200 protein-coding genes, 2 pseudogenes and 1 riboswitch (2 of these 203 only partly in view) are annotated in these 230,686 nt (G+C 54.7%); of the genes and pseudogenes, 84 read left to right on the top strand and 118 right to left on the bottom strand.

Annotated features, from left to right (window positions below):
* From ACMYSL_RS02335 to ACMYSL_RS02265, 15 genes are all read right to left on the bottom strand, one after another.
* Positions 1-956, bottom strand: the 5' portion of a protein-coding gene (locus ACMYSL_RS02335) for a YhfX family PLP-dependent enzyme (RefSeq protein ID WP_434661292.1). Its footprint begins 208 nt before the window's first position; only the first 956 of its 1,164 coding nucleotides appear in the window; its start codon is at positions 954-956; its stop codon lies beyond the left edge, outside the window.
* Between the two features lie 83 nt (positions 957-1,039).
* A complete protein-coding gene (locus tag ACMYSL_RS02330; RefSeq protein ID WP_304253842.1) occupies positions 1,040-1,402 on the bottom strand; it encodes a PRD domain-containing protein in 363 nt (120 codons plus the stop codon).
* 16 nt (positions 1,403-1,418) lie between these two features.
* Positions 1,419-2,324, bottom strand: coding sequence for a GntR family transcriptional regulator YhfZ (gene yhfZ, locus ACMYSL_RS02325; protein ID WP_182235127.1), 906 nt, complete (start codon positions 2,322-2,324; stop codon positions 1,419-1,421).
* 150 nt (positions 2,325-2,474) lie between these two features.
* Positions 2,475-3,479, bottom strand: coding sequence for a tryptophan--tRNA ligase (gene trpS / locus ACMYSL_RS02320; protein ID WP_112214766.1), 1,005 nt, complete (start codon positions 3,477-3,479; stop codon positions 2,475-2,477).
* A 3-nt stretch (positions 3,480-3,482) separates the two neighbouring features.
* Positions 3,483-4,232, bottom strand: a complete 750-nt coding sequence (gph, locus tag ACMYSL_RS02315; protein ID WP_110274963.1) for a phosphoglycolate phosphatase — start codon at positions 4,230-4,232, stop codon at positions 3,483-3,485.
* Positions 4,225-4,902 carry a ribulose-phosphate 3-epimerase gene (rpe, locus tag ACMYSL_RS02310; protein WP_110274962.1) on the bottom strand — a complete coding sequence of 226 codons (678 nt, stop codon included), beginning with the start codon at positions 4,900-4,902 and terminating at the stop codon, positions 4,225-4,227. Before rpe ends, gph begins: the two co-directional genes overlap by 8 nt.
* A gap of 17 nt (positions 4,903-4,919) precedes the next feature.
* On the bottom strand, positions 4,920-5,747 hold the full coding sequence (gene dam / locus ACMYSL_RS02305; protein WP_112214768.1) for an adenine-specific DNA-methyltransferase: 828 nt from the start codon (positions 5,745-5,747) through the stop codon (positions 4,920-4,922).
* Positions 5,748-5,825: 78 nt separating this feature from the next.
* Positions 5,826-7,136, bottom strand: a complete 1,311-nt coding sequence (gene damX, locus ACMYSL_RS02300; protein WP_182235129.1) for a cell division protein DamX — start codon at positions 7,134-7,136, stop codon at positions 5,826-5,828.
* An 84-nt stretch (positions 7,137-7,220) separates the two neighbouring features.
* Positions 7,221-8,315 (bottom strand): 3-dehydroquinate synthase, encoded by a 1,095-nt coding sequence (gene aroB, locus ACMYSL_RS02295; protein WP_434661290.1) that lies wholly within the window; start codon positions 8,313-8,315, stop codon positions 7,221-7,223.
* A gap of 54 nt (positions 8,316-8,369) precedes the next feature.
* Positions 8,370-8,891, bottom strand: a complete 522-nt coding sequence (aroK, locus tag ACMYSL_RS02290) for a shikimate kinase AroK (RefSeq protein WP_004106441.1) — start codon at positions 8,889-8,891, stop codon at positions 8,370-8,372.
* A gap of 270 nt (positions 8,892-9,161) precedes the next feature.
* Positions 9,162-10,403, bottom strand: a complete 1,242-nt coding sequence (gene hofQ, locus ACMYSL_RS02285; RefSeq protein ID WP_434661289.1) for a DNA uptake porin HofQ — start codon at positions 10,401-10,403, stop codon at positions 9,162-9,164.
* Positions 10,312-10,719: a HofP DNA utilization family protein gene (locus ACMYSL_RS02280; protein ID WP_304253848.1), complete on the bottom strand. Its 408-nt coding sequence runs from the start codon at positions 10,717-10,719 to the stop codon at positions 10,312-10,314. Before ACMYSL_RS02280 ends, hofQ begins: the two co-directional genes overlap by 92 nt.
* Positions 10,709-11,146, bottom strand: coding sequence for a hypothetical protein (locus ACMYSL_RS02275; protein WP_434661287.1), 438 nt, complete (start codon positions 11,144-11,146; stop codon positions 10,709-10,711). Before ACMYSL_RS02275 ends, ACMYSL_RS02280 begins: the two co-directional genes overlap by 11 nt.
* Positions 11,130-11,669 carry a PilN domain-containing protein gene (locus ACMYSL_RS02270; protein ID WP_434661286.1) on the bottom strand — a complete coding sequence of 180 codons (540 nt, stop codon included), beginning with the start codon at positions 11,667-11,669 and terminating at the stop codon, positions 11,130-11,132. The genes ACMYSL_RS02275 and ACMYSL_RS02270 overlap by 17 nt, the downstream gene beginning before the upstream one ends.
* A 2-nt stretch (positions 11,670-11,671) precedes the next feature.
* Positions 11,672-12,457, bottom strand: a complete 786-nt coding sequence (locus tag ACMYSL_RS02265; RefSeq protein ID WP_434661285.1) for a pilus assembly protein — start codon at positions 12,455-12,457, stop codon at positions 11,672-11,674.
* Positions 12,458-12,574: 117 nt separating this feature from the next.
* Between ACMYSL_RS02265 and mrcA the strand changes: the two genes are divergently transcribed.
* Positions 12,575-15,133 (top strand): peptidoglycan glycosyltransferase/peptidoglycan DD-transpeptidase MrcA, encoded by a 2,559-nt coding sequence (gene mrcA / locus ACMYSL_RS02260; RefSeq protein WP_434661284.1) that lies wholly within the window; start codon positions 12,575-12,577, stop codon positions 15,131-15,133.
* 56 nt (positions 15,134-15,189) lie between these two features.
* Here the strand turns inward: mrcA and nudE are convergent, their stop codons facing one another.
* The gene (gene nudE, locus ACMYSL_RS02255; protein WP_181484642.1) at positions 15,190-15,750 is read right to left on the bottom strand and encodes an ADP compounds hydrolase NudE; all 561 of its coding nucleotides are present in this window, start codon (positions 15,748-15,750) and stop codon (positions 15,190-15,192) included.
* A 330-nt stretch (positions 15,751-16,080) separates the two neighbouring features.
* Between nudE and ACMYSL_RS02250 the strand changes: the two genes are divergently transcribed.
* The 5 genes from ACMYSL_RS02250 to pckA all read left to right on the top strand — a co-directional run bounded on the left by ACMYSL_RS02250 (position 16,081) and on the right by pckA (position 22,236).
* Complete coding sequence (locus ACMYSL_RS02250; protein WP_434661283.1) at positions 16,081-18,207, top strand: intracellular growth attenuator family protein; 2,127 nt, start codon at positions 16,081-16,083, stop codon at positions 18,205-18,207.
* Between the two features lie 61 nt (positions 18,208-18,268).
* Positions 18,269-18,952 carry a GMP/IMP nucleotidase gene (gene yrfG / locus ACMYSL_RS02245; RefSeq protein ID WP_181484640.1) on the top strand — a complete coding sequence of 228 codons (684 nt, stop codon included), beginning with the start codon at positions 18,269-18,271 and terminating at the stop codon, positions 18,950-18,952.
* Positions 18,949-19,350, top strand: coding sequence for a ribosome-associated heat shock protein Hsp15 (hslR, locus tag ACMYSL_RS02240; protein ID WP_112214779.1), 402 nt, complete (start codon positions 18,949-18,951; stop codon positions 19,348-19,350). The genes yrfG and hslR overlap by 4 nt, the downstream gene beginning before the upstream one ends.
* 18 nt (positions 19,351-19,368) lie before the next feature.
* Positions 19,369-20,253, top strand: a complete 885-nt coding sequence (hslO, locus tag ACMYSL_RS02235) for an Hsp33 family molecular chaperone HslO (protein ID WP_181486320.1) — start codon at positions 19,369-19,371, stop codon at positions 20,251-20,253.
* A gap of 360 nt (positions 20,254-20,613) precedes the next feature.
* On the top strand, positions 20,614-22,236 hold the full coding sequence (pckA, locus tag ACMYSL_RS02230; protein ID WP_181484639.1) for a phosphoenolpyruvate carboxykinase (ATP): 1,623 nt from the start codon (positions 20,614-20,616) through the stop codon (positions 22,234-22,236).
* Between the two features lie 67 nt (positions 22,237-22,303).
* On the opposite strand, the gene malQ is transcribed toward pckA, so the two are convergent.
* Together malQ and malP are read right to left on the bottom strand one after the other, a co-directional pair.
* A complete protein-coding gene (malQ, locus tag ACMYSL_RS02225; RefSeq protein ID WP_182235138.1) occupies positions 22,304-24,397 on the bottom strand; it encodes a 4-alpha-glucanotransferase in 2,094 nt (697 codons plus the stop codon).
* Positions 24,398-24,407: 10 nt separating this feature from the next.
* Positions 24,408-26,798: a maltodextrin phosphorylase gene (malP, locus tag ACMYSL_RS02220; protein ID WP_182235139.1), complete on the bottom strand. Its 2,391-nt coding sequence runs from the start codon at positions 26,796-26,798 to the stop codon at positions 24,408-24,410.
* A gap of 621 nt (positions 26,799-27,419) precedes the next feature.
* On the opposite strand from malP, the gene malT reads away from it, so the two are divergent.
* Positions 27,420-30,125 (top strand): HTH-type transcriptional regulator MalT, encoded by a 2,706-nt coding sequence (gene malT, locus ACMYSL_RS02215; RefSeq protein WP_182235140.1) that lies wholly within the window; start codon positions 27,420-27,422, stop codon positions 30,123-30,125.
* Positions 30,126-30,278: 153 nt separating this feature from the next.
* Here malT and rtcA read toward each other — a convergent pair whose 3' ends face one another.
* From rtcA to ACMYSL_RS02200, 3 genes are all read right to left on the bottom strand, one after another.
* A complete protein-coding gene (gene rtcA, locus ACMYSL_RS02210; protein ID WP_434661282.1) occupies positions 30,279-31,298 on the bottom strand; it encodes an RNA 3'-terminal phosphate cyclase in 1,020 nt (339 codons plus the stop codon).
* Positions 31,299-31,302: 4 nt separating this feature from the next.
* Positions 31,303-32,514: an RNA-splicing ligase RtcB gene (gene rtcB / locus ACMYSL_RS02205; protein WP_434661281.1), complete on the bottom strand. Its 1,212-nt coding sequence runs from the start codon at positions 32,512-32,514 to the stop codon at positions 31,303-31,305.
* 305 nt (positions 32,515-32,819) lie between these two features.
* The gene (locus tag ACMYSL_RS02200; RefSeq protein ID WP_434661280.1) at positions 32,820-34,373 is read right to left on the bottom strand and encodes a vWA domain-containing protein; all 1,554 of its coding nucleotides are present in this window, start codon (positions 34,371-34,373) and stop codon (positions 32,820-32,822) included.
* A gap of 189 nt (positions 34,374-34,562) precedes the next feature.
* On the opposite strand from ACMYSL_RS02200, the gene rtcR reads away from it, so the two are divergent.
* Positions 34,563-36,161 carry an RNA repair transcriptional activator RtcR gene (gene rtcR / locus ACMYSL_RS02195; RefSeq protein WP_434661279.1) on the top strand — a complete coding sequence of 533 codons (1,599 nt, stop codon included), beginning with the start codon at positions 34,563-34,565 and terminating at the stop codon, positions 36,159-36,161.
* On the opposite strand, the gene ACMYSL_RS02190 is transcribed toward rtcR, so the two are convergent.
* Genes ACMYSL_RS02190 through glpE form a run of 3 tightly spaced genes read right to left on the bottom strand, consistent with a single transcriptional unit; the run spans position 36,143 to position 38,140 of the window.
* Positions 36,143-36,901, bottom strand: a complete 759-nt coding sequence (locus tag ACMYSL_RS02190) for a DeoR/GlpR family transcriptional regulator (protein WP_110274938.1) — start codon at positions 36,899-36,901, stop codon at positions 36,143-36,145. The two genes, rtcR and ACMYSL_RS02190, sit on opposite strands and share 19 nt — an antisense overlap.
* A 19-nt stretch (positions 36,902-36,920) precedes the next feature.
* On the bottom strand, positions 36,921-37,751 hold the full coding sequence (gene glpG / locus ACMYSL_RS02185) for a rhomboid family intramembrane serine protease GlpG (protein WP_434661278.1): 831 nt from the start codon (positions 37,749-37,751) through the stop codon (positions 36,921-36,923).
* Positions 37,752-37,810: 59 nt separating this feature from the next.
* The gene (glpE, locus tag ACMYSL_RS02180) at positions 37,811-38,140 is read right to left on the bottom strand and encodes a thiosulfate sulfurtransferase GlpE (protein ID WP_434661277.1); all 330 of its coding nucleotides are present in this window, start codon (positions 38,138-38,140) and stop codon (positions 37,811-37,813) included.
* Between the two features lie 205 nt (positions 38,141-38,345).
* Here glpE and glpD point away from each other — a divergent pair, with 205 nt between their 5' ends.
* A complete protein-coding gene (gene glpD, locus ACMYSL_RS02175) occupies positions 38,346-39,854 on the top strand; it encodes a glycerol-3-phosphate dehydrogenase (RefSeq protein WP_434661276.1) in 1,509 nt (502 codons plus the stop codon).
* A gap of 305 nt (positions 39,855-40,159) precedes the next feature.
* On the opposite strand, the gene ACMYSL_RS02170 is transcribed toward glpD, so the two are convergent.
* The 18 genes and pseudogenes from ACMYSL_RS02170 to ACMYSL_RS02085 form a co-directional block, all read right to left on the bottom strand.
* Positions 40,160-40,912 carry a hypothetical protein gene (locus ACMYSL_RS02170; RefSeq protein ID WP_434661275.1) on the bottom strand — a complete coding sequence of 251 codons (753 nt, stop codon included), beginning with the start codon at positions 40,910-40,912 and terminating at the stop codon, positions 40,160-40,162.
* A gap of 12 nt (positions 40,913-40,924) precedes the next feature.
* Entirely contained in the window at positions 40,925-41,344 is a 420-nt protein-coding gene (locus ACMYSL_RS02165; protein WP_434661274.1) for a hypothetical protein, read from the bottom strand.
* Entirely contained in the window at positions 41,341-42,048 is a 708-nt protein-coding gene (locus ACMYSL_RS02160; protein WP_434661273.1) for a hypothetical protein, read from the bottom strand. Before ACMYSL_RS02160 ends, ACMYSL_RS02165 begins: the two co-directional genes overlap by 4 nt.
* Positions 42,048-42,176 (bottom strand): annotated as a pseudogene (locus ACMYSL_RS02155) (PstS family phosphate ABC transporter substrate-binding protein); the annotation flags it as partial. The gene ACMYSL_RS02160 and the pseudogene ACMYSL_RS02155, both read right to left, overlap by 1 nt.
* A gap of 948 nt (positions 42,177-43,124) precedes the next feature.
* Positions 43,125-44,627, bottom strand: coding sequence for a PstS family phosphate ABC transporter substrate-binding protein (locus tag ACMYSL_RS02150; protein WP_434661272.1), 1,503 nt, complete (start codon positions 44,625-44,627; stop codon positions 43,125-43,127).
* 2 nt (positions 44,628-44,629) lie between these two features.
* Positions 44,630-46,153, bottom strand: a complete 1,524-nt coding sequence (locus ACMYSL_RS02145) for a PstS family phosphate ABC transporter substrate-binding protein (RefSeq protein ID WP_434661271.1) — start codon at positions 46,151-46,153, stop codon at positions 44,630-44,632.
* A 15-nt stretch (positions 46,154-46,168) separates the two neighbouring features.
* Positions 46,169-47,668 (bottom strand): PstS family phosphate ABC transporter substrate-binding protein, encoded by a 1,500-nt coding sequence (locus tag ACMYSL_RS02140; RefSeq protein ID WP_434661270.1) that lies wholly within the window; start codon positions 47,666-47,668, stop codon positions 46,169-46,171.
* A 133-nt stretch (positions 47,669-47,801) separates the two neighbouring features.
* Positions 47,802-50,249, bottom strand: a complete 2,448-nt coding sequence (glgP, locus tag ACMYSL_RS02135) for a glycogen phosphorylase (protein ID WP_110274929.1) — start codon at positions 50,247-50,249, stop codon at positions 47,802-47,804.
* A 15-nt stretch (positions 50,250-50,264) separates the two neighbouring features.
* Positions 50,265-51,698, bottom strand: a complete 1,434-nt coding sequence (glgA, locus tag ACMYSL_RS02130) for a glycogen synthase GlgA (RefSeq protein ID WP_142513338.1) — start codon at positions 51,696-51,698, stop codon at positions 50,265-50,267.
* Complete coding sequence (gene glgC / locus ACMYSL_RS02125; protein ID WP_181484625.1) at positions 51,698-52,993, bottom strand: glucose-1-phosphate adenylyltransferase; 1,296 nt, start codon at positions 52,991-52,993, stop codon at positions 51,698-51,700. Before glgC ends, glgA begins: the two co-directional genes overlap by 1 nt.
* Positions 52,994-53,074: 81 nt before the next feature.
* A complete protein-coding gene (glgX, locus tag ACMYSL_RS02120; RefSeq protein ID WP_434661269.1) occupies positions 53,075-55,051 on the bottom strand; it encodes a glycogen debranching protein GlgX in 1,977 nt (658 codons plus the stop codon).
* Entirely contained in the window at positions 55,048-57,234 is a 2,187-nt protein-coding gene (glgB, locus tag ACMYSL_RS02115; RefSeq protein WP_182235150.1) for a 1,4-alpha-glucan branching enzyme, read from the bottom strand. Before glgB ends, glgX begins: the two co-directional genes overlap by 4 nt.
* Before the next feature lie 248 nt (positions 57,235-57,482).
* A complete protein-coding gene (asd, locus tag ACMYSL_RS02110; RefSeq protein WP_112214801.1) occupies positions 57,483-58,589 on the bottom strand; it encodes an aspartate-semialdehyde dehydrogenase in 1,107 nt (368 codons plus the stop codon).
* Positions 58,590-59,042: 453 nt separating this feature from the next.
* On the bottom strand, positions 59,043-60,383 hold the full coding sequence (gene gntU, locus ACMYSL_RS02105) for a gluconate transporter (protein WP_004854994.1): 1,341 nt from the start codon (positions 60,381-60,383) through the stop codon (positions 59,043-59,045).
* Positions 60,383-60,913: a gluconokinase gene (gene gntK / locus ACMYSL_RS02100; RefSeq protein ID WP_110275063.1), complete on the bottom strand. Its 531-nt coding sequence runs from the start codon at positions 60,911-60,913 to the stop codon at positions 60,383-60,385. The genes gntU and gntK overlap by 1 nt, the downstream gene beginning before the upstream one ends.
* 181 nt (positions 60,914-61,094) lie before the next feature.
* The gene (gene gntR, locus ACMYSL_RS02095; protein ID WP_434661268.1) at positions 61,095-62,090 is read right to left on the bottom strand and encodes a gluconate operon transcriptional repressor GntR; all 996 of its coding nucleotides are present in this window, start codon (positions 62,088-62,090) and stop codon (positions 61,095-61,097) included.
* Positions 62,091-62,203: 113 nt separating this feature from the next.
* A complete protein-coding gene (locus ACMYSL_RS02090) occupies positions 62,204-62,899 on the bottom strand; it encodes a pirin family protein (protein WP_110274922.1) in 696 nt (231 codons plus the stop codon).
* Positions 62,900-63,020: 121 nt separating this feature from the next.
* Entirely contained in the window at positions 63,021-64,058 is a 1,038-nt protein-coding gene (locus ACMYSL_RS02085) for an oxidoreductase (RefSeq protein ID WP_434661267.1), read from the bottom strand.
* A gap of 255 nt (positions 64,059-64,313) precedes the next feature.
* Between ACMYSL_RS02085 and ACMYSL_RS02080 the strand changes: the two genes are divergently transcribed.
* Together ACMYSL_RS02080 and yhhY are read left to right on the top strand one after the other, a co-directional pair.
* Positions 64,314-64,973, top strand: a complete 660-nt coding sequence (locus ACMYSL_RS02080) for a bactofilin family protein (RefSeq protein ID WP_369685495.1) — start codon at positions 64,314-64,316, stop codon at positions 64,971-64,973.
* Between the two features lie 260 nt (positions 64,974-65,233).
* Positions 65,234-65,713 (top strand): N-acetyltransferase, encoded by a 480-nt coding sequence (gene yhhY, locus ACMYSL_RS02075; protein WP_181486319.1) that lies wholly within the window; start codon positions 65,234-65,236, stop codon positions 65,711-65,713.
* Between the two features lie 164 nt (positions 65,714-65,877).
* Here yhhY and ggt read toward each other — a convergent pair whose 3' ends face one another.
* The gene (ggt, locus tag ACMYSL_RS02070) at positions 65,878-67,620 is read right to left on the bottom strand and encodes a gamma-glutamyltransferase (protein WP_434661266.1); all 1,743 of its coding nucleotides are present in this window, start codon (positions 67,618-67,620) and stop codon (positions 65,878-65,880) included.
* Between the two features lie 121 nt (positions 67,621-67,741).
* Between ggt and ACMYSL_RS02065 the strand changes: the two genes are divergently transcribed.
* Positions 67,742-68,062, top strand: coding sequence for a DUF2756 family protein (locus ACMYSL_RS02065; RefSeq protein ID WP_304253901.1), 321 nt, complete (start codon positions 67,742-67,744; stop codon positions 68,060-68,062).
* A gap of 17 nt (positions 68,063-68,079) precedes the next feature.
* On the opposite strand, the gene ugpQ is transcribed toward ACMYSL_RS02065, so the two are convergent.
* The 5 genes from ugpQ to ugpB form a co-directional block, all read right to left on the bottom strand.
* On the bottom strand, positions 68,080-68,820 hold the full coding sequence (ugpQ, locus tag ACMYSL_RS02060; RefSeq protein ID WP_304253903.1) for a glycerophosphodiester phosphodiesterase: 741 nt from the start codon (positions 68,818-68,820) through the stop codon (positions 68,080-68,082).
* A complete protein-coding gene (locus tag ACMYSL_RS02055; protein WP_182235157.1) occupies positions 68,817-69,887 on the bottom strand; it encodes a sn-glycerol-3-phosphate import ATP-binding protein UgpC in 1,071 nt (356 codons plus the stop codon). Before ACMYSL_RS02055 ends, ugpQ begins: the two co-directional genes overlap by 4 nt.
* 1 nt (position 69,888) lies before the next feature.
* A complete protein-coding gene (gene ugpE, locus ACMYSL_RS02050) occupies positions 69,889-70,734 on the bottom strand; it encodes a sn-glycerol-3-phosphate ABC transporter permease UgpE (protein WP_434661265.1) in 846 nt (281 codons plus the stop codon).
* Positions 70,731-71,618 (bottom strand): sn-glycerol-3-phosphate ABC transporter permease UgpA, encoded by an 888-nt coding sequence (gene ugpA / locus ACMYSL_RS02045; protein ID WP_434661264.1) that lies wholly within the window; start codon positions 71,616-71,618, stop codon positions 70,731-70,733. The genes ugpE and ugpA overlap by 4 nt, the downstream gene beginning before the upstream one ends.
* A 96-nt stretch (positions 71,619-71,714) precedes the next feature.
* Entirely contained in the window at positions 71,715-73,031 is a 1,317-nt protein-coding gene (ugpB, locus tag ACMYSL_RS02040) for a sn-glycerol-3-phosphate ABC transporter substrate-binding protein UgpB (protein ID WP_181484614.1), read from the bottom strand.
* A 271-nt stretch (positions 73,032-73,302) separates the two neighbouring features.
* Here ugpB and ACMYSL_RS02035 point away from each other — a divergent pair, with 271 nt between their 5' ends.
* From ACMYSL_RS02035 to ACMYSL_RS02020, 4 genes are all read left to right on the top strand, one after another.
* The gene (locus ACMYSL_RS02035; protein WP_181484613.1) at positions 73,303-74,070 is read left to right on the top strand and encodes an IclR family transcriptional regulator; all 768 of its coding nucleotides are present in this window, start codon (positions 73,303-73,305) and stop codon (positions 74,068-74,070) included.
* A 229-nt stretch (positions 74,071-74,299) separates the two neighbouring features.
* Positions 74,300-75,199 (top strand): dihydrodipicolinate synthase family protein, encoded by a 900-nt coding sequence (locus ACMYSL_RS02030; protein WP_434661263.1) that lies wholly within the window; start codon positions 74,300-74,302, stop codon positions 75,197-75,199.
* A gap of 18 nt (positions 75,200-75,217) precedes the next feature.
* A complete protein-coding gene (locus ACMYSL_RS02025) occupies positions 75,218-76,528 on the top strand; it encodes an MFS transporter (RefSeq protein ID WP_434661262.1) in 1,311 nt (436 codons plus the stop codon).
* 34 nt (positions 76,529-76,562) lie between these two features.
* Positions 76,563-78,158: a UxaA family hydrolase gene (locus tag ACMYSL_RS02020; RefSeq protein ID WP_182235161.1), complete on the top strand. Its 1,596-nt coding sequence runs from the start codon at positions 76,563-76,565 to the stop codon at positions 78,156-78,158.
* A gap of 231 nt (positions 78,159-78,389) precedes the next feature.
* On the opposite strand, the gene livF is transcribed toward ACMYSL_RS02020, so the two are convergent.
* Genes livF through livK form a run of 5 tightly spaced genes read right to left on the bottom strand, consistent with a single transcriptional unit; the run spans position 78,390 to position 83,252 of the window.
* Positions 78,390-79,103: a high-affinity branched-chain amino acid ABC transporter ATP-binding protein LivF gene (gene livF / locus ACMYSL_RS02015; protein WP_110275061.1), complete on the bottom strand. Its 714-nt coding sequence runs from the start codon at positions 79,101-79,103 to the stop codon at positions 78,390-78,392.
* Between the two features lie 17 nt (positions 79,104-79,120).
* Positions 79,121-79,888, bottom strand: coding sequence for a high-affinity branched-chain amino acid ABC transporter ATP-binding protein LivG (gene livG / locus ACMYSL_RS02010; RefSeq protein WP_110274907.1), 768 nt, complete (start codon positions 79,886-79,888; stop codon positions 79,121-79,123).
* Positions 79,885-81,162 carry a branched chain amino acid ABC transporter permease LivM gene (gene livM / locus ACMYSL_RS02005; RefSeq protein ID WP_181484609.1) on the bottom strand — a complete coding sequence of 426 codons (1,278 nt, stop codon included), beginning with the start codon at positions 81,160-81,162 and terminating at the stop codon, positions 79,885-79,887. The genes livG and livM overlap by 4 nt, the downstream gene beginning before the upstream one ends.
* Positions 81,159-82,085: a high-affinity branched-chain amino acid ABC transporter permease LivH gene (livH, locus tag ACMYSL_RS02000; protein WP_110274905.1), complete on the bottom strand. Its 927-nt coding sequence runs from the start codon at positions 82,083-82,085 to the stop codon at positions 81,159-81,161. Before livH ends, livM begins: the two co-directional genes overlap by 4 nt.
* A gap of 57 nt (positions 82,086-82,142) precedes the next feature.
* Positions 82,143-83,252, bottom strand: coding sequence for a high-affinity branched-chain amino acid ABC transporter substrate-binding protein LivK (livK, locus tag ACMYSL_RS01995; RefSeq protein WP_434661261.1), 1,110 nt, complete (start codon positions 83,250-83,252; stop codon positions 82,143-82,145).
* Between the two features lie 421 nt (positions 83,253-83,673).
* Here livK and panM point away from each other — a divergent pair, with 421 nt between their 5' ends.
* Positions 83,674-84,057, top strand: coding sequence for an aspartate 1-decarboxylase autocleavage activator PanM (panM, locus tag ACMYSL_RS01990; RefSeq protein ID WP_434661260.1), 384 nt, complete (start codon positions 83,674-83,676; stop codon positions 84,055-84,057).
* A gap of 231 nt (positions 84,058-84,288) precedes the next feature.
* On the opposite strand, the gene ACMYSL_RS01985 is transcribed toward panM, so the two are convergent.
* Positions 84,289-85,392 carry a branched-chain amino acid ABC transporter substrate-binding protein gene (locus ACMYSL_RS01985; RefSeq protein WP_181484606.1) on the bottom strand — a complete coding sequence of 368 codons (1,104 nt, stop codon included), beginning with the start codon at positions 85,390-85,392 and terminating at the stop codon, positions 84,289-84,291.
* Between the two features lie 317 nt (positions 85,393-85,709).
* Positions 85,710-86,975 (bottom strand): 4-aminobutyrate--2-oxoglutarate transaminase, encoded by a 1,266-nt coding sequence (locus ACMYSL_RS01980; protein WP_434661259.1) that lies wholly within the window; start codon positions 86,973-86,975, stop codon positions 85,710-85,712.
* 118 nt (positions 86,976-87,093) lie between these two features.
* Between ACMYSL_RS01980 and ACMYSL_RS01975 the strand changes: the two genes are divergently transcribed.
* Positions 87,094-88,608 (top strand): PLP-dependent aminotransferase family protein, encoded by a 1,515-nt coding sequence (locus ACMYSL_RS01975; protein WP_434661258.1) that lies wholly within the window; start codon positions 87,094-87,096, stop codon positions 88,606-88,608.
* A gap of 34 nt (positions 88,609-88,642) precedes the next feature.
* On the opposite strand, the gene rpoH is transcribed toward ACMYSL_RS01975, so the two are convergent.
* The 4 genes from rpoH to ftsY all read right to left on the bottom strand — a co-directional run bounded on the left by rpoH (position 88,643) and on the right by ftsY (position 93,038).
* A complete protein-coding gene (rpoH, locus tag ACMYSL_RS01970; protein ID WP_004106554.1) occupies positions 88,643-89,497 on the bottom strand; it encodes an RNA polymerase sigma factor RpoH in 855 nt (284 codons plus the stop codon).
* Between the two features lie 256 nt (positions 89,498-89,753).
* A complete protein-coding gene (ftsX, locus tag ACMYSL_RS01965) occupies positions 89,754-90,812 on the bottom strand; it encodes a permease-like cell division protein FtsX (protein ID WP_112214873.1) in 1,059 nt (352 codons plus the stop codon).
* A complete protein-coding gene (gene ftsE, locus ACMYSL_RS01960; RefSeq protein ID WP_142513353.1) occupies positions 90,805-91,473 on the bottom strand; it encodes a cell division ATP-binding protein FtsE in 669 nt (222 codons plus the stop codon). Before ftsE ends, ftsX begins: the two co-directional genes overlap by 8 nt.
* Before the next feature lie 2 nt (positions 91,474-91,475).
* Positions 91,476-93,038, bottom strand: coding sequence for a signal recognition particle-docking protein FtsY (gene ftsY / locus ACMYSL_RS01955; RefSeq protein ID WP_434661257.1), 1,563 nt, complete (start codon positions 93,036-93,038; stop codon positions 91,476-91,478).
* A 193-nt stretch (positions 93,039-93,231) separates the two neighbouring features.
* Between ftsY and rsmD the strand changes: the two genes are divergently transcribed.
* Both rsmD and ACMYSL_RS01945 read left to right on the top strand, forming a co-directional pair.
* Positions 93,232-93,828 carry a 16S rRNA (guanine(966)-N(2))-methyltransferase gene (gene rsmD, locus ACMYSL_RS01950; protein WP_110274895.1) on the top strand — a complete coding sequence of 199 codons (597 nt, stop codon included), beginning with the start codon at positions 93,232-93,234 and terminating at the stop codon, positions 93,826-93,828.
* Complete coding sequence (locus tag ACMYSL_RS01945; RefSeq protein ID WP_110274894.1) at positions 93,818-94,096, top strand: DUF1145 family protein; 279 nt, start codon at positions 93,818-93,820, stop codon at positions 94,094-94,096. The genes rsmD and ACMYSL_RS01945 overlap by 11 nt, the downstream gene beginning before the upstream one ends.
* A gap of 14 nt (positions 94,097-94,110) precedes the next feature.
* Here the strand turns inward: ACMYSL_RS01945 and ACMYSL_RS01940 are convergent, their stop codons facing one another.
* Positions 94,111-94,470 carry a DUF2500 domain-containing protein gene (locus tag ACMYSL_RS01940; protein ID WP_434661255.1) on the bottom strand — a complete coding sequence of 120 codons (360 nt, stop codon included), beginning with the start codon at positions 94,468-94,470 and terminating at the stop codon, positions 94,111-94,113.
* Between the two features lie 130 nt (positions 94,471-94,600).
* Here ACMYSL_RS01940 and ACMYSL_RS01935 point away from each other — a divergent pair, with 130 nt between their 5' ends.
* Entirely contained in the window at positions 94,601-95,227 is a 627-nt protein-coding gene (locus ACMYSL_RS01935) for a lysoplasmalogenase (protein WP_139539048.1), read from the top strand.
* Between the two features lie 78 nt (positions 95,228-95,305).
* Entirely contained in the window at positions 95,306-97,510 is a 2,205-nt protein-coding gene (zntA, locus tag ACMYSL_RS01930) for a Zn(II)/Cd(II)/Pb(II) translocating P-type ATPase ZntA (protein WP_434661252.1), read from the top strand.
* Between the two features lie 178 nt (positions 97,511-97,688).
* On the opposite strand, the gene ACMYSL_RS01925 is transcribed toward zntA, so the two are convergent.
* Both ACMYSL_RS01925 and tusA read right to left on the bottom strand, forming a co-directional pair.
* Positions 97,689-98,669: an IS110 family transposase gene (locus ACMYSL_RS01925; protein WP_434663922.1), complete on the bottom strand. Its 981-nt coding sequence runs from the start codon at positions 98,667-98,669 to the stop codon at positions 97,689-97,691.
* Between the two features lie 240 nt (positions 98,670-98,909).
* The gene (gene tusA, locus ACMYSL_RS01920) at positions 98,910-99,155 is read right to left on the bottom strand and encodes a sulfurtransferase TusA (protein ID WP_004106582.1); all 246 of its coding nucleotides are present in this window, start codon (positions 99,153-99,155) and stop codon (positions 98,910-98,912) included.
* Between the two features lie 166 nt (positions 99,156-99,321).
* Between tusA and ACMYSL_RS01915 the strand changes: the two genes are divergently transcribed.
* Together ACMYSL_RS01915 and ACMYSL_RS01910 are read left to right on the top strand one after the other, a co-directional pair.
* The gene (locus tag ACMYSL_RS01915) at positions 99,322-99,987 is read left to right on the top strand and encodes a 7-cyano-7-deazaguanine/7-aminomethyl-7-deazaguanine transporter (RefSeq protein ID WP_110274890.1); all 666 of its coding nucleotides are present in this window, start codon (positions 99,322-99,324) and stop codon (positions 99,985-99,987) included.
* A 73-nt stretch (positions 99,988-100,060) separates the two neighbouring features.
* Positions 100,061-100,618, top strand: coding sequence for a DcrB family lipoprotein (locus ACMYSL_RS01910; RefSeq protein WP_110274889.1), 558 nt, complete (start codon positions 100,061-100,063; stop codon positions 100,616-100,618).
* Here the strand turns inward: ACMYSL_RS01910 and ACMYSL_RS01905 are convergent, their stop codons facing one another.
* Positions 100,619-101,839 carry an MFS transporter gene (locus ACMYSL_RS01905; protein ID WP_182235173.1) on the bottom strand — a complete coding sequence of 407 codons (1,221 nt, stop codon included), beginning with the start codon at positions 101,837-101,839 and terminating at the stop codon, positions 100,619-100,621.
* Positions 101,840-101,971: 132 nt separating this feature from the next.
* Here ACMYSL_RS01905 and ACMYSL_RS01900 point away from each other — a divergent pair, with 132 nt between their 5' ends.
* The 19 genes from ACMYSL_RS01900 to ACMYSL_RS01810 all read left to right on the top strand — a co-directional run bounded on the left by ACMYSL_RS01900 (position 101,972) and on the right by ACMYSL_RS01810 (position 118,521).
* Positions 101,972-103,021, top strand: a complete 1,050-nt coding sequence (locus ACMYSL_RS01900) for an AI-2E family transporter (protein ID WP_182235174.1) — start codon at positions 101,972-101,974, stop codon at positions 103,019-103,021.
* Positions 103,022-103,430: 409 nt separating this feature from the next.
* Positions 103,431-103,820, top strand: a complete 390-nt coding sequence (locus ACMYSL_RS01895; protein ID WP_181484594.1) for an LptM family lipoprotein — start codon at positions 103,431-103,433, stop codon at positions 103,818-103,820.
* Between the two features lie 74 nt (positions 103,821-103,894).
* Positions 103,895-104,956, top strand: a complete 1,062-nt coding sequence (locus ACMYSL_RS01890; protein ID WP_434661250.1) for a class I SAM-dependent methyltransferase — start codon at positions 103,895-103,897, stop codon at positions 104,954-104,956.
* Between the two features lie 76 nt (positions 104,957-105,032).
* Positions 105,033-105,758, top strand: a complete 726-nt coding sequence (locus tag ACMYSL_RS01885) for a beta-ketoacyl synthase chain length factor (protein ID WP_434661248.1) — start codon at positions 105,033-105,035, stop codon at positions 105,756-105,758.
* Positions 105,755-106,570 carry a lysophospholipid acyltransferase family protein gene (locus ACMYSL_RS01880; protein WP_434661247.1) on the top strand — a complete coding sequence of 272 codons (816 nt, stop codon included), beginning with the start codon at positions 105,755-105,757 and terminating at the stop codon, positions 106,568-106,570. Before ACMYSL_RS01885 ends, ACMYSL_RS01880 begins: the two co-directional genes overlap by 4 nt.
* Complete coding sequence (locus tag ACMYSL_RS01875; protein ID WP_024131035.1) at positions 106,551-106,808, top strand: phosphopantetheine-binding protein; 258 nt, start codon at positions 106,551-106,553, stop codon at positions 106,806-106,808. The genes ACMYSL_RS01880 and ACMYSL_RS01875 overlap by 20 nt, the downstream gene beginning before the upstream one ends.
* 12 nt (positions 106,809-106,820) lie before the next feature.
* Entirely contained in the window at positions 106,821-107,072 is a 252-nt protein-coding gene (locus ACMYSL_RS01870; protein ID WP_110274883.1) for an acyl carrier protein, read from the top strand.
* A gap of 6 nt (positions 107,073-107,078) precedes the next feature.
* Positions 107,079-107,660 (top strand): hypothetical protein, encoded by a 582-nt coding sequence (locus ACMYSL_RS01865; protein ID WP_304253948.1) that lies wholly within the window; start codon positions 107,079-107,081, stop codon positions 107,658-107,660.
* Complete coding sequence (locus ACMYSL_RS01860) at positions 107,657-109,006, top strand: AMP-binding protein (RefSeq protein ID WP_434661245.1); 1,350 nt, start codon at positions 107,657-107,659, stop codon at positions 109,004-109,006. The genes ACMYSL_RS01865 and ACMYSL_RS01860 overlap by 4 nt, the downstream gene beginning before the upstream one ends.
* Complete coding sequence (locus ACMYSL_RS01855) at positions 108,993-109,346, top strand: ApeI family dehydratase (RefSeq protein WP_434661244.1); 354 nt, start codon at positions 108,993-108,995, stop codon at positions 109,344-109,346. Before ACMYSL_RS01860 ends, ACMYSL_RS01855 begins: the two co-directional genes overlap by 14 nt.
* Positions 109,337-111,028 (top strand): glycosyltransferase family 2 protein, encoded by a 1,692-nt coding sequence (locus tag ACMYSL_RS01850; RefSeq protein ID WP_434661242.1) that lies wholly within the window; start codon positions 109,337-109,339, stop codon positions 111,026-111,028. The genes ACMYSL_RS01855 and ACMYSL_RS01850 overlap by 10 nt, the downstream gene beginning before the upstream one ends.
* 2 nt (positions 111,029-111,030) lie before the next feature.
* Positions 111,031-111,453: an acyl-CoA thioesterase gene (locus tag ACMYSL_RS01845; RefSeq protein ID WP_182235182.1), complete on the top strand. Its 423-nt coding sequence runs from the start codon at positions 111,031-111,033 to the stop codon at positions 111,451-111,453.
* Entirely contained in the window at positions 111,450-112,055 is a 606-nt protein-coding gene (locus ACMYSL_RS01840) for a LolA family protein (protein WP_112214838.1), read from the top strand. The genes ACMYSL_RS01845 and ACMYSL_RS01840 overlap by 4 nt, the downstream gene beginning before the upstream one ends.
* Positions 112,024-114,342, top strand: a complete 2,319-nt coding sequence (locus ACMYSL_RS01835) for an MMPL family transporter (protein ID WP_434661241.1) — start codon at positions 112,024-112,026, stop codon at positions 114,340-114,342. The genes ACMYSL_RS01840 and ACMYSL_RS01835 overlap by 32 nt, the downstream gene beginning before the upstream one ends.
* Positions 114,339-114,923, top strand: coding sequence for a DUF3261 domain-containing protein (locus ACMYSL_RS01830; RefSeq protein ID WP_304253961.1), 585 nt, complete (start codon positions 114,339-114,341; stop codon positions 114,921-114,923). Before ACMYSL_RS01835 ends, ACMYSL_RS01830 begins: the two co-directional genes overlap by 4 nt.
* Before the next feature lies 1 nt (position 114,924).
* A complete protein-coding gene (locus ACMYSL_RS01825; RefSeq protein WP_434661239.1) occupies positions 114,925-116,094 on the top strand; it encodes a beta-ketoacyl-[acyl-carrier-protein] synthase family protein in 1,170 nt (389 codons plus the stop codon).
* Positions 116,091-116,567 carry an ApeP family dehydratase gene (locus ACMYSL_RS01820; RefSeq protein ID WP_434661238.1) on the top strand — a complete coding sequence of 159 codons (477 nt, stop codon included), beginning with the start codon at positions 116,091-116,093 and terminating at the stop codon, positions 116,565-116,567. Before ACMYSL_RS01825 ends, ACMYSL_RS01820 begins: the two co-directional genes overlap by 4 nt.
* Positions 116,564-117,295 carry a 3-ketoacyl-ACP reductase FabG2 gene (locus ACMYSL_RS01815; RefSeq protein ID WP_181517757.1) on the top strand — a complete coding sequence of 244 codons (732 nt, stop codon included), beginning with the start codon at positions 116,564-116,566 and terminating at the stop codon, positions 117,293-117,295. Before ACMYSL_RS01820 ends, ACMYSL_RS01815 begins: the two co-directional genes overlap by 4 nt.
* Positions 117,292-118,521: a beta-ketoacyl-ACP synthase gene (locus ACMYSL_RS01810; RefSeq protein ID WP_434661237.1), complete on the top strand. Its 1,230-nt coding sequence runs from the start codon at positions 117,292-117,294 to the stop codon at positions 118,519-118,521. The genes ACMYSL_RS01815 and ACMYSL_RS01810 overlap by 4 nt, the downstream gene beginning before the upstream one ends.
* Positions 118,522-118,769: 248 nt before the next feature.
* Here the strand turns inward: ACMYSL_RS01810 and arnF are convergent, their stop codons facing one another.
* The 8 genes from arnF to ACMYSL_RS01770 form a co-directional block, all read right to left on the bottom strand.
* Positions 118,770-119,153: a 4-amino-4-deoxy-L-arabinose-phosphoundecaprenol flippase subunit ArnF gene (arnF, locus tag ACMYSL_RS01805; protein ID WP_181484578.1), complete on the bottom strand. Its 384-nt coding sequence runs from the start codon at positions 119,151-119,153 to the stop codon at positions 118,770-118,772.
* Positions 119,153-119,491, bottom strand: a complete 339-nt coding sequence (gene arnE, locus ACMYSL_RS01800) for a 4-amino-4-deoxy-L-arabinose-phosphoundecaprenol flippase subunit ArnE (RefSeq protein WP_142981788.1) — start codon at positions 119,489-119,491, stop codon at positions 119,153-119,155. Before arnE ends, arnF begins: the two co-directional genes overlap by 1 nt.
* The gene (arnT, locus tag ACMYSL_RS01795) at positions 119,488-121,143 is read right to left on the bottom strand and encodes a lipid IV(A) 4-amino-4-deoxy-L-arabinosyltransferase (protein ID WP_434661236.1); all 1,656 of its coding nucleotides are present in this window, start codon (positions 121,141-121,143) and stop codon (positions 119,488-119,490) included. Before arnT ends, arnE begins: the two co-directional genes overlap by 4 nt.
* A complete protein-coding gene (gene arnD, locus ACMYSL_RS01790; protein ID WP_182235192.1) occupies positions 121,143-122,045 on the bottom strand; it encodes a 4-deoxy-4-formamido-L-arabinose-phosphoundecaprenol deformylase in 903 nt (300 codons plus the stop codon). Before arnD ends, arnT begins: the two co-directional genes overlap by 1 nt.
* A complete protein-coding gene (gene arnA / locus ACMYSL_RS01785; RefSeq protein WP_434661235.1) occupies positions 122,042-124,027 on the bottom strand; it encodes a bifunctional UDP-4-amino-4-deoxy-L-arabinose formyltransferase/UDP-glucuronic acid oxidase ArnA in 1,986 nt (661 codons plus the stop codon). Before arnA ends, arnD begins: the two co-directional genes overlap by 4 nt.
* Positions 124,024-125,007 (bottom strand): undecaprenyl-phosphate 4-deoxy-4-formamido-L-arabinose transferase, encoded by a 984-nt coding sequence (arnC, locus tag ACMYSL_RS01780; protein WP_182235194.1) that lies wholly within the window; start codon positions 125,005-125,007, stop codon positions 124,024-124,026. Before arnC ends, arnA begins: the two co-directional genes overlap by 4 nt.
* Before the next feature lies 1 nt (position 125,008).
* Positions 125,009-126,148: a UDP-4-amino-4-deoxy-L-arabinose aminotransferase gene (gene arnB, locus ACMYSL_RS01775; RefSeq protein ID WP_434663919.1), complete on the bottom strand. Its 1,140-nt coding sequence runs from the start codon at positions 126,146-126,148 to the stop codon at positions 125,009-125,011.
* A 399-nt stretch (positions 126,149-126,547) separates the two neighbouring features.
* Entirely contained in the window at positions 126,548-127,054 is a 507-nt protein-coding gene (locus ACMYSL_RS01770) for a phenolic acid decarboxylase (RefSeq protein ID WP_434663917.1), read from the bottom strand.
* A gap of 97 nt (positions 127,055-127,151) precedes the next feature.
* On the opposite strand from ACMYSL_RS01770, the gene ACMYSL_RS01765 reads away from it, so the two are divergent.
* The 7 genes from ACMYSL_RS01765 to nikR all read left to right on the top strand — a co-directional run bounded on the left by ACMYSL_RS01765 (position 127,152) and on the right by nikR (position 133,931).
* On the top strand, positions 127,152-128,009 hold the full coding sequence (locus ACMYSL_RS01765) for a LysR family transcriptional regulator (RefSeq protein WP_181484572.1): 858 nt from the start codon (positions 127,152-127,154) through the stop codon (positions 128,007-128,009).
* A 628-nt stretch (positions 128,010-128,637) separates the two neighbouring features.
* Positions 128,638-130,206: a nickel ABC transporter substrate-binding protein gene (nikA, locus tag ACMYSL_RS01760; protein WP_434661234.1), complete on the top strand. Its 1,569-nt coding sequence runs from the start codon at positions 128,638-128,640 to the stop codon at positions 130,204-130,206.
* Positions 130,206-131,150 (top strand): nickel ABC transporter permease subunit NikB, encoded by a 945-nt coding sequence (nikB, locus tag ACMYSL_RS01755; RefSeq protein ID WP_182235196.1) that lies wholly within the window; start codon positions 130,206-130,208, stop codon positions 131,148-131,150. The genes nikA and nikB overlap by 1 nt, the downstream gene beginning before the upstream one ends.
* On the top strand, positions 131,147-131,980 hold the full coding sequence (gene nikC, locus ACMYSL_RS01750; protein ID WP_434661233.1) for a nickel ABC transporter permease subunit NikC: 834 nt from the start codon (positions 131,147-131,149) through the stop codon (positions 131,978-131,980). Before nikB ends, nikC begins: the two co-directional genes overlap by 4 nt.
* The gene (gene nikD, locus ACMYSL_RS01745; protein ID WP_434661231.1) at positions 131,980-132,744 is read left to right on the top strand and encodes a nickel import ATP-binding protein NikD; all 765 of its coding nucleotides are present in this window, start codon (positions 131,980-131,982) and stop codon (positions 132,742-132,744) included. Before nikC ends, nikD begins: the two co-directional genes overlap by 1 nt.
* Positions 132,741-133,511: a nickel import ATP-binding protein NikE gene (gene nikE / locus ACMYSL_RS01740; protein ID WP_434661230.1), complete on the top strand. Its 771-nt coding sequence runs from the start codon at positions 132,741-132,743 to the stop codon at positions 133,509-133,511. The genes nikD and nikE overlap by 4 nt, the downstream gene beginning before the upstream one ends.
* 3 nt (positions 133,512-133,514) lie before the next feature.
* Positions 133,515-133,931, top strand: coding sequence for a nickel-responsive transcriptional regulator NikR (gene nikR, locus ACMYSL_RS01735; RefSeq protein WP_142670538.1), 417 nt, complete (start codon positions 133,515-133,517; stop codon positions 133,929-133,931).
* On the opposite strand, the gene ACMYSL_RS01730 is transcribed toward nikR, so the two are convergent.
* Positions 133,926-134,834, bottom strand: a complete 909-nt coding sequence (locus tag ACMYSL_RS01730) for a DMT family transporter (protein WP_434661228.1) — start codon at positions 134,832-134,834, stop codon at positions 133,926-133,928. The genes nikR and ACMYSL_RS01730 overlap by 6 nt on opposite strands.
* Positions 134,835-134,936: 102 nt before the next feature.
* Between ACMYSL_RS01730 and ACMYSL_RS01725 the strand changes: the two genes are divergently transcribed.
* Together ACMYSL_RS01725 and ACMYSL_RS01720 are read left to right on the top strand one after the other, a co-directional pair.
* A complete protein-coding gene (locus ACMYSL_RS01725; protein ID WP_434661227.1) occupies positions 134,937-135,851 on the top strand; it encodes a LysR family transcriptional regulator in 915 nt (304 codons plus the stop codon).
* Positions 135,852-135,948: 97 nt separating this feature from the next.
* Positions 135,949-136,132, top strand: a riboswitch (M-box (ykoK) riboswitch).
* A 56-nt stretch (positions 136,133-136,188) separates the two neighbouring features.
* Positions 136,189-137,202 (top strand): magnesium transporter, encoded by a 1,014-nt coding sequence (locus tag ACMYSL_RS01720; RefSeq protein ID WP_182235202.1) that lies wholly within the window; start codon positions 136,189-136,191, stop codon positions 137,200-137,202.
* 41 nt (positions 137,203-137,243) lie between these two features.
* On the opposite strand, the gene ACMYSL_RS01715 is transcribed toward ACMYSL_RS01720, so the two are convergent.
* A complete protein-coding gene (locus ACMYSL_RS01715) occupies positions 137,244-138,434 on the bottom strand; it encodes an NAD(P)/FAD-dependent oxidoreductase (RefSeq protein ID WP_434661226.1) in 1,191 nt (396 codons plus the stop codon).
* A gap of 230 nt (positions 138,435-138,664) precedes the next feature.
* Between ACMYSL_RS01715 and pitA the strand changes: the two genes are divergently transcribed.
* Entirely contained in the window at positions 138,665-140,161 is a 1,497-nt protein-coding gene (gene pitA, locus ACMYSL_RS01710; RefSeq protein WP_304253995.1) for an inorganic phosphate transporter PitA, read from the top strand.
* 68 nt (positions 140,162-140,229) lie between these two features.
* Here pitA and uspB read toward each other — a convergent pair whose 3' ends face one another.
* Positions 140,230-140,565: a universal stress protein UspB gene (gene uspB / locus ACMYSL_RS01705; protein WP_110274851.1), complete on the bottom strand. Its 336-nt coding sequence runs from the start codon at positions 140,563-140,565 to the stop codon at positions 140,230-140,232.
* Between the two features lie 380 nt (positions 140,566-140,945).
* Between uspB and uspA the strand changes: the two genes are divergently transcribed.
* Both uspA and dtpB read left to right on the top strand, forming a co-directional pair.
* Positions 140,946-141,383: a universal stress protein UspA gene (uspA, locus tag ACMYSL_RS01700; RefSeq protein WP_004126268.1), complete on the top strand. Its 438-nt coding sequence runs from the start codon at positions 140,946-140,948 to the stop codon at positions 141,381-141,383.
* 263 nt (positions 141,384-141,646) lie between these two features.
* The gene (dtpB, locus tag ACMYSL_RS01695) at positions 141,647-143,119 is read left to right on the top strand and encodes a dipeptide/tripeptide permease DtpB (protein WP_434661225.1); all 1,473 of its coding nucleotides are present in this window, start codon (positions 141,647-141,649) and stop codon (positions 143,117-143,119) included.
* An 87-nt stretch (positions 143,120-143,206) separates the two neighbouring features.
* On the opposite strand, the gene ACMYSL_RS01690 is transcribed toward dtpB, so the two are convergent.
* Positions 143,207-143,710, bottom strand: a complete 504-nt coding sequence (locus ACMYSL_RS01690; protein WP_181484559.1) for an RrF2 family transcriptional regulator — start codon at positions 143,708-143,710, stop codon at positions 143,207-143,209.
* Positions 143,711-143,943: 233 nt separating this feature from the next.
* Between ACMYSL_RS01690 and ACMYSL_RS01685 the strand changes: the two genes are divergently transcribed.
* Positions 143,944-145,143 (top strand): NAD(P)/FAD-dependent oxidoreductase, encoded by a 1,200-nt coding sequence (locus tag ACMYSL_RS01685; protein WP_434661223.1) that lies wholly within the window; start codon positions 143,944-143,946, stop codon positions 145,141-145,143.
* A 35-nt stretch (positions 145,144-145,178) separates the two neighbouring features.
* On the opposite strand, the gene ACMYSL_RS01680 is transcribed toward ACMYSL_RS01685, so the two are convergent.
* From ACMYSL_RS01680 to ACMYSL_RS01665, 4 genes are read right to left on the bottom strand one after another with little or no spacing between them, the layout of a single operon-like run.
* Positions 145,179-146,252 (bottom strand): extracellular solute-binding protein, encoded by a 1,074-nt coding sequence (locus ACMYSL_RS01680; RefSeq protein WP_434661222.1) that lies wholly within the window; start codon positions 146,250-146,252, stop codon positions 145,179-145,181.
* A gap of 21 nt (positions 146,253-146,273) precedes the next feature.
* The gene (locus ACMYSL_RS01675; RefSeq protein WP_110274846.1) at positions 146,274-147,110 is read right to left on the bottom strand and encodes an ABC transporter permease; all 837 of its coding nucleotides are present in this window, start codon (positions 147,108-147,110) and stop codon (positions 146,274-146,276) included.
* A complete protein-coding gene (locus tag ACMYSL_RS01670) occupies positions 147,107-147,973 on the bottom strand; it encodes an ABC transporter permease (protein ID WP_182235208.1) in 867 nt (288 codons plus the stop codon). The genes ACMYSL_RS01675 and ACMYSL_RS01670 overlap by 4 nt, the downstream gene beginning before the upstream one ends.
* Positions 147,970-149,037, bottom strand: coding sequence for an ABC transporter ATP-binding protein (locus ACMYSL_RS01665; protein WP_434661221.1), 1,068 nt, complete (start codon positions 149,035-149,037; stop codon positions 147,970-147,972). Before ACMYSL_RS01665 ends, ACMYSL_RS01670 begins: the two co-directional genes overlap by 4 nt.
* Positions 149,038-149,252: 215 nt before the next feature.
* Between ACMYSL_RS01665 and ACMYSL_RS01660 the strand changes: the two genes are divergently transcribed.
* Together ACMYSL_RS01660 and ACMYSL_RS01655 are read left to right on the top strand one after the other, a co-directional pair.
* Positions 149,253-150,083 carry a glycerophosphodiester phosphodiesterase gene (locus tag ACMYSL_RS01660; RefSeq protein ID WP_182235210.1) on the top strand — a complete coding sequence of 277 codons (831 nt, stop codon included), beginning with the start codon at positions 149,253-149,255 and terminating at the stop codon, positions 150,081-150,083.
* Positions 150,084-150,102: 19 nt separating this feature from the next.
* Complete coding sequence (locus tag ACMYSL_RS01655) at positions 150,103-151,221, top strand: ROK family protein (protein WP_434661219.1); 1,119 nt, start codon at positions 150,103-150,105, stop codon at positions 151,219-151,221.
* Positions 151,222-151,496: 275 nt separating this feature from the next.
* Here the strand turns inward: ACMYSL_RS01655 and rsmJ are convergent, their stop codons facing one another.
* The 5 genes from rsmJ to gntX form a co-directional block, all read right to left on the bottom strand.
* A complete protein-coding gene (rsmJ, locus tag ACMYSL_RS01650; RefSeq protein WP_434661218.1) occupies positions 151,497-152,255 on the bottom strand; it encodes a 16S rRNA (guanine(1516)-N(2))-methyltransferase RsmJ in 759 nt (252 codons plus the stop codon).
* 7 nt (positions 152,256-152,262) lie between these two features.
* On the bottom strand, positions 152,263-154,305 hold the full coding sequence (gene prlC / locus ACMYSL_RS01645) for an oligopeptidase A (RefSeq protein ID WP_434661216.1): 2,043 nt from the start codon (positions 154,303-154,305) through the stop codon (positions 152,263-152,265).
* A 209-nt stretch (positions 154,306-154,514) separates the two neighbouring features.
* The gene (gntT, locus tag ACMYSL_RS01640; RefSeq protein ID WP_110274838.1) at positions 154,515-155,831 is read right to left on the bottom strand and encodes a gluconate transporter; all 1,317 of its coding nucleotides are present in this window, start codon (positions 155,829-155,831) and stop codon (positions 154,515-154,517) included.
* A 331-nt stretch (positions 155,832-156,162) separates the two neighbouring features.
* Positions 156,163-156,738, bottom strand: coding sequence for a Fe-S biogenesis protein NfuA (nfuA, locus tag ACMYSL_RS01635; protein WP_110274837.1), 576 nt, complete (start codon positions 156,736-156,738; stop codon positions 156,163-156,165).
* Positions 156,739-156,796: 58 nt separating this feature from the next.
* Positions 156,797-157,471 carry a DNA utilization protein GntX gene (gntX, locus tag ACMYSL_RS01630; protein WP_434661214.1) on the bottom strand — a complete coding sequence of 225 codons (675 nt, stop codon included), beginning with the start codon at positions 157,469-157,471 and terminating at the stop codon, positions 156,797-156,799.
* Positions 157,472-157,508: 37 nt separating this feature from the next.
* Between gntX and bioH the strand changes: the two genes are divergently transcribed.
* Both bioH and ACMYSL_RS01620 read left to right on the top strand, forming a co-directional pair.
* Positions 157,509-158,291, top strand: coding sequence for a pimeloyl-ACP methyl ester esterase BioH (gene bioH / locus ACMYSL_RS01625; RefSeq protein ID WP_434661213.1), 783 nt, complete (start codon positions 157,509-157,511; stop codon positions 158,289-158,291).
* A gap of 111 nt (positions 158,292-158,402) precedes the next feature.
* Positions 158,403-158,672, top strand: coding sequence for a YdgH/BhsA/McbA-like domain containing protein (locus tag ACMYSL_RS01620; RefSeq protein ID WP_110274834.1), 270 nt, complete (start codon positions 158,403-158,405; stop codon positions 158,670-158,672).
* A gap of 113 nt (positions 158,673-158,785) precedes the next feature.
* Here the strand turns inward: ACMYSL_RS01620 and ACMYSL_RS01615 are convergent, their stop codons facing one another.
* The gene (locus tag ACMYSL_RS01615) at positions 158,786-160,060 is read right to left on the bottom strand and encodes an acid phosphatase (RefSeq protein WP_434661212.1); all 1,275 of its coding nucleotides are present in this window, start codon (positions 160,058-160,060) and stop codon (positions 158,786-158,788) included.
* Positions 160,061-160,253: 193 nt separating this feature from the next.
* Here ACMYSL_RS01615 and ACMYSL_RS01610 point away from each other — a divergent pair, with 193 nt between their 5' ends.
* A complete protein-coding gene (locus ACMYSL_RS01610) occupies positions 160,254-161,096 on the top strand; it encodes a 23S rRNA (adenine(2030)-N(6))-methyltransferase RlmJ (RefSeq protein WP_110274832.1) in 843 nt (280 codons plus the stop codon).
* A 71-nt stretch (positions 161,097-161,167) separates the two neighbouring features.
* On the top strand, positions 161,168-162,520 hold the full coding sequence (gorA, locus tag ACMYSL_RS01605) for a glutathione-disulfide reductase (RefSeq protein WP_182235217.1): 1,353 nt from the start codon (positions 161,168-161,170) through the stop codon (positions 162,518-162,520).
* A 57-nt stretch (positions 162,521-162,577) separates the two neighbouring features.
* Here the strand turns inward: gorA and ACMYSL_RS01600 are convergent, their stop codons facing one another.
* The 10 genes from ACMYSL_RS01600 to ACMYSL_RS01555 all read right to left on the bottom strand — a co-directional run bounded on the left by ACMYSL_RS01600 (position 162,578) and on the right by ACMYSL_RS01555 (position 171,766).
* A complete protein-coding gene (locus ACMYSL_RS01600; protein ID WP_434661210.1) occupies positions 162,578-163,651 on the bottom strand; it encodes a galactitol-1-phosphate 5-dehydrogenase in 1,074 nt (357 codons plus the stop codon).
* Between the two features lie 161 nt (positions 163,652-163,812).
* Positions 163,813-164,082, bottom strand: coding sequence for an HPr family phosphocarrier protein (locus ACMYSL_RS01595; RefSeq protein WP_434661209.1), 270 nt, complete (start codon positions 164,080-164,082; stop codon positions 163,813-163,815).
* 23 nt (positions 164,083-164,105) lie between these two features.
* Positions 164,106-164,966, bottom strand: coding sequence for a class II aldolase (locus tag ACMYSL_RS01590; protein ID WP_434661208.1), 861 nt, complete (start codon positions 164,964-164,966; stop codon positions 164,106-164,108).
* Between the two features lie 11 nt (positions 164,967-164,977).
* Positions 164,978-165,715 carry a GntR family transcriptional regulator gene (locus tag ACMYSL_RS01585; RefSeq protein WP_434661207.1) on the bottom strand — a complete coding sequence of 246 codons (738 nt, stop codon included), beginning with the start codon at positions 165,713-165,715 and terminating at the stop codon, positions 164,978-164,980.
* A 189-nt stretch (positions 165,716-165,904) separates the two neighbouring features.
* A complete protein-coding gene (locus ACMYSL_RS01580) occupies positions 165,905-166,939 on the bottom strand; it encodes a zinc-binding dehydrogenase (protein ID WP_434661206.1) in 1,035 nt (344 codons plus the stop codon).
* Entirely contained in the window at positions 166,939-168,450 is a 1,512-nt protein-coding gene (locus ACMYSL_RS01575; protein ID WP_434661205.1) for an FGGY-family carbohydrate kinase, read from the bottom strand. Before ACMYSL_RS01575 ends, ACMYSL_RS01580 begins: the two co-directional genes overlap by 1 nt.
* 79 nt (positions 168,451-168,529) lie before the next feature.
* Positions 168,530-169,924, bottom strand: a complete 1,395-nt coding sequence (locus tag ACMYSL_RS01570) for a PTS galactitol transporter subunit IIC (protein WP_434661204.1) — start codon at positions 169,922-169,924, stop codon at positions 168,530-168,532.
* Positions 169,925-169,935: 11 nt separating this feature from the next.
* Positions 169,936-170,220, bottom strand: a complete 285-nt coding sequence (locus ACMYSL_RS01565; RefSeq protein ID WP_224266276.1) for a PTS sugar transporter subunit IIB — start codon at positions 170,218-170,220, stop codon at positions 169,936-169,938.
* A 36-nt stretch (positions 170,221-170,256) separates the two neighbouring features.
* The gene (locus tag ACMYSL_RS01560) at positions 170,257-170,721 is read right to left on the bottom strand and encodes a PTS sugar transporter subunit IIA (RefSeq protein WP_434661201.1); all 465 of its coding nucleotides are present in this window, start codon (positions 170,719-170,721) and stop codon (positions 170,257-170,259) included.
* A 421-nt stretch (positions 170,722-171,142) separates the two neighbouring features.
* Entirely contained in the window at positions 171,143-171,766 is a 624-nt protein-coding gene (locus tag ACMYSL_RS01555) for a glutathione S-transferase family protein (protein ID WP_434661199.1), read from the bottom strand.
* A 120-nt stretch (positions 171,767-171,886) separates the two neighbouring features.
* Between ACMYSL_RS01555 and ACMYSL_RS01550 the strand changes: the two genes are divergently transcribed.
* Entirely contained in the window at positions 171,887-173,035 is a 1,149-nt protein-coding gene (locus ACMYSL_RS01550; protein ID WP_434661197.1) for an iron-containing alcohol dehydrogenase, read from the top strand.
* A 259-nt stretch (positions 173,036-173,294) separates the two neighbouring features.
* On the opposite strand, the gene ACMYSL_RS01545 is transcribed toward ACMYSL_RS01550, so the two are convergent.
* On the bottom strand, positions 173,295-173,858 hold the full coding sequence (locus ACMYSL_RS01545; protein ID WP_434661196.1) for an NADAR family protein: 564 nt from the start codon (positions 173,856-173,858) through the stop codon (positions 173,295-173,297).
* Positions 173,859-174,295: 437 nt separating this feature from the next.
* On the opposite strand from ACMYSL_RS01545, the gene ACMYSL_RS01540 reads away from it, so the two are divergent.
* The 7 genes from ACMYSL_RS01540 to ACMYSL_RS01510 all read left to right on the top strand — a co-directional run bounded on the left by ACMYSL_RS01540 (position 174,296) and on the right by ACMYSL_RS01510 (position 181,579).
* Complete coding sequence (locus ACMYSL_RS01540; RefSeq protein WP_434661195.1) at positions 174,296-175,810, top strand: BglG family transcription antiterminator; 1,515 nt, start codon at positions 174,296-174,298, stop codon at positions 175,808-175,810.
* Between the two features lies 1 nt (position 175,811).
* Entirely contained in the window at positions 175,812-176,285 is a 474-nt protein-coding gene (locus tag ACMYSL_RS01535) for a PTS sugar transporter subunit IIA (protein WP_434661194.1), read from the top strand.
* Positions 176,286-176,306: 21 nt separating this feature from the next.
* Positions 176,307-177,719, top strand: a complete 1,413-nt coding sequence (locus tag ACMYSL_RS01530; RefSeq protein WP_434661193.1) for a PTS fructose transporter subunit IIC — start codon at positions 176,307-176,309, stop codon at positions 177,717-177,719.
* Positions 177,720-177,722: 3 nt separating this feature from the next.
* Positions 177,723-178,583, top strand: a complete 861-nt coding sequence (locus ACMYSL_RS01525) for a ketose-bisphosphate aldolase (protein ID WP_182235224.1) — start codon at positions 177,723-177,725, stop codon at positions 178,581-178,583.
* Positions 178,584-178,828: 245 nt separating this feature from the next.
* Positions 178,829-180,481: an alpha,alpha-trehalase gene (locus ACMYSL_RS01520; RefSeq protein ID WP_182235225.1), complete on the top strand. Its 1,653-nt coding sequence runs from the start codon at positions 178,829-178,831 to the stop codon at positions 180,479-180,481.
* Between the two features lie 68 nt (positions 180,482-180,549).
* On the top strand, positions 180,550-181,098 hold the full coding sequence (locus ACMYSL_RS01515) for a GNAT family N-acetyltransferase (protein ID WP_434661192.1): 549 nt from the start codon (positions 180,550-180,552) through the stop codon (positions 181,096-181,098).
* 52 nt (positions 181,099-181,150) lie between these two features.
* Positions 181,151-181,579: a lysozyme gene (locus ACMYSL_RS01510; RefSeq protein WP_434661191.1), complete on the top strand. Its 429-nt coding sequence runs from the start codon at positions 181,151-181,153 to the stop codon at positions 181,577-181,579.
* On the opposite strand, the gene ACMYSL_RS01505 is transcribed toward ACMYSL_RS01510, so the two are convergent.
* On the bottom strand, positions 181,576-182,184 hold the full coding sequence (locus tag ACMYSL_RS01505; RefSeq protein WP_434661190.1) for a LuxR C-terminal-related transcriptional regulator: 609 nt from the start codon (positions 182,182-182,184) through the stop codon (positions 181,576-181,578). The two genes, ACMYSL_RS01510 and ACMYSL_RS01505, sit on opposite strands and share 4 nt — an antisense overlap.
* A 355-nt stretch (positions 182,185-182,539) precedes the next feature.
* Positions 182,540-183,298, bottom strand: a complete 759-nt coding sequence (locus ACMYSL_RS01500) for an SDR family NAD(P)-dependent oxidoreductase (protein ID WP_434661189.1) — start codon at positions 183,296-183,298, stop codon at positions 182,540-182,542.
* A 119-nt stretch (positions 183,299-183,417) separates the two neighbouring features.
* On the opposite strand from ACMYSL_RS01500, the gene ACMYSL_RS01495 reads away from it, so the two are divergent.
* The 3 genes from ACMYSL_RS01495 to ACMYSL_RS01485 all read left to right on the top strand — a co-directional run bounded on the left by ACMYSL_RS01495 (position 183,418) and on the right by ACMYSL_RS01485 (position 187,199).
* Positions 183,418-184,317 (top strand): LysR family transcriptional regulator, encoded by a 900-nt coding sequence (locus ACMYSL_RS01495; protein ID WP_182235230.1) that lies wholly within the window; start codon positions 183,418-183,420, stop codon positions 184,315-184,317.
* A gap of 258 nt (positions 184,318-184,575) precedes the next feature.
* On the top strand, positions 184,576-185,607 hold the full coding sequence (gene yhjD, locus ACMYSL_RS01490) for an inner membrane protein YhjD (protein ID WP_182235231.1): 1,032 nt from the start codon (positions 184,576-184,578) through the stop codon (positions 185,605-185,607).
* A 269-nt stretch (positions 185,608-185,876) separates the two neighbouring features.
* Entirely contained in the window at positions 185,877-187,199 is a 1,323-nt protein-coding gene (locus tag ACMYSL_RS01485; protein WP_110276200.1) for an MFS transporter, read from the top strand.
* A gap of 50 nt (positions 187,200-187,249) precedes the next feature.
* Here ACMYSL_RS01485 and ACMYSL_RS01480 read toward each other — a convergent pair whose 3' ends face one another.
* Positions 187,250-189,301: an AsmA family protein gene (locus ACMYSL_RS01480; protein WP_182235232.1), complete on the bottom strand. Its 2,052-nt coding sequence runs from the start codon at positions 189,299-189,301 to the stop codon at positions 187,250-187,252.
* A gap of 195 nt (positions 189,302-189,496) precedes the next feature.
* Here ACMYSL_RS01480 and ACMYSL_RS01475 point away from each other — a divergent pair, with 195 nt between their 5' ends.
* Entirely contained in the window at positions 189,497-190,426 is a 930-nt protein-coding gene (locus ACMYSL_RS01475) for a sugar kinase (RefSeq protein ID WP_182235233.1), read from the top strand.
* A gap of 292 nt (positions 190,427-190,718) precedes the next feature.
* Here ACMYSL_RS01475 and ACMYSL_RS01470 read toward each other — a convergent pair whose 3' ends face one another.
* The 9 genes from ACMYSL_RS01470 to bcsR form a co-directional block, all read right to left on the bottom strand.
* Positions 190,719-192,218, bottom strand: a complete 1,500-nt coding sequence (locus ACMYSL_RS01470; protein ID WP_434661188.1) for a M16 family metallopeptidase — start codon at positions 192,216-192,218, stop codon at positions 190,719-190,721.
* Between the two features lie 221 nt (positions 192,219-192,439).
* Complete coding sequence (locus ACMYSL_RS01465; RefSeq protein WP_110276204.1) at positions 192,440-193,726, bottom strand: dicarboxylate/amino acid:cation symporter; 1,287 nt, start codon at positions 193,724-193,726, stop codon at positions 192,440-192,442.
* A gap of 153 nt (positions 193,727-193,879) precedes the next feature.
* A complete protein-coding gene (gene hmsP / locus ACMYSL_RS01460) occupies positions 193,880-195,886 on the bottom strand; it encodes a biofilm formation regulator HmsP (protein ID WP_434661187.1) in 2,007 nt (668 codons plus the stop codon).
* A 393-nt stretch (positions 195,887-196,279) separates the two neighbouring features.
* Positions 196,280-199,765, bottom strand: a complete 3,486-nt coding sequence (gene bcsC, locus ACMYSL_RS01455) for a cellulose synthase complex outer membrane protein BcsC (RefSeq protein WP_434661186.1) — start codon at positions 199,763-199,765, stop codon at positions 196,280-196,282.
* Entirely contained in the window at positions 199,747-200,856 is a 1,110-nt protein-coding gene (gene bcsZ, locus ACMYSL_RS01450; protein ID WP_434661185.1) for a cellulose synthase complex periplasmic endoglucanase BcsZ, read from the bottom strand. Before bcsZ ends, bcsC begins: the two co-directional genes overlap by 19 nt.
* Before the next feature lie 3 nt (positions 200,857-200,859).
* A complete protein-coding gene (gene bcsB, locus ACMYSL_RS01445) occupies positions 200,860-203,211 on the bottom strand; it encodes a cellulose biosynthesis cyclic di-GMP-binding regulatory protein BcsB (protein WP_434661184.1) in 2,352 nt (783 codons plus the stop codon).
* A gap of 10 nt (positions 203,212-203,221) precedes the next feature.
* On the bottom strand, positions 203,222-205,840 hold the full coding sequence (gene bcsA, locus ACMYSL_RS01440; RefSeq protein WP_434661183.1) for a UDP-forming cellulose synthase catalytic subunit: 2,619 nt from the start codon (positions 205,838-205,840) through the stop codon (positions 203,222-203,224).
* Positions 205,837-206,574 (bottom strand): cellulose biosynthesis protein BcsQ, encoded by a 738-nt coding sequence (gene bcsQ, locus ACMYSL_RS01435; protein WP_434661182.1) that lies wholly within the window; start codon positions 206,572-206,574, stop codon positions 205,837-205,839. Before bcsQ (ACMYSL_RS01435) ends, bcsA (ACMYSL_RS01440) begins: the two co-directional genes overlap by 4 nt.
* A gap of 11 nt (positions 206,575-206,585) precedes the next feature.
* Positions 206,586-206,774 carry a cellulose biosynthesis protein BcsR gene (bcsR, locus tag ACMYSL_RS01430; RefSeq protein ID WP_110276210.1) on the bottom strand — a complete coding sequence of 63 codons (189 nt, stop codon included), beginning with the start codon at positions 206,772-206,774 and terminating at the stop codon, positions 206,586-206,588.
* A 168-nt stretch (positions 206,775-206,942) separates the two neighbouring features.
* On the opposite strand from bcsR, the gene bcsE reads away from it, so the two are divergent.
* Genes bcsE through bcsG form a run of 3 tightly spaced genes read left to right on the top strand, consistent with a single transcriptional unit; the run spans position 206,943 to position 210,366 of the window.
* On the top strand, positions 206,943-208,499 hold the full coding sequence (bcsE, locus tag ACMYSL_RS01425; RefSeq protein ID WP_434661181.1) for a cellulose biosynthesis protein BcsE: 1,557 nt from the start codon (positions 206,943-206,945) through the stop codon (positions 208,497-208,499).
* Complete coding sequence (gene bcsF, locus ACMYSL_RS01420; protein ID WP_110276212.1) at positions 208,496-208,693, top strand: cellulose biosynthesis protein BcsF; 198 nt, start codon at positions 208,496-208,498, stop codon at positions 208,691-208,693. Before bcsE ends, bcsF begins: the two co-directional genes overlap by 4 nt.
* Positions 208,690-210,366: a cellulose biosynthesis protein BcsG gene (bcsG, locus tag ACMYSL_RS01415; protein ID WP_434661180.1), complete on the top strand. Its 1,677-nt coding sequence runs from the start codon at positions 208,690-208,692 to the stop codon at positions 210,364-210,366. Before bcsF ends, bcsG begins: the two co-directional genes overlap by 4 nt.
* Before the next feature lie 83 nt (positions 210,367-210,449).
* On the opposite strand, the gene ACMYSL_RS01410 is transcribed toward bcsG, so the two are convergent.
* From ACMYSL_RS01410 to bcsO, 9 genes and pseudogenes are all read right to left on the bottom strand, one after another.
* The gene (locus ACMYSL_RS01410) at positions 210,450-210,557 is read right to left on the bottom strand and encodes a type I toxin-antitoxin system toxin Ldr family protein (protein WP_304254058.1); all 108 of its coding nucleotides are present in this window, start codon (positions 210,555-210,557) and stop codon (positions 210,450-210,452) included.
* A 369-nt stretch (positions 210,558-210,926) separates the two neighbouring features.
* The gene (locus ACMYSL_RS01405) at positions 210,927-211,034 is read right to left on the bottom strand and encodes a type I toxin-antitoxin system toxin Ldr family protein (protein WP_181484524.1); all 108 of its coding nucleotides are present in this window, start codon (positions 211,032-211,034) and stop codon (positions 210,927-210,929) included.
* A 266-nt stretch (positions 211,035-211,300) separates the two neighbouring features.
* A complete protein-coding gene (locus tag ACMYSL_RS01400; protein ID WP_434661179.1) occupies positions 211,301-212,299 on the bottom strand; it encodes a glycosyl hydrolase family 8 in 999 nt (332 codons plus the stop codon).
* Positions 212,300-212,310: 11 nt separating this feature from the next.
* Positions 212,311-212,787 (bottom strand): cellulose biosynthesis protein BcsD, encoded by a 477-nt coding sequence (gene bcsD, locus ACMYSL_RS01395; protein WP_304261149.1) that lies wholly within the window; start codon positions 212,785-212,787, stop codon positions 212,311-212,313.
* A complete protein-coding gene (locus ACMYSL_RS01390) occupies positions 212,787-216,839 on the bottom strand; it encodes a cellulose synthase subunit BcsC-related outer membrane protein (protein WP_434661178.1) in 4,053 nt (1,350 codons plus the stop codon). Before ACMYSL_RS01390 ends, bcsD begins: the two co-directional genes overlap by 1 nt.
* Positions 216,836-219,244: a cellulose biosynthesis cyclic di-GMP-binding regulatory protein BcsB gene (bcsB, locus tag ACMYSL_RS01385; RefSeq protein WP_434661177.1), complete on the bottom strand. Its 2,409-nt coding sequence runs from the start codon at positions 219,242-219,244 to the stop codon at positions 216,836-216,838. Before bcsB (ACMYSL_RS01385) ends, ACMYSL_RS01390 begins: the two co-directional genes overlap by 4 nt.
* Positions 219,241-221,352 carry a UDP-forming cellulose synthase catalytic subunit gene (gene bcsA / locus ACMYSL_RS01380; RefSeq protein ID WP_434661176.1) on the bottom strand — a complete coding sequence of 704 codons (2,112 nt, stop codon included), beginning with the start codon at positions 221,350-221,352 and terminating at the stop codon, positions 219,241-219,243. The genes bcsB (ACMYSL_RS01385) and bcsA (ACMYSL_RS01380) overlap by 4 nt, the downstream gene beginning before the upstream one ends.
* A 20-nt stretch (positions 221,353-221,372) precedes the next feature.
* Positions 221,373-222,165 (bottom strand): annotated as a pseudogene (gene bcsQ / locus ACMYSL_RS01375) (cellulose biosynthesis protein BcsQ).
* Position 222,166: 1 nt separating this feature from the next.
* Positions 222,167-222,724 carry a cellulose biosynthesis protein BcsO gene (gene bcsO, locus ACMYSL_RS01370; protein ID WP_434661175.1) on the bottom strand — a complete coding sequence of 186 codons (558 nt, stop codon included), beginning with the start codon at positions 222,722-222,724 and terminating at the stop codon, positions 222,167-222,169.
* Between the two features lie 808 nt (positions 222,725-223,532).
* On the opposite strand from bcsO, the gene ACMYSL_RS01365 reads away from it, so the two are divergent.
* On the top strand, positions 223,533-224,444 hold the full coding sequence (locus ACMYSL_RS01365) for a LysR substrate-binding domain-containing protein (RefSeq protein ID WP_182235247.1): 912 nt from the start codon (positions 223,533-223,535) through the stop codon (positions 224,442-224,444).
* Here the strand turns inward: ACMYSL_RS01365 and ACMYSL_RS01360 are convergent.
* Positions 224,427-225,212, bottom strand: coding sequence for a DUF2877 domain-containing protein (locus tag ACMYSL_RS01360; protein ID WP_434661174.1), 786 nt, complete (start codon positions 225,210-225,212; stop codon positions 224,427-224,429). The two genes, ACMYSL_RS01365 and ACMYSL_RS01360, sit on opposite strands and share 18 nt — an antisense overlap.
* A 242-nt stretch (positions 225,213-225,454) precedes the next feature.
* On the opposite strand from ACMYSL_RS01360, the gene ACMYSL_RS01355 reads away from it, so the two are divergent.
* The 6 genes from ACMYSL_RS01355 to ACMYSL_RS01330 all read left to right on the top strand — a co-directional run.
* The gene (locus ACMYSL_RS01355) at positions 225,455-226,117 is read left to right on the top strand and encodes a cysteine hydrolase family protein (RefSeq protein ID WP_110276224.1); all 663 of its coding nucleotides are present in this window, start codon (positions 225,455-225,457) and stop codon (positions 226,115-226,117) included.
* A gap of 73 nt (positions 226,118-226,190) precedes the next feature.
* On the top strand, positions 226,191-227,741 hold the full coding sequence (fdrA, locus tag ACMYSL_RS01350) for an acyl-CoA synthetase FdrA (protein ID WP_434661173.1): 1,551 nt from the start codon (positions 226,191-226,193) through the stop codon (positions 227,739-227,741).
* 3 nt (positions 227,742-227,744) lie between these two features.
* A complete protein-coding gene (locus ACMYSL_RS01345) occupies positions 227,745-229,151 on the top strand; it encodes an oxamate carbamoyltransferase subunit AllG family protein (RefSeq protein ID WP_434661172.1) in 1,407 nt (468 codons plus the stop codon).
* A complete protein-coding gene (locus ACMYSL_RS01340) occupies positions 229,138-230,091 on the top strand; it encodes a carbamate kinase (RefSeq protein ID WP_434661171.1) in 954 nt (317 codons plus the stop codon). Before ACMYSL_RS01345 ends, ACMYSL_RS01340 begins: the two co-directional genes overlap by 14 nt.
* A gap of 65 nt (positions 230,092-230,156) precedes the next feature.
* Complete coding sequence (locus ACMYSL_RS01335) at positions 230,157-230,552, top strand: allophanate hydrolase-related protein (protein WP_142513401.1); 396 nt, start codon at positions 230,157-230,159, stop codon at positions 230,550-230,552.
* A gap of 16 nt (positions 230,553-230,568) precedes the next feature.
* Positions 230,569-230,686, top strand: partial view of a regulator gene (locus tag ACMYSL_RS01330; RefSeq protein ID WP_434661170.1) — the beginning only. It continues 1,481 nt past the right edge of the window; the window shows 118 of its 1,599 coding nt (coding positions 1-118); its start codon is at positions 230,569-230,571; the stop codon falls past the right edge of the window.

Raw genomic sequence — 230,686 nt, 5'->3', positions numbered from 1 at the left:
AGCTGGGCGTTTTCGCTGGCCGGAGCGAATACTAGCGCATGCTTAGCATGACCACGCCGATAATAGCCGCCGCCGTAGCAATAGCTTTGCCCGGCAAAATGGTGGGAAATTTCACTCAGCCACAACATGGCAACACGCTCCGGTTGATCTCCCTGCTGGTTGGCGGGGATGGTACCGGTCAGCGCATGCCCCGGCTCAGCGTGGGTGACGCCAAACTCCGCCAGTAGCGGCAGAGAGCTGCAGCTGGTTGCCGAAGGCGCATTCAGTTGCTGAACCGTCACGCCGAGACTTTCGAGCTTGTCTCTGGCGGCGAGCAGAGAGCGCAAATTCGGCGTTGGCAGAATTTTTTCCTGTTCGTCATCCCACAGCAGGCAAGGGAAGTGGGTGAGCCCGGTCAGTTCAATGCCCGGCAGGCTGCGAAGATGCGCCACCACGCTGTCCAGCTCAGCCAACGCGAATCCACTCTCCTGTCCCGGATAGAGGAAATCGCTCTCGCCATAGACCTTAAGCATGACCGCCTGCATCCGACCGCTTGCTACCGCCGCCGCCGAAACTTCCCGAGCTTTCTCCAGAGAGAACAGGGTAATGACTTCGGTACCCTGCTCTACCGCACCCGCTACCTGCGCGGAAGGAATTTGCACCAGATGGCCCTGATGGGAAACGGGCAAGCCGGCGCGGCGCATCACCCGACTCTCTTTGTAATCCACAACAACAATGCCCTGATACCCGAGCGCCAACAGCTTTTCTGCCAGCCACGGATTTCGACCAATCTGCTTGGTCATCAAGTACAGGCTGATTCCGTATTGCTGCGCGGTCTTCAGCAGCAGCTTGCCATTTTCCAGCACCTGATCGACATCAATAACCCAGCTATCCGGGGCGATACGCCCTTGCTGCCAGAAGCGGAGCGCCGTCGCAATCAGCGTCGGGTTCTGCCGTTGTAATGCTTTAATAAACATTTACTTGCCTCTGCTTTTATTCCTTTTTTAAATATTCATTTTTTTGAATATTTAAGTCGCATAGCGCCAATTCCCAATATTCTTCACACGGCCTGCTGCGCCGCTCCCCACAACCCATACCAGTTAGCCAGCAAATAACCTTTTTCATTAGCATGAAGAGTGACGTCAAATTCCTGCATCATCACCTGATGCAATTGATGAATCTCATCCCAATAAGCCGAACTGGTTATCTCTGCCATAAACTCCTCATCCAGCGGCTCAATAATCTCACCGCGGCGGCTGCGCATCAGCGCATTTGCCATATGAGTTATTGCGATTTCCCCCTGCTCGCTAAAGACGGGAAGATGCCACTGCTCGTCCAGTTGGCGGACGACCTGCATCATTCCGCGACAAATATCCTGGTCGATAATCCCTGCCTCACACAGCAAGTTGAGCCTGTTTTCCATAGTCACTGCCTTAATGTTAATAGCTTGGCTCTTGCTCTCCGCTCACCACCCGTTGTTGATGAGCTAATAGCGCCTGTTTATCAACGACTGCACGTAGCAAATGTTGAATCGGGTAATCATCTGCCCTGGCCAATACTACCGCCTCAGTCGCCTGCAAAAAACGCGGATCGTCACTTAACGGCAGGGCTTCCAGCCCTAACATGGCCAGCTCCGCGCCAGCGGTGACGTTCCAGATAACGGCGTCAATTTCGCCTTTGACGATGCGACTTAGACTCTCGTGATAAGAGAGGTCGACGCGCTCTACGTCGCTATTGGCAAAATAAATTTCGGTCATAATTTTCTGGTCCGCCGAGCGGTTATCAAGCCCCACTCGCCGCACCGAATCGATTTCACCTTTCCGGCAAATCAGCTGGTGCTCACCGACATAGGTGTGCGGCCCAAGGGCCATTACCATCCGCAGCCCGCTCTGCGCTAAATAACTTTCTGCCGCCAGGCGCGAAACCACCGCCATGTCGTAAACACCGTTAAGTAAGCACTCCACGCGAATGTCCGCGCCGCGCATATGCGCATAGTAAAAAGGAATCCCTTCAAACTGCGCTTTCAGCCCGCTCGCCAGCCCCTCATACAATCGCGTATAGGGCAGAGGCATTGCGCAAACGACATTGGTGATATCGATATGCGCCAATAGGGCCTTGTTATCCATCTCAACCAGGTAACTGCCGTTGCGCCCGCGGCGTTCAATACGAATGGCCCCGGAAGACTCCAGCGTTTTTAGCGCCGCCTGAGTCAGCCCAACGGAAGAGCCGCATTCACCCGCTAACTCATCAATCGTTTTCAGACGATTACCACACTGCTCGCCCAGCAAATAACGAGCCAGGGTCGTTAGTGCCATGCCCTCTTTTTTAATGAATGTCCGACGCATCTATAATCTTCACTAAATTGAATATTTATATCTTCACTAAACTGAAGATAATTAACAAGGAGCAAATAATCAAATCACGACAGCTATCACAAATTAAAAAGCCGGATGCATTGCACCCGGCTTTGGATATGACGGCAACCATCAGATAGATTAAGGCTTAGCGACGAAACCAATCGCTTCGTAGACCGCCTTCAGGGTAACAGAAGCGCGAGCGCTGGCTTTCTCCGCGCCCTCTTTCATCACCTGATTCAGGAAAGCTTCATCGCCGCGGAAACGGTTATAGCGCTCCTGCAGTTCGGTCAGCATGCCGGATACCGCATCGGCGACTTCGCCTTTCAGGTGGCCGTACATTTTGCCTTCAAAGTGCTGCTCCAGCTCAGGGATACTCTGACCCGTTACGCCAGAGAGGATATCCAACAGGTTGGAAACACCCGCTTTGTCCTGGATGTCGTAGCGCACAACGGGTGGCTCATCGGAATCAGTCACCGCACGTTTGATTTTCTTCACTACCGATTTCGGGTCTTCCAGCAGGCCGATCACGTTGTTACGGTTATCGTCTGACTTGGACATCTTTTTGGTCGGTTCCAGCAGCGACATCACGCGCGCGCCAGATTTCGGAATAAACGGCTCAGGGACTTTAAACACATCGCCATAAATAGCGTTGAAGCGCTGGGCAATATCGCGGCTCAGCTCCAGATGCTGTTTCTGGTCTTCACCGACCGGAACCTGATTGGTCTGATACAGCAGGATGTCGGCAGCCATCAGCACCGGGTAGTCAAACAGGCCGGCGTTAATGTTTTCGGCGTAGCGTGATGACTTGTCTTTAAACTGGGTCATGCGGCTCAGTTCGCCGAAATAGGTGTAGCAGTTCAGCGCCCAGCCCAGTTGCGCATGCTCCGGCACGTGGGACTGAACAAAAATGGTGCTTTTCTTCGGGTCGATACCACAGGCCAGGTATAGCGCGAGCGTATCCAGCGTCGCCTTACGCAGCTGTTGTGGATCCTGGCGGACGGTAATCGCGTGCTGGTCAACGATGCAGTAAATGCAGTGGTAATCGTCCTGCATGTTTACCCATTGACGCAGCGCACCCATGTAGTTGCCAATGGTCAATTCACCTGAGGGCTGTGCGCCACTAAAAACGATGGGCTTAGTCATTTTCTATTCCTGAGTTTCACTGTACGGTAGCCCGAAAGCGGGCAAGAGTTCATTAAATTGGTCAAAGATATAATCCGGCTCACTCAGCGAAATTGACTCGCCATAGTTGTAGCCATATGTCAGACCGATTGAGTAGCAGCCTGCGGCTTTCGCAGCCTGGATATCATTGCGTGAGTCACCAACGAACAGCAGCTCAGCAGGCGCCAGCCCCAGTTTTTCCGCGACCAGAAGCAGCGGATCCGGGTGTGGTTTCTTGTTTTTTACATCATCACCGCCAATCACGACGGTAAAATATTTGCCGATGTCCAGCGCGTCCAGAATAGGCGCGACAAACGGCGTTGGCTTGTTGGTTACCAGCGCTAACGGCAGGCCCTTTGCGTGCAGCGCACCGAGCGTATCGGCAACCGCCGGGAACAAAAAGCTCCCCTCTTCGGCCACTTCTGCATAGTAGCGATCGAACAACTTACGCAAAACCGTCAACTGCTCAGCCTGGGGGATATCGTCATGATCAACAGAAGGTTTACCCTGCGAGGCGCGCAGCGTTGCGCGTTCCTGGCGAGCCCAGGTCAGAGCGCGCTCCATCAGAACATCAGCTCCGTTACCAATCCAGGTGATGACACGTGCTTCCCCGGCCATCGGCAGCTCCAGGGCGTAAAGTGCGTTATCGACGGCAGCAGTCAGACCCGGCGCGCTGTCCACCAGCGTGCCGTCAAGGTCAAACGCCACGCCGCGAATGGTTTGCAACTTATCCATGGCTAACCTTCGCTAATTCGCTGCGCATTTGATCAACCACTTTTTTATAGTCCGGCTGATCGAAAATCGCCGACCCGGCAACAAACATATCCGCACCGGCTGCGGCAATCTCGGCAATATTGTTCACTTTCACGCCGCCATCAACTTCCAGACGAATGTCGTAGCCAGATTCATCAATACGACGACGAACTTCACGCAGTTTATCAAGGGTGTGCGGAATAAAAGACTGGCCACCAAAGCCTGGGTTGACCGACATCAGCAGAATGACGTCCAGTTTATCCATCACATAATCGAGATAGCTCAGAGACGTGGCTGGGTTAAACACCAGACCGGCTTTACAGCCATTTTCTTTGATGAGTTGTAAAGTACGATCGACGTGCTCAGAAGCTTCCGGGTGGAAAGTAATGATGCTAGCGCCCGCAGCAGCAAAATCAGGGATGATGCGGTCAACAGGCTTGACCATCAAATGCACATCAATCGGCGCGGTGATTCCGTAATTTCGCAGCGATTTCAGTACCATTGGACCGATGGTCAGATTCGGCACATAGTGGTTGTCCATTACGTCAAAGTGCACAACATCTGCACCTGCGGCCAACACGTTGGCGGTATCTTCACCCAAACGGGCAAAATCAGCCGACAGAATCGAAGGGGCAATCAAATACTGCTTCATCCGCATCTCCTTGAAATTTATTTTGTCTTGGGCGGACGGTACAGAGCCAGAAGCTCGTCCACCTTCTTACGTGTACCACCGTTACTGCTAATGCTGCGTCGAACCTTCACAATATGCATCTCAGCGGCATTTTTATACCACTCCTGAGTGAGCGGCGTGCGATGGTTTGAGATAAGCACAGGAATACGCTTTTTCACCAGCGATTCCGCCTTTTTTGCCAGCAACTCCTGCTGTTCCTGGCTAAAGCTATTCGTATGATAGGCCGTAAAATTCGCCGTTGACGACAGCGGCGCATAGGGCGGATCGCAATAAACAACAGAGCTGTTATCAGCTCGCTTCATACAGTCTTCATAAGATTCACAATGAAACTCTGCATGCTGCGCTTTCTCAGCGAAGTGGTGCAACTCGGCCTCTGGAAAGTAGGGCTTTTTATAACGGCCAAACGGCACATTAAACTCACCGCGCAGGTTGTAACGACACAGACCATTGTAGCCATGACGGTTCAGATAAAGGAACAGCACCGCGCGACGCAGCGGTTCCTGGCTTTGGTTGAACTCATCACGGAACTGGTAGTAACGTTCAGCGGCGTTATTTTCTGGCGTGAACATCTCACGCGCCGCCGTAACGTACTCATCGGTTTGCAGTTTGACTATGTTATACAGACTAATCAAATCACTATTGATATCAGCAAGGATATAACGAGAAAAGTCGGTATTAAGAAATACCGACCCGGCGCCCACAAAGGGCTCAATCAAGCAATCGCCCTGCGGCAAATGCTTTTTAATATCATCAAGCAGGGGGTATTTCCCCCCTGCCCATTTCAGAAAAGCGCGATTCTTTTTCATGCTGCCTAACTAATTACACATTCTCCGGCTGTGGAGAAAGCTCCGACAGCATCCAGCGCTTCAGACTACACAGCAGCATTATTTCAGGTCAGACTGAACCTGATGCAGCGGTTTTGCCCACGGGTTTTTCGCCTGTACATCTGCCGGCAGAGTCGCAACAGCGCGTTTAGCTTCATCTTTCGAAGCATAAATACCGCTCACCAGAACATACCAGGGTTGACCGTTACGCGTAGTCTCATAGACAACATATTTTTCCAACTTCTCTTTCTTCGCCCAACTGTTGAGGTTGTTGTAGTTAGAGGAGCTGCTGAGCTGCAACGTGTAGTGCCCAGATGGCGCGGACTTCATAGAGCCAACATCACCAGCGCTTTTACTCGCAGCAGCAGTCGCTGCCGGAGCGGCGGTTGCCGTAGCAGTCGCGGCAGGCGTGGTAGTGGTAGCCGTTGGCTGCGCCGGTTTAGTCTGTGCAGTTGCAACAGGTTTCGTCGGCTGAGCTGGTGTCGCTTTCGCCGGAGCCGTAGTCGCAACGCTTTCTACACGCTTCGGCTGGACCGGGGTCGGCTTAGGCTCGGCAGTCGTTTTCGCGGTGGCCTGCGGTTTTGGTTCGATAACCGTATGCTTACGCTCAGCTGGACGCGGTGTCGGTGTCGCCGCCGTCTGACGTTCCGTTGTCGCCTGGCGCGGGGCAGCACCATTACGAAGTGGAGCAACGGTAGCAGGTTCAGTTGGCAGAGTGGAATTCGCCACGGCACTATCAATCTGGCCCTGCTGCTGAGTCAGCGCATTGTTCAGATCACCCTGAACTTCAACACGCTGCTGTCCCTGCGGCTCAGCAGTAGCCTGGCCCTGAGTCGGGTTAGAGGCAATTGGCGGCAAAGAGACATCCTGCGGCTGTGAATTATTCGTCGCTGATGAATCCTGAGCTGTCGGCTGGGCATTATTATCCTGATCGCCGGATAAGCTAACGCTTTTCTCACCTGAAGCCGTTTGCTCACCAGATGAAGAGGAAGGTGATTTCAGCGCAGATCCGACGCCAACAATCAGCAGGAGAAGGACGAGGATCCCTACACCCATCATGATGTACTGACGGGAAGCCGGTTTGGCCGGCGCCTTCTTACGTTTACGCGGACGACGTTCGACCTGACGCTCTTCAGCATCGTCTTCGTCAGACTCTACGTCCTCTTCATATTGTTCTTCATATTGTTCTTCATCGCGCTCACGGCGTGCCTTGCTGCCGCGCGTCGGGCGACCATCGTCAGCATCATCAAGATCGACATCATCAAAATTGATTTGCGGATCGGCATCACGCTCAGAAGACTGACGGGAACGACCAGCACGACGATCGTTGCGATCGGCTTTCATATCGTCTTCTGGTTTTAATTCATCCATTTAACACCCCACTAAAAGGCTTATGCTCACGACTATTGCATGTCACCTGAAATGATAACGCCGCGCGAACGCGGCCAGACCTTCTTATTGTTGCGCCTGCTGGGTATCAGCAATTGCGCCAAGAACAACATCATGCGGCACTCCGCCACGTATCTCGCTTTTCCCTATTGCGAGCGGTAGCACCAGCCGCATCTCGCCAGCCAGTACCTTTTTATCACGCATCATGTGAGGCAAATAGGCGTCTGCCGCCATCTCCAGCGGCCCATGCAGCGGTAAACCAGCACGCTGTAACAAACGAATAACTCGCTGCGTATCCTGTGCGCTGAACTGCCCTAAACGCTCCGACACATGCGCCGCCATCACCATACCGGCAGCCACAGCTTCACCATGCAGCCAGTTACCGTAGCCCATTTCAGCTTCGATCGCATGACCAAAAGTATGTCCAAGATTGAGTAAAGCACGTAACCCGGTTTCGCGCTCGTCGGCCGCGACGACTTCAGCTTTCAGCTCACAACAACGACGGATACAGTACGCCATCGCTTTTTCATCCAGCGCCATCAGCGCATCGATGTTGTTTTCCAGCCAATCGAAGAATTCGCCATCGAGGATAATGCCGTACTTTATGACTTCAGCCAGACCGGAGGACAGTTCGCGCGTCGGTAGTGTCTTGAGACAGTTGAGATCGACAACGACAGAAACTGGCTGCCAGAAGGCGCCAATCATATTTTTACCGAGAGGATGGTTTACAGCCGTTTTGCCGCCAACGGAGGAATCAACCTGCGACAACAGCGTAGTAGGGACCTGGATAAATCGCACGCCACGCTGATAGCTGGCCGCGGCAAATCCAGTTAAATCACCGATCACCCCACCGCCGAGCGCCACTAACGTCGTGTCGCGGCCGTGTGGTTTTTGCAACAGAGCGGTAAAAACAGTATCCATCACCGCCAGGCTTTTATACTGCTCGCCGTCGGGAAGAATCACGCTGTCGACTTTTACTCCCGCTTGCTCCAGTACGGAACGAACGGTATCCAGATAAAGCGGCGCCAGCGTTTCATTGGTGACCAGCATAACCTGGTCGCCTGATTGCAGTGGCTGGAAGGAAGCTGGATCGTTAAACAAACCAGCCGCGATGGTAATCGGGTAACTACGTTCCCCGAGGGTTACAGTAAGCCTCTCCATAACGCGACGTCCACCTCAGTTGCTTTTACTCTGACGCACTTTATTAAGCCAGAATCAGTTGCTTTCCAGCATATGAATAATCTGGTTTGCTACCACTTTTGCGCTTTGATCGTCGGTGCGGATAGTGACATCAGCAATCTCTTCATACAGCGGATTGCGTTCATCTGCCAACGCTTCAAGAACTTCGCGAGGCGGCGCATCAACTTGTAATAAAGGACGCTTTTTATCGCGCTGTGTACGGGCAAGCTGCTTTTCGATAGTTGTTTCCAGGTAGACCACCACGCCGCGGGCGGAGAGACGGTTACGCGTTTCACGGGATTTTACAGAGCCGCCGCCAGTCGCCAGCACAATTCCCTGTTTTTCCGTCAACTCATTGATGATTTTTTCTTCACGATCGCGGAAGCCGTCTTCGCCTTCTACATCAAAGACCCAACCCACATCAGCGCCAGTGCGTTTCTCAATTTCTTGATCAGAATCGTAAAATTCCATGTTGAGCTGCTGGGCTAACTGGCGCCCAATAGTGCTTTTGCCGGCACCCATAGGCCCAACCAGAAAGATATTGCGTTTCTCTGCCATTTTTTCGGTACTACTAAGACTATTCGTTAATGATAAACCCGCTTCGCAAAGATCCAACGCAGCAGGACATGAACTGAAACCTCATATGCAATAGAGCGAGAGTCAGACTGAAAATTATCTCAATACTCCGGCTGGTTTGGCAACAGAATAAATCACCGGACAATATAAGGGAGGATTGATGTCGTACCCGACTCTCAAATCGGTACCCCTTGTATGCTAAATCCGTCCTCACGTCAAACACCTGAAACGTGTTTAGCATGAAAAACCCGCTTAATTCACTGCTAGTATACGTGGAGTAATGAAGACAACCAGTTCACGTCGTTCGTTATCTTTGCCGTCACGGCGAAATAATTGCCCAAGCCATGGGATGTCGCTAAGTAGGGGAATACCATCGCGAGAAGATTTATTTTTTTGCGAAAAAATTCCTCCCAAGGCCAGGGTCTCACCACTTTTCACTTCGACCTGCGTTTCAATTTCCTGTTTATCGATAGCCAGCGCTTCGCCATTTTCCTGTTTAAGAATTTGTCCCGGCGTGTTTTCGCTAATTCTGAGTTTTAGACGCACCCGATTTTTCTGTAGCACCGTCGGCGTAACCTCCATCCCCAATACCGCCTCTTTAAACTCAACGGAAGTTGCACCGCTTTCACCACTAGAGACCTGATACGGAATCTCACTTCCCTGTTTGATGCTGGCAGGCTGCATATGTGAAGCCAGCAGCCGCGGGCTGGCAATAATTTCAACCTGTTGCTTTTGCTCAAGAGCGGAAAGCTCCAGTTCTAATAGCCGCCCGTTAATACGCCCGATATTAAATCCCACCCGCGTACTGGCATCGCCGACCGCCAGGTTGCTGCTTAAGGTGGTGAATTTACCCGATCCTGGCGGACTGCTGGCTTCGGCCAGGCTCCACTTCACCCCCAGCTCGCGCAGGCTGGTTTCGCTCATTGAGACAATATGCGCCGCCAGCTCTACCTGACCGACAGGCAAGTCCATCTCCAGCGCCCATGCTTTCAAAACAGGGATATGCTGGACATCATCACGAATTAGCAGACGATTGGTTCGTGTATCGACGGTGAGATGTCCGCGAGCGCTCAGCAATTTCTCTCCGGCTTTAGCGAGATCCCCCGCATCAGCATAACGCAAGGCCACACTGTGATCCTGTAGAGGGAGATTCTGCAAACGTTTATCTCTTTCCGCCTCAAGCTGCACCTGCCGCGCATTTTGCCAGGCAAGGGTGTGAACATACAGCACCGTACCTTGTTGGGTTAACGTCAGCCCGGCACTATCGATTACGGAGCGCAGCGCTTGTTGCCAGGAGACATTTTTTAGATGTAGCGATACCGTACCGCTGACGTCCGATGCCACTACCAGGTTTTTCTGTTTAAGTTCAGCCAGAGTTTGTAATACTTGAGCTACCGGTGCGTCATCGACGACCAGCGACACGGGTTGATCTTTTTTTGCCGCCGTTGCCATCAGTGGCAACAGCAGAAACAGCAGGCTTATCCATCGCATCATTTTTTATTCCTTCTCGCTGCCAGGCCCACTGGGCGGGTTCACATCCTGGTCCCGTAGTTATTTCAATTCTCTGCGCCGTCAGGAGCGTGATTCGCCAGTTTGTCGGCAACGTTTCATCCGCTCTTACTCGACGCCACTTCCCGGCGCTGTCCTGCAAAATTCCAATATGCAATTGCGGATCGCTGATAGCTCCGCCGTAGCGCCATTGGCTCAGTTGTGCCGTTCGACAGCCATCAACCGCAGGCTGGAATGGATCGCGTCCTCCAGCCATCAGCGGGAGCGGCAGCAAAAGTAAACTCCACCACTTACTCTGCATCTTCCGCCTCCAGTTGCAGGGTCAGCTGCAGCGCCTGCTTTTCCGGGTGCAGTGAAAATGCCGTAGCCTGCATCCCACAGCGTGCCAGCCAGGAAAACAGCGCGGGTACCGATTGCCAGTTAACCTCCAGCCGCATCTCACCGCCCCGCCCAACTGACCGCCAGGATACAAGTACCGCTCCGACGACTGGCAGATCAAGCGGCGTAAAGGTTTCGGTTTTCGCTTCGTCCGTTCTGGTACTGTTTAGCGAAGCCTGTAGCGGCAACAGTTTTCGCCATTGTTCTTGTATTCGCAGCGAGCCGCCCGAGTGTATTTTTGGCGGCGAGGTTTGTGGCCACATAAAAGCCCCTACGATGAGAGCTAAAACGATGGACAGCACGAAAAGAATTTTGCCGTCCGTTAGCCAGCGCTCAATGTTCACCCGCATCTGTGCACTCTCCCGCCATAGAAAAGCTAAACAACCAGCGCCCTTCGCTATCCCGGTGGGTTTCACCCGCTTTGGCCGGATGAAAGCCGCTAAGACCTTCCAGCGCTTTTTCCAGGGTTGTTAATGCTTTCAGGTTTAACGTCAGCCCGCCAAGCGTGAGCGCATTTTGTCGATATTCCAGACGGGTGAGCCAGGCCTGCTCCGGTAAGCGGGCAGCGACCTCCAGCAATATTGGCTGCCATGCTGCGGTTATCTCTCGGCGCTGCTGGCGCTGACGGAGCCGTTCGTACTGCTGTAACCGTTGACGCATAACACGCTCACGCTGCTGGAACGCGTTATAAAGCTGGCTTTCGGCACTCGCTCTTTCCGCCTCAAGCGAGTGACTGACCCGGCTGTTCATTCGTGATGCGAACCACGCCATAAGCAGAACAAGCAGGAACCCGACGAGTAGCAACCCTCCCGAACGCAGACGCTGCCGTCGACGGGTTTCACGCCAGGGAAGAAAGTTAACAATCTGGCTCATCGTTAACGTGCACCCAACGCAAGGCCCAGCGCAACCGTAAAGCTATCGCCACAGGGCGGAAGCGGAGGCTGCAGACGATGTATTACGCTCCAGGCATCAAAGCTTTGCCCGTCGAACGATTCGGAAGTACAGAGGCGAAACTCACCGGCGTTAACCTGTGAAACCAGTCGGGGAAAAGAAGGGGTTTCGCTGCATAAATTCCATCCCCAGTTATCTGCGGTTGCCCACAGCCAGGTCGATTCATCTCGCCACGCCAGTCCATGAGTTTCAGCCGGTAGCCAGGGAAAAAAGGCGCTGAGTACGCTGGCATCCGGAACAATTCCGGAGACTCTTAACTTGAGTCGCTCCGCAAGGCGACGCAGCGCGTCAACGTCTAAGCGCTGCGCTGCCGTTACCTGCCAGCCATCACCCGTTCCGGTAGCCGAATAATCAACACATAATGAGGAAGCTGGCATTTCCAACTGCTGCGCCATCGCGCTGCTTATCCACGTTGCCTGTTCACTTTCTCTTAACGAGATCTGAGGACGCGGCAAACGCTTTTGCAACGTGCGCGCCGCCGGGAGCGCAATACAAACCTGATGCTGCATTGGCAGCTCGCGCCGCCAGCTTTGCAGCTGTCGGGCCAGCGCCTCAACGTCGACAACCAGTCCCTGACGCACGGTGCCGGGCGTCAGGGGAATATTCCACCAGCGCCGCAGCGCCCAGCGGGAGCGTTCAAACAACAGCGCTACGATGGCAATACGGTCCTGCTGGATATGCATTCCTATGCGCCAGTTTCTAAAAGCCATGCCTACGATCTCCTTATCCGCCAATATGGTTCGCTATATCAATGCACCAGGCTTGCCTTTATACTACTGCGCGTTTGTTTATAAACTGCCCAAATAAAACTAAATGAGAAATCTCCGGTGAAGTTCGTAAAGTATCTTTTCATCCTTGCAGTCTGTTGCGTACTGCTGGGAGCAGGCTCGATTTTTGGTCTCTATAAATATATAGAGCCGCAGCTTCCTGACGTCGCGACCCTGAAGGATGTGCGTCTGCAAATCCCGATGCAGGTTTACAGTGCGGATGGCGAGCTGATTGCGCAATATGGCGAGAAACGCCGTATCCCTGTCACCTTGCAGCAAATACCACCTGAGCTGATAAAAGCGTTTATCGCCACTGAAGACAGCCGATTTTATGAGCATCATGGCGTTGATCCGGTCGGTATTTTCCGCGCCGCCAGCGTCGCCATGTTCTCCGGTCACGCCTCACAGGGCGCCAGCACCATCACTCAACAGTTGGCGCGTAACTTCTTCCTGAGTCCAGAAAAGACGCTGATACGTAAGGTCAAAGAGGTCTTTCTCGCAATCCGCATCGAACAGTTGCTCAATAAAGACGAAATTCTTGAGCTGTACCTGAATAAAATCTATCTCGGCTACCGCGCCTATGGCGTCGGCGCAGCCGCGCAGGTTTATTTTGGTAAATCCGTCGATCAGCTCACGCTGAGCGAGATGGCGGTGATTGCGGGCTTGCCGAAAGCTCCTTCAACCTTTAACCCGCTCTACTCCATGGACCGCGCCACCGCCCGCCGTAACGTCGTTCTGTCGCGTATGCTGAGTGAAGGCTACATCACACAGTCGCAGTACGATCAGGCGCGCAGCCAGGCTATCGACGCACGCTATCATGCGCCGGAAATCGCCTTCTCAGCTCCATACCTCAGCGAAATGGTGCGTCAGGAAATGGTCAATCGCTACGGCGAACTGGCTTATGAAGATGGTTATCGTGTCTACACCACCATCACCCGGAAAAACCAGCAGTCTGCCCAGCAGGCGGTACGTAACAACGTGCTGGATTACGATATGCGCCACGGCTATCGCGGCCCGGCCAGCGTATTGTGGAAAGTGGGTGAAACGCCGTGGGATAACCAGAAAATCATTGCTGCGCTGAAAAAGATACCGGGCTCTGGCCCTCTCTCCCCGGCGGTAATCACTTCGGCAAATCCGCAGGAGGCCGTTGCTCTGTTGAGCAACGGAACGTCGGTATCGCTGAATATGTCAGGGGTTCGCTGGGCGCGTCGGTTTGTTTCTGATACTCAGCAAGGCGCTACACCGCGCAAAGTGACCGATGTCCTGCAAACCGGGCAACAAATTTGGGTCCGCCAGGTCGGCAGCGACTGGTGGCTGTCTCAGGTACCGGATGTGAACTCGGCGCTGGTATCCATCAACCCGCAAAACGGCGCGATTATTGCGCTGGTCGGTGGTTTTGATTTCAACCAAAGTAAGTTCAACCGTGCGACTCAGGCCTTACGCCAGGTCGGTTCTAACATTAAGCCGTTCCTCTATACCGCAGCGATGGATAAAGGCTTAACGCTGGCGAGCATGCTTAACGATGTGCCTATTTCCCGTTGGGATGCTGGTTCTGGCTCTGACTGGCGGCCGAAAAACTCACCTCCGCAATATGCTGGTCCTATCCGTTTACGCCAAGGGCTGGGTCAATCGAAGAACGTCGTCATGGTTCGCGCCATGCGTGCCATGGGCGTGGACTACGCCGCAGAGTACCTCCAACGCTTCGGCTTCCCGGCACAGAACATCGTGCGAACCGAATCACTGGCGCTGGGTTCAGCGTCCTTCACACCGTTACAGGTCGCTCGCGGTTATTCGGTGATGGCGAACGGAGGTTTCCTGGTTAGCCCGTATTTCATCAGCAAAATTGAGAACGATCAGGGCGGCGTCATTTTCGAAGAACGACCGAAAATTGCCTGCCCGCAGTGCAATTCGCCAGTGATTTACGGTGATACGCCAAAATCAGACGTGCTGGAAAATAAAGACGTCGAGGACGTTGTCACCTCTCAGGAACCGCAAAACGCCAGCGTTCCGCCGCAGCCACAGCTTGAGCAGGCCAACCAGTCACTGGTCGCGCAGAGTGGCGCTCCCGAGTATGCGCCGCACGTGATCAATACGCCGCTGGCCTTCCTGATTAAGAGCGCCCTTAACACCAATGTTTTCGGCGAACCCGGCTGGATGGGTACCGGCTGGCGTGCGGGTCGCGACCTGCAACGTCACGATATCGGCGGTAAGACAGGGACTACCAACAGCTCGAAAGATGCGTGGTTCTCCGGCTATGGCCCTGGCGTGGTGACGTCGGTATGGATTGGCTTTGATGACCACCGCCGCGATCTGGGTCGTACAACCGCCTCAGGCGCAATCAAAGATCAGATTTCTGGCTACGAGGGTGGAGCCAAAAGCGCCCAGCCGGCCTGGGATGATTTTATGAAAAGGGTTCTGGAAGGCGTACCGGAGGAGCCGTTAACGCCGCCGCCGGGTATCATCACGGTGAATATCGACCGCAGTACCGGCCAGTTGGCCAGCGGAGGTAACAGCCGCGCTGAGTACTTTATCGAAGGCACCCAGCCCACCCAGCAGGCGGTTCATGAAGTCGGCACCACCATCACCGATGGCGGCGGCGAAACCCACGAACTGTTCTGACAAAAAAAGCGCCTGCGGGCGCTTTTTCTTTGCTTAATACTTTATTCCGCGACTGGCTACAGTCGGCCCTGCTCCTGCAACCATTCGCGCAACAGGAACAGCGCACTAACGTTACGAGCTTCATGAAAGTCCTCTTCATCAAGCAGCGCCATTAGCTGCGATAGCGGCCAGCGAACCTGCGGTAGCGGCTCTGGCTCATCGCCCGGGAGTGATTCCGGATAAAGATCTTCCGCCACCAGAATATTCATCTTGCTGGAGAAATAAGATGGGGCCATGCTCAACTTTTTCAAAAACGTCAGCTTTTGCGCGCCAAAACCAACCTCTTCTTTCAGCTCACGGTTGGCAGCCTCGAGCACGCTTTCACCCGGGTCAATCAGGCCTTTCGAAAAGCCTAATTCATAGGACTCGGTCCCAACAGCGTACTCGCGAATCAATATAATATGGTCATCGACAATCGGCACAATCATCACGGCTTCACGGGTAGAGGGCCGCATCCGTTCATACACCCGGCGAACGCCGTTGCTGAACTCAAGGTCCACGCTTTCAACGTTAAAAAGTCGCGAACGCGCTACCGTTTCAACACTGAGAATGGTGGGTTTTTGTAATGATTTGCTCATTGTCATCGGTCTATGCTGTGATTACAGAGGTCATTGTGCGACACGCAGCACGGTTTCGGCAATTCAATTCGCCACTAATTTACATAGTTGCAACTTTATAGTTTTAGATGTAATTGATACAAAGACCAAAAAGTCAATAGGTTGAATAGTATTTGAGAATTTACCGATTCCTGGATTTTAACGTTTTTGATAAGGTTGTATGCTGCTGTGCTACACAATGATTTTTCCCGTTTTTACATGACAGATGCCGATTGCGTACAGCTGGTTTACTTAAGTGTGAATGGCAACCAACGATACCAGTAAGAAAAGAATAACTATGATGGGATGGGCATGGGCACCTTTCTGATTTTTTTGACAGCTCTGCTAATCTGCGCGTTGCTTATAGGCTGGTGGTATCGATCGCATGCCAGACGCCGCCTTCCTCTGTTGCATGCCTTCAGTGACGCCGCGACGCGCAAGCTTTCTGATGAAGAGCGCAGCGCCGTAGAAAAATACCTCGAAGGCCTCAGCCGCAATCAGCAATTGCCAGCCTCAGGTGCCAGTATTGCACCGGTAAATATCGCGTTGAACGAACAGAGTGACACCGTTTTTACCGTTACTCGCGCAATTACTCGCTATGGCATCAACACTGACGACCTGAATAAATGGCGCTACTTCCTTGATTCAGTGGAAATTCATCTTCCTCCGTTCTGGGAACAACATATCAATGATGAAAACAGCGTTGAATTAATTCCAACCGATAGCCTGCCCCTGGTCATTGCCCTTAATGGCCAAACGCTGAGCGACTATCCGCAAGAATCTCTCGGGTTTGCTCTCGAACGCACCTCCGCAACCCAGGCATCGATTCGTGGGGAAGAGAGCGAACAGATTGAACTGCTAAGTATTCGTCCGGAAACATCGGAAGAACATGCGCTCAGCCGCCCCGACGGCCTTCGTGAAGCCGTTCTGATCGTTGCTGCTTTCCTGTTGTTTTATTGCAGTCTGATAAGCCCCGACGTGTTTTCCCCGTGGCTATTGGGCGGTGGTTTACTGCTGCTACTCGCCGGCGTCTGGGGTATCTACGCCCCACCACGCAAAACATCACTACGAGAAATTCACTGCCTGCGCGGTATGCCCAAGCGCTGGGGATTGTTTGGCGAAAATAACCAGGAGCATATCAACAATATCTCCCTCGGTATTATCGACCTGATCTATCCGCGCCACTGGCAACCGTGGATTACGCAAGATCTCGGCCAGCAAACGGATGTAGACATCTACCTCAGCCGTCACGTCGTTCGCCAGGGGCGTTTCCTGTCGCTGCATGATGAAGTTAAAAACTTCCCGCTTCAGTACTGGCTACGCAGCGCGATTATTGCCGCAGGAGCGCTGCTGGTGGTAGTGATGCTGTGGGTAAGCGTGCCGCTGAATATGCCCTTTAAGTTCACCCTGTCGTGGCTGAAAGGTGCGCAAACTATCGAAGCCACAACGGTTGCCCAACTGGATAAGTCGCAGGTCCGCATCGGCGATACGCTGCGCCTGAAAGGGACCGGCATGTGTAATATCCACACGCCAGGAAGCTGGACGGCAAAAGAGAACTCGCCGTTTATGCCCTTCGACTGTTCGCAAATCATCTGGAATGATGCGCCTCCCCTGCCGCTGCCGGAATCCGACATCGTCAGTAAGGCCAGCGCACTGATGCAAACCGTTCAACGCCAGCTCCATCCCGAGTCGAATGATGAATCTCGCGTTAGCCCGGCGCTGCGTTCCGCTATTCAGAAATCCGGGATGGTACTGCTCGACGACTTTGGCGATATCGTCATAAAAACAAGTGACCTGTGTTCAGCGAAAGACGACTGCGTTCGCCTGAAAAATGCGCTGGTTAACCTCGGCAACACGCGCAACTGGGAAACTCTGACCAAACGCGCCAATACGGGCAAGCTGGATGGCGTCAACGTGCTGCTACGCCCGGTAAGCGCAGAATCGCTGGAGAATCTGGTCACCACCTCCACCGCGCCGTTTGTCAGCCGGGAAACGTCACGTGCGGCCCAGGCGCTAAACAGTCCGGCCCCTGGTGGTTTTTTAATTGCCAGCGATGAAGGCAGCGACCTGGTGAATCAACCGTGGCCAACGACCGGGCTATACGATTACCCCGCTCACCAACAGTGGAACGAACTGCAGCGACTGGCGGGAATGCTGATGCACACGCCGTTCCATGCAGAAGGGATCGTCACCAATCTCTATACCGATGCCAACGGCACGCAGCATGTCAACCTGCACCGTATTCCCGACCGCACCGGTCTGTGGCGTTACCTGGGAACAACTTTACTGCTGCTGGCGATGCTGGGCTGTATGGGGTATCACGGTATCCTGGCAATTCGTCGCTACCAGCGTCACCGCCAGCGTCAGGAAGAGATCCAGAAGTATTACGAGAGCTGCCTGAATCCGGTTCTACTTTCCTCTCCAGACCCGCAAGATTAATTCTCAGCGCGACGCGGTGTGATACCCTGTCGCGCAATTCCCCCCTCGTTGGAGACTTACCATGCACTTTGATATCGCCTGGCAGGAGGTTGATACCGTTCTGCTGGATATGGACGGCACGCTTCTCGACCTCGCCTTCGACAACTATTTCTGGCAAAAACTGGTCCCGGAAACCTGGGGGGCGACGCAAGGCCTCAACCTGCAGGAAGCCAGAGAGGCGATGCACCAGGAATATCACGCAGTGCAACATACGCTAAACTGGTACTGCCTGGACTACTGGAGCGAGCGCCTGGGTTTGGATATTTGTGCGATGACCAGCGAGCAGGGGCCACGAGCCGCACTGCGTGATGATACCGTTCCGTTCCTTGATGCGCTTAAAGCCAGCGGCAAACGCCGTATTTTGCTGACTAACGCCCATCCACATAATCTGGCGGTAAAGCTGAAGCACACCGGGCTGGATGCGCACCTTGATTTATTACTTTCCACCCACACATTTGGTTATCCGAAAGAAGATCAGCGGTTGTGGCGTGCCGTTGCTGAGGAAACCGGCTTCAACGCGCGCAAAACGCTCTTTGTTGACGACAACGAGGCGATTCTGGATGCGGCCGAAGAGTTTGGCATTCGTTATTGCCTGGGCATAACCAACCCCGATTCCGGGCTGGCTGAAAAAAGCTACGCTCGCCATCCAGGGCTAAATGACTACCGGCATCTGATACCCTCACTGACCCCGCAGGAGAGGCCATGAAAGAAAAACCCGTCGAAGCCGTCAGGCTGGACAAATGGCTTTGGGCAGCCCGCATTTATAAAACCCGCGCTCTGGCACGCGAGATGATTGAAGGCGGCAAGGTGCACTACAACGGACAGCGCAGTAAACCGGGAAAAGTTGTCGAGCTGAACGCCTCCCTGACGCTACGCCAGGGCAATGACGAACGTATCATCGTGGTAAAAGGCATTACCGAACAGCGCAGACCTGCCAGCGAAGCCGTCGCACTCTATGAAGAGACGGCTGCGAGCATCGAGAAACGCGAGAAAATGGCGCTGGCGCGAAAAATGAACGCGCTAACCATGCCGCATCCCGACCGACGTCCGGATAAGAAAGAACGCCGCGACCTGATGAGATTTAAACACGGCGATAGTGAATAACTGTGGCCAGCAAGAGAGATTATTATGACTCAACACGATCAATTACATCGCTATCTGTTTGAAAACTATGCCGTACGCGGTGAGCTGGTAACAGTTTCAGAAACTTTAGAACAGATTCTGACAAACCATAGCTACCCGCAGCCGGTTAAAACCGTGCTGGCAGAACTGTTGGTTGCGACCAGCCTGCTGACCGCAACGCTGAAGTTTGCCGGTGATATTACCGTTCAGCTGCAGGGCGATGGCCCACTATCGCTGGCAGTGATTAACGGCAACAACCAACAGCAGATGCGCGGCGTGGCTCGCATGCAGGGCGAGATCCCGGAAGGGGCCGACCTGAAGACGATGGTGGGTAACGGATATCTGGTCATTACTATCTCTCCAGATGAAGGCGAGCGCTATCAGGGCGTAGTCGGTCTGGAAGGCGATACGCTGGCGGCTTGCCTGGAAGATTACTTCCAGCGTTCCGAGCAGTTGCCAACCCGGCTTATCATTCGTAGCGGCGAGCATGAAGGTAAGCCGATGGCGGGCGGTATGCTGCTGCAGGTTCTCCCGGCACAAGACGCACAGGCCGCAGACTTCGAACATCTCAGTACGCTGACCGAAACCATCAAAGCTGAAGAGTTGTTTACCCTGCCTGCGAACGATGTGCTATGGCGTCTGTACCACGAAGAAGAAGTGACCGTTTACGAGCCGCAGAGCGTAGAGTTCAAATGCACCTGCTCCTACGAACGCTGCGCGGGTGCGCTGAGAACGCTGCCAGATGAAGAGATCGACAGTATTCTGGCCGATGAAGGAGAAATCGACATGCACTGCGATTATTGCGGTAGCCATTATGTCTTCAATGCGATGGATATTGCCGAGATCCGCAATAACGCCTCACCGGCCGACCCGCAGATCCACTAATCGTTCATCTCGCCAGGAGTTTGGTTGAGGTTTTTCCTCCGCCGCTCCTGGCGTCAAGTTTTTTTTATCTGCGAGATGAATCGATTTCTCCTGAAAGTATTACGTAATTTTATTTCAGGTAAGCGATTACATTCACATTTCAATAGTTTTTTTAATTACTTTTTAACCATTAAGAAACATCTACCCCCACCAAAGCCCTATTTCCTGAGATAATCCCCCACGCTTCGTGACAGGAGTCACAACGTTTTTCGTAAGTATGCCGTTTGTCGAGATACGTAAATCTATGAGCCTGGTCGCGGTCTATACCCCGTAATAACCCCTACAATTTAAAGCAGTACATATTGGCTAAGGAGCAGTGACATGCGCGTTAATAATGGTTTAACCCCGCAGGATCTCAAGGCTTATGGTATCAATGACGTCCAGGATATCGTTCATAACCCCAGCTACGATACTTTGTATCAAGAAGAGCTAGCCCCCAATCTGGAAGGTTATGAACGAGGCGTATTAACCAATCTTGGTGCTATCGCCGTCGATACCGGTATTTTCACCGGCCGTTCTCCAAAAGATAAGTATATCGTTCGTGACGATACCACCCGCGATACCGTGTGGTGGTCTGACAAAGGCAAAGGCAAAAACGACAACAAACCGCTCTCTGAGGAAACGTGGCAGCACTTGAAGGGACTGGTTACCCGCCAGCTCTCCAACAAGCGTCTGTTTATCGTTGACGCTTTCTGCGGCGCAAATGCTGACACTCGCCTGAGCGTCCGCTTTATTACCGAGGTCGCCTGGCAGGCGCATTTCGTGAAGAATATGTTTATTCGCCCAAGCGATGAGGAACTGGCGACCTTCAAGCCAGATTTCATCGTGATGAACGGTGCAAAATGCACTAACCCGCAGTGGAAAGAGCAGGGACTCAACTCCGAAAACTTCGTCGCCTTCAATCTGACCGAACGCATTCAGCTGATTGGCGGGACCTGGTACGGTGGCGAAATGAAAAAAGGGATGTTCTCCATCATGAACTACCTGCTGCCGTTACAGGGCATCGCTTCCATGCACTGCTCCGCCAACGTTGGGGAAAAAGAGGATGTCGCCATCTTCTTCGGCCTTTCCGGCACCGGCAAAACAACGCTTTCCACCGACCCAAAACGTCGTCTGATTGGCGATGACGAACACGGCTGGGATGACGATGGGGTATTTAACTTCGAAGGCGGCTGCTACGCGAAGACGATTAAGCTTTCCGAAGCCGCAGAACCGGATATCTACCATGCAATTCGCCGCGATGCGCTGCTGGAGAACGTCGTAGTGCTGGCCGACGGCACGATCGATTTTAACGACGGTTCGAAGACCGAAAACACCCGCGTCTCTTATCCGATTAACCATATTGAGAACATCGTTAAGCCGATCTCCAAAGCGGGTCATGCTACCAAGGTTATCTTCCTGACCGCCGACGCGTTTGGCGTGCTGCCGCCGGTTTCTCGTCTGACCGCCGACCAGACTCAGTACCATTTCCTGTCTGGCTTCACCGCCAAACTGGCCGGTACCGAGCGCGGCGTCACCGAGCCGACGCCAACCTTCTCCGCCTGCTTCGGCGCAGCTTTCCTGTCGCTACACCCGACGCAATACGCAGAAGTGCTGGTCAAGCGCATGCAGGCTTCTGGCGCGCAGGCCTATCTGGTCAACACCGGCTGGAACGGCACCGGCAAACGTATCTCGATTAAAGATACCCGCGCCATTATCGATGCCATCCTCGACGGTTCGCTGGACGACGCGGAAACCTTCACTCTGCCGATGTTTGAGCTGCAAATCCCAACCGAACTGCCGGGCGTGGATACTCATATCCTTGACCCACGCAATACCTACGGTTCGCCAGAGCAGTGGCAGGAGAAGGCCGAGCAGTTAGCGAAGCTGTTCGTTGAGAACTTTGAGAAGTATACCGATACGCCAGCAGGCGCAGCGCTGGTTGCCGCAGGGCCGAAACGCTAAAGTGGTTCATCAGTAACAGAAAAGCCGGGAATCACTTCCCGGCTTTTTAATGCGCTTCAAACAGGTATCAGGCAGGCTTCTTCTTACTCGCCAACTTCCGCCGCTTATCCAAGTCCTTGATCAGCTTATTCACCTGCTCATCGGCAAACATTGCCTCCAGCGTGGTGGAAAGCTTGCGCCGCCAGTTTGGATACTCCGTACTGGTGCCCGGAATATTGACCGGCTCGGCCATCTCCAGCCAATCCTCCGGCTGCAGGCCCAACAGCGCGCTGTTGCTGTCGGCAATATAACGCTGCATCCCGCGATTGAGGGTCGACGTCATCGCCATCAGCGATGCTTTATGCCCGGTGCGTTTTGGCAGGCAACCATAGCGGTGCAGCGCATCCAGCAGCCCCTGCTTCGCCAGCTCGCGATCCTGATACAGCCCGCGCAGCACCACCTCATCCGGATACAGGCCCAGCGATTTACCCAGCGTCAGGTCGCCGCTTTCCCAGTAGCCGCGCAACGTTGGCAGGTCATGCGTCGTAGCCACAGCCATTGATTGCTCCGGATACGCCTTCGGCGCACGGAAAGTCTTCTCGTGGTCATTTTCGAAATAGAGCACTTTATAGGAGTAAACACCGCTTTTGCGCAGCTTACCGACGATCTCAACCGGCACGGTACCCAGATCTTCACCGATCACCATACAGCGATGACGCTTACTCTCCAGCGCCAGAATCGACAACAGGTCATCCACTGGATACTGCACGTAAGCGCCGTGATCGGCGGTTTCACCGTAAGGGATCCACCACAGACGCAGCACCGACATGACATGATCGATGCGCAGCGCACCGCAGTTTTGCATATTAGCGCGCAGCAGTTCGATAAACGGCTCATAGGCGCGCGCCACGATGATATGCGGATCCATCGGCGGCAGGCCCCAATTCTGCCCCAGCGGGCCAAGAATATCCGGCGGCGCGCCGACGGAGGCTTTCAGGCAGTACAGCTCACGGTCGCACCAGGTTTCCGCCCCGCCTTCCGCAACGCCCACCGCCAGGTCGCGATACAGCCCAATCGGCATGGCGTCGTTTTGGCTGGTGTGCCAACAGGCGGCAAATTGGGTATAGGCGAGCCACTGCAGCCACAGGTAAAAATTCACCTCATCGGCATGCTCGGTACAGAACGTCTTAACTTCCGGGCTATTGGTGTCCTGATAAGCCTTAGGCCAGGCCGGCCAGCCCCAGCGCATCGGATCCTGCTTAACCTGCCAGGCGTGCAGCGCGTCAAACGCCGCCTGCCAGTACAGACTTTCACCCTCGCGCGTCACAAACTGGCGAAACTCAGCTGTTGCTTCATCATTGCGCGCGGAGAAACCTTTCCACGCCATGCGCAGCGCGGTGATTTTCAACGCGGTCACGGCGCTATAGTCGACGTCATCGGTCTCACGCGCAGCCAGTAACGCCCGCTGCGTAGCCGGTGATTGCCACCATTTCTGCGCCTCTTTGCTCTGACGGAAATCCTCTACTGCATTAACATCAATATAGATAACATTGAGCCAGCGGCGTGAAGAGGGGCTGTACGGGCTGGCGCTCTCCGGGTTAGCCGGATAGAGCGCGTGAATCGGGTTGAGGCCGATAAACGAACCGCCGCGACGGGCGATTTCCGGCAGCATAACGCGTAAATCGCCGAAATCACCAATTCCCCAGTTTTTCTCCGAGCGCAGCGTATAAAGCTGCACGCAGGTACCCCACAGCTTCTTGCCATCCTTCAGCGCCTGCGGCTCGTAGCAGCGCACGGGCGCGACGATAGCCCGGCAGTGCCAGCGATCGCCGTCCTGAGTCAGCGTCAGCGTGTGATACCCTTCCGGCAGCCTTGCTGGCAGCGGCAGCGTTTCACCGCCGCGCACCTGGCCTTGATACTGTTTGCCATCTTCAGTGGTGAGGATCCAGTGGAACTCACCCTGACCAGCCACCGGCAAAGACATCTTTTTGCCGTGGGTAAACACCTGCACCACAGGAAGCGGGTTAACCGCCACCTTCGTGGCGATTGTTGTACGATGCATCGCATCAAGCAGGCGCTGCTTGGTGGTTGCCGCGATCGACTGCGGCTTACCATGGGCGTTGATATAGCTTGGGCTGATTCCCGCCGCCAGGGCAGCGTTATCAAGGCGTTTAGTCTCCATAGGCCTGTCCTTAGCGTTTTGCCTGCCAGATACGTTGCTGATAATCGCGAATGGAGCGGTCAGAGCTGAACATGCCGCAGCGCGCAGTATTCAGAATCGTCGCCCGAGTCCAGGCCTCCTGGTCGCGATACAGCTCATCAACCTGCTTCTGCGCCGCCACGTAGGCTTCGAAATCTGCCAGCACCAGGTACGGGTCACCCCCTTTCAGCAGGCTATGCAGCATCTGGTCGAAAGCATGCTTATCGCCATCGCTATATTTGCCGCTTTCCAGCTCCTTGAGCACCGCATCCAGCAGCTTGTCTTTCTTACGCCATTTCAGCGGATCGTAACCTTTGGCCTTCAGGGCTTTCACTTCTTCCACGGTATGACCGAAGATAAAGATGTTTTCTTCCCCTACCTGCTCAGCGATTTCAACGTTCGCGCCGTCCAGAGTTCCGACGGTCAGCGCACCGTTCAGCGCCAGTTTCATATTGCCGGTACCGGAGGCTTCTTTGCCCGCCGTAGAAATCTGCTCGGAGATATCCGCCGCCGGAATCAGCATTTCCGCCGCCGACACGCAGTAATCCGGCAGGAACACGACCTTCAGCTTATCGCCAACCAGCGGATCGTTATTGATCGCTTCAGCAACTTTGTTGATCGCCCAGATAATATTCTTCGCCAGATAATAGCCTGGCGCCGCCTTCGCGCCGAACAGGAACACGCGCGGTACGCGGTCTGCCTGCGGATTTTCACGAATTTCTTTGTACTGCGCGAGGATATTCAGCAGGTTGAGGTGCTGACGTTTGTACTCGTGCAAACGTTTGATCTGAATATCGAAAATCGCCTGCGGGTTAATCTCAATCCCGGTACGCAGCTTCACAAACTCCGCCAGGCGAACCTTGTTGGCCAGCTTAATGTCGCGGTACGTCTGACGGAACTTCGCATCGTCAGCGTATTTTTCGAGGTTAATCAGCTGGTCGAGGTCGTTGGCCCACTCTTTCTTCAGCGTCTTATCCAGCAGCGCGGCCAGAGCCGGGTTGCACTGTTTGATCCAGCGGCGCGGAGTAATACCGTTGGTGACGTTATGGAATTTATTCGGCCACAACTGGTGATATTCCGGGAACAGGTCTTTCACCACCAGGTCGGAGTGCAGCGCAGCAACGCCGTTAACCGCAAAGCCGCTCACCACGCACATGTTCGCCATACGAACCTGTTTGTCATGCACTACCGCCAGCTTCGCCCAAACCTGTTTGTCGCCCGGCCAGGTTTTATCCACCAGCTTTTTAAAGCGGTCGTTAATTTCTTTGATGATCTGCATATGACGCGGCAACAGCGCTTTCACCAGCTTCTCATCCCAGCACTCCAGCGCTTCCGGCATCAGGGTGTGGTTGGTATAGGCGAAGGTTTTACTGGTAATCGCCCAGGCGTCGTCCCAGCTCAGCTGATGCTCGTCGATCAGCACGCGCAACAGTTCCGGGATCGCAATCGTCGGGTGAGTATCGTTCAACTGGATGACTTCGTAATCCGCCAGCTCCGCCAGCTTACGACCCGCCAGATGATGGCGACGCAGGATATCGGCAACCGAACAGGCGCACTGGAAGTACTGCTGCATCAGACGCAGTTTTTTACCCGCCTGATGGTTATCGTTCGGATAGAGGACTTTCGTCAGTTTTTCCGCGTCGATACCCTGCTGCTCAGCACGCAGGAAATCGCCGTCATTGAATTTGGTCAGGTTAAACGGATGCGCGTGTTTGGCCTGCCACAGACGCAGCGGTTGCGCGACGTTGTTGCGATAGCCCAGCACCGGCAGATCCCAGGCTTCTCCAGTAATCACGAATGCCGGTACCCATTCGCCGCCTTTGGTGACTTTACCGCCGAGTCCAACCTGCACATCCAGCGCTTCATTGTGGCGGAACCACGGGTAGCTGCTACGTCCCCAATCATCCGGCGCTTCCATCTGCTGACCATCGGCAAAAGATTGACGGAACAGGCCGTATTGATAGTTCAGGCCGTAACCGGTCGCCGACTGGCCGACGGTCGCCATAGAATCGAGGAAACATGCCGCCAGACGGCCTAACCCACCATTACCTAAACCTGGATCGATCTCCTCTTCCAGCAGGTCGGTCAGGTTGACGTCATGCGTCTGAAGCTCATCACTCACCCCTTGATACCAGCCAAGGTTGAGCAAATTGTTGCCGGTCAGACGACCAATCAGAAACTCCATGGAGATGTAGTTTACATGGCGCTGCCCTTCGGCCGGTTTCACGACCGGTTGAGCCGACAACAGCTCGGCTAGCGCGCCGCTCACGGCACGCCACCATTGGCGCTGAGTCATCTCACAAGCGGACTGTAATCCAAAATGCTGCCACTGACGCGTCAGTGCAGCCTGAAACTGAGCTTTGTTAAAAGTAGTCTGTGACATAAGAAATCCGGGTCCTTTACTAAAACAGTTAGCGTTAGTGTGCCGACCTCCCGGAGTCACGTCCTCATCCCGCCAGGGATTAGCCGGGGAGGAGTAGCAGGGATGAGCGAAAAGTGTGATATTGGGCACTATTACGTTAGCTTACTGGCGAAATTATGCTGGAAAATTCGCCACATCGGAACAACAATTCTCCCGCTACCTGCCGCATGAAAATGTGTTACAAGCCAAGATGAGAAAAGTAAGCAAAATGCCGCTTTGTAAATATTGAGAAATAAAAGTAAATATCGTGGGAATAAGCGGACTTTAATACAGAAATAACTCAAAAGGGTGACTTATAAGAATTCACTGAGAATAATTTAATAAAAACAAACAACTACTAGTATTGTAAAAAAAGATTAGCTTATTGTGCCTAAAAATCCCGCAAACCCAGTAACCGCGCACGCTGTCACCCTTTTATATGAATTTCACTCTATGTCAAAATTTGTGACATAGAGCAAATTCAAGAGCATAAAACTCGGACATAACTTGCAATAAAATTCATTATGGCCGACCTTATTAGATATTAATTACGAAGCGCAAAAAAATTCGCAATTCCTCCCTTGCACAGCGAAATGTAGAACTATGTTGATTCCGTCTAAATTAAGTCGTCCGGTCCGCCTTGAACACACCGTGGTTCGTGAGCGATTACTGGCGAAACTTTCCGGCGCGAACAATTATCGTCTCGCGTTGGTAACCAGCCCGGCTGGATACGGTAAGACCACGCTCGTTTCTCAATGGGCGGCGGGGAAAAATGACCTTGGCTGGTTTTCGCTGGATGAAGGCGATAACCAACAGGAGCGTTTTGCCAGCTATCTGATCGCCGCCATTCAGCAGGCCACCGGCGGCCACTGCGCGGCCAGCGAAACCATGGTGCAAAAACGCCAGTACGCCAGTCTGCCCTCCCTCTTCGCGCAGCTCTTTATCGAGCTTGCCGACTGGCAGCGCCCATTATTCCTGGTGATCGATGATTACCATCTGATCAGCAATCCGGTTATTCATGATGCGATGCGCTTCTTCCTTCGTCATCAACCGGAAAATATGACCCTGGTGGTGCTGTCGCGTAACCTGCCGCAGCTCGGTATTGCCAACCTGCGCGTACGCGATCAGTTGCTTGAAATTGGTAGCCAGCAGTTGGCCTTCACTCATCAGGAAGCCAAACAATTTTTCGACTGTCGTCTCAGCTCGCCAATCGAGGCCGACGACAGTAAAAGGCTGTGCGACGATGTCGCCGGTTGGGCCACCGCGCTCCAACTCATCGCCCTCTCCGCCCGTCAGAACAATACCTCCGCTCATCATTCCGCTCGCCGTCTTGCCGGTATCAACGCCAGCCATCTTTCCGACTATCTGGTCGATGAAGTGCTGGATAATGTCGATCCGCGAACGCGTAACTTCCTGCTGAAAAGCTCGCTGCTGCGTTCAATGAACGATGCGCTGATCGTCCGCGTGACCGGCGAAGAGAACGGTCAGATGCAACTGGAAGAGATTGAGCGTCAGGGGCTATTCCTGCAGCGGATGGACGATTCCGGCGAGTGGTTCCGCTACCACCCGCTATTCGGCAACTTCCTGCGTCAGCGCTGCCAGTGGGAACTGGCGGTTGAACTGCCGGAAATTCATCGTGCTGCCGCCGAAAGCTGGATGGCGCAAGGCTTCCCGAGCGAAGCCATTCACCATGCCCTGGCGGCGGGTGATGCAAAAATGCTGCGCGATATTCTGCTTAATCACGCGTGGGGCATGTTTAACCACAGCGAGCTGGGTTTGCTGGAGCAGTCTCTGGCGGCGCTGCCATGGTCAAACCTGCTAGAAAATCCGCGTTTGATTCTCTTACAGGCCTGGCTGATGCAGAGCCAGCACCGCTATAGCGAAGTGAATACCCTGCTGGCCCGCGCCGAGCAGGAGATGGATGCGGAAATGGATACCGCCATGCACGGCGACTTCAACGCTCTGCGCGCCCAGGTGGCGATTAACGCCGGCGACCAGGAAGAAGCCGAGCGCCTGGCAATGGTGGCCCTCGACGAACTGCCGCTAGCCAGCTACTACAGCCGCATCGTTGCCACCTCGGTACATGGTGAAGTGTTGCACTGCAAAGGCCAGTTGAGTAAATCGCTGGCAGTGATGCAGCAAACCGAACAGATGGCCCGCCGCCATGACGTCTGGCATTACGCGTTATGGAGCATGATCCAACAAAGCGAAATTCTCTTTGCTCAGGGGTTTCTGCAGGCTGCCTGGGAAATTCAGGAAAAAGCCTTCCAGCTCATCCGCGAACAGCACCTCGAACAGTTGCCGATGCATGAATTCCTGCTGCGCATTCGTTCCCAACTGCTGTGGGCGTGGGCGCGGCTGGATGAAGCGGAAACCTCCGCGCGTAACGGCATGGCGGTGCTTTCAACTTATCAACCGCAGCAGCAGCTACAGTGTCTGACGCTAATGGTGCAGTGCTCGCTGGCGCGCGGTGACCTGGATAACGCGCGTAGTCATTTGAATCGTCTGGAAAACCTGCTTGGCAACGGTCATTACCATAGTGACTGGGTATCCAATGCCGACAAAGTCCGGGTGATTTACTGGCAGATGATTGGCGACAAAGCCGCTGCGGCAAACTGGCTACGCCAGACGCCAAAACCGGAGTTCGCCAATAACCACTTCCTACAGAGCCAGTGGCGGAACATCGCCCGCGCGCAGATCCTGCTCGGTGATTTCGATTCCGCCGAAATGGTACTTGAAGAGTTAAATGAGAATGCCCGTTCGTTGCGTCTGATGAGCGATTTGAACCGCAACCTGCTGCTGCTCAACCAGCTCTACTGGCAAGCAGGGCGTAAAAGCGAAGCGCAGAAAGCCCTACTGGAAGCGCTCACCCTCGCCAACCGCACCGGGTTCATTAACCACTTTGTGATTGAAGGCGAAGCGATGGCACAGCAGCTACGCCAGCTGATTCAGCTCAACACGCTGCCGGAGCTGGAACAGCATCGTGCTCAGCGCATTTTACGTGATATTAACCAGCATCATCGCCACAAATTCGCCCACTTTGACGAAGGTTTCGTTGAACGCTTGCTGAACCATCCGGAAGTCCCGGAACTGATCCGCACCAGCCCGCTGACCCAGCGCGAATGGCAGGTGCTGGGGCTAATCTACTCCGGCTACAGCAACGAGCAGATAGCCGGTGAACTGGACGTCGCGGCGACCACCATCAAAACCCACATTCGCAACTTGTATCAGAAGCTTGGCGTGGCGCACCGCCAGGATGCCGTACAGCATGCCCAGCGATTGCTCAAAATGATGGGGTATGGGGTTTAAGATCCTCGGAAAATTATTAAAATGCTAACGCATCGTCATATAGCCGAAAATGCCAGCGAAACAGTCCCCTCGCCCCTTTGGGGAGAGGGTTAGGGTGAGGGGAGAGGGAGAAAATCATCCCCGACTTTTTTGTTTCTGGAGATCCCTCAAAGTTTAACCCCGTACCTGAATAAGATAGCCGCCGTCGAGCGGCTCGCAGCTAAACCTCACCGGTAAAAACCGTTCGACCACCGCGATATTCGTCAGCAGATGCGCTGACGTTTTCGCCACGGTAAACGCGCCTTCTCCCGCCAGCGCTAGCGGTAAAATCAGCTGGTCAGCCAGATATTCCCCCACCGCCGCCGGGCTTGCGAGATAGCGTTTTGCCTCCGATGCCAGCTGGTGCGAGACCTTTTCCGCGCTCACGCCTTTGGTGCCAAAGGCGATAAACAGCTCCGTCAGATGCACGCTCTCAACGGTCAGCGACAGCGTATTTCCAGGTCCGGCACCACCTTCCAGCACCCGAACTTTCTTATCCGTCAGCGGAAACCAGGCTTCCAGCGCCATCACTTCACGCTCGCCAACGTGGTAAGGAACTGCCGCCAGCAGGGCTTCGGCGTGAATACTCACCGTTTCACCCCGCGATATCAGTTGCAACCCGCTCAACGCCTTAACCGGCTCGACTTCTGTCGTCACTGCGCCGCCGCCTGCCGGATAAAAGCCATGTTTTATCAGGGTGGTGCGCTGGTTTATCCCCATCTTCATCAGCAGTGGTTCCCAGACGCGGCAAATAAAATCCGCGCTGGGAGCGGCCTGATTGTGAGTTCCGCCATGCACCTCAATACGTGCGCCAGCGTCGGCAAACCACAGCGCTGGAAGCACGGTTTGCAGCACCAGCATGCAGCTACCTGCGCTACCGATAGCAAATTTATACTCCCCGCCGCGAACCCGTCCCGGAGCAAAGCGTAACCGCTGCGAGCCCAGTTCATCGCCGCTGACCTCGGCACCACAGATTTCCTTCGCCGCCAACACCGCCGTTAAATGCTGGCGCAGAAGACCCGGCTTAGCCCGCCCGGCGCGAATGCCGGTAATCTCAAACGGCTGGCCGGTTATCATCGACAGACTCAGCGCCGAGCGCAAAATCTGCCCGCCACCTTCTCCCTGCGCGCCGTCCAGCGCGATAGTCCTTTCCATTTTGTTATCCCTTAACGCACACCACCTGACGCAGCGTATGCACAATTTCCACCAGATCGGATTGCGCGGCCATCACCGCATCAATGTCCTTATAGGCCATCGGAATCTCGTCTATGACATCCGCATCCTTACGACATTCTACATGCGCGGTGGCGCGAATCTGATCGTCGACGCTAAACAGTTTTTTCGCTTTGGTTCGGCTCATCACCCGTCCGGCGCCGTGGCTGCACGAGCAGAACGACTCTTCGTTACCCAGGCCGCGCACAATAAAGCTTTTCGCCCCCATGGAACCCGGAATGATCCCGTACTGCCCCTTCTGCGCGGATACCGCGCCTTTACGGGTCACGAAGACCTCTTCACCAAAGTGCTGCTCTTGTTGCACATAGTTATGGTGGCAGTTAATCGCCTCCATGTTGAGCGTAATGGGTTTATCCACGCATTTCTGTAGCGCCGCCAGCGTATTTTCCATCATCGCAGCACGGTTCAGGCTGGCGAACATCTGCGCCCAGCTCACCGCTCGCAGATAATCGTCAAAGTATTCAGTACCTTCATCAAAATACGCCAGATCGCGGGACGGCAGTGTTTCCAGTTGATCCTGCATCTCCTGCTGCGCCAGGCCGATAAAATACGTACCGATGGCATTACCTATTCCACGTGAACCGGAGTGCAGCATAATCCACACCTGATCGGCCTCATCCAGGCAAATTTCAATAAAGTGGTTACCGGTTCCCAACGTTCCCAGATGCTTATGGTTATTGGTGTTCAAAAAACGCGGATATTTTTGCGTTAACCACTGATATCCCGCCTCCAGCTGCGCCCATTTCTCATCCACGTTGACCGGAGGGTTTTCCCATGCGCCAACGTCACGACGGCTACGCGTATTGGAACGACCGTGCGGCACGGCGGTTTCAATTGCCTGACGCAGCACCGGAAGATCGGGGAGATCCGCCGCCGTTAAGCTAGTACGCAGCGCGTTCATTCCACAACCGATATCCACGCCCACCGCGGCCGGGATAATCGCCCCTTTGGTCGGGATCACGCTACCGATGGTCGATCCTTTACCCAAGTGCACATCCGGCATCACGGCAATATGTTTGAAAATAAACGGCATTTTTGCCGTATTGATCAGCTGCTGACGAGCATCGTCTTCTACCGGCACGCCTTTAGTCCACATTTTTACCGGTGCATTCTGGGTAGTCATTAATTCGTAATTCATTGTCTTTTCTCATTTTATTAATAGGGTGGCGACAAGTTTTGGAGAATCTTAACTCCAGTTTTACCGGAGCCGCAGGGATTGAACCTGCTAGCGGCATTACCTCCGCGTTACCTGTAGATCCTCCGGCATTCGCCAAAACAGGGTGGCACGACAAGTAAAGGTGGATCGGCCTGCTCTACCACTGAGCTACAGAGTCGGACTCCGGCAGGATTCGAACCTGCGACCTGGATCAGCAAAGGATGTAGATCCACCGGCATTCGTGCCTTCAGCGTTGCGCTAAAACTGCACGCCGCGCCGAATACTCTTTACAGCACCACAGACTCGATCTCTTCCAGCCAGTGCGCACTGCCGTAGCGACCGTTAACAAAGTTATCAATCACCGTAAATACCTCGTCGCTAAAACCGCCGACGTTTAAAATATCGCCCCGCTCCATTGCCTGGGTGGTGCCGTAAGGCAGCAGGTCGATGCACACCAGGCACGCCAGCGGGTTACGTTTTTTCAGCGCCGCCCAGCACTCCATGGTAGCCGTCGAGCCGTGGCGCGACTTATCCATCCAGGATTCGTTATCCGACACCATAATCACCAGATCCACTCGTGCCCGTTCGGCCAGCAGCTTGCGCAGTGGCGCGGAGCAGTTGGTGCCGCCGCCGCCGATCGCCGCCAGCTTCTGCGCGTTGTGCATCACCGACTGCTTAGCATCAAGCGCGACGTTCACCACATCGCATTCAAACGGCAGCACGCGGGCCTGCGGGTGGTTACGCAGTACGGCGGCGGCAATCAGCCCGGCGACGTCCACGCAGCGAATTTTGCTGGTCGCCCCCTGGCGATGGCCAGTTACCGGTGAACGCATCGACCCGGACACGTCCGGGCAAACCACTACGTTGCCGCGAAACTGTGGCACGTTCTCCAGCGCATATTCCATTGCCTGCTCTAAGGCCTCGCCAATCGCCTGCGGCACGCTGCTTTGCAGATTGCTCCACGCCGCCAGCAGCTGGTAAGGATAGACCCAGGACTGACGCACCTGCGCCCTGTCCGCCAGCCGCTTCGCCACGCTGGCGGCAAGCGTTGCATCCTCAAACACGCCGTGACGCGCCAGGGTATTCAAATTCATCCGCAGCGTTTGCCAGCTCATCCGCTGAGCCAGCAGTGCCCACTGTTCAGTACTTAGCGGCGAGTGAGTCAGTAGTAAAAACGGTACATCCGGTAAGGCCGCGCCTTCACGGCCTTCGCGAAACGCCAGCAGCGCCTGTGTTTTCTCCGGCAACTGCGCTTTGTCGCACGGCTTGCCAATTAGCCAGGCAAAGAAAGCGTCGTGCCACGGAGCCTGTGGACGCGGGTGCACCATCTTCACGATATCCGCCAGCGATGGCGAGTTGCCTACCGAAGCCTGCAATAAGCGCTCTTCGCTGGCCTCCTGCAGCCAATGCTGAACCAGCTTCTTCGGCCGCGTGCCCAGCGAGCGCCGACCGGTGACGCCGCTGCGCAATATCTGTACGAAGTTACGCAGCATCCGGCCATTGTTGATAACCCGCGCAAACACCACCGGCAGCAGCGCCGAACCGCGCGCCGCCAGAAGCGCGGTCAGCAACGCAGGCATATCTTTCATCATTCCCCGCTCGCGGCCATAAATCGCCAGCTTCGCGAGAAACAGATCGTCCAGGTCTTTCGCTATCTCCAGAACATCACTGAGCTGTGCCTGAGCACTGGCATAAAAGGTCTCGTTCATGCAGCCGGTCATCACCATCTGCGCCAGCTTATGGCGCGGGGTGAAGGCAAAAGCCGCTGCACGTTCGTGGTTTAGCCCATTTGCCTGCGGCGCGTCCCGTAAAAGTGAACGGAACAAAAGTGGATTAGCCATGTGTTTTCCCATTTCCGTTATTCTCCATGCCATGACTATTGCAACCACCGTGCCAGATTTTAAAAATAATTATATTTTATTGATTTTTATGAATTAATTACTTCCCTCTTCGTTTTAACGAAAAAAACCGCTGCGCGGCAGAAGCCAAAAGACGATAATCAAATATCGTCTTTTATAAGGAAATCTAAGATGCGCAAAACGGTAGCCTTCGGTTTTGTCGGTACGGTATTGGATTATGTTGGCCGCGGCAGCCAGCGCTGGGAAAAATGGCGACCAACCTTAAGCCTGTGCCAGCAGGAAACGTTAGTCGTCCATCGCCTGGAGCTGCTGTATGACGCGCGTTCGCGGGGGCTGTTTGAAACCTTAAAACAGGATATCGCCAGCGTATCGCCGGAAACGGAAGTCATTGGCGTCGAGATAGTCATCCGCAATCCATGGGACTTCGAAGAGGTTTACGCCTGCCTGCATGATTTTGCCCGCAGCCACAGGTTCCATCCTGAAGATGAAGACTATCTGATTCACATCACTACCGGCACCCACGTCGCCCAGATCTGCTGGTTTTTACTGGCTGAAGCACGCTATCTCCCGGCGCGGTTAGCCCAGACCTCACCACCGCGTAAGAAAGATAAGCCGCATAGCACGGGCGAAGTGACGATCATCGACCTCGATCTCAGTCGTTACAACGATATCGCCAGCCGCTTCGCCCAGGAACGCGAAGAGACGCTTAACTTCCTGAAATCAGGCATTGAGACCCGCAATCCGCATTTCAATCGCATGATTGAGCATATTGAGCGCGTCGCCATCCGCTCCCGTTCACCCATGTTGCTTAACGGCCCGACCGGCGCGGGCAAATCATTTTTGGCCCGCCGCATCTATGAATTGAAGCTGGCACGCCATCAGTTTAGCGGCGCGTTTGTTGAGGTGAACTGCGCGACTCTGCGTGGCGATACCGCAATGTCGACGCTGTTTGGTCATGTCAAAGGGGCGTTTACCGGCGCGCGGGAAGAGCGTGCCGGTCTGCTACGCAGCGCGAACGGTGGGATGCTTTTTCTCGATGAGATTGGCGAACTGGGGGCAGATGAACAAGCGATGCTGCTCAAAGCTATTGAAGAAAAGCGCTTTTATCCCTTCGGCAGCGACCAGCAGGTGAGCAGTGATTTTCAGCTTATCGCCGGTACCGTGCGCGATTTACGCCAATTGGTTGCCCAGGGTAAATTCCGCGAGGATCTGTATGCGCGTATCAATCTGTGGACGTTTGAACTGCCGGGTCTGCGCCAGCGGCAGGAAGATATCGAGCCGAACCTCGATTATGAAATTGAGCGTCATGCCACGCTGACTGGCGATAGCGTGCGCTTCAACACCGAAGCGCGTCGCGCCTGGCTGGCCTTCGCCACCTCACCGCAGGCGGCGTGGAGCGGCAACTTCCGCGAGCTTTCCGCCAGCGTCACCCGTATGGCAACCCTGGCGGACAACGGTCGCATCACGGTAAACACGGTAGAAGATGAGATTGAGCGCCTGCGCTACAGCTGGAATGACAAACGCCCCTCAGTGCTCGATGCGCTATTAGGGGCGGAGGCGGAAAATCTGGACCTGTTCGACCGACTGCATCTGCAAAACGTCATTGTCGTATGTCAGCAGGCAAAAACCATTTCCGATGCCGGACGCCAGCTCTTTAACGTCTCACGCCTCGGTAAAGCCACCATCAACGATGCAGACCGGCTGCGAAAATATCTCGCGCGCTTTGGCCTGACCTGGGAAACGCTGAAGAATCAGCACAGCTCCAGTTGAAGGTTGTTGTCGGTTATCACTTTCAGCACGCCAGCTGGCGGCATCACGTCGGTGTAGACTGCATCGACCATGCTAATGCTGCCCATATTGACCATCGCGTTACGGCCAAATTTAGAATGGTCAACAACCAGCATCACGTGACGCGAGTTTTCAATAATCGCCCGTTTAGTGCGCACTTCGTGGTAGTCAAACTCGAGCAGCGAGCCATCGCTGTCAATGCCGCTGATGCCGAGAATGCCGAAATCAAGGCGGAACTGGGAGATAAAGTCCAGGGTCGCTTCGCCGATAATACCACCATCGCGGCTGCGCAGTTCGCCGCCCGCCAGAATAATGCGGAAATCCTCTTTCACCATCAGCGTATTAGCGACGTTGAGGTTATTGGTGACGATGCGCAGGTCGTTATGGTTCAACAACGCGTGGGCCACCGCTTCAGGCGTGGTGCCGATATCGATAAACAGCGTCGCGCCGTCAGGGATTTCACTCGCCACCTTGCGGGCAATACGCTCTTTCTCCTGGGTTTGGGTCGACTTCCTGTCGTGCCAGGAAGCGTTCACCGAACTGGAAGGCAGCGCCGCGCCGCCGTGGTGGCGCAAGATCATTTTTTGTTCGGCTAAATCATTCAGATCGCGACGAATGGTCTGCGGGCTGACGGCAAACTGCTCAACCAGCTCTTCAGTACTGACGTATCCCTGTTTTTTTACCAGCTCGATAATCGCGTCATGACGTTGTGTTTGTTTCATGAAATATCCCTGGGAGTCTCTACGTTCGCTTTCGCACATTCTGCGTATCAACAAACGCCATCGCCAGCCCGGTCGCCAGACCAGCCACGTGGGCACCGTTCGCGATCGACATGCCGAAAACGTCAAACCAGCCAGCAATTAACCATACTAAAGAGAAGAGTATCAAGCCGCGCTGCAAAAAAATGCCGCTTTGCGGATCGCGTTCGCCGCGTAGCCAGACATAGCCCATCAGCGCATAGACCACACCCGATAAGCCACCAAACCACGGACCGCTAAACTGATGTTGAACAAAGCCGCTCAGCAGGGCGCTGATCACGGTAATCACCACCAGCTTTCCGCTGCCGATGCGCTTCTCCACCGCTCCGCCGAGGTACCACCACCATAGCAGGTTAAACAGAATGTGCATCAGCGAGAAATGCATGAAAGCGTGAGTAAAGTAACGCCAGACTTCAAATTTCAGCGAAGGATCGTAGGGCCAGGCCAGCAGCAACATAACCGGCTGATCGCCAAGAACCGTTTGCAGCACAAACACTACAATACAGGCGAATAAAATCCCCCATGTAAACGGCCCGGCGTTGTGGCGAAGCGTCGCTAAAAAGGGGAAACGCTGATAGTGCAGGCCGCTGTTGGTGTGCCCCGACTGCCAGCTGGCGGCCAGATAGCGCGGATCGGCAGGGTTTTCCAGAAAGCGGGCCAGCTCGGCATGAACCCGCCCGGCCTGGCTCTCATCAGCAAGCCAGACATCGCTCTGCGTATGCTGCTGGATAGTCAGAATAATCCCCTGCGTCGCCATATAGTCGACAAACGCCTGGGCCACGCGAGGGTTGGCAAAAGAGGTAATCATTAACATGCAGCGGATCGCTTATTCCACACAAAGGGGGATATTATAGCCATAACCTGCGCTAACGCCTAAAGCGCGCCATGCGCTACTTCCGCCGGAAAATGCCGATGCCAGGCATCAAATCCGCCATCCACGCTGTACACCTTGTCGTAGCCCTGCTGGAGCAGATACTGCGCGGCGCCTTTACTGCTATTGCCGTGATAACACATCACCATAACGACCGTCTCAAAGTCGTTATCGCGCATAAACGCACCCAGCGTATCGTTGGTCAGATGAAAAGAGCCCGGCGTATGCCCCATCGCGTAGCTCTGCGGGTCGCGAATATCCACCAGCACCGCCGTCTGCTGATGCATTTTCTGGTGGGCTTCTTCTACGTTAATACATTCAAAGTGATCCATATGCTCTCTTCTCTATATAGGCAGGCGGCTGATAAGCGCTCGCGATTTTACCGTCTAGTGTACAGCCAGGCGGTAAATAAACGCCAATATGTTACACACATCACTCTGAAATGTTTTTTTGATGTTACCAATGGCGCGATTGTTTGCTATATTGAGCGATATCGAACATTTGTGAACTTAAACGAAAGTGTAAGAGGTAGCGAGCGTGGAAACCAAAGATCTGATTGTGATAGGAGGAGGCATCAACGGTGCCGGTATCGCGGCAGACGCCGCAGGGCGTGGTTTATCCGTGCTGATGCTGGAGGCAAACGACCTGGCCTGCGCCACGTCCAGCGCCAGCTCAAAACTGATTCACGGCGGGCTGCGCTACCTTGAACACTACGAATTCCGCCTGGTGAGCGAAGCGCTGGCCGAGCGTGAAGTGTTGTTAAAAATGGCTCCGCATATCGCTTTCCCGATGCGCTTTCGTTTACCGCATCGCCCGCACCTGCGCCCGGCCTGGATGATCCGCATCGGTCTGTTTATGTACGATCATCTGGGCAAACGCACCAGTTTGCCCAGCTCAACTGGATTGCGTTTTGGCTCGGAATCGGTACTTAAACCTGAAATCGTGCGCGGTTTCGAATATTCCGACTGCTGGGTTGATGATGCGCGTCTGGTGCTGGCCAATGCCCAAATGGTCGTGCGTAAAGGTGGGGAAGTGCGTACGCGTACCCGCGCTATTTCCGCAAAGCGCGAGAATGGTTTGTGGATTGTTGAAGCGGAAGATATTGATAGCGGCGAGAAGTTCAGCTGGCAGGCGCGCGGTCTGGTGAATGCCACCGGTCCGTGGGTCAAACAATTCTTCGACGACGGTATGCATCTACCATCGCCCTATGGCATCCGCCTGATTAAGGGTAGCCATATTGTCGTGCCGCGCGTGCATACCCAGAAGCAGGCCTACATTCTGCAAAACGAAGATAAACGCATCGTGTTTGTGATCCCGTGGATGGACGAATTCTCAATAATCGGTACCACCGACGTTGAGTACAACGGCGATCCGAAAGCCGTGGCGATCGATGACAAAGAGATCAACTACCTGCTGAACGTCTATAACGCGCATTTTAAAAAGACGCTCTCTCGCGATGATATCGTCTGGACTTACTCCGGCGTCCGTCCGCTGTGCGATGACGAATCCGACTCACCGCAGGCGATCACCCGCGATTACACTCTCGATATTCATGATGAGAACGGGCAGGCTCCGCTGCTGTCAGTGTTTGGCGGCAAGCTCACCACCTATCGTAAGCTGGCCGAACACGCGCTAGAGAAACTGACGCCTTACTACAAAGGCATCGGCCCGGCATGGACCAAAACCGCCGTTCTGCCCGGTGGCGATATCGGTAGCGACCGTGATGATTATGCGGCAAAGCTGCGCCGTCGCTTCTCATTTGTCAGCGAGTCAATGGCGCGCCACTACACCCGAACCTACGGCAGCAATAGCGAGTGGATCCTTGGTGAAGCCACGTCACTTGCCGATCTCGGCGAAGATTTTGGTCACGAGTTTTACGAAGCGGAACTTAAATACCTGGTCGAACATGAATGGGTACGAACCCTGGACGATGCGATATGGCGGCGAACCAAGCAGGGAATGTGGCTAACGGCCGAGCAGCAGGCTCGCATCAGCGAATGGCTGGTGCAGCACGTGGGAAAGTCTGAGCTGTCGCTGGCGTCGTAGAGCCGACGGGGGGTGACGAACCGGTTCTGGTTCGTCGCCTATTGTGCCGCATTCTTGTCAGGTGGCGGCTAACGCCTTACCTGACCTACGAGAACCGCATACGGCATCGGGCCAAAGCGTAGTAGAGAAAAAAAACGGAAGCTGCGTTGTGCGCTGTTTCCCGGAGGCGATGCTGCGCATCTGTCCGGGCTACCAGCCCGCAGACGGCAATGACCCCGTAGGCCCGCGCAAGCGAAGCGCCGCCGGGCAATTCCTGAAGCACGTACTTTGTTAGTAATCTGAGGCTGCCCAAGTTTTCTCCTTCTTTAGCTTTGCCATAAACCCTCGTGCATGGCGCACAGACACTCATCAATCATCCAGCTATCAATATCTAAAGAAGAGCCAGCATAATACTGAGACTGCTTCATCGGCACTTCAATCGCCTGCCCGGCGCGTTCAATCAGCAGTGGTCGTGCGTGCTTTGCCCAGGCGCTGATTTGCCGGGCAATAGATTCATCCTCACTATCGCCTTCAGTAAGCGTGCTACGGTATGTGCAAAGAAGCCTGGCCAGCGACACGGTTGCCCAGTAGTCCGCCTCTTCCAGTACCGTATCCAGCAGGGACTCGATATTCAGTCCGCCAAACCAGAACAGCTCCAGTATTAAATACAGATCCACCGCGTCGCCTGGTAATAGCCAGTCGCGCATAAACTGCTGACCGAAATGCAGTAAAAACAACCGTTCATCGGCCCTCCAGCGCCGTATATCCGTTTCTCCAACACGCCGCAGGCAGATCCCCGCATATATGCCGGGAAATTCCCGCTGAGCAATCAGCTCTAACAAACGCGGCAATAAATAACGGATTTCGTCGCTATCCTGCGGCTCCGGGTTACTGCTGCTATTCCAGGCCATCATTAACTCAAAGGGAACGGCGCGTATTGAGATTTCACGCAGCGCTCGCTGCTGTTCCGCGCTGAAACAGTAATGGCAACAAACGTTAAAATGAGCAGGTACTCGGTAGCGGCGAAAAAGATGATAGCCTTGTTCAATCAGATCGTTCATCGCGGCGCTGGGTTGCATATAAACCTCTCTCTATTTCGACAAAAAGCCGCTGCATACGGGCTCATCATTAGTGATACGGTAGCGCTCCACGCCTGTTTTCGTGATAAAGAATGGCTTTTCCTGCGCTTCGTGGTTCCAGATCGTTTTTCCCGCTTTGCACCAGCTTTTATGAGAAGCGTCGATGAACTGAACGCCACTCACCTCGCCCAACGTGGCTTCAAAACGGGTGCGCTCATCGTCGCCCGTCACGTCAAAATCAGCATAAAAAAGATTAAGATCCAGGTTCGTGGTTATCACTATTTCGCTGGCGGAAGGCGGGAAGAACGACGGCAGCCAGGTCCAGACCCCGGATTGCTCCGGTATGGCGGCGTAGTCAGGGAAATGGCTTTCCACGCGATCGTCACAGGCGGTCAGCGCGATCGCTATTATCAGCACTAAGCCCAACCTCATCGTACCGACAACCGGTATTTTTCGAACGGGCAATACTGAAAGCTCGCATTGGCGGCATTGAGCCGGATAAAAACGTCACGCGGCAAATGAAATCCGGGCCGGGTACACGACTCATGACATGTCGTACAACCTTCATCACCACAGCTTTCAGCCTGATAATATCGGGCATATAGCGTCAGCTCCGACTGCTTTTTCCTGAATAACCGCAGGCTATTATCGTTGTGGTATTTCAAGGCATCTTTAAATACCTGAAAGATGAAAACATCTGCCACGTTGGCGTATTCTCTAAGCGCACGAATTGCGATAACGCTTCGCTGGTGATGAAAACCCAGCGCGGAAAACGCTATCGTGAAATCATCGTGAGTTTCACGCTCACAGGTATGCGTTGGCACATTTTCAATATAAGGATCGAAGTCCAGCGCCGCGCCGCAGTCGCTAATACGGCTAATCGTATCGGGATCCAGAGAAAAACCCGGCCAGATACCGCTGGATATTAAGCCAATTCCTAACACCACATCGTAGACATGCAGCGCTTCCAGCCCTTGCGCCCCAATAAATTTCTCGCTTTCATCGAGAACCTGATTAATCAGCTCCGCCACAATATCTTTATGCCAGACGGTGGACTCACATCGCGCAATTTGGATATCAGCGCCGCTGGCAGGATCAATGCCCGCCAGCTGTATATATAATTTAACCTCTTCCATTATTCTGCCACCGGATATAGCGGCACATAACCCAAATTCTGCGCCATCGCCTGCCCCTGTGGGCTGATAAACCAGTCCACCAAAGTTTGCGTTTCCGCCGTTGGGTTTTCGCGGGTGATGATATAAAGCGTCCCGACTGGCGGCTGCTTTTGCGTTTTGCTCCTCGCCAGAATCCCCCGCGTTTGAGCAACAGGCGTCATCATCAACTGCACGCCTTTCTCCTGGGCCAGAGCTTTTTGCTTGTGCGGATCGGCAGTAGCGATCAGCAGATCGCTTTCACCAGCCAACAATCGCTCAAACGCCCGTTGGTCATTACGTTGCAGATAATCATTTTCATCGGGCACTCCACGATACAGACGATAAAAGGCAGCGGCGTACAATGACCAGCTCTCCTCTTCGCCATCAAGTCTCGGCCAGTTATCTTTAATTCTTATGTCCGGCCAGGCCTGCCAGGCGATGGTTAATAACCGCTCCGTATGAGCATCATTCATTGTTACCGATGCAATATGTGCGGGACGAAATAACATCATGGCAATAGACAGAATCAGGCATCCCCACATGGGTAAAAAAATATGCTTCCGCGCGGTGGGGAAAGTAAGCAGAGGATTCGCCCAGCGATCTGCCAGATAATATCCAGCCAAAAAGAGAAACTGAACCGTCAGGGCTACCACCGTCCCACCATATAATATTCCATTGTATAGCGCGGTCCATTGATAACCTGCGTAAATTATCATCAGGTAATAATGAATTCTGACCAGAGTATCCACCAGATTAAGATGACTAAATATCGCCACCAGCAGCCAGACAACAGAATAATAAAAGATTGGCGCCGAGAGAACCGCGTAGCGTAGAGTTTCACTCTCCGCAGGACGGATGAGATGTCGCCAGCCGTAGCCTAGTGATAATGGTGCCGCAAGGCCCATAATCGCCGCCACAATAAGCAATAGATAAGAGAAGCCCAAATAAGGGATTATTGACGTAAGAATAAAAACAACAAAACTCGCCGCCAGCGGCAGGAAAAAAAACACCATCAACAAAGTAGCAATAATATATTTTAAATTCCCTTTCATACTTTCCTACTCCTGTATTTTATACAACGGCACATAGCCCACATCCTGCACCAGGCGCTGCCCCTGCGGACTGACAAACCAGTCGACTATTTTTTGCGTTTCCGGCGTTGGGTTTTCACGAGTCACCATATAGAAATCAACGCTATATGGATAAGCGCCGTTACGAATATTGTCTACCACAGGCGCAATGCCATCGATCGCCAGCAGTTTGATATTTTTATCCGCGTTCATTTTCGTCGCGTAGTAGCGAAAGGTGTAGCCAATCGCCCCGCGGACGTTCTGATAATCCGCGACATACCGCATAATGCCGCTCATGCTCCGCGCCACTTCGGTCTCTTTTGCTGGAAGCATCGGCGTATCTTTCATCACTTCGAGAAGCATCGCGGTCTGGCTGCCTGAACCTTCCGGGCGCTGCCAGACCTCAATTTCACGATCGTCGCCACCGACGTCGCACCAGCAGGTTATTTTGCCGCTAAAAATGTCGCGAACCTGCTGTTGAGTTAATGAATCTACCGGGTTATCCGCTCGGGTAATAAAAACAAACGCCTCGCGGGCCACGGGCGTATAAAGAAGATTCAGTTGTGCATCCTGGGCGCGCCTTTTTTGCTCATTGGAGGGCTGGCCGACGAAAATAATATCGGCGTTGCCCGCAATTAGCGCCTCATACGCCTGCGGTGTGGTCCATGTAGCCAGATAGTCTCGCTCAATTTCATACATCTGGGTCTCAGCCGGAAAGGTATTCAGAGCAAAAAATGCCGAAGCGTAAAGCGGGTACATCGCCGTGGCACCATTTTGCCGCGGCCAGCGTTCGTTAAATCTAAAAGGGGGCGCGCCATGCAATGCTACCAGCCTGCTATTCGCGATATTAGGGCGGTAATCCCATTGGCCAGTATATTCACGCACGGTATCCCGCTTAGTCACGCTGGCATATTTATCAGCACGTAATTTTGCCTGCCAGGCGGCGACAATACCGAACGCAACGAGCAGCAGCACAATAATACGCCGCCACCTCATCGCTCGCGGAGTGTCGATAATATGGCGGTTTCGCCAGTAGCACCCAAACGTAAAGCAGATCTGCGTACCCACGGGGATCGCCACCATCGCCCACAGCCAGCCAAGCGATAGCACAACAAGATTAATGTAGTACCAGGGGAAAGCTCCCAGCATCAGATAGTTGTAGTAATAAAAACGGGTACGACGAAAGCTCAGGTCATGGTGGTTCAGGATAAGAACCCAGGCGATTAAAACCAGCAGCGCGGGAACCAGCAGCACGCATTGCCGCGCCGCGCTGTTAGCTTCTGGTCGCGTAAATCTGGCCCATAACCATCCCAACCCCAGCATCACGACCGCGCAGGGAACATAGAATATTACGGGTTCTTTCTCGATCGGCCACGGAGTGAAAAACGACTCTGTCTTTAGCAACAGCATCACCGCCAGAAAAGAGACGCCGTGCGCCAACAACGGCACGCCGACCAGCGACAATAACAGCGAACACAAAAACCGTTTCATCGTTACTTCCGCATTTTATACAACGGTACATAGCCGACGTTCTGTACCAACAGCTGCCCCTGCGGACTGACAAACCAGTCGACTATTTTTTGCGTATCTGCCGTTCGATCTTCGCGAGTCACCATATAAACATCCGTTGAATACGGCCAGGTTCCATTACGAATACTCGACTCCGAAGGATAAACACCGTTTATCGCCAGCAGCTTGATGCCTTTATCACTGTTCATCTGCGTGGCGTAATAGCGGAAGGTGTAGCCGATGGCGCTATGGGTATTTTGATAGTCCGCCACCTCACGGAGCACCTTGCCCATCCCCCTCGCCACTTCAGTTTCCCTGGCTGGTAACATCGGCGTTTGCTTCATCACTTTCGCCAGCATTACTGTCTGACTGCCGGAGTCCGCAGGACGCTGCCAGACCTGTATCGCCTCATCGCTACCGCCCACCTCGTTCCAGCGGGTGATTTTGCCGCTAAAGATATCGCGCACCTGCTGCTCGGTGAGTGAGTCCACCGGGTTATTGGCATTCACAATAAAGACGAAGGCTTCGCGAGCGAAAGGGGTATAAGTCAGCTTAACGTTAGCCTCTTGCGCTCGTTTCTTCTGCCCTTCGGAGGGCTGGGCAACAAAAATAATATCGGTTTTATTGTCGATGAGTTTTTGATACGCGATCGGCGTTCGCGAATTTTGCAGGCAGCAGCTTCGAATGTCATAAAACGATGTTGTATCGGGAAATGTATTCAGCGCATAAAAAGCCGAGGCATAGATGGGATAGGCCGCCGTTGCGCCATCCCATCTCGGCCAGCGTTCACTAAACTGAAACGGCGCTTTATCCTGAAGGCGGGTAAGCTTATTGCCAGACACATCTGGGCGATATTTTCCCAATGTATCAATGACCTCACTAACGCCATACCGTTTATCCATATGCACGTATTTATCCGCACGCTGTTTGGCCTGCCACAACGCAGCCAGGCTCAACAACGCCAAAATCACCACCATACTCAAACGGTAACGCCGCCCATTTTCAGACACCGTTTGCTGACGGCTACGCCAGTAATATCCCAGCGTAAAGCCAATTTGCGAGCCCACGGGAATCAGCACCATTCCCCAGTACCAGCCGGAAAGCAGCGCAATCAGATCGACTCCCCACCAGGGGAGAGACCAGAAAAAAAGATTTGTATAGGCTTTGCTAACAAAGCTATACCCGGTGTACTGCATAATCGCCACCCACGCCACCAACACCAGCAATGCAGGCAACAACAGCAGGCAATGGCGAAAAGGAGTGTTAAGCACGGGCCTGGTGTACCGCGCCCACAGCCAGCCGATGATAAGCATCACCACGCAGCCAGGGGTAAACACAAACCACAGGAACGTCTCTTCAATCGAGACATCCTTACCTAATGCGAGCTGCATTTTAAAAGAGTAAAATGCAACAAAATTAATCAATGACGCTAAAATAAACGCAATGATGTGCGCCAATATCGGCACGCCGATAAACGCCAGCACCAGGGTTTTCAACCAGTTCTTCAATTCTTCAACATCCCTTTATTTCGCCACTGGATACAGCGGCACATAGCCCACATCCTGCACCAGCCGCTGCCCCTGCGGACTGACAAACCAATTCACCAGTTTTTGCGTTTCCGGCGTCGGGTTTTCACGAGTGACCATATAAACATCCGCAACGTAGGGATAAGTCCCGTTATGAATATTTTCTACTGAGGGTGCGATGCCATTGATTGCCAGTAGCTGAATATATTTGTTGTCATTCATCTGGGTTGCGTAATAGCGGAAGGTGTAGCCAATCGCCCCACGCGTATTTTGATATTCGGCGACCTGATTAATTACGCCGTTCATTGAGGTTGCGACTTCCGTCTCGGTTGGCCGCGCCATCGGCATACCCTGCATCACCTTGGCTAACATTATCGTCTGGCTACCGGAATCCTCCGGGCGCTGCCAGGGCTGGATAATCTTATTCTCCCCGCCTACATCGCTCCAGCGAGTAATTTGCCCGCTAAAAATATCGCGGATTTGCCCTTCGGTAAGCGACTGAACGGGATTTTCGTTGTTGGTAATAAAAACAAAAGCCTCACGAGCGAAGGCGGTATAAATCAGTTTTACACCGGATGCTTCCGCCCGTTGTTTTTGTCCTGCGGAAGGTTGAGCGACGAAAATAATATCGGTTTTGCCCGCGATAAGATTATTCCAGGCTTCAGGCGTGCGTGAATTTTGCAGATACTCCCATGACCGGACATCAGCAGGTAATACGCTCAAGCCATAAAACGCTGACGCATACAGCGGCAACGCTGCCGTCGCCCCGTCCATTCGCGGCCAGTTATGCATTAATTTTAATTCAGACTCCCCCTGCAAAGCAGTGAGCTTGCTATTTTCGGCAGGTTCAAAATCACCGGAATTAATACGTTCGCCGATGGTACGCGGGGAATCATTCGAAGGGTATTTTTCGCTATATTGCCATGCCTGATAAGCCGCATAGCTGCTCAACAACGCAATAATGACCAGCATGATACGCCGACAACAGCCGGCATTACCGGTGCTCAAGTTCAGGCGCGATCCGCTATATCCCAGCATAAAGCAAAGCTGTGTTCCGACCGGAATAACGACAATGCCCCAATACCAGCCGCTCAGAATAGATATGACGTTAACACCAAGCCAGGGCAGCAGCGTTATGGTCTGCCAGATAGCCCCAATATTGCGAAAACTCAGCCCTGCCCACTGCAGTAGAATGATCCAGGTCAGAAGCGCCAGCAGCGCGGGTAAGAGCAGCAGGCAATCACGCCATTCAGCCCTTTCTTCCGTTATATTCTCATGCGCCCACAGGCGACCGCTGGCAAACATTGCGCCGCCGCCCAGCATAAACATCAGCAGCGTTGTAACATCCGAGACGCGGGTGGGGACGTTAATGCTATCCTCAACAATGGCAACCAATGCCCCAAACGTCCCAACCACGAAAGCAACCACATGCGTTAATATCGGCACGCCAATAAATGCCATGACTATCGACAACAAAAGCCATTTTGCGTTTTTCATTTTTCCATCCGCAAATCCCTGCTATGGCCGGAGTATAAGCCGTCTGTCCTCTTCTCCCTCCCCTGCACTTATCTGAAATAACGGCATAAAAAAACGGGGCCATCATTTGGCCCCGTTCTCAAGGTTTAACCCACTACAGCCTGACCGGGTCGATATGCCAGATATGGTCGGCGTACTCTTTGATCGTACGATCGGAAGAGAAGTAGCCCATATTGGCGATATTCAGCATCGCTTTATTGGCCCACTCTTCCGGATGACGATACAGTTCGTCCACCTTATCCTGACAATCCACATAGCTGCGGTAATCTGCCAGCACCTGATAGTGGTCGCCAAAGTTAATCAGCGAATCCAGCAGGTCGCGATAGCGGCCCGGCTCCGACGGACTGAACAGACCGGTGCCGATTTGCGTCAGCGTCTGATGCAGCTCTTCATCCTGCTCGTAGTATTCGCGCGGTTTGTAGCCACTGGCTCGCAGCGCTTCAACTTCTTCCGCGGTATTACCGAAGATAAAGATATTGTCTTCGCCGACGTGCTCCAGCATCTCAACGTTAGCGCCATCCAGCGTACCGATAGTTAACGCGCCGTTGAGCGCGAACTTCATGTTGCTGGTCCCGGAGGCTTCCGTTCCCGCCAGCGAAATCTGCTCAGAGAGATCCGCCGCCGGAATGATCAACTGCGCCAGGCTCACGCTGTAGTTAGGGATAAACACCACTTTCAGCTTATCGCCAATCTGCGGATCGTTATTCACCACTGCCGCCACGTCGTTGATCAAATGAATAATATGCTTGGCCATGTAGTAAGCCGAAGCGGCTTTCCCGGCGAAGATATTCACTCGCGGCACCCACTCGGCATCAGGATCGGCCTTAATGCGATTGTAGCGAGCAATCACATGCAGCACGTTCATCAGCTGGCGTTTGTACTCGTGAATACGCTTGATCTGCACGTCAAACAGCGCTTTCGGGTTCACCACCACGTTAAGCTGCTGGCCGATGTAGTTCGCCAGCCGCTGCTTGTTCTCAAGCTTGGCCTGCCGTACCGCTTTATTCACCGTCGGATAGTCAATGTGCTGCTCCAGCTCCTTAAGCTGGCTCAGGTCGGTACGCCAGGTACGACCGATATTCTCATCAAGCACTTTCGACAACGGCGGGTTGGCCACCGCCAGCCAGCGGCGAGGCGTCACGCCGTTGGTGACGTTGGTAAAGCGCATCGGGAAAATTTTCGCAAATTCAGCGAACAGCGACTCCACCATCAACCGGGAGTGCAGCTCAGACACGCCGTTAACCTTATGGCTGACAACCACCGCCAGCCAGGCCATGCGCACGCGACGACCATTAGACTCATCGATAATCGATGTGCGGCCCAACAGCGCGGTATCGCTGGGATACTGTTCCTGCAAGGTCTTCAGGAAGTAGTCATTAATCTCGAAAATAATCTGCAAATGACGCGGCAGGATTTTACCCAGCATCTCAACAGGCCAGGTCTCCAGCGCTTCGCTCATCAGGGTATGGTTGGTGTAAGAGAAGACCTGGCAGGTCACCTCAAACGCCTCATCCCAGCTGAACTTATGCTCGTCAATCAGCAGGCGCATCAGCTCAGGAATCGACAGCACCGGGTGGGTGTCATTGAGGTGAATGGCGATTTTATCCGCCAGATTGGCGTAGGTTTTATGCAGCTGATAGTGACGGCTGAGGATATCCTGCACCGTCGCCGAAACGAGGAAATATTCTTGACGCAAGCGCAGCTCGCGCCCGGAATAGGTGGAATCATCCGGATAGAGCACGCGGGAGACGTTTTCAGAGTGGTTTTTATCCTCTACCGCCGCGAAGTAGTCACCCTGGTTGAATTTCCCGAGGTTAATTTCGCTACTGGCCTGGGCGCTCCACAAACGCAGCGTGTTAGTGGCGTCGGTATCAAAGCCAGGGATAATCTGGTCATAGGCTTCGGCGAGGATCTCTTCGGTTTCCACCCAGCGCGAGTTTTTACCTTCCTGCTGAATACGTCCGCCAAAACGGACTTTATAGCGAGTATTATGGCGCTCAAACTCCCACGGGTTACCATATTCCAGCCAGTAATCCGGGGACTCTTTCTGTCGTCCATCGACGATGTTCTGCTTAAACATGCCGTAGTCGTAGCGAATACCATAACCGCGGCCCGGTAAACCCAGCGCCGCCAGAGAATCGAGGAAGCAGGCCGCCAGGCGACCCAGACCACCGTTGCCTAAGCCGGGGTCGTTTTCTTCGTCAATCAGCTCTTCAAGGTTCAGCCCCATCTCTTCCAGCGCGTTGTTGACGTCGTCATAGATCCCCAACGACAGCAGCGCATTAGACAAGGTTCGGCCAATCAAAAACTCCATCGACAGGTAATAGACCTGACGAACCTCCTGCGAAAGCTGGGCGCGGTTTGAGCGCAGCCAGCGCTCCACCATGCGATCGCGAACGGCGAACAGCGTGGCGTTGAGCCATTCATGCTTGTTAGCGATAGCCGGATCTTTGCCGATGATAAACATCAGTTTATAAGCAATAGAGTGTTTTAACGCCTCAACGCTCAGCGTGGGTGATGAGTAGCTAAAAGGTACATTCATAGCGTTGGCTCCTGGTTACAGCAAGCGCTGATAAAGTTCGCGGTAAGAATTTGCGGCAACCTGCCAGCTAAAATCCATATTCATCGCCTGACGCTGAACGTAGCGCCAGAGCGACGGGCGCGACCACAGAACGAATGTGCGTCGAATAGCCCTCAGTAACGACACGGCGTTACTATCTTCAAAAACAAACCCGGTGGCGAGACCGTCAGCAAGGTTTTCCAGCGAGCAGTCGGAAACGGTATCCGCCAGACCGCCCGTGCGCCGAACCAGCGGCAGCGTGCCGTACTTAAGGCCATACAGCTGAGTTAGACCGCACGGCTCAAAGCGGCTCGGCACCAGAATCACATCCGCGCCGCCCATAATGCGGTGCGAGAAGGCTTCATGGTAACCAATCTGCACGCCAACTTTGCCAGGATGCTCAGCGGCGGCGGCAAGGAATCCCTCTTGCAGCACCGGATCTCCGGCCCCCAGCAGCGCCAGTTGGCCTCCCTGCTCAAGCAGGCCCGGCAGCGCTTCCAGCACCAGGTCCAGCCCTTTCTGGCTGGTCAGTCGGCTGACAACAGCAAACAGCGGCGCTTTGTCATCCACCTTCAGCCCCATGGCGATTTGCAGCTGACGCTTATTCTCGGCCTTCTCTTCCAGACGATCGCGGTCATAGCGTGTGGCCAGCAGCAGATCGTTTTGCGGATTCCAGATTTTATCGTCAACACCATTGAGGATCCCTGACAGACGACCCTCATGCTGACGCTGGCGCAGCAAACCTTCCATTCCGTAGGCAAACTGCGGCTCGGTAATTTCGCGAGCATAGGTCGGGCTAACCGCCGTAATGTGGTCGGCATAATAAAGACCGGCTTTCAGGAAGGAGATCTGACCGTTAAATTCCAGACCATGAACGTTATAGAACGACCACGGCAGCTCAATGTCATTCATATGCCATGAGTAGAACATGCCCTGGTAGGCCAGGTTATGTACCGTAAAGACCGACTTAGCCGGATGGCCGCGCGCCGCCAGGTATGCAGGCGTCAGGCCCGCATGCCAGTCGTGGGCATGGACGACATCAGGACGCCAGAATGGGTCCAGGCCGCAGGCCATCTCGCTGCCCACCCAGCCCAGCAGCGCAAAGCGCAGCACGTTATCGGTATAAGCATGCTGATGGGTATCGTGGTAAGGGCTCCCTGGTCGATCGTAGAGATGTGGAGCATCAATCAAATAGATGCCCACGCCGTCAAAATGTCCGAACAGCAGGGTAACAGGACCGGCAAAGGTCTCCCGGCGAGTCACTACCTGCGCATCGGTAATACCGCGGCGGATATCAGGGAACGCGGGCAGCAGCACGCGGGTATCGATGCCCTGTGCAATTTGCGCCGCAGGCAGCGCGCCGATCACATCCGCCAGTCCACCGGTTTTTAACAGCGGGAACATCTCCGAACATACATGTAATACCTGCATTAGCGCTCCTGTGGGTACCCCAATTTCCGCAGCATGTCGCGGGTGACCAGCACGATACCTTCTTCCGAGCGGTAGAAACGACGTGCATCCTCTTCCGCATTTTCACCGACAACCATACCTTCCGGGATCACGCAGGCGCGGTCAATAATGCAGCGACGCAGGCGGCACGAACGGCCAACCCAAACCTCTGGCAACAAGACTGCCGAATCAATGTTACAGAATGAATTCACCCGCACGCGCGGGAACAGCACCGACTGAACGACCACGGAGCCGGAGATAATGCAGCCGCCGGATACCAGTGAGTTCAGCGTCATCCCATGACTGCCTGAGCGGTCCTGGACGAATTTTGCTGGCGGCAAAGGTTCCATATGGGTGCGAATCGGCCAGTTCTGATCGTACATATCCAGTTCCGGGGTCACCGAAGCCAGGTCGAGGTTGGCTTTCCAGTACGCTTCAAGGGTACCGACATCGCGCCAGTACGGCTCAGACTGCGGGTCTGACTGCACGCAGGAGAGCGGGAAAGGATGTGCATAAGCCATGCCAGCTTTGGTTATCTTTGGAATGATGTCTTTACCAAAGTCATGACTGGAGTTCTCATCGCCATCATCTTCCTCCAGCAGCTCATAAAGGTAATCCGCATCAAAGATATAGATACCCATGCTCGCCAACGATTTGCTCGCATCCCCCGGCATCGCCGGTGGGTTAGTCGGTTTTTCGACGAAATCGATAATCTTCTCGCTTTCGTCAACCGCCATCACGCCAAACGCCGGTGCTTCTTCAATGGGCACTGGCATACAGGCCACAGTGCAACGCGCCCCTTTTTCGACATGGTCGATCAGCATGCGTGAGTAGTCTTGCTTGTAAATATGGTCGCCCGCAAGGATCACCACATACTCCGCCTTATAGCGGCGGATGATGTCGAGGTTCTGCGTCACCGCATCCGCCGTGCCACGATACCAGTTTTCGCCCTGCATCCTTTGCTGGGCGGGCAGCAGGTCGACAAATTCGTTCATCTCTTCATTGAAGAACGACCAGCCGCGCTGGATATGCTGCACCAGAGTATGTGATTGATACTGGGTGATGACGCCGATGCGGCGAATACCTGAGTTAATACAGTTAGATAACGCAAAATCGATAATACGGAACTTACCGCCGAAATGGACAGCAGGTTTCGCACGTTTATTGGTTAAATCCTTCAGACGGGTACCACGTCCCCCGGCAAGGATCAGCGCAACAGATTTGATCGGCAACTGACGTGCCAGCATCAACGGATCGTTCTTTTCTACCCCAACCATAATTAACTCCTTTTTTACTCCCCAGCTTGCCTGCCCTTCTCGCCGCGCCGCCGCTTCGAGACCAACCGGAAGCCTCGAGGTTTACGACCTTTGAAATACGCACACTCCGTGCGCGGGCCCATGCCAGACAGCCATAATGACCGGATTATCCTCTCCGGCGAAAGGTGGAATGGCGCGCCATTCCCCCGCAGGTAAAACCATCTCCGCCACCTCAGGGGTAGCATTGAGCGTTATCAACCAGCGATCGGACAATATGATCTGCATGCGCGGTGCACCATGCTGCCATTCATTGGCAGACAGCGGCTGCGCATTCTGGTTTAACCAACGAACACTGCCGTCACCCTCCTGCCACCAACGATTAGCGGTTAATGCCGCAATACGTCGGCGCAGATGAATCAGCGCGGCGGTGAACGCGGTCAGCCCGCGGTTCGTATGGTTCCAGTCCAGCCAGGTCAACGCATTGTCCTGACAATAAGCATTGTTGTTGCCATGCTGGCTGTGACCCTGTTCGTCACCCGCCAGCAGCATAGGCGTTCCTTGCGCCAGCAGCAGCGTCGCCAGGAGGGCGTGGACGCTGGCACGGCGCCGTTCAATCACAGCAAGATTCCCTTCTAATCCCTCTATACCATGATTGTTGCTGTAGTTATTGTTAGTCCCATCGCGATTCTCTTCGCCGTTTGCCTCATTATGTTTCTGATTGAAACAAACGCAGTCGCGAAGGGTAAAACCATCGTGCGCGGTGACCAGATTGACCGCTGCCGCAGGCTGCCGTCCATTGCGCTGAAAAACATCGCTGGAGGCAGCAAACCGCTGAGCGAAATCGCCCAACGAGACATTTTGTTGTAACCAGAAACGACGCGCGGTATCGCGGAAATGGTCGTTCCATTCAGCAAACAGCGGCGGAAAATTACCGACCTGATAGCCGCCGGGGCCAATATCCCAGGGTTCAGCGATCAGCTTCACTTCCGCCAGGCGCGGGTCGTTCCGGATAGCCTCAAACAACGGTGCATCCTGACGAAACTCCGGCGTGCGCCCCATGACTGACGCCAGGTCAAAACGAAAACCATCAACGTGACACTCATCCACCCAAAAACGCAGACACTGACGGGCATACTCAACCACGCCCGGATGGCTGAGGTTGATGGTGTTCCCGCAGCCGGTCCAGTTGTGATAATCACCGTCTTCTCTGATCCAATAATAGCTACGGTTGTCGATTCCGCGCAGGGAGAAGGTCGGCCCTTCAAGATCTATTTCAGCGCTATGGTTCAGCACCACGTCGAGGATCACTTCAATGCCCGCGGCGTGCAGGGCTTTTACCGCATCGCGAAACTCATTGAGCGCCCGTTCCGGCTCGCTGGCGTAGCGCGTATCGAGGGCGAAAATCGCCAATGGGTTATAGCCCCAGTAGTTGCTTAACCCCATCCGCTGAAGACGCGGCTCGCTGGCGAACTGCGCCACCGGCATTAACTCTAGTGCAGTAATACCCAGCGTGCGGAAGTAGTCGATCATCACCGGGTGACCCAAAGCCTTGTAAGTGCCGCGAATCGCCTCGGGTAGTTCAGGATGCAGGTACGTCAGACCTTTGACGTGGGCTTCATAAAGGACCGTCTGACCCCACGGCGTGCGCGGCGGCTTATCACCGCGCCAGTCGTAATGCAGATCGATAACCCGCGATTTCGGCGCTATTGCCGCGCTATCGCGGTTATCGGGGTCGCAATCGCCGCCATGAAGACGCTCATCATCAGGCAGCACGCCGTCAACCTGATGGCAGCAGGGATCGAGCAGCAGTTTCGCCGGGTTAAAGCGGTGCCCCTGCGCCGGGTCCCACGGGCCGTGGACGCGGTAGCCGTAGCGCAATCCCGGCCCGACATCAGCGAGCCAACCGTGCCAGATATCGCCACTGCGCGTGGGCAGGTCGACACGCCGTTCGTTGCCCTGCTCATCGAACACACAGAGTTCCACCCGCTCCGCATGGGCGGAAAAGAGGGCGAAGTTCACTCCCTTACCGTCGTAGCAAGACCCCAACGGCGCGGGCTTTCCTGCCGTGAGCACGATCATTGTGCCTCCCGCACCAGCCACACCGTCGCCAGCGGCGGCAGCGTGATCGAGAGAGAGTATTCACGGCCGTGGCTGGCAATCGCTTCGCTTTCAACAACCCCACAGTTACCTGTATTGCTGCCGTGGTAATGCATGGAGTCGGTATTCAGCTCCTCGCGCCATTTCCCCGGCTGGTTGATACCAAAACGGTATTCATGACGCGGCACCGGGGTAAAGTTGCTGGCCACGATGATTTCATTACCAGACTTGTCACGACGGACAAAAATAAATACCGAGCGCTCATGATCGTCGACCACCAGCCATTCGAAGCCGTAAGGGTCAAAATCCAGCTCGTGCAATGCTTTATGGTGACGATAGGTATGGTTCAGGTCGCGCACCAGCCGCTGAACGCCGTGGTGCCAGTTATCACCGCCCTCCAGCAGGTGCCAGTCGAGGCTCCCGTCATGGTTCCACTCACGCCCCTGAGCGAATTCATTGCCCATAAACAGCAGCTTTTTACCCGGGAAGGCAAACAGCCAGCCGTAGTAGGCACGCAGGTTGGCGAACTTCTGCCAGGCATCACCCGGCATACGGTCAAGTATCGATTTTTTACCGTGCACCACTTCGTCGTGGGAGAGCGGCAACACAAAGTTCTCGGTGTAGTTATAGAGCATGCCGAAAGTCATCTTGTCGTGATGATGGCGACGATGCACCGGATCTAACTTCATGTAATCGAGAGTGTCGTGCATCCAGCCAAGGTTCCACTTAAACCAAAAACCCAGACCACCATCAGATGAAGGGCGAGATACGCCAGCAAAATCGGTCGACTCTTCCGCCATCGTCACCGCGCCCGGCGTTTGTTCGCCCAGGACCCGGTTGGTATTACGCAGGAACTCAATCGCTTCAAGATTTTCCCGACCGCCGAATTCGTTCGGCACCCACTCGCCCTCTTTACGGCTGTAGTCGCGATAAATCATCGATGCCACCGCATCGACCCTCAGCGCATCAATGCCAAAGCGCTCAATCCAGTACAGCGCATTGCCAACCAGGAAATTACTGACCTCGCGGCGACCGTAGTTGTAAATCAGCGTGTTCCAGTCCTGATGATAACCTTCACGCGGGTCGCTATGTTCATACAACGAGGTGCCGTCAAACGACGCAAGGGCAAAATCATCCGATGGGAAATGACCCGGCACCCAGTCAAGGATGACGTTAAGGCCAGCAGCATGTGCGGCGTTGATAAAGTAGCGGAAATCTTCCCGAGTGCCGAAACGGCGGGTTGGCGCATATAGCCCGGTTGGCTGATAGCCCCAGCTACCGTCAAACGGATGTTCATTAACCGGCAGCAGCTCCAGATGGGTAAAGCCCATCCATTTGGCATACGGCACCAGTTGATCGGCCAGCTCACGATAGCTCAGCCAGAAATTGTTATCGGTATGGCGACGCCAGGAGCCGAGATGAACTTCATAGATAGATATTGGCGCATCAAACCCGTTAGCCTGTTTACGCGCCTGCGGCTGCTCAACTTTTTCCGGAAGCCCGCAGATAAGCGAAGCGCTGTCCGGGCGCATCTGCGCTTCAAAAGCGTAAGGGTCAGACTTCACCCGTAGCTTGCCGTGGGCATCAATAAGCTCGAATTTATACAGTTGGCCGTTCACGGCTCCGGGAACGAACAGCTCCCAGATACCGGACTCTTTGCGCAGACGCATCGGGTGGCGGCGGCCGTCCCAGTAGTTAAACTGGCCGACGACGGAGACCCGGCGAGCGTTCGGTGCCCAAACTGAAAAACGCGTCCCAATGACGCCGTCCATGGTATCGGCGTGCGCACCCAGCGTTTCATACGGGCGCAGATGCGTGCCTTCCGACAGCAGCCATACGTCCAGATCCTGCAACAGAGGGCCGAAACGGTAAGGGTCGTCGATCAGGTTTTGCTGGTCATGCCAGGTCACGGCCAACTGATAGCGAAAAGGATTTTTACGTCGCGGCAGAACGCCGCTAAAGAAACCGCGCGAGTCAAGGCATTCAAGCTTGCCGACTTTGCGTCCGGTTTTCGGTTCAATGACCCACACATCGGTGGCGTCAGGTAATAATGCGCGAACTTCCAGCCCGGCTTCGGTGCAATGCATACCAAGTACGGAAAAAGGATCCGCAAAATGGCCAGCGATAAGCGCATTAATCACGTCCCTATCAATACGATTAGACATGGTTTCATCCTGTTGTAAGTGCCGCCTTTTCCTGCATCCGGCGACTTTTTTTGACCTGAACGGCGCAGCACAATGTGCATCCTCCTGCTCCGTCCCACCTTCAGGTAAGGAGACATCATTGCCCCTTACTTAAAGCATAGCCAAGGCTGCGTTACCTCCGTTGGGAAAAATCAAACATCCGCGTTTACTCCTTGTATTACGCAAAAAAAAGGGGTGTTCTATCACCCCTTTTTGCTCATCCTGTTTTTTTATGCCAGCTGTCGTAGCATGCGGCGTAGCGGTTCAGCTGCGCCCCACAAGAGCTGGTCACCGACGGTGAAGGCCGACAGATACTCAGGCCCCATGTTCAGTTTACGTAAGCGACCCACCGGGGTGGTCAAGGTGCCGGTCACGGCAGCTGGGGTCAGCTCACGCATGGTAATGTCACGATCGTTCGGAACCACTTTGGCCCACGGATTGTGCGCAGCCAGCAGTTCCTCAACGGTCGGGATTGAAACATCTTTTTTCAGCTTGATGGTGAACGCCTGGCTGTGACAACGCAGCGCGCCAACGCGAACGCACAGGCCGTCTACCGGAATCGCCGAAGCGGTCGCGAGGATTTTGTTGGTCTCCGCCTGGCCTTTCCACTCTTCGCGGCTCTGACCGTTATCCAGCTGTTTGTCGATCCAAGGGATCAGGCTGCCTGCCAGCGGTACGCCAAAGTTGTCCACCGCCAGCTCGCCGCTGCGGGTCAACGACGTCACTTTGCGTTCAATATCCAAAATGGCGGAAGCCGGATTCGCCAGCTCTGTCGCGACATGGCTATGCAACTGCCCCATCTGAGTCAGCAGCTCGCGCATATGCCGCGCGCCGCCGCCGGAAGCCGCCTGGTAAGTCGCCACGCTGACCCACTCAACCAGATCCTGAGCAAACAGGCCGCCAAGGGACATCAGCATCAGGCTGACGGTACAGTTACCACCAACAAAGGTCTTCACACCGTTGTTCAAGCCAGCGGTGATAACATCCTGGTTCACTGGGTCAAGAATGATAATCGCGTCATCTTTCATGCGCAGCGAAGAGGCCGCGTCAATCCAGTACCCCTGCCAACCGCTTTCACGCAGCTTCGGGTAAATATCGTTGGTGTAATCGCCGCCCTGACACGTGACAATAATGTCCAGCGCCTTCAGTGCTTCCAGGTCAAACGCATCCTGAAGCGTGCCACCGGTACTGCCACCAAAAGATGGAGCAGGCTGCCCCAACTGGGAGGTGGAGAAAAAAACAGGGCGAATGGCGTCAAAATCGCGCTCTTCAACCATGCGTTGCATCAGGACAGAGCCGACCATTCCGCGCCAGCCGATAAAACCAACATTTTTCATAACGTATTCCTGCGAGGTGTGTGCTGTTTGTGCCAAGCCAGTTTCCTACTGGTTAATCCCTCACATTACAAAATGCAGCTAAAGTCGCAAGTGAAATTAATCAATGATTGCCAGGCAATCAGTAACGCAACTAATTCTGCATCGTGGCTACCATCATTGGCGTCCCGGAAAACTGTAATGATTATCAGGGTATTTGTATTGCGAAGGGAATATTTTCTCGCGCTATTTTATTGATCCGGATTATGGATCAGGGCGGAAATTCAGTAGCTTTAATCTTCCTGACAAAACCCGACAAACCCAGTGCTGGCGCGGGTTGATGATATCTGTGACGTTCGTCGTATTTCTCATCGTGGGGATTTAAGTGGGGGTAAAACGAAGGATTTCGAGTAAAAAAATTTGGTGGGGAAATCTCACCCGGCGTCGCTTTGCTCAGCCGGGCATTATTTCTTACATTTAACTCAACAACGTGAACGCAATCATACCAACAATCGCGCCGACGGTGCCGAGGATGGTTTCCATCATCGTCCAGGTCTTCAGCGTTTGCGCTTCGGTCGCGCCGGTAAACTTACCGAACAGCCAGAAGCCCGCGTCGTTCACGTGGCTGACCACAATAGAGCCACCGGCGATACAGATAGAGAGCGCTGCCATCTGCGCGCCGCTGTAGTGCAACTGTTCGATAACCGGCATCACCAGGCCAACGGCCGTCAGGCAGGCGACGGTCGCGGAACCCTGAATAATACGCACCGCCGCAGCCAGCACGAAGCAGGTGATCGCAATCGGCAGGCCCATGCCGGTCAGCGCTTCGCCCAGCGCCGGACCCACGCCGGAGTCAACCAGTACCTGTTTGAACACACCACCCGCGCCGATCACCAACAAGATAATCCCCGCTGGCTGGAGCGCATGGCCGCAAATCTCCATCACCCGGTCTTTCGCCATCCCCTGACGTACCGCCAGGCCATAGATAGCCACCAGGCAGGCAACCAGAATCGCAGTAAACGGATGGCCGATAAACTCAAACCATTCGTAGGCGGTAGAACCTTCCGGTACAAAGCGCGCGGCGATAGTTTTCAGGCCAACCAGCACTAACGGCAGCAGAATTAACGACAGGCTGAAGCCGAATGACGGCATTTTGCCTTCACCAAGGTGCGGCTCGCTAATATCATCAGGGATGTGCAGCTCAACGTAGCGGCTAATAAAATTGCCCCACAGCGGCCCGGCAATGATCATCCCCGGAATTGCCGCGCACAGGCCAATCAGGATCATCCAGCCAAAGTCGGCGTGCATCTGCGAAGCCAGCAGCATCGGCGCAGGCCCCGGCAGAAGAAATGCCGCAGCAGCAGCCACCCCGGCAAACAGCGGGATCACCAGCTTCACAAGGTTGGTACCGGTATGGCGCGCCATCGAGAAGGCCACGCTAATCAACAGAACAATCGCGACTTCAAAAAACAGCGGCAACGCGCAGATAAGCCCGGCCAGGCCAATCGCATAATGAGCGCGGCTGTGACCGAAAGATTTCAGCATCTTGACGGCAATCTGGTCGACCGCGCCGGTTTCATGCAGGATTTTACCGAACATTGCCCCTAACGCGACGACGATTGCCAGAAAGCCCAGCGTGCCGCCCATGCCTTTTTCCATCGTCGCCGCGATTTTATCCAACGGCATTCCGGAAAAAAGACCTGCTCCAATAGAAACCACCATCAAAGCCACGAAGGCATGCATACGCGCCTTCATAACTAAAAACAGCAGCAGCAAAACGGAGCCGACTGCTGTTAAAACAAGCGTTAATGTACTCACTAGTTACTGCCTTTGTTGATCACCTCAATGGTGCTGGCGACCACGCCTTCCAATGACTGGTCGATATCGACGATTAAAACATCGCTTTCTTCTGTGCCCGGTTCTTGCAGCGTTTCAAACTGCGTCACCAGCATCTGGGTTTTAAAGAAGTGGCCTTTGCGCGCCTTCAGGCGTTTTTCAATAACCTCGAAATCGCCTTTCAAGTAGATAAAGGAGAGGTTCGGGTTACCTTTACGCAGGATGTCGCGGTAGCTCTTTTTCAGCGCAGAACAGACAATCAGCGACACTTTGTTGGTACGCTGCATGGCGAATGCGGCATCGTTCAACGCCTGCAGCCACGGAGTGCGGTCGTCATCGTTTAACGGTTCGCCCGAAGCCATCTTGTTGATGTTGCTGCGTGGATGCAGAAAGTCGCCGTCGAGAAACGCGGCATGCAGTTGATGCGCCACTTCGCTGGCGACGGCGGATTTACCACTGCCGGAAACGCCCATCAGGACATAGATGTGGTGATCATGGTTAGTCGTGCTCAAAGCTTCCTCCCACTGGACACATACGCGCAGCCTGGCTGCTTTAAAAGGCATGAAATGCTCGCGTACAGATTAATTGTTACGGGTAACTGTTATCGGTAACATTGTCATGCCGGACTTGTGGAGAAGCAATAACCATTCGTGCCAGATGTGAATATGTGTGATCTACTTCAAATTTGTCAGTTTAAATAGATCCACCCGGTGACAATGTGAAACCTAAATCTAACATCTTAGGCGTCACTACTTCACCGCGAATGCGTGCCAGCAGACGTTCAGCGCCAATACGCCCCATACGCTCACGCGGCGTGAGAACGCTGGCCAGACGCGGCTCCATCACCTGGCCGATATCATGACCGTGGAAACCGGCAATCGCCATATCATCAGGGATTTTCAGCCCCAGGCGCTGACACTCGAACGCCGCGCCAACCGCCAGGTCGTCGTTAGTGCAGAAGATACCGTCGAGCTGCGGATATTCGCGACGCGCCTGGCGCATCAGCTCAATTCCCGATGAAAAAGAGGAAGACTGTTCGACCATCACGCTGTAGGGCATCATCCCGGCATCAAGCATCGCCTGCTCATACCCCTTCTGTTTGATGATAGTACGTTCGTCGAGACGTGCGCCAAGATAGGCAACGTGGCGGTGGCCGTGATTGATGATCGCCGCGGTCATCTGCCGGGCCGCTTCGAAGTTATCAAAGCCGACGGCAATATCGAGGCACGGCGACTGGCTGTCCATCAGTTCGACAACCGGGATCCCGGCCACTTCAATCATTTTCAGCGTGCGCGGCGTATGGCTACGTTCGGTGAGGATCAGGCCATCGATGCTCCAGGAGAGCATCGATTCCAGGCGTTTTTCTTCCATTTCCGGCTTATAGCCGTAGTGCGCTAGCATGGTCTGATAACCAAAAGCGTCAGTAACGCTTTCAATACCACGCAACACTTCCGAAAAGACTTGGTTGGTTAACGAGGGCAGCAGCACGCCAATGGCGCGACTGGTGGCATTAGAGAGGATGTCAGGGGCGCGATTTGGAATATAACCCAGTTCATCGAGAGCAACGGCTATCTTGCCACGCAGCGCCTCGGAAACCTGTTCCGGGTTACGTAGATAGCGACTGACCGTCATTTTGGTCACGCCGACAAGATCGGCTACATCCTGAAGTACGGGTCTTTTCTTTTTCATCGTCCTGACTGTGATAAATGGGAAACATTTTCTCAGTTTATCACGGACAAAGCGCAACCTTCCCGGATGTTTGGGAAGGGTGCGCAATTTATTTAGACTTCTTTAGAAATGAATCATACCGGCGGCAGATCGAACAGCAGTATCTCACTATCGCTATCGGCGTGTACGGAAATCGCCTGCTCATCCCAAATCGCCAGACCATCGCTGGTGGTCGCTTTGGTCCCATTAATGGTCACTTCGCCTTTCACTACCTGAATCCACACGCGACGTTCGGCGGCAATCTGATGCACTGACTGCTCATCTTTCAGCAGCGCCCAACGGTACAACTCCATATCCTGAAACACTTTCAGCGAGCCATCACGTGCATCCGGTGACAACACCAGTTGTTTGCCCTGCGCGGCGTCAAAGCGACGTTGCTCGTAACGCGGGGTGATGCCATTTTTTTCCGGCATGATCCAGATCTGATACAGGTGCAGTTTATCGGTGTCGCTCGGGTTGTACTCAGAGTGACGGATCCCGGTGCCTGCGCTCATAATCTGGAACTCACCCGCCGGAACCTGCTCTTTGTTACCCATGCTGTCCTGGTGTTCAACCGCGCCTTCCAGCACATAGGTCAGGATTTCCATGTCTTTATGCGGATGGGTACCGAAACCCTGGCCTGCATCAATCACGTCATCATTGATCACGCGCAGCGCCGAGAAGCCCATAAAGTTCGGGTCGTAATAGTTAGCAAAAGAGAAAGTATGCCAGGAATCCAGCCAACCATGGTTAGCGTGACCGCGTTCGTTAGCTTTGCGTAAAAAGATCATGTTGCACCCCCGTATGTTTTCGATGGATTAAGTGTGGACCCAATCCCCAAACGATCATAGAGGGTGAAAATTGACTCCTCTGTTCAAAAAATATGAACGAGTACAGAGGAGCCATCGTGGCTTATCTGGCGAGGGTTATGGTTGAGGGTGATGGCTGTTCAAAGCCGCGTTCAAGGATCTCCATATTGGTGAGAGCTTCAGATTCCTTGACGAAATTCGGCTGACCGCTAACGATTGTGTCATACAGCGAATCATAGACGCGACCATAGTCACCGGTTTCAACCGGAATCTCTTCCCGCACGGTTTCACCCGCCTCATTGACGTACTCCAGCAGGCCGAGCGTGTCGTCCGCGCCGAATCCCGGCTCGCCCGGCATAATGTTGGCCTTAAGGCTGGTCTCCTGCTGGTCAATACCGTATTTGATGAACGAGCCTTTATGGCCATGAACGATGAATTTTGGATAGGGCAATTTCACCAGATGGCTGGTTTTGACGACCGCCTTCAGGTTGCCGTAGAACAACTGAGCCTCAAAAGTATCGTCCGGATTGGCCTGGTTGCGCACGCTACGAATGTCATACGACACGTGATCCGGACGGCCAAACAGAGAGATAATTTGGTCCATGGTATGGACGCCCAGACCGTAGAACGCGCCGTCCTGCGGCAGTCCGGGTTTCCCCCCATCCACCGGGCGATAGTTGTCGAAGTGGCTTTCAATCTCGACAATTTCACCGAGTTTTCCACTCTCGATAACCTTTTTGGTGGTCAGGAAGCAGGAGTCAAAGCGGCGATTCTGGTAAGGCGTGACCGTCAGCCCTTTGCTTTTCGCCAGCGAAAATAGCGCCTTCGCCTCTTCCAGAGTTGGGGTGAAAGGCTTTTCGACCAGCACGTTTTTGCCCGCCTCCAGCGCCCGTTTCGCATACTCAAAGTGGCTGTCAGCATGGGTACAGACAATCACCAACTTGACCTGCGGGTCATTGAGTATCTCATCAAGGTCGCTGGTGAAATGGATATGTGAATACTGCGGCGACTGCTCTTCCGGCTTTGCGCTGCGGCGGAAGATATGCGCCACATGCCAGCGGTCTTTACGGTGCAGTACATAGGGAAGATGGTAGCGGGTGGTGCTTTTGCCAAATCCAATAAATGCGCAGTGCAAAGTCATAACGCTGTCCTTAGTTAAGGTCTCTACTATTAACCATAGCGCAAGCTGGTAGCGAACTTAACCCTCTATTTAGAGTAGCAAATTCTTAAATGTTAAATTTATCAATCAAATTCATTGACCCCACTGATTAAATTACGGATAAGAGGAATTCTCGGGAAAAGAACATTTTTTATCCAGAACGTTCGCGGGCATGACGCCACTTCGCGCTCACCCTTTCCCAAATACGATGACTAAAGGAGTAGCCATCTCATTCGCATGGAAAGCAAGTATATCGCCTTAAACAGCGCCCTTCTCTTCTGGCTTCTTGGCCTGATGGCCTGGTGCTTTGAGTCTACGTACATAGCCTTACTATCAGGTTCTTTCTCTCTGTCATCCTTCGTTTTTCATTTTCAATACCATCGGGTTAACCATATGTTTAAAAAGAATAAAACTACTGAAGCTACGCCACCAGCTGTGAGTACGCCAGCCCCCGTCACTACTCCCCCGCAAACAGTGATAAAAAAGCCTGCCGCCACGATTATCGCCAGCGGCATCCGCTTTGAAGGAAATATCATTGCGGAAGGAGATGTTGATATTTACGGTACCGTAAATGGCAATATCGACGCTAAAGACAGCCAAATAAAGATTATGACCGGTGGCCTGGTCGAGGGGAATATCCTCTGTCGAGAGCTGATTATTGACGGCGGCGTCATCGGCCAGTGCAACAGCGACACCATCGAAATCGACAAGAACGGCAAAATCACCGGCACGTTAGCCTACCGCACGCTGGCTATCAAAAAAGGTGGCGTATTTTCAGGCCAGGCAGAAGTACTGCCGCCACTCGCAGAAAAGAGCAACGTCGTGGGGTTTATCACTGATACCACTGCGGAAATCAAAGATAAGGCTGAGATACAAAGCGCAGAGGTTGCGCAGTAACCCTCTTCCGGGAGTTGGCTGAAAAAAGAGCAAAAAAAAGCCAGCACCCGGCTGGCTAAAGTAATACTGGAAGCAATGTGAGCAATGTCGTGCTTTCAGGCTTTCCGCAAGGGTCTCCCTGAATGCAGGACAATAATAATCATTCTCATTCGCACTTGTCTACTCCTTTTTGCAAAAAATAGTCGTTGACGCATTTTTTAAAGTCAGTGATGTTTAAAGGGACTTTTAGCCAACTAAGGAAATGAAGAATGAGTGACATAGTGATACGCCATGCCGAGCCACGCGATGCTGAACCTTTACGCCAGCTGACTTCGCATCCGGAGGTCTATCACGACACGTTACAGCTACCTCATCCTTCTATGGAAATGTGGCAGGAGCGCCTGCTACCGAAACCCGGTAGCCGTCATCTGGTCGCCACCATCGATGAACAGGTTGTCGGCCACCTCAAGCTGAGCGTCGAGCCTAATCCTCGTCGCAGCCACGTGGCGACCTTCGGCGTTAGCGTTGCGTCGCAGGCACACGGTCGCGGCGTTGGCAGCGCGCTGATGCGTGAAATGATTAATCTGTGTGATAACTGGCTACGCGTCGAACGCATCGAGTTAACCGTATTTACGGACAACCCATCCGCTATGGCGCTTTACCGCAAATTTGGCTTTATTGTGGAAGGAACCGGCAAGAGATACGCCCTGCGCAACGGCGAGTATGTGGATGCGTACTTTATGGCGCGACTGAAGGGGTGACCCTCACCCTAACCCTCTCCCTAAAAGGAGAGGGGACCGTTTCGAGCTGTAGTTTAGATCGCATACAGCCCTGCCTCTCCCACAGAGCACCATAGCTAAGATCGCACACAGGCCCCGCTGTCCCCCACTCCCTTCCAAGGTGTACAGTCCGGGTGAGGGTGAAACTAATACCCTGCCGTTAAATCATCTGGCGAACGCGGATCGGATGCGCCATACAGCGTGCCATCCGGGCCGACCATAATACTTTGGGTGCTGCCCATCGCCTCCTTCAACGCCACTTTCTGTCCTTTTCCCTCCAGCAGCTTCAGCGTATCCGGGCTAAACCCCTTCTCCACCCGCAGCTCATCCGGCAACCATTGATGATGGAAGCGCGGAGCATTGGTAGCTTCTGCGACGTTCATACCGAAATCGATGGTATTCACCACCATTTGCAGCACGGTGGTGATAATACGGCTGCCGCCGGGGCTGCCGGTCACCAGCCAGGTTTTGCCATCTTTCACCACGATGGTCGGCGACATCGACGACAGCGGACGCTTTTTCGGCTCGACGGCGTTGGCATCGCCGCCCACCAGCCCGTAAACGTTCGGCACGCCGGGTTTCGCAGAGAAGTCATCCATCTGATTATTCAACAAAATGCCTGAGCTCCCCGCCACGATACCGGTACCAAAGGTCGTATTCAGCGTATAGGTGACCGCAACGGCGTTACCGTCTTTATCCACCACCGAGAAATGGGTGGTTTGATTGCTTTCATACGGCGCCAGCTTGCCGGGGCGAATCTGGCTCGACGGTTTCGCTTTATTCACGTCGATCTGTTCGGCAATCGATTTGGCGTACGCTTTGCTGGTTAGCGCCTGCCACGGCACTTTGACGAAGTCCGGGTCACCAAGGTATTCCGATCGGTCGGCATAGGCATGTTTTTCCGCTTCCGCCATTACCTGCATGGCGTCGGCGCTGCCGAAGCCGTACTTATGCATATCGAAATTTTCCAGGATATTGAGGATCTGTACGATGTGAATGCCCCCGGATGAAGGCGGCGGCATTGAGAAGACCTGGTAGCCGCGATATTCGCCGCTAATTGGCGTGCGCTCGACCGCTTTGTAATTTGCCAGATCCGCTTTGGTGATAAGCCCGCCGTTATTCTTCATTTCTCCGGCAATCTGGTCGGCAATCACGCCTTTATAGAAGGCATCTGGCCCCAGCTCGGCAATCAGTTCCAGGCTTTTGCCCAGCTGTTTTTGCACCAGTTTATCGCCCTTTTTCAGCGGCTCGCCGTTTTTCCAGAAGATGGCCCGGCTGTTGGCGTGCTCGGGGATCACTTCGCTACCGTAGGTTTTCAGGTCATCGGCCAGCGCATCGTTGACGATGAAGCCCTCTTCCGCCAGCTTAATCGCTGGACGAATAACCTTGTTCAGCGGCATCGTGCCGTATTTTTCCAGCGCGAGGGAGAAACCCGCAACCGTGCCCGGCGTGCCGGAGGCCAGATGCGATGTCAGCGATTTTTTGCTGTCCGGGTTACCCTGAACGTCGAGAAACATATCGCGGGTGGCCTGCTCGGGGGCCATCTCACGAAAATCGATCGCCGTCGTATGACCGTCTTTGGTACGCAGCATCATAAAGCCGCCACCGCCAATATTACCGGCCTGCGGGTGCGTGACCGCCAGCGCATAGCCCACCGCCACGGCGGCATCCACGGCGTTGCCGCCCTGACGCAGAATATCCACGCCGACGTTGGTTGCCAGCGCATCGACCGAGGAGACCATCCCCTGCTGCGCGCGAACCGGGTGAAAAACATCTTCCTCGACACCATAAGATACCGGAGGCGGAGCGGGATTTGCCGCGACGGTAAAACTGCCGCCCGCCAGCAAAGCAGCGATGACCACCTGACGCCAGCGCGTTGTTTTTATCATTGTCATACTCCTGAATATGTTTTTATTTACACATAATCCTGGATGATAAGTCTTAAAAAATCATTGTTATGCCGGAAAGGGGGTAAACTTAACTCATGCCACTCACGTGGAGGAGAGAACAATGAAAGCACTTTTATTTCTGGCGGCGCTGCTGCCTTTGAGCGCTTTAGCACAACCGCTCAACGTCGATAACAATCCCAACCAGCCGGGGTACGTGGTGCCCAGCCAGCAGCGGATGCAAAACCAGATGCAGAACCAGCAGATGCAGCAGCAAAACAAGCTGAAACAGGATATTCAGAACCAGTCGCGCACTCAGCAGCAGCATTTACAGACGCAGTTGAATAACAATCAGCAGCGGGTACAGCAGAATAACAACCTGAATCGTCAGCAGCCTCTGCCGAACAATAACGGTGGGATGTTGCAGCGGCAGACGACCCCATAAGGGCCGCCTGTCACAGATTACGCCGGGAAGTTGGGACCGATAACGTCAATCGCATCGGTGCAGATGCAATCCACGCCCCAACGCAGCAGCTCGGCGGCGCGCTGGGGTTTGTTTACGGTATACACGAGGATGTGCAGGCCCGCATCTTTCAGGCTCGCCACGCGCGCTTCATCCAGCAGTTTATGATTAAGATGGATTGAGACGCAGCCCAGACGCGTGGTCAGTTCGCGCCAGTCATCCCGCCATTCATCCAGCAGCAGCCCGCGCGGCAGTTCAGGCGCAGCTTCTTGTGCCGCTTCCAGAGCATCGATTTCAAACGACGAAAGCAGCGGCGGAGTCATTCCCTGCCAGAATTCACGGGCCGCCAGCGCCACCATTTTACCTGTCAACGGGCTGGTACCAGTAGTAGGCTTAATTTCGATATTCGCCATCATGCCGTGCTGACGGCAGCGCTCGGCCACTTCAATCAGCAGCGGCAACGGTTCACCTTTGAACTCACCGCTATACCAGCTTCCGGCGTCCACTTTCAGCAGATCCTGCCATGCCAGTTCGCCCGCCACGCCCCAGCCGTTACTGGTCCGTTCGAGGTTGTCATCGTGGAGTAAAAAAATCAGCCCATCTTTCGATAACTTAGCGTCAAACTCAATCATCGTATGACCGTAGCGAGCGCCGGTATCGATAGCCGCGAGGGTATTTTCCGGAGCCAGTTTACCGCCGCCCCGGTGGGCGACGATATGAGGATAAGGCCAGTGACTCATGCGCGTTGTCCTGTTTCACTATCAAAAAGATGCAGATCCCCCGGCGGCAGATGTAGCCACAGAGTGCAGCCCGCCTGTGGACGCTGCAGATGCGACAGCCTGACCACCAGCTTCTGTTCGCCCCAGCGCCCGTGGGCGAGGTTATCGGCACCTAAAATTTCCAGCGTATCCATCACCAGCGGTACGCCACCTTCCGCCTGCGAGCTTAATGCAAAATGTTCCGGGCGGATACCGAGCGTCATCTTACGCCCGGCGTAGCGGCGATGCTCGCTGTTCATTGGCAAAAGCATTCCGTCCTCAAGCTCAAAGCGGCTACCGTCATCGCTGACCCGCCCTTTCAGTAGGTTCATTGCCGGGCTACCGATAAAGCTCGCCACAAAGAGGCTGGCCGGTTTTTCGTACACTTCAATCGGCGTGCCTATCTGTTCGGCAATCCCCTTATTCATCACCATCACCCGCTGAGCGAGGGTCATCGCTTCGACCTGATCGTGAGTGACGTACAGCGAAGTGGTTTTCAGACGGCGATGCAGCTGTTGCAGCTCAAGGCGCATCTGTACGCGCAGCTTGGCATCGAGGTTGGAGAGCGGCTCATCAAACAGGAATACCGCCGGGTCACGAACGATGGCTCGCCCCATCGCCACGCGCTGGCGCTGGCCGCCGGAAAGCTCGCGTGGGCGGCGCTTTAGCAGACCGTCCAGCTCCAGAATTCTTGCCGCCTCCTGCACGCGCTCGGCAATTAATCCCTTGCCCATGCCGCGAATCTTCAAGCCCCAGGCCATGTTCTCTTCCACGCTCATATGCGGGTAGAGGGCGTAGTTCTGGAACACCATCGCGATACCGCGATCTTTCGGCTCCATTTCAGTAACGCGCTTGCGGTCAATCCAGATATCGCCGCTGGTCACTCGCTCAAGCCCCGCCACCATCCTAAGCAACGTTGATTTCCCGCAGCCCGATGGGCCGACCATCACGATAAATTCTCCGTCCGCCACGTCCAGCGTTAACGGTTGAATGACCTGGGTTTTGCCATCCCAGCTTTTCGTTACTGCCTGTAGTTTTAAACCAGCCATTTTATTTCTCACTATCGACCAGGCCACGCACAAACGCGCGCTGCATGGCTAAAACGATGACAACCGGGGGAATCAGCGTGAGCAGCATCGCCGCCATCACCTGGTTCCACTGCGTAGTGCCTTCGCCGGTGGCAATCATGCCTTTAATGCCGGCGACGGCGGTGCCAAGATTCACATCCTGAATAATCAGCAGCGGCCACAGGTACTGGTTCCAGCCGTAGATAAAGGTGATTACGAACAGCGCCGCCAGATTGGTTTTCGACAACGGCAGCACGATATCGCGAAAGAAGCGCATCGGTGACGCGCCGTCGATACGAGCGGCCTCAATCAGCTCGTCCGGTAACGTCATAAAGAACTGGCGGAACAGGAAGGTGGCGGTGGCCGAAGCCATCAACGGCAGCGTTAGCCCGGCGTAGCTATCGAGCATTTTCAGGTTGGCGATGACTTCCACGGTCGGGAAAATACGCACTTCAACCGGCAGCATCAGAGTGATGAAAATCATCCAGAAGAACAGGTTACGCAGCGGAAAGCGGAACCAGACGATGGCGAAAGCGGAGAGCATTGATACCGCGATTTTGCCCACCGTGATGCCGAAGGCCATAATGAAGCTGTTGAGCATCATCAGCCAGAACGGCGCGCTGTTGGCCCCGACGCCGTTCACCCAGATGGTTTTCATGTTGTCGAGCAGGTGCCCGCTGGGGATCAAGGTCATCGGCGTTTCAAAGACCGCTTTGCTATCCAGCGTCGCCGCAACAAAGGCGACATACAGCGGGAACAGGATTACCGCGATGCCTAAAATCAACATGGTGTGGCTGAAAATCGTCAGCCCGCGACGGTTCTCAATCATTGGTAGCGCACCTTACTTTCAACGTAGCGGAACTGCACCACCGTCAGAATAATGACGAGGAACATCAGCACTACCGACTGGGCGGCGGAAGCCGAAAGGTCGAGCCCGGCAAAACCCTCACGGTAGATTTTATAAATCAGCGTTGTCGTTGCCTGTACCGGCCCGCCGCCGGTTGCGGCATCGATAACCGGGAAAGTATCAAAAAAGGCGTACACCAGGTTCACCACCAGCAGGAAGAAACTCACCGGGGCGATCAGCGGCAGCGCCAGTTTGAAGAAGCGGCGAACTGGCCCGGCGCCATCAATCGCGGCGGCTTCCACCAGCGAACGCGGGATAGATTGCAGCGCGGCGAAGAAGAATAGAAAGTTGTAACTAATCTGCTTCCATACCGAGGCGAAAACCACGAGGAACATCGCCTGTCCGCTGTTCTGCGCGTGGTTCCAGTCGTAGCCAAGCTCGCCGAGAAAATGGGTAATCAGCCCGCGCCCGGGGTTGAACAGGAAGATCCACAGCACGGCGGCCACCGCAGGCGCAACGGCATAAGGCAGCAGCATTAGCGTTTGGTAGAAACGGCTGCCGCGCACCACGTAATCCACCAGCGCGGCAAAAAATAGCGAGATCAATAGGCCGCTGAAGGTAACCATCGTACTGAACTTGATCGTGGTCCAGAACGAATCAAGATAGTACGGGTCGTGGAATAGCATCAGGAAGTTATCCAGACCAACAAACTGGCTGGAGAGCCCAAAAGGATCGACGCTCTGTAGCGAATACCACAGCGCTTCGCCCGCAGGCCAGATAAAGAAGATAACGGTGATGACCAACTGTGGCGCAACTAATGCGTAGGGCAGCCAGCGGGATTTAAACACCGGACGGGATGATGACATGAGAGTTTGGTTCCTGAACAGCGCCGGGTGGCGGCTTCGCCTTACCCGGCCTACGGTCTTGTAGGCCCGGTAAGCGTAGCGCCACCGGGCATTTTGTTAAGACTTCGTCGACTGCTCAAAACGGCGCAGCAGCTGATTACCGCGTTCAACGGCGGAGTCCAGCGCCTGTTGCGGCGTTTTCTTACCGGTCCATACGCTTTCCAGTTCCTCATCCACGATGGTGCGGATCTGCGGCATATTGCCCAGGCGCAGGCCCTTGGTAAACGGCAACGGCGGCTTGTTCAGCATCTGGCGCGTAGCGATATCAGCACCCGGGTTCTTATCATAGAAGCCCTGCTCACGGGTCAGGTTGTAAGCGGCGGTGGTAATTGGCAGATAGCCGGTTTTCTGATGCCATTCGGCAGCATTTTCTGGTTTAGCGAGGAAATCGAGGAATTTAGCGACGCCAGTATAAGTTTCTTTATCTTTACCCTGCATTACCCACAGGCTGGCCCCGCCGATAATGGCGTTCTGCGGCGCGCCCTTCACGTCGGCATCGTACGGCATCATGCCAACGCCGTAGTTGAATTTGGCGTACTGACGGATATCCGCCAGGGAGCCGGAAGAGGCGGTAGTAATCGCGCAGTCGCCGTTATAGAACTTCTCGGTGGACTCGTCTTTACGCCCGAAGTAGCTAAAGTCGCCCTTCTTGTTCATCTCTTCGAGCAGGGCGATATGTTTCACCTGCTCCGGCTTGTTGAACTCCAGCACCGCATCGGTACCATCAAAGCCGTTGTTTTTGGTGGCGACCGGCAGACCATGCCAGGCGCTGAAGTTTTCAATCTGAATCCAGCCCTGCCAGCCGCTGGCGTAGCCGCACTTCATACCCGCCGCTTTCAGCTTGGCGGTATAGGCTGCCAGATCCTGCCAGGTTTTCGGTGGCTGTTCCGGGTCTAAACCCGCTTTTTTGAAGGCGTCTTTGTTGTAGTACAGCACCGGAGTGGAGCTGTTAAACGGCTGGGAGAGCAGATGGCCGGTTTTGGAGTCGGTGTAATAACCGGAAACGGTCGGCACGAACTGCGTCTCATCAAACTTGATGCCCGCATCGCTGAATACCTGATAAACCGGTTTAATGGCTTTGGAAGCCATCATCGTCGCGGTCCCTACTTCATAGACCTGCAAAAGCGCCGGGGCGTTGCCAGTACGGAACGCAGCGATACCCGCGCTCAGGCTCTGCTCATAGTTGCCTTTGTAAACCGGAACAATTTTGTAATCAGGATTGGCCGCGTTGAAACGTTGCGCCAGTGAATCAACTTCTTTCCCTAACTCCCCTTCCATCGAATGCCAGAACGGAATAGTGGTTACCGCCAGGGCTTGTCCGGCAAACGCCAGGCTGAGCGCCAGTCCTAAAGCTGTATGTCGTAACGATTTCATCGGTTATCTCTCTTGTTGTTCCGGATGCGCGATTTCACGCGTTTTATGCTCGCGGGGGTAACATGACATGCTCGAATGACAGAAAAATAACTATTGCATTACAAAAATATTACAATAAATTGGCGAAAACATGATGAAACGGTGAAAAAAAAGTGGCAGGGAAATGGCAAAGCGAAAAAGAGAGGCAGGCCAGGCTACAGATAAAAGGGAATCTGTAGTTAAATAAGGTTCGTTAAAAAGCACTCTCCGGCGAACCGTCACAAGGAAAAATATGAAGACGCTTCATAAACCTACCGAGCGCGTTTTACTCATTCTGGAAACATTAGCCAACGCGGATGGGATGACGCTTTCTGAGCTATCGCTCAAAACGGACATTTCGAAAGGAACGATTTTTCCCATCCTCAAATCATTACAATACCGAAAATATATCAGTCACGACGATCGCAACGGTATTTACACCCTGGGGATCTCATGCGCGGTACTGGCCAGCTCAACGGTTGAAAAAGAATTCTGGCTTAAAATGATCAACAGTGAAATGCACACGGTGGTCAATGAGTGCAATGAGGTTTGCCAGCTCGGAATTCTGGATGACGCCTGGGTGCTTTACGTTGATAAAGTGCAGGGTGAGCAAACCGTACAGCTGGTCTCTAAGGTAGGAACGCGTCTCCCGGCAATTTGCTCTGCGTTGGGAAAAGCACTGCTGCATAAGCATCGCGACGAAGAGATTCTGGAGCTCTATCCGCAAGGTCTCCCTTCAGTCACCGCTCGCAGCGTGACGGATATGGCTCAGCTTCGTCAGCAGTTAGTGCAGGTCGCAGATAACGGTTATGCCATGGACGATCGGGAAATCAACGACGATACCATCTGCTTCGCCGTCCCCCTGCAGCAGAAAGGCATCATTCTGGCAGCAATTAGCGTCTCATTACCTTCCTTTCGCGCCACTGATGAAAAAACCCAGCAGGTCATTCGTTCGTTAAAAGACGCGAAAGACAGGATTGAAAGCGTGCTGAACAAGCTGCCCGATATCAAAAATTACTAATTCATTCACAATGCAATGCCGCAGGAATTGTGATTCCCCACACAATACCGATATTTAATCATTCGCTGCGGCACCTGTTCTTTCTGCTTATTCCCCCATCCATTCATTGACTTAATCAATTATCCAGACGTCTTTTTCGCCATTTGACTTCGCATTCATAGCGTGTTTTCTTATGTTAAGTCGCAAATACAAACACAGTTTGTATATACGAACAAACAAGAGGAAAAATATGCAAAGTCGTTACATCACACCAGCAATAACGGTTTTTGATGAACATGGCAGGCTGGATCCTGAAGGGAATTTCCGTCTGTACGATTTCATTAAAAAAAGCGTCTCGGGATTTGTCGTCATGGGCAGTACCGGTGAGTTTTTCTCCCTGGATATGAAAACCTCCCGTCAGATAATTCAAATGGCGGCAGAATTCCCACGCGAAGGTATAAAGGCCTATGCGGGCACCAGCCGCATGGATATTGACGAGTGCGTAGAGCTGGCAAACTACGCCGACGAATGCGGGCTTGATGGCGTTATGATTATCAGCCCCTGGTACTTCCGCCTGACTGATGAGGGAATTTATACATTTTATAGCCAGATAGCTCGCCGTACTGCCGCCAAAATCTTCATCTATAACTTCCCGGAACGTACCGGTTATTCCGTCTCGCCCGAAGTCTGTTTACGCCTCGCCAGAGAATTCCCCAATATTATCGGTCTTAAGGACACAATTCCGGACACCAATCATACAGCGCAGGTTATTCGCCAGGTAAAATCTGAACTGCCATATTTTGAAGTCTATGCCGGTTATGACAATAACTTTGCGCACAATATCTTGTCAGGAGGAGATGGATGTATCGGCGGGTTATCCAATATTTGCCCGGAGATCTTCCGCGACTGGATGCAGGCATTTAACGATAACAATCTGGACCAGATTTCACTATTCCAGAAAAAAGTGGATGATTTAATGGATATTTACGCGGTTAACGATCCGTTCATTCCCACATTTAAAAAATCGTTACAGCTACGCGGAATTATTCAGTCCGATCGCTGCACACCACCTTTTAACACGCTCTCAACCGGCCAGACCGAAAGTATTCAGCGCATACTTTCCCGGGCTGGTATTGCCATTAATGCCTGACCTCAACGCGGAGGTATTATGAAAACGATCACAGCTTACGACAACCCGGTATTGAATTCCGCGATTACTAAATCATGGAAGCGCCTGGTGCCACTGATGTTTATTTTATACTTCATCGCCTTTATCGACAGGGTCAACGTGGGATTCGCCAAAGAGGCGATGCAGGTGGATATTGGGCTCTCTAACTCCGCCTTTGCCCTGGGCGCAGGGATATTTTTCGCCGCCTATGCGTTGTTTGGTATTCCAGCCAACCTGATCCTCAATAAGATTGGCGCGCAAAAATGGTTAAGCATCACCACCATCCTGTGGGGCATATTGTCTGCCCTCACCGGGCTGGTACAGACGGAAGCCCAGTTTATTGTCCTGCGCTTCTTATTGGGATTAGGCGAAGCGGGTTTTTACCCCGGCATTCTGCTGCTGGCTTCTATCTATTTCCCCAATAAGGTTCGCGCATCCGTCGTCGGCATTTTCGTCCTCGGCGTTCCGCTGGCGTTGACCCTCGGCTCGCCTCTCTCCGGCGCACTACTGGAAATGCACGGTTTTCTCGGCAGGCCCGGCTGGTTCTGGATGTTCTTTATCGAAGGGATCCCAGCGGTCATCATGGGGATCTTTGCCTGGTTCTGGCTCGACGATACGCCGGACAAAGCTCGCTTCCTGAGCGAAGAGGAGAAAAAAGCGCTAATTGAACAGCTTCAACAGGAGCAGCGACAAACCGAAACCAGCAGCGTCAGTACCGCGCTGAAAAGCCTTAAAGTCTGGCACCTGGCGCTGATCTACGGCACCATCCAGATCAGCGTTTACGGACTGATGTTCTTCCTGCCTTCACAAGTTGCCTCATTAATGGGATCCACGCTCGGCTTTAAAGAGTCGTTAGTTGCCGCCATTCCGTGGGCCTGCTCTGCCGTCGGCGTTTATTACATCCCGCGTCTGGCAGACAAAATGCCGAACCGGCGGATCCTGATTTCGGTACTGTGCATGCTGGCAGCGGCGCTGGGTCTGTTTGTTTCGGCCTGGTCAGGCCCGGTGCTGGCCATTGCCGCCCTCTCGCTCTCGGCGATCGGCTTCCTTTCCGTACAGCCTATTTTCTGGACCTTCCCGGCGCAGATTGTGTCAGGTTCAGCGCTGGCGGCCAGTATCGGCTTCTGTACCACGATGGGCGCATTTTGTAGCTTTCTGGCTCCGCTCATTCGCGTTGAGGTCGATGCCTTCTTCGGCAACGATTCGGCGGGGCTGGTTGCCCTGTCGCTTATCACCGTCTGCTGCGCACTGCTGATTGCCGCACTCGCGGGCAGAAAAGCGACAAACGGCGTCGCGGTCACCCACCACTAAAATCCTGATGCACTCATAAAAAAGGATAAATAAAATGCAGACCATCTTAAAAATTGACCCTACTGACAACTTGATCGTTGCGCTGCAAGACTTACGCAAAGACCAGCGGGTTAACTGGAACGATGAAGAGTACGTTTTACAAAGCAATGTCAAAGCCAAACACAAGTTTGCCACCCAGGATATCCAGCCCGGCGATATCGTTTCGCTATATGGCGTTCCAGTTGGCAAAGCGACGCAACCCATCACCCGCGGCGAAGCCATCACTACCGACAATATCAAACATTATGCGGCCCCGGTTTCGCTTGACGATGTTGCGCCCTATGACTGGCAGCAGCCCGATGTCTCCGCCTGGCAGCAGCGGACCTTCCGCGGGATCGTCCGTGAAGATGGCCGGGTCGCCACGGCAAACTACTGGCTGGTCATTCCGCTGGTTTTCTGTGAAAACCGCAACGTTCAGCGCGTCACCGATGCGCTAAACGACGCCCTCGGCTATGCCAATAACGGCCTGAAAAATTTCGCCCGACAGGTAACATCGGCCAGTGCTTTAAACGATAACCGGCATCTGCCCTTCCCGCATCTTGACGGTATCCGCTGTATCACCGTCAACTCCGGCTGCGGCGGCGCGACATCAGACAGCATGACAATGTGCGACGTCCTTGCCGCTTATTCCGATCACCCTAACGTTCTCGGCGTAACGGTCTTCGCGCTGGGTTGTGAAAAAGCGCGAATTGTTGATTTCAAGGCCGCACTCGCGAAGCGTAACCCACAGTTCAGCAAGCCGGTAATCTACTTCAGACAGCAGGACTGGAGTAGCGAAGAAAAAATGATGCAGGATGCATTGACCGAAACGTACAACGCAATCCGCGAAGCGCCCGTCGCTGAGCGTCAGGACGTCCCGCTCTCCCACCTCAAAATCGGCGTGAAATGTGGCGCTTCCGACGGATTCTCAGGGATCAGCGCGAACCCGGCCATGGGCGAAGTATCAGACCGTCTTGTCGCCCTTGGCGGCGCATCCGGGCTGGCGGAGTTCCCGGAGCTGTGCGGCGCGGAGGGGGATATCGTACAACGCTGCATGAATCGCGAGCTGAAAGAGAAGTTTCTGTCGCTGATGAAAAACTATGAGCATGTGGCTAACTTCTTTGGCACCACCATTGCCGATAATCCCAGTCCGGGAAATATTGCCGATGGACTGATTACTGACGCCATCAAATCCGCCGGTGCGGCGAAAAAAGGCGGCAGAGCGCCGGTGAGCGCAGTATGCGATTACGCCGAACCGATGGGCGAGAGCGGCCTTTCACTGGTCTGCACGCCGGGCAATGATGTCGATGCGGTGACGGGACTGGTTGCAGCGGGATGCAACGTCGTTATCTTCTCAACCGGGCTCGGTACGCCGACGGGTAACCCTATCGTTCCGGTTCTCAAAGTCTCGACCAACTCTACGCTGGCGAAAAAGATGCCGGATATTATCGATTACGACTGCGGGCCAATTATCGAAGGTACCCCGCTGGCGGAAATTGCCGACGGCCTGTTTGAGAAAATTATCGCCACCGCCAGCGGGACCTGGCAGACAAAAGCGGATGCGCTTGAACAGTATGATTTTATGATGTGGAAACGATCGCTGGAGCTGTAGGAATCGAGCAAAACGCCCGGCAGCTTGCTGACAGGGTTAGTTCTTGTGGAATTGCCCGGTGGTGGCTAGCGCCTTACCGGGCCTACGAAAAATGCACAATTTGTTGATATTGTGGGTTTTGTAGGCCGGGCAAGGCGTCAGCCGCCGCCCGGCAGAAACGCGAGCACAATCTTTAAACCTGGTTTGTCATCAGACTCAAACGCCCGGCATCTGCCGGGCGTTTTTACTTCATTACCCGCCCAGATAGGCGCTGCGCACCGCTTCGTTAGCCAGCAGCGCATCGCCGGTATCTTCCAACACCACGTGGCCGTTTTCCAGCACGTAGCCGCGGTCGGCCAGCTTCAGCGCCTGATTAGCATTCTGCTCGACAAGAAATATTGTCATCCCTTGTTCGCGCAGCTGTTCGATGGTGTCGAAGATTTGCTGAATGATAATCGGCGCAAGTCCCAGCGAGGGCTCATCGAGCAGCAGCAGACGCGGCTGGCTCATCAACGCACGGCCAATCGCCAGCATCTGCTGTTCGCCGCCGGACATAGTGCCCGCTCGCTGAACCCGACGTTCATGCAGGCGCGGAAACAGCTCGTAGACCCACTTGATGCGGGTCTGAAACTGGTCACGCTCGGCAAAAAAGCCGCCCATCGCCAGGTTCTCTTCTACCGTCATGCGCGAGAAGACGCGACGCCCTTCCGGCACAATCGCCACCGCTTCACGCATGATCTTCGCCGTTTGCCAGTCGGTAATATCTTTACCGTCGAAAACAACGCGCCCGCTGGAAGCGCGCGGATCGCCGCACAGCGTACCCAGCAGCGTGGTTTTCCCCGCGCCGTTCGCGCCAATCAGGGTGACAATCTCCCCCTGGTTGATGTGCAGACTGACGTTATGCAGCGCCTGAATCTTGCCGTAGTGCGCGCTGACGTTGTCAAAAGATAACATCACTTTTTCCATCTTATCCGTCACCACCATTATGCTTCACCTAAATAGGCGCGGATCACGTCCGGGTTATTGCGGATCTCTTCCGGCGTACCGTTGGCCAGCGGCGTGCCCTGGTTTACCACGTAAATACGGTCGGAAATGCCCATCACCAGCTTCATATCGTGCTCAATCAGCAGGATAGTGGTGTTGTGATGGTTGCGCAGCTCGACGATCAGTTCGTCCAGCTCTTTGGTCTCTTTCGGGTTCAACCCTGCCGCCGGTTCGTCGAGCATCAGGATTTCCGGCTGGGTCACCATACAGCGGGCGATCTCCAGACGACGCTGGTCGCCATAGGCCAGGTTGCTGGCCTGACGGTTAGCGTGCTCAAGCAGGCCGATACGCTCAAGCCAGGTGGCGGCGCGATCGAGCGCTTCGCTCTGCGCACGACGGAAAGATGGCGTTTTCAGCAGGCCAGAGAAGACGCCGGTTTTCAGCTGCTGATGTTGCGCCACCAGCAGGTTTTCAATCACCGTCATTTCGCGGAACAGGCGCACGTGCTGGAAAGTTCGCACCACGCCCATACGGGCAATCTGCTGGCCCGGCAACCCTTCGAGATGCTGGTCGCGCAGCATAATGCTACCGCCGGTCGGTTTATAGAAACCGGTCAGGCAGTTAAATACCGTCGTTTTGCCGGCACCGTTAGGGCCGATAAGCGACACAATTTCCCGCTCGCGCAGCTCCAGCGACACGTTGTTGACCGCCAACAGGCCGCCAAAACGCATCATCAGACCGTTTACGGACAATAATGGCTGACTCATGCCTGCTCTCCTTTCGCTTGACCGTTTTTCAGCTTCAGCTGCGGACGGGTCATCGGCAGAAGGCCCTGCGGACGCCAGATCATCATCAGTACCATTAACGCACCCAGCATCAACATGCTGTATTCATTGAAATCACGCATCAGCTCGCGCGATACCACCAACAGAACTGCCGCCAGGATCACCGCAAACTGCGAGCCCATCCCGCCCAGCACCACAATCGCCAGCACAAAGGCTGATTCGGCGAAGGTAAAGGATTCCGGGCTGACGAAGCCCTGACGGGCGGCGAACAGGGTTCCGGCAAAACCGGCAAACGCGGCGCTGATGGTAAAGGCGGTCAGCTTGATGCGCGTCGGGTTGAGGCCCAACGAACGACAGGCGATTTCATCTTCACGCAGCGCTTCCCATGCGCGGCCCAGCGGCATACGCAGCAGGCGGTTGATAACAAACAGCGAGAAGACCACCAGCAGCAGGGCAACCAGATAGAGGAAAATCACCCGGTCGCTAGGGTCGTATTTCATACCAAAGAAGTTGCTGAAAGTGTCCCAGCCGCCTTCGCGAGCGCTGCGGCTAAACTCAAGGCCAAAGAGGGTTGGTTTTGGGATCTGGCTGATACCGTTCGGGCCACCGGTTATCTCGGTATTATTGAGCAGCAGGATGCGCACGATTTCGCCGAAGCCGAGGGTCACAATCGCCAGATAATCGCCGCGCAGACGCAGTACCGGGAAGCCAAGCAGGAAACCCGCAGCCGCTGAAACCAGCCCCGCCAGCGGCAGGCAGGTCCAGAATCCCAGACCGTAATAGTGATTCAGCAGCGCGAAGGTGTAAGCGCCGATGGCATAGAAACCACCATAGCCCAGCACCAGCAGGCCAGAAAGCCCGACCACTACGTTAAGACCCAGGCCGAGGATGATATAAATCATCGTCAGCGTGGCGATATCCACCGTCCCGCGCGACACCATAAACGGCCACGCCACGGCGATAACCAGCAGCGCAATCAGGAACAGTTTCTGCTTAACCGTCGAACCATCGATAGCCGGCAGAATAAACTTCGGCCCGGAGACGTTTTTCATGGTTTTCTGAAAAACAGGACGCAGTAGCTGGAAGAGGAAGACGACCGCGGTGCCGATAAAGATCCACTGCCAGCGGATATCCGCGGCGGTATCCACCACCAGTTTGGTGCCGTCCAGCTCCAACTGCACGCCCATAAAGACGCCAGCCAGAATAAAGAACATCACCGCAGAAAGCAGCGCCATCGCAAAATGCATCGGTTTCATACTTTCTCTACCTCCGGGCGGCCCAGAATGCCGGTCGGCATCACCAGCAGCACCACAATCAGCAAGGCAAAGGAGACGACATCTTTATATTCCGTGCTGAGATAGGCAGAGGAAAGCGCTTCAGCGATACCCAAAATCAGACCGCCAATCATCGCTCCTGGAATACTGCCGATGCCACCCAGAACCGCAGCGGTAAAGGCTTTCATCCCGGCCATAAAGCCGATATAGGGGTTGATAACACCGTAGAACTGACCGAGCAACACACCCGCGACCGCCGCCATTGCAGCGCCGATCACAAAGGTCAGCGCGATCACGCGGTCGGTGTTAATCCCCAGCAGGCTGGCCATTTTGAGGTCTTCAGCACAGGCGCGACAGGCACGGCCCATGCGGGAATAGCGGATAAACACCGTCAGCGCCAGCATGGCGATAAAGGTTACGACCCAGATAACGGCCTGCATGGTGGTGATGGTAGCAGAGAAGTTTTCGCTGCTGCCTACCGTCCACTGGCCGTTAAACAGACTCGGCAGCGCGACATCGCGCGAACCTTCCGTCAGGCTGACGTAGTTTTGCAGGAAAATGGACATCCCGATGGCGGAGATCAGCGCAATCAGGCGCTTGGAGCTGCGCACGGGCCGGTAGGCCACGCGTTCAATACTCCAGCCGTAGGCGCTGGCGATGACGATAGCCCCGACGAATCCAGCGGCGACCAACAGCCAACTGGTATCAATGCCCATCATCATCAGAGCGGCAATAATCATGAAGGAGACATAGCTGCCAATCATGTAAACCTCGCCGTGGGCGAAGTTAATCATGCCGATAATGCCGTACACCATGGTATAGCCGATGGCGATCAGCGCGTAGGTACTGCCCAGCGTGACGCCGTTAAACATCTGCTGCAGAAAATAGAGAAACTGCTCGGACATAAGGTAACCTTTTTCTACCGCCCGACGCGCGGGCGGTGGGATAACTTGTCTTATGGCTTATTTCGCGAGGGTGGATGACCCGTCCGCATGCCACTGGAAGACACCAAACTCAAATCCCTTCAAATCGCCTTTTTCGTCCCAATTCAGCGGCCCAATCACGGTTTTCGCACCGTGAGCTTTCAGATCTTTGATTAAATCCAGCGGCTCCTGGCTGCTGGCTCTGTCCATCGCCTGCGCCAGAGACTGCACGGCAGCGTAGGTGATCCAGACATACGGACCGCTTGGATCTTTCTTCTCAGCTTTGAGCGCGTCAACGATAGCGCTGTTCACCGGATCCTGGTCATAGCGTTTTGGCATCGTGACCAGCATGCCTTCCGCCGCGTCGCCTGCAATGTTCGACAGTGATGCGTTACCCACACCTTCCGGCCCCATAAACACGGTTTTCAGGCCGACGGATCGTGCCTGGCGCAGCATCTGGCCCATTTCCGGGTAGTAGCCGCCGTAGTAAACAAAGTCGATATTGTCTTTCTTCAGGCGCGCCAGCAGCGCGGAGAAGTCTTTTTCACCGGCGGTAATACCGTCAAAGAAGACAATGTTCGCGCCGCCTTTTTTCAGGCTATCCTGGACAGAACGCGCCAGACCTTCACCGTATTGCTGCTTGTCATGAATAATAGCAATACGCTGCGGTTTGACGGTTTCCATGATGTATTTAGCAGCGGTCGGCCCCTGAGAAGAGTCCAGACCCGCGGTACGCATAATGTACTGGTAGCCGCGCTGAGTCAGTTCCGGGTTGGTCGCCCCCGGAGAGATCATCAGAACACCCTCGTCTTCATAGATATCTGATGCGGGCTGAGTTGAGGAGGAGCAGAGGTGACCGATAACATACTGGATGCCGTCGTTAATGATTTTGTTGGCAACCGCAACGGCCTGTTTCGGGTCACAGGCGTCGTCATATTCCACGCCAACCAGCTTATCGCCCTTAATGCCGCCCTGGGCATTAATGTCTTTAATTGCCTGGCGTGCGCCGTTGAACTCCATATCGCCCCACTGGGCTACCGAGCCAGACATCGCACCGACAACAGCGACTTTAATATCCTTGGCCATTACCGCATGGGACATCGCCAGTGCGACGAATCCCGCGATAATTGTTTTCGCGTTCCTTTTCATGCTGCAGAACCCCGTTCGTGATGTGATGTAAATATTTTGTATTTTTATGGTTAAAAAGCATTCTGTGCTTTTATTAAACAACGCTACTTTTACCATTATCTTTAATGGTTTAGCGCAGTTTTTTGCCTGAATCCAGATTAAAATCTCTATTTTTCAGGCGATTAAGCAAAGATAATATTCTGTATTTGCGGGAAGATAAACAAAAAAAGTCCAGTAAACAGCATAAAATAACGATACATAAGGCGGAATAAAACGCTACATATTAGGTTAAAATTCTGCTTATTTTTCGATCCATGATGAAATGCGCTACCCTGCTCCATCCAGGAAAACGAATCACCTGATGAATGCGCAAAAAACAGCGCTCCGCCTGACAGTGAATTTGGATACACTGACGCATCCGTTTTAACTGGACTCACCGCGCATGAAACTGACCATTATTCGTTTACAACACTTCAGCGATCAGGACCGCATCGACTTAGCGAAAATCTGGCCGTCGCAGGATCTGGCAGCATTAACCTTAGATGATCGCCAGCGCATTTATGCCGCCCGTTTTAACGAGCGCCTGCTGGGTGCGGTTCGCGTAACGCGCAACGGCGCCGAGGGTAAGTTGAGTGCGCTGTGCGTGCGTGAAGTGACCCGCCGCCGCGGCGTCGGACAATATTTAGTCGAGGAAGTCTTGCGGGATAACCCGGAAATCAGCCGCTGGCGGGTAGAGGATGCTGGCGTGGAAGACCGCAGCGTGATGGCGGCGTTTATGCATACGCTGGGATTTAGCGCGCAGACGGGCGGTTGGGAAAAACGCTGAAAGTAGCCCGGACAGGCGCGACCAAACACTAAAAAAGGCAACTTGCGTTGCCTTTTTACTTCTACCTTTGCCCTCGCCTATACGAAGACGCAAGGAGCCACTGATTTAACCAAGAATTTCGCGTTGCAGAAAGGCGGCAAGAACCGAAATCCCCGGGAGCTTACATCAGTAAGCGACCGGGGTTGAGGGACACGGCCAACGTATCTGCGGCGCGAAAGGCGCAGGTTAAATTTATTTGGCGTCGGTCGCGGTACCGTTAGCATGCCAGGTAAACACGCCGAACTCGAAGCCTTTCAGATCGCCCTTCTCGTTCCAGGAAAGCGGCCCCATCACGGTCTCGACCGTGGCGCCCTTCAGATACTTAGCGATTTCCGCCGGATCTTCAGACTGATTCAGGCCCGCTTGCAGCGATTGCAGCGCGGCATAGGTGGTCCACACGAACGCGCCGCTCGGATCCTGTTTTTTAGCTTTGATCGCGTCTACGATCGGTTTGTTCGCCGGAACCTGGTCGTAGTTCTTCGGCTTGGTGACCAGCATGCCTTCCGCCGAAGCGCCAGCGATGTTAGACAGCGAAACGTTCGCTACCCCTTCTGGACCCATAAACTGGGTTTTCAGGCCAGCGGCGCGGGACTGACGCAGAATCTGCCCCATCTCCGGGTGATAGCCGCCGTAATAGACAAAGTCGATATTTTCTTTCTTCAGACGCGCAACCAGGGTGGAGAAATCTTTCTCCCCAGCGGTGATACCGTCAAAGAACACCACGTTAGCGCCGCCTTTCTTCAGGTTATCCTGCACCGCACGCGCCAGGCCTTCACCATACTGCTGCTTATCATGAACAATCGCGATACGCTGCGGTTTCACCTGGTCCAGAATATATTTTGCGGCAGTCGGACCCTGGTCAGAATCGAGGCCAGTGGTACGCAGAATCAAGTGATAGCCACGAGCAGTCAGTTCCGGTGCGGTTGCCGCTGGAGTGATCATCAGCACGCCTTCATCTTCATAGATATCAGACGCCGGCTGAGTGGAAGAGGAGCACAGGTGACCGATAACGTATTTAATGCCGTCGTTGATCACTTTGTTGGCCACGGCAACTGCCTGTTTCGGGTCACAGGCGTCGTCGTATTTTACCATTTGCAGCTTATTGCCTTTGATGCCGCCTTTGGCATTGATATCCGCAATTGCCTGCTCTGCCCCAGTAAATTCCTGGTCGCCATACTGCGCTACCGGGCCAGACATCGCGCCAACAACGGCAACTTTAATGTCTTCAGCCATTGCCGCACTGCTCATTATCAAGGCAATACATCCTGCCAGTAACGCTTTACCCTTCATATTCATCCTGAGGCTCCCCATTATTATGGTTTTTTGCATTTGTTGTGATGTTGTTTATTAGCGCATTATTCTAATTAGACACATAAGAAAAGCATATGATAGTTAGATTAGGGTCTGCTGCCTGCGCTTTTGCAGCACACTATGCTAAACATACCGTCATTCAGGATAATTGGAAACGATAAAATTGCGGGTTATGTAACAGATAAGTGACAAATAAAAATCTACGCCAAAAGAAAACGTCACGAGCTAAACGATAGACGGGATGTATATAACGCGTAGGGATAATGAGTCTGCGGCAGCATCAACCGCCGCAGAGTGTAGGATTAGTTCTTCAGTATGCGGGCCAAAATATCCAGCGCCTTAGTAAACTGCGCATCCGGAATGGTCAACGGATAGAGGAAGCGAATAACGTTACCGTAAACACCGCAGCTCAACAGCAGCAGACCGTTTTCCTGGGCTTTTTGCAGGATCTGACGAGTGATTTCCGCCGATGGCTCGCCGGTTTGCGGATCGTTAAATTCTACCGCTACCATTGACCCCTGACCGCGAACGTCAGCAATGGCCGGGCAGTTCTGACGCGCCTGATTTAGCACCTCTTTCAGATGACTACCCAGCTGTTCAGCACGCTGACACAGCTGCTCTTCTTCAATGACATCAAGTACCGCGTGCGCCGCCGCCACCGCCAGCGGGTTCCCGGCGTAGGTGCCACCGAGGCCGCCAGGTGCCGGAGCATCCATCACTTCGGCACGACCCACCACGCCGGAAAGCGGGAAGCCACCGGCGAGGCTTTTGGCCATCGTCATCAGGTCAGGCTTCACATCATAGTGCTGCATCGCAAACAGCTTGCCGGTACGCGCAAAGCCGGTTTGCACCTCATCGGCTATCAACAGAATACCGTGGGTATCGCACAGCGTGCGCAATGCCTGCATGAAGTCAGACGGTGCAACATTAAAGCCGCCTTCGCCCTGAATCGGCTCCAGCACAATCGCCGCGACCTGGTCTGCTGCAATATCGGCTTTGAAAATGCGCTCAAGGCTTTTCATCGCGTCGGCGGTAGTAATACCGTGAGCGGCATTTGGGTAGACGGCGTGATAAACCGATCCCGGGAACGGGCCAAAGCCAATCTTATAGGGGGCCACTTTGCCGGTCAGCGCCATGGTCATAAAGGTACGGCCGTGGAAACCGCCGCCAAAGGTGATTAACCCCGGGCGTCGGGTATAAGCGCGAGCAATCTTCACCGCGTTTTCAACAGCTTCCGCACCGGTGGTAAAGAACGCGGTTTTCGCCGGGCCATCAATCGGCGCCAGGTCGTTAATGCGTTCAGCCAGGGTGACATAGCTCTCATATGGGACAATCTGATAAGCGGTATGGGTAAATGCCTGTAGTTGCTGTTCAACTGCGGCAACTACTTTTGGATGGCGATGACCGGTGTTCAGCACCGCAATACCGGCGGCAAAATCAATCACCTCATTGCCTTCAAGATCCCACAACGTAGCGTTCTCTGCTTTCTCAACAAAGTAGCTGCACATTACCCCTACGCCACGCGGAGTCGCCTGCTGGCGACGCTGATTCAGTTCTGAACTTTTCACCCGAGAATCTCCTGTCATGTGTGTCACGCTATCGCAACAAATTCGAAACTATGTCGTTTATTTACACAGGATTTGGCTCTACAATCGAGTACCAATTCAGATTATCTGAGGGATCCAATTGCGCTCGCTCGTCGCAGACCTGGTACTGGTCAGATTGCAGGAAGAAGCAGACCCACTCCTGCATAAACGTCTTTATAAGGCGATTCGCCGCTCAATTCTGGACGGTTCTCTGCCGCCCCATAGCCGCCTGCCCCCCTCACGAGATCTGGCCGGGGAATTACGAATGTCACGCAACACAATTTTAACGGTTTACGAACAACTACTTGCGGAGGGATATATCGTTTCCCGCCGCGGTAGCGGGACGTTTGTGGCAAAAACGCTGCCTGATATGTTCCCTTCCGCAAGCAGCGGCAATGAAAACAGCGCCATGCCTGCGACAACAGCGTATATCTCCCGACGCGGTCAGCATCTACTGAGTCACGTTAGCGCCAGCCCTCGTCAGTGGGGAGCTTTTATCCCTGGCGTTCCGGACGTCAACGCCTTCCCCCACCCGTTATTCAGTAAAATTCAGGCGCGCATCAGCCGCCGCCCGAAACCGGAACAACTTAGCTATAGCTGCAATGGCGGCACGCCCGAACTGCAACATGCGCTGGTGGACTACTTAAGAGTAGCGCGCGGCGTGCAGTGTCAGGCAGATCAGATTCTTATTACTGAAGGGATCCACCAGGCCATCGACCTGGTCACCCGTATGCTGTGCGACAACGGGGATCTTGCCTGGGTCGAAGAACCGTCTTATTGGGGTATTCGCCACGTGCTGGCGATGAATGAAGTACGAGCAGAACCGATTACCGTTGATGCCAATGGCCTGTGTCCGCCCGACACCATCGCCGAAGCCCCAGGGCTTATCTTCGTCACGCCATCCCATCAGTATCCGCTGGGCGCAGTAATGAGCCTCGAGCGCCGACAACGGCTACTGGCGCTAGCCCATCAGCACGGAAGCTGGATTGTAGAGGATGACTACGATAGTGAGTTTCGCTTTTCCGGTCAGCCGATACCGGCTCTTCAGGGCCTGGCCCCCGAAGCGCCGGTGGTCTACGTCGGCACGTTCAGTAAGACGCTCTATCCGGGACTGCGGCTAGGCTATGTGGTGCTTCCCCGACCGCTGACGGCTGAACTCAAAAACGCCCATGCCGAACTGTATCGCGGTGGTCACTCGCTGATCCAGCTGGCGCTGGCGGAGTTTATCAACGCCGGTCATTACTCGGCGCATATTCGCCGTATGCGCCTGCTGTACAGCCGCCGCCGCATCTTTTTGACCGAGCTGATTCAGCAATATTGCGGCCCGCACGCACTATCGGATTTTAGCGATAATGCCGGACTGCATCTGATACTGAACTTGCCGGATGAGGCGGATGACGTGGCGATTGCTCAGGACGCGAACAAGCACAATATTCTCGTGCGCCCGCTATCTCGCTACTACCTGACGGCACAACGTAAGAAAGGGTTATTGATGGGTTTTGCCTCCCAGCCTGAAGCGCAGATGGAACCGGCGTTCAATATTTTGCTGGAGTGCTTACGGATGTACTGTCCGCAGGCGCTGGCGGGGGCTAAAAAACAAAACGCCCCAACGTAATGTGGGGCGTTATCGGGGGGCGCTGGCGCTCAGATTAGGCTTCGATAGCAGCGCGCAGTTTTTTCATGGCGTTCTTTTCAAGCTGACGTACACGTTCAGCCGAAACGCCGTAACGATCTGCCAGTTCCTGCAGCGTGGACTTGTTATCTTCGTCCAGCCAGCGGGCGCGGATAATATCCTGGCTACGCTCGTCGAGTCCCTGCATCGCGTCGGTCAGCTTATTCGCCGCCTGCTCTTCCCAGTTATCGTCTTCAATGCCGTCGGCAAAGTTAGACGTTTTATCCTGCAGATAGAGCACCGGTGCCATCGGCTGGCTATCGGACTCATCATCCGACGACATATCGAAGGTCATGTCCTGCGCTGCCATACGTGACTCCATCTCACGCACGTCTTTGCTCGACACGCCCAGCTCACGGGCAACCATTTCCACTTCATCCTGGTTGAACCAGCCCAGACGCTGCTTAGTTTTACGCAGGTTAAAGAACAGCTTACGCTGCGCTTTAGTGGTTGCGACCTTCACGATACGCCAGTTACGCAGCACGTATTCGTGAATTTCCGCTTTGATCCAGTGCACGGCGAAGGAAACCAAGCGCACGCCCACTTCCGGGTTAAAACGGCGCACGGCTTTCATCAGGCCGATATTACCTTCCTGAATCAAATCCGCCTGCGGCAGGCCATAGCCCGAGTAATTACGAGCAATATGAACAACAAAGCGCAGGTGAGACAGGATCAGCTTTTTCGCTGCTTCCAGATCGCCCTGGTAATGCAGCTTTTCAGCAAGCTCCCGCTCTTCATCAGCCGATAACATCGGCCAAGTGTTCGCAGCCCGGATGTACGATTCCAGGTTACCAACGGGGGCTAAGGCTAAAGTTTGCATATCTTTGGTCATTCAAATCCTCTCAATCGATATCTTCTGACATCATTCTGTCCTCACAACGGAGCAACAAACATGCCAGCATTGATGAGCAACGAGAATATCACTCACATTAGTATCAGACAGTGATTTTATCCACAAGTTCCATGCAATGATGTGAATAGATTACGCACAAAATGTGACATGGAGATGAACTAAAGGGAAGAGCCGACAGGGACTCTTTCCCTGCAGAGAGACATTCAGTGCAGGGAAAGATTATACCAGATTTTTATTACTCGGGAGTAAAGTGACGTAAATGTTGAACGGTTGCCAGCCAGGCCGCAACCCAACCAATCATTGAACAAACCAGCAGCATCAGCAGGCATTCATCGAAGCCTAAACCACTGAGCTCGAACTGAGTACCGAACACTTTCGCCACTTCGGTGACCGCCGACGACAGGCGCATCACCATAATTTCTGACAGAATCAACGACAAAAATGCGCCGGAGAAACCTAACAGCGCGCCGCCGTACAGGAACGGACGCAGAATAAAGCCATCGGTCGCGCCAATAAGTTTCTGCACGTTGATAGTATCGCGACGGGCAAATATGCTTAAACGCACACTGTTGCCGATAACCAGGAATACCGCCGCAATCATCAGCACACCGATCATCGCCGAAACGCGCCCAACCAGCCCGGTCAACGACGAGAGCCGCGCAAACCAGCTGTCATCCATACGCACTTCATCAACGCCCTGAACATGACTCACCCGGTCACGCAGCGTGTTCAGCGCCTCAACGCTCTGGAAATCAATCTTCGGCACCACAATCGCGACCGCCGGCAGCGGGTTTTCTTCCAGCATATCCAGCGCGCCGCCAAAACCTGACCAGTTGCGGAACTCGCCAAGGGCTTCATCGCGCGACAGGTAGTTTACCTTTTCTACGCCCTGCTCGGCCTGTAGCTGACCAACAACCCTTGCTGCGGCATCGTCATCCAGCGTTTTTTCCAGATAGACGGTGATTTGCGGCGTCGGATAATACTGCGTCGCGGCGGTGCTGACGTTTTTGTACACCATGTAGCACACACTCGGTAGCGTCAGTGAAATGGCGATCACCATTACCGTCAGGAAAGTCGCCAGCGGTGTGCTTTTCAGATCCTGAAGCGCGCCGTTCCAGGCGTAGCGCACCTGTTCATTAAACACGTTACTCTTACGGGAAGCCGGATTCGGTGCCGCTTTTGGCCGTTTTGACGAATTGCGCCCGCCGCTACCGCCTGCGCCCGTCGTGTTGCGAAAACGATCGAATCGATTACCGAACCGGCGAATGTGGTTCATTGCCTCGCGTTTATTCACCGATGCGGCCTCCATGCATATGTCCGTCGCTGAGGGACAGGACGCGGTACGGACGGCTGGAGATAAGCCCCAGGGCATGCGTTGCCATCAGAACCGTCACCCCAACGCGGTTAAACTCTTCAAACAGACGTAAAATCCCTTCCGACAGCGCTTCGTCGAGGTTACCCGTCGGTTCATCCGCCAACAGCACCGCAGGCTTGTTCACCACCGCGCGGGCAATACCCACACGCTGCTGCTCACCACCCGAAAGCTGAATGGGAAGGTTTTTCGCTTTGTCCAGCAGGCCCACTTTATCCAGCGCCGCCGATACGCGACGACGAATGTCATCGCCGCTGGCACCCGCAATGATCAGCGGAATCGCCACGTTATCAAATACGGTCCTGTCCATCAGCAGGTGGTGATCCTGGAAAATCATACCGATTTGGCGGCGCAAAAACGGCACCTCACGGCTTTTGAGACGGCTAATATCGTGGCCGCCAAATAAGATTTTCCCGGCGCTGGGCCGTTCAATACCGCAGATAAGCTTCAGCAGGGTACTTTTCCCCGCGCCGGAATGGCCGGTCAGAAACGCCATCTCGCCTGACTGCAGGTGGAAATTGACCCCCTGCAGCGCTTGTCTCCCACCGAGATAGGCTTTGCTGACTTGTTCAAAGCGAATCATTCTTAATCCTCTCGGGCAAAAAGTGCCTCAATAAAGTCGCCCGCATTAAACGGACGCAGATCTTCAATACGTTCGCCAACACCGATATAGCGAATTGGAATACTGAACTGGTCAGCAACCGAGAAGATAACCCCGCCTTTGGCGGTACCATCCAGCTTAGTCAAGGTGATACCGGTCAGTCCAACCGCTTCATGGAACAGTTTGGCCTGGCTAATCGCGTTCTGCCCGGTGCTGGCGTCAATCGTCAGCATGACTTCATGCGGCGCATCGACATCCAGTTTTTTCATGACGCGGACAATCTTCTTCAGTTCTTCCATCAGGTGCGATTTATTCTGCAGGCGGCCTGCGGTATCGGCAATCAGGACGTCAACATTACGCGCCTTCGCCGCCTGGATGGCATCGAAAATAACCGATGCTGAGTCAGCGCCGGTATGCTGAGCAATCACTGGAATATTGTTACGCTGACCCCAAACCTGGAGCTGTTCAACGGCTGCCGCACGGAAGGTATCCCCTGCCGCCAGCATCACCGATTTACCCTGCTGCTCGAACTGACGCGCCAGCTTGCCGATGGTGGTGGTTTTACCGACGCCATTGACGCCGACCATCAGAATAACAAATGGCGTTTTGCCTTCAACGTTTAGCGGCTCGTCCACTTTAGCAAGAATATCGCCCATCTCTTCTTTCAGCAGGCCGTATAGCGCTTCCGCGTCGCGAAGCTGTTTACGGCTGGCGCCTTCGGTAAGATTAGCGATGATCTTACGGGTGGTCTCCACGCCAACATCGGCAATCAGCAGTTGCTCTTCCAGCTCTTCAAACAGATCATCGTCGATTTTCTTGCCACGGAACAAGCTGATAAATCCGGAACCGAGGTTCTGTTTGGTTTTTACCAGGCTACGTTTGAGGCGGGCGAAAAAGCCTTCTTTGGTCGGCTTTTCTTGCTCAAGCTGCGTGACGACGGTTTCATCCGGCACCACTTCAATGGCATTTTCTGCCGCATCCGCTGCAGCCAGGGCCTGCGCTTCCAGCTCTTCGTCCGAAATTTCCGGCTCCGCGTCGTCTTCTATCGGTTCTTCAACCGTCAGCGCTTCAACGACCACAACTTCCGGTTCGGCAATCACCTCTTCCGGTATATTTTCAGCCACCGCTTCAGCAACAACCGGCTCGGCGATGACTTCTTCAATCAGAGGCTCAACAGCCGCCTCTTCCGGCACCGGCTGTTCCACAATCTCCTCAACCGCAGCTTCAGGCTGATAAGCGACCGGCGGGACGATATTTTCTTCAGCAACCGGGGCTTCAACGACCGCCTGCGGCTGCTCGTTTTCCACAACCTGCTCGGTTACCTCAACGATATCGGCAGCGAAGGCTTCCGCATCTTCTTTTACCGCAGCAGGCGCTTCAATCGTTTCAGGCGTAACAACCGCTTCCACTGGCGATTCAGCCGCCGGAGATTGCTCTTCAACCTCTTGCTGAGCTTCTACTTTTTGTTCTGTTTCTGTTCCCTGCGCCTGCTCTTTTTGTCCAAAGCCCAGCCAGGAAAAGAAGCCACGTTTCTTGTCTTTCGCCATTTGCGACTACACTCCTCGCTGTTTATTCATGGCACAGCTTCGGCATATCGGTCGCGGAAGCTGAAAAAATGATGAAATTAGTCGGATAGTCTACCACTTAACTTAACTCGCATCACCGCCCCCGGATTAAGGTTTCGTCAACCGCTATCGATCGTTAGAATAGCAGCCCGGAAGTTGAGACTTGAGCAAAAAAATGAAGAAACCAAACCACGCAGGCAGCGGCCAGATCCGCATTATCGGCGGGCAATGGCGAGGCCGCAAATTACCGGTGCCGGAGAGCCCGGGTCTGCGCCCGACAACCGACCGGGTTCGCGAAACGCTTTTTAACTGGCTATCACCCACCATCGTCGACGCAAAATGCCTCGACTGCTTCGCCGGTAGCGGCGCGCTGGGCCTTGAAGCTCTATCCCGCTACGCGGCGAACGCCACGCTGCTGGAAATGGAGCGCGGCGTCGCCCAACAGTTGCAAAAGAATCTGGCCACGCTGAAGGCCAGCAACGGTAAAGTCGTCAATACCAATACCTTAGCGTTTCTTGCTCAGACAGGTACGCCGCACGATATCGTGTTTGTCGATCCCCCTTTTCGTAAAGGGCTACTCGAAGAGACGCTGAAATTGCTGGAAAGCAACGGCTGGCTTAACGATGAAGCGCTAATCTACATTGAGAGTGAAGTCGAAAACGGCTTACCGCCGGTGCCTGCAAGCTGGCATCTGTATCGAGAGAAAGTGGCCGGACAGGTCGCCTACCGCCTTTACCAACATGAGGTCCAGGGAGAAAACCATGCTGATTAATTTTGGCCGCTTGCTGATGCTGTGCGTGTGGGCGTTTTTATTGCTGAATCTGTTTCAACCGTTCCCAAAGCCGCTGAATATCTTCGTTAACGTGGCGCTGATCTTTATGATCCTGATGCACGGTCTGCAGTTGACGCTGCTGAAGGCGACGCAGACGAAAGAGATGCCGCCGCTGGGGCGCTTCGAGCAGGTTCGGATTTTCGTCTTCGGCGTGTTCGAACTGGTCGCCTGGCAAAAAAAGCTCAAGGCGACCCTGAAGAAGAAGTAGTCATCAAATATGACTCAGGGGTCCGGCGTAAACGCCATAAACTGCGAGCCCTTGTAGCTCAGCGTGCCTTTATCGCCGACGCTCAGCGTATGATACTGCGGTGCCTGCAGGCGAAAAACCACTTCCAGCCCGCCAGCTTCCGGCCTGAAGCTGGCCTCATAGCGCATCTCACTGCCGGCAGGCGTCACCGTCTGCTGGCGTGAGCGACGATCGTTAAGCACCTTCTCCCGCTTGTTGCTCACCACCACCCGCTTTTGTAACAGCGGCGCGGCTTCGTTCTCCATCTTTTCCCGACGCTGCTGCACATAACGATACGATGCGGCGACCACAATGATGGCAACGGCAACCATAAAAAAAAGCGGAACTTTACTCATTCACCTTGCCCCCAGGAATTATCAGGAATAAGAGTATTACATTGTCATCTTCCTCAGCAAACCACTACACTGAGATTCAGTACTGTAAGTACAATCACTTACTTAATGATAACAGATACAGGGACTTACTATGCTTTGGTCATTTATTGCTGTCTGTTTCTCCGCATGGCTTTACGTCGATGCATCTTATCGTGGACCCGCCTGGCGTCGTTGGGTGTTTAAGCCCGTCACGTTGATCCTGCTTCTGTTACTGGCCTGGCAAGCGCCGATGTTCAACGCCATCAGCTATCTGGTGCTGGCCGGTCTTTGCGCCTCGCTGGTTGGCGATGCGCTCACGTTGCTGCCTCGCCAGCGGGTGATGTACGCCGTGGGAGCGTTCTTTCTCTCGCATCTGCTCTACACCATTTGGTTTGCCAGCCAGCTAACGCTGTCGTTCTTCTGGCCGCTACCGTTGGTGCTGCTGATCCTCGGCGCTCTGCTGCTGGCAATTATCTGGACCCGACTGGAAGAGATGCGAATGCCAGTGTTTACCTTTATCGGCATGACGCTGGTGATGGTCTGGCTGGCCGGTGAGCTGTGGTTCGCCCGCCCAACCGATACCGCGCTGTCCGGTTTCGTTGGTGCGGCATTCCTGTTGCTGGGTAACGCTGTCTGGCTTATCAGCCATTATCGCCGTCGTTTCCGTGCCGATAACGCCATCTCCTCCGCGTTTTACTTCGCCGGGCACTTCCTGATCGTCCGCGCGCTTTATTTGTAATTAAGCGCTTGACTCTGGAGTCGACTCCAGAGTGTATCATTCGGGTAATGAGAAAATTATCATTACCCGGAGGGTCCTATGTCGACTCCAGAATCGCAGGATAAAAAAGTCCCACAATTCTCTTCATTAAAATTCGCGCCCGCTGCCCAGCCGCCTGAAAGCTGCTGCACGGACCACGCTTGTACCAATGAAACCATCGTCGAAAATGAAGCGCTGAATGGCGCGCGCTATAGCTGGATCGTCGAGGGAATGGACTGCGCGGCCTGCGCCCGCAAGGTGGAAACTGCGGTTCGCCAGGTGCCAGGAGTCAGCCAGGTTCAGGTGCTGTTCGCTACTGAAAAACTGCTGGTCAACGCTGATGCCGATATTCGCCCGCAGGTCGAAAGCGCGGTGCACGCCGCAGGTTACAAACTGCGTGATGAAAACGCGCCACAGCAAGAGGAAAAAACCTCGTGGCTGCGCGAGAATCTGGCGCTTATCACGCTGATTGTGATGATGGCCCTGAGCTGGGGGCTGGAGCAGTTCAACCATCCCTTTGGCGAACTGGCATTCATCGCTACCACCCTCGTCGGCCTGTGGCCCGTCGCCCGTCAGGCGCTTCGCCTGATTAAAAGCGGAAGCTGGTTCGCCATTGAAACCCTGATGAGCGTTGCCGCTATCGGCGCGTTGTTTATCGGTGCGACCGCCGAAGCAGCGATGGTGCTGCTGCTGTTCTTAATTGGCGAACGTCTTGAGGGCTGGGCCGCCAGCCGCGCGCGTCAGGGGGTTAGCGCATTGATGGCGCTGAAACCCGACACCGCAATTCGCATTCGCGACGGCGTGCGCGAAACGGTTGCCCAGCGCGACCTGCACCCCGGCGACGTGATTGAAGTCGCCGCCGGGGGCCGCCTGCCTGCTGATGGTCAGCTGTTGTCTCCTTTCGCCAGCTTTGATGAGAGCGCTTTGACCGGTGAGTCCGTACCGGTAGAACGTAATGCCGGTGAACGGGTGGCGGCAGGCGCAACCAGCGTCGATCGTCTGGTCCAGTTAACGGTTATCTCAGAGCCGGGCGACAGCGCTATCGATCGCATCCTGAAGCTGATTGAAGAAGCGGAAGAGCGCCGGGCGCCAATTGAGCGTTTTATCGATCGCTTTAGCCGCATCTATACCCCGGCGATTATGGTCGTCGCTCTGCTGGTCGCCATCATGCCACCGCTGCTGTTTGCGAGTGAATGGATGCCGTGGATCTACAAAGGCTTAACGCTGCTGCTGATTGGCTGCCCGTGCGCGCTGGTGATTTCCACCCCGGCGGCGATTACCTCCGGGCTGGCGGTAGCGGCACGTCGCGGCGCGTTGATTAAGGGCGGCGCGGCGCTGGAGCAATTAGGACGCGTGCGCCAGGTCGCGTTTGATAAAACCGGTACCCTGACCATCGGCCAGCCACGTGTCACCGCCGTTATCGCAACCGCCGAAATCGTTGAAAGCGATCTGCTGGCGCTGGCCGCCGCCGTGGAGCAAGGCTCCAGCCACCCATTAGCCCAAGCAGTGGTGCGGGAAGCAGAACAGCGCCAGCTCGCCATTCCGCTAGCCCACGCCCAGCGCGCGCTGGCTGGTTCCGGCATTGAGGCGGAAGTAGAAGGCCGTCGGGTGCTGATTTGCGCCGCCAGCAAAAATAGCGACCCGCAGTATGAGGAACGTATTCAGCAACTGGAAAGCGCCGGGCAAACGGTGGTGCTGGTGATGCGCGATGAGGTACTGCTGGGGATTCTGGCGCTGCGCGATACGTTGCGCGACGATGCTCGCCAGGCGGTCGATGAGCTACATCAACTGGGCGTTCAGGGGGTGATCCTTACCGGTGATAATCCGCGCGCGGCGGCGGCTATCGCCAGCGAGCTGGGGCTGGAATTTCGCGCCGGGCTGCTGCCTGCGGATAAAGTGCAGGCGGTCATGGCGCTCAACGCGGACACGCCGCTGGCAATGGTCGGCGACGGTATCAACGATGCCCCGGCAATGAAAGCCGCGACTATAGGTATCGCTATGGGTAGCGGCACCGACGTCGCCCTGGAGACCGCAGACGCAGCGTTAACCCATAACCGCTTAACCGGTCTGGCGCAGATGATTTCGCTGGCCCGCGCCACCCACGCCAATATTCGGCAAAACATCGCCATCGCGCTGGGTCTGAAGGGGATCTTCCTCGTCACCACCCTGCTCGGCCTGACCGGCCTGTGGCTGGCGGTGTTGGCGGATACCGGGGCGACGGTGCTGGTCACCGCCAACGCGTTGCGGTTGTTGCGTAAGAAGTAGTATCCACCCTGGGGGCGGCGCAGAGCGCCTTGCCCGGGCTACAGGCTGGTTTTTGTAGATACTGTGAGCATCGGCAACCATTTTTAGTTGCGGGGCTCTCTCCGGTTTCTGGATGACAGACACACCAGCGACAGCACCCTCTGGGTGCTGTTTTTCTATTCCCGCAGTCTTTTCGTCCCTACGCTACCGCTATTCCATGTTGTGACGCATCGAACGGCTCCCCTGACTTCAGCACTCCGTACGCCACCTGCGCCAGCTTGCGCATCATCGCCCCTATGATAACTTTCGCGCGTTTGCCATTCCCTTCCAGTCTCTTTCTGAACGCTTTTCCCCACGCCGTGTGATACAGCGCTGATATTGCTGGCATATATAATGCTCTGCGCAACTGAACCGGACCCGCTTTACTCATCCGGCTCGCCCGCATCACGCTACTGCCTGACTCATGCTGCACCGGCGTCAGCCCTGCATACGCGGCGAACTGCCGCGCTGTGGCAAACCTCAGCTTCAGTCCCGTATACGCCAGCAGGACCGCCGCCGTTTTCTCGCCGATACCCGGGATGCTGTTCAGCAGCTTCCGCCGTTGCTTCATATCCGGGTCGTTGTCCGTCAGGTCTTTTATCTGTTTTTCGATACGTTTCAGTTCAGCACTCAGGCACTCCAGGAGCACATCGATGCTCGCTAACTGGACCTCCGGGGCTGTTTCCTGACGGTTTTTCTCCTGCGTCTGCATCTCTGTCAGCGCCTGATGCCGTAACACCAGCGCTTTCAGGGCCCGCTCTGTCGGGTGCGGTGCCTCCCATGCTGACGGACGTTTCTCCCGGCAGAAGTGCGCCAGCATACGGGCATCGACTTTGTCGGTTTTACTGCGCAACCCTTCACTACGGGCGAAGGCGGCACTCAGGGCGGGGTTGATAATGGAGACGGTATAACCGGCATCACTCAGATACGCGGCAGCCTCTTCCATGTAGGTACTGGTGGACTCCATGCAGACATGGGCATGGTTCACATCATGGCTGCGAAGCCAGCGGACAAGCGCTTCATGTCCGGAGGGCGTATTTTCGAATTTTTTACCGCGATGTCGACCATCAGGGCGCAGGATATCAACATCGAGCTTAGCTTTGGCAACATCAATGCCGATGAAGTACAGTTCATTTTCCATAGTGAAACCAACCTTGCGAATACGGGTTACCGGTGAAAGCCGGTCCATGATACTGTCCGGTTTATCACATGAGAAAGAACGGCAGTCCGGTGCAAAGATCTACGGAACAGGCGCGAAAGCCTAAGCCCGGACACGGCATCCGGACCGCCATCAGAGAGAACTGGCCGGTTCTTTCTGATGGAGTCATCATACAAGCCCGGACAGGTGCGAAGCACCGCCTCCGGGGAAACCAGAAGCAGATCAGTGGCTTTTACGAATCAGATAACGGTACGGCAGCGCCTCGGTTTCCTGCGCCAGCAGCTCGTGTTCCATAAAGCGGCAAAAACCGGGGATATCGCGGGTGGTTGCCGGATCGTCGGCTACAATCAGCAGCGTCTCGCCCACAGGCATCGTACGCACGGTCTTACGCACCATCATCACCGGTTCCGGGCAACGAAGCCCCTGCGCATCAAGAGTATGGTCAGGACTGGAGAAAAGTTCGCTCATTTTCATCTCATATCAACAAAACGCCCCTAGTTTACCCCCAGTTCATCAGTACGCAAGCCAGGTTAACGTTTGCGCGAAAAACAACCATTGCATTACGCACCCAACGCAGTATCATGCAGCCGTTTTTATTGGGTTCCCTCACCCCAACCACTAAAAAGGTCACAATATGAGTCCGTTTACTACCGTACAGCGTAAAAAAGCGCTGATCTGGCTATCGCTTTTCCATCTGCTGGTCATCACTTCCAGTAACTATCTGGTGCAGCTACCGATCTCCATCTTTGGTTTTCATACCACCTGGGGCGCGTTCAGCTTTCCGTTTATTTTCCTTGCCACCGATCTTACGGTGCGGATTTTCGGCGCTCCGCTGGCACGACGCATTATCCTCGCGGTCATGATCCCGGCGCTGGTGATCTCCTACGGGGTTTCTGCGCTGTTCTATATGGGTGAATGGCAGGGTTTTGCCGCCTTAACCAGCTTTAACCTGTTTGTCGCTCGTATCGCCGCCGCCAGCTTTATGGCCTACGCGCTGGGGCAAATCCTCGATGTCCACGTCTTTAACCGCCTGCGTCAAAACCGTCGCTGGTGGCTGGCGCCGACCGCATCGACCCTCTTCGGTAACGTCAGCGATACCCTGGCCTTCTTCTTTATCGCCTTCTGGCGCAGCCCGGACCCGTTTATGGCGGCGCACTGGGGAGAAATCGCCATTGTCGATTATTGCTTCAAAGTGCTGATTAGCATCGTTTTCTTCCTGCCGATGTACGGCATGCTGTTGAATATGCTAATGAAAAAGCTGGCAGATAAATCCGATTTATCGGCATTGCAGCCAGGTTAAGAGTACTCACAGAGTGATGTGATAAGATACGCGGATGAGCCGTTAATGGCCGTTTATCGAAAGGAAGATGTCAATGCGCAATTTGGTTAAATATGTCGGTATTGGCCTGCTGGTTATGGGGCTTGCGGCCTGTGATAACAGCGACACAAAAACGCCGACTGCCGGGGCTGCAGCGGAAAGTAACGCCAGCGGGCAACCTATTAGTCTGCTGGATGGCAAACTAAGCTTCTCTCTACCGGCAGGTATGACCGATCAGAGCGGCAAGCTGGGCACCCAGGCCAACAATATGCACGTCTACTCTGATGCCACCGGCCAGAAAGCGGTGATTGTGATTGTTGGCGACAGCACCAATGAAGATTTGGCCGTGATGGCGCAGCGTCTGGAAGAGCAGCAGCGCAGTCGCGATCCGCAGCTGCAGGTCGTGACCAATAAATCCGTTGAGATTAAGGGTCATACGCTGCAGCAGCTCGACAGCATTATCTCCGCGAAGGGCCAGACCGCATGGTCTTCTGTGCTCCTCGGCAAAGTTGACGACAAACTGCTGACCCTGCAGGTCACGCTACCGGCGGATAACCAACAGCAAGCGCAGACTGAAGCAGAAAACATCATCAACACTCTCGTCATTCAGTAACTACTGGCCTGACGCTACGGCCTCCGGTTCACCGACCGGGGGCCGTTTTTTTAACCGCCACCCTAACAGCAACGCTACCGCCACCAGCCCCGCCGCCGCCAGATAAATCGAAGAAATCCCCGCCCACGCCATTAATAATCCGGCAAGCGGACCGGTGATCCCCAATGAGAGATCCATAAACACCGTATAGGTTGCCAGCGCCGATCCCTGATTCTGCTGCGGCACGGCCTTCACCGCCACCACGCCAAGCGCCGGGAACACCAGTGAGAAACCTGCCCCGGCCAGGAAAGTACCGATTTTCGCCATCAGCGTCGTCTCCGCCAGTCCCACCAGTAGCAGCCCAATAATCTCAACCACAAAGCAGATCATCGCCACGTTCAGCCCGCCAAGACGATTAATCCCATTGGGGAACAGCAGGCGGGTGCCAACAAACGCACAGCTAAACAGCGTTAACGCGAAGGCCGCGCCATCCCAGCCTTTAGCGTCATAAAACAGGGTAATAAAGGTGGCGATAACGCCAAAACCGGCCGAAGCCAGGGCCAGGGCCATCCCGTAGAGCCAGACCCGTCCCAGCACCGCGCGAAACGACATCGCTTTGCCCTTGCCCGCTTTCACCGCTGCACGCGGCAGTGCGCACAGTACCGCCACCAGCGCCACCGCCATAATGGTGAACGCCAGACCATGCAGGCCGATTAGGGAATAACAAAGCACGCCGAGCGGTGCGCCCATCGCCATTGCACCGTAGGTCACGATACCGTTCCACGAAATCACTCTGCCGATATGCAGCGAACCGACAACACCGACGCCCCATAGCGTCGAACCTGTGCCTGCAAAGCTTTGTCCGATACCAAGAATAACGCGCCCAAGGCACAGCAGGAGCAAGCTCACCATCGGCCAGCCGCCGCTAAACGCCGCCAGCAGATAGCACAGCCCGCTCAGAAAGCAGCCGCACAGGCCAAAGACGACGATTTTTTTCGGCCCAAGCAGGTCGGCGTAGCGCCCGGCATGAGGGCGGCTCAGCAGCGTGGCGAAATACTGGAGGCTAATCACCAGACCCGCCCAGAACGCGCTGAACCCCATCACGTCATGAACATAACCCGGCAACACCGCCAGCGGCAGCCCAATCGTCATGTAGCTGGCAAAGTTAAAGATAACCACCGAGACAATCCGCAGATTGAGACGCAGTCCATTGAGTGCCGGTTCGGCAGCGGCTTCAGGCATGGGTTCCACCATTTTTTTACAACAGTGTTTCATTTTTACCATGCTGCACGCTTTAAATCAGCAGCCAGATTAGGAATATCGGCAGCAAACCAACCGCTACACTTAATGAAAATCATAAGAAAGGAACCGTTAATGACAACCCCTCAGCCCGATAAAACGGGCATGCATATCCTGCTTAAGCTGGCATCACTGGTCATTATCCTCGCGGGTATTCATGCGGCGGCAGATATCATCGTACAGCTATTGTTGGCGCTTTTCTTCGCCATTGTCCTCAATCCCCTGGTGACCTGGTTTATCCGTCGCGGCGTCCGGCGTCCCGTCGCCATCACTCTCGTGGTAGCAGTAATGCTGATTGTTCTCACTGCGCTTATTGGCGTGCTTGCCGCTTCGGTTAACGAATTCGTCGCGATGCTGCCGAAGTACAACAAGGAGCTGACGGCAAAAGTCATGCACCTACAGGAGATGCTGCCATTCTGGCATACCCATATGTCCCCGGAGCGTATGCTACAGCGCATCGATTCCGATAAGCTGGTCACCCTGACGACGGCGCTAATGACCGGGCTGTCGGGCGCTATGGCCAGCGTCATCCTGCTGGTTATGACCGTTGTCTTCATGCTGTTTGAAGTGCGCCATGTCCCCTACAAGCTGCGCTTTGCGCTTAATAATCCGCAAATTCATATCGCCGGTCTCCATCGGGCATTGAAAGGGGTCTCACATTATCTGGCGCTGAAAACGCTGCTCAGTCTGTGGACCGGGGTTATCGTCTGGTTAGGGCTGCTGTTAATGGGAATTCAGTTTGCATTGATGTGGGGAGTCCTGGCTTTTCTGTTGAACTATGTGCCCAATATTGGTTCGGTGATTTCCGCCGTTCCGCCAATGATTCAGGCGCTGCTGTTTAACGGTTTTTATGAATGCCTGCTGGTTGGCGCACTCTTTTTAGTTGTTCATATGATCATCGGCAATATTCTAGAACCGCGCATGATGGGGCATCGACTGGGCATGTCTACGCTGGTAGTTTTCCTCTCATTACTGATTTGGGGGTGGCTGCTTGGCCCGGTGGGCATGCTACTTTCGGTGCCGTTAACCAGCGTATGCAAAATATGGATGGAGACCACTAAAGGCGGCAGCAAATTAGCCCTCTTGCTCGGACCGGGACGCCCCAAAAGCCGGCTGCCCGGCTAGCCACTTTTTACAGCAGCAACGGGTTATCGTATTTTGTATTGAAATACGATAACCCCAACAGCATCCATTAAGAGCCCCATATTAAAACACCAGATACTCTTGACAATTCGCCTGCTACTCATAAAAAACACCACCAGAAAAAGTAGTAAATCAAACCCTATTGATTATATTCATTGATAGAAGGCGTTAATTTACTTATACTTTCTCTTCTGCATTTATATTTGCAACTGGTTTTAATTCAACACTAAAAATCTAATAACATTAGAATATTTGGCTGATACACCCTTTAAAAACAGATAAATGCATTAATCAAATAGAATAATACAGATGACTTTATTGCATCCATGCATCGATATATTCAAACGGTGTATAAACATTTCCTCGACCAATAGATTAATAGGGAGTATTCATGAAAAAGGTTATTCGCTGGGCTGCCGCGATTGCGGTTATCGGTGCTCTGGCTGGCTGCGCACGTACCGCGCCTATTGAGCAAATCCAGACCACTGTAAGCGCAGGTCATACCGAAGCCCAGGTCAAAAAAGCAATTATCAAAGCGGGCGCACAACGCGAATGGATTATGTCAGACGCAGGTCCTGGGGTCATCAAAGCCCGTCAGCAATCACGTGACCATGTTGCCGAAATAAAAATCACCTACTCTGCCACCCGCTATTCCATCAACTACGATAGCAGCCTCAACCTGATGGCTTCCGGCGGAAAAATTCATAGAAACTATAACCGCTGGGTACACAACCTCGATAAAGACATTCAGATTAACCTGGCCGCAGATTCGGCTCTGTAATTCTGTCCCTGAAGTACATGCGGGCCAGTAATGGCCCGCTCCCTCTACTGACACTGTAAAAGGTTGTGCCGAACGTGTACAAAAAGGACTCTCTCAGCGCACTGGATGCCATTACCGAAGCGCAACGTATTGCTTTTGCCCCCATGCTCTTTCAAACCGCATTATGCCTGCGCAATTCAGGCATCCTGGATTATCTCGATAAGCAAGGAAAACTCGGCGCAACGCTTGAAGCTATTTGCACGGATTGCGACGTCAATGAATATGCCGTCAGCGTATTGCTGGATATGGGATTAAGCGGACGCATCCTTACCCATAAAGAGGGGCAATATTATCTCGCTAAAGTAGGACATTTCTTACTTCATGATGCAATGACCCGAGTAAATATGGATTTCACTCAGGACGTTTGCTATCAGGGATTGTTCTTTTTAGAAAATGCGTTGCAGGAAGGAAAGCCTTCTGGGTTAAAAGTTTTTGGCGACTGGCCAACCATTTATCCCGCATTATCGCAGCTCCCACAGGCGGCGCGTAAAAGCTGGTTCGCATTTGATCATTACTATTCTGACGGCGCTTTCAACGCTGCGCTGCCGTATGTATTCGCCAGTCAGCCTGCAACCCTGTACGATGTAGGCGGAAATACCGGAAAATGGGCGCTGCGCTGCTGCCAGTATGATGAAAATATCGCGGTAACGTTATTAGACTTGCCACAACAAATTGCGCTGGCTCGCGAAAATATAGAAAATGCGGGTCTGTCTCATCGCATTGATTTTCATGCCGTGGATATGCTGAGCGACGAGTGCCTGCCGGGAGAGGCTGATATCTGGTGGATGAGCCAATTTCTTGACTGCTTTTCGCCAGAACAAATTGTCACCATGCTCAGTAATGTGGCGCGCGTGATGAAACCAGGCGCAAGGTTATGCATTCTGGAACTGTTCTGGGACGCGCAGAAATTTGAAGCGGCCTCATTTAGCCTGAATGCGTCTTCGCTCTATTTTACCTGTATGGCCAACGGGAATAGCCGTTTCTACAGCGTAGAGAAGTTTTACCGCTATCTTGAAATGGCAGGATTCGAGATAGAACAACGCCACGATAATTTAGGCGTCGGGCATACCTTATTGATATGCCAGAAAATAAAATAATAAAGCAGCGCTAAGCGCTGTTTTGGCGTTCAAATTAACGCCAGCAGAATCATTGATCGATCGCGGACGCGAGTGGATGACATTTTCATTAAACATAGTTGATTGGCAAGCCATGGCACCTGGGGTCAATGGCAGCGAACAGTGGCTTCAGTGGTCACGGCATTTGCACGCCATCGATCCAGCGGCCTCCCCAGCCAGGCTTAGCGAGCTGCCGATGATGACCGCCCGCCGACTCAGTTCCGGTAGCAAGCTGGCCGTAGAATGCGGACTGGCGATGCTGCGCCGTCATCATATCGACGCGGTGCTGTACACCAGCCGCCACGGCGAGCTGGAGCGCAATTACCGAATCCTCCACGCTCTGGCGACAGAGCAGGCGCTCTCGCCAACCGATTTCGCCTTATCGGTGCATAACTCCGCCGTGGGTAACCTGACGATTGCGGCAAAAAAACCGATAGTCTCATCATCGCTTTCTGCCGGACGAGATACCTTCCAGCAGGGCTTATATGAAGTGATGGGGCTGTTACAGGCGGGCTATCAGCGCGTACTAATGGTCGATTTCGATGGCTTCCTGCCCGAGTTTTATCACCCACAGCTGCCATCTGATATGCCAACCTGGCCCTATGCGACGGCATGGGTGATTGAAGCAGGCAGCGAATGGCAGTGTCAAACTCAGCGCCAAAGCGTGCCCAGCGAAGAGACCGCCCTGCCGCAAAGCCTGCTGTTTTTACGCCACTATTTACAACACGCCGACGCCTTTACGCTCCCCGGCGAGCGCGTTCAGTGGCTATGGAGCCGCGCATGAACGGCGTCTTGTCACAGCTAAACCGTCTCTGGCGAGCGGCGATGACCGGCCTTTGTTTCGCGCTGTTCGGGATTGGCGGGCTGCTGCTCTCTCTTGTCTGGTTCAATCTGCTACTGGTGACGGTCCGCAACAAGGCCCGCCGCCGTCGCCTCGCGCGGCGCAGTATTTCGGCAAGTTTTCGACTCTTTTTAACCGTAGTAAAATCCGTCGGCGTACTCGATTACCGCATTGAAGGGGGTGATATTTTACGCCAGGAGCACGGCTGCCTGGTCGTCGCCAACCACCCTAGCCTTATCGATTACGTCATGCTGGCGTCCGTCATGCCCGAAACCGACTGTCTGGTGAAAAGTGCGCTGCTGAAAAATCCCTTCCTCAGCGGCGTAATTCGTGCCGCGGATTATCTGGTTAACGATCAAGCCGATGCCCTGCTGCCCGCCAGTCGTCAGCGTTTAAAGCAAGGCGATACTATTTTGATTTTTCCCGAGGGAACGCGCACGCTGCCCGGCGAAAAAATGACGCTACAACGCGGCGCGGCTAATATCGCGGTGCGCTGTAGCAGCGATTTACGCGTGGTGGTTATCCGCTGCAGCGAGCACATGCTGGGCAAACAGAGCAAGTGGTATGACGCACCGCAAACCAAACCGCGCTTTACCATTACGGTTGGCGAGCGGGTGCAAATCGACCAATTTTACGACGCAAATATACAAGAACCGGCGCTGGCGGCAAGGCAGTTGAACCGGCATCTTTTGCTTCAATTACAATCAGGTACTACGCCTGGCACAGGAATTAATGATGCAAGCGCTCTATCTTGAAATTAAAAATTTGATTATCAACACATTGAATCTGGACGAGCTGTCCGCTGACGATATCGACACTGAAGCAGCGCTGTTTGGCGATGGTCTGGGTCTGGACTCAATCGATGCTCTGGAGCTCGGTCTGGCAGTGAAAAACCAGTATGGCGTGGTGCTGTCGGCTGAGAGCGAAGAGATGCGCCAGCACTTCTTTTCCGTCGCCACGCTGGCATCTTTCATTCACGCGCAACGTGCCTGAGGAGAGTCCGTTATGACCGATCAAAAAGCCATTTACGAAGAAGTCTCCACGCTGTTGGTTAAGCTGTTTGAAATCGACCCACAGGATATTAAGCCCGAGGCGCGTCTGTACGACGATCTGGAGCTGGACAGCATTGATGCTGTTGACATGATCGTGCATCTGCAAAAGAAAACCGGTAAGAAAATCAAGCCGGAAGAGTTCAAAGCCGTGCGTACCGTGCAGGATGTTGTCGACGCGGTAGAACGCCTGCTCAAAGAAGCCTGATTCGGCATGTCAGGCGTTCGCTCGCTACCGGTGGTCCCACTGCTGACGGGCTTACTGCTTCTGGCCTGGCCATTTTTGATTTGGTTTGGGCTGGCGCATAACAGCCTGCACTGGCTGCTGCCTCTGATGGCGCTGCTGCTTTTTTTACGCTTTCGCCAGACCCGGCGACAGGCGGGACCGCTGCGCATCGTCACCCAGGTGGTAGCGATAGCGGGCATGACGCTTTGCATTGCCAGCTATCTGCTTAAAACGCACCAGTTGCTGCTGTTCTACCCGGTGGTGGTCAACGCCGTCATGCTGGCGGTGTTTGGCGGTTCGCTATGGTCATCCATGCCCATCGTCGAACGTCTGGCGCGACTGCGCGAGCCCGCTCTTGCGGATACTGGCGTGCGCTATACCCGCCGCGTGACGCAAATCTGGTGCGCCTTTTTCATCATCAACGGCGGCATTGCGCTGTTTACCGCGCTACGCGGTGATATGTCTCTGTGGACGGCCTGGAACGGGATGCTCTCCTATCTGTTGATGGGAACGCTGATGGCGGGCGAGTGGTTAGTCCGCCGCCGGGTGATTAAACGAGATATCCAATGAAGCAGCCTCTCCCACTCTCAGAGTGGCTCAGCGCCCAACGTCCAGCCGAGATGCCCATTGCATGGCAGGAAGACTGCACCTGGACACTCGGTCATCTACGCCATGATGTTGACCAGTTGATAACGCACCTGCATCAGCAGGAAGCTGAACGCTGGGCGCTATGCTTTGAGAACAGCTATCTGTTTATCGTGGCGCTGCTGGCGACGCTGCATGCGGGCAAAACGCCGGTGATCCCCGGTCACTGCCGCGTGTCGTTATTAAACGAGCAGCGCGCGCTGTTTGACGGCGTATTGAGCGATAAGTCGCTGGACTGGCAGGGAGCGCAGCTGATTGTCAGATCTACCATGGCAAACGCAACGCACGAAATCTCTTTACCCGCGATCCGCGCGGACGCCTTCGTTGAACTCTTTACTTCAGGTTCTACCGGCCAGCCGAAGCGGGTCATCAAGCCCATTAGTCGCCTTGACCGCGAAGCAGCACTGCTCGCCTCACGTTTTTCCGACCGTCTTGCAGGCTGTCGGGTCGTGGCCTCGGTGGTCCCTCAGCATTTGTACGGCCTGACGTTTCGTATCTTCCTGCCGATGACGCTGGGTCTGCCGCTGCATGCCGCCATGACCTGGTACGCCGAACAGCTGGCCGCCCTGAGCCATGAACATCGCTATGCGTTTATCAGCAGCCCGGCGTTTCTCAAACGCCTCGACAACCAGCTGACGCCTCCACCGGTCGAACTGATTTTGTCCGCAGGCGGCATGCTGCCCTGGCAAGATGCCGCACAGGCCGCCGGTTGGCTGCAAGTCTGGCCGGACGAAATTTATGGCAGTACCGAAACCGGTGTTATCGCCTGGCGCCATCGCCAGCAAGACGACGCGGCATGGTTGCCCTTTCCCGGCGTCAGGTTTCATGCTGAAAATGATGCATTTCGCGTGTTTTCTCCGCTGATTGCTGATGATAATGGCCTGTTACTCGACGATGCCCTGCATTTTGCAGAAAGCGGCCAGTTTCGCCTGACGGGGCGTCGGGGCCGGATAGTTAAAATTGAAGAGAAACGTATTTCACTTGGCGAAGTGGAGCAGCGCCTGCTGGCGCTGGACGGCATCCTTGACGCGGCGGTATTGCCAGTGACTCGCGGCAGCCGTCAGGGCGTTGGCGCATTGCTGGTGCTGGACGACAACGCCCGCGAGCGCTGGAGTAAAAGCCAGGAATTAGCATGGCGTAAAGCGCTGCGCGCGTTGCTTGAGCCGGTTGCTATTCCTCGTTACTGGCGGGTGGTTGATGAAATCCCGGTCAACAGTATGAACAAGCGTGTCTATGCGCAATTACAGGAGTTATTTCATGAAACCCCATGAAATTGAGCGCCATCAGGCACAACCTCATCAGGTTGAAATCGTTTTGCATCTCGACCCTTCACTGTTCTGGTTTCGTGGACATTTTGCCGTGCAGCCGCTGCTGCCCGGCGTCGCGCAGATGGACTGGGTAATGCATTACGCCACCACGCTGCTCGCCCCCGGCTGGCGTTTTCACAGCATTCAGAACGTGAAATTTCAGGCCCCGCTGCTGCCGGAAACCATCGTCACGCTGATCCTGAACTGGCAAGAAGAGCGGCAGATGCTGAGCTTCAGCTATCAGCGCCATGATGGCGATGCGCGCCACACCACCAGTAGCGGGAAAATCCGGTTATGCCGATAGCCTTCCAGCCCTGCGTACTGATCCCCTGCTACAACCACGGCTCAATGATGGCAAGCGTGCTGGCGCGGCTTCAGCCGTTCGGCCTGCCCTGCATTGTGGTGGACGACGGCAGCGACGACGCCACGCGGGATGAACTGGCCCGCCTGGCGGCAGAAGATAAAAATCTGACCTTAATTCGCCTGCCGATTAACTCGGGCAAAGGTGCGGCGACGATCTGCGGCATGCAGGCGGCGGCAGAGGCCGGATTCAGCCATGCGGTGCAGGTTGATGCCGACGGCCAGCATGCCATTGAAGATATTCCTGAACTGCTTGCACTGGCAGAGCTTCACCCTACAGCGCTGATTTCCGGGCAACCCATTTATGACGATTCCATACCCCGCTCGCGCCTGTACGGACGCTGGGTGACCCACGTCTGGGTGTGGATTGAAACGCTCTCGCTCCAGCTCAAAGACAGCATGTGCGGCTTTCGGGTTTATCCGGTAGCACCGACGCTACAGCTGGCGCAGCGCGTGACGCTCGGCAAGCGAATGGATTTTGATACCGAAGTAATGGTGCGCCTCTACTGGCAAGGTAACACCAGCTATTTTGTCCCCACCCGCGTCACCTATCCGCTGGACGGGCTATCGCATTTCGATGCCCTCAAAGACAACCTGCGCATTTCACGGATGCACACGCGCCTTTTTTTTGGCATGTTGCCGCGCATCCCGTCGCTGCTTTTTCGCCGCGCATCGCCACACTGGGCGCGCCAGCAGGAAGTAAAGGGATTATGGGGGATGCGCCTGATGCTACTGGTGTGGCGATTACTCGGGCGCAAAGCATTCTCCCTGCTGCTCTACCCGGTGGTCGGCGTTTACTGGCTGACGGCAACCACCGCCCGCAAAGCCTCCCAACGCTGGATTGCTCGCGTGCGTGAACAGCTAACCGCTCGCCAGATGCCGCTGCCGCCATCGCTCACCAGCTATCAGCACTTCCTGCGTTTTGGCGATGCGATGCTCGATAAAATTGCCAGCTGGCGTGGCGAACTGCGGTTAGGCCGCGATGTGGTCTTTGCTCCAGGAGCTGAAGAGACGCTCAACGTTAGCTCTCCACGCGGCAAGCTGCTGCTGGCCTCGCATCTGGGCGATGTTGAAGCCTGTCGCGCGCTGGCGCAATTACAGGGCAGCAAAACCATCAACGCGCTGGTGTTTAGCGACAATGCCCAGCGCTTTAAGCAAATTATGCAAGAAATGGCCCCGCAGGCCGGGCTGAATCTGCTGCCGGTAACCGATATTGGCCCGGATACCGCGATCCTGCTTAAAGAGAAGATGGATCGCGGCGAGTGGATTGCCATCGTCGGCGATCGCATTGCGGTCAACCCGCAACGCGGCGGCGAATGGCGCGTCTGCTGGAGCCACTTTATGGGGCAAGCGGCCCCCTTCCCGCAGGGACCTTTTATTCTCGCCTCTATTTTACGCTGCCCGGTGGATCTGATTTTCGCCCTGCGCCAACAGGGGAAACTGCGTATTCACTGCGAGCCTTTCGCCGACCCGCTACTGTTGCCGCGCGCCGACCGGCAAAACGCATTACAGCAAGCCATCGATCGCTACGCCGAACGTCTGGAACACTACGCGCTACAGTCGCCGCTCGACTGGTTTAACTTTTTCGATTTCTGGCAGCTGCCGGATACCAAAGACAAGGAGTAAGGGTGCTTAACGATCCCCGCTTTACGGCTGAAGTCGAGCTGACCATTCCGTTCCACGACGTCGATATGATGGGCGTGGCGTGGCACGGAAACTATTTCCGCTATTTCGAAATTGCCCGCGAGGCGCTGCTGAATCAGTTCGATTATGGTTATCGGCAGATGAAAGAATCGGGCTATCTGTGGCCGGTGGTCGATACCCGCGTCAAGTACCGCAACCCTCTGACCTTTGAGCAGCGCATTCGCGTACGCGCCCGCCTTGAGGAGTTCGAAAACCGTCTGCGCATTGGTTACGAAATTTTCGATGCCGAAACCGGCAAGCGTGCCACTACCGGCTACACCATCCAGGTGGCGGTGGAAGAAAAAAGCCGCGAACTGTGCTTCGTCAGCCCGGCTATCCTGTTCGAACGTATGGGGGTCACACCATGAGATACTTACCACTGCTGGCGCTGCTCATCAGCCCTTTCGTCAGCGCCCTGACGCTTGATGATCTGCAACAGCGCTTTACCGAACAGCCGGTGGTTCGCGCTCACTTCGATCAAACCCGCACCATCAAGGATCTGCCGCAGCCGCTGCGATCCCAGGGCAAAATGCTGATCGCTCGCGAACAGGGTTTACTGTGGGATCAAACCGCCCCGTTCCCGATGCAGCTGCTGCTCGATGACAAACGGATGGTACAGGTGATCAACGGCCAGCCGCCGCAAACCATCACCGCCGAGAACAACCCACAAATGTTCCAGTTCAACCATCTGCTGCGCGCGCTGTTCCAGGCGGATCGTAAAGTGCTGGAAGAGAACTTCCGCGTGGAGTTTGCTGACAAAGGCGAAGGCCGCTGGACGCTGCGCCTGACGCCGATCACCACGCCGCTGGATAAGATTTTCGCGACCATCGATTTAGCCGGAAAAATCTATCTGGAGAGCATTCAACTGAACGATAAGCAGGGCGATCGTACCGATATCGCCCTTTCCCAACACCAACTGACGCCTGCACAGCTGACCGATGACGAACGCCAACGCTTTGCCGCCCAGTAAACGTCCCGCGCTGTTCTGGGGAATCGCCTGCCTGATCCTGCTGGGCGTGTTGCTGACGCTGTTGCCTCAGGCACGGCTTAACAGCAGCGTCCTGGCGATGCTGCCAAAACAGGCGCTCGGCGCGATCCCACCGAGCCTCAACGACGGCTTTATGCAGCGCCTTGACCGGCAGCTGGTCTGGCTGGTAAGCCCCGGGAAAAAAGCCGACCCGCAGGTTGCCCGCAGCTGGTTATCGCTATTACAGAAATCGCAGGCGCTGGCTGAGGTCAAAGGCCCGATGGACGCCGACAGCCAGCAGGCCTGGGGCACCTTCTTCTGGCAGCACCGCAACGGCCTGATCGATAGCGACACCCGAGCACGCCTGCAAAACGGCGGCGAGGCGCAGGCGCAGTGGATTCTTTCCCAACTCTACTCAGCCTTCTCTGGCGTGAGCGGTAAAGAACTGCAAAACGACCCGCTGATGCTGATGCGCGGCTCGCAGTTGGCAATGGCCAAAAACGGCCAGCGCCTGCGGCTGATGGACGGCTGGCTGGTGGCCCAGGATGAACAGGGTAACTACTGGTACCTGCTGCACGGCGAGCTGGCCGGTTCGTCGTTTGATATGCAGCAGACGCACCAGCTAGTCACCACGCTCAATACGCTGGAAGGTGAGCTCAAGGCGCAATATCCGCAGGCGCAGCTGTTGTCTCGCGGGACCATGTTCTACAGCGATTACGCCAGCCAGCAGGCGAAGCGAGATGTTTCGACCCTCGGCGTTGCCACCCTGTTTGGGGTGATTTTGCTGATTGTGGCGGTGTTCCGTTCCCTGCGCCCGCTGCTGCTGTGCCTGATTTCGATCGGCATTGGCGCGCTGGCGGGCACCGTCGTCACGTTGCTGATTTTTGGCGAGCTGCACCTGATGACGCTGGTGATGAGCATGAGCATCATCGGGATCTCCGCCGACTACACGCTCTACTATCTGACCGAGCGGATGGTGCACGGCGCAGAAACCTCACCGTGGCAAAGCCTCAGCAAAGTGCGCAATGCCCTGCTGCTGGCGCTGCTTACCACCGTGGCGGCGTATCTGATTATGATGCTCGCCCCCTTCCCCGGCATTCGTCAGATGGCGGTATTCGCGGCGGTGGGCCTGAGCGCTTCCTGCCTGACGGTGATTTTCTGGCATCCGTGGCTGTGTCGTGGGCTGCCGGTGCGCCCGGTTCCGGCGATGGTGCTGATGCTACGCTGGCTTGCGGCCTGGCGACGCAATAAAAAGCTTTCCGTCGGCCTGCCGGTAGCGCTGGCTCTCTTCTCACTGGCGGGAATAGCGACGCTGCGCGTGGATGATGATATCTCGCAGCTTCAGGCACTGCCGCAGGATATTCTGGCACAGGAAAAAGCGATTACCGCGCTGACCGGGCAGAGCGTCGATCAGAAGTGGTTTGTGGTGTACGGCAAGTCTGCACAGCAAACGCTGGAGCGGCTGGAACTGTTTACCCCCGCGCTGGAGCAGGCGAAAAAAGAGGGATGGCTTGGCGGCTATCGCACTATTGCGCTGAATTCACTCGCCCGACAGCAGCAGGATCTCAGCCTGCTGAAAAACGCAGCGCCAGCCGTCATCAAAGCCCTGAACAACGCCGGGCTAGCGACGGTAAATCCCGATCTTAACGCTATGCCGGTAACGGTCGATGCCTGGCTTACCAGCCCGGCCAGCGAAGGCTGGCGGCTGCTGTGGATAACGCTGGCCGATGGCGAAAGCGGCGTGCTGGTACCGGTTGAAGGGATAAAAAACAGTGCTGCATTAAGCACCCTCAGCACGAAATACTCCGGCGTCGCGTGGGTGGATCGTAAAAGCAGCTTTGACGAACTGTTCGCGCTGTATCGCCATATTCTGACCGGCCTGCTATTGGTTGCGCTGGCAGTGATTGCCTGCGGCGCGATGGTGCGACTTGGCTGGCGCAAAGGGCTAATCAGTCTCGTGCCATCGGTATTATCACTGGGTTGCGGTCTGGCGGTGCTGGCGCTCAGCGGCCATGCAGTCAATCTGTTCTCGCTGCTGGCGCTGGTGCTGGTGCTCGGCATCGGCATTAACTACACGCTGTTTTTCAGCAATCCGCGCGGCACGCCGTTAACCTCATTGTTAGCGATTACGCTGGCCATGCTAACCACCCTGCTAACGCTGGGGATGCTGGTCTTTAGCGCCACTCAGGCGATCAGTAGCTTTGGCATTGTGCTGGTAAGTGGCATTTTCACCGCCTTCCTGCTGTCACCGCTGGCGATGCCAGGGAAAAAAGAGAAAAAAAGAAGATGATTAAACAGACATTCTGGCGCGCCGCTGCGCTGGTCGCCACGCTGATGCTGGCCGGTTGCAGCCACTCACAGCCCGAACAAGAAGGCCGACCACAGGCGTGGCTGGAGCCGGGCGCACGCGTGACGCTACCCGCGCCGGGGATCTCTCCGGCGGTCAGTTCCCAGCAGCTCCTCACCGGCAGTTTTAACGGCAAAACCCAGTCGCTGCTGGTGATGCTTAACGCCGATGATAAAAAACTCACCCTGGCAGGCCTCTCCTCTGTCGGTATCCGCCTGTTCCTCGTCACTTACGATGAAAAAGGGCTGCATGCCGAACAATCAATCGTGGTGCCGCAGCTGCCGCCAGCCAGCCAGGTGCTCGCCGACGTGATGCTCAGCCACTGGCCGATTAGCGCCTGGCAGCCACAGTTGCCTGAGGGCTGGACGCTCACCGATATCGGCGACAAGCGCGAGCTGCGCAACGCCCGCGGCAAGCTGGTCACCGAAATCACCTACCTGAACCGCAAAGGCAAGCGCGAGCCCATCAGCATCGAACAGCACGTGTTTAAATACCACATCACCATTCAATACCTGGGTGACTGAGATGATCTACATTTCTGCGGTTGGCATGATTAACGCGCTGGGCAACAACGCCGATGAAATCGCCGCCAATCTGACGCGCGGCGTGGCTCCCGGTATGCGCCCGCGCACCGGCTGGCTTCAGGGCCATCCGCACGCGGTTTTAGCCGGCGTCGACGGTGAACTGCCGACGATTCCTGATGAGTTTAGCGCCCACCGTTCGCGCAATAATCAGCTGCTGCTGGCTGCGCTCGCGCAAATCCAGCCGCAGGTAGATGACGCCATTGCGCAGTTTGGTCGCGACCGCGTTGCCGTGGTGCTCGGCACCAGCACCTCCGGGCTGGACGAAGGCGACGTGCATGTTGATCTCACGCTCAACGGCAAAGCGAGCAGCGCCTGGCAGTACCCGCAGCAGGAGCTGGGCGATCCGTCGCGCTTTCTCAGCCACTGGCTGGCATTGGACGGCCCGGCGTTTACGCTCTCTACCGCCTGCTCCTCAAGCGCCCGCGCGATCATGAGCGGACGCCGCCTGATTGAGTCAGGGCTGGCGGACGTGGCGATTGTCGGCGGGGCGGACACGCTCAGCCGGATGCCAATCAACGGTTTCCATAGCCTGGAATCACTCTCGCCAACGTTATGCCAGCCATTTGGTCGCGACCGCAGCGGGATTACCATCGGTGAAGGCGCGGCGCTGATGCTGCTGACCCGCGAACCGCAGCCGATTGCGCTGCTGGGTGTCGGCGAATCCAGCGACGCGTACCATATTTCGGCCCCGCATCCGCAGGGCGAAGGGGCGATTCGCGCCATTCGTCAGGCGCTGAACGACGCAGGGCTAACGCCGGAGCAGGTGGGCTATATCAATCTGCACGGCACCGCCACGCCGCTGAATGACAAAATTGAGTCCAACGTGGTAAACGAGCTGTTTGGCGAGCGCGTTCCGTGCAGTTCTACCAAGCACCTGACCGGACACACGCTGGGCGCGGCAGGTATTACCGAAGCCGCCATCAGTATGCTGATTTTGCAGCGCGACCTGCCGCTGCCGCCGCAGGATTTCAGCCAGTCGCCGCGCGATGAAACGCTGCCTGCCTGCGGGATTATCGAGCGCCAGCAGCCGCTACCGCGCCCGGTCATCCTGTCAAACTCGTTTGCCTTTGGCGGCAATAACGCCAGTATCCTGCTCGGGAGAATGCCATGAGCCACTATTTAGCGCCCGGAGACTATCTGCCTCACGATGCGCCGATGCTGCTGCTTGAAGAAGTGGTTAGCGTGACGGACGACTCCGCTACCTGCCGCGTCACGGTATCGCCCGACGGCGTACTGGCTCAGTTTCTCGATGCCGAGGGCAATCTGCCCGGTTGGTTCGCCCTGGAGCTGATGGCGCAGACCGTTGGCGTGTGGTCCGGCTGGCACCGTCATCAGGCGGGTCAGGCCAGTATCTCGCTGGGCATGGTGCTCGGAGCACGTGAATTAGTCTGTGCGGCGGGAATATTGCCAGGTGGCCTGACGCTGGATATTAGCGTCACGCTACTGATGCAAGATGCACGTTTTGGCAGCTTTGAATGCGCTATTCAGGCCAGTGAAGAGATGCTGGCAAGCGGTCGCGTCAACACCTTCCAGCCGACAGCGGAAGAACTTAACACCCTATTTCAACAAGGAGCGTCCGCATGAGTCGTTCAGTTTTGGTTACCGGCGCCAGCAAGGGCATTGGTCGCGCCATCGCCCGCCAGCTGGCGGCGGACGGCTTTGTGGTCGGCGTTCACTATCATCGCGATGCACAAGGTGCCCAGGAGACGTTGGATGCAATCCTCGCTGCTGGAGGCACGGGGCGTCTGCTGGCCTTTGACGTCGCCAACCGCGAGCAGTGTCGAGAAGTGCTGGAGCAAGATAACGACGCGCACGGTGCCTGGTACGGCATCGTCAGCAATGCCGGCATTACCCGCGATGCCGCCTTCCCGGCGCTCAGCGATAACGACTGGGATGCGGTGATCCACACCAACCTCGACAGCTTCTATAACGTTATCCAGCCGTGCATGATGCCGATGATTAGCGCTCGTCAGGGTGGGCGCATCATCACGCTGTCTTCGGTTTCCGGCGTGATGGGCAATCGCGGACAGGTCAACTACAGCGCCGCCAAGGCGGGTATCATCGGAGCCACCAAAGCGCTGGCGATTGAGCTGGCAAAACGCAAAATTACCGTCAACTGCATCGCGCCGGGGCTGATTGATACCGGGATGATCGAAATGGAAGAGGCCGCGCTGAAAGAAGCCATGTCGATGATCCCGATGAAACGGATGGGCCAGGCCGATGAAGTGGCCGGGCTTGCCAGCTATTTAATGTCAGATATCGCGGGTTACGTCACCCGTCAGGTGATTTCTATCAATGGAGGGATGTTATGACACGTCGCGTCGTGATCACAGGGATGGGCGGCGTTACCGCCTTTGGCGAAAGCTGGCAAGCCGTTTCCGCCCGGCTGCAGGCGTATGAAAACGCAGTGCGCAAAATGCCGGAGTGGCAGGTTTATGACGGGCTGCACACGCTGCTGGGCGCGCCAGTCGATGATTTCACCCCACCGGAGCACTATACCCGCAAGCGTATTCGCTCTATGGGTCGCGTGTCGCTGATGTCCACCCGCGCGACCGAACTGGCGCTGGAGCAGGCCGGGCTAATTGGCGATGCGGTGCTGACCAACGGTGAAACCGGCATCGCCTACGGCTCGTCAACCGGCAGCACTGGTCCGGTGAGCGAATTCGCGACCATGTTGACCGAAAAGCACACCAATAATATTACCGGCACCACTTACGTGCAGATGATGCCGCACACCACCGCCGTCAACACCGGGTTATTCTTCGGCCTGCGTGGGCGAGTGATCCCCACTTCCAGCGCCTGCACCTCTGGTAGCCAGGCGATTGGCTACGCGTGGGAAGCAATTCGTCACGGTTATCAAACGGTGATGGTCGCCGGCGGCGCGGAAGAGTTGTGTCCGTCGGAAGCGGCGGTGTTTGATACGTTGTTCGCCACCAGCCAGCGTAACGACGAACCGAAAACCACACCTTCGCCGTTTGATGAACATCGCGACGGGCTGGTAATAGGCGAAGGCGCAGGCACGTTGATTCTGGAAGAGCTTGAGCACGCCAAAGCGCGCGGCGCGACGATTTACGGTGAGATTATCGGTTTTGCTACCAACTGCGATGCGGCGCATATCACCCAGCCACAGCGCGAGACGATGCAGATTTGCATGGAGCAGTCGCTGAAAATGGCGGGCTTAAACGCGCGGGATATCGGCTATATTTCGGCTCATGGCACGGCTACCGACCGCGGTGATATTGCAGAAAGTCTGGCAACGGCGGCGATTTATGGCGACAACGTGCCGATCTCGTCACTGAAAAGTTATTTTGGTCATACGCTGGGTGCCTGCGGGGCGCTGGAAGCCTGGATGAGTTTGCAAATGATGCGCGAAGGCTGGTTTGCCCCGACGCTCAATTTAAACCGTCCGGATGCTAACTGTGGCGCACTGGATTACATCATGGGTGAAGCCCGCAAGATTGATTGCGAGTTCCTGCAAAGCAACAATTTTGCTTTTGGCGGCATCAACACCTCATTGGTTATCAAGCGCTGGCCCTGAGAGATAGCTTTTGGGAACAGCGCCGGCCCATTTCCCGGAGGCGGCGCTTGACGCGCCTTGTCCGGGCTACCGGCCCGCAGACGGCAGTGAACCCGTAGCCCGGGAAGCCGCAGCACCTATGCATCAGCTTCAGCGCATTTCCCGGAGGCGGCGCTTGACGCGCCTGTCCGGGCTACCGGCCCGCAAACAGTTGTGAATCCGTAGCCCGGGAAGCAGCTGCGCCACCGGGACGAAGCCGCGCCTACGCATCAGCCCCGGCGCTTCACTGGCCAGAAGATAGTCAGTACCCCGGCAACAATCAGCAGCACGCCCAATAACGATTGCCAGTGGAAAGGCTCATACCAGCCGGGGAGCCAGATGGCGGCGGCCCACACCAGAATGTAGCTCAGACTGAGCAGCGCGTAAGCCTTCGCCAGCGGTAATTGGTGCAGGGCGAAGTACCAGCATACCATCGACAGCAAATAGCCGAGCAGGCCAAACGCCAGGCCGAAGGTCCCCGCCCGCAGATGCAGCAGATGATTAAGAAAGGTGAATAAATCCGTCAGCGGCGGCAGTTCGACCATCGCGCTGCGCAGCAGCAGCTGTGCGGCGCTGACTAAACCCACGCTAAATAACGCCCAGATTAAGCCCATCAGATGCGGCTCCCCAGAATAACGATCCCGACGACGATCAGCCCTACGCCAACCCAGTGGCGGCGCGCCACCGGCTCGCGCCAGATCCCCCACGCAGCAAGGGTCACCCAGACAAAGTTCAGGCTCAGCATCGGATAGGCAATGCTGACCGGGATAGACTGCAGTACGCTAAGCCACAACAGCATGCTGCAGCCCAGGGAGAGCAATGCTAACCCCAACCAGCCAAGGATATGGTGCCCGCGCCGCCCGGATTTAGACGGGCGGGTCGCCTGTTTCTGGCACAGCTGTCCGGCGCAGCTCAGCAGGCTGGCGAAAATCAGACAGATCCAGACGCTCATTGCGGCAGGTACTGGATAAACACCACCCGGCCTAGCTCATAGGAGTTATCAGGTTTGGGTAGCGGTAAGTCGGCCATACTCTCTCCTTTGTCCATCAGCAGAACCAGTGAAATCGGCCCCTGCTGGCGGTGCGCAGCCAGCCAATCGGCAAATTGTTCTTTATCCACAAACTGGCTCTGGGCATCCGGCCAGGACAGGCCGTACTTCAGCTCGCCCTGCTTGTCGAACAATATAATATCGCTGCGCTTTAGCTCCCATGACAACCCGCCAGCAATACCGACGTTATTGGTCAAAACGTAGCGGCTCGGCGTCAGCGACTCGCTGACAATATCCACCAGGAACTGCGGCTGCTTGCTGTCGATAACCCGGTCCGGGATAGCAAAACCCACCAGCAGCGCCAGCCCCAGCGGGCAGATGGCGGCTAAGGTCCAGCGGCGGCCATTGTCCTTCATCGCCATCCAGCCCATCAGCGCCCAGCAACCAAAAATCAGCGCCGCCAACAGGCACTTATACAGCTCAATATGGTTCCACACCGGCTGATGCATAAAGCCCCAAGGCGAAACGACCAGCACGGCGACCAGGCCAATGAGACCGAAGCCTAAGTTGATCATGCCGTTAATTTTCAGCGCCTTCGCCCCGGCCTTCGCCGCATCCAGCGCGTAGCGCGCCATCAGAATCGACAACGGAGCGAAACACGGCAGGATATAGGTTGGTAGCTTACCTTTGGCAATGCTGAAGAACAGGAACGGCATCGCCACCCATCCCAGCAGATACAGCGCCCCGCGTGATTCATCGCGCTCAGTCCAACCGCGCTTGAGCGCTCCCGGCAGCAGCGCCAGCCACGGCAGGCTCCCGGCAATCAGGAACGGAATGTAGTACCAGAACGGCGCTTTATGCTGGGCATCTTTTTCAGCAAAACGCTGGATATGTTCCACCCAGAAGAAGTAGCGCCAGAAGTCCGGTTCACGTTTGGCGATGGCAAGCCCCCACGGCAGCACTACCAGCACGCAGACGCCCACCGCCAGCCAGCCGTAGGTCAGCACTTCGCGCCAGCGCTTACGCGCAATCACCCACGGCAATACCCCGACCACCGGCACCGCCAGCGCGAGGAAGCCTTTAGTCATCACCCCCATTCCGCAGGCCACACCCAGTAAGACATAACCAACGATTTTGCCGCTGTGGTTTTGGGCCTGTACCGCGCCCCAGAAGCTGCACATCGCCAGCGCCATCCACATGGTAATCATCGGGTCCAGCACCGCATAGGTGCCAATACTGTAGACCAGAAGCGCGGTCAGGAAGATAACCGGCGACAGGATCGCCAGGCGTTTATCGCGAAATATCTGCCACGCCAGCCAGGTCACCAGCAGGGCGGTGACGGTAATAGAGAACACGACCCCGAAGCGGACGCCAAAATTATTGTGACCGAATAGCCACTGGCCAATGCTGTTAATCCAGTATCCGGCGATGGGTTTTTCAAAATAGCGCAGGCCGAGGAAATGCGGCACCACCCAGTCGCCGGTCGCCAGCATCTCACGGCTGATTTCCGCATAGCGGGTTTCATCCGGCTGCCAAAGCAAGCGGAAGTTGAGCGGCAGTAAATAGTAGAGGGCAAAAAGAGCGACCAGAGCCGCGCCGTAGCGAATGCTTTTCATCAAACACCCGAATTGAGTAATTGTTCACGTCCAAGCCAGCCTTCCCGGCCAGCCAGCTCTCCACGAACCACTTTGCCTCGCGGCAGCACGCTAAAATCGGCGGGCAGCAGCTGGCTTAGCGGGCAAAACTGAATCTCTTCCTGAGCGGCCATGGTCAGCAGTTCATCAAACTGTTGAGCAAAGGCAATCCCCTCGACTTCAGCATGGATGGTATAGACCGGAGTACCCGTATCGCGATGGATACAATCCAGCAGATAGCGGTTGAAGCCCGCAATATCCACTGCGCTGCCGACCACTTCATCCCAGGTCGGTAACGTCACCGGGATTTGCACGGTTCCCGGCGCGCCGTTGCCCAGCACCGGTAAGAAGGGACCCGTCCCCCGACAATCGCTGTTGTAGAGGAAGTCGAAAGCCTCTTTGGCCTTGATGACCCGCTGATCGGCCCGCCAGCCCGCAACGGCGGAGCAGGCCACCGGACGACCGATAATCCGCTCCAGCTCCAGCAGCCCGCGTTCAACTTCCAGCGCCAGCCGCTCCTGTGGCCAGACGCCGCTCCACGCCTGCCAGCTATAGTGATCCCAGGCGTGCAGGCCCACTTCATGCTCCTGCGCGGCGGCGCGGATAACCTCTTCATTACCCGCACCAATTCTGCGCCCCGGCCAGGCGGTACCGGCCAGCAGGATATCCCAGCCGTACAGCGAAGCGGCCTTTGAACGCAGCATCTTCCACAGAAACTTCGGTTTTACCAGGCGCCATAAATGACGCCCCATGTTGTCCGGCCCGACGCTAAAAAAGAAGCTTGCCTGAATCCCGCGCTGCCCCAGCAGAGCCAGTAGCCGCGGGACCCCGTCCCGCGTCCCGCGAAAGGTATCGACATCTATGCGTAAGCCGACCTGTCTCATGATTTGTTGTCGTCCACCAGTTCAACCGTGCGCAGGAAGAAGTCCAGAGTGTGTTCCACCGTCTCTTCCATCTCTACCGTCGGCACCCAGTTCAGGCAGCGCTTCGCGTTGCGAATGCTCGGCTTACGGTGCTCAACGTCCTGGTAGCCTTTACCGTAGTAATCGCTACTTTCGACTTCGCGGAAACCGGCAAACGGCGGGAAGCGGTCGCGCAGCGGGTGGCGCTCAAAGCAGGCCAGCAGCATTTCCGCCAGCTCTTTGATACTCGCTTCGTTATCCGGGTTGCCAATGTTGATAATCTGCCCGTCACAGCGGCCATCTTTGTTCTCAATAATACGGAACAGCGCTTCGATACCGTCGCTGATATCGGTGAAGCAACGCTTCTGTTTACCCCCCTCAATCAACTTGATTGGCGAACCTTCGACCAGGTTAAGGATCAACTGAGTGATGGCACGGGAGCTACCGATACGCGCGGCGTTGAGGTTATCAAGACGCGGCCCCATCCAGTTGAACGGGCGGAACAGGGTAAACTTGAGGTTGTTCTTATCGCCATAGGCCCAGATCACGCGGTCCAGCAGCTGCTTAGAAACCGAGTAAATCCAGCGCTGTTTGTTGATCGGCCCGACCACCAGGTTCGAACTATCTTCATCGAAGTTATTGTCGGTGCACATACCGTACACTTCGGACGTCGACGGGAAGATAATGCGCTTATCGTATTTCACGCAGTCGCGGATGATCTTCAGGTTCTCTTCAAAATCCAATTCAAATACGCGCAGCGGATTGCGGGTGTACTCAATTGGGGTCGCAATCGCCACCAGCGGCAGCACGACGTCGCACTTCTTAATGTGGTACTCGATCCACTCGGAGTGAATGCTGATATCGCCTTCCACAAAGTGGAAACGCGGATTATCGAGGAAACGGCTGATGGCGTCAGAGCCAATATCCAGGCCGTAAATTTCGTAGTTGTCGTCCTGCAACAGGCGCTCGGTCAGGTGGTTGCCGATAAAGCCGTTCACCCCGAGGATCAGCACGCGGGTGCGGCGCTTAATCGCCACGACCGGCTTGCTGCTCAGCACCGCGCCAGCAACCAGGCCCAGCGCCTGCGCCAGTTGCGTACCCTGCATATAAACGCCGCGTTCGGTCTGCCCGGTGACGATTTCCAGCGCTCCCTCCTGACAGGCAACAACCAGCGGCGCAGTGGAAATCACCGTACCCGGTTTCGCGGCGTTCAGGTCCTGGCGCACGCGAGATTTCCAGACGATAAACTTGTTTGCCCCAGCGTAACCGAACGCGCCCGGCCACGGATCGGAGACCGCACGCACAAGGTTATGCAGCGTTTGGGCTGATTGCTCCCAGTCAAGACGGCCATCTTCCGGCGTGCGGCGACCCACGTAGGTCGCCTGGCTTTCATCTTGTGCACGCTCTTCGGTTTTGCCGTCGCGGATGGCCGGCAGCGCCTGGCCCAGCAGTTCGGATGCCGCAGCGCAAAGTTTATGATGCAGAACCAGCGCCGCGTCATCTGAGCCAATAGCCACGCTTTTCTGCGCCACGATATTCCCGGCATCAGCGCGGTTAACCATCCGGTGCAGCGTCACGCCGGTTTCGCTTTCACCATTCACCAGCACCCAGTTCAGCGGCGCACGGCCACGGTATTTCGGCAGAAGTGAACCGTGCAGGTTGAAAGCCCCCTGCGGCGCGAGATTCAGAATGTCATCGCACAGCAGGTTGCGGTAATAGAACGAGAACAGCACGTCCGGTTTTATCTCACGGATACGTTCGATCCACAGCGGATGGTTCACGTCTTCTGGCGCCCACACCGGAATGCCTTGCTCTGCGGCAATACGCGCCACGGAGCCAAAGAAATGGTTTTCGCCAGGGTTGTCCGGATGGGTAAAAATAGCGGCGATGTCATAACCGGCATCCAGCAGAGACTGAATACCTGCACAACCCATATCGTGATAAGCGAAGACTACAGCTTTCATGAACGATCTTCCTCTTGAGATGCCGTTTCCGGCTGGCGAACAACACGTTGAATAAAGTAGCGGGGACGAGCGCGGACATCGTTATAGATGCGGCCGATATACTCCCCAAGCAGGCCCATGCCGACGAACTGAGCACCGATAAACATAAACAGCACGGCGAACAGCATAAACACCCCTTCTGCCGCCCACTGTGGGCCAAACACCAGGCGCAACGCCACCAGCAGGATGGCGAAACCAAAGCCCAGCAGGGCGATAACGCTGCCGAACAGGCTCAGCAGGCGCAGCGGCGTGGTGGTCAGGCAGGTGACCAGGTCGTACATCAGGTTAATCAGGCGCATAAAGCTGTATTTGGAATCACCAAATTCACGCTCGGCGTGCATTACCGGGATTTCAACCGCTCGACGGGCGAAGGTATTCGCCAGGATCGGGATAAACGTACTGCGCTCATGGCAGTTGAGCATCGCGTCGATAATGTGGCGGCGATAGGCGCGCAGCATGCAGCCATAATCGCCCATCGCTTTACCGGTAGTGCGCTGGATAAGACGGTTGATCATCTTCGAGGCGCTTTTACGGAAAAAGGTATCCTGGCGGTTCTGGCGAACGGTACCGACCACGTCGTAGCCCTCGTCGGCTTTCTCTACAAGTCGGGGGATCTCTTCCGGCGGGTTTTGCAGGTCGGCATCGAGGGTAATAATCAGGTCGCCGGTGACGTGGCTGAAGCCCGCCATAATTGCCGAATGCTGGCCGTAGTTGCGGTTCAACAACACCGCCACCACGTGGCTGCCTTCGGCCTCGGCGGCTTCGGTTAACATCCGCGCCGAGTCATCGCTGCTGCCATCGTCGACCAGCAGAATTTCATATTGGCGTCCGAGCGTCGCGCAGGCGGTATCGGTGCGGCGGATAAGCTCCGGTAGGCTCTCCTGTTCGTTATAAACCGGGATAACCACCGAGACCTTTTTCACGGGAGGATAGCTAAACATATCAACGTCCTGACAGCTGGTGCAGTGCGGCAATGACCCGAGTGACATCGTCATCGGTCATATCTGGAAATAGCGGGATGGAACAAATGCGCGCGCTGTTCCATTCCGTATGCGGTAATGAAACTTCAGGGAAACGCTCGCGGTAATACTTTTGCGTATGCGCCGCGCGGAAGTGCAGGCCGGTGCCGATGCCCATGGCTTTCAGTTTTTCCATCAGAGCATCGCGGCTGATACCGCAGGTGGCCTCGTCGACGCGGATAATAAACAGGTGCCAGGCGTGCTGATGTTCCCAATCGGGTACCGCCAACGGCTTGAATGGGGTATCCGCCAGTTCGCTCAAGTAACGTTGGGCAATTTTGGCGCGCCGCAGATTGGCGTGGGCCAGTTTATCCAGCTGCACCAGGGCCAGCGCGGCGTTGATATCCGCCAGATTGTATTTAAAGCCCGGCGATATCACTTCCGCCTGCGGAGCGCGGCCCAGAGTCTGGCGGTCGTAGGCATCAACGCCGAGACCGTGGAACTTCAGGCTGCGAATGCGCGTCGCCAGCTCATCATCGTCGGTCACCACCAACCCGCCTTCGGCGCAGGTCATATTTTTGATCGCATGGAACGAGAAGATGGCGGTACCGCGCCAGCCGACATGGCGGCCTTTGTAGTGCGTTCCCGCCGCGTGTGCAGCGTCTTCAATCACCGCAATTCCGTGCCGCTCGCCAATAGCGCGAATAGCGTCGATATCCACCGGCGCGCCCGCATAGTGCACGGGAACGATCGCTTTAGTACGCGGAGTGATCGCCGCTTCCACCGCTTCAGGGGTAACCATCAGATTATCGGGATCGACATCGATCATCACCGGGGTCGCGCCAAGCAGGCAGATCATGTTCAGTGTGGAGACCCAGGTTTGGGAAGGGGTGATCACTTCATCGCCCGCACCGATTCCCATCGCCATGAGCGTGACGTGCATCCCGCCGGTCGCCGAACTGACCGCGATAGCGTGGCGGTTGCCAGTTAACGTACAGAACGCCTCTTCCAGCGCCTGATTTTTCGGCCCGGTGGTGATCCAGCCCGATTGCAAAACTTCACGCAGCGCAGCCAGCTCTGCGTCGCCCATCGACGGGCGCGAAAACGGCAAAAAATCGCTCATCATTTTCCTGTTCTGTAAATGACCCGACGAGGAACGGGGTCGATAAGAAATATCCTGCACCTGCTGACTTAAACAAAATGAAAATGAAAGCGAAATCAGTTTGATGGCGCATTTCATTACAGGATATTTAGATGCTATTAAATTTAGACAGGTTTGCTTAGGATAATATTAAGAAATTAATATTAATTAGATATGCATTACGATTTTGTTAAAAATCATTGAGATAGAGTATTTTTTCGGGACTTAATGAGGTTTGGCGCTCCTGCCAGAGGGGGGGGACAGCAGGAACGCACTAGCGAAAAGTAAACGAACATTAAACCATGTTCCAATAAACTACCTTTAAACATGGTCTACGAAATATAAAAAAACCAGTAGAATCACAAAATTATTTCATAAATATTACAGATTAGCAGGAAAGTTTTCCGATAATTCATTAGCCGGGCACTTAATCACTTCGTCGTTATCCGCACCGCAATCACGAACAAACGTAATAGTGGCAAACTCATCAATCACTTCTGTCGGATAGGCTGGACCAGATTCACGGTAAGAGACCATCAGCGGGATATGATCGTTCTGGAAGCAGACGGTTTTTTCCGGATTGTTGATCACCCAGCGCGGGAAAAAGATGGTGCCGTGGAACAGTTTATCGCCAAGGTTAACAATCAGGCTCACGTCGGTACCGGTCGGCTCGGTCCAGGAAATTTTATAGATGCTTTCACCCACGCGAACGATGTAAGCCTGCTGATCTTTCACCCAACGATTGGCCACGATCCCGCTATGGATCCGGTAATCCAGGGTGGTGGCGTTTTTAACGTAAATCTCGTAGTTCCAACCGTTATCGTAGGTATAAACCAGATGTTTGCCGATAAAACCGCTCAGGTCATGTTTGTCGAAAGTGCTCATAATCTGTTCTCCTCTATTTGTTGAGAACAAGCATACTGCTTTAAAAAATGGATAAATAACGCTATGTTTGGATTAAATACATCCACTTTTTAGATTAGTCATGCACAAGACCACCCTCGAGCAATGGGCGCTACTGGAAAAAGTTGTTGAGCTGGGTAGCTTTGCGAAGGCGGCGGAAGAGACCCACCGCAGCCAGTCTTCGGTGAGCTACAACCTTGCGCTGTTGCAGGAGCGGCTGGGGGTTACGCTGCTCACGCCTTCTGGCCGCCGCGCGGTACTCACCCCGGCGGGCAAGCTGCTGCTCGGCCAGGTCAAGCCGCTGTTGCAGGCCTTTTCTTATGTTGAAACCCATGCCGCCACCCTTCGAGACGGCGCACGAACCCGGCTGGATCTGCTGGTCGATAGCATTTTCCCGCGCGAGCGGCTGTTTGCCATTCTGCGCCAGTTTCAACAACGCTATCCGCAAACCCAGGTCAGGCTAACCGAAGTACTGGAAAATGTTGAGGAGGAACACCCGGCGCGCAGCGAAGCCGACGTGATGGTGCTCACCCGCCGTCAGGATATTACCGGGCGCGGCGAGTGGCTGATGAATATCGATTTTGTCGCCGTCGCCCATCGCGATCACCCGCTTTCGGCATTCGAGGGGCCGCTGGATGATAATGCGCTGGCACCCTGGCCGCTGGTGCGCATCGCTGACCGCAGCAACGACCCGCAATCTGTCCGCGACGCGTGGACGTTCTCTACTATTGATGCCGCCATTGATGCGGTGTTATATCAGGTTGGTTTCGGCTGGCTGCCGGAAGAGCGCATTCGTTCACAGCTCAAACAGGGGGTGCTGAAAGCGCTGCCGCTGGGCCACGGCGCACGGCGGGCAACGCCGCTGCACCTGATCGTTAAACGGGATTTAACGCCGATTGATGAGCAGGTCGCCACGCTGCTCGATCTGTTCAGAACATAAAGCGCCCGGTGGCGGCTGACGCCTTACCGGGCCTACGGGTTCACAGCCGTCTGCGGGCCGGTAGCCCGGACAGGCGCGTCAAGCGCCGCCTCCGGGAGATGTACCGAACCTGATACACCGGCGCTGCTTCGTCCCGGTGGCGCTGCGCTGACCGGGCTACGGGTTCACAGCCGTCTGCAGGCCGGTAGCCCGGACAGGCGCGTCAAGCGCCGCCTCCGGGGGATGTGCCGAACCTGATACACCGGCGCTGCTTCATCCCGGTGGCGCTGCGCTGACCGGGCCTACGGGTTCACAACCGTCTGCGGGCCGGTAGCCCGGACAGGCGCGTCAAGCGCCGCCTCCGGGGGATGTGCCGAACCTGATACACCGGCGCTGCTTCGTCCCGGTGGCGCTGCGCTGACCGGGCTACGGGTTCACAGCCGTCTGCGGGCCGGTAGCCCGGACAGGCGCGTCAAGCGCCGCCTCCGGGAGATGTGCCGGAGCTGCGGCAGGCTTGTTCTCCATTTCATACCGTCAAAATATATATACTGTTTTCTTATACTTTCAGGCCAAATATTGATCCAGCTTACGCTGAAAGTATGATGAATCCTTAAAATCGTCATACTTTCCTGTCGCTGAGACTAAAGCCTTGTCTATCATCCGCTCCGCCCTGCTGGCGCTAATCGCCTGCGCACCTTTGCTGGCCAATGCCGCCCCCAACGAAATCACCACCGCCTGGCCGGTTAACGTCGGCCCGCTCAACCCGCACCTCTATACGCCCAACCAGATGTTCGCCCAGAGCATGGTGTATGAACCGCTGGTGAAGTATCAGGCAGACGGTTCGGTTACCCCGTGGCTGGCAAAAAGCTGGACACATTCGGTGGACGGTAAAATCTGGACCTTCGCCCTGCGCGACGATGTGCAATTCTCGAACGGCGAAGCCTTTGACGCCGTTGCTGCGGCAGAGAACTTTCGCGCGGTACTTGATAACCGTCAACGCCATGCCTGGCTGGAGTTGGTCAATCAGATAGTCGACGTCAAGGCGCTCAGCAAAAACGAGCTGCAAATTACCCTGAAAAGCGCTTATTACCCATTTCTGCAGGAGCTGGCGCTGCCGCGCCCTTTCCGCTTTATCGCCCCGTCGCAGTTTAAAGATAACGAGACCCTGCACGGCATTAAAGCGCCGATCGGCACCGGCCCGTGGATGCTAAAAGAGTCAAAGCTCAATCAGTACGATGTGCTGGTACGTAACGACCGCTACTGGGGCGAAAAACCGCAGATTCAAAAGATTACCGTCAAGGTGATCCCGGACCCGACCACCCGCGCGGTGGCGTTTGAGACCGGTGATATTGACCTGTTGTACGGCAACGAAGGGCTGCTGCCGCTGGATACCTTCGCGCGCTTTAGCCACAACCCGGCGTATCGAACCCAGCTTTCGCAGCCGATTGAAACGGTGATGCTGGCGCTCAACTCCGCAAAGGCACCGACTAACGAGCTGGCAGTACGCGAAGCGCTGAACTACGCGGTAAATAAAAAATCGCTTGTCGATAACGCCCTATACGGCACCCAGCAGGTAGCCGATACGCTGTTTTCTCCCACCGTCCCTTACGCGAATATTGGCTTGAAACCACGCCAGTACGACCCGCAGCAGGCAAAAGCATTGCTGGAAAACGCAGGCTGGGCGCTGCCCGCAGGCAAAGCGATCCGTGAGAAAAACGGTCAGCCGCTGCGCATTGAGTTATCGTTTATTGGCACCGACGCGCTAAGCAAGTCGATGGCCGAAATTATCCAGGCCGATATGCACCAGATTGGCGTCGACGTGGCGCTGGTCGGCGAGGAAGAGAGCAGTATTTATGCCCGCCAGCGCGACGGTCGCTTCGGCATGATTTTCAACCGTACCTGGGGCGCGCCGTACGACCCCCACGCCTTTATGAGTTCGATGCGCGTCCCGTCTCATGCTGATTTTCAGGCACAGCAGGGTTTAGCCGATAAACCGATCATTGATAAAGAGATTGGCGAAGTGCTGGAAACCAGCGACGAAACCCAGCGTCAGGCATTGTATCGCGACATTCTGACCCATCTGCATGACGACGCGGTCTACCTGCCCATCAGCTATGCCTCAATGATGGTGGTCGCCAGACCGGAGCTGGGCGCGATTCCCTACGCGCCGATTGCGTCTGAAATTCCGTTTGAACAGATTAAACCGGTGAAACCCTGATGCTGCGTTACGCGTTGCGGCGCATGGCGCTGCTAATTCCGATGATTTTTGCCGCCTCGGTGATTATCTTCCTGATGCTGCGCCTGGGGACCGGCGACCCGGCGCTCGACTATTTGCGCCTGTCGAACCTGCCGCCGACGCCGGAGATGGTCGCTTCCACGCGGGTGATGCTGGGTCTGGATCAGCCGCTTATCGTGCAGTACGGCTCCTGGCTGTGGAAGGCGCTGCACCTGGATTTTGGCATCTCGTTCGCGACTCAGCGTCCGGTACTGGATGATATGCTGACCTTCCTTCCTGCCACGCTGGAGCTGGCGGGCGCGGCGCTGATACTGATCCTACTCACCTCCGTACCGCTCGGCATCTGGGCGGCGCGTCATCGTGACCGTCTGCCGGATTTTGTTGTGCGGGTTATCGCTTTCCTCGGCGTCTCAATGCCCAACTTCTGGCTCGCCTTTCTGCTGGTGATGCTCTTCTCGGTATATCTGCAATGGTTGCCCGCGCTGGGCTACGGCGGCTGGCAGCATCTCGTTCTGCCAGCGGTGTCGATTGCCTTTATGTCGCTGGCGATTAACGCCCGTTTGCTACGTGCCAGCATGCTGGAGGTCGCCGGGCAGCGTCACGTGACCTGGGCGCGGCTACGCGGTCTCAACAACAAGCAAATCGAGCGCCGCCATATTCTACGTAACGCCTCGCTGCCGATGATCACCGCCGTCGGCATGCATATCGGCGAGCTGATTGGTGGCACCATGATCATCGAGAATATCTTTGCCTGGCCCGGCGTTGGGCGCTATGCCGTGTCGGCGATATTTAACCGCGACTACCCGGTCATTCAGTGTTTTACGCTGATGATGGTCACCGTTTTTGTGGTCTGTAACCTGATTGTTGACCTGCTGAACGCCGCGCTGGATCCGCGCATTCGCCGCCATGAAGGAGCGCACTCGTGAACTTTTTCCTCTCATCGCGCTGGCCCGTCCGCCTCTCTTTAATCATGATTGCCCTGCTGGCGGTGATTGCGCTCACCAGCCAGTGGTGGTTACCGTACGATCCGCAGGCTATTGATTTACCGTCACGTTTGCTTGCTCCCGATAATCAGCACTGGCTGGGCACCGACCATCTGGGACGCGATATTTTCTCACGCCTGCTGGCGGCAACCCGCGTGTCGCTTGGTTCGGTGATGGCCTGTTTGCTGTTAGTTCTGGCGCTGGGATTGATCGTCGGCGGCAGCGCGGGGCTGATTGGCGGCCGTGTCGATCAGGTCACCATGCGCATCGCGGATATGTTTATGACTTTCCCGACCTCGATCCTTTCTTTTTTTATGGTCGGCGTGCTGGGCACCGGAATAACCAACGTGATTATCGCCATCGCCCTGTCGCACTGGGCGTGGTACGCGCGGATGGTGCGCAGCCTGACGATCTCCCTGCGCCAGCGCGAATTTGTGCTCGCCTCCCGACTGTCCGGCGCGGGCCATGTTCGGGTGTTTGTCGACCACTTGGCTGGTGCGGTGATCCCCTCGCTGCTGGTGCTGGCGACCCTGGATATCGGTCATATGATGCTGCACGTCGCCGGGATGTCGTTCCTCGGACTCGGCGTGACCGCGCCCACCGCAGAATGGGGAGTGATGATTAACGACGCCCGCCAGTACATCTGGACCCAGCCGCTGCAAATGTTCTGGCCGGGGCTGGCGCTGTTTATCAGCGTGATGGCCTTTAATATGGTGGGTGACGCGCTGCGCGATCATCTCGACCCCCATCTGGAAACGGAGCATGCCCACTGATGCCGCAACAGATTGAACTGCAAAACATTACGTTACTGGCTGAACAACCACTGGTACACGGCGTTTCTTTGGTGCTCAAACGCGGACGCGTGCTGGCGCTGGTCGGCGGCAGCGGCAGCGGAAAATCCCTCACCTGCGCGGCGGCGCTGGATATTCTCCCTTCCGGCGTGCGGCAAACGGCAGGAGTTATCCTCACGGATGGCAAACCGGTCGCCTCCAGCGAACTGCGTGGTGTGAAAATCGCCACCATTATGCAAAACCCGCGCAGCGCCTTTAATCCGCTGCATACTATGGCGGCTCACGCGCGGGAAACCTGCCGGGCATTAGGCAAACCATCAGATGACGCTACGCTTATCAGTGCGTTAGAGGCCGTGGGACTGGAGCAGGCAGAACGCGTGCTGAAGCTTTATCCCTTTGAGATGAGCGGCGGCATGCTCCAACGGATGATGATTGCGATGGCGCTGCTGTGCGATGCGCCGTTTATTATCGCCGATGAACCAACCACCGATCTGGACGTCGTCGCCCAGGCGCGCATTCTCGATCTGCTGGAGAGCATAATGCGCAGCCGTGCACCCGGAATGCTGCTGGTCACTCACGATATGGGCGTCGTCGCGCGGCTGGCGGACGACGTAGCGGTGATGGATAACGGCAAGATCGTGGAACAGGGGGATGTCGAAACCATCTTCAACGCGCCACAGCACCCCATCACCCGCAATCTGGTTGCCGCACATCTCGCCCTGTATGGGCTGGAGCTGGCCTTATGACATTACTTAGCGTCTCTACGCTCTCGCACCAATACGCAAATTTACCGGTGCTAAAAGAGGTTTCTTTAGCGCTGAAAAACGGCGAAACCGTCGCCCTGCTTGGGCGTAGCGGCTGCGGAAAAAGCACGCTGGCGCGCCTGCTGGTTGGGCTGGAATCACCCACCGAGGGCAGCGTCAGTTGGCGCGGCGAGCCGCTCGCCCACCTCAATCGCAGCAAACAAAAAGCATTTCGCCGGGATATTCAGATGGTGTTTCAGGATTCCATCAGCGCGGTGAATCCGCGTAAAACGGTGCGTGAGATTTTGCGTGAACCGATGCGCCACCTGCTGTCATTAACGAAACAGGAACAACTGGCCCGGGCAAGAGAAATGCTCAACGCAGTCGACCTGGACGATAGCGTGCTCGACAAGCGACCACCGCAGCTGAGCGGCGGGCAGCTCCAGCGCGTCTGCCTGGCGCGGGCGTTAGCGGTAGAACCTAAGCTGCTTATTCTGGATGAAGCGGTGTCGAATCTCGATCTGGTACTCCAGGCGGGCATCATTTGTCTGCTCAAAAAACTACAACAGCAGTTCGGCACCGCCTGTCTGTTTATCACTCACGATTTACGTCTGGTGGAACGCTTTTGCCAGCGGGTGATGGTGATGGACGAGGGGCAAATCGTCGAGACTCAGATCGTGGGCGACAGATTAATCTTTTCCTCCAACGCCGGCCGCGTGTTACAAAGTGCGGTACTTCCCGCCTTTCCCGTACGCCGTAATAAGGTCTAACAGATGCAACGTGTCACTATCACCCTTGATGACGATTTACTCGAAACGCTGGATAGCCTGAGCCAGCGCCGTGGCTACAACAACCGTTCCGAAGCGATCCGCGATATTCTGCGCGGCGCGCTGGCTCAGGAAACCACCCAGGAGCACGGCACTCAGGGCTTCGCGGTGCTCTCGTATGTTTATGAACACGAGAAGCGAGATTTAGCCAGCCGTTTAGTCTCCACCCAGCATCAACACCACGATCTCTCCGTCGCCACCCTGCACGTACACATCAACCACGACGACTGCCTGGAGATTGCCGTGCTGAAAGGCGATATGGGCGATGTTCAGCATTTTGCCGATGATGTCATCGCCCAGCGCGGCGTGCGCCACGGCCATTTGCAGTGTTTGCCGACGGAGGACGACCTCTCCCACTCATAAAGCGTGGGACTCACTAACCCGGCGCGAACGCGAGCACAGGGTAATACCGCAGATAATCGCCAGCGCGCTGATCAGGTGGTACGTATAGAGCGGCGCGTGCAGAAAGAGAATGCTGAACAGGCCGCCGCTGAGCGGAATGAGGTGCGAGAACACCTCCCCACGCGTGGCGCCAATCGCCGCAATGCCTTTATTCCACAAAAGGTAAGAGAGCCAGGAAGGGAAAATCACCAGATAAGCCAGTCCGAGAAGGAAATTCAGCGACAGGTAAGGTGCTAAATCCAGATCAACCGCCTGTAGCGTATTCGCCATCAAAACCGGCAGCAGCATAATCGCCCCCACCGAGGCGCTGACGGCGACAAAGCCATTACCGACCACCTCTTTCGGCTTCAGGCGCAAAAAAGCGCAGTAGGCCGCCCAGCTCATCGCCGAGCCCATAGTCCAGAGATCGCCCCGATTCAGGTTGCGCAAAGTTGACCAGTCCGTGACGTTTCCCTGCAAAATAAGCCAGATAACACCGCAGGAACTTAATATTACGCCCGCGACATTTCCCGTCGAAATACGCTCGTGGAATATAAAGCGATTAATCAGTAGCACCATCGCCGGGGTCGTCGATAAATAAATTGCCGCATTCAATGATGAGGTATATTGCAGACCGACATAGAGCGTCAGGGGAAATAAAACCTGGCCGCACAGTGCCAGAAAGAAAACAATCCCTTTCGCCTGTTTTATCGCTGGCCACTGCTGTTTAACCTGGCGAAAGTAGAGCATCATCAACAGGATAGCAGTAGCCCACCAGCGCAGCGCTGATAGCACAATAGGGTCAACCTGCGATACCAGCAGGTGACCAATCACATAATTACCGCCCCAGAAGCAGGCCGCCAGCGCGAGCAGAAGATAAGGCATACAAACTCCTTGATTTACCTTAAACCTATGCCATTCAGGGTACTGCTCACGAATAAGCCAGTGCTAATATAAAGTTTTCATTCAGGCGTATAGTTTGAAACTATGAAGTTCACCCTAAGACAGCTGGAATTCTACGTCGCGCTGGCCGAGACGCTACAAATCTCAAAAGCCGCCGGGCGTTGCCATATCTCTCAGTCATCGATGACGGTCGCGATGCGTAATCTGGAAACGATTATGAACACGCAGCTCTTTGTTCGCCATCCGAAGGGTATTGAGCTGACCGTCGACGGGGAACGCTTTCTGAGCCATGCGCGCAAAATCCTCTCTGATAGCGAAGCCGCGATTAACGACCTGCACAATCAGCCGGAAATGACCACCGGCAGCGTGCGGGTAGGCATCGCTGAAACGCTCTCGGCCTATCTGCTACCCGGCATTTATAGCGAACTGGAGCGCCGTTTCCCGCTGCTGGAGATCCATTTTCAGGAAGGTTCATCTCAGGCGCTGATAACAGCCTTACATCAGCAGGAGGTCGACTTTTGCCTGGTGTTGACGTCAAACATTCGCCACGATGATGATCTGACGATTGATACTTTCCTGCGCTCCCTGCGTCGTCTGTGGGCGCCAATCGGTCACCCTTTACTCAGCCAGCCGGAACTGCGGCTGGCTGATATCGCAAAGGTCCCGTTTTTGCTGCTTGAGACCGATGATTACCCCACCGTGATCCTTGACGTCTGGCGGCAGCGCGGCGGGCAGCCGGATATTCGCTACCGTACCAACTCCTTCGAGGCTATCCGCACTTTTGTTTCACAGGGTAAGGGCGTCACGATCCTTTCGGACCTCGTTTGGCGTCCCTGGTCGCTTGAGGGGCTGCGCGTGATGCGACGCACGGTCGACGATTGTATGACGTGGATGGACGTCGGAGTGGCGAGCCTGCGGCAAACGGCACTACGGCCCGAAGCCCGCCGCGTAGTGGATTTCCTGCGTCAGGCGATACATCGCTTTGACGGTCAGCCATGATCCGCTAAAAAGCAGTCGGGCTTTCTCAACAATTAATAAACCATATGAATTATACGCTTGGTGAATTATCCACCTTCGCTAATAATTACGCCTCATTTAACGATCTCGTTATGGCGAGGCTCCTGCATAAATATAAGTTACCGCCCTGCTGGTATCGAGAGAGACCACTCAGGGAAATACAGGCTTCCATCGAATCAAGGTGTTGCCAAGGTAACTTCTGACGGCGTTCATGCCGGACAGATACGTTGTGCAGTGCTAAAACCAGGACGTAGGGATCTGCCTGTGCTCATCCTGTCTTGTTCGCCCCTATGAGTGATTTTTTATAGGGAATTACACCATGTCTTCAATTCAACTGTGCGCCGCACATCAGGCTATCTCTGCTTTTGACGGCGACGCGATCGCCCAGTACATGCGTACCGATTTCATTACTCTGCCGGAGCATCTCAGCGTTCATGAAGCGCGAGAGCTATTCGTTTCTCAGCTTGCCGGCGATGAGATCCCAGGCCAGGTGTTTGTTGTCGCCGGAAAAAAACTGCGCGGTAGCTTGTCGATTAAAAAGCTGCTCCAGGAGAGCGATACCGCTCAATCCATTCGTTATTTAATGGATAGCTGTCTGTTTCGTGTCAGGCCTGACGACGAGCGCCCGCAGGTGGTCGCCGAACTGGCCGAGCGTGGTCTCGACCTGGTACCGGTAGTCGAAAAGGGCGAGCTGGTTGGCTGCCTGATGGAAAAAGAGATTGCCCATCTGCTGGAAGATGATGTGACTGAAGATGCCCAGCGTCAGGGAGCAACGCTGCCGCTGGAAAAGCCGTATCTGGAAACCAGCCCATGGGCGCTCTGGAAAAAGCGTTCGGTTTGGCTACTGCTGCTGTTCGTCGCCGAAGCCTACACCAGCAGCGTATTGCAGCATTTTGAAGAAGCGCTGGAGTCAGCGATTGCACTGGCCTTTTTCATTCCGCTACTGATTGGTACTGGTGGCAACAGCGGGACGCAGATCACCTCCACCCTGGTGCGCTCTATGGCGCTTGGGGAAGTGCGGCTGCGGGATATGGGGCGCGTAATCCGTAAAGAGGTCTCCACCTCGTTGCTGATAGCTATCACTCTCGGTCTGGCGGGCTGCCTGCGCGCGTGGATGATGGGCATCGGCATGGAAATCACGCTAATTGTCAGCCTGACGCTGGTGTGCATTACCCTGTGGAGCGCGGTGGTGTCATCGGTGATCCCGCTGACGCTCAAGCGCCTCGGCATCGATCCAGCGGTGGTTTCAGCACCGTTTATCGCCACCCTTATCGACGGCACCGGATTGATTATCTACTTCAAAATCGCCCAGTATTTTCTTGGGCTGAATTGATTATTTCGCCCGGTAGTGAAAGCTGCCGGGCTCATCCCTTACTATTCAACCAGCGCCTGTGCGCACGCCCAGGCTGACGCCCAGGCCCACTGGAAGTTATATCCTCCCAGCCAGCCGGTCACATCCATCACTTCGCCGATAAAATAGAGCCCTGGTACCTTGCGGGCTTCCATGGTGCGTGAGGAGAGTTCGTTGGTATCCACGCCGCCGAGGGTCACCTCCGCCGTACGATAGCCTTCGGTACCGTTCGGCTGAACGCGCCACCCGGTCAGCGTCTCAACCAGGGTCTGCTGATCGCGAACATTAAGCTGTTTCAGGGTGACGTCCGGAAGCTGCCCTAATTGCTGCAAGCACTCAACCAGCCGCTTCGGCAACTGCATCGCCAGCGTATTTTTCAGGCTCTGATTGGGATGCGCCACACGTTGCTCGTCGAGGAACTCATCAAGATGGCAATCCGGCAGCAGATTGATACTGACGAATTCTCCCGGCTGCCAGTAGCTGGAAATTTGCAGCACCGCCGGGCCGGACAGTCCACGGTGGGTAAAGAGCAGATTTTCGCGAAAGACCGTACCGTTTTCGGCGGTAATGGTTGACGGTACCGAAACCCCGGACAGTACCTGTAACTGTTCAAGTAGCGGCTTATGCAGGGTGAACGGTACCAGTCCGGCGCGAGTCGGCAGCACCTTCAGGCCAAACTGCTCGGCAAGTTTATAGCCAAACGGCGAAGCGCCCAGGCCGGGCATAGACAGGCCACCCGAAGCAACCACCAGCTTTTTCGCCGCCACCGTGTCGCCGTTAAGCTGCAGCATGTAACCTTCGTCATCACGTTCGACGCTGAGAATTTCCGTACGCAGACGAATTTGCACGCCGCCCTTTTCACACTCGGCCAGCAGCAGGTTAACGATTTGCTCGGCTGAATCATCGCAAAAAAGCTGACCCAGCGTCTTCTCATGCCAGGCGATGTTGTGTTTGCTAACCAGGTCGATAAAGTCCCACTGGCTGTAGCGCGCCAGCGCAGATTTGCAAAAATGCGGGTTTTGGCTGAGATATGCCGCGGGTTCAATATACATGTTAGTAAAGTTGCAGCGCCCGCCGCCGGACATCAGTATCTTGCGGCCAGGCTTTTTGCCATTATCGAGCAAAAGCACGCGGCAGCCCGCCTGCCCTGCCTGCGCTGCACAAAACATTCCCGCCGCTCCGGCGCCAATTACGATGGCATCAAACCTTTCCACACAACATTCCTCATATCCCGATTGTCGGGAATTGTAAATTTTTCACTCTGGTCGCACCAGCAGGAAAAAAACTGCACTTATGTACATCGTTGAAAGATATAGGAATACTCCCAACAAGGTAAAACTTAAACAGGAAGAAAATCAAAAAAAGTCTATATTTCACTTTGCCCGCGCCGCGAAAGTCACTGATAATGCGCCGCGTTCATGTCCTCAAAATGGCGTAACGTCCTATGCTACATTTATTTGCCGGTCTGGATTTACATACCGGGCTATTATTATTGCTTGCTCTTGCTTTCGTGCTGTTTTACGAAGCGATCAATGGTTTTCATGATACCGCAAACGCTGTTGCAACTGTGATTTACACACGCGCAATGCGGTCGCAGCTTGCTGTGGCGATGGCGGCCCTTTTTAACTTCTTCGGCGTTCTGTTGGGCGGTCTTAGCGTTGCCTATGCCATCGTGCATATGTTACCGACCGACCTGCTGCTTAACATGGGTTCAGCACATGGCCTCGCCATGGTCTTCTCCATGCTGCTGGCGGCGATAATCTGGAACCTCGGAACCTGGTATTTCGGCCTTCCGGCCTCCAGCTCACACACGCTGATCGGCGCTATCATCGGTATTGGTTTAACCAATGCGCTGATGACCGGCACCTCGGTCGTGGACGCGCTGAATATCCCGAAAGTCATGGGTATTTTCGGCTCGCTCATCATCTCGCCAATCGTTGGCCTGGTGGTTGCGGGTGGTTTAATTTTCATCCTGCGTCGTTACTGGAGCAATACCAAAAAACGCGCTCGTATCCACCTGACACCTGCTGAACGTGAAAAGAAAGACGGTAAGAAAAAACCGCCATTCTGGACGCGTATTGCGCTGATTCTGTCAGCAATTGGCGTGGCTTTCTCGCACGGTGCGAACGATGGACAGAAAGGCATTGGTCTGGTGATGCTGGTTCTGATCGGCGTCGCTCCGGCAGGCTTCGTGGTCAACATGAACGCTTCCGGCTACGAAATCACCCGTACCCGCGATGCGGTCAACAATGTGGAAACCTTCTTCCAGCAGCGCCCTGAGCTGTTGAAGAAAGTGACTGGCGCAGAGCAGCTTATCCCGTCTCCGGACGCCGGTGCGGCAGCAAACGGCGAATTCCACTGCCACCCGGCTAACACCATCAACGCGCTTGACCGCATGAAGACGATGCTGACCGGCACTGAAAGCTACGACACGCTCTCCGTTGAACAGCGTAGCCAGCTGCGTCGCGTGATGCTCTGCATCTCCGACACCACTGATAAAGTGGCGAAACTGCCTGAAGTGAATGCCGAAGATAAGCGTCTGCTGAAGAAACTGAAAACCGATATGTTGAGCACCATCGAGTACGCGCCAATCTGGATTATCATGGCGGTTGCTCTGGCGTTGGGTATCGGTACGATGATCGGCTGGCGTCGCGTGGCGACCACTATCGGCGAGAAAATTGGTAAGAAAGGAATGACCTACGCACAAGGTATGTCAGCCCAGATGACCGCAGCCGTATCGATTGGTCTGGCGAGCTACACCGGTATGCCGGTTTCCACCACTCACGTGCTCTCCTCCTCCGTTGCGGGGACCATGCTCGTTGATGGCGGCGGCCTGCAGAAGAAAACCGTCACCAGTATCCTGATGGCCTGGGTACTCACCCTGCCCGCAGCGATTCTGTTGTCAGGCGCGCTGTACTGGCTCTCGCTGAAGATTATCTAAGCGGATAGCACGCGCAAAAAATATTAACGGGTCAGGAAACTGGCCCGTTTTTTTTGGTTTTAGCCGGACTAATGCCAGATAAGCAGAGCAATCATACTCACAACGACCAGGCCGCATAGCGCGCTAGTGAGTATAAACTGCCGCCGAACCCGCTCGCAGCGACGGATAAACTCATCATCGTGATGATCGTGATAGCGCTGGGCATAAATATACCAAACCAGACGCATCTGCTTGCTGGGCTGCCCATGCGATGTGAAAAAACCACCGCCGTCGACATATTGATAGAGCAAAGGGTCACAACCACGTAGCACAACCAGTAATGCACGCAGTGACGAAAAATAGCGTGCCATATTCACCACACAAACGATACACAGGGCCCAAAACAGCGCAATCGTGCTGATCATACCTCCTCCCCGGCGACCCGCCCTCGGAGAATCTCTCCGGGACTACCGCTCCCCAATATCAAATTGACTGTACAGTAAAAGAGTGCGATTCCGATCACGTTTATTTATTCGATCGGCTCATTAAATAGTGTAGGAGATCCGTTAATTTTTTTACCACAACGTTAACCGTTATCAATGCATAAATCGGATATATTTGTTTAACTATTTGCTGAACAAGGTAGATTGACGAAGCGCGAGGGGCGCTATAAGGTAGAAATATCTTCTACAATTAAGTCCTTAAGGACTAACCCCCGCGCATGTGGTACGCAGGACGCGGGCGAAGCGGCAGCGCTGGCTGTCAGGTCCAACGGTCATCGACAACTTATGGAAGGAGTAACACCATGGCTTACAAACACATTCTCATTGCAGTAGACCTGTCCCCGGAAAGCAAAGTACTGGTAGAAAAAGCCGTTTCTATGGCCCGTCCCTACAATGCAAAAGTTTCCCTGATCCACGTGGATGTGAATTACTCCGATCTCTACACCGGGCTTATTGATGTCAATCTGGGCGACATGCAGAAACGCATTTCCGAAGAGACACACCACGCGTTAAGCGAACTGTCCACCAACGCAGGTTACCCGATTACTGAGACTCTGAGCGGCAGCGGCGACCTCGGCCAGGTGCTGGTTGATGCGATTAAAAAATATGATATGGACCTGGTGGTTTGCGGTCATCATCAGGACTTCTGGAGCAAGCTGATGTCCTCCGCTCGCCAGCTGATCAATACCGTTCACGTCGATATGCTGATTGTTCCGCTACGCGACGAAGAAGACGAATAACCGTTTTCCCTGCTGACCGACGCCCGCATACGCGGGCGTTTTTGTTTCTTCCTGCCGCACTCCACTCGCCAACCCACCAAAAGAATATAAATCCAAAAAATTAGCACAATGTTAGATTGATCAACCAATCCAACCGTTTTATACCCATATAATAATCCATCAATTTACAAAATAATCACATCATTACGCACCATAAGACTTTTTCAGCGCGTTTTGGCATACGCGTTCATACTTTTCCGGACAGGATAAAAAGGCGAAGAAAGATGAACTCACCCGCACCGACAGGCTTACTGCAACAGCCTCGCCCATTCTTTATGATCTTCTTTGTGGAGCTATGGGAGCGATTTGGCTATTACGGCGTTCAGGGTATCCTGGCCGTTTTCTTTGTTAAACAGCTCGGATTCTCCCAGGAACAGGCGTTTATTACCTTCGGCGCGTTCGCAGCCCTGGTGTATGGCCTGATTTCCATTGGCGGCTATGTCGGCGACCATCTGCTCGGTACCAAACGCACGCTGGTTCTGGGTGCGGTCGTGCTGGCGATTGGCTACTTTATGACCGGGCTGTCGCTGCTAAAACCCAACCTGATTTTTATCGCACTGGGGACCATTGCGGTGGGGAACGGGTTGTTTAAGGCCAACCCGGCAAGCCTGCTGTCTAAGTGCTACCCGCCGAAAGATGCCCGCCTGGATGGCGCGTTCACGCTGTTTTATATGTCGATTAACATTGGCTCGCTGCTGTCGCTATCGCTGGCACCGGTCATTGCTGAGAAGTACGGCTACGCGGTGACCTACAACCTGTGCGGTGCGGGGCTGATCGTCGCTCTGCTGGTTTACTTCGCCTGTCGTGGAATGGTGAAAGACATTGGTTCCGAGCCGGACCACAAGCCGCTGAATTTGCGTAATCTGCTATTGGTGCTGGCGGGCACGGTGGTCATGATTTACCTCTGCGCCTGGCTGATGCACAACGTTAAAATCGCCAACCTGGTGCTGATTTTCCTCTCCCTGGTGGTGACGATTTTCTTCTTCCGCGAGGCCTTCAAGCTGGATAAAACCGGGCGCAACAAAATGTTCGTCGCATTTATCCTGATGCTGGAAGCCGTACTGTTCTACATTCTGTACGCGCAGATGCCGACCTCTCTGAACTTCTTTGCGATCAATAACGTCCATCATGAAATACTCGGTTTCACCATTAACCCGGTCAGCTTCCAGGCGCTAAACCCGTTCTGGGTGGTGGTTGCCAGCCCGCTTCTGGCCGCTATCTACACGCGTTTGGGTAACAAAGGCAAAGACCTGACCATGCCGATGAAATTTACGCTCGGCATGTTTCTCTGCTCGCTCGGCTTTCTGACTGCCGCCGCCGCAGGAATGTGGTTTGCCGACGCTCAGGGGCTGACTTCACCGTGGTTTATCGTGCTGGTCTATCTGTTCCAGAGCCTGGGAGAATTGTTGATTAGCGCCCTGGGGCTGGCGATGGTCGCCGCGCTGGTACCGCAGCATTTGATGGGCTTCATTCTCGGGATGTGGTTTCTGACGCAGGCCGCCGCATTCCTGATGGGCGGCTACGTCGCCACTTTCACCGCCGTGCCGGACAATATTACCGACCCGCTACAAACGCTGCCTATCTATACCAACGTCTTCAGCAAAATCGGTCTGGTGACGCTGGCGGTAACGGTGGTCATGGCAATGATGGTGCCGTGGCTGAATCGGATGATTAATACACCCAGTACCGAACAGTAATGATCATTGCCGGACGGCGGCTAACGCCTTATCCGGCCTGGATTTCACAAGCCCGATTAGCCTTGCGCTGTCGGGCGCTTCCTGCGACTACGCTTTTCGCGCAGCAATCCAGTCCTGCACTTCCACCACAAAGGTATCCGGCGCTTTGCGGTACATTTTGCGCGCCAGATCGAGAATGGTGTGCTGGCCTAAAGCCTCTTCCATTCGCTGCTGCGCCATGTCCATGACCGAGCGCACGCCGCAAATCCCTTCGCAGGCCCATTCCGGCGGCTGCTCTTCGAATACCGCCAGACGCTGGCGAATCTCACGGCATTCAAAAATCCGTTTGTCACCGTCAATGGCGTTTGCCACGTCGAGAACCGTAATGTGTTCAGCTGGTTTCGCCAACTGAAAACCGCCGCCTTTACCCTCGATGCTGCGCACCAATCCAGCCTTTGACAGACGGGTGAAGATTTTGGCCAGGTAATCGTAGGGCACACTTTGCAGGTCAGCAATCTCACGCACGCTCATATCGCGGGCATCGCCTTTGCTGTCCACCATACACATCAGGCTATGGATGCCGTACTCAACCCCAGAACTGTAGAATGCCATGCTCTTATCTCAGCCAAAATTAATCTGAGTTTATTGTAGCTTTTCCGCTCTCCCGATTCCAGAGAGATTGCAAAATACAGGACCGGCATAAAATTTAAATTAATAATTATCAATTAGATAAATAAAAATCACAACGAAAGCCGCTCCCGATATTTCAAATGACATTGCATCGACTAACTGCGATCAATATAATCCTAGTAAATAAATCGTAGTGAACAGCGAGAACAACAGTGATGCGTAAACAAATTTTGATCATCGGGGCTGGCTTTGCCGGTATGTGGGCAGCGCTGAGCGCCGCACGTCTGGCGGATAAAAATCAGCAGGACATTGATATTACAGTGATTGCACCACAGCCTGAGCTGCGTGTGCGCCCACGTTTTTATGAAAGCGCCGTTCAGACGCTGGTTGCGCCACTGCAACCGCTGTTCGACGTCACTGGTGTTACCTTCCTGCGCGGCACGGTTGAGAAAATCCTTCCGGACTCCAAAGAGGTGAGCTGGAAAGATACCCACGGTGAAACGCGCCTGCATCGCTATGACCGTCTGGTGCTGGCCAGCGGCAGCCAGGTGAATCGCAGTATGGTCGCCGGTGCCGCAGAGCATGCCTTCGACCTCGATCAGCTTGAGAGTGCAGCCGTGCTGGAGCAGCATCTGCAAGATCTGGCTAAGCAGCCAGAGAGCAAGGCGCGTAATACCGTTGTCGTCTGCGGCGGCGGCTTCACCGGCATTGAGATGGCGCTGGAGCTGCCGGGTCGTCTGCGCGACATCCTCGGTGCTGATGCTAAGACCAGAGTTGTCGTAGTTGAACGTGGTGCGCAGCCGGGTGCTCGCTGGAGCCAGGAATTGCGCGATGTGATTGCTGAGGCCTCCACTGAGCTGAACGTTGAATGGATGGTCAATACCGAAGTTGAGAGCGTGGATGCCTCTGGCGTGACGCTGAAAGATGGTCAGACAATTGCGTCACAGACGGTCATATGGACCGTTGGCGTTCAGGCTAACGGTCTGACCGCACAGATTGATGCGCCGCGCGACCGTCAGGGCCGTCTGCATGTAAATGCAAATCTTCAGGTGGTCGGTCATGAAGACATTTATGCCACCGGCGATGTGGCTTACGCCGCCACCGATGATAAGGGCAATCACGCGCTGATGACCTGTCAGCACGCCATCCTGCTGGGGAAATTTGCCGGTAACAATGTGGCAGCAAGCCTGCTGAACGTTGAACCGCTGCCGTATCGTCAGGAGATGTACGTCACCTGTCTGGATCTGGGCGCGTGGGGCGCTGTTTACACCGAAGGCTGGGATCAGCAGGTGAAGTTAACGCGCGCCGAAGCGAAAAAGCTCAAGATGTCGATCGTCAGCGAGCTGATTTATCCGCCAAAAGCCGATAAAGCGGTAGCGTTCGAGATAGCCGACCCACTGGCCCCGTTTGTATAAATGATCGTCCCCTGCCAGAGCGGCAGGGGAATTCTTCACTGCATCATCACCTGGCGTACGAACTCTTTCTTCATCTGCATACTGTAGGCCTTACCGTAAAATTGCACCTCGGTGTCGGGGCGCTTCACGTCCGGACTGACCTGTTTGTTCATCGGTGTGGAGCCGAAAGCCTTACTGAGCGCTTTTTGCGTCTCAGCCTGAATCAGCCAGTTAAGGAATAGCCGCGATGCCGCCGGATGTTGACTGTTGGCGGCAATAGCCGCGACATTACCGCCGCCGGGCATACCAAATTCCGGTACATAAAATTTCAGCCGTGAGGTAATCGCTCCCGTTTTTTGCAGCCCGGCCAGATGGTCTTCCCAGGCAGGTGTCAGCATCAGTTCGCCGTCGTTCAGGCGCGTCAGGCTGTCAGCACCGGAAGCGGTACGGGTGATTTTGTCGTTATTGGCGGCAAACCACTGCCAGCCTTTCAGCCAGTTTTTTACCACCGCGGCATCAACAGTAGCCGACTCGCTGTCAAACTCACCGCTTTGAGTCGTAACGACACGCTGAATAAAAGCTTCTCCCGCGCCGCCGTTATTCGGGTCGTTATAGCCAAAGCGCTTTGGATTGGCGTCGATAAAACGCTGAAGGTCTTCCATGGTCTGCGGTAGCGCCCGGTCATCCATCTGCTGTGGATCGTAGACCAGCCCGGTCTGATTCCCCCAAAACGCCACGGCATAACCCTGAGTATCGACATTCTGAATCTGGTGAATGGCGTCGCCATAGCCTGGCAGGTCGTCCACCTTCGCCAGCGCTTTCGCCCCCATGGTGACCTGAAGCTGCGACACGGACAGGGCGATCACATCTATTTTGCCCTTTTCTTTGCCCGCTTCCGCCAGCAGCTTGTTCATATTGCCGTCGATGCTCCCTTCCGGAATGCGCACCTTAACGCCGTACTGCTGCTCAAAATCCTTCACAAAGCTGCGCCACTGCGGCTGCAGGTACCAGACGTTAAAGGTCACGCTGCCCTCTTTTTTAGCCTGGGCGATCAGGTCGCTGTTATCCGCCGCTATCGCCAGTGAGCTGCACAGCAGGCCGCTCGCCAGAATCATTACTGCTTTTTTCATCACATTATCTCCTGTAAAAGGTCAGGCTTTCCCCGTGGATTGCGACAGATAGTTCCCCTTCAGTAGCTTCTCGATGATGACCATCAGAATGACGTTGGGGATCACCAGAATCATCGATACCACCGCCGCGTCCGGGCGCACAAAGGAGTAACCGAGGAAGGAATAAAGAATGGTTGGGACGGTGATAAAATCCGGCGCGCCCAGCACGTATGAGATGCTGAACTCCTCCAGGCTTCTCACCAGACAAAAAATCAGCGCTGCCAGAAAGCTTGGCTTGAGCAGCGGCAGATAAGCATTGCAGAAGGTGCCCCACGCCCCTGAGCCTAAGTCGCGGCTGGCGTCGATCAAGTCCTGCGGCACCGCCTTAAACCCCGCCGACATAATGCGGATCGAATAGGGCAGCGTCAGCACCGTATGGCCGATAACAATGCTGATAAAGGCGTTGTCGATATTAAGATTGATAAGCATGGCGCTGAAGAATATGCCGATCAGCATCCCCGGCATCACCAGCGGGATCAGCGTCAGCATCTCCGCCACCGCCTTGCCGCGAAAGGTCATGCGCCCGAAGGCGTAGGCGGTGGGCAGCGATAGCAGCAGGCTAACGACCGCCACCGCTGGTGCGATGGTGTAGCTGTTAAACAGCGCCTCGGAAAGCGAGGTCTTTTCCCATACCAGCAGCCAGCGGCTGAACGATAATACGGGCGGGAAGATATCCGGGTAGCTCCACGGATGGGCCGGGTCAACCAGCGACCAGAGGATCGCCATGCCGAACGGCATGCCCAGCCAGACCAGGTTGGCGACCACGAAGAAGATCAGCGAAATCGTCACCACCCGGCGACCGTTGGTAGTGTGGCTCATTTGATCTCTCCTTTGCGGGTGGCGAACGGGGTAATCAGCGTGGCGATGAGCAGCGTGCAGATGGCCGCCGTGAGCATAATGATCACCGCAATCACCGCCGCGTTATTCCACTCGCCGTACTCCATGGCGGTAGCCTGCATCAGGCGCGCCAGCGAATAAGTGTTGCGCGGCCCGGCCACCGAGAAGAAGGCGAAGTCGCCCAGCGCGCCGATAAATACCAGAATCAGCGTCACCTGCACGGCGGGCAGCGTCAGCGGCACCACCACGCCGGTAAAACTGCGCCAGCGGCTGGCGCCAAGATTGCTGGCGGCGTCCAGCACATCGTTACGAATGGCGTTGACCGCGCCGCCGACGAGGATCAGGGCGAAGGGCAGGTTCTTCCAGATTTGCAGGATAACCACGCCCCAGCCGAAATCGTCGTTCTGCATCCGCAGCGGCTCGCTGATAATCCCCAGCGCCAGCAGCAGTTCGTTGATGATGCCGTGGTAAGCGACGATGTTGACGAACAGGAACGCCGCCACCAGGCCGGGGATAAACATCGGCGCGCGCAGTACCGCAATAATGCCCTCCTTACCCGCCATTGGCTTACGCAGCCACAGCGCCAGCGGATACGCGAAAATCACCGAGCCGAACGCGCCCAACAGCGACACCTTCACCGAGTAAAACAGAGCGCTGCGCAGCACCTCGTCCTGCAACATATTGCGCCAGTACTCCAGCGAGAAATGGCTGTCGCCTTCGAGGTTAAACCAGCCCAGGCTCTGGACAATCACCACGTAAAAAGTCGATCCCATCAGCAGCAGGATCGTGCCCAGCCCGCTGAGCATCAGTAGCCAGGCGATCGCATCGTTGCGCCAGTTTTTCATGATACCGGCTCCAGAAAATGAATGGCGTTTTCCGCCAGACGGAAGCAGGCGCGCTCGCCGGAGGCGACGGGCGGCTTTTTGATTAACTGCAAACGGACCGACAGCCCGCTGTCGTTGTGTCCCCAGGCTTCGGTAAGGTTGCCCATAAAGGCCATTTTATCGAGCGTCAGGGTGAAGTGATTGCCGCCCGCCTGCAGCTGGGTGACGTACTGCGCGTCTTCAGGCCGCCAGCAGATATAGCAATGTTCTGCGCGCGGCGGCTGGTCTGAGAACACGTAAAATTCGCCCAGGCCGCAGCGTACACGGTAGTAACCCGGCTGCTCTGCGGGCGTGACCTGCGCAGTGTCGATATTAGCGGCACCGATAAAGTCCGCCACAAAACGGTTTGCCGGACGGTAGTAGATCTCTTCCGGCTTGCCGATCTGCTCGACGTTGCCGGCGTTCAGCACCACGATTTTGTCCGACATCGCCAGCGCTTCCGCCTGGTCGTGGGTGACGTAGATCGAGGTGAGCCGGTACTGCCGCTGGAGTTCTTTAATCTCAAAACGCACGCTTTCACGCAGCTTGGCATCGAGGTTGGAGAGCGGTTCATCGAACAGAATCACGTCCGGGCGGGTGATCATCGCCCGGGCCAGCGCCACGCGCTGCTGCTGGCCACCGGAGAGCTGGGCGGGCATTTTTAGCCGCTGGCTTTCCAGCCCGACCTGCTTCAGCGCCTCCGCCAGCCGGGTCTGCTGTTCAGCGATGGCGACCTTTTTCTGCTTCAGGCCGAAGCAGATGTTGTGCGCCACGTTGAGGTGCGGAAACAGCGCATAGGACTGGAAGCACATGGCGGTGTTGCGCTTTTCCGGCGGCAGGGCATTAACCGTTTTATCGCCAATCAGAATGCGCCCGCTGTCCGGCTGGTGAAAACCGCCGATCATTTTGAGCAGGGTGGTTTTGCCGCAACCGCTCGGCCCGAGCAGGGTGACAAACTCCCCCTCTTCCGCGCAGAACGAGATCTCTCTGGCGGCGTAAAAATCACCGAACGTTTTGGTTACCTGTTCCAGAACCAGTTTTGACATGAGTCTGTTTTCCGTCGATTAAAAAGATGATTATTAAATTTACATACTAAACATTAAATTTATGTGACGCAGATCTTCAAAGCTGAAAAATGATCTGAATATCAAATTAAATACATACAAAACAACATATTGAACATGAGAAGATAAAAACATCTTTCACATTTAAATTTAAGTAGTAAAGTTAATAACCATCTTACATTCGAGAGGAAAAGAAGATGGCGTTTACTTTTCACCGCGCGGCAGAAGGTATTGTGCTGGCCAACAGTCATCGCGGGTATTCCAGCTGTGCGCCGGAGAACACCTTTCCGGCCTTTGAAGCCGCCCGCCAGGCGGGTACACACTGCATCGAAATAGACATCCACCTGACGGCAGATAATCAGTTGGTCGTGACCCATGACCACCGCATCGACCGGGTTTCTACCGGGCAGGGATTTGTCGAACAGCTGACTTATCCTCAGCTGCTGGAGAGCGACTTTGGCGTGAAATATCACCCTGCGTTTAGCGGGACTCGCATCCCACTGCTGGCGGACGTGCTGCGCTGGGCGATGGAGAACCATATGGGGCTGATAGTTGAAGTGAAACAACGCCGCCGTCATGATGAGTTCGTCGCGGTGCTGGTACAGCTGCTGCGCGCCATGCCGGAAACAATTGGCCATATCCAGCTGCTGGGTTTCAATCATGTACTGATAAATCGAGTGAAGGCGCAAATCCCGGAGCTGGCGTTACAGGTAGTGACGCTGGAGCGTTACAATGACCAGTTGGCGGCAGTGCAGCAGTCCCATGCCAGCTGTGTCTGTTTTGAGTACGAATTTGCCCACGTTGACGATCTGCGGGCTTACAAAAAGGCGGGGCTGGGCGTACGGATGTATCTGCATGAAATGAAAAACGGCATGACGCCGCTGGAGCAGTACGACTATAAATTCGGCTGCGACAGCCGTCCGGTGATTATCGGCTGGATGCAGGCGGGGCTGATTGATATGCTCAGCCACGATGATATTCCGTATTTGCAGGGGCTGATTGAAGAGGCCGGACTGCGCTGGGATTAGATAAAAAATTAAGGACACCATGAACGCCCACTCTGAACGCCTTGAGCTGCGTGGTTCGCAGCGCCTGCTGCTGGAGCTTATCCGCCGCCATGCACCGGTTACTCGCGCGGAGCTGGCGCGTTTGTCAAACCTGACGGCGGGCGCGATTACCCAGCAGTGCCGGGAGCTGATATTTTCCGGTCTGGTGGTCGAAGGTGAGCGTAATACCGGGCAGCGGGGCCAGCCGTCGCTACCGCTGCGGCTTAATCCCGGCGGCGGCTGCGCCATCGGATTGTCGTTCAGTCCGGGTTTTATCGATATGACGGTGGTCGATCTCAGCGGTCGCCAGTTGCTCTCAATTTCCGAGGCGCATCAGGAAAACCAGCCGTTGGTCTCAACGCTCGCACAAATTAAAACGCTGGTCGAGCAGACGCTGAAAAAGCGCCAGCTTCAGCACGCGCGAATTTTCGGGATCGGCTACGCGGTGCCGGGTTTTCTGAAAGCTGACGGACGCAAGCGCCATAGCGTGGCGTGGCTGGAGAGCTGGCGTGAGGTCGATCTCCAGCAGGCGTTTGCCGACAACCTGCCGTGGCCGACATGGGTAGAGAACAACGCCAACGCCTCGGCGGTAGGCGAGCTGTACAGTGGCGAATGGAACGACTATAGCGATCTGACGTTTATCGACCTCGGCTACGGTATCGGCGCTGGGGTGATTTCCGGGCATAAGCTGCTGCGCGGCGGCTTCTTTAATGCGGGCGAGGTAGGGATGGCGTTCCCGTCCGGTACGCCGCGCCCGTCCTATAAAGATCTGGTCGCTACGCTAGAGCATGAGGGGCTAGAAGAAGCGCAGTTACCGGAGCTTATCGCCGGTCAGCATCCGCTGCTGGAGGGTTGGTTTGCCCGCTGCTGCGGCCAGGTAGAACAAACTGTTTTCGGCTGCGTGCAGTGGGTTGATCCACAGCTGATTGTGCTGGGCGGTGCGCTGCCTAAACCGATTATTAGTCGGCTGGTGCAGGAGCTAAATCATCGCCTGCAAACAAAGCTCGACCCTAACCGTCCGAAAGTCATGCTAGCGGCCTCATCGATGGGGGCGCTAAGCGCTTCACGCGGCGCGGCGATGATCCCGCTATATCAGGTGATTAACGAAGGGCAGAGCTAGCAGAAAAGAAGACATTCCCGGAGGCGGTGCTACGCACCTGTCCGGGCTACAAACCGCACGAATCCGTAGCCCGGGCAAGGCGCGTCAAGCGCCGCCCCCGGGAAAACGCGTACAATATTTGAGTCAGCAGCATCCCCCGGATTGCGGCTGACACCTTATCCGGGCTACCAGACCGCACGAATCCGTAGCCCGGGCAAGGCGCGTCAAGCGCCGCCCCCGGGGAAAACGCGCACGATATTTGAGTCAGCAGCATCCCCGGATTGTAAAATTTATCCTTACTGCTCAATCGCCGTTCCGGCGTAAATATCAAACCGGTGGCCTTTGGTGACCACCGCGTTCGGCGTCGCCACATCCGCCAGCGGCGGCGCATAGTCCGGGCGTTTCACCACCACGCGTTTGGTTGCCAACTGACGTGCCGGTTCCAGCAAACCATCCGCATCCAGATCCGGCCCCACCAGCGACTGAAACACCCGCATCTCTTTCTTCACCAGTGCACTTTTCTGCTTATGTGGGAACATCGGGTCGAGGTACACCACCTGCGGACGCGGAGTAATATCGGTGAGCGCCGTCAGGCTGGAGGCGTGAATCAGCTGCAAACGCTCCTGCAACCATGGGCCAATTTCCACATCGGCATAACCGCGCGCCAGGCCATCATCGAGCAGTGCCGCAACCACCGGGTTACGTTCCAGCATCCGCACATGGCAACCCACAGAGGCGAGTACGAACGCATCGCGCCCCAGCCCCGCCGTCGCATCGACCACATCCGGCAGGTAATCGCCCTTAATACCAACCGCTTTCGCCACCGCTTCACCGCGACCGCCACCGAACTTGCGTCGATGGGCCATCGCCCCACCAACAAAATCGACAAAAATGCCGCCAAGCTTCGGCTCATCGCGTTTACGCAGTTCCAGATGCTCTGGCGTCATCACCAGCGCCATCAGGTTATCTTCATCGTGCTCCAGCCCCCAGCGGGCGGCAAGAACAGATAAGGCGCCGTCTCCGGCGCCCGTTTCATCAATTAAACAGATTTTCACAACAGGATTAACTCTTAATACCGTAATGCTCAAGCATCGCATCCAGCTGCGGCTCGCGGCCGCGGAAGCGTTTGAACAGCGTCATCGGCTCTTCAGATCCGCCGCGAGTCAGGATGTTGTCGAGGAACGACTGACCGGTTTCGCGGTTGAAAATCCCCTCTTCTTCGAAGCGCGAGAAGGCGTCCGCCGCCAGCACGTCGGCCCACAGGTAGCTGTAGTAACCCGCTGCGTAGCCACCAGCAAAAATATGGCTGAAAGCATGCGGGAAGCGGCCCCATGACGGTCCTGGGATCAGCGCAACCTGCTTTTTAATTTCCGCCAGCGTTTCGAGGATTTTAGCCCCCTGCTCTGGCTGGAACTCCGCATGCAGACGGAAGTCGAACAGGCCGAACTCCAGCTGGCGCAGGATAAACATCGCCGCCTGGTAGTTTTTCGCCGCCAGCATTTTCTCCAGCAGTTCTTTTGGCAGCGGCTCGCCGGTTTCATAGTGACCGGAGATAAACGCCAGCGCGTCCGGCTCCCAGCACCAGTTTTCCATAAACTGGCTCGGCAGTTCGACCGCATCCCACGGCACCCCGCTGATGCCAGAAACCCCGGCGGTATCAATACGGGTCAGCATATGGTGCAGACCATGACCAAACTCGTGGAACAGGGTGATCACTTCATCATGAGTGAACAGTGCCGGTTTGCCGCTGACCGGACGGTTAAAGTTACAGGTCAGATAGGCAACCGGTTTTTGCAGCGAACCATCGAGCTTGCGCATCTGGCCGACGCAATCATCCATCCACGCCCCGCCGCGCTTGTGTTCACGAGCGTAGAGATCGAGGTAGAAGCTGCCGCGCAGTTCATTGTTTTCGTCATACAGCTCGAAGAAACGCACTTCCGGATGCCAGACGTCAACATCGGTACGCTCTTTGGCGGTAATACCATAAATACGTTGAACCACTTCGAACAGGCCGTTAACGGCTTTGTTTTCCGGGAAGTACGGACGCAGCTGCTCGTCGCTGATGCTGTACAGATGCTGTTTCTGCTTTTCGCTGTAGTATGCGATATCCCACGGCTGCAGTTCATCAACACCAAATTCGGCTTTGGCGAAGGCTCGCAGCTGGGCCAGCTCTTTCTCACCCTGAGGGCGCGCGCGTTTGGCCAGGTCGGTCAGGAAGTCGAGCACCTGCTGTGGGTTCTCGGCCATTTTGGTAGCCAGAGACTTGTCGGCATAGCTGTCGAAGCCCAGTAGCTGCGCCAGCTCGTGGCGCAGGGCAAGGATTTCCGCCATCACTGGGCTGTTGTCCCACTTCCCGGCGTTTGGCCCCTGGTCAGAAGCGCGGGTGGAGTAAGCGCGATACAGCTCTTCACGCAGCGCTTGATTGTCGCAATAAGTCATCACCGGCAGATAGCTCGGGATATCCAGCGTTAACAGATACCCTTCCTGCTCCTTGGCTTCAGCCTGCGCTTTGGCGGCGGCCAGCGCGCTTTCCGGCATCCCGGAAAGTTCGGCTTCATCGGTCACCAACTTCGTCCAGCCCATAGTGGCGTCGAGCACGTTGTTGCTGTACTGGTTGCCCAGCTCGGACAGGCGCGCAGCGATTTCGCCATAGCGTTTCTGCTGCTCTTTCTCCAGGCCAATACCAGAAAGTTCAAAATCACGCAGCGCGTTATCGACCGCTTTTTTCTGCGCGGTGTTCAGGGTGGCGTAATGATCGCCATCACGCAGGTCGCGGTACGCTTTGTACAGACCTTCATTTTGCCCAACCCAGGTGCTGTACTCAGAGAGCAGCGGCAGGGTTTGTTCGTAGGCTTCGCGCAGTTCCGGGCTGTTTTTAACCGAGTTCAGGTGGCTGACCGGCGAAAAAATGCGCCCCAGTACGTCGTCCACTTCCGCCAGCGGCTGGCAAAGATTTTCCCAGGTGTACGGCGCCCCTTGCGCCACCGCGCTCTCTACCGCCGCCCGGCAATCATCCAGCGCTTTGGTGACCGCAGGGACGACATGTTCAGGTTGGATAGCAGAGAAAGGGGGCAATAAAAAAGGCGTCAGTAATGGATTGGTCATATGCGCAGTCCTGTTGAAGAGGGTAAATGAAGCGCGCGTCCGGCGCTTTAGCATGAGATCTAGAATGGGGGATAGTTGGGTGAATTTCAATGTCAGGCGCTGCGCAGAACCGGGTATTACTGCGATAAGCCTGGCCGTTGTGGCTATTGCGTATAAAAAAGCCGGGTCAGCATCGCTGCTACCCGGCCCGTTTTATACTCACGCTCTGCTTACACCACCATCCCCAACAGCAAGCAGCCAATCAGACCGCACACGGAGATAATGGTTTCCAGCACCGACCACGACCTGATGGTCTCGCCGATAGTCAGGTTGAAGTACTCTTTAAACAGCCAGAAGCCCGGATCGTTGACGTGAGAGAAGATAACGCTACCGGAACCAACGGCGATAACCATCAGTTCAGGACTCACGCCGGTAGTCGCGATCAACGGTGCGGCAATACCGCCTGCGGTAATAGCTGCAACGGTCGCCGAACCCAGCGCAATACGCAGTACCGCAGCAATCGACCAGGCCATAAACAGCGGAGACATATTGGATTCATGCATGATAGAGGCGATGTATTTGTCCATCCCGCTATCGACCAGCACCTGTTTGAAGGCGCCGCCGCCACCTATGATCAGCAGCATCATGGCAATAATTTTGATGGAAGAGGTCAGCGTTTCGTTGATCTGGTCCATCGAACGGCCACGGTTGAGGCCAAAGGTGAAAAGCGCGATCAGCACCGCAATCAGCGTTGCCATCACCGGGTCGCCAAAGAACTCAGCAACCGGCAGGAAAGCATGACCTTTCGGCAGCACCATCTCGGCTACCGCACGCATCGCCATCAGAATAACCGGCACCAGAGAAGTCCAGACGCTGACGCCAAAGCCCGGCATCTCTTCTTCAGTGAACGTTTTCGGGTTATGCAGGCCTTCAGGAATCGGTTTATCGATGCCTTTCAGGAAGCGTGCGTAAACCGGACCGGCCAGAATCACTGTCGGGATCGCCAGAATGGTACCAAACAGCAGAGTTTTACCCATATCGGCATGGAAAATGGTGGCAATCGCCGTCGGACCCGGGTGCGGAGGCAGGAAGCCGTGGGTAACGGAAAGCGCGGCCGCCATCGGCACGCCGACGTATAGCAGCGGGATGCGGGCGGACGCAGCGATGGTAAATACCAGCGGCAGCATCAACACGAACCCCACTTCATAGAACAGCGCGAAGCCGACGGTAAAACCGGTCAGCACGACTGCCCATTGGATGTGTTGTTTACCAAATTTGTCAATTAGCGTGGTGGCGATACGCTGCGCACCGCCGCAGTCCGCCAGCATTTTACCGAGCATAGCGCCGAAGCCCATGATCAGCGCGAGGCTGCCGAGGGTTCCGCCAACGCCGTTCTTGATGGAGACGATAACTTTATCCAGAGGCATGCCCTGCATGAGCCCGACGGCAAGCGCCACCAGAACCAGAGCGATAAAACCGTTCATTTTGAAACGGATCATCAGCAACAATAACAGGGCAACCCCGATAGCAACGATGACTAATGGCATGATTTACCTGGCCTTAATTTGTTATGGGTAACGTCATAGTTTCAACATTGACTTCATCCGTTCCGACCGGAACAAAAAATGTCCGACGCCGTAAATGCTAGCTTTATCCTTACCCAGAGAAAGGATAGCTGGCTATTTTTTAATCTGTGGCGCCTGAAACGAATGATACGGGTAACATGGTAAGTTTGAGAATCACCTAAGCAGTGAAAATTTCAAATATGAGACTTAAGTCATACTCTTTCCCGGGTTTTTGCCGGGTTGCTTAGCGGGGAATGTTGTGCGGTAACTGAGAAGAGTAGCCCGACAGCGCAAATACTGCCGGGCGGGGGAATTAATAGTAGGAGTGCTCGCCGCGCTGGTGTTCGGTTAGATCGCGTACGCCTTTCAGTTCCGGGAATTCGTTCAGCATCTGCTTCTCGATCCCTTCTTTCAGGGTTACATCGACCATCGAACAGCCATTGCAGCCGCCGCCGAATTGCAGGATCGCCAGGCCATCGTCGGTGATTTCCATCAGCGTGACGCGCCCGCCGTGACCGGCCAGCTGCGGGTTAATCTGCGATTGCAGCAGGTATTCGACGCGCTCCATCAGCGGAGCATCATCAGAAACCTTGCGCATCTTGGCGTTTGGCGCTTTCAGCGTTAGCTGAGAACCGAGCTGGTCGGTAACAAAATCGATTTCAGCGTCTTCCAGGTACGGCGCGCTAAGTTCATCGACATAAGCGGTCAGTTGCTCAAACTTCAGCGCAGTATCGGTGTCTTCCACCGCATCCGGTGGGCAGTAGGAAACGCCGCACTCAGCGTTTGGGGTACCGGGATTGATCACAAATACGCGAATTTGTGTCCCTTCTTCCTGATTTACCAGCAGTTTGGCAAAGTGCGCTTGTGCAGCATCGGAAATACGGATCATAGCGTTGGCCTAATAGTTGACTATTTTACTTGGTTATAATACGCCCATCAGCAGGGGTCTACAAGGTACGGCATATACACCATACCTGAACCGTCGCGGCGCCGTTTCGCAAAAGCAGGCGGGATATCTCGGCGACGGTGCTTCCGGTTGTGACGACATCATCCACAATGGCGATATGGTGACCCCGAACCGACAATTCAAGCTGAAAGGCGTTTTTCAGGTTCTGTTTGCGCAATCTGGCGCTGAGCTGATGCTGGGTGGCGGTACGACGCTGGCGGGTGAGCGCATCGCTACGCCAGGCACAGCCCATCCAGCGCGCCAGCGGGCGGCACAGCAGATCGCTCTGATTAAAACCCCGCTTCCACTGGCGACGCTGCCAGAGCGGCACGCTGATAATTCGATCGGGTTTGGGAAGCCCCCTGCTCTGATGAATACGCAACAGCAGAAGACGCGCCAGCGCCGGAGCCAGCTCTGGTCGTTTGTTGAATTTCAGCTGGTGAATCATCCCGCTCAGCGGCGGCCGATAATCATTCACCGCAACCAGCCGCTGCCACGCCGGTGGTTTTTGCAGGCAGCGCCCGCACGGCAGCAGGCCTGCCTGAGCAGGTAGCCCACACTGAGGACAGAGCGGTTCAGACGCCATCAGCGATGCAGCGCATCGCGAGCAGATCCCCCAGCGGGCGATGGCCAGCGGCATTTGGCATAGCCAGCATAAGCTGTGTGCTGTTAGCATATTTCCCCTTATATTGATGGAAAGAGAACAGTAACCGATGAAAGAGATCTGGTGGCAAACCACGGGCGAAGGAAATTGTCATCTTGTGCTGCTGCACGGATGGGGGCTGAATGCGCAAGTGTGGGATTGCATCACGCCGGAACTGGCCTCGCATTTCACGCTGCACCTCGTCGACCTTCCGGGTTATGGCCGCAGCGGCGGCTTTGCTGCCCTATCGCTCCAGGAGATGGTGCAGCAGGTGCTAGCCAAAGCGCCAGAGCGCGCTATCTGGCTGGGCTGGAGCCTCGGCGGGCTGGTGGCAAGCCAGGTTGCGTTAACTCACCCCGACCGCGTGCAGGCGCTGGTCACCGTCGCCTCTTCTCCCTGTTTTAGCGCTCACGATAGCTGGCCGGGAATCAAACCCGAGGTGCTGAGCGGTTTTCAACAGCAACTGAGTGAAGATTTTCAGCGCACCGTCGAGCGCTTTCTGGCGCTGCAAACCATGGGAACCGAGAGCGCCCGCCAGGATGCCAGAGCACTGAAGAAGACGGTGCTGTCGCTGCCGATGCCTACGTCGGAGGTGCTAAACGGCGGACTGGAGATCCTCAAAACCGCCGATTTACGCCAGCCGCTGACGGCGCTAACGATGCCGTTTTTACGTCTGTACGGTCGTCTGGATGGTCTGGTGCCGCGAAAAATCGTGCCGGTGCTCGACGCGCTGTGGCCACAGAGCCAATCCATCATCTTCGATAAAGCCGCCCACGCGCCGTTTATCTCTCATCCACAGGAATTTTGCGCACCTCTGATAGCGCTAAAAGCCCAGGTCAGTAAATATTTTTAGCAGGACATGGTAAAAACGCAGGGCCCGACAATACTTAGGTTGTTGCGACGGTTGACTATTTCATGTCGCCTTCGCGACCTAAAAACAACAACCTAATGGAGAGTAGAGGCTATGAAACTTGTTACAGGAATTGTTGCATCTCTGGTGATTGGCTCCCTGTCCTTCGGCGCGTTCGCTGCCAAGGAAATTCAAAAAGATGAAGTCGCTAAAATGAATCTGACCAAAGTCGGTTCGATTACCACCTCAAAAACGACTTCTCCGATGGATGCGAAGCGCGATCTGTCGAAAAAAGCGGATGAGATGGGCGGCACCTATTTTGTGGTGATTGCAGGCGAGAAGAACGAGAAAACGGTTCACGCGAACGCGGACGTCTACAAGTAAGCCAGTAAGCGGGTCTCAGGACCCGCTTTCGGTATCGCGACGTTGACCGGCTACGAATTCACAACCGTCTGATCTGTACTCTCCAGGCTACGAAAGGCGCTGGCCTCCCATGATTATTGATGAACTTTGGCCGCCATCTGATACGCAGCAGGCAGGTTCAACCGCTGCCAGAACTGCTGGTCACCGGTCTCACCCGACAGCGGGTACCCTGCGGGCAGAGCCGTTTTGACCATCAGCGTCCGACGCTGCGCAGCGGACAGGTTCGGCAATGCCGCTTCCAGCAGCACTTCCGCCCCTTCCGGCACCATCAGACTCTGTTTTTCACCCTTCTGCTGCGGCAGGCTGTAGGTCATGGTGAAGCGATAAAAATCACGCATTGCCGGGTCGCGATAGGGATCGTCCTTCGCAGGCACCTTCGCGCATTCCGCCAGCGTTGTACCGCACTCTTTCTCCAGCGCCGTACGCAGTTGGTCGCGAGCTTCATTGAACAACGCGCGATACTTCGCATCATTCAGATAGTGAGCGACGTTGCGCTGCGCCACCATCCGCGAGCCCATCACGTCCAGCGGATAATGCACGCCCAGCACGATGCGCGAGTAACCATAGCGAGCGCCGCGGGTTACCAGCGCATCAAAGCGCTCAGGGATCATCTCCGCCATCAGCAGCGCATCGGTATAGCCGGTATTGGTGTGTCCGCTCGGGAATGAGCCACCGTCTGCGGTATAGGGTTTGTTATCCTTCACCACCACATCGTCCGGTACCAGATGAATCGTGTTCCCCTGAATCAGGAACGGACGCGGGTTATTAAAATGCTTTTTTGCCGCTCCGGTACTCACTTCGGAAGCTTTAATCAGCGCAGCTGCCTTGCCGAGTTCGCCTTTATCGTAGGCGGTCAGAAACGCTTTCCCCAGACGCGGTCCCATCGCATCGCTAAGGAAATAGAGATAGCTGATGCCTTCCGCGTCTGCCAGCGCCTGATGACGAGAGGTCTGCACAGCATCGCGGTTAATCGCGGTGACGGTTTCGAGGTTTTGCTGTATGACCGTCTTCGGCAACGTGCTGAACGCCGAGAGCAGCTCGATACCGGCCTGCTGGTTGGCTTTAGCCTGAAAGTCATAATCGCTGGCCTTTAGCCACGCTTTATCCGCCTGAGTTTTAGTCTGTTTGGCGTGCTCCAGCTGGTCACGTGTGAGGGTTGATGCATCGCCCTTCAGCGCATTACGTAGCTGCGCCAGGCTTTGGCTCTCCACAGCGTCGAATGCCGGACTCGCAGCCGCAGGCGTCACACCGTTAGCCATCGCCGCCACCTGATTCAAAGGGACATCTTGCGCCATAACCGGCAGCGCCAAAATGAGCGCCGATGTCAGAAGTGTGATTTGCAGTTTCATTATTTTCCCTTTATACAAACAATTACCTTGCCGGTATGCGACGCTAGCCCCCCTGTTTTACGTTTTTATGACACGGTTATGTTTTGCAACGCTTTAGCAGGAATTGAAACAGCACAGTGCCGGAAGCGGTAATCCAGACGGATCTGCGGTAAACTATCGGTTATCTTGTTTACTTCCCGGAATCACCGCATCCATGCTCAGTTATCGCCACAGCTTTCACGCAGGCAACCACGCCGACGTCCTTAAACACACCGTTCAGAGTCTGATCATTGAATCGCTCAAAGAGAAAGAAAAACCGTTTCTCTATCTGGACACTCACGCCGGTGCAGGCCGCTATCAGCTGAGCGGCGAGCACGCCGAGCGTACTGGTGAATATCTTGAAGGTATCGCCCGCATCTGGCAGCAGGATGACCTGCCCGCCGAGCTGGAGCCGTATATCTCCGTCGTCCAGCATTTCAACCGCAGCGGTCAATTGCGCTACTACCCGGGCTCCCCACTGATTGCCCGTCAGCTGCTGCGCGAGCATGACAGCCTGCAGATGACCGAGCTGCACCCGAGCGATTTCCCACTGCTGCGCTCCGAGTTCCAGAAAGATGATCGCGCCCGCGTGGAAAAAGCCGATGGCTACCAGCAACTTAAGTCTAAGCTGCCGCCCGTTTCTCGTCGTGGGCTGGTGCTTATCGACCCGCCTTACGAAATCAAAAGCGACTACCAGGCGGTAGTGACCGGTATTCATGAAGGCTACAAGCGCTTTGCGACCGGTACCTACGCGCTATGGTATCCGGTGGTGCTGCGAGCACAGATTAAGCGCATGATCAAAGAGTTAGAAGCCACCGGCATTCGCAAAATTCTGCAAATTGAGCTGGCGGTACGCCCGGACAGCGATCAGCGCGGCATGACCGCCTCCGGGATGATCGTCATCAACCCACCGTGGAAGCTGGAGCAGCAGATGAACAACGTGCTGCCGTGGCTGCATAAGAAGCTGGTACCGAACGGTATCGGCCACGCAACGGTCAGTTGGATCGTGCCAGAGTAATCGCAACCATCGGTGGAACCTTTTACGCCTCGCGCTACAATCGCGGCCATTCAATAATAAGGACCAGAGCCATGACCAAACATTATGACTACATCGCTATCGGCGGCGGCAGCGGCGGCATCGCCTCCATCAACCGTGCGGCAATGTATGGACAGAAGTGCGCGCTGATTGAAGCCAAAGATCTGGGCGGCACCTGCGTGAACGTCGGCTGCGTGCCGAAGAAAGTCATGTGGCATGCGGCGCAGATCCGCGAAGCAATCCATCTGTATGGCCCGGATTACGGCTTTGATGCCACCATCAATAATTTCGACTGGGACAAACTGATCGCCAGCCGTAGCGCCTATATCGACCGTATCCACACCTCTTACGATAACGTGCTGGGTAAAAACAAAGTCGATGTGATTAAGGGCTTCGCGCGCTTTGTCGATGCGAAAACCGTGGAAGTGAATGGTGAAACCATCACCGCCGATCATATCCTGATCGCCACCGGCGGTCGTCCGAGCCATCCTAATATTCCGGGCGTCGAGTACGGCATCGATTCCGATGGCTTCTTCGAACTGCCGGCGCTGCCGAAACGCGTTGCGGTCGTTGGCGCAGGCTATATCGCCGTTGAGCTGGCGGGCGTGATTAATGGCCTGGGTGCGGAAACTCACCTGTTTGTGCGTAAACACGCGCCGCTGCGCAGCTTTGATCCGCTAATCGTCGAGACGCTGGTCGAAGTGATGAACGCCGAAGGCCCGCAGCTGCACACCAACTCCATTCCGAAAGCGGTGGTCAAGAATGCCGATGGCAGCCTGACCCTGGAGCTGGAAGATGGCCGCAGCCAGACCGTCGACTGCCTGATTTGGGCGATTGGTCGCGAACCGGCAAACGATAACTTCAATCTCGCCGTTACAGGTGTGAAAACCAACGATAAAGGCTATATCGTCGTCGATAAATTCCAGAATACGAACGTTTCTGGTATTTACGCCGTGGGCGATAATACCGGTGCCGTTGAGCTGACCCCAGTGGCGGTTGCCGCCGGTCGTCGCCTCTCAGAGCGTCTGTTTAACAACAAGCCGGACGAGCATCTGGACTACAGCAACATCCCGACCGTGGTCTTCAGCCATCCGCCTATCGGCACCGTCGGCTTAACCGAACCGCAGGCGCGCGAGCAGTACGGTGATGACGCAGTGAAGGTGTATAAATCCTCTTTCACCGCCATGTACACCGCGGTGACCTCGCACCGCCAGCCGTGCCGCATGAAGCTGGTCTGCGTCGGCCCGGAAGAGAAGATTGTCGGCATTCACGGCATCGGTTTTGGTATGGACGAAATGCTGCAAGGCTTCGCGGTGGCGCTGAAAATGGGCGCGACTAAGAAAGACTTCGATAATACCGTGGCGATTCACCCGACGGCATCGGAAGAATTTGTGACGATGAGGTAATTCTCGGAACCCCGTGTTAGCACGGGGTTTTTCTTTAATAATTCCAGCCAGTAGAATTCAGCTTTCTCGTTCTTTTCCTGTACAACTACCGATATCGATCAGTACTTTCACAAAAAAGTTCTGCCGATTGTATAGTCCTGGAAAAACGGCAGGAGCATCCTTAAGAGCCACTCGCCTACTGATTAATGGCTTAATGTCAATGGCTCCGGAACTCAGATACTGTATTGATGTTTTCCATTCTTGCCCTGGAAATGGCGCTGATATTGAATTCCACGACCCAAGCACCTTTAACTCATTGCGCACAATTTTCTCAAAGTTAAGCCTCGGGAAGCTGACATCGCCATAAGGTATTCCTAACAGGACAACGGAACCACCTTTTGCCGCAAGAAGCAAAGCGCTGGCAATACCTCCTGCATTTCCTGAAGACTCTATAACAATGTCCACACCAAGGTTTTCGGTCAGCATCTGAAAACGGGTAAGATATCCTTCATCGAGAACGGAAAATATATGGCTGGCTCCCGTACGTTTGGCAATATCAAGTTTCTGTTCATCAGTATCAAAAGCATAAACCTCCCCTGCCCCACATACCTTTGCCCATTGCACAGCCAAAAGACCGATCGTTCCGCAGCCAACTATGGCCACCCGACTGCCTGCTTTAATATCAACCTGCCGTAACCCATGTACCACTACGCTGGAAGGTTCTATAAAGCTTGCTGTCGCAAAATCCATTGAATCAGGTAGCTTCAGAACATTGCGCGCAGGAACAAGAATATACTCCGCAAAAGCGCCGTTTTTATGGCCGCCGAGTACTTTTAGGTCGGTACATCGTGCATAATGTCCCTGCTGGCAATAGCAACATTCAAAGCAGGGGAAGCAGTTACATGCTGTAACCCGATCGCCATTTTTCAGTCCTGTCACTGCGGCTCCCACTTGCTCTACAACACCAGAGAATTCATGCCCCCAGATTAACCCCGGATTATATGACCCCAGCTTGCCAAAACGAGAAATATCCGAGCCACAGATACCAGCCACCGCGACCTTGATTAAAACATCATGATCGTTGACTAAGGATGGTTTTTCCACCTCCTCATATCTTACATCTTGTATCGAATAAAGATTTAACGCTTTCATATAATCACTCCCTGGCAACTAAAATGAACCGGCATTAAAATATATAAAATTCGGGTGAGAAACGATAATAGAATACCAAAGAGTAAACAACGCAGTTGTTACTCTATTATATGAAAAATAGTTCTCACCCAAAAAGTGAAAATAGACTTACCCTAATAGAACTAGTCTTTTTCACCAAAACCAGCAGCAAATGCTGTTTTTAATTCGCTCATTAACTCATGCTCATCCTCACCATTACAGATAAGGTCAACCATGGTGTTACCTTTCACTCCAGCACCAAGAATACTCATCATTCCTTTGATCTGGATCTCTTTTCCATTATTAACCAAAGTCAGTGATGATGTATATTTCTTCACAATTTTGGCTAGAGATGCGGCAGGCCTGGCGTGCAACCCGGTACTGTTCACTACTTTGACGCTTTGTCTAATCATGATTCTTCCAGCTATAATTATTTTCAGGAGGCTTTACGTAAAAAATGATGGCCTTTATTCATCATAAGAATCTTCGAATACACATCATCTTCAACAGCCTGTTTTGCCGATGCCATAACCCGAGCCAGGTTTGCTTCATTATTGTTATGTTCATAAGCTTTACCCACCGAAGTGATAAAAGCCTTACGTAGATCGCTGGCTATATTGACTTTGGCAACATTATAGTTAACAAAGCTGCGCAGAATTTCAGCATCAATACCTGAACCACCATGAATAACTAATGGTACCGGTGAAACTTCGGCAATTTTCTGTAGTAATGGAATATCAATACGTGGAATATCATCAAGACCATGCACGTTGCCGATAGAAATAGCCAACATATCGCAGCCGGTTTGCTCAACGAATGTACGAACTTTTTCTGGTTCAGTTTTGCAGTCGGCTTCGCTGACGTGGTCATCCTCTTTACCCAGAATAGCACCTAACTCCGCCTCTACTGGTACACCATATGATTTGCAGAAATCCACAGCCTCAGCGGTAAATGCAATATTCTCTTCGAAGGAAAATGCTGCGCCATCAATCATTACAGAAGTAAACCCTGCTCGTACGGCTTGTTTGACATCATCAAAGGTTTTCCCATGATCAAGATGGAGGCTAACCGGCACATCCATCTTATCAGCATGACGTTTAACTATTTCATAAATATAGTCATAACCTGACAATTGCGCATTCGTCGGTGCAATCTGAATAAAATTGGGTAACCCCGAACGCTCAATTGCATTAAGAATTGAGATCGTCGTTTCCAGGTTAGTCGTATTAAATGCACCGGCAAGCACTCGTTTCTCACGGATACGGTCCAGTAAGATTTTACCGTTAACTAATGGCATAGCATTATCCTCTATCTTCGTTGCAGAATAGTACCTAAATAATATTTATCTGATTTTAACCAGACGTTTCCTAAATCAAATGGCATTTTGTTTTCAAGAAATACAAGCTGCTCTAAATGTAGAACTGGTGCATCCTCATTAACCTCTAGATAATGGCCACGTTCACTACCAACAATTTTTGCCGCGTAACGACTCTCTGAATACACTATCTTTTGGCCGGAGAGTTGCTCTACCGTTGGAAACAGATTTTGTTTATTAAAATCAATCTCAGTAATTCCAGGGCAAAGGGCAATATTGATTCTGTTTTCAATCAACATCACTCTTTCACCTTCCACACTTCTTACACGCTTGAGATAAAGTATAGGAGCACCAGGTTCAATTCTTAGCTTCTCAGCCACGCTTTTAGATGCCTTCTCAATGTACGAATCAATCACCTCTGTGGTAAAAGACAAATGCTGGCTTTCGAGTGATTCAGCAAATGAGAGTAATCCTTCTCCAAGGGCATAAGAAATATTCTCTTTTTTAACAAAAGTCCCTTTACCCTGAACCTGAACCAGTAACCCTTCATTCACCAACATTGTTACTGCTTTTTTTACCGTTCCCCGACTGACATGCAGAATGTCCATTATCTGGTTTTCAGAAGGGATCCTGTCACCTTTACCTAACTCTCCTTTATAAATATTTTCACGGATCCATTCCGAAACCTGCATATACAATGGAATTTCTGAATCCTTAAGTATGCTGCTCATGTTGTGCTTCTCCTGTGTAGATCATCTGTATACAAGTATGAACAAGTTACGATAATACAGAGTTTTTTAAAAATCTAACTATATGATCAACTTCACAGTTTCAGCCCAACACTCTAATCTTTTGGCAACATATCGTGATGTTCTGCAAAAAAGCCCCCAGTACATTCAAGCTGCGGGGCTCTGATGCCATTATTTATCTGCTTTAATGATCACTTTTAGCACATCATTTTCAGGGTTTGCTGCAAACTCAATGGCTTCACTAATACGAGAAAGCGGCCAAGTATGAGTAATCATATCTTTGGTGTTAATTTTATCTTTCTCAACAATTTCAATTGCTTCTTTCATTTCATACGGCGTAAGCGAGTAGGTGCCTACAAGAGATATCTCATCCCGGAACAAACGACCTGCGTCAATTTCCACCACTGGGTTCTTGTCAAACGGGGAGAACACCACGACTCTGCCGCCGCGACGAACGACATTCACCGCCTGCGAAACCAGCGACGAGACGCCTGCGGCAATGATCACCACATCAGGCCCTTTACCCTGAGTAATTTCCGCCACACGCATTTCAAGATTTTCATTAGCAGGGTCAATCGCATGAGTCACGCCAACCTTTAACGCCAGTTCACGCTTAAACCGAGAGAGGTCGGATACGATGACGGTCGATGCGCCTTTCAATGCGGCAAGCTGAGCGCTCACCAGGCCAATTGTGCCGGACCCCAGCACCAGAACGGTATCTTTAGCATGGATATTGGCTGATTTCAGCCCATGCAGGCAGCAAGCCACTGGTTCAATCATCGCTGCACGATCCCAGTCAAGGCTGTCAATAATTCGATGCGTTAGATGCTCAACGTGCAGGCGCGGAATACGGATAAATTCGCTAAAGCCACCGGGTTCAAGGTTGGTTTTTTTGAACTGATCGCACAGCGTAAAAAACCCTCTGTCACAGTAGTGACAGTTAAAGCAGGGAACGTGTATTGCTGTGACAACTCGCTCGCCAACGCGGTAGCGGGTGACCTCTTTCCCCACTTTAACAACTTCACCTGATACTTCATGACCGAGGATTATCGGGCCAGTGACAGTCTGATGCTGTGCCTTATGAATATCGGTCCCACACAGGCCGCAAGAGTGCATTTTTATGAGCATGTCACCATCACCGATTTCTGGCACATCGATATCTTCATAACGAATATCATTTTTGCTGTAATAAACGCTGGCTTTCATTAGTTAACTCCATAACAAAGATGCTCAGTACGCATCTTGGATTCATAAAGCGGTTTATACACCTGAGAAAAAATTTGCTGATAATGCGCTACCGCATCACTCTCTGGCAGATAACGCGTCAACTGCTCCGCTGCGGTGACGGAACGGCTATCAATATCAATGCCAACGGCTTTAGCCGCTAACATCGCAGCACCTTTACTCACAGCTTCATCAACATTGCAGGCGACAATTTCACGATTCAGAATGTTGGCTTTAAGCTGCAGCCAGTACGGGTTTTTACAAGCAGCACCGATAACATTAACGACCGGATAATGACGCCCAGTCAGAGTTTCATACAAATCGAGCAAATTCTTAAGTTCAAAGCATAATCCCTGGAAAACAAAGCGCAGAACATCTTCAGGCCGCGACTTATCGTCCAGGCCATAGATCAGCGCTCGAGACCAGGTATTGCGATCAGGCGGCCCGCTTCCGCGAAGATGGGGAATAAAAATGCCATCCATCTTCCCGGCAGCAACTAAATCCTTCTCATTGCTGAGCGTATCAACCATTCTCAGGAAAGCGGGCATATCAAGCTCAAACAAATTTCTGAACCATTCAATGGCATATCCTGCAGAAGGCAATGAGGCATACAGAGAATGCAGTCCCGGCAACACATGAACTCCATTTGAAACCCGGGCACGGAAGAAACTCTCACTATTGTTGACGGCTTCGGTAACCACCAGTAAACCTTCCGTAGTCCCCGTAGAATTCAGAATCTGATTTTCGTCATTCAACCCTACCGCTACGGAACCACACATATGATCGTGCCCGGCAATAGCGACCTGTGTATCTGTTGATAGCCCCGTAAGGGCAGAAACCTCAGCCGTGACGTTACCAATGGACGCTCCCGCATACACCAAAGGACTAAAGAGTGAAGGGGTGAGCTCAGCAATCTCCAGCATCTTCACATCCCATGACATCTGCGCGATATTCAGCGCCATTGTCCGTGAGGCTAAAGAGTATTCAGAACGTTTCTCTCCTGACAACATAAATGCAATATACTCAGCAAGACAAAGCCATTTGCGACCATCTTTGGCATTTTTAATATTATCTTGAAGCCATTTTATCTTATTGATGCTGTAATTTGAATGCGCCGGAATCCCCGTTATCTCATAAATATTTTCTATATCCAGCGCAGATATAATATTTTCAAGCTGCTGTTTTGGTCGAGTATCATACCAGATTAAAGAAGGGCCAATAATATTGTCATTTTCATCGAGAAGCACTCCTGCTTCACCAACGCTGGCTACCGCAACAGCGCTTACATTTTGTCCAGCATGCAAATTTTTAGTTATCGTTTTAAGGCCGTGAACAACGCCATTCCATATCAGGCGAACATCAAAATCCGTATTATCGCCATCGATAATCTTAGGTGTCCTAAAACTATATTGATTCACTAAATCAAGAGATGGAACCTGAAACAAACACACCTTACAATTCGTCGTACCAATATCGATTCCGATCGTATACATCACTCTCCCCTTATATTTGCAAGGGTCATCGTTTGTTTTTATTCTGAAGCAGAATGACTCTGCTTCAGAATAGACTGGATTATTTTACTACTGGGATATTACTTGCAGAGGTTTCATTGTTTTCTGCCGCCTCTTCTGCCTTAAGCTGTTTCTTGGTCACACGATACAGCCACAAGCAAAGCAGGAATATGACAGGGATAAGGGCCAACGCAATTCCATTACCATCAAAGATTTTTACTGCCCAAAAACGGTATGGGTTTCCACCATCTAGCAAACTAGAGATCTCGCCATCCGTTTTAATTGGGAAATTCATATCCTTAGCAATTTTTGTCAAAATTGGCGCTGCCGCCGAAGCCACATACAAGTTAACGGCCAGACAAGGGATCCCGATAATAAATGCCCTAACGATATTCCCGCGACAAGCCAGTACCACCATCGAAATGGGAACCCAAATGTTAGCCAGGTCGCCCAATGGCAGCAGTCTGTTACCCGGGAGAACCACCGCCAGAAGGATACCAACCGGAATCAACAGTAAGGCTGTTGAAAGTACGGATGGATGACCCACTGCCACCGCAATATCCAGACCGATATACAGGTCGTGACGATCGGGATAACGCTTACGTAAGAAGCTACGAACAGCATCTGACAGCGGCAGCAACCCTTCCATCAGCAGCTTAACCATACGCGGCATAATCAACATTACCGCCCCCAGGCTCATGGCAAGGTTCAATACGCCCTTAAGATCATATTCCGCAAGAAGACCAATACCGGCACCGAGGATAACCCCCAACATCATTGGTTCGCCAAAGACACCAAACCGTTTCTGAATCTGGTCCGGATCCGCATTCAGCTTATTAAGCCCAGGGATCTTATCGAGCACCATATTCCCCAGAACACCTATCGGGAAGAAAATAACTGCGGATAAGGTGGGTAACGAAATCCCCGGAAGATTGAAATACTTCTGAATCATCGGAGCGCACCAGTCTGCCATAACAAAGGTGATAGCAGCAGTAACGCCAGCAATAAGTAAACCAAAGAAAAAGTTTCCGGTAACTCCGTAAACCATGGCGCCGACCATCGAAAAATGCCAGAAGTTCCAGACATCAATATCAACCGTCTTCGTCCAGTTCAGCGTTAACATCAGGACGTTAATACCAATGGTCATTGGTACAACAAACGGTGCAACCTGTGAAGCCCAGGCAATGGCAGCGAGCGGCGTCCAGCCCAGGTCGACAACCGGTAAATCAATGCCGGTATGATTGACCATTTCCTTTGCCGCCGGTCCGAGAGTATCAACCAACAGGCCAAAGACCAGAAAGATACCGATGAACCCCATACCGATGGTTAAAGCTGAGCGCAATGCCCGGCTAAAACCCGTCTGCAAGCACATTGCCATAATAAAAATAATTATCGGCAGCATGATTGTCGGCCCCAGTCCCAGAATAAACTGGACTGCGGAAAATACTTTATCCATCACGCTCACCTTTATTGTTTAAGGATGGCAACGATTTTTTCCAATAATTCCTCTTCACCAAAACCAGTCAGAAGCGGAAGTCCATTCAGAACTGGAGTTTTAAGTTCTGTTTTAACAGCAGAAGTGACAATAATTAAATCAGCCATACCATCCTGTTTACCAATAGTGCCGATATTTGATTGAATAGGTTCAACATTAATCCCTTTGCTTTTGCAATACTGAACCACTTTCTCAGTTGCAACAGCCGAGGTAGCAATACCACTAGTACATGCAAAAATAATTTTCTTGTTCATCATAATCTCCGGGTACATTTATTTGACTAATATGCTGTTTTAATTAAGAGCTGCGGTGAGGAGTTTCTTCACTTCTTCAGGTGATTGTGTTGTTAAAAACGTATCCATTTTTTCAGTTTTTCTGAATAAACCGATAAGCTTCATCAAAAAATCGATATGTGCATCTTTTTCTTTCAATAAGAGGAAGAAGATGACATGTACTGTCATAACTTCATCAGGATCTTCAGCTTGCTTAAACTCAATACCTTCAGGGCATGAGACAACCACGAGCTTTTCTTCTTTGATATGTTCAACATCCACGTGTGGGATCGCGACACCTATTCTCTCAAGCTGCATAGCCGTCGGATTATTCTCTTCCCTGTTAATAAGGGCCTGGAGATACGTCTCCTCTACAAAGCTTTTATTGACTAAAAGGTTGTTAATCTCACGAAACAGATCTTCGCGCTCACACCTTGGGTGGTTAAGCAGGATAAAATCGTTATCAATACTGGATGCAATTGACATAAAAACCTCTGACCCTCATGAGGGGATTCGTGTGCAACATATCTACTGATGGCTATGGTTGTCTATGTACAACCATGTTCAAGTGACTTAAAGCTATACCTAGCTCGAATTTGCTTCAATAGCGCCGGTTTTTTTTTGTGTGATACATCACATAAAAGATCCTCTAAATTTTGAATTTAAAATAAATTACTTATTTATCATATAGATAAATTATAACGAGTGGCTTGCTGATTTGAAGCATTACGGTGAGATCGGGCCGCATTGAGATCCTAACGCTGCCTCAACACGGCCAGGGGAGAGTCTGGAATTTGCTTACGCTATAGCTAGCGGGTGGTAAATGACTATCGCTTTAAACTAGAAAATCAATATTTATCAATAGTATTAATAAATAATTAGGCTCCCATAAGGGCAAAGATAACTTTTACGCCACGCCATTATTCCCGTGACGTTGAAAAGCCGAACGCTGGTTCAGCGCCATATACCAGCGCTCGACTTCCGCCATTCCCGGATGGGCGAACGGCGTCATTTTCCAGCGATGCACCGACAGGCCAAGGACAATATCCGCGAGGGTAAACTGGCTACCGGTGACCCATGCTCCGGTTTGCTGAAGCTGCGCATTAACGATCTGCACGCAGCGGGTCCAGGCGGCAATACTCTCTTTGATCGCCGCCGGGTCCTGAAAGCGTGGATCCTTGCGCACCAGCCCCATAAAAGCGTAGCGCCAGGCATTGTTAAACTCCGTCGCCTGCCAGTCCATCCAGTGCTCAACCTCAGCGGCAGCCTGCGGTGCGCTGGGGAGCAGGTCTTCCCGCCCCGCTTTACGCGCCAGGTATCGGCAAATACTGTTCGACTCCCACAACACAAAATCGTCATCCAGCAGCACCGGCACCAGCCCATTCGGGTTAAGGGCACGAAACTCAGGCGTCTCGATTGACTGGAACCCACTGCCATAATCTTCCTGCTGATAATCCAGCCCTGCCTCTTCACAGGTCCACAGCACTTTACGCACGTTAATTGATGAGCGCTTGCCCAGTATTTTTATCATTGTCAGCAATACCTCAATCAAAAGAGATGGTTGTTTCACAATACTCCAACAGCAACACGTGTACAGCTTGATAATGTGTATAGTGGATTGCAGGATTTTTCTCCAGAACAGGTACCCGACATGTTGACCCCTTTTAACGTTTTAACACCGGGCAATATCCGCTTTGGACGCGGCCTTGCTCGTAGCGCAGCCCCCTGGCTCGCCGGGCATTCCGCGCAGATACTGCTGGTTCACGGCGCCAGCCTGCAACGCGCTGAGTTTTTGCTGGCGGAACTGCGCGCGCATCAGCTTGAAGTCACCACTCTATCTATCGCCCATGAACCTTGCTTACAGGATATTGAACAGGGCGTTCGCCTGGCGCGGGAAAAGGGCATCGGGGCGGTGGTCAGTCTCGGTGGCGGCGCAGTGATTGACGCAGGCAAAGCGATTGCGGCGCTGGTTCCGGCTCAGGGAGCGGCTCTCGAGTATCTGGAAGTGGTCGGTACCGGGCGCGTATTAGAGGCTAACCCGCTACCGTTTGCCGCCATCCCAACAACCGCTGGCACAGGAGCGGAGGTGACGAAAAATGCGGTGATTAACGTCCCCGAACAGCAGCGTAAAGTGAGCCTGCGCGACGATCGTATGCTGCCGGACCTGACGATTGTTGACCCGTCGCTCACCGACAACGCGCCGCGAGCAGTGACGTTAGCTTCCGGACTCGATGCCATCACCCAGGTGATCGAGCCGTGGCTCTGCACCTGCGCCAATCCCTTTACCGATGCGCTATGCCGGGAGGCGATCCCGCGCGGAATTAAAGCGCTCAGAACGCTGATGGAAAAAGAGTGCCCGGACAGCCGCGACGAGATGGCATGGGTTAGCCTGTGCGGTGGGCTGGCGCTGGCGAATGCCGGACTCGGCGTGATCCACGGCCTGGCTGGTCCACTGGGCGGCCTAAGCAACGCCGCCCACGGCGCGCTCTGCGGCAGCCTGCTCCCCTTCGGCCTGGCGCTGAATGAAGCGCAGATTAGCAATGAGAAAATCAAGCAACGCTTTGCTGACGTGCGCCAGTGGCTGGCCGCCGGGCTGGATGTTGATCCGAGCAACGCCTGGGAGAGCCTGCGAGAGTGGAGCCAGCACGCGGGTCTGGGCAATCTGCACGATCTCGGCGTACCGCGCGACGCCCTGGAGCCTGCGGCGCTCGCCGCCAGCAGCTCATCATCGATGAAGGCTAACCCGGTGATGCTGACCAGCGAGCAGCTACTGGAGATGCTGGAAGCCGCGTGGGAATAAAAAGTTGAGGATCGTTTTCTCCCTTTCCCCGAAGGGGAGAGGGAGCCGTTCCGCTGACATTTTTAATGACATAACAACGCGTTAATATTTCCAGTAAGACAGAATGATTTTCCGGGGATTCCTCAGCCCTGGACCTGCATGAGAATCTCACCTTTCCCGCAATTGCTGGCGTGGAATAACCTCAAGACAACGGCACGTTACCTGGTGAAGTCTATCGAAGCAGGATCGGCACCATTCACCAACGGTGATACTATTATCATTAATTGGCACCTCCAATCGTGTCCCTTACCACCATCAGCGCAAAACCGAGCAAATTTTTTCCATTCCATCTCAGCGGGTTAGCTGCACGCTCGTCATCCTGCGCTAAGCCGATACCCCAGATGCGGTCAACAGGGCTGGCCTCAACCAGCACACGCGTACGGGTGCCGACAAGAAATGCGCCCAGTTGCGGGTGCTGACTAAATTTGTGGAGGTTGCCTTCGCACACCAGGTCAAAACAGTGCGCTTCCCATATTTGCTGATTAAAACCGGAGACCTGCCTGCCGAACTTCTTCGCTTCTGCTGGCGATTTAGCATTCAGAATGCGGGGCAATATAGCCTCGTCGCTAAATAACCTGGCCTTACCCGCCATCATCCAATGTTCGGCACTAGCATAGGTCACGCCGTCCACCTCAAACGGTGATGACCACCACTGACTAAAGCAGGAGGAGGTTACAACGCCGCTGGGAGAAGGTCGATGACCCCAAAAATAGAGATACTTGAAACGTTTACCCATCCGTATGCTCTGCTGCAATGTATCTAACGTATACTTTCCCTGTTGCATAACTCATCATCCACAAAAATTATCGTCAATTTGACCACTTTGTTACTCGTGGCACTTCATGTTGTCAAGAACCAGAGATATACCCGTTATACTTCAAGTTGCATATGCGTTGGCTTTCCTCGCTCACCCCGGTCACTTACTTCAGTAAGCTCCCGGGGACTCCCTGCGTCGCCGCCTTCCTGCAACTCGAATTATTTAGGGTATAAACCAGTAAATACCCATCGCGGCTGCCAAAAATCATAATACCCTCAATGCAAATATCTTAATTTTGCGCCTTAATTATCTGCCATGCTGGATTTAGTGATCCCCCTCACCATTCCACGGTGCTGTTCATCTTAGTGGTAATATTGCACTCATTGTTTAGTATTTTATTATTTACCCCGCACCATTATAACTACTCTCATAGAAGCACCCATATCTCTACAAAGAGGTTGAAAATGAACGTGCTGGATAAACGACAAATTGACCTGATCAATTTATTAGCGCTGGAAAATGAATGGTTACCGGCGACACGCGCCGCCGAACTCTTAAATGTATCGGTCAGCACTTTGCGCAGAGATATCGAGGTAATCAATGAATTTTACCACGGCAAGGAAAATCGCATCGATAGCAAACCCGGTTTCGGTCTCAAACTGGTTGTCGGGAAAGCATTATCCCTGCCCCATCATCCTGGCGATCGTTCGATACGTGAGATATTGAGGAGCAAAAGATTAATCGGTATTACTACTGATTTACTCACTCATTCGCCGGAACCACTATCGATCAACGCGTTGGCCGAGAAATATTTTATTAGCCGTTCATCGATTGTCGTTGATTTAAAAAAGATTGAAGCCTGGGTTATATCGTTTAGCCTGAAGATGATCAAAAACCATACCGGAACGTATATCGAAGGGAGCGATTTTAATATCCGAATGGCGCTCAAAGATATAATTACCTACAGCGTTTTGAACAACTATCAAATGACCGATAGCAGAATCGATCGATTTTCCCGGGTTCAACTTATCAAAGAATTTGGTAAAACTAATGTTGCTAACTGTATGAACCTCATATCGATAATAGAAGAGGAGCTACACTGCTCTATTAGCGAGCCATATTACACCAATTTATTCTCTCACCTCCTGGTGACGATTCGACGCTCGGAAAGTAAATATTTTAGTAATGATACCAGCGATGATTTTATTCGTGCCGATAATAAAGAGTGGCAGATTGCAGAAAAATCAATTCAATGGCTGGAAAATGAATACAGCACAACCTTCCCGCCTATTGAAGCCAGCTATATTTATCAATACATTATCTCTTCCGGGATTCACTCGTTATCCAACGCGTCAGGAGAGTCGCAGTCAAATAATCATGATGCTACCAGCTATGCCACAACGTTAATTAAAGACGTCTCAACGTTGTTATCTATTGATTTATCATACGATAGCGTGCTGAAAAACGCGTTAACCTCTCATATTAAACCGATGTTGAATCGACTGTCCTACAGTATCATTATACACAATCCGTTGCTGGAAGAGATCAGGCAAGAGCTAAACTCGGTGTTTTCGTGTGTGAAAATAGCGGTCGAAAAACTCAATTCACATTTAAATATGTCTGCACCATCAGATGATGAGATTGCTTACCTAACGGTATATATCCAGGCGGCGATTGAAAGAATAAAAGTCAGTAAGAAAATCATTCTGGTTTGCTCTAGCGGAATCGGTACGTCACAACTTCTTTATAGCCGAATAAAACGGGCATTTCCCGACTGGGAAATCATCGATATTGTACCCGGAGCCAAATTAAAAGAAGTGCTGATGCATAAGGCCTGCGATCTTATCATCTCCACAATTCGTCTTGACAATGTCAACATTCCTGTGGCCTACGTTTCTGCTTTATTTTCTATGAAAGATATTACCCGCGTTACTGAATATTTAGGGGAAAACCTGAATCCAAACATTAGGGAGAAGTAAGATGTTAGAAAAAATCATTATTTCCGATTTACTCAGTAAATCATGCGTCATGGTCGATCTGGTGGCGAAAAATAAATTAGATGTTATCGAAAAGATGACGGATCAATTATATTCAGAAGGAGCCATTAGTAATAAACAGGGTTTTATTCAGGATGTCCTGGCGCGTGAGGAACTTGGCGCGACGGGCTTCGAAAATCACATCGCCATCCCGCATGGGAAATCATCCTGGGTCAATGAAACGCGCATTGCCGTTGCCAAACTTAAAACCCCCATTGATTGGGAGGCGATGGATAGCACTGACATCAAGCTGGTTATCCTGTTTGCCGTCAAAGATATTGATAGCGGTGCCGGGCATATCAAGGTGCTCGCTAAAATGTCAATCGCTCTGGGCGATGATGATATCGTTGAAAAATTACTTAACGCTAATACCCAGGAGGAACTATACAGCTTGATTATTAACAACACCGAAGAATAATAACTTTCCCAGGAGAGAAACGTGAACATCATAGCCATTACCGCCTGTCCAACGGGCGTCGCTCACACGTACCTTGCAGAAGCCAACTTAAAGAAAAATGCAAAAAAGATTGGCATTAATATTCTTGTTGAAACACAGGGAGCGGTAGAAAGTGAATATATATTTACGCAGGAAGATATAAAAAAAGCAGATATCGTTCTCATTGCCGCAGATAAAGTGATTGACCTCTCCCGTTTTACCGGGAAGAAAGTGATTCGGGTATCAGTGACGCGCGCAGCGAAAGATGCCGCAGGATTATTACAGGATATTATTTCCGGCAAGTTGACTGCTGAATTGCAGCAAAATGCAAGCCAGTCGCCGACTGCTGATTCCCCTCCTGCTGGGGAGCGCAATAAGCTACTTTCTCAGGTCTATGTCCATCTCATTACCGGCGTAAACCTGATGATTCCCTTCGTCGTTGCCGGAGGCATCTTAATTGCGCTCAGTTTTTCTTTTGGTATTACCGCCGCAACGCCAGGCGACCCCCACTTTAGCCCTCTCGCCAAAATGCTTTCCGATATTGGCGGCGGCGCCGCTTTTGCGCTAATGCTGCCGATATTATCTCTCGGTATCAGCAAATCCATCAGCGGTAACGCCGGAATTGTTTCCGGGGCCGTCGGAGGGATGCTGGCAATACATACTGGCTCAGGCTTTTTAGGTGCGCTGCTGGCCGGTTTTATGGCCGGGTACGTCACGTTTGCAATCGTAAAATATATCAACCTCCCCAAAGCGATTGCTGGCCTAAAACCGATTCTGATTGTTCCCCTGCTCAGCGTATTTATTACCGGCGCGCTGATGATTCTGGTTATTGGAGAGCCGATTAAGCTGCTGCTTGAAGCCCTCACCGCCTTTTTGGCCAATATGGGCAATACCAATGCCGCAATCATGGGGCTAATGATGGGCATGATGGTGGCCTTTGATATGGGCGGCCCACTGAATAAAACCGTCTGTATGTTTGCTATCGGCCTGATGTCTACCGGCATTTACGAACCTATTGCTGCCTGTATGGCCGCAGGTATGGTGCCACCTTTAGGCATCGCACTCGCAACCACATTGTTCAAACGCAAATTCACCGACCAGGAAAGAGAAACCGGCAAAGTTACCTATGTACTGGGGCTGTCGTTTATTACCGAAGGCGCTATCCCTTACGCAGTATCCGATCCGCTCAGAGTGATCCCAGCCATTGTTGCTGGTTCAGGGCTCGCCGGGGCGCTTTCAATGGCGCTAGGCTGCGCTTCCCGCGCTCCCCACGGCGGCGTCTTTGTGATGTTTATCCCCAATGTCATTACCAACGTACTGGGCTATCTATTTGCGATTGCTGCGGGCGCGCTGCTGACCGCCGTCATCCTTCGCTTTATCAAAAAAGATGCCCTGCAAACTATTCAGGAGAGTTAAGCCATGCTGATTAATATGAAAGATCTACTGCACGTTGCTCAGGCCAATAAATTTGGTGTGGGAGCGTTTAATATTGCCTCGGCGGAATTCGCGCGCCTGGTTATTGAGGTTGCCGAAGCGCAGCGCTCGCCGGTAATTATGGAGGTTCATCCCGAAGAGCATGAATTTGTGGGCGACGCCTTTATTGGTTACTTACGTGAGCTGGCGGTCAACGCCTCCGTGCCGGTTGTTATTCACCAGGACCACGGTCAAACCTTTGAGCATATTATGCGTGCAATTCGCACTGGCTATACCTCCGTGATGATCGATGCTTCTGCAATGTCGCTGGAGGAAAATATCGCGATCACCCGCCGCGTCGTCGAAGTCGCTCACACGGTTAACGTTTCGGTTGAGGCAGAACTTGGCACTATTGGCGTCGCTCAGGGAAGTTCAGAAGGCGGGCATAGCGAGATTTTGTTTACCGACCCGGCGCAGGCGGAACGCTTCGTCAACGAAACAGGCGTCGATACGCTAGCGGTGGCTATCGGGACCTCTCACGGCCTGTACCCGGCAGGTATGCAGCCTAAACTCGATATTGAGCGCCTCCAGGAAATTCACCAGCGCATCAATATTCCCCTTGTTTTACACGGCGGTTCTGGCAATAAAGACAGTGAAGTTGCCGAATCTATCCAGTACGGCATCGGTAAAATTAATATTTCCAGTGATATGAAAAAAGCCTTCTTTGTCGCTCTGGAAGAGGAACTCAAGTCCAGCAGCCATGAACCAAACGCGCTGTATCTCAAACCGATGGCGTCGGCTCGTGCAGTGGTAGAACACAAAATGCGGCTGTTTTCTTCCATCGGCAAAGCGGAACTTTACCTCTGAATTTACCGGGGGCCTGACCAGGCTCCCGTTTACAACTCGTAGCAATCAAAAGCGAATTATCCCGATAGATAAAATTAAGCATATAATTCAAATTGTTATAAAATTGAATGTTCTGATTTTTACCCCTTTAATGTGATCCAGAACACACTTTACCTCCCGCATCCCGCTGCGAATGTCTACGCTTAATAGACAGGTCGGGCGCGCCCGGCATCCTCTACAGACGCAATCCGGAGGCCCGCATAACTATGTTCAGCCAGAAATTACGCAACGTTGATGACGACGAGTTGAGGATCGAAAACGATCTGTGCTACGAAGCCGATCCGTATGAGTTAAAACTGGATGAAATGTTCGACGCCGAACCTGAACCGGAGATCATCGAAGGGCTGCCCGCCTCGGATGCCCTGACCCCTGCTGACCGCTACCTGGAACTGTTCGCCCACGTGCAGAAGTCACGTATTTTCGTCGATAGCAAAACCTTCCCCGACTGCGCGCCGAAGCAGGATCCGCTGGATATTTTGATCCACTATCGTCGCGTGAGACGCACGCCCGACTTTGATTTACGCCAGTTCGTTGAAGAACACTTCTGGCTGCCGGACGACCGCGCCGAGGATTATGTTTCCGATCCCAAGCGATCGCTTAAAGAGCATATCGATAATCTGTGGCCGATCCTCACCCGTGAACCGCAGGATCACATTCCCTGGTCATCGCTGCTGGCGCTGCCGCAGTCCTATATCGTGCCCGGCGGGCGTTTTAGCGAAACCTATTACTGGGACTCCTACTTCACCATGTTGGGGCTGGCGGAAAGCGGCCGGGAAGATCTGCTCAAATGCATGGCCGACAACTTCGCGTGGATGATTGAAATGTATGGCCATATCCCTAACGGCAACCGCACCTACTATCTCAGCCGCTCGCAGCCGCCGGTCTTCGCGCTGATGGTCGAACTGTTCGAGGAGGATGGCGTGCGCGGCGCAAAACGTTATCTTGACCATCTGCAAATGGAGTACCGTTTCTGGATGGACGGCGCGGAATCGCTGATACCTAACCAGGCCTATCGCCATGTGGTGCGCATGCCGGACGGCTCGCTGTTGAACCGCTATTGGGACGATCGCGATACGCCGCGCGACGAATCCTGGCGCGAAGATGTGGAAACGGCGAAACGCTCCGGCCGACCGCCGAACGAGGTTTACCGCGACCTGCGCGCCGGGGCGGAATCCGGCTGGGATTACTCCAGCCGCTGGCTGCGCGATGTTACCCGGCTAGCGAGTATCCGCACCACTCAGTTTATCCCCATTGATTTGAACGCCTTGCTGTTCAAGCTGGAAAACACCATCGCCAATCTTTCTGGCCTGAAGGGCGATCGCGAGACGGAAGCAGCCTTTCGCCAGAAGGCCAACGACCGCCGGGCGGCAGTCACCCGCTACCTGTGGGACGACGAGAGCGGCTGCTTTCGCGATTACGACTGGCGTCGCGAGCAGTTGGCGCTCTTCTCCGCCGCCAGCATCGTTGCGCTGTACGTCGGTATGGCGACCCATGAACAAGCTGACCAGCTCGCCGATGCGGTACGCGCACGCCTGCTGACTCCCGGCGGCATTATGGCGACCGAGTATGAAAGCGGCGAGCAGTGGGATAAGCCCAACGGCTGGGCGCCGCTTCAGTGGATGGCGGTGCAGGGTTTTAAAATGTACGGTCAGGACCCGCTGGGTGACGAGATTGCCCAAAGCTGGCTGCAAACGGTGAACCATTACTACAAACGGCATCATAAGCTGATTGAAAAGTACCATATTGCCAGCGCCACGCCGCATGAGGGCGGCGGCGGGGAATATCCGCTCCAGGATGGCTTCGGCTGGACCAACGGCGTGGTGCGGCGGTTAATCGGTCTGTACGGCGAACCTTCGTAGCCGGTCACTATTCCCGGAGTCGATGTCCTGCTATGTTCTTGACATCGACTTTCGCCGGAAGCCAAATCATGCCTGAACTCCTTACACCACGCCTGCGCTGCTCACCGCTGCAGCTCGATGATTGGCCGTTTTTTCTCTCTTTGCAGCAAGACCCCCAGGTGATGCTTTACGTCGCCGACGATCGCCCGGTAGCTGAAATTCGCGAGGCTTTTGACTCACGCCTGCCTGTATGGTCGCCCGGCGCTGCCCACTGGCTGTGCCTGGTGGTACGCGATCGACAGACCCACGCGCCCCTTGGCCTTACCGGATATCATCATCACGCTCCTGATTGCGCAGAAGCTGGTTTTCTGTTTGCTCCTCAGGCGCTGGGCAAAGGTTACGGCTATGAATCCCTGCGCGCGCTGTGCGATTACGCCTTCTCCGCAGGCGGCATCAGGCGGCTCACCGCAACCGTCACCGCGGGCAATCAGGCGTCAAAAAGCTTGCTACAGAAGGTTGGATTTCGTCAGGAAGGCGAGCTGCGCGAATGTTATTGGCTCAACGGTCGTTGGCATAATGACTGGCTATTTGGCCTGCTGCGTCACGATTACAACCAGCCTGGGCCATCTGGCGAATAGGGAGTGGTCAACTTTTCCTCTACACTGCAGGCCAGAAACAGAGGAAGCCAAAATGCCCCCACCGAAACCGTCGCTAAGCCCGCAGGGTCTGAACTTTATTAAACAAGTTCAAGGATTAGCGCTCGACCCCTATTGGGATGAGAACGGCCTGCGCGTGATTGGCTACGGCCATGTTCTCAATGACTATGAAACCTTCAGTCATTTTACGCGGGAGGTCGCGGATACTTTACTTATCGTGGATCTCCTGCAATGCCAACGGGAACTCCAGCGGAACCTCAACATTCCGCTCAATCAATCACAATACGATGCGCTGGTCTCTTTAGCCTTTAGCTGTGGCCCGGCGTCTCCCGCACTCAATACTATTTTGACTCACCTCAACCAGCAGCGATTTGCACAAGCGCTGGCCGCGTGGAGAAATATCCGCAGCGGCCATCAGCAACGGCAAGAAGAGTGTGAAAGATTTTCCGTTGCTGTGGATTAAGCTTCGCTGACGCCATTAAACACCATCGCCGCCTGAGTACGATTTTTCACATCCAGTCGGCGATACAACGACTCAAGATGAGCCTTTACTGTACCGGCGCTAATATTTAAAGCCCGGCTAATCTCTTTATTCGAATCTCCCGCAGCCAGCAACTGGAGAATCTCACGCTGGCGATGGCTCAAATGAACCAATTTATTATCCCGGGTTTCTGCGGTCATTAACCAATCGCCTGGTAAACAAAGCAGCCCAAGCAGGATGCTGTTTATCGCCTGGGCAAAAGTTTGCAGACTCTCTTCGCGCTGAACAATAGCGCGCACATTGTAGGAGAGCACACGCTGCAGCCAGCTCTTGTTATCATCAGAAACGATCAGCAGCACCTGAGTTTGCGGAAAGCGTAGCTGTTTTTCCTGTAACAACCAGCAGCAAAATTCACTGTGCATATCGCCATCCAGAATCAGCAGAGCTTCCGGATGCGCCGTCAGCTTCTGCCAGAGTTGCTCTGCCTGACAGGTACCAAAAATATCAATTTCAGGAATGTGTTGCTGAAGGCCAATTTTCATTCCATGAATAAATATCGACTGCCTGTCAAACATGATTACCTGCATGGATTTATCTCCATCGAAAAAACGCCCGATAAAATGAGGGGGAAGGGTAATATCAGCAAGATAAAATAAGAACTCGCTGTTTGGCCTGGGGCATTTTACCGATGGAGGGGATTAATGAAATATCATAACAATGAATGGTTACATGCCTTATCGTCACCATTACGCATTCACAATATTTATTACATTTGAATTAAGGAAATCCTTAATTAAGTGGGCGAATAGATATGTTAATAATATTAATTTATGGATTCTAAACCAACCCGGCAACGCGGGCGATGGCAAAACGCGGAAAGAATGTTACGGAATAAGAAAGCGCATTAAATGCCGTCCCCCAGCATGCTGGGGGACAGACTGATTATACAAACATACCGCCGGAGACTTCCACCCGCTGGGCGTTCATCCAGTGAAGATCGTCACTCAGCAACGCGGCAATGGCATCGCCGATATCATCCGGCAAACCGACTCTTCCCAGCGCCGTTTGCGCGGCGATATGCTGGTTGACCTGCGCGTTATCCCGCACCACGCCGCCGCCAAAATCGGTTTCAATCGCGCCTGGAGCGATGATATTGACCGATATTCCCCGCGCTCCCAGTTCTTTTGCCTGATAGCGTGTCAGCACTTCCATCGCCCCTTTCATTGAGGCATAAGCCGCATAGCCTGGCAGAGCAAAACGCGCCAGCCCGCTGGAAACATTGAGAATTCGTCCCCCATCCTGCAATAACGGCAGCAGGCGCTGGGTGAGGAAGAACGGTCCCTTAAACTGGATGTTCATCAACTCATCAAACTGGGCTTCGCTGGTCTGCGCAAAAGCAACGTTCAGACCGATACCGGCATTGTTCAATAAATAGTCGAAGGTGTCGCGCTGCCAGCGCTGCTGAAGTAATTCTGCCACCTTCTGAGCAAAGCTTTCAAAACTGCTAACATCACCGACGTTTAAAGATAATGCCGCTGCCTTCACGCCTGTTCGCTCAATTTCTGCGACAACTTCCAGCGCCGCCTGCGAGTTGCTGTGGTAAGTCAGAATAATATCGGTTCCCTTCGCCGCCAGCTTCAGCGCGGCGCTTTTTCCCAATCCGCGGCTGCCGCCGGTCACTAAAGCAATACGTTGTGTCATCAGAAAACCCCTTCACCATTGTGTTTGTATGGTTGAAGAGCTTATTAGATGCAATAAGCATAATAAATACGCTAGATTACGTTTTACTGTTTCAATATAAACAACAATAGGCTTCCGGGATGGATAAAATTCACGCAATGCAGTTGTTTATTCGGGTAGCGGAATTGGAGAGTTTTTCTCGCGCCGCCGATACCCTCGGCCTGCCTAAAGGTAGCGTATCGCGTCAGATTCAGGCGCTGGAGAGCCACCTTGGCACTCGCCTGCTGCACCGCACAACCCGCCGGGTGCAGCTCACTCAGGACGGTATGGTCTATTACGAACGCGCAAGGGATCTGCTTAGCAACCTCGACGAACTGGACGGCATGTTCCAGCTTGACCCCTCCAGCATCAGCGGACGCCTGCGGGTAGATATGCCGGTAAGTCTGGCTAAAAGGCTGGTCATTCCGCAACTACCGGGATTTTTGCAACAGTACCCCGGTATCGAACTGGAACTGAGCAGCAGCGATCGGCTGGTCGATGTGGTTCGTGAAGGATTTGACTGTGTGGTGCGCGTCGGCACGCTGAAAGACTCCGGTCTCATCGCACGTCCGCTGGGGAAATTAACGCAAATCAACTGCGCCAGCCCGCAGTATCTGGCGCGATTCGGCTACCCGCAATCGCTCGACGATCTGGCCGATCATGCGCTGATCCACTACGCCAGCAATCTGGGTGTTCGCCCGCTGGGGTTTGAAGTGGTCAGCGACGGTGTGGTTCGCTGGGTCAAAACTGGCGGAGTACTCACCGTCAACAGCACCGAGACCTATCAGGCATCGTGTCTGGCAGGACTGGGGATTATTCAGGTACCACGTACCGGCGTTCGCGAGATGCTGCGCACCGGTGAGCTGATTGAAATTCTGCCCCACTATCGCGCCGAACCGCTGCCGGTTTCATTGCTCTACCCGCACCGGCGTAATCTTTCACGCCGGGTGCATCTATTTATGGAGTGGCTGGGCGGGCTGATGAAAAGCTATGTTGATTAATCAGAATGGTGAAAAATCTGTATTTGAGATTGTGCTGACATTTCCGCCGGGTGGCGGCTGTCGCCTTACCCGGCCTACAAAACCAACAATATCATAATGTTATTAATTTTTCGTGGACCTATTCGAGCTAAATGCCATCGGAAATTCGAGATGAACGCACTTCATCCACAACGCTCATGTCCCCCTCAAACGCCTTATCCACGATTTTATGTATATAATTTTGATGAATACAGCTGTAAAGAAAGGAAGAAATAATTTATGACGCCGGAAAACGACGCTCAACGCCCGACCCAGGATCCGGGCCAACAGCCGGAAAAAAACAAAAGCACCCTCGCTGCGATCAACGACTCCACCGTCGCCAAAAAAGCCAATCAGGCGCTAAAAAGCGTCACCGGGACAGCAGAAAAAGTTCAGCGCAACCCCATTATTGCGCATCTGATCCGCGCGGCTGAACGCTTCAACGACCGGCTGGGCAATCAGTTTGGCGCTGCAATCACCTACTTCTCGTTTTTATCGATGATCCCCATTCTGATGGTCTCTTTCGCCGCCGCCGGTTTTGTTCTGGCTTCGCACCCCACGCTGCTACAGGATATTTTTGATAAAATCCTGCTCAACGTTAGTGACCCGATGCTGGCGGCAACGCTGAAAAATACCATCAGCACCGCCGTGCAGCAGCGTACCACCGTCGGTATCGTCGGCCTGCTGGTGGCGCTCTACTCCGGGATTAACTGGATGGGCAACCTGCGCGAAGCGATTCGCGCCCAGTCGCGCGACGTCTGGGAACGCACGCCACAAGATCAGGAGAAGATTTGGGTAAAATACTTCCGTGATCTTATCTCGCTAATAGGCCTGCTGGTTGCGCTGGTGATTACCTTATCAATCACCTCTGTCGCAGGCTCGGCCCAGCAAATGATTATTTCGGCGCTCTATCTCGATAGCATTGAGTGGCTGAAACCAGCATGGCGACTGATTGGCCTGGCGATATCCATTTTCGCCAACTATCTATTATTTTTCTGGATATTTTGGCGGCTCCCGCGCCATCGTCCCCGCCGCAAGGCCTTGATTCGCGGCACCCTGATTGCGGCTATTGGCTTTGAGATAATCAAAATCATCATGACCTGGACGCTACCAGCGCTGGTGAAATCCCCTTCCGGCGCGGCGTTTGGCTCGGTGCTGGGGATCATGGCCTTCTTCTATTTCTTCGCCCGGTTGACGCTTTTCTGCGCCGCATGGATTGCCACCGCCGAGTATAAAGATGACCGCCGAATGCCGGGTAAAACCCACGATTGAGCAATCATTGGGCTGAATTAAGTCGCAAAATTCAGCCCAACCCATCATTTCAGCAGATAAATCCAACATGTAACTTTTATTTAACCTAAACCTGGTTTTATCAACCATTATTTTAATTATGTGAAGCATTTCATAGAACTTATTCTTCTGGTGCAGAAATTATTCACTTTTTGCCTGTTTTTTAGACTACCGCTTCCCTTGTTACAGATTGAAATGTCCCCAAGGCTGTGGCTATATGGCCTTTCGTTCGCAAAAAATAAGAAAGATCTATGCAAGCCACAGCCACAACACTCGACAACGCGCAGGAAACCGTACCGGTTAACTCACGCAATAAAGTCGTCGTCGCCTCGCTCATCGGTACCGCCATTGAGTTCTTCGACTTCTATATTTATGCCACCGCGGCGGTTATTGTATTTCCGCACATTTTCTTCCCGCAGGGCGACCCCGCTGCCGCGACGCTACAATCGCTGGCGACCTTCGCGATCGCCTTTATTGCCCGTCCTATTGGTTCCGCGGTATTTGGTCACTTTGGCGACCGCGTAGGCCGTAAAGCGACGCTGGTGGCCTCACTGCTCACGATGGGGATCTCTACCGTAGTTATCGGCCTGCTGCCGGGCTATGAAACCATTGGCATTATGGCCCCGGTACTGCTGGCGCTGGCGCGCTTCGGTCAGGGCCTCGGCCTTGGCGGTGAATGGGGCGGTGCGGCGCTGCTGGCCACGGAAAATGCTCCTCCGCGCAAACGCGCGCTGTACGGCTCTTTCCCACAACTCGGTGCGCCTATCGGCTTCTTCTTCGCTAACGGGACCTTCCTGCTGCTCTCCTGGCTGCTGACCGACCAGCAGTTTATGGAATGGGGCTGGCGTATGCCGTTTATCTTCTCCGCTGTGCTGGTGATCATCGGCCTGTACGTCCGCGTTTCGCTGCACGAGTCGCCGGTGTTCGCTAAAGTCGCCGCCGCCAAGAAACAGGTGAAAATCCCGTTAGGCACTCTGCTGACAAAGCACGTTCGCGTGACCGTTCTCGGCACATTCATCATGCTGGCGACCTATACGCTGTTTTACATCATGACCGTCTACTCCATGACCTTCAGCACCGCCGCCGCGCCGATTGGCCTCGGTCTGCCGCGCAACGAAGTGCTGTGGATGCTAATGATGGCGGTAATTGGTTTTGGCGTGATGGTGCCGGTTGCGGGCCTGCTGGCGGATGCATTTGGTCGTCGTAAAAGCATGGTCGTTATCACCACGCTGATCATCCTTTTCGCGCTGTTTGCCTTTAAACCGCTGCTTGGCTCCGGCAATCCAGTACTGGTCTTTGCCTTCCTGCTGCTTGGCCTGAGCCTGATGGGGCTGACCTTCGGCCCGATGGGCGCGCTGCTGCCAGAATTGTTCCCGACCGAAGTTCGCTATACCGGCGCATCGTTCTCGTATAACGTCTCGTCGATCCTCGGGGCTTCCGTGGCGCCGTATATCGCCGCCTGGCTGCAGGGCAACTACGGTCTGCCTGCGGTTGGGCTCTACCTGGCCGCAATGGCGGCGCTGACGATGATTGCGCTGCTGCTCACTCACGAAACGCGCCATCAATCGCTGTAACGCACTGACTTCGCCCCCGGCTCTGTGCAGCCGAGGGCGAATCCCCATCCTTATTTTTTCATCTGCGATAAAATCGCCCGACACTGATTCTCATCCCCCTCTGCAGGCGATATCAACGCCAGTAATGCTGCGGCCGGAGTGACCAACGTCGCCAACGCTGCCGCCACCGCACCGCGCACAATCAACGGTCCCGCCTTCACGCCCGCATTCGGTGATTTAAAGCTACCGCGCACATACAGCGGCGAACGCAGAGTGATAATGCGAAAGCCCTTACTCTCCGGATCGATAGTCAGATCCAGCTGCTCCGAGGCAAAGCTGGCGGTACCGGTCACGTTGATCAGCGCATTTTCTGTATCAAAGGCAAACACCTGTGGCCGGGCGACGCCGTTGGTCACATCGATATTCGCCGCCGCACAGTTCACCCGCACTTCGTCATCGCCAAAGATCTGCCCAATGATAAAGTTACCGACGTTCAGGCCAAGAATTTCCATCAGGTTGCGGCTAATCAGCCCGTCGTTCATCAACAGCTTCAAATTACCGTTACTGTTGCCCAGCAGCGCGGCGACGGAATTACCGGTCCCACGAAGCTGGATATCGCCATTCATCTCACCAAGGGTTTTCTGCATCATTTCCACGTTTGGCATCAGCGCTTTCAGCTTCAGACGCCGCGCCTGTAGATTCGCCGTGCCCTGTAGCGGCTTTTTATCTCCCTGAAGATGAATACTGCCAGCGATAGTCCCGTTGGCGAGGCCAAGACGTAGCGGTTGCAGGCGCAGGTCGCCTCGTTCAAGGATCACGTGGGTGGAGAGATCGCTAATCGGCAGCGTCCCGCCGTGCTCAATCTTGCGCCCTTTAAAGCGCACATCCGCATCCATCACCTGCCATTTGTCGGTTTCAAAACGGTCATATGGCAACACTTTCCCGGCGGGCTGCGGTGAGGCTTCGCCTTTACGTTGTTCCGTTTTACTTCCTTTCCCCCCGGAATCGACGCCGATCAGCGGGCCTAAATCCGCCAATCTTAGCTGTCGGGACTCCAGATCGCCTTCGAGCTTAGGCCGGGGTTTACCGGTGGTGTAGGTCAGCGAACCGTGAATATCGCTCTCGCCGATGCGGCCATTAAAATCCTGATAGGCAAAACGTGAACCGCTCTTATCCTTGAAAGTGGCCCGCAGATGCCCATCGGTTGAGAAAGCGGGCGTATCCGGCAGCAGAACGCCGGTCAGGTCGTAGAGATCGCCCAGCGAATCGCCGGAAAATTTCAGCCGCAGATCGACCCCGCCGAGGTTAAGCGGATCGTTAACCGTACCGGTGAACGCTACCCGGGAATTGCCGGAACGAAAATCACCCTGTAGCGGGAACGGCGTCCCTTCACTGCGCAGCGCCAGCATGCCGCCGATTTTTCCCGTCCCGGAGAGCGGCTGCCCGTTATAGCTGCCTTTCGCCTGCAGGCCGAAGACGTAATCGCCGACTTTTTGCGACTCGCCCTTGCCCTTTTCACCCGTCACCTCACTAAACGCCAGCGGTTTACCGAGCGGGTCGACCATAATCGTGACGTCGGCGCGGGTCACTTTATCGTCAATAGCAATCTTGCCGCGATCGAAAAGAATATTGTCGAGGCGGAAAGACCAGCTGGAAGGCGGCGCGTTTTTATTCGCCGCATCGTTCGAGGCGAGATCAAATGTCCAGTTATTCGCTTTCTCCGACAATCGAATCAACCGTGCGTCCGGTTGCTCCAGCTTGATCCACGGTAAATAGACCGTCTTACTGAGCAACGCCAACGGCGCGAGGGTCGCTTCAACTCGCGGCAGATGTACCATCGTCACCTGCGGGATGTCTGGCGGGTTGCCGAGGACGATATCTTCGGCGTGAACGTGCGGCCAGGGGACCCAGCTACGCCAGCCGCTTTCGCCAGGCTGGCGCTCCCAGACCACGCCCAGATCGCCACGAATGGCAAACGGTCGGTTCAGTTCAGCGGAAACCTTCTGGTTAATCGTCGGCTTCAGGCGATTCCAGTCAAAGGTCGCCAGCACAATAAAAAACACAACGATCAGTAAGACTATCGTTCCCGAGATAATCGCAACGGTTTTACGGGTTCTGCTCATCCCCTTTGCACTCCTTTTGCAACATGTTAGTCCTGAATATAGTTGAGAAACGCCAGGTGCTCCGCCGAATGAGGTTTTCGTCACATAATCCGCGTTATGTCAAAAAAATAATGGAACGTTGTTTTAATATCATTGACCATAAAAGCGGCCCAGCGCACACTAGGGTTAATATTGATTTAATTTCAGGTCCTCACTATGTCTAAGAAAATTGCCGTCATTGGCGAATGCATGATTGAGCTGTCAGAGAAAGGCGCGGCGGTAAACCGTGGCTTTGGCGGCGATACCTTAAATACCTCCGTCTATATTGCCCGTCAGACCGACGCCAGCGTGCTTGGTGTGCATTACGTCACCGCGCTGGGGACGGATACTTTTAGCCAGCAGATGTTGGAGTCCTGGCAAGGTGAAAATGTCCAGACGGACCTGATACAGCGTATGGCTGACCGTTTGCCGGGCCTGTATTACATCGAAACCGACGACACCGGTGAGCGTACGTTTTACTACTGGCGCAATGAAGCGGCGGCGAAATTTTGGCTGGAGAGCGAGCAGTCTGCGGCTATCTGCGAAGAGCTGGCAACGTTTGATTACCTTTACCTTAGCGGTATCAGCCTGGCTATCCTTAGTCCGACGAGTCGCGAGAAGCTGCTAACGCTGCTGCGTGAATGCCGCGCAAACGGCGGCAAGGTGATTTTTGATAATAACTATCGCCCGCGCTTGTGGAGCAGCAAAGAAGAGACGCAGCAGGTTTATCAGCAGATGCTGACCTGTACTGATATCGCGTTCCTGACTCTCGACGACGAAGATGCGCTGTGGGGAGAGAAGCCGGTCGAAGAAGTGATCGCCCGCACTCACGCCGCTGGCGTTGAAGAAGTGGTGGTTAAACGCGGCGCTGACTCTTGCCTGGTAGCGATTGTCGGTCAACCGCAGCTGGAAATCCCGGCCGTGAAGCTGCCGAAAGAGAAAGTGGTTGATACTACCGCTGCTGGCGATTCATTCAGCGCGGGCTATCTGGCCGTGCGCCTGACCGGCGGCGATGCAGAGTCTGCGGCGAAACGCGGACACCTGACCGCCAGCACGGTAATTCAGTATCGCGGCGCGGTTATCCCGCGCGAAGCGATGCCGCAGTAACTGTAGCGTCGCTGATTCCCGGCTCGCGCTGCGCTATTGTCACAGCGCTCTGCGGGCCGGTAGCCCGGACAAGGCGCGCCAGCGCCGCCTCCGGGAAATGTGCAGGGGCTGATACACCGGCGCTGCTGCTTCCCGGTGGCGCTGCGCTGACCGGGCTACGGGTTCACGGCCGTCTGCTGACTGGTAGCCCGGATAGATGCGCAGCATCGCCGCCGGGGGAAAACACCCGGCGCAATACCCAAAACAGATTTGCCATTAGCAAATCCGAATAGCATTGCTATCCGGTTTTTCTTTACTGCCCCGGCGGAATATCAGTGACTTCGTTACGCCCTTCCACAACATCGCTGGCGCTGCTGGTCGCCGCCGTTGGCGCAGGCATCATCAGTTTTTCCCACGTCGCCTGCAAATCCTTCATGTTGTACTCCGGCTCGCCCTGCGGCTGCTGCAATACCAACGCCATATCCTGCGATAGTTGCTGACGCAGATACTGATTGAGCATATCGACCGTCAGCGAGTTAAGAAACTCCTGGCGCAGCTTCTGATACTGCTCGGGAGCAATATCCACCACCTGGTTTTGCAACGAACGCATCCGCTGGCTAATCAGAATATACGTATCAGTACGCGCATAGGTGGCGAACAGCTTCTGTAGCTCAAGGTTTTTCTGCGCAATCAGAGCATCAAACTCATCCTGCGGCAGGCCGTTATCGCGCACTTTCGCCAGCTCACGCGCCACGGTCGTCAAGTTGGCGTTCAGGCGCTCACCCGGCGATTCGATATTGATCGCACACTGCGCGCGTTGGTAGAGCACACGACAATCAAAGCCCAGGCCGATATCCTTGATATTACTCTTGCTCAGATTCTGCTGTACGTGCCAGAACAGCGCTTCACGCGCAAGATCATCACGCCAATAACGCTGGAGCGCTGCCGATTCACGAATAGGCTGCCACGGCGTATCCCACATCAGCGACAGCTTATCCTGGCGCACCGCATCGGTCATGATGCTGACCGGCGCTGTCGGCAGCGGGGATAACGTCGGAACCGCTACTGGCGTTTCGCGCTTGCCCTTCAGGCCACCAAAGGTTTTGTTGATCTGTTCCGCGACGCTGCGGCTGTCCACATTGCCGACCACAATCAGGGTCATGGCGTCCGGGGTATACCATTTTTGATAGAAATCTTTGAGCTGAGCGATATCAACCGGTTGTTTCAACGGTGCCGCTGGATCGTGCCCCAACATCGTTGAGCCTTTCAGCCGATAGCGCCACCAGCCTTCTTTGGTATCCGCAGGCCAGGTCACCACCATGTCTTCGCCCTGTAGCGCGTGGTTGACCGTTTCCGGGGTGATCGACATTTTACCGCTAGCGCTCGCCAACCAGCTCAGCGCTTCTTTCAGCAGATCATTGCGGTTATTCGGTAAACTCAGATTAAACAAACTGTAGTCATAAGAAACGATGGCGGGCGGCAGAGGACGCTTAGGGTCAATACTCTGCTGCCACAAAGAACGCGCCTGCATGGTCGGGAGGCTACCGCTTTGCGTCAGTGCAAGACGCGGGATAAAGTGGCTAAAGCCGCTCTGCTGAGTGCTTTCGCTCAGCGAGCCAATATTCACGGACAGGCGAACTTCGATACGATCGCTGGGACGCTGCGGGGTGGCTAAAACCTGCCACTGAAACCCATTCGCAAGTGTCCCCTGTTGCCAGGCCGGGTCCGGCTGGAGCGCTTCTGCCTGCACATAACCGACCGCCGCTATCATCAGCAAACCACCGGTTAAGAGTCGAATTTTTGTGCCCTGCATGTGAACCCCTGATGAACAATCCTGGTTACAACAGCAGCCCACAGGCGGGCCGCCGAAAAAATGTGGTGAGTTAAGTACGTCGTTTAGACCACGCGGAGATGAAAATGTCGCATGTAGACGTTAAAAAATCATAAGGGTCACCACCGTGCAAGCGGCAGCGACCCCTAATTATGCGCAGGAGCCCGGAGTCCAGCAAGGGACAACGGGCCTAACAGGTGGATTTATGAGGATAATTCGTGCGATTTGCTCGCTGGAGTACGGTTATTCAGGACATCATCCAGCTGTTTGGAGTCCAGCTCTTTTACCCATTTAGCGACCACGATAGTTGCCACGCCGTTACCCACCAGGTTAGTCAGCGCACGCGCCTCGGACATAAAGCGGTCGATACCGAGGATTAACGCCAGACCGGCTACTGGCAAATGGCCGACGGCGGAAATGGTCGCCGCGAGGACGATAAATCCGCTGCCCGTTACGCCCGCCGCGCCTTTCGATGAGAGCAGCAGCACCACCAGCAGGGTTATCTGATGGAAAATATCCATGTGGCTGTTGGTTGCCTGAGCGATAAACACTGCCGCCATCGTCAGATAGATGGAGGTGCCATCGAGGTTAAATGAGTAGCCCGTTGGAATAACCAACCCCACCACCGACTTACGGCAGCCGAGTTTTTCCATCTTATCGAGCATGCGCGGCAGCGCTGACTCAGATGAAGAGGTTCCCAGCACAATCAGCAGTTCTTCACGAATATAGCGGATAAATTTAAAGATACTGAAGCCGGTGGCTTTGGCTATCGACCCCAGTACCACTACCACAAACAGGATACAGGTGATGTAGAAGCAGACGATCAGCTGACCAAGCTGCACCAGCGTCCCGACGCCATATTTACCGATGGTAAAGGCCATTGCCCCGAAAGCACCGATTGGCGCCAGGCGCATAATCATGTTGATGATGCCGAAGATGACCTGTGAGAAGCTTTCGATAACGTTGAAAATCAGCTGGCCTTTGCTGCCCAGTCGGTGCAACGCAAAACCAAACAGCACCGCAAACATCAGCACCTGCAGAATGTTGCCGCTGGCAAAAGCGCCGATCACGCTGCCGGGGATAATATCGAGCAAAAACGCCACAATGCCCTGATCTTTCGCCTGTTCGGCGTAAACCGCCACGGCCTTCGCGTCGAGGGTCGCCGGGTCCACGTTCATTCCCGCGCCGGGTTGCACCACGTTGACAATAATCAGGCCGATAATCAGCGCGATGGTGCTCACGACTTCAAAATAGAGCAGCGCAACCGCCCCGGTGCGGCCGACGGCCTTCATGCTTTCCATCCCGGCAATCCCTGTCACGACTGTACAGAAGATAACCGGTGCAATAATCATTTTAATCAGTTTAACGAAGGCATCGCCGAGGGGTTTCATCTGCGCGCCCAGTTCCGGGTAGAAGTGGCCCAGCAGAATACCGATCGCGATGGCCGATAAAACCTGAACATAAAGGCTTTTAAAGAAAGAGATTTTCATAGGTGTCCTTTGGGAAAAACCACAGACAAAGAGTGGATATCGCGTCTGTGGCTTAAAAATAACACCCAAGAAACATTTCAGAAATAACGAGGAGTTAAATTGCAATGGAATTGTTAATTTTTTAGAGCTGACTCGTACAAGCTAACAATATCGTTACAAATTTGCATCCTCAGCATCGGTCTTTAAAAACCGTGCCATAAAAGCGTCTGGCGGCATGGCGCAGCCAAATAGATATCCTTGAACCGCTTCTACTCCCGCCTCCTGCAGCCAGGCATACTGCGCCTGGTTTTCGACCCCTTCCGCGACAATACGCAAATTCAGACCGCGCGCCAGTTGGATAATCGCCGGAACCATGCTGATATCGTCCGGTAACATATCGATAAAGACTTTATCGATTTTCAGAATGTCCACCGGCAGCGATTTAATATGCTGCAGCTGCCGCAGGCCCGCGTAGCCCATACCAAAATCATCCAATGCAATCCGCACGCCGGCTTCACGCAGTGGGCGTAACAGGGAGATTATCGCCTGCGGATCGTCTATCCGGCGACTCTCGGTCACTTCCAGTACCAGCGTTCCCGGCGCGATACGGTAGCGCGAAAGCAGCGCCAGCATTTCGGCGCCACGATCGTGGTGCAGTAACTGTAGCAACGACACGTTAACCGACAGCGGCAGCATGATCCCCTGATTTTGCCAGGCGGCAAGCTGCCGACAGGCCTCTTCCATTACCCAGTAGCCGACCGGAACCATCAGCCCACAGGCTTCGATACGCTCAATCAGATCCCCCGGCAGCGACCAACTGCCGTCCGCCTGACGCTGACGCAGCAGCACTTCCGCACCGCACACCTCACCGCTGGCGGTATCCACCTGCGATTGCAGCCAGGTAGCAAACTGCTGGTTATCGAGCGCCGTCAGAATATCGTGCTCCTCCATTAATCGGCGCTGCGCTTTTTCCATTTGCTCTGGATCGAAGAACTCAATCTGGTTTTTCCCTTTACGCCGCGCGGTCACCGCGGCGGAAAACGCCCGGCGATAGAGTTGTTCGGCGTTGATCTCGCCATTAAACATCGCAATACCGATGCTGGCGCAGGGGCGAAGCTGAATACCATGCAGCGGCAAACGCTCATTTACGACAGTAAGTACTTGCTTACTTAACGTCACCGCCTGCCAGGGTTCGGTAATGCCGCTGGCCAGAATTGCGAAGTCATAACCGCTGACCTGGGCCAGCACCATTTGCGCAGGAATGATCGCCCGCAGCTTTTCAACCAGGGTTAGCAGCAGCATTTCACGCTGCGTCTCTTTCAGCACGCCAGCAGTATCTTGTAAGGTTTCGCAGGCAACAACCAGCAGCGCCGAGGGCTGCGGGCGGGCAACGGTCTGCTCCAGCATCGCCATCAAAAAGGCTTTATTGGGCAGGTCGGAGACCGGAAAGCGGGTCGACTGTAAAGAGAGTTCATCGTGCAGGCGCAGCAGGGTCTGCTGGTTACGGTTGTAGCTGCGCACCAGCATGCCGATCTCATCGTCATGATGCAGGCGTGGCAGCGTGAGCTGGTGGCCCAGACGCTCCTGCAGTGGAACATCGTTAAGCTCGCGGGCGACTTTGCGCAGAGGCCGTACTATCAGGCGGTTGATGCACCAGGTGATTGCCACTGTCAGAATCAGCACCAGAAGTAAGTAAGCAGTTACTAACGTCGACAGGGTACTCATCACGAACTTATACATGCGATACGAGTCGGCCTGGAGCACCAGATAGGCCAGCGGCTGCGGGTTAGCCGGTCGTTCAAGGGAATAGATCGGTAATGAAATCTGCACCGGCAGCTCAAACATGCGGGTGATCATGACCGGCACCGGGCGCTCGGGGATAAAGCGCATCCGCAGCGCCTGGAATTGATTCGGTAATACCACATCCGCCCGGCTGACGATGCCTGCAGGCTGAATGCGGCTCAGAATGGCTTCCGCGTCAGGAATATCGGCTTTGAGGATAGCCGCTGACAGCGGTTCGCGAACGGAACGCGCGATGCTTTCTAACTGCGTGGCCGTGGTAAAACGACTCTGCTGTACAAAGTGGAACAGCAAAATAGAGCAGAAGACCAATACAAACGCCATGGACACGCTCGCGACCATCGCCATCTGTTTAATTGTAAGTGAACGGCTGACGCGCAACGGGGTTCTCCACTGATACTGAACGCTGGCCCGACGCAGATCCCTCCACGCCGGTCGTTTTCAGGCTGATTATATACTCAAATCATTCGCTCGCGCCCGCAAGGTGTGCAGCGATGTCCTGGGGTGCCTTCCCGGAGGCGGCGCAAAACGCCTGTCCGGGCTACAAAACCCAAACCGCACGGACCCGTAGCCCCGGTCACCGAGGGCAATTCCCGGAGGCGCCGCGGCGCGCCTGTCCGGGCTACAAACCCAGACCGCACGGACCCGTAGCCCGGGAAGCCGCAGCGCCACCGGGAAAAAACGATCGGTATTGCCAAAGGCGGGCGAAGTGTGACGAGTATACGCGAAGAGCGTCGTGGAGTGACGCCCTGTCACGTAATTCAGGCTAATCTGCTACCAGTCGGCGTAAGGGACCAGCGGCTGTGGCGGGATATCCATATCACCCTGCCAGCCGGAAGCCGAGTAGCGAACATAAAGCAACGCATGGCTTGGGGTGTAATCCTTCGCCTGCTGAATATCCACCGCCGCCCCAACAAACCAGTTGCCGGTCACCCGCCGCTCAACAAGCGCCCGGGCGGTATAGCCGACGCCCGAACTGCTGCTGCCTTCTTCCGTCAGTTGGCTGGCTGCGTTGCGATACTGCGAGGGAATCAAATTCAGCAGCGGATAGCGAGCTTCTGTTTTGGTCCGCGAATGGGACCAGGAAACGGAACCGCCCAGCTCCCAGGACCAGTTTTCCGTCCGCTGACGCCAGGTCACCGGCACCGCGAAGGAGACATACTCCTGCGGACTGTAGTAACCGCCCTGGCCAAGGGTATAGCCGCTCAGGTCCTTGTCGTAGTGCCAGAGCATATTGTTCAGGCCGACTGTCACCCGGCGATTATCTTCATTAATAACTTTGTAGTAGTAGCCGGTCATCCAGCGCACACGCCAGTTGTCGGCGACGTTTTTACCCGTCAGCTGATCAACGCCCAGCGACGACCACACGCCGTTGGCCTCGCCCTTATCGTAGCTCAGGCTAAGCCCACCGCCGTCGGCGCGCACTCCGCCCCAGGTCTTACCGGTATGACCATCATTACCGTTATCTTTCTGCCCGCCAAAAGCCAACAACGAACTGGAAATGGGTCGACGGTGAACGTTAACGGTGTAGCCCAGCGGGCCAACATCGCTGCTGTAGCTCAGGCCACCCACCACATCAACGACGTTAAAGCCCATCGGCGTGGTGCCGATATCGCCGCTCCAGGTGTCGTTCTTCCAACCCACCGCAACGCTGGCGCCGCTGTCGCTTTGGTGTTTGCTGCCGCCAGTACAGGCGATTTCACCACAGGTACCCCAGCTCGGCGAGTAGCTGCCGTCGCTATCCGTAGAAAAACTACCGGCATCCATATTGACCAGGTCGGTACGCAAGAACATCCGCCCGTCGGCAAGCGGCGCATCCACGTGCAACATGGTGGTATGCGCTTTCAGGTCGGAATAGCCGCCGGTACCGCTGGATCCCCAGTAATCGTGCTCAAGGGTGACGTTCAGATCCTGCTGACGATACAGATCGGCAGCATCGCTACGCACTCCGCGCTTCAGCCAGTCGTCACTGCTGTCATTACGCGTCAGGCGCGTGAAAGTGTCGTTATCCTGTGGGCGCACGCGGGTCACGCCGGAGGCCACCATCGCATCTTTGTAACCCTCCAGCGCCTGCTGCGGCTCACCGTTTTGCGCCTGGAAGCGCGCGGCATCACGCAGCACCAGCGCGCTTTCCATCGACGGCGGCAGGGCTTTCGCTTGCGGAACAATACGGGCGAAAGTTTGCTGCGCCTGAACGCTATCGCCGAGACCCGCCTGCGTGAGAGCAATGCGTCGCTGCATATTGATGGAGCCAACATCCTCGCCCTTGAGCTGCGCCACCTGGGCCCGAGCGGCATTTTTATCGCCATAGGCAAGATAGACTTCCGCAAGGCCCAGACGCGCATCGCCGTTACTCGGCTCTTGCCCGAGGACCTGCTGATATTCCGCTATCGCCGTCCGACTGTCGCCGCGCTGCTGCGCCCAGTCCGCAAGGGTTAGCTCGTAGCGCACCGACGTCGGCTGCTGTTTGATCAGCGCAATGGCCTGCGCCACCTGACCGCCATCGCGCAGCTGGTTTGCCTGACGCAAGATCTTGTCGCTTTGCAGACGCGCATCCAGCTCGCGAATATTGTCCGTCCACTGCCCACGCGGCAGAGCGTTAATCTGTGCCAGCGCCATCTCATCCTGATCGTTACCGGATAAATAGAGGCCATAAGCATAAATCCGGTCGGCATCGCCGGGCTTGCGGTTGACCATCGCACGCATCAGCGCATCAGCTTCACTACGACTGCCCGCGCTGACCAGATCCCGCGATAAGCGGTAAGTTATCCATACGCTATCCGGATCCAGCGCCAGCCTTCGGCGCTGTACTTCCGCCGCCTGCGCCCAGTTGCCCTGGCTCTCCAGCAATTCGGCCTGTTTCTCCAGCCGATCGTTAGTCAGGCTGCGCTCGATATCGTCAATGCTGCGCCGCTGGCCCGGCGACAGGCTGGCAATGTAGGCGCTGGCTTTTTCCGGCGATTCGGCGCGATAGAGATTGGCAAGGCCTCGCACCGCCAGGCTATTGCCGCGGTCCATGCGCAGCGCGCGCTGGTAGTAACGCTCCGCCGCCGCGTTTTCTTTACGCGCCGCCGCCACATCTCCCGAACCCAGCACCGCATAGCTGTCGGTATTGTCTACTCGCTGCGCCTGAGCGTAATAATTTTGCGCCTGCGCCAACTGGCCGCTTTTCAGCGCGTTGTCGCCCTGCTTGATCAGCAGCCAGTAGCGGTTGGTCTTGAGCAGGCTGTCCCATTTGTCGCGGCTCGGGCTATCCGGGTCCATTTTGATGGCTTTACTCAACTGAGCAACCGCCCGCGCCCGATCGCCGCGCTGGGAGTACGCCTGCCCTAACGCGCCAACCGCATCGCTGTCTTTGGCATCCGCCCTTACGGCTTGCTGCAAATCGGCGACGGCCACCGAACCTTTTCCAGCTTTCACCGCCGCCAGACCTTCAGCACGATCGCGGAACGTCGGATCTTTAAGCTGTGTCTGCTGTTGGTCGAGCAGCACCCGAGCATTGGCCGAGGCGGAGCCGGTAGGGAACTGCATCAGAAATCGCTGTAGGGCCTGCACGCTGGCCTTGCTAACCGGCATGCTTTTGACTTCAGTAAACCACATATCGGCAGCGATACCGCGGCCCGCCGCCGAGCGCGACATCTGCTCAAGATAAGCGAATCCCTCTTCCGGCTTATTGTCGCCAAACATCTGTTTCGCCAGCGCCGTTTGCAGCTGGACGTTGCCCGGCGAGCTGGCGTTAAGTTTTTTTAGCTGATTGACGCCCTCGTTATGGCGTGATGGCAGACGCGCCACCAGCGTCCAGTACTCAATCGCTGCGTTTTCATCGCTCGGTACGCCGTTGAACAACTTCTCGTAAGCAGCAATCGCTTCATCAACTTTCCCGGCAACGCCAAGCAGACGGGCCTGCTGTAGCTCCTGGCGACCATCGCCGGTGCTGATATCCATCTCGTTACGTGAGGTTTTGAGCTCCGTCGAGTCCGGGGCCAATTTAGCCAGACGCTCAAGCTGTTTCTGCGCACCGGCGGTATCGCCCTGGCGGATTAGGTAACGCATTCGCGCGGCCACCACATCCGGGTTATTTGGGTCGATCAATTCCAGGCGATACAACGACTGACGTACCAGGTCTTCACGATTGCTGGCCTCGCCGAGGCGCACCTGCTCCAGCAGATGTTGCTGAGCGGGCGTGTTCGCGGCGTGCGCCAGCGGCATCAGCGCGACGCTTAAAGAGAGCGTGAATAAGCTTAGTGAGAACTTGTGCATTCCTGGTTCCAGTCAGGTCGTAATTCGCCAGCGGCGGTGAAGCGAAAACGGTGTTGATCCCATCCCTGACCGAAAAGGGTCAGGACCGCGCTGTAGTAAGCATCCGCACCGGGGTAATCGTCAGCGACGCGCTGGCGCTGAATGGCGCGGGCGTCGTCATTTTGCAAAAATGGCAGTAGCGACGCGGAGAAGCCAACCGGGCCATTGCCGGTGGTTTTACCATTAGCGATATTGGTTTTTTCCGGCGGCACGCCCTGGCTGATAGTCTGGGTTTCCATCGGCTTAAAGCGCGCCAGCAGAGATTTTTTTTGCTTATCGCCGTCGTCAAGCATACCGGCCCACAAATAGACGCGAATGGCGTCATAGCTGCCGATAATGGGTTTATCCGCTTTCAACTGCCAGCCTTTGCCTTTTTCGTAGCGTACCCAGTCAGGCGAAAAACCTTTTGGCGCGGTCTCCAGCAGCAGGCGCAGATTCGCTTCGCGTACCTTCGGCCATGGAGCGCCAAAAGTGGCAAAGTAGGTCGCCAGCTGCGGCGGCAGGTAGCTGGGGTTAAAGCGCCAGCCGCCGTCATCGACGAAACCAACTTTCCCCGGCAACACCAGCGGCCCGAGCCCCGGCACCGTCACGATTTCTTCATCGGCAATCCGCGCCAGCAGCGCTTTACCGACTTCAGTGTATTGCGGCATTTTCCACAAGCGTCCGGCTTCCAGCAGCGACCAGGCTATCCATAAATCGGAATCAGACGCCGAGTTGCTATCGAGAACCGTCCACTCATCATCACTCTTTTTACCCCACAACCAGCCCGGCAGATGCGCGCGCAGGTCACCCTCCGCGAGGTTGTTTTGCGTCCACTCAAATAGCTTGCTAAAACCCTCGCGGTCATTGGCCGCCAGGGCAAAGAACAACGCGTAGCTTTGCCCTTCCGAAGTGGTGATTTTTCGTGAATCGCTGGGGTCGATAACCCGCCCTTCGGCGCTGACGTACTCTTTTTTAAACTGCTCCCAGGCCGTCCACTGACAGGCGGCGCTAACCTGCGCCGCCGCCAGAATCAATACCGATAACACCACTCCGCGTACTGCATTCATCATCGATTACTCATCATCAAGGTCGAGGCGACGACGGCTGATAATACGCAGCATCCGCCACAGCACCCACGCCAGCAGCACGATGCTCACCGCCGCCAGAATCGCCAGCAGCACCGGATGGCTGGAGAGCGCAAACCAAATGCGTTCGAACCACGGCAGATGCCCGATATAATACACATCCCCCACCCGCAGGCTGTTCACGCCCGACTCACGAATGACTGAAACGGAACCAAACATCGCCGCGCGTTTGCCGCTGTCGTTCAGCGCTGCGGTCAGCAGTTCGTTACCGCGCGGGCTATCGGCCAGCAGCGCAACGACGCTGCGCTGATCGTTGTAAGGCGACTGGAAGCCGATAATGGCCGCCATCGGCCCGGACGAGGTGATATCAGTGCGGGTATTCGGCGTTCTGGCTTCAAGATCAGGGTAAATGCTCGCCAGGTCGTAGTGGCGCATTGGCATTTTCACCCAGCTTTTGGTCGCTTCAACCAGCAGATTAATTTTGGTGTCGTCCTTCAGCGCCTGCGGAATGGAGCCAATCAACAGCAGGTCGGCATCTTTGTCTTTAATCTGGCTACCGTCATCGGTCATGCGTAGGTTAATTGACGCCAGACCGGTTTGCGCACCGATGCCGCCGGTGGTCTCCAGCAGCGTAGCAACCTGGCCCTCAGTCGGCGCTTTTGGTACCACAACCAGGGTGTCGGACAGATCGGCCATACGGCTATACGGGAAGCCCGCGTTAGCAAACACGCGCAGATCCGGCATCGCCATAAAGTGATAGTACTTCGAGAAGTCGATGGTCGAGTCGTCGCCAATCACCACGTGGTTCTGTACCGGCTGGAAGGTAATACAGTTATCAATGGAACCGCCGGGCATCGGGTTCATATACTGGAAATCAAAGCGCAACTGGTTCATCGCCCCGAGACGCAATGCCGGGATTGTGACTTCCGTTTTGCCATCCAGCAGCCCCTGCAGCACCGGCAGGCGCAGAATCAGCTTATTCACATCCTGCGAGCTGTTGAGGCTGAAAGACTGTAAGAACTGATCGTTCAGGCTGATATCCATGCGTGAGCTGTCTTTGATCGGCGGCATGGTGTAGCGATAGTTCAGATTCATATCGATGCCGTTGGCGCGCAGCAGATACAGGTCCGGCGGCAGGTTCAGCGCGACATTAATGGAATCCGGCACCAGTCCGCTGGATTGCAGCTGCTGTTCGTAGGTCTTCAGCTCAGCAAAGGTCACCGCCCGGTCGGTGCGCACCCAATTTGGCGCATCGTAAGGCTTCCGTGCCTGTAGCTCTTTCACATCGTCAACCGTCACGCTGCTGCCGCGGAACAGAATATTGCCCTGAGCAATCCCCTTCGCCGCCTGCAGCAGGTCCTTATCATCACGACCGAATACCACCAGCAGCTTGACGTAAGGGTTGCTCGGATGGTCGATCATTTCGATAGTCGGCGCGCTAACCGGCGGGTGCTCGCGCAGGAAGTCCGGGCGCTTATCGTTGGTGGCAAAAACAATGGCATTACGATCCGGCAGCGCGTTGAAGTGAACCGGGAACTGCTGGCCGCGCCAACCCGCTTTGCTGCCGAACCACGAGGCGATAATCGCCGCCGCCTGCTGCTGCTGAACATCCGGCGCGGAAGCAAAGACCATCGGCAGCGTGAGCTGGCGATTATCGCGGGAATCGTAGAATGGGACCGGGAAATGCGAGAGATCGTTGCGCACGTTCAGCGACTGATAGGTTAAATCCAGATAACTTTCGCGGCCCACGTCCAGCCACAGGGTGCTGCTGGCCGGGTTTTCACAGACATCACGATAGTGGCCAACGAACTCCAGGCGCACGCGGTTAAAGTCGGTGATATACAGCGGATCTATCGGGATCTGCGCGCTGACTTTTTTGCCCAGTTGCTCTTTAGTGACCGGCAAAACGCCCATCAGCTCATCGTTAAGATAGACCTTCAGCTGCGACTGGATCGGTAGCAGCGACGGCGATGGCGTGTAGTCGAGGTTAAGCAGCGCTTTCGCCACCACTTCATCGCTGCGCATACCGAACTCTACCGAGCCATCAGGACGCGCACCGCGCAGCACCATACTGCCCGGAGGCGGGGCGATTTTGGCGAAGGTGAGCTTTACGTCGCGGGTCGGAGCATTATCCAATATCACCACCGGGGCCGCCGGGTCAGCAAGGGCCGCCGTTGGCTGGCTATCAGCAACCACCCCGGCAATACCGGGCACGGTAGTCGTCTGTGCCGCTTCCGGTGCCGCAGCTACCGCTGCCGTCGGTTCCGCATACGAAGCGAAGGGGGACCAGCCGCCAATGCTCACCGCTACTGCACAAATCAAGGAGAGTTTTCTGTTCATCGCATTATCATCATTGTTGAGCCATTGCCGGTTCCGCCGAGAGTGTCGCTGCCGCGCGTTCAGGACGGCGCGGAACAAACGAGACAACCCAGGCCACCAGCAAGGTGAGCGAGCGGAAAATAACCTTCACCGACGGCGGTGAGAACTCCGCCAGGTGACGATATCCACGGAACCCCAGCTTCAGGATATCCAGCAGGCTTTCCATCGGTTTATCTTCCGGGAAGCTATCCTGCCAAAGCGCCCACGTATCTGCGCGGGCAAACGTACACTGCACAAAATCAATATGTTGCCGATTGCTTAACGGCAACAGCTGTAAACCCACTTCGCTCCCGTTCACGCGCGCAACCCGTACCGGGAAGCTGTACTCCTGCTGCCCGCGTTTGAGCAGCAGCTTGACGTGCTGGCCTTCCAGCACCTGCGCCTCACCGTGAATTTTGACGCCAAGTCCACCGTCGGAGTAGTCATGAACGGTGCAGGAGAACAGATGGCCATCTTCGCGAGCAATCGCTGCCGGCATCGACATCTCTACACGATGCGAGCGCCGCACCTGCTTGCTTTCGACCGACACGGCCACCGCGCCGCCAAGAATAATCAGGTTATAGAACACCCAGATAATACTCACCCAGACGGTCAGGACCTCGTTTTCCGGGCCGTACATAAAGCGCCAGATACCCACGGCGACGCCGACCAGATTCAGCAGCACAAGGTAGATATAGGGACGGGAAATCACCCAGTCGACGTACTCGTCTTCCACCAGCCCGCCCTTCGCGGTAACGTTGAATTTGCCCTTGTGCGGGTTAATCAGCGCGACAAACGTCGGTGGCGCGATATACCAGGCCAGCACCGTTTCGTAGATTTCACTCCAGAAAGAGTGACGGTATTTACCCTGAATCTTCGAGTTGGTCAGGCTGGCGTGAATCATATGCGGTAGCACAAACAGGGCGATCATCAGCGCGGGGGCGTAAATGATATAGGCGTGCAGCAGCAAAAACGCCAGCGGCGCGGTCAGGAAAATCAGGCGCGGAATACCGGAGAGGAAGTGCAGCATCGCGTTGACGTAGCAGACGCGCTGCGCCAGCTTCAGCCCTTTGCCAAACAACGGGTTATCGAGACGGAAAATCTGCACCATCCCGCGCGCCCAGCGGATACGCTGACCAATATGCGCTGACAGGCTCTCCGTCGCCAGCCCGGCCGCCTGCGGAATACGCATATAGGCGGAAGTGTGGCCGCGGCGATGCAGGCGCAGAGAGGTATGGGCATCTTCCGTCACCGTCTCCACGGCGATACCGCCAATTTCATCCAGCGGGCCGCGGCGGATTACCGCGCAGGAGCCGCAGAAGAAGGTGGCATCCCACATGTCGTTCCCATCCTGCACCAGGCCATAAAACAGCGTGCCTTCGTTCGGCGTTTTGCGAAAACGCCCGAGGTTGCGTTCAAACGGGTCCGGGGAGAAGAAGTGGTGCGGCGTCTGCATCATCGCCAGCTCTTTCTCTTTCAGGAACCAGCCCATGGTCATTTGCAGGAATGAGCGTGTCGGCACGTGGTCGCAGTCGAAAATCGACACAAACTCGCCTTTGGCGTACTTCAGCGCATTATTGATATTCCCGGCCTTCGCGTGTTCATGAGTGGTACGCGCGATGTAGTGCACCCCGACGTCTTTGGCAAACTGGCGGAACTCTTCGCGCCCGCCATCGTCGAGGATCCAGATATTGAGCTTGTCCTTCGGCCAGTCGATCCCCTGCGAGGCATAAATGGTGTTTTTCACCACGTTGAGGTCTTCGTTATAGGTCGGCACGAAGATATCCACCGTCGGCCACTGTTCCATATCCTCCGGCAGCGGCACCGGCTGGCGGTTGAGCGGCCAGACAACCTGGAAATAGCCCAGCACCAGCACCACCCAGGCATAGGTTTCAGCGAACAGCAGAATGATCCCGCATACCAGGCTTACCGGGTCATCCCAGTTAAGCGTTGAGGTGTAGCGCCACCAGATATAGCGACAGGAAACGGTCAGCGAGAGCACGATCAGCATCAGCGCTGAGAAGCGCCCTGGAATACGGCGCACCAGCAACGCGACGCCCCACAGCAACAGCAGGAAAATAAACTGCGACAGCGGATTAAAGGGCTGAGTAATACAGAGCAGCGCGAGGATCAGCGAGAAAAACGTCACCGTGCCGAGAATCAACCGCCTCAGCTTCGGGTTCAGGTGCGCCAGCTCTTTGTGTTTATCTAAATGGCTAGTGCGGGCATTAACCTTCTCCGGCAGCTTTTCCAGCCATTGCGCATAGCGTCCCTGCACGCCTTCGAGGGCGACCAGCGAACGCCAATTGACCTTTTTATCCGCCTCCGGCACCCGGGTCGCCAGCAGCCATAAGGATTGCAGCAGGTAGCGAATCGGGTCCAGTGGGCGCGGGCGATGCGGATTGATATGCGGGAAAAATTCATCATGGCGCTCGCGAATCGCCTGCCAGCGCGGCGTTTCCAGCGGCATAAACGCCCACGCCAACGACGCCCACAAGCAGCCCAACGCGGCCGCCAGCCACGACGCGCCGTGCCGACGATAATCACGATAGCGCTCGCTCAGCCGTTCGCCAACCGGCGGAGCCAGCAGCAGGGTACTCAGGCGAATCATTCAGCCCCCTTGCCGACATAGTGCAGCAGGCACCAGTTGGCAAGCGTGAGTATCTCTTCCGCCGCCAGAGAATCCTGACGATATTCGCCGAGCGGCTGCTTCGCCGCCAGACACTCCGCCATCGCCTCATCGCGATGAATCGTCACCGGCAAAATACGGCGCTGGCTCTCCAGCCACAGCTGATATAAATCTTCCTGCAGCTGGCTGCCGACGCGCAGATCGTTGATCAGAATATCGCTATTCGTCGGTAATGCCTGCTGATGCAGGCGAATATGGCTGTTACCGTCCGGGTGGACCACCACCAGCGTGCGGTCACAGACGTTGATTAAGGCGCGAGTCAGCGGCGAATAGCCGTCCGGCAGGTCAATCAACAGCCAGCGGTGATCGCCCTGCTGATGGAGCTTTTGCACCATTTCGGCCATCGGCGAAAGCATCGCCTGAAGCTGGTCAATATTCTCGCGTTCACCCGGTTCGAGCTGACCAAACGGCAGCAGATCGATATGCGAAGTGTAGCGAAGTCCGGCATCGCGCCAGTCATCGCCGTCGATCATCGCACGCGCCCAGCCCGCTTTGTGGCTGAAATCGACGTTGAAAAAAAAGCGCAGCATATTGTCCGGGCTGGCATCAACCACCAGTACGGTTTCCCCGAGTAATTGCAGCGCCCAGGCTAGCGCAGCGGTAATCGATGTGGTGCCAGTGCCACCGCGCACGCCTTGTAATCCCAGAATAGCCATCAACGGCTTCCTTACTTTTTCTCAGCTAATTCAGCCAGTAATGGCCAGCGTTTCAGCGCCGCGGTTAACTGCTCGCGTCGGGAAATGTCGTGGTAATCAATATCAGGCAGGGAAAATGCCCGGCTTAATGCCAGAAAATCATTTTGAAAGGTGTAACCCAAAGTCGCATCGGTGGGCACAGCGAGATCTTTTTCTGACATTTCTCTGTCCGTTGGCAAAATTCATTAAATTAAACCAGAAAGTATAGGTTCATCCTTAAATTAGGTTTACATGCTAAAACTGATATCCTTTAATTTCAATGTTAGGTTTACTCTCACGCTTTCGCTAGTAAACTGATCCAGTGTAAATCAGGTCTCACGAGGGACGCCGTGGATATCGTATATTCTTTGGGTATTTCATCATTATGGGACGAAGTCTGCCATATGCCTGTTGGTGGGGTATGGTGGCTTAACGTTGACCGCTATCCTGATGCGGTAAGCCTGCTCAACCATACGCTAGCCGCCCAAAGTAAAGAGAGCCAGCTCGCAGCAATAGTAATGGGAGATAACCCAAATAAAATCATTTCGTTAGAAAACGATTGCGGGCCAGGAAAAATTGCCTTGTTCACCATGCCCAACGACATTAAAGGGCTGGAAGAGATGCACCGCGATTTAGTTTGCTCCCTCGAACCTGGCAATTATTTGTTTATTCTGCTATGTGCAGAAAATGCCTGGCAGAATATGAAAAGCGAAGAATTATGCAAGTGGGTAGAAAAAACGTATCGCTGGGCTAAATACCATCATTGTTCCCTATTAGTACTTAATTCTGGGCATGATATCGATAAACAGCTTTCCCCTTTATTACGCGAGTATCGTTCTCTTGCCGGTCTGGCAAGCATTCGTTACCAGGGTGACAGCCACCTGTTTGATATTGCCTGGTGGGGAAGCGAAAAAGGAATAAGCGCCCAGCAGCAGCTCACTGTTTTGCACGATGAGAATGGCTGGCGACTGGCGCAGGATGAAGAAACCGTCGTTCAGCCACGCAGCGACGAGAAAGTCGTCCTCAGTAACCTGCGCGTACTGGAAGGGGCGCCCGCACTTTCCGAATACTGGACACTATTCGATACCAACGACGCTGTTTTCAATGCCGGACGAATGGCGCAGGCGGCAACACTTATCTTCTCCATTACCCAAAACGAGCAGATCGAGCAGTTGGGACGCTATATCCACACGCTGCGCCGCCAGCGCGGCAGCGCGTTAAAAGTGATCGTTCGCGAGCAGACCCCAAGCCTGCGCGCCACCGATGAGCGACTTTTGCTAAGCAGCGGCGCAAATATGGTTATCCCCAGCGGCGCACCGCTCTCGCGCTGCCTGACGCTAATTGAAAGCGTACAGAAACAGAAGTTTACCCGCCATATTCCGGAAGATTTCTCCACCCTGCTCACCTGGAGTCAACCGCTAAAACTGCGCGGCTACCAGAAGTGGGATGCCTTCTGCGAAGCGGTGCACAATATTATGGCTAACACTATGCTGCCCGCCGATAGCAAAGGCGTAATGGTGGCGCTACGTCCAGCACCGGGCCTGCGCGTCGAGCAGGCGCTGACGCTGTGTAAACCCAACCGCATGGGCGACATCATGACTATTGGTAACAATCGTCTGGTGCTGTTCCTGTCGTTTTGCCGTGTAAACGATCTCGATACCGCGTTAAACCATATTTTCCCTTTGCCTACCGGCGATATTTTCTCTAACCGAATGATTTGGTTTGAAGATAAGCAGATATCCGCTGAAATTATGTTGATGCGCGGCATCATGCCGGAGAACTGGAACACGCCCCTGCCTATTTCTCTGGGCAAGAATGAGACCATCAACGCGACCCATGATGGACGAAGCTGGCGTCGAAACCCTGAGCCACATCGTTTATCCATCGATGGGGAGCTAAATCTATGATGTCTATTGCCGATATTATTCAGCTGGTCGTCCTGTGCGCCCTGCTGTTTTTCCCGCTGGGATACCTGACGCGCCACTACCAGCGGCGTATTCGTACCACGTTACGACTGATGTTCTTTAAACCCCGTTATGTCAAACCGGCTGGCGTGTTGCGCCGGGAAACGGCATCCAGGCAAGGCAAATCAACAAAATGACCAATCCAAAAACAACCGCTGCATCGCTTCCGCTCTGGCGGTACTGGCGCGGCTTATCCGGCTGGAACTTCTACTTTCTGGTGAAGTTTGCTTTGCTGTGGGCGGGATACCTTAATTTTCACCCGATGCTGAACCTGGTGTTTCTCGCCTTCTTATTGGTGCCAATTCCGCAGTATAAGCTGCACCGCCTGCGCCACTGGATAGCGATCCCGCTGGGCTTTATGCTGTTCTGGCACGATACCTGGTTACCCGGTCTGGAAAGCATCTTCAGTCAAGGTTCGCAGATTGCTGGCTTTAGCGCCGACTACATCTGGGATCTGGTGACCCGCTTTATCAACTGGAATATGGTCGGTGCGTTCTTTGTCCTGCTGGTCTTGTGGCTGTTTATCAGCCAATGGCTGCGGGTGACGGTTTTTGTCTCGGCGATCATGGTCTGGCTGGTTGTTAGCCCGCTGCTGCCCTCTTTTACCCTGTGGCCAACAGGTCAACCTACGGCAGCGACGGCAAATACCGCAACCAATACCGGCGGCGGTACCGCTACCGCCACCAATACCGCCCCGGCGAATAACGATATTCCGCCGCAAACGGAGCCACCAACATCGGCTAATCTCACCAACTGGCTTAATACCTTTTATGCCTCCGAGCAGAAACGTAAAACGCCTTTCCCTGATGCGCTACCGGCCGATGCCCAGCCATTTGATGTCTTAATTATCAACATCTGCTCGCTCTCATGGTCAGATATTGAAGCCGCCGGATTAATGGATCACCCGCTGTGGAAGCATTTCGACCTGCTGTTCAAAAACTTTAACTCAGCCACCTCGTACAGCGGTCCGGCGGCGGCGCGCCTGCTGCGCGCCAGCTGTGGTCAACTCTCTCACGCTAATCTGTATCAGCCGTCAGGTAATGAATGCTACCTGTTTGAAAACCTGGCAAAACTGGGCTTTACCCAGCAGTTGATGCTTGGGCATAACGGTATCTTTGGCGACTTCCTGAAAGAACTGCGCTCTCTGGGCGGCATTCAGAGCCCGCTGATGGATCAAGCCGGTCTGCCGGTGATTTTGCAAGGCTTTGACGGTTCGCCAGTTTATGACGACCAGGCAACGCTGAACCGCTGGCTACAGACGCTCGATAAACTGAACACGCCGCGCACTGCGACCTTCTACAACACGCTGCCGCTGCACGATGGCAACCACTACCCGGGCCAGAGCAAAACTGCGGACTATAAAGCCCGTGCGCAGAAGTTCTTCGACGAACTGGACAGTTTCTTCACTGAGCTGGATAAATCGGGCCGTAAGGTGATGGTCATCGTCGTGCCGGAACACGGCGCGGCATTGAAAGGCGACAAAATGCAGGTTTCAGGCCTGCGCGATATTCCAAGCCCCTCAATTACCAACGTCCCAGCGGCGGTGAAGTTTTTCGGCATCAAGGCGCGGCATCCCGATGCGCCGATCACAATAGATCAGCCAAGTAGCTATCTGGCTGTTTCGGAGCTGGTGGTTCGCGCGCTGGATGGCAAGATGTTTGGCGAAAACGACATCAACTGGCAGCAGTATATTGCTAATCTGCCGCAGAGCGCAGCGGTCTCGGAAAACTCCAACGCTATCGTGATTCAGTATCAGGGCAAGCCTTACGTTCAGTTGAACGGCGGCAGCTGGGTGCCTTACCCGCAATAATGCGAAAAAGGCCGCAGAGTTTACCCCTGCGGCCCCGTCCGGGCGCATGCTGCCATTAAGGCAAACTGATACCCACAGGCCGGTTACTTCCGGCTATCCATCCAGTTCACGATGATGCTGACAAGAATACCAGCAAGCACCGGAGCCGCCAGATCGTCCCAGAGCACCAGGCCTAACTGAGCGAGCGTCATACAGCCGCCTTTGTTGCAATGGCAACCGTTCGCGGCTATCCTCAACTTGTCTGGAGTTGAGAGTAGCCCCCGAAACGTTGCCAGGTTTATACCAAACAACGTGCGGGGGTTTTCTCTTTCCAGCAACCAGTCAATCTATGCCGCCGGGGTTCAAGCCCCCGCAACATTGCGCCTCACCGGGTAACCCCGGCTTGCCGACGATTCTACTGCCCGGACCTGATGCCAGCACCTCACAATTACGCACCGTGCGAGGCGCGTTCCAGTATCGTTTTGGGTTGCTGCAATAAACGAAAAAGGCCGCAGAGTTTACCCCTGCGGCCCCGTCCGGGCGCATGCTGCCATTAAGGCAAACTGATACCCACAGGCCGGTTACTTCCGGCTATCCATCCAGCCCACGATAATGCTGACAAGAATGCCAGCCAGCACCGGAGCCGCCAGATCGTCCCAGAGCACCAGGCCTAACTGAGCGAGCGTCATACAGCCGCCTTTGTTGCAATGGCAACCGTTCGCGGCTATCCTCGAATTGTTGAGGTTCGAGATTAGCCCCCGAAACGTTGCCAGGTTTTTACCAAACAACGTGCGGGGGTTTTCTCTTTCCAGCAACCAGTCAATCTATGCCGCCGGGGTTCAAGCCCCCGCAACATTGCGCCTCACCGGGTAACCCCGGCTTGCCGACGATTCTACTGCCCGGACCTGATGCCAGCACCTCACCTTTATCCATCGTGCGAGGCGCATTCCACAGTTTATTGGCGGTCTTTATTAGCCAGCCACACCAGCAGCTTAAGGCTGGCGGAGTAGTAATCATCCTGAGCGCTAATCTGGGTTTCGGCCTGTTCTTCACCAAGCGTTAAATCGCGCACCGCCAGCAGCCCGCCGGTCATAAACCACGGCGCGACTTCATTGGTATTGACGTTGATCCACGCCGGCGTTTGCAGACGCGGATAGCTCCGGAACCAGGTTTTCCACGGCGTCAGCAGGCTGCTTTGCGGGTCATTCCAGTAGACATACAGCGGGATGCGAATCGCATCGTAGCTCATGCGCGTCGGCCACTCTTTTGCCGGTTCCATCTTGCCGTCAGCTCTTAAGGCGACCCAGTCGCTGGGAAGCTGCGATTTCCCCCACGCCATTTTCCCCAGCAGCGCCTGGCCATCGGTTTGCAGCTTTCGCCAGGCGGTCAAATGCGTACGCGCGGCGAAGGCCTGCCAGGCCGGAAAGATAAAGTAGGATGGATTAATATTGAGATGGTCGTTGAGATAAAATCCCTTCGCGCCAGGAAGCATCACCTGACGCCCGGCGAAGGTGACCACCGTATGTTTGAGTAGCGAAGCGGTTATAGCATCAGAGGCCGTGCCGTAGGATCTTTCATGCCATTGCTGCTGCGCGCGCAGCAGCGCCCAGGCAATCATCGTATCGCCATCGGTGGCGTTGTTTTTATCCGCCACCGGGTTGGGTGCCACCGGATTATAGCGCCAGTAAAACAACCCATTGTCTTTGTTACGTAGCGTTTTATCGGTCCATTGCCATAGCGCGTCAAACGCCGGGCGATCGTTATTCGCTACCGCCAGCAGCATAGCAAAACCCTGCCCTTCAGTGTGCGACACATTGCCGTTGCCAGTATCAACAATGCGCCCATCAGGCATCATAAAACGCGATTTGTAGTTTTCCCACGCCGTATCGGCCCACGCGTGGGGAAGCATCATTACCGTCGTCACCACGACTGCAGCTAAAGCACGCAAGGACATAAATTCACCCGTTATGGATGGAAGTAAAGAAACTGAACGTCAGAGACCGAAAACAGCCGCTCGCGCTGTAATACAACGTGCGCACCACCGCCCTGCCCCTGTAGCCAGCGGGAATAAAGCCCCTCGAGTATGGCACAAAATGCATTACACCAGCGGACGCGACGCGCTTCATCGCGGCTCACCGGCAGCGCCTGATGGCGCAATCGCAGGCCATCGTCGCTGACGTCAACGGTGACAATCCCCCACTGGAAACGGCTCAGTTGAGCATTGATATTGGCCTCCAGTTGCCCGACCGTCTCCGATTCCGGCAACGGATGCTCATCAGCCAACGCCTCCCCCATCTGACGCAGGAAGGGCTGGCTCTCCAGTTCTCCAGCGTTGTTAAGCATGCCATCAACCATAATCAGCAGCAGATCGAACCATCCGGCAGGCGTTTGCTGCTGCTGAAACCAGGCCGTCACCAGCGCATTATTATTCTCCGTCATGATCAGTTGTCTCCCAGCATGTAGCGGATATAGAGGCCGGCGGTGCTTTCGTTATAATCGCCGAAGGTGTCATAGCCAATCTGGCCGCCGAGCGACATCTGTTTGTTGACTTTGTAATCCGCTCCGGCGCGTAGGGTGTAGCCGATCCCGCTCTTCGACGTCGCTGAATAGTAGGCTTCTTTGGCAAAACCATTGGTCACCGCGGTCTCAAGCGTCTGCTGCCATTCGGAGTTAGTCGGGAAATAAGCGCTCTTATCCTGGCTGTAAGATTGGTAGCCCACCGAGCCGCCAAGCTTCATCGTCCAGTTATCATATTTTTCCGTCAGGCTGACCGGCAGCGACACGCTAACGTAGTTCTGCGGACTGAAGTAGCCCCCTTGCCCATAGGTGAAGTAGCTCAGGTTTTTCGAGTAATCCATGTAGCTCATACTCAACCCGGTTTGCAACTGACGATACTCATCGTGATAAGGCCGCAGGTAAACCCCGGCGTTAGCGTTAATACTGGTGTTGCTGGCGACGTTTTGACCAAGGTAGCTATAGCCTCCGCCGCCGACGTAAAAACCCGCATCGCCATCGTCATAGCTCAGTTGCAGGGTGCCGCCATTTTTGGTCACCTGACCCCAGGTTTTGCCAGAGTAGGAATCCTTCAGGCCGACGTAAGAGAGCAGGCTATCGGTCAGTGAACGACGCTCACCGGTGAAAATTAGCGACAGATAATTGGTCAACTTCGGCGACCACTTCACGCCGCCCACGACAGTATTAAGATCCTGACCCAGCGGGGTACTGCCGATATCGACGCGGTATTGATCGCCGCTCAGCGCCAGCGCCAGTTCCACGCCGTTCGCCTTCTGCGAATCCGTCGAGCCGCTGGCCTGATCAACGTTAGGTTTCAGGTTTGAAGAAGACAGATAGCTGGCAACCTGCCCGGAGTCATAGGTCCCCAGTTTCGCCAGATTCTCCATGCCGCTACTGGTAGTGGCGTTAAAATCTGAGGCATTCAGCGTACCCAGATCGCTTAAGGCCTCCGCCCCCGGATTGCTGGCAAAGTAAGTCGTGCGCTCGGTATCGGTCATCGCCGCAATCGCCGCCTGTTCGCTGGTGGCGGTAGAAACCATATTCGAAACCGCATTAGAAAGCGGGTTTGCACCGTAGCGCCGCCAGGCGTCGCCGGTTGCCGTACCGGCATTCAGCGTAATCGGCGTGACGGTAAAGTCGAAACGCGAATCACCAAACGGTGAGGAGGACCAGGTTAGCGGCGTTTTCATTTCAGTGAGCTTGCTGGTGCCGGATTCGCCATCGCGGCCGCGAACTTCCATGCCGCCCTGCAGCCAGGTGCCGGTTTTTTCCTGCAATGTCTCCATCATGGTATCCACCTGGCGCAGCATGCGGGTCTGCGCGGTTTCAACCGGCAGGTCAGGACGCTGGATCCCCGGCAGCGTCCTGCCATCCCCCGTCGAGACCTGGGAAACCTGCCATGGCATATATTGCCCGTAGGTGGAAGCGCTGCGCGTTGTCGTGGGGGTGCGAGAAACGCCGATAAACGGGTTATCCGCCGCCAGCACGCCGCCCACGGTGGGCGTTTGCGCGCTATTGCTGCTCTGTTGCCCCAACAACCTGCCGCGCGCGCTGCGCAGGTAGGTCATCGCCTGCTGGTGATGCCCCTGCGATTCAGCGACGCGCGCCAGCAGCAGCAAACGGTCAGGCGAGTTATCCGGACGCAGTCCGCCCGCCAGTTGTTCGGCCCGATCGTTGTCACCCGCCGACAGCGCGACATCAATCGCTCCGCTGCGCGCATCCTGGGTCGGCGTATCGCGGGTCATCAGATAGTCATAGACCACCCCGGCCTCTTTGTTCATTTTGCCGCTCTGATAGAGACGCGCCATAGCGAACATCAGGTCGGTATTTTGCGGGTCGCTTTGCATCGCGCCCATCAGCTTGTCATACGCCGCCGCGTAGTTGCCCTGCTCGCGCAGATGATCCGCTTCGTTAATCACGTAACCGTTGCGAATGCTGGCCAGCTGCGTCGGCGTACTGCTCGCCTGCAGCTGCGGGTTGGTTAGCAGCCTCTGCGCTTCATTGGTCAGGCCAGCCTGGTTAAGTACCGTGACCTGGTCGGCGTAATCCCCGGCATTGCCCGAGATACCGCCGTTAATATTGTTGCGCACCAGCGATACCGCGGTGGTGACATCGCCGCTTTGAGCCAGCAGGCGCGCCAGTTTGCCGACATCCGCCGGGGCTTTTGGCGGCGTTGCGGCCATCGCCCTAAGCGTATTGGAGGCCGCAACGGTGTTACCCTGCGCCAGATAGCTTTGCGCCGTTGCCAGCTGCAGGTTGTAGTTCACCCGCTGATGCAGACCGCGCATCTGGCTAGTCTGGCTGGCGGGAGGAATTCTTGCCAGCAGCGTTTGCGCCTGCTGCCAGCCGCCGTTCTCGCTGGCAAAAAGAGCTGCGGCGTACAGCGAATTACTGCTGGCGCCGGGGCGATAAGCGGCGGCCATAATCGAGTTTGCCTCACCGTCGTTACCCGATTTTTGCAGCAACCGGGCCAGGTCGAGACGCATCCACGCATCGTCCGGATAGCGGGAGACACCCTGGCGCAGCGTGGCGATTGCGCCCGCCACGTTGCCGCTGCTGGCCTGTTCCTGTGCCTGCCGACGCAGCGAATCCCCCGGCATCCCGGTGACCACTCTCGGTTGTAGTTTTTGCTGCAGGCTTTCCGGCAGCGTGCGCAGCACCGTCTGCGCTTCTGCGATTTTATTCTGATCGCGCAGAACGTAGTAGAGATTCTCCCGCGCCGGGCCGTTTTGCGGCTGTTCGTTGAGCAACGCACGCAGCGTTTGCTCGGCCTGCGGCAGGTCTTTGTTGTGGCGCAAAACGTCAGCACGAAACAGTTTCGCCGCCGTCCCTTGCGTTCCGCCCTGCTGCGCCAGCGGTGCGGAAAGCGCCAGCGCCTGGCTGATATTGCCCTGCTTATAGGCCTGCTGCGCCTGGGCGAGCTGGCCGTAAAACAGTGCATCCGTCGCCTGCTGACGCCGGGTTTGTGAAGCATCACCGCCGAGGTCCGCCGCCCGGCTCAGATACTGAGAAGCCGCCTGAAAATCACCACTGCGCTGGGCGATATAGCCCATCCCTGCCAGCGCGTCCGCGTCCTGCGGGTTGGTTTGCAGAACCTGTTCAAACTGCTGCTTCGCCGCAGCGGTATTCCCGCTGTTAAGGTCAGAGTAACCCTGCCCACGCGCCTGACCACTGCGCCGTTCGCGAAAATAGTTTTGTACTTCAGTATCCTGCGGGTGGCGCTGCATCCAGGTATCATAGAACGGCTCATCACCCGCCTGCGGCCCCATCCACAGCAGCGCCTGACGCAGACCGCTATCGGCTTCTTTACTGCCGCTGGCCATTGGCTCCAGCATGGAGATCCCTTCCCGGCGGGAGTCTTCGCGCCAGGTCAGCACCTTGCCCAACGCCACGCGTGGCCCGTTTTCCTGTGGATGCTGTGCAACGTACTGACGCAGCTCGCTCAGCGCCTGCGGATAGAGCGACTTATCGCTGGCCATCGTCATGTAGTATTCCGCCGCCAGTCCCGACGGTGGCGTGTTGCCGTTGAACATGCTGCGCCAGGTCGCCAGGGCAGCGGGAACATTGCCGCTCCGCGCCTGCTGCCTGGCCAGGTTGAGCTGCCCCTGCGGCACCTGCGCCATTTTTTTAGCGCTGTCTAAATCCTGCAATCCGGGGCTATTGGGTGCCGCTTTCTCCAGCCGCGCTCGCCACTGGGCCGCCGCCTGAAGATTTCCCCCCTGCTGCGCCCAGAGCGCCATCAGGTACAGCGCCTGAGTGTTGTTGGCATCGACCGACAACACTTTTTGCAGCGATTCCATCGCCAGCTCGTCGTGGGATTTTTCATGCCAGTAGTTGGCTTGTGCGAAGAGCGCCTGTAGCGCCGCATCGTTGCCTGCCGCCTGCGCTTCGCCAAACGCGCCAAGCGTCAGCGCGCCGGACAGGCACAGCGTTGTGAATTGACGGGCCGCCTTGTTATTCATTTTGCTAACTCTTTTCATTGGCTATCCCCCGAACCCAGGCGCTTACGGGCATGACGTTTAAACATCGCGGTCAGCGCCAGACCCAGAATCGACGTAACAATCAGCCCCAGCACCGCCAGCAGCCCGGAGTGTTGGTTGGCATACCACACCGCCATCATGTACCACGGCATCTGACCGCTGGGGAACGGCGTGCTGACCTGGAAGCTGCGCACGCCGTTATCGCTGGTGATCACCGCCGTATCGCCGCGAATACCGGCGTTAATACGCGGTGAATTAAGGTCGTCTTCCAGCTTCGATAGCTGATCGTCGTTGCTGGCCATCGCCACCACCACCACCCGCTTCGGGTTCCACGGCGAGCGGTAGCTGATGAACCCGCGCCAGGCGCTGCTGGAAGAGAAGTAGCGGTCAGCATCCACACCATCTGAAGCCCAATCGCCGCTCAGCTTGCGCTGGATTTTTGGCCACAATGCCGGTTCGCGCACGCTCAGCAGATTATCAACCGGGTTATAGGGTGAATCGGCCAGCAGACGCTGGTTAAACGCTTTCTGGTCCAGTGAGCTCACCGCCAGTACGTCACGATCGCGCAGCAACGACGAATTCGCACCACCTTCAGGAATACCCAGCACCACGCGGTTATTGGCCAGCGCTTTACCGGTCGAATTACCCGAACGGGCGGCCAGATTCAGCATTGTCGCCACCTGGGTTTCCGAAGGCCTCTCCGGGAGCAGCAGAGTGGTTTGCGAGTAGTCCGCCAACCGTGAGAACGGGAATGAGGCACCGACAAAATAGGAGAGATTGGGCAGCAGCGAGAAGTGTCGCGTACTGCTCAAATCAATCCACGAATCATCAGTGATTCGGCTCTTAATATTGCTATTCATCAGCACCGCACAGGGCGCGTTATCCTTCGGCACCAGATTGAAATAGAGCGAAAGCTGGTTATCACCGTAAATCAGATACGGCGCTAACGGGATGGTAAAACGCTCCTGACGCGCATCGCCGCCCAGATGACGCCAGAGTTTCTCCAGCGGCCCCTGCTTGTTCATCGGCAAGTTGTTAAGGAAGGTGTTGTTGAGCGTCACGCTCAGCAGCGATTTATCCTCATTGATCCAGTTTTCCGACGGGAAACGATAGCCAATCTGCAAAGGAATGGTTTCACCATCCCACAGATAGAGGTCTGGCGCGGCGCGGAAGGCCACGCGCAGCGGCTCGTGCCACACGCCGCTGACGGTCATGCTTTGATCCTGGCGGATCAATTCACTGATTTTTACCGGACGATCGGTTGGGATCCAGCGCGGCGCATCATACGGTTTGCCGACCGGAATAGCCTGCGGATCCACATTCAAGTTGGGGGTCTGCGGGGCAAAATCGCCGCGAGTCAGCCGCCAGGCCGCCATCCGCAGCGCGGCGTCATTTTGGCCGACGATCAGCAGCAGCTTATAGGCCGGGTTACCGGGGTTCTCAACGATCTGCAACAACGGTTTATCGGTTTGCGGCAGCGTCAGTCCGCCAACCTGCTCGCCGGGGTGACCAATAATAATGCCGTGCTTCTCCGGCAGTCGATCGCGCAGTGCGTCGAATGCAATACCGCGATAATCAGCCTGAATACCCAGCCATGACGACACCAGCGCCGCTGCGCTGAAGACGTCCGCCGTCGGTTTTTCCGGGTAAGCGATAGCAATATCCGCCGGGGTCATCTGCATGCTGTCGAAGAACGGACGCGGGAAGTGGCTTAAATCATTGCTGATATTGAGCTGCTGACTCTCCCAACTAAAATGCGAGGTGGGCAAAATCGTCACTCGCGACGTGTCATGAATATCGAGCCGACACTGCATGGCGTCGCCGTCGTTAATCTTAAAACTCAGGTTATTGCTCGATACCATCAGCGCAGCCGGAATATCCAGCTGGTAGTGTGAGATATCTTCCCCGTCAGCTCCCAACGGCAAGGTACCGAGCGGCTGACCGTTGAGCATTAATTGCAGCGTAGCGTTACGGGTGGCCATCTCCGGCGAGACTTTAATCTCGAGCATCAGCTGGGCATGCGTCACCACCTGATCGGAAGGCAGCGTAAAATCAGCGCCGCCCTGGCTTTGTCCGCCGCTGAGGATGATGCCGTCCGGCATTCCCATCTGCACCAGGTTCAGGTCCCCGCCCACAATCGGGGTTAATGGCACCGTATCAGGTACGCTGGGGGTTACCGGAGGCGGCATCGCGGGCAGTGAAGCCGGCTCTGCGGTGCTTTCCGTTGTGGCCGCCGAATCCGATTCATTCACAGGCGCGGGTTCAGCAACCGGCGCGCTGTCGACCCCCGCGTTAAGCAGCGGGAAATTGAGCTGCGGCAACGAGTCCGCAGGTGTTTCTTCACTATGTAGCCCGGGTGCGGAGAACATTCCAACCAGCAGCGCAAGCGTCGTTAAACGTTTCATAAGTGACCATCCTCCTGCGCGGGCTTCTCAGCAGGCGGCTGGCGACGCTGGCTGCGGCGTGTTTTCCACGTCAGCCAGAACAGTTCAAACACACAACGCAAAATGGTGACGAAAGAGCGGAACGGGTTGTCCTGCGGGCGCGGCGGATTAATCCACGCATCAGCGCGGGCCAGCACCACGCGCACCAGTTCGCGACGGCGTGAAAGCGGAATGTTTTCATCGAATTGCAGACGAATAAAGCTATCGTCAGCGGTCACCTGGCGGACGGGAATCGAGATAGCGCCTGACTGGAGAATCAGCTCAATCTCTTCAATCTCATCCTGCTGGTGACGCTTATCCGGCGCGCTAATGCGGCAGCCGCCCATCGACAGGTCGGCGGTGTGGCTACGCGAGACAATACCGCTGGCGTAGTGAATAAGCACCGGAATATCGACATCGATACGAATCGTTTTGCGCACCTGTCGGGTTTCGCGCGCCACGGCAATGGCGGCCAGCAGGAAGATCAGGCTGTAAATTCCCCAGCCAACGTTGAGCGCAATAACGTTAGGATCTGAACCAAAATAGTCGTGGCCGACAGCACGGACGATGCCGACCACCACGCCCAGGCCCAGCAGGCAGGCAACGACCAAATGCGGCCTGACGACGGTAAAGTCGAAGTAGCCAACGTCCAGCAGGCCGCCCTTATCGGTCACGTTGAATTTTCCGCGTTTGGGGAAAATCATCGTCACCAGCGTCGGCAGCACCAGGTGGAATGCCAACACGATATCGTAAATTTCGCCCCAGAAACTGTAGCGATAGCGGCCGTTCATCCGCGATCCCACGTAGATCGCCAGGAACAGATGCGGCAACGCGTAGGAGACAATCAGGCTCGCCGAGGAGTAGATAATATTCAGGTTAAACAGCAGGTAAGCCAGCGGCGCGGTGACAAACACCACGCGCGGCAGGGCAAACTGATAGTAAAGCATGGCGCTGAGGTAGCACAGACGCTGCTGGAACGTCAGCCCACGCCCCAGTAACGGGTTATCGAGACGGAAAATTTGCGTCATCCCGCGCGCCCAGCGGGTACGCTGAATCACGTGCACCACCAGACGTTCAGTGGCTAAACCGGCCGCCAGTGGAATATCAAGGAACGCCGATTTCCAGCCCAGACGCTGGAACTTCAGCGCGGTATGGGCGTCTTCGGTGACGGTTTCTACCGCAAAGCCGCCAATCTGCTCCAGCGCGGCGCGACGAATCACGGCGCAGGAGCCGCAGAAAAAGGTCGCGTTCCAGTTATCGTTACCCTGCTGGATTGGGCCATAGAATAGCATCCCTTCGTTAGGGATATTGCGGCCCACGGAGAGGTTGCGCTCGAACGGGTCCGGCGAATAGAAGTAGTGCGGGGTCTGCACCAGCGCCAGCATCGGATCATTGAGGAACCCGCCGACCGTCGCCTGTAAGAAGACGCGGGTCGCCACGTGGTCACAGTCAAAGACGCAGATCAGCTCGCCGTTGGTCAGGGTCATCGCGTGGTTGAGATTACCCGCCTTAGCGTGTTTGTTATCGTTACGGGTGATATACCCCACCCCGACGTCGGCGGCGAATACCGCAAATTCGTTGCGCTTACCATCATCCAGTAAATAGATTTTTAATTTATCTTTTGGATAATCAATGCACTGCGCGGCCAGCACGGTATCACGCACCACATCAAGCGGTTCGTTATAGCTCGGAATATAGATATCCACCGTCGGCCAGGTGCTCATGTCATCCGGCAGCGGGACGATTTCGCGCTTCAGCGGCCACACCGTTTGCAGGTAGTTCAGCAGCAGCATCACCCAGATATAGACTTCTGCCAGGAACAGCCCCATCCCCAGAATCGCCTCGATTGTGGAGTTAAAATGCAAGGTCTGCGTCAGGCGGAAATACATATAACGGGTCGACATCAGCAGCGATGTCACGACCATAATGACCGAAACGCTGCGGTTTTTACTAAAACCCATGACGAAGAGAATACCGATGCTCAGCAAGCCAAAAATATACTGCTTTTGGCTGTCCATCGGCGTGATCACCACCAGCACGGCAATAGGCGAGAGCACCAGTACCAGCAACCAGAAAAGAGATTTTTTCATTCAGCGGCCCTGCAATTAAATTAATGCCCTGACATGCGAGGCTGGCTGTGTACCGTGCCGTCGCCAATGTTGATACCCAACTGCGCAGAGATTTTTTTGGCAATGATTTCAATATCAAAGGCGGCTGCGGAGGATGAACTAAAGTCAAGAATCGACTTCTGAGAAGCATTCGCCTCTACCACGCTTTCATCACGATGAATGACGCCCAGCAGGCGGTCACCCAGTTTTTCTTCCATCAACGCGGTGACATCACGACTCACCTGACGGCGATTATCGCTCTGGTTAATCACAAAATAGTGTCCGTGCTTATGGTTGAGCGCCCCCCCGGTTAAACGCTGCTTTTCGACCTGCGACAGGGTCGACATCGAGGCGGTATCCGCCAGCAACGGCACCAGATGCAGGTCGGCAAGCGCCGTCAGCGCCGTCAGCGCGGGTGAGGGTCCCGGCGGCAGGTCGGCGATAGTAATCAGCCCCGGGTAATTGAGTAATGCCGCCAGGCCGCGGGTTAAAAAATGCTCGTCATGGGCCAGGCGCTCATCAAAAGCCTGGCGCTGCGCTTCATTCACGTCACCATAGGGCAGGACGAAAATATTGCTACCGGCGCTGAGCACGCACTGGCTCCAGTCATGCAGCTCCAGCGCTTTCGCGACAAAGCCGCGCTCATCGCTAAGAGGCACGCCAAAATGCAGGCGCAGGGCGTTCTGCACATCAAAATCAAGGGCCAGAACTTTACTGCCCGCGCGGGCCAGCGCCCAGGCCAGGTTTGCCGCGAGGGTCGTTTTTCCTACGCCGCCTTTCGGGGAACACACGCAGATCAGCGGCATGTCGCAATCCTTTCTAAGAGTGATTTCAGGGGCTGGTCTTTATCTTTCGCTATCGGTTCCGGCTCCACGGTTTTCGTCGCGAAGAGATGGGCGTAGCTTTCCGCCGTCGGCACGATGGCCTGACGAGGTTTGATTGCAGGTGCGGGGACGCTGGCAGGTACCGGTTGGGGAATCTCAACTTGAGGAACAGGGATCGGCGGCGCGACGTTTTCCGGCACAATGAACTCTACGGCGGCCGGTACGGTTTTTTCAGTCGCGGCAATGGGCTGTACCGCTACAGGTTCAAGTATCACCGCCGGAGCAACCGGTGGTGTCGGAGGTGCGGCCTCGACCCTGCGGAACATATCAACAGGTACCAGCTGTGGCAGGGGTAATGAAACCGATCCGCCCATAGCGATAGAGGATTCTTCCGCTACGGGAATAAGTTGATTGAGAATAACCCAATCCCCTTTTTCACTGGCGGCAGCTTCTGATGAGAGGTCCTTGAATTTTAGACTGTGTGTCCGCGTCTTTTCCTTGAAGCGCTGCAAATCATCATAATGGTTCATAGATAACCTCATGATTTTAAATACATCATATTTAATCTGTTTTAATTGTCATTCTACGCCGCTAAAGCATAGTTTAATTTGTTGTTTTTTGAACATTTAACCAGCGTTATGCCTGTCACAACACGGTTACTTTAGTACAGCTTTAATAATTTTGAATAAGCCAGGTTGGTATAATTCCATAGTGGTAGTGCGGCTACACTATCAGTTTCTTTTCAAAATGATAGCCCCATTTTTTGGGCGGCGGCGCCGTCAAAACCCACGTAACCCGCCGGGTCATTCACATAGAGTAGTTTTTTATACTGTTTAAATTTTAAAACCTGGCGTAATGCACGCCTGTAGAATACTAACGAGAATACATTTTAATATTTTTTAATCCATTTAGAAATCACTTAACTGAATTAATGAAAATAATAAATAAAGCTCAGACTTAAAATAAATAGCTCAGGATGTTATCTGAAAACCAGGAATATAATGAGTTGACCGAACAACAAAGAACAGCATCAGAAATCATTGCTGACCCCCTTTTAGACCACCTGAAGGCTTGAACAGCGTAAAATAAAATATATTCATAGAGTTAGCTTAGTTGATAGACATAGTGATTTAAGATCCTCTATATTCGATAAATGTTCGTTTTATGTTCCCGATCGTGAAGAGTTTTTTCAGTCTATACACAAAATCATTCGAGATGCATCGAGGCGGCAAGGGAAGAAATCCCCAGGAGCATAGATAACTATGTGACTGGGGTTTCTGAGTGCAGCCAACAAAGAGGCAGCTTGAAGGATGACGGGTATATCGGTAGGAAGAGGGTATGTTGATAAGCGTCCAGGCATTGAACGTCATCGTCACCATCGCGCGCTGTGGCAACTTTAGCGCTGCCGCCGAAGAGCTGCACAAGGTGCCCACGGCTCTCAGCTATACAGTACATAAGCTGGAAAACGAGCTGGGCGCCAAACTGTTTGAGCGCCAGGGCAAACAGCTGATCCTGACGGAAGCGGGCCGTTACTTTATCAAAAAAGGGCAGTTGATCCTGAGCGAGCTGGGAGAGTTGCAGCACACTACTCGCCGCATTGCCAGCGGTACAGAGACGAGCTTAAGCCTCTCGCTCAATAACATTATCAGCCTGCAACCTCTTTACGCGCTGCTGAAACAAAGTGAACACCACTTCCCGCAAACGGAAATTCAGTTGAGTATTGATGTGCATGATGGCGTCTGGGACGCGCTGCTGGAAAAGCGTGCGGATATCGCTATCGGCGCGCCTAACCAGGTGGTACGCCACGGTGAAGTCCTTTGTGCGGAAATGCCCGCCGTTGAGTGGCTGTTCGCCATTGCGCCCGACCATCCGCTGGCGGCGGTTCACCGCCCGCTACAGGCAGAAGATCTGCGCCGCTACCCGGCAATCTGTATCCAGGATACCTCCGTGCAGCTCGAGCCACAGGTTGCCTGGCAACTGCGCGGTCAAAAAGCGCTGCTCGCTCCCGATTACCACAGCAAAATTACGATGCATCTCCACGGTCTGGGCATTGGCTTTCTTCCCCGCCATTTTTGCCAGCGCTACATTGACGACGGCAGACTCGTTAGCGTGCCGGTGGACGTCAGTAAACCGCCGACGCCGCTTTTTCTGGCCTGGCAAAACGAACCTCCCCGCCCTTGTTGCCACTGGTGGCTGACGCAGTTGCAGCGAGCGGATGTCATCGAAGGGTTTTTAACCGAACTCAGTTGACCGGGTTGATAGAACGCTGACCGCCGCCGCCATCCCGGCCAGCATATCCAGCCCGGAGGTGTGACCATACCTGGCAACCGCGGGAAAATTAACCGCAGGCGTCGCCATCAGCGCTAACAAATGCTGGCTATAGCGCCCCTGACACGCATGTCCCAGCATTTCCCGACTGATATCCGTGGTGGCTGACGACAGCGGGGGAATAGCCCGGCGCAGCAAGGACAGCCGGGGATGTTGCCAGTTCTCCATAACCAGCAATACGCCCACCAGGAAATCATCGCCAGAGGGCGTTAGCCCCTCCCCGCGCCCAATCAGAAAACGCAGCAGCGGAACCACATCGCCTTCGCCGTTAGCCAACCAGCGGATAAAGCGTTGATAGACATCAGCCAGCGCAGGCTCTTTTTGCAAGGCCAGTCGAATGCCAATGCGCGGTTGTCCTGCGAGGAAAACGGATAATGCACTAGCAAAACACCGCAAATTCGCAGCGTTCCCGGCAGAAATAAGCTGCGTGGAGACGGGACTCGAACCGAGCATCGACACATCGCCCCCGCGGGGTAAACAGGCCACGTTCATCCCGGCGATAAAACGGAGTCGCAAATCGTCAACGTCGACAATGATACCGTTGGGGGCCAGCGGCATTTCGCGGGTTTGCACAACCCAGAGTTCGCCATTCGGCATGAGCAGATTACAGGCGTGGGTGAAGACCGAGTGCACGCGCCCCGCTTGTCCAGAAGTCAGCCTGGCGCAATGTTTTAGTGCATTCAAAGCCATACGTTAACCTTATTTCCCGAGGGGGGTCACACTTTTGCACATCCATTTTCGCCCCCTTGACCGACCGGCTGATATCCCCTGTTCGCCGTAATCCCCACGGCATCAGGACCCCAGCCATTTTGCCTTGCCGATATGGATTTATCCCTCATATTTTTTGAGGGATAAGCAGAAAACCTTTCTGCGCAGCCATCGCGTTCTGTCCATACACTGCTAGTGTAGTCATAGCTAACAAGGGATCGTTTATGCGTACTATTCAAGCTCAACCTTTTGATTTCACGTTTGATCCTGCCAGCACTGCGCTGGTCATCATCGATATGCAGCGCGACTTTGTCGAACCCGCCGGTTTTGGCGAGGTGCTGGGTAATGACGTCTCGCATCTGCGCCGGACTATCGCGCCATGCCGTCAACTACTGGAACAAGCCCGAGCCTCAGGGTTATTTATTATTCACACCCGCGAAGGCCATCGCGTGGATATGGCGGACTGTCCCCCGGCGAAAAAAACACGCGGCGGGAAAACATTTATCGGCGAATCCGGCCCGATGGGGCGCATTTTAATTCGCGGCGAACAAGGGCACGACATCATCCCGGAGCTCGCGCCACTCCCCGGTGAACCGATTATCGATAAACCCGGCAAGGGAGCATTTTACGCCACCGACCTGGGGCTGATTCTGCAAACTCGCGGCATTAAATCGCTGATCATCTGCGGCGTGACCACGGAAGTGTGCGTGCAAACCACGGCCAGAGAAGCCAACGACAGAGGCTACGAGCTGGTCATCCCGGAAGACTGCTGCGCCTCTTACTTTCCAGAATTCCACCGCGCCGCGCTCGACATGATGAAAGCCCAGGGCGCCATCGTCGGCTGGGTCAGCGATTCAGCCAGTATTATCGGCGCGCTGCAAAACTAATTTTTCGACAACTGGTAATAACCCCATTCCGCCACATCTGTGGCGGTGGCCTCTTATTGCCCGAGGACAGGAAATGACTCTGCATTACCAATGCTTCCCTAACCTGTATAAAGACTCCGTTTCACTGATGCAGGTTTCCGCAAAACTCAATGCCTTAGAGGGCGTTGAGCAAGCTTCTGTCGCCATGGCGACGGCGGCCAATATCGAACGCATGCGCGATGCGGGAATGCCCATTACGCTTGAGGCCCGACCTAACGACCTGCTTATTGCCCTGCTGGCAGATGACGAAACGGCAAAACAGGCGCTGGCGCTGGCGGGTGAGTTACTGAGCCCTCCAGCCACAACGGAAAACACCGAAGGTACAACCCGACGCCCGGCCACCAGCATCGCCGCAGGTGTGGGGGCGTCCGCGCAGGCCAATCTGGCGCTGATTTCAGTTCCCGGCAGCTACGCCGCCGCCGAAGCGCTTAAAGCCCTGAGCGCCGGGCTGCACGTGATGCTCTTCAGCGATAACGTCCCGGAATGTCAGGAAGCGGCGATTAAGCAGTATGCCCGCGAGCGTGACCTGCTGGTGATGGGGCCGGACTGCGGTACCGCCATCATTAACGGGATGCCGCTGGGATTTGCCAACGTAGTCCGCCGCGGAGCAATTGGTCTGGTTGCCGCTTCCGGCACCGGCTTACAGGAAGTGAGCTGCCGCATTCACCACCTCGGTGAAGGTGTTTCACAAGCCATCGGCACCGGCGGTCGCGATCTGCATGAAGAGATTGGTGGTCTGAGCATGCTGCAAGGGATCGCCATGTTGGCGGACGATCCCGAAACGCAGCTCATTGCGCTGATCTCCAAACCCCCGTCACCCGCCATCATGGAAAAAGTGCTGGAATCCGCCCGTCAGTGTGGCAAACCGGTTGTAGCCCATTTCCTCGGGACAAGCGATGCGACGCTGCTGACGAATGGCATCATCCCAGCCCACAGTCTGCAGCACGCCGCGGATATCGCGGTCGCCACGCTGCGGGGAGAAACGGCCGCCGCCAGCCATTCCTTACCTGAAGCTTTACGGCAGCAAGCGGTGCAATCGATTCGCGAAATGACCGCGGAGCAAACCGACATTCGCGGCGTTTTCGCGGGCGGGACTTTCTGCTACGAAGCCCAGCTCGCGCTCCAGGCGGCGGGACTATCCTGTGAATCCAATGCCCCGGTAACGGGCGCACGGGCGCTGCAGGATAAACATCATGGTCACGGCCACAGCCTGGTAGATATGGGCGATGATGAATTCACCCAGGGACGCCCGCATCCGATGATTGACCCGGAGCTGCGTAACGCGCGCCTGCTGTCGGAAGCGCTGGACCCGCGCACCGCCGTCCTGCTGTTCGACATCGTGCTGGGCTATGGCGCCAGCATCGAGCCGTGCAGCGCCCTGCTACCCATTATCGAAGAAATTCAGCGCATTGAAGCCGCTGAACAGCGCCATATTGTCTTGCTTGCTCACGTCTGCGGCACGGATACCGATCCACAGGACAGAGCGCAGCAGATAACGCTGCTGCAAAGCGCTGGCGTCCTGGTGGCTGACAGCAATATCGAGGCCGCTCGCCTGGCGGCATTTATCGCGCAACAACGGAAATAAACTATGACGACCTTATTTCAACAACCGCTTTCGGTTATCAATCTCGGACTGGAAAGTTTTGCTGATAATCTGCGCGAAGCCGGTGGCGAAGTGCTTCATCTGCAATGGCAACCCGTGGCGCAGGGTGATGAACTGGCGGGCTGGACGCTGGCGACCCTGCTGGCCGACGAGCGTATAAAAGCTGCTAACGAACAGGCGCTACAGCGCTATCTGGATGCCCAACCGGTACTGGTCGATGTCGCCAGGGCCCGCGAGGCAATCTCCGGCCTGAACGGCGTACGCAAAATTCTTCATGCCGGGCCACCGATCGCCTGGAGCGATATGTGCGGCCCGATGCAGGGCGCGATTGCTGGCGCGATTGTTTTTGAAGGCTGGGCCAGCAGCACGGAAGAAGCAATGCAAATGGCGGCGACGGGACTGGTCGATCTCGAACCGTGCCATCATCAGCACGCTACCGGGCCGATGGCAGGGATTATCAGTCCTTCCATGCCGGTGTGGATTGTAGAAAACCGCACTCACGGCAATCGCGCGTTTTGTAACTTCAACGAGGGACTCGGCAAAGTTCTGCGTTTCGGGGCCAATAACGAGGATGTGCTGAGCCGCCTGACCTGGATGGGGAACGTGCTGGCTCCCGCATTGAAGCAGGCGCTGGCGCTCAGCGGCGAAATCGAGCTCAAGCCGCTGATTGCCCAGGCGCTGCATATGGGCGATGAGTGTCATAACCGCAACGCGGCAGCGAGCGGGCTATTCTTTAAACGCCTGGCGCCGCTCCTGGCGCGTATTCAACACGGCCCGGAAGCGCTGGAGTTTATAGCCGCCAACGACCATTTCTTCCTTAATCTTTCGATGGCTGCCTGTAAATCGATGCTGGATGCCGCCTGTGATGTCCCGCACAGCTCGCTGGTTACGGTAATGGCGCGCAACGGCGTTAACTTCGGCATTCGCCTCTCCGGTACCGGTGACCGTTGGTTCCAGGCTCCGGCCAACCCCGTCGATGGCCTGTTCTTCCCGGGCTACGGTATCGACGATGCGGCGGCCGATTTAGGCGACTCAGCAATTACCGAGACCGCCGGGATCGGCGGATTTGCTATGGCAGCCTCCCCGGCCATCGTTAAATTCGTCGGCGGCACGCCAGCCGATGCTGTCCGTCATAGCCTGACGATGCAGGAAATCACCCTCGCCACCCATCCGGCGTTCACGCTGCCCGCGCTGAACTTTGCCGGTAGCGGCTGCGGTATCGATGCCCGCTACGTGGTTGATCGCAATATTCTGCCGGTCATCAACACCGGGATTGCGCATAAACGCGCGGGCGTAGGGCAGATCGGTGCCGGGATCACCACCGCGCCGCTGGCCTGCTTTACCGCCGCGCTTCGCGCGCTGGCAGAAGGAGCTGACCATGAAAAAAACTAAAGTCGCCGTCGTCGCCGTTGGCGGTAATGCATTGATCCGCAACCCCGGAGAAAATGCGCTGGAACAGCAGTACGAAGCGGTGAAAGCCACCGCTGAAAATGTGGTTGACCTGATTGCCGCAGGCTGGCACGTGGTGTTGACGCACGGTAATGGCCCGCAGGTGGGTTTTATCCTGCGCCGTAGCGAAATCGCCAAAGACGCCGTTCCTGCGGTGCCGCTGGAGTACGCGGTCGGCGATACCCAGGGCGCAATTGGTTTTATGTTCCAGAACGCGCTGAATAACGCGTTGACCGCACGCGGTCTTGATAGCATCCGCACCGTCGCGCTGGTGACGCAAACGTTAATAGACCCAAACGATACCGCCTTCAGCCATCCTGATAAGCCTATCGGCGACTATATGACTCAGGAAACGGCGGAGACGCTGGCGGCGGCTCAGGGCTGGGATATCGCAGAAGATTCGGGCCGCGGCTGGCGACGCGTCGTGGCATCACCGGCACCAAAAGAAGTCATCGAAACGCCGGTTATTCGCACCCTGCTTGAACAAAATGTCTTAGTCATTGCCTGCGGCGGCGGCGGTATTCCTGTCTGTCGCGATACGTCTGGCAAGCTTATTGCCGCCCAGGCGGTCATTGATAAAGACCGCGCATCGGCGCTGCTGGCCTGCGAATTGCAGGCGGACATGCTGCTGATTCCGACCGGCGTTGAGCAAGTCGCCATCAACTTTGGTACACCGGAGCAGCGCTGGCTCGACACTTTAACGTTAGCTGAAGCGCAGGCCATGCTGCAAAGCGGTCAGTTCGGAGCAGGCAGCATGGCGCCCAAAGTCGAAGCCATGCTGACCTTCCTGCGATGTAATCCTGCGGGGGTTGGGCTGATTACCAATCCGGAAACCATCGTTCGCGCTATTGACGGTCACGGTGGAACCCGGTTTACCGGTTAATTTTACGCCGCCATGCGCACGGCGAATGGCGGCCCCATATTCGGGTATAAATAAGGATAAAAACGATGTCAGATAGCAAAATCCTGCTTGCAGTTAACGGCACGCTAATGCGTGGCCTGAAGCTAAACCCCAACATGCTGGCAGTTAATGCCGAATTCGTTCGTGAGGATAAAACGGCCCCCTGCTACCGCTGTTGGAGCATCAACGACGATCATCCCGGAATGATTCGTTCACCGGATAACGGCGCAAACATCGCGCTGGAAATCTGGGCGGTTCCTCCTGCCGGACTGGGGAATATTCTGCAAAAAGAACCTGCCGGACTCTGTATCGGCAAAGTGTTACTGGACGACGGTAGTGAAGTGTTGGGCGTTCTGGCGGAATCCTGGCTGGTTGAAGGCCAGCCGGAGATCACCGACCTCGGCGGTTGGCGGGCATACACCGGCCACCACATGACTGAATAACTTCAGGAGAAGGATTATGGAGCAAGGAAAACTCACATTTCGTCCACGGCTATGGGTGACGGGCGATCTCAACGCCTTTTTCGGACTCTTCACCAACGTATTGCTGAACGTGCTGGTCCTGTCAGGCCTCGCGC

Origin of the sequence: Klebsiella sp. MISC125, assembly GCF_051131775.1 — a bacterium.
GTDB lineage: Bacteria > Pseudomonadota > Gammaproteobacteria > Enterobacterales > Enterobacteriaceae > Klebsiella.
This window is presented reverse-complemented; position numbering and strand designations above follow the sequence as displayed.

Excerpts from the sequence above, each read along its gene's own strand:
- ACMYSL_RS02330 (WP_304253842.1), bottom strand. The coding sequence starts at position 1,402 with ATGGAAAACAGGCTCAACTTGCTGTGTGAGGCAGGGATTATCGACCAG.
- yhfZ (WP_182235127.1), bottom strand. The coding sequence starts at position 2,324 with ATGCGTCGGACATTCATTAAAAAAGAGGGCATGGCACTAACGACCCTG.
- trpS (WP_112214766.1), bottom strand. The coding sequence starts at position 3,479 with ATGACTAAGCCCATCGTTTTTAGTGGCGCACAGCCCTCAGGTGAATTG.
- gph (WP_110274963.1), bottom strand. The coding sequence starts at position 4,232 with ATGGATAAGTTGCAAACCATTCGCGGCGTGGCGTTTGACCTTGACGGC.
- rpe (WP_110274962.1), bottom strand. The coding sequence starts at position 4,902 with ATGAAGCAGTATTTGATTGCCCCTTCGATTCTGTCGGCTGATTTTGCC.
- dam (WP_112214768.1), bottom strand. The coding sequence starts at position 5,747 with ATGAAAAAGAATCGCGCTTTTCTGAAATGGGCAGGGGGGAAATACCCC.
- damX (WP_182235129.1), bottom strand. The coding sequence starts at position 7,136 with ATGGATGAATTAAAACCAGAAGACGATATGAAAGCCGATCGCAACGAT.
- aroB (WP_434661290.1), bottom strand. The coding sequence starts at position 8,315 with ATGGAGAGGCTTACTGTAACCCTCGGGGAACGTAGTTACCCGATTACC.
- aroK (WP_004106441.1), bottom strand. The coding sequence starts at position 8,891 with ATGGCAGAGAAACGCAATATCTTTCTGGTTGGGCCTATGGGTGCCGGC.
- hofQ (WP_434661289.1), bottom strand. The coding sequence starts at position 10,403 with ATGATGCGATGGATAAGCCTGCTGTTTCTGCTGTTGCCACTGATGGCA.
- ACMYSL_RS02280 (WP_304253848.1), bottom strand. The coding sequence starts at position 10,719 with ATGCAGAGTAAGTGGTGGAGTTTACTTTTGCTGCCGCTCCCGCTGATG.
- ACMYSL_RS02275 (WP_434661287.1), bottom strand. The coding sequence starts at position 11,146 with ATGCGGGTGAACATTGAGCGCTGGCTAACGGACGGCAAAATTCTTTTC.
- ACMYSL_RS02270 (WP_434661286.1), bottom strand. The coding sequence starts at position 11,669 with ATGAGCCAGATTGTTAACTTTCTTCCCTGGCGTGAAACCCGTCGACGG.
- ACMYSL_RS02265 (WP_434661285.1), bottom strand. The coding sequence starts at position 12,457 with ATGGCTTTTAGAAACTGGCGCATAGGAATGCATATCCAGCAGGACCGT.
- nudE (WP_181484642.1), bottom strand. The coding sequence starts at position 15,750 with ATGAGCAAATCATTACAAAAACCCACCATTCTCAGTGTTGAAACGGTA.
- ACMYSL_RS02250 (WP_434661283.1), top strand. The coding sequence starts at position 16,081 with ATGGGCACCTTTCTGATTTTTTTGACAGCTCTGCTAATCTGCGCGTTG.
- yrfG (WP_181484640.1), top strand. The coding sequence starts at position 18,269 with ATGCACTTTGATATCGCCTGGCAGGAGGTTGATACCGTTCTGCTGGAT.
- hslR (WP_112214779.1), top strand. The coding sequence starts at position 18,949 with ATGAAAGAAAAACCCGTCGAAGCCGTCAGGCTGGACAAATGGCTTTGG.
- pckA (WP_181484639.1), top strand. The coding sequence starts at position 20,614 with ATGCGCGTTAATAATGGTTTAACCCCGCAGGATCTCAAGGCTTATGGT.
- malQ (WP_182235138.1), bottom strand. The coding sequence starts at position 24,397 with ATGGAGACTAAACGCCTTGATAACGCTGCCCTGGCGGCGGGAATCAGC.
- malP (WP_182235139.1), bottom strand. The coding sequence starts at position 26,798 with ATGTCACAGACTACTTTTAACAAAGCTCAGTTTCAGGCTGCACTGACG.
- malT (WP_182235140.1), top strand. The coding sequence starts at position 27,420 with ATGTTGATTCCGTCTAAATTAAGTCGTCCGGTCCGCCTTGAACACACC.
- rtcA (WP_434661282.1), bottom strand. The coding sequence starts at position 31,298 with ATGGAAAGGACTATCGCGCTGGACGGCGCGCAGGGAGAAGGTGGCGGG.
- rtcB (WP_434661281.1), bottom strand. The coding sequence starts at position 32,514 with ATGAATTACGAATTAATGACTACCCAGAATGCACCGGTAAAAATGTGG.
- ACMYSL_RS02200 (WP_434661280.1), bottom strand. The coding sequence starts at position 34,373 with ATGGCTAATCCACTTTTGTTCCGTTCACTTTTACGGGACGCGCCGCAG.
- rtcR (WP_434661279.1), top strand. The coding sequence starts at position 34,563 with ATGCGCAAAACGGTAGCCTTCGGTTTTGTCGGTACGGTATTGGATTAT.
- ACMYSL_RS02190 (WP_110274938.1), bottom strand. The coding sequence starts at position 36,901 with ATGAAACAAACACAACGTCATGACGCGATTATCGAGCTGGTAAAAAAA.
- glpG (WP_434661278.1), bottom strand. The coding sequence starts at position 37,751 with ATGTTAATGATTACCTCTTTTGCCAACCCTCGCGTGGCCCAGGCGTTT.
- glpE (WP_434661277.1), bottom strand. The coding sequence starts at position 38,140 with ATGGATCACTTTGAATGTATTAACGTAGAAGAAGCCCACCAGAAAATG.
- ACMYSL_RS02170 (WP_434661275.1), bottom strand. The coding sequence starts at position 40,912 with ATGCAACCCAGCGCCGCGATGAACGATCTGATTGAACAAGGCTATCAT.
- ACMYSL_RS02165 (WP_434661274.1), bottom strand. The coding sequence starts at position 41,344 with ATGAGGTTGGGCTTAGTGCTGATAATAGCGATCGCGCTGACCGCCTGT.
- ACMYSL_RS02160 (WP_434661273.1), bottom strand. The coding sequence starts at position 42,048 with ATGGAAGAGGTTAAATTATATATACAGCTGGCGGGCATTGATCCTGCC.
- ACMYSL_RS02150 (WP_434661272.1), bottom strand. The coding sequence starts at position 44,627 with ATGAAACGGTTTTTGTGTTCGCTGTTATTGTCGCTGGTCGGCGTGCCG.
- ACMYSL_RS02140 (WP_434661270.1), bottom strand. The coding sequence starts at position 47,668 with ATGAAAAACGCAAAATGGCTTTTGTTGTCGATAGTCATGGCATTTATT.
- glgP (WP_110274929.1), bottom strand. The coding sequence starts at position 50,249 with ATGAATGTACCTTTTAGCTACTCATCACCCACGCTGAGCGTTGAGGCG.
- glgA (WP_142513338.1), bottom strand. The coding sequence starts at position 51,698 with ATGCAGGTATTACATGTATGTTCGGAGATGTTCCCGCTGTTAAAAACC.
- glgC (WP_181484625.1), bottom strand. The coding sequence starts at position 52,993 with ATGGTTGGGGTAGAAAAGAACGATCCGTTGATGCTGGCACGTCAGTTG.
- glgX (WP_434661269.1), bottom strand. The coding sequence starts at position 55,051 with ATGATCGTGCTCACGGCAGGAAAGCCCGCGCCGTTGGGGTCTTGCTAC.
- glgB (WP_182235150.1), bottom strand. The coding sequence starts at position 57,234 with ATGTCTAATCGTATTGATAGGGACGTGATTAATGCGCTTATCGCTGGC.
- asd (WP_112214801.1), bottom strand. The coding sequence starts at position 58,589 with ATGAAAAATGTTGGTTTTATCGGCTGGCGCGGAATGGTCGGCTCTGTC.
- gntR (WP_434661268.1), bottom strand. The coding sequence starts at position 62,090 with ATGAAAAAGAAAAGACCCGTACTTCAGGATGTAGCCGATCTTGTCGGC.
- ACMYSL_RS02090 (WP_110274922.1), bottom strand. The coding sequence starts at position 62,899 with ATGATCTTTTTACGCAAAGCTAACGAACGCGGTCACGCTAACCATGGT.
- ACMYSL_RS02085 (WP_434661267.1), bottom strand. The coding sequence starts at position 64,058 with ATGACTTTGCACTGCGCATTTATTGGATTTGGCAAAAGCACCACCCGC.
- ACMYSL_RS02080 (WP_369685495.1), top strand. The coding sequence starts at position 64,314 with ATGGAAAGCAAGTATATCGCCTTAAACAGCGCCCTTCTCTTCTGGCTT.
- ggt (WP_434661266.1), bottom strand. The coding sequence starts at position 67,620 with ATGATAAAAACAACGCGCTGGCGTCAGGTGGTCATCGCTGCTTTGCTG.
- ACMYSL_RS02065 (WP_304253901.1), top strand. The coding sequence starts at position 67,742 with ATGAAAGCACTTTTATTTCTGGCGGCGCTGCTGCCTTTGAGCGCTTTA.
- ugpQ (WP_304253903.1), bottom strand. The coding sequence starts at position 68,820 with ATGAGTCACTGGCCTTATCCTCATATCGTCGCCCACCGGGGCGGCGGT.
- ACMYSL_RS02055 (WP_182235157.1), bottom strand. The coding sequence starts at position 69,887 with ATGGCTGGTTTAAAACTACAGGCAGTAACGAAAAGCTGGGATGGCAAA.
- ugpE (WP_434661265.1), bottom strand. The coding sequence starts at position 70,734 with ATGATTGAGAACCGTCGCGGGCTGACGATTTTCAGCCACACCATGTTG.
- ugpA (WP_434661264.1), bottom strand. The coding sequence starts at position 71,618 with ATGTCATCATCCCGTCCGGTGTTTAAATCCCGCTGGCTGCCCTACGCA.
- ugpB (WP_181484614.1), bottom strand. The coding sequence starts at position 73,031 with ATGAAATCGTTACGACATACAGCTTTAGGACTGGCGCTCAGCCTGGCG.
- ACMYSL_RS02035 (WP_181484613.1), top strand. The coding sequence starts at position 73,303 with ATGAAGACGCTTCATAAACCTACCGAGCGCGTTTTACTCATTCTGGAA.
- ACMYSL_RS02030 (WP_434661263.1), top strand. The coding sequence starts at position 74,300 with ATGCAAAGTCGTTACATCACACCAGCAATAACGGTTTTTGATGAACAT.
- ACMYSL_RS02025 (WP_434661262.1), top strand. The coding sequence starts at position 75,218 with ATGAAAACGATCACAGCTTACGACAACCCGGTATTGAATTCCGCGATT.
- ACMYSL_RS02020 (WP_182235161.1), top strand. The coding sequence starts at position 76,563 with ATGCAGACCATCTTAAAAATTGACCCTACTGACAACTTGATCGTTGCG.
- livF (WP_110275061.1), bottom strand. The coding sequence starts at position 79,103 with ATGGAAAAAGTGATGTTATCTTTTGACAACGTCAGCGCGCACTACGGC.
- livG (WP_110274907.1), bottom strand. The coding sequence starts at position 79,888 with ATGAGTCAGCCATTATTGTCCGTAAACGGTCTGATGATGCGTTTTGGC.
- livM (WP_181484609.1), bottom strand. The coding sequence starts at position 81,162 with ATGAAACCGATGCATTTTGCGATGGCGCTGCTTTCTGCGGTGATGTTC.
- livH (WP_110274905.1), bottom strand. The coding sequence starts at position 82,085 with ATGTCCGAGCAGTTTCTCTATTTTCTGCAGCAGATGTTTAACGGCGTC.
- livK (WP_434661261.1), bottom strand. The coding sequence starts at position 83,252 with ATGAAAAGGAACGCGAAAACAATTATCGCGGGATTCGTCGCACTGGCG.
- panM (WP_434661260.1), top strand. The coding sequence starts at position 83,674 with ATGAAACTGACCATTATTCGTTTACAACACTTCAGCGATCAGGACCGC.
- ACMYSL_RS01985 (WP_181484606.1), bottom strand. The coding sequence starts at position 85,392 with ATGAATATGAAGGGTAAAGCGTTACTGGCAGGATGTATTGCCTTGATA.
- rpoH (WP_004106554.1), bottom strand. The coding sequence starts at position 89,497 with ATGACCAAAGATATGCAAACTTTAGCCTTAGCCCCCGTTGGTAACCTG.
- ftsE (WP_142513353.1), bottom strand. The coding sequence starts at position 91,473 with ATGATTCGCTTTGAACAAGTCAGCAAAGCCTATCTCGGTGGGAGACAA.
- ftsY (WP_434661257.1), bottom strand. The coding sequence starts at position 93,038 with ATGGCGAAAGACAAGAAACGTGGCTTCTTTTCCTGGCTGGGCTTTGGA.
- rsmD (WP_110274895.1), top strand. The coding sequence starts at position 93,232 with ATGAAGAAACCAAACCACGCAGGCAGCGGCCAGATCCGCATTATCGGC.
- ACMYSL_RS01945 (WP_110274894.1), top strand. The coding sequence starts at position 93,818 with ATGCTGATTAATTTTGGCCGCTTGCTGATGCTGTGCGTGTGGGCGTTT.
- ACMYSL_RS01940 (WP_434661255.1), bottom strand. The coding sequence starts at position 94,470 with ATGAGTAAAGTTCCGCTTTTTTTTATGGTTGCCGTTGCCATCATTGTG.
- ACMYSL_RS01935 (WP_139539048.1), top strand. The coding sequence starts at position 94,601 with ATGCTTTGGTCATTTATTGCTGTCTGTTTCTCCGCATGGCTTTACGTC.
- zntA (WP_434661252.1), top strand. The coding sequence starts at position 95,306 with ATGTCGACTCCAGAATCGCAGGATAAAAAAGTCCCACAATTCTCTTCA.
- ACMYSL_RS01925 (WP_434663922.1), bottom strand. The coding sequence starts at position 98,669 with ATGGAAAATGAACTGTACTTCATCGGCATTGATGTTGCCAAAGCTAAG.
- tusA (WP_004106582.1), bottom strand. The coding sequence starts at position 99,155 with ATGAGCGAACTTTTCTCCAGTCCTGACCATACTCTTGATGCGCAGGGG.
- ACMYSL_RS01915 (WP_110274890.1), top strand. The coding sequence starts at position 99,322 with ATGAGTCCGTTTACTACCGTACAGCGTAAAAAAGCGCTGATCTGGCTA.
- ACMYSL_RS01910 (WP_110274889.1), top strand. The coding sequence starts at position 100,061 with ATGCGCAATTTGGTTAAATATGTCGGTATTGGCCTGCTGGTTATGGGG.
- ACMYSL_RS01905 (WP_182235173.1), bottom strand. The coding sequence starts at position 101,839 with ATGCCTGAAGCCGCTGCCGAACCGGCACTCAATGGACTGCGTCTCAAT.
- ACMYSL_RS01900 (WP_182235174.1), top strand. The coding sequence starts at position 101,972 with ATGACAACCCCTCAGCCCGATAAAACGGGCATGCATATCCTGCTTAAG.
- ACMYSL_RS01895 (WP_181484594.1), top strand. The coding sequence starts at position 103,431 with ATGAAAAAGGTTATTCGCTGGGCTGCCGCGATTGCGGTTATCGGTGCT.
- ACMYSL_RS01885 (WP_434661248.1), top strand. The coding sequence starts at position 105,033 with ATGACATTTTCATTAAACATAGTTGATTGGCAAGCCATGGCACCTGGG.
- ACMYSL_RS01880 (WP_434661247.1), top strand. The coding sequence starts at position 105,755 with ATGAACGGCGTCTTGTCACAGCTAAACCGTCTCTGGCGAGCGGCGATG.
- ACMYSL_RS01875 (WP_024131035.1), top strand. The coding sequence starts at position 106,551 with ATGCAAGCGCTCTATCTTGAAATTAAAAATTTGATTATCAACACATTG.
- ACMYSL_RS01870 (WP_110274883.1), top strand. The coding sequence starts at position 106,821 with ATGACCGATCAAAAAGCCATTTACGAAGAAGTCTCCACGCTGTTGGTT.
- ACMYSL_RS01865 (WP_304253948.1), top strand. The coding sequence starts at position 107,079 with ATGTCAGGCGTTCGCTCGCTACCGGTGGTCCCACTGCTGACGGGCTTA.
- ACMYSL_RS01860 (WP_434661245.1), top strand. The coding sequence starts at position 107,657 with ATGAAGCAGCCTCTCCCACTCTCAGAGTGGCTCAGCGCCCAACGTCCA.
- ACMYSL_RS01855 (WP_434661244.1), top strand. The coding sequence starts at position 108,993 with ATGAAACCCCATGAAATTGAGCGCCATCAGGCACAACCTCATCAGGTT.
- ACMYSL_RS01850 (WP_434661242.1), top strand. The coding sequence starts at position 109,337 with ATGCCGATAGCCTTCCAGCCCTGCGTACTGATCCCCTGCTACAACCAC.
- ACMYSL_RS01840 (WP_112214838.1), top strand. The coding sequence starts at position 111,450 with ATGAGATACTTACCACTGCTGGCGCTGCTCATCAGCCCTTTCGTCAGC.
- ACMYSL_RS01835 (WP_434661241.1), top strand. The coding sequence starts at position 112,024 with ATGACGAACGCCAACGCTTTGCCGCCCAGTAAACGTCCCGCGCTGTTC.
- ACMYSL_RS01830 (WP_304253961.1), top strand. The coding sequence starts at position 114,339 with ATGATTAAACAGACATTCTGGCGCGCCGCTGCGCTGGTCGCCACGCTG.
- ACMYSL_RS01825 (WP_434661239.1), top strand. The coding sequence starts at position 114,925 with ATGATCTACATTTCTGCGGTTGGCATGATTAACGCGCTGGGCAACAAC.
- ACMYSL_RS01820 (WP_434661238.1), top strand. The coding sequence starts at position 116,091 with ATGAGCCACTATTTAGCGCCCGGAGACTATCTGCCTCACGATGCGCCG.
- ACMYSL_RS01815 (WP_181517757.1), top strand. The coding sequence starts at position 116,564 with ATGAGTCGTTCAGTTTTGGTTACCGGCGCCAGCAAGGGCATTGGTCGC.
- ACMYSL_RS01810 (WP_434661237.1), top strand. The coding sequence starts at position 117,292 with ATGACACGTCGCGTCGTGATCACAGGGATGGGCGGCGTTACCGCCTTT.
- arnF (WP_181484578.1), bottom strand. The coding sequence starts at position 119,153 with ATGGGCTTAATCTGGGCGTTATTTAGCGTGGGTTTAGTCAGCGCCGCA.
- arnE (WP_142981788.1), bottom strand. The coding sequence starts at position 119,491 with ATGAGCGTCTGGATCTGTCTGATTTTCGCCAGCCTGCTGAGCTGCGCC.
- arnT (WP_434661236.1), bottom strand. The coding sequence starts at position 121,143 with ATGAAAAGCATTCGCTACGGCGCGGCTCTGGTCGCTCTTTTTGCCCTC.
- arnD (WP_182235192.1), bottom strand. The coding sequence starts at position 122,045 with ATGAGACAGGTCGGCTTACGCATAGATGTCGATACCTTTCGCGGGACG.
- arnA (WP_434661235.1), bottom strand. The coding sequence starts at position 124,027 with ATGAAAGCTGTAGTCTTCGCTTATCACGATATGGGTTGTGCAGGTATT.
- arnC (WP_182235194.1), bottom strand. The coding sequence starts at position 125,007 with ATGTTTAGCTATCCTCCCGTGAAAAAGGTCTCGGTGGTTATCCCGGTT.
- arnB (WP_434663919.1), bottom strand. The coding sequence starts at position 126,148 with ATGAGCGATTTTTTGCCGTTTTCGCGCCCGTCGATGGGCGACGCAGAG.
- ACMYSL_RS01765 (WP_181484572.1), top strand. The coding sequence starts at position 127,152 with ATGCACAAGACCACCCTCGAGCAATGGGCGCTACTGGAAAAAGTTGTT.
- nikB (WP_182235196.1), top strand. The coding sequence starts at position 130,206 with ATGCTGCGTTACGCGTTGCGGCGCATGGCGCTGCTAATTCCGATGATT.
- nikD (WP_434661231.1), top strand. The coding sequence starts at position 131,980 with ATGCCGCAACAGATTGAACTGCAAAACATTACGTTACTGGCTGAACAA.
- nikE (WP_434661230.1), top strand. The coding sequence starts at position 132,741 with ATGACATTACTTAGCGTCTCTACGCTCTCGCACCAATACGCAAATTTA.
- nikR (WP_142670538.1), top strand. The coding sequence starts at position 133,515 with ATGCAACGTGTCACTATCACCCTTGATGACGATTTACTCGAAACGCTG.
- ACMYSL_RS01730 (WP_434661228.1), bottom strand. The coding sequence starts at position 134,834 with ATGCCTTATCTTCTGCTCGCGCTGGCGGCCTGCTTCTGGGGCGGTAAT.
- ACMYSL_RS01725 (WP_434661227.1), top strand. The coding sequence starts at position 134,937 with ATGAAGTTCACCCTAAGACAGCTGGAATTCTACGTCGCGCTGGCCGAG.
- ACMYSL_RS01720 (WP_182235202.1), top strand. The coding sequence starts at position 136,189 with ATGTCTTCAATTCAACTGTGCGCCGCACATCAGGCTATCTCTGCTTTT.
- pitA (WP_304253995.1), top strand. The coding sequence starts at position 138,665 with ATGCTACATTTATTTGCCGGTCTGGATTTACATACCGGGCTATTATTA.
- uspB (WP_110274851.1), bottom strand. The coding sequence starts at position 140,565 with ATGATCAGCACGATTGCGCTGTTTTGGGCCCTGTGTATCGTTTGTGTG.
- uspA (WP_004126268.1), top strand. The coding sequence starts at position 140,946 with ATGGCTTACAAACACATTCTCATTGCAGTAGACCTGTCCCCGGAAAGC.
- dtpB (WP_434661225.1), top strand. The coding sequence starts at position 141,647 with ATGAACTCACCCGCACCGACAGGCTTACTGCAACAGCCTCGCCCATTC.
- ACMYSL_RS01690 (WP_181484559.1), bottom strand. The coding sequence starts at position 143,710 with ATGGCATTCTACAGTTCTGGGGTTGAGTACGGCATCCATAGCCTGATG.
- ACMYSL_RS01685 (WP_434661223.1), top strand. The coding sequence starts at position 143,944 with ATGCGTAAACAAATTTTGATCATCGGGGCTGGCTTTGCCGGTATGTGG.
- ACMYSL_RS01680 (WP_434661222.1), bottom strand. The coding sequence starts at position 146,252 with ATGAAAAAAGCAGTAATGATTCTGGCGAGCGGCCTGCTGTGCAGCTCA.
- ACMYSL_RS01675 (WP_110274846.1), bottom strand. The coding sequence starts at position 147,110 with ATGAGCCACACTACCAACGGTCGCCGGGTGGTGACGATTTCGCTGATC.
- ACMYSL_RS01670 (WP_182235208.1), bottom strand. The coding sequence starts at position 147,973 with ATGAAAAACTGGCGCAACGATGCGATCGCCTGGCTACTGATGCTCAGC.
- ACMYSL_RS01665 (WP_434661221.1), bottom strand. The coding sequence starts at position 149,037 with ATGTCAAAACTGGTTCTGGAACAGGTAACCAAAACGTTCGGTGATTTT.
- ACMYSL_RS01660 (WP_182235210.1), top strand. The coding sequence starts at position 149,253 with ATGGCGTTTACTTTTCACCGCGCGGCAGAAGGTATTGTGCTGGCCAAC.
- ACMYSL_RS01655 (WP_434661219.1), top strand. The coding sequence starts at position 150,103 with ATGAACGCCCACTCTGAACGCCTTGAGCTGCGTGGTTCGCAGCGCCTG.
- prlC (WP_434661216.1), bottom strand. The coding sequence starts at position 154,305 with ATGACCAATCCATTACTGACGCCTTTTTTATTGCCCCCTTTCTCTGCT.
- gntT (WP_110274838.1), bottom strand. The coding sequence starts at position 155,831 with ATGCCATTAGTCATCGTTGCTATCGGGGTTGCCCTGTTATTGTTGCTG.
- nfuA (WP_110274837.1), bottom strand. The coding sequence starts at position 156,738 with ATGATCCGTATTTCCGATGCTGCACAAGCGCACTTTGCCAAACTGCTG.
- gntX (WP_434661214.1), bottom strand. The coding sequence starts at position 157,471 with ATGCTAACAGCACACAGCTTATGCTGGCTATGCCAAATGCCGCTGGCC.
- bioH (WP_434661213.1), top strand. The coding sequence starts at position 157,509 with ATGAAAGAGATCTGGTGGCAAACCACGGGCGAAGGAAATTGTCATCTT.
- ACMYSL_RS01620 (WP_110274834.1), top strand. The coding sequence starts at position 158,403 with ATGAAACTTGTTACAGGAATTGTTGCATCTCTGGTGATTGGCTCCCTG.
- ACMYSL_RS01615 (WP_434661212.1), bottom strand. The coding sequence starts at position 160,060 with ATGAAACTGCAAATCACACTTCTGACATCGGCGCTCATTTTGGCGCTG.
- ACMYSL_RS01610 (WP_110274832.1), top strand. The coding sequence starts at position 160,254 with ATGCTCAGTTATCGCCACAGCTTTCACGCAGGCAACCACGCCGACGTC.
- gorA (WP_182235217.1), top strand. The coding sequence starts at position 161,168 with ATGACCAAACATTATGACTACATCGCTATCGGCGGCGGCAGCGGCGGC.
- ACMYSL_RS01600 (WP_434661210.1), bottom strand. The coding sequence starts at position 163,651 with ATGAAAGCGTTAAATCTTTATTCGATACAAGATGTAAGATATGAGGAG.
- ACMYSL_RS01595 (WP_434661209.1), bottom strand. The coding sequence starts at position 164,082 with ATGATTAGACAAAGCGTCAAAGTAGTGAACAGTACCGGGTTGCACGCC.
- ACMYSL_RS01590 (WP_434661208.1), bottom strand. The coding sequence starts at position 164,966 with ATGCCATTAGTTAACGGTAAAATCTTACTGGACCGTATCCGTGAGAAA.
- ACMYSL_RS01585 (WP_434661207.1), bottom strand. The coding sequence starts at position 165,715 with ATGAGCAGCATACTTAAGGATTCAGAAATTCCATTGTATATGCAGGTT.
- ACMYSL_RS01580 (WP_434661206.1), bottom strand. The coding sequence starts at position 166,939 with ATGAAAGCCAGCGTTTATTACAGCAAAAATGATATTCGTTATGAAGAT.
- ACMYSL_RS01575 (WP_434661205.1), bottom strand. The coding sequence starts at position 168,450 with ATGTATACGATCGGAATCGATATTGGTACGACGAATTGTAAGGTGTGT.
- ACMYSL_RS01570 (WP_434661204.1), bottom strand. The coding sequence starts at position 169,924 with ATGGATAAAGTATTTTCCGCAGTCCAGTTTATTCTGGGACTGGGGCCG.
- ACMYSL_RS01565 (WP_224266276.1), bottom strand. The coding sequence starts at position 170,220 with ATGATGAACAAGAAAATTATTTTTGCATGTACTAGTGGTATTGCTACC.
- ACMYSL_RS01560 (WP_434661201.1), bottom strand. The coding sequence starts at position 170,721 with ATGTCAATTGCATCCAGTATTGATAACGATTTTATCCTGCTTAACCAC.
- ACMYSL_RS01555 (WP_434661199.1), bottom strand. The coding sequence starts at position 171,766 with ATGATAAAAATACTGGGCAAGCGCTCATCAATTAACGTGCGTAAAGTG.
- ACMYSL_RS01550 (WP_434661197.1), top strand. The coding sequence starts at position 171,887 with ATGTTGACCCCTTTTAACGTTTTAACACCGGGCAATATCCGCTTTGGA.
- ACMYSL_RS01545 (WP_434661196.1), bottom strand. The coding sequence starts at position 173,858 with ATGCAACAGGGAAAGTATACGTTAGATACATTGCAGCAGAGCATACGG.
- ACMYSL_RS01540 (WP_434661195.1), top strand. The coding sequence starts at position 174,296 with ATGAACGTGCTGGATAAACGACAAATTGACCTGATCAATTTATTAGCG.
- ACMYSL_RS01535 (WP_434661194.1), top strand. The coding sequence starts at position 175,812 with ATGTTAGAAAAAATCATTATTTCCGATTTACTCAGTAAATCATGCGTC.
- ACMYSL_RS01525 (WP_182235224.1), top strand. The coding sequence starts at position 177,723 with ATGCTGATTAATATGAAAGATCTACTGCACGTTGCTCAGGCCAATAAA.
- ACMYSL_RS01520 (WP_182235225.1), top strand. The coding sequence starts at position 178,829 with ATGTTCAGCCAGAAATTACGCAACGTTGATGACGACGAGTTGAGGATC.
- ACMYSL_RS01515 (WP_434661192.1), top strand. The coding sequence starts at position 180,550 with ATGCCTGAACTCCTTACACCACGCCTGCGCTGCTCACCGCTGCAGCTC.
- ACMYSL_RS01510 (WP_434661191.1), top strand. The coding sequence starts at position 181,151 with ATGCCCCCACCGAAACCGTCGCTAAGCCCGCAGGGTCTGAACTTTATT.
- ACMYSL_RS01505 (WP_434661190.1), bottom strand. The coding sequence starts at position 182,184 with ATGCAGGTAATCATGTTTGACAGGCAGTCGATATTTATTCATGGAATG.
- ACMYSL_RS01500 (WP_434661189.1), bottom strand. The coding sequence starts at position 183,298 with ATGACACAACGTATTGCTTTAGTGACCGGCGGCAGCCGCGGATTGGGA.
- ACMYSL_RS01495 (WP_182235230.1), top strand. The coding sequence starts at position 183,418 with ATGGATAAAATTCACGCAATGCAGTTGTTTATTCGGGTAGCGGAATTG.
- yhjD (WP_182235231.1), top strand. The coding sequence starts at position 184,576 with ATGACGCCGGAAAACGACGCTCAACGCCCGACCCAGGATCCGGGCCAA.
- ACMYSL_RS01485 (WP_110276200.1), top strand. The coding sequence starts at position 185,877 with ATGCAAGCCACAGCCACAACACTCGACAACGCGCAGGAAACCGTACCG.
- ACMYSL_RS01480 (WP_182235232.1), bottom strand. The coding sequence starts at position 189,301 with ATGAGCAGAACCCGTAAAACCGTTGCGATTATCTCGGGAACGATAGTC.
- ACMYSL_RS01475 (WP_182235233.1), top strand. The coding sequence starts at position 189,497 with ATGTCTAAGAAAATTGCCGTCATTGGCGAATGCATGATTGAGCTGTCA.
- ACMYSL_RS01470 (WP_434661188.1), bottom strand. The coding sequence starts at position 192,218 with ATGCAGGGCACAAAAATTCGACTCTTAACCGGTGGTTTGCTGATGATA.
- ACMYSL_RS01465 (WP_110276204.1), bottom strand. The coding sequence starts at position 193,726 with ATGAAAATCTCTTTCTTTAAAAGCCTTTATGTTCAGGTTTTATCGGCC.
- bcsC (WP_434661186.1), bottom strand. The coding sequence starts at position 199,765 with ATGCACAAGTTCTCACTAAGCTTATTCACGCTCTCTTTAAGCGTCGCG.
- bcsZ (WP_434661185.1), bottom strand. The coding sequence starts at position 200,856 with ATGATGAATGCAGTACGCGGAGTGGTGTTATCGGTATTGATTCTGGCG.
- bcsB (WP_434661184.1), bottom strand. The coding sequence starts at position 203,211 with ATGAACAGAAAACTCTCCTTGATTTGTGCAGTAGCGGTGAGCATTGGC.
- bcsA (WP_434661183.1), bottom strand. The coding sequence starts at position 205,840 with ATGATTCGCCTGAGTACCCTGCTGCTGGCTCCGCCGGTTGGCGAACGG.
- bcsQ (WP_434661182.1), bottom strand. The coding sequence starts at position 206,574 with ATGGCTATTCTGGGATTACAAGGCGTGCGCGGTGGCACTGGCACCACA.
- bcsR (WP_110276210.1), bottom strand. The coding sequence starts at position 206,774 with ATGTCAGAAAAAGATCTCGCTGTGCCCACCGATGCGACTTTGGGTTAC.
- bcsF (WP_110276212.1), top strand. The coding sequence starts at position 208,496 with ATGATGTCTATTGCCGATATTATTCAGCTGGTCGTCCTGTGCGCCCTG.
- bcsG (WP_434661180.1), top strand. The coding sequence starts at position 208,690 with ATGACCAATCCAAAAACAACCGCTGCATCGCTTCCGCTCTGGCGGTAC.
- ACMYSL_RS01410 (WP_304254058.1), bottom strand. The coding sequence starts at position 210,557 with ATGACGCTCGCTCAGTTAGGCCTGGTGCTCTGGGACGATCTGGCGGCT.
- ACMYSL_RS01405 (WP_181484524.1), bottom strand. The coding sequence starts at position 211,034 with ATGACGCTCGCTCAGTTAGGCCTGGTGCTCTGGGACGATCTGGCGGCT.
- ACMYSL_RS01400 (WP_434661179.1), bottom strand. The coding sequence starts at position 212,299 with ATGTCCTTGCGTGCTTTAGCTGCAGTCGTGGTGACGACGGTAATGATG.
- ACMYSL_RS01390 (WP_434661178.1), bottom strand. The coding sequence starts at position 216,839 with ATGAAAAGAGTTAGCAAAATGAATAACAAGGCGGCCCGTCAATTCACA.
- bcsB (WP_434661177.1), bottom strand. The coding sequence starts at position 219,244 with ATGAAACGTTTAACGACGCTTGCGCTGCTGGTTGGAATGTTCTCCGCA.
- bcsA (WP_434661176.1), bottom strand. The coding sequence starts at position 221,352 with ATGAAAAAATCTCTTTTCTGGTTGCTGGTACTGGTGCTCTCGCCTATT.
- bcsO (WP_434661175.1), bottom strand. The coding sequence starts at position 222,724 with ATGAACCATTATGATGATTTGCAGCGCTTCAAGGAAAAGACGCGGACA.
- ACMYSL_RS01365 (WP_182235247.1), top strand. The coding sequence starts at position 223,533 with ATGTTGATAAGCGTCCAGGCATTGAACGTCATCGTCACCATCGCGCGC.
- ACMYSL_RS01360 (WP_434661174.1), bottom strand. The coding sequence starts at position 225,212 with ATGGCTTTGAATGCACTAAAACATTGCGCCAGGCTGACTTCTGGACAA.
- ACMYSL_RS01355 (WP_110276224.1), top strand. The coding sequence starts at position 225,455 with ATGCGTACTATTCAAGCTCAACCTTTTGATTTCACGTTTGATCCTGCC.
- fdrA (WP_434661173.1), top strand. The coding sequence starts at position 226,191 with ATGACTCTGCATTACCAATGCTTCCCTAACCTGTATAAAGACTCCGTT.
- ACMYSL_RS01345 (WP_434661172.1), top strand. The coding sequence starts at position 227,745 with ATGACGACCTTATTTCAACAACCGCTTTCGGTTATCAATCTCGGACTG.
- ACMYSL_RS01340 (WP_434661171.1), top strand. The coding sequence starts at position 229,138 with ATGAAAAAAACTAAAGTCGCCGTCGTCGCCGTTGGCGGTAATGCATTG.
- ACMYSL_RS01335 (WP_142513401.1), top strand. The coding sequence starts at position 230,157 with ATGTCAGATAGCAAAATCCTGCTTGCAGTTAACGGCACGCTAATGCGT.